This window comes from Rhodococcus opacus B4, from assembly GCF_000010805.1.
Classification (GTDB): Bacteria; Actinomycetota; Actinomycetes; order Mycobacteriales; family Mycobacteriaceae; genus Rhodococcus_F; species Rhodococcus_F opacus_C.
The window spans coordinates 6,531,271-6,761,956 of the sequence record NC_012522.1 but is presented as its reverse complement, the minus strand read 5'-3'; the positions used below and the strand labels follow the sequence as shown (position 1 = coordinate 6,761,956).

Annotated in this window: 190 protein-coding genes and 1 pseudogene (2 of these 191 running past the window's edge); 60 read left to right on the top strand and 131 right to left on the bottom strand. The window is 68.9% G+C overall.

Features of this window, described 5'->3' with window-relative positions; translation table 11 throughout:
* The 7 genes from ROP_RS30575 to ROP_RS30545 form a co-directional block, all read right to left on the bottom strand.
* Positions 1–24,257, bottom strand: partial view of a non-ribosomal peptide synthase/polyketide synthase gene (locus ROP_RS30575; RefSeq protein WP_015889890.1) — the 5' portion only. The gene continues 9,487 nt to the left of window position 1, outside the view; the window shows 24,257 of its 33,744 coding nt (coding positions 1–24,257); the start codon lies at positions 24,255–24,257; its stop codon lies off the left edge, out of view.
* A gap of 1,302 nt (positions 24,258–25,559) precedes the next feature.
* Positions 25,560–27,500: an acetoacetate--CoA ligase gene (locus ROP_RS30570; RefSeq protein WP_015889889.1), complete on the bottom strand. Its 1,941-nt coding sequence runs from the start codon at positions 27,498–27,500 to the stop codon at positions 25,560–25,562.
* 59 nt (positions 27,501–27,559) lie between these two features.
* Positions 27,560–28,393: an HpcH/HpaI aldolase/citrate lyase family protein gene (locus ROP_RS30565; protein ID WP_015889888.1), complete on the bottom strand. Its 834-nt coding sequence runs from the start codon at positions 28,391–28,393 to the stop codon at positions 27,560–27,562.
* Positions 28,390–28,875 carry a MaoC family dehydratase gene (locus ROP_RS30560; RefSeq protein ID WP_015889887.1) on the bottom strand — a complete coding sequence of 162 codons (486 nt, stop codon included), beginning with the start codon at positions 28,873–28,875 and terminating at the stop codon, positions 28,390–28,392. Before ROP_RS30560 ends, ROP_RS30565 begins: the two co-directional genes overlap by 4 nt.
* The gene (locus tag ROP_RS30555) at positions 28,872–30,032 is read right to left on the bottom strand and encodes an acyl-CoA dehydrogenase family protein (RefSeq protein WP_005253824.1); all 1,161 of its coding nucleotides are present in this window, start codon (positions 30,030–30,032) and stop codon (positions 28,872–28,874) included. Before ROP_RS30555 ends, ROP_RS30560 begins: the two co-directional genes overlap by 4 nt.
* The gene (locus ROP_RS30550; protein WP_015889886.1) at positions 30,029–32,038 is read right to left on the bottom strand and encodes an acetyl/propionyl/methylcrotonyl-CoA carboxylase subunit alpha; all 2,010 of its coding nucleotides are present in this window, start codon (positions 32,036–32,038) and stop codon (positions 30,029–30,031) included. The genes ROP_RS30555 and ROP_RS30550 overlap by 4 nt, the downstream gene beginning before the upstream one ends.
* A 14-nt stretch (positions 32,039–32,052) precedes the next feature.
* The gene (locus ROP_RS30545; RefSeq protein WP_015889885.1) at positions 32,053–33,642 is read right to left on the bottom strand and encodes a carboxyl transferase domain-containing protein; all 1,590 of its coding nucleotides are present in this window, start codon (positions 33,640–33,642) and stop codon (positions 32,053–32,055) included.
* A 116-nt stretch (positions 33,643–33,758) separates the two neighbouring features.
* On the opposite strand from ROP_RS30545, the gene ROP_RS30540 reads away from it, so the two are divergent.
* Entirely contained in the window at positions 33,759–34,400 is a 642-nt protein-coding gene (locus tag ROP_RS30540; protein WP_015889884.1) for an SACE_7040 family transcriptional regulator, read from the top strand.
* Positions 34,401–34,449: 49 nt separating this feature from the next.
* Here ROP_RS30540 and ROP_RS30535 read toward each other — a convergent pair whose 3' ends face one another.
* The 3 genes from ROP_RS30535 to ROP_RS30525 all read right to left on the bottom strand — a co-directional run bounded on the left by ROP_RS30535 (position 34,450) and on the right by ROP_RS30525 (position 36,692).
* Entirely contained in the window at positions 34,450–34,719 is a 270-nt protein-coding gene (locus ROP_RS30535; RefSeq protein WP_043825625.1) for a GlsB/YeaQ/YmgE family stress response membrane protein, read from the bottom strand.
* Between the two features lie 147 nt (positions 34,720–34,866).
* Positions 34,867–35,493 carry a response regulator gene (locus ROP_RS30530; RefSeq protein ID WP_015889882.1) on the bottom strand — a complete coding sequence of 209 codons (627 nt, stop codon included), beginning with the start codon at positions 35,491–35,493 and terminating at the stop codon, positions 34,867–34,869.
* Positions 35,490–36,692, bottom strand: a complete 1,203-nt coding sequence (locus ROP_RS30525; RefSeq protein WP_015889881.1) for a sensor histidine kinase — start codon at positions 36,690–36,692, stop codon at positions 35,490–35,492. The genes ROP_RS30530 and ROP_RS30525 overlap by 4 nt, the downstream gene beginning before the upstream one ends.
* Positions 36,693–36,855: 163 nt before the next feature.
* Here ROP_RS30525 and ROP_RS30520 point away from each other — a divergent pair, with 163 nt between their 5' ends.
* A complete protein-coding gene (locus tag ROP_RS30520; RefSeq protein ID WP_015889880.1) occupies positions 36,856–37,440 on the top strand; it encodes a GlcG/HbpS family heme-binding protein in 585 nt (194 codons plus the stop codon).
* A 19-nt stretch (positions 37,441–37,459) separates the two neighbouring features.
* On the opposite strand, the gene ROP_RS30515 is transcribed toward ROP_RS30520, so the two are convergent.
* From ROP_RS30515 to mftA, 19 genes are all read right to left on the bottom strand, one after another.
* Positions 37,460–39,097 (bottom strand): AMP-binding protein, encoded by a 1,638-nt coding sequence (locus ROP_RS30515; RefSeq protein WP_015889879.1) that lies wholly within the window; start codon positions 39,095–39,097, stop codon positions 37,460–37,462.
* A gap of 161 nt (positions 39,098–39,258) precedes the next feature.
* Complete coding sequence (locus ROP_RS30510; protein WP_015889878.1) at positions 39,259–40,599, bottom strand: MFS transporter; 1,341 nt, start codon at positions 40,597–40,599, stop codon at positions 39,259–39,261.
* Positions 40,600–40,719: 120 nt separating this feature from the next.
* Positions 40,720–41,265: a hypothetical protein gene (locus tag ROP_RS30505; protein ID WP_015889877.1), complete on the bottom strand. Its 546-nt coding sequence runs from the start codon at positions 41,263–41,265 to the stop codon at positions 40,720–40,722.
* 78 nt (positions 41,266–41,343) lie between these two features.
* A complete protein-coding gene (eutC, locus tag ROP_RS30500; protein WP_015889876.1) occupies positions 41,344–42,111 on the bottom strand; it encodes an ethanolamine ammonia-lyase subunit EutC in 768 nt (255 codons plus the stop codon).
* Positions 42,108–43,520 carry an ethanolamine ammonia-lyase subunit EutB gene (locus ROP_RS30495; RefSeq protein WP_015889875.1) on the bottom strand — a complete coding sequence of 471 codons (1,413 nt, stop codon included), beginning with the start codon at positions 43,518–43,520 and terminating at the stop codon, positions 42,108–42,110. The genes eutC and ROP_RS30495 overlap by 4 nt, the downstream gene beginning before the upstream one ends.
* On the bottom strand, positions 43,517–44,971 hold the full coding sequence (gene eat / locus ROP_RS30490; protein WP_015889874.1) for an ethanolamine permease: 1,455 nt from the start codon (positions 44,969–44,971) through the stop codon (positions 43,517–43,519). Before eat ends, ROP_RS30495 begins: the two co-directional genes overlap by 4 nt.
* 152 nt (positions 44,972–45,123) lie before the next feature.
* On the bottom strand, positions 45,124–45,666 hold the full coding sequence (locus ROP_RS30485; protein WP_015889873.1) for a DUF779 domain-containing protein: 543 nt from the start codon (positions 45,664–45,666) through the stop codon (positions 45,124–45,126).
* Entirely contained in the window at positions 45,666–47,189 is a 1,524-nt protein-coding gene (adh, locus tag ROP_RS30480) for an aldehyde dehydrogenase (protein WP_015889872.1), read from the bottom strand. The genes ROP_RS30485 and adh overlap by 1 nt, the downstream gene beginning before the upstream one ends.
* A 78-nt stretch (positions 47,190–47,267) precedes the next feature.
* Entirely contained in the window at positions 47,268–48,584 is a 1,317-nt protein-coding gene (locus tag ROP_RS30475) for a helix-turn-helix domain-containing protein (RefSeq protein WP_015889871.1), read from the bottom strand.
* Between the two features lie 66 nt (positions 48,585–48,650).
* Complete coding sequence (gene mftG / locus ROP_RS30470; RefSeq protein WP_015889870.1) at positions 48,651–50,141, bottom strand: mycofactocin dehydrogenase MftG; 1,491 nt, start codon at positions 50,139–50,141, stop codon at positions 48,651–48,653.
* Entirely contained in the window at positions 50,141–51,541 is a 1,401-nt protein-coding gene (mftF, locus tag ROP_RS30465) for a mycofactocin biosynthesis glycosyltransferase MftF (RefSeq protein ID WP_015889869.1), read from the bottom strand. Before mftF ends, mftG begins: the two co-directional genes overlap by 1 nt.
* A gap of 106 nt (positions 51,542–51,647) precedes the next feature.
* A complete protein-coding gene (gene mftE / locus ROP_RS30460; protein ID WP_015889868.1) occupies positions 51,648–52,370 on the bottom strand; it encodes a mycofactocin biosynthesis peptidyl-dipeptidase MftE in 723 nt (240 codons plus the stop codon).
* A gap of 37 nt (positions 52,371–52,407) precedes the next feature.
* Positions 52,408–54,369: a mycofactocin system FadH/OYE family oxidoreductase 2 gene (locus tag ROP_RS30455; protein ID WP_015889867.1), complete on the bottom strand. Its 1,962-nt coding sequence runs from the start codon at positions 54,367–54,369 to the stop codon at positions 52,408–52,410.
* Entirely contained in the window at positions 54,366–55,178 is an 813-nt protein-coding gene (locus tag ROP_RS30450; protein WP_015889866.1) for a mycofactocin-coupled SDR family oxidoreductase, read from the bottom strand. The genes ROP_RS30455 and ROP_RS30450 overlap by 4 nt, the downstream gene beginning before the upstream one ends.
* An 8-nt stretch (positions 55,179–55,186) precedes the next feature.
* Positions 55,187–57,151, bottom strand: coding sequence for a mycofactocin system FadH/OYE family oxidoreductase 1 (locus ROP_RS30445; protein ID WP_015889865.1), 1,965 nt, complete (start codon positions 57,149–57,151; stop codon positions 55,187–55,189).
* Between the two features lie 17 nt (positions 57,152–57,168).
* A complete protein-coding gene (mftD, locus tag ROP_RS30440) occupies positions 57,169–58,350 on the bottom strand; it encodes a pre-mycofactocin synthase MftD (RefSeq protein ID WP_015889864.1) in 1,182 nt (393 codons plus the stop codon).
* A 30-nt stretch (positions 58,351–58,380) separates the two neighbouring features.
* Positions 58,381–59,598 (bottom strand): mycofactocin radical SAM maturase, encoded by a 1,218-nt coding sequence (gene mftC, locus ROP_RS30435; protein WP_015889863.1) that lies wholly within the window; start codon positions 59,596–59,598, stop codon positions 58,381–58,383.
* Between the two features lie 36 nt (positions 59,599–59,634).
* On the bottom strand, positions 59,635–59,937 hold the full coding sequence (gene mftB / locus ROP_RS30430; RefSeq protein WP_080512538.1) for a mycofactocin biosynthesis chaperone MftB: 303 nt from the start codon (positions 59,935–59,937) through the stop codon (positions 59,635–59,637).
* A gap of 2 nt (positions 59,938–59,939) precedes the next feature.
* Positions 59,940–60,035: a mycofactocin precursor MftA gene (gene mftA, locus ROP_RS40760; RefSeq protein ID WP_005573048.1), complete on the bottom strand. Its 96-nt coding sequence runs from the start codon at positions 60,033–60,035 to the stop codon at positions 59,940–59,942.
* Positions 60,036–60,168: 133 nt separating this feature from the next.
* Here mftA and mftR point away from each other — a divergent pair, with 133 nt between their 5' ends.
* Positions 60,169–60,786, top strand: coding sequence for a mycofactocin system transcriptional regulator (mftR, locus tag ROP_RS30425; protein ID WP_015889861.1), 618 nt, complete (start codon positions 60,169–60,171; stop codon positions 60,784–60,786).
* A 39-nt stretch (positions 60,787–60,825) separates the two neighbouring features.
* Complete coding sequence (gene mftM, locus ROP_RS30420) at positions 60,826–61,650, top strand: mycofactocin oligosaccharide methyltransferase MftM (RefSeq protein WP_015889860.1); 825 nt, start codon at positions 60,826–60,828, stop codon at positions 61,648–61,650.
* Positions 61,651–61,655: 5 nt separating this feature from the next.
* Here mftM and ROP_RS30415 read toward each other — a convergent pair whose 3' ends face one another.
* Both ROP_RS30415 and ROP_RS44360 read right to left on the bottom strand, forming a co-directional pair.
* Entirely contained in the window at positions 61,656–62,978 is a 1,323-nt protein-coding gene (locus tag ROP_RS30415; RefSeq protein ID WP_015889859.1) for an HNH endonuclease signature motif containing protein, read from the bottom strand.
* A 483-nt stretch (positions 62,979–63,461) separates the two neighbouring features.
* Complete coding sequence (locus ROP_RS44360; RefSeq protein ID WP_015889858.1) at positions 63,462–63,716, bottom strand: NAD(P)-dependent oxidoreductase; 255 nt, start codon at positions 63,714–63,716, stop codon at positions 63,462–63,464.
* On the opposite strand from ROP_RS44360, the pseudogene ROP_RS30405 reads away from it, so the two are divergent.
* Positions 63,638–64,015, top strand: a pseudogene (locus tag ROP_RS30405) (LysR substrate-binding domain-containing protein); the annotation flags it as partial. The gene ROP_RS44360 and the pseudogene ROP_RS30405 overlap by 79 nt on opposite strands.
* A gap of 33 nt (positions 64,016–64,048) precedes the next feature.
* Here ROP_RS30405 and ROP_RS30400 read toward each other — a convergent pair.
* From ROP_RS30400 to mdo, 8 genes are all read right to left on the bottom strand, one after another.
* Complete coding sequence (locus ROP_RS30400; protein WP_015889856.1) at positions 64,049–65,713, bottom strand: ABC transporter permease; 1,665 nt, start codon at positions 65,711–65,713, stop codon at positions 64,049–64,051.
* On the bottom strand, positions 65,710–66,645 hold the full coding sequence (locus tag ROP_RS30395) for an ABC transporter ATP-binding protein (protein WP_015889855.1): 936 nt from the start codon (positions 66,643–66,645) through the stop codon (positions 65,710–65,712). Before ROP_RS30395 ends, ROP_RS30400 begins: the two co-directional genes overlap by 4 nt.
* 70 nt (positions 66,646–66,715) lie before the next feature.
* A complete protein-coding gene (locus ROP_RS30390; protein WP_015889854.1) occupies positions 66,716–67,402 on the bottom strand; it encodes a MadR family response regulator transcription factor in 687 nt (228 codons plus the stop codon).
* Positions 67,399–68,739 (bottom strand): MadS family sensor histidine kinase, encoded by a 1,341-nt coding sequence (locus tag ROP_RS30385; protein WP_015889853.1) that lies wholly within the window; start codon positions 68,737–68,739, stop codon positions 67,399–67,401. Before ROP_RS30385 ends, ROP_RS30390 begins: the two co-directional genes overlap by 4 nt.
* Before the next feature lie 4 nt (positions 68,740–68,743).
* Positions 68,744–69,931, bottom strand: coding sequence for an iron-containing alcohol dehydrogenase (locus ROP_RS30380; RefSeq protein ID WP_050785241.1), 1,188 nt, complete (start codon positions 69,929–69,931; stop codon positions 68,744–68,746).
* A 131-nt stretch (positions 69,932–70,062) separates the two neighbouring features.
* Positions 70,063–71,595 (bottom strand): MadC family VWA domain-containing protein, encoded by a 1,533-nt coding sequence (gene madC / locus ROP_RS30375; RefSeq protein ID WP_015889851.1) that lies wholly within the window; start codon positions 71,593–71,595, stop codon positions 70,063–70,065.
* 2 nt (positions 71,596–71,597) lie between these two features.
* On the bottom strand, positions 71,598–72,701 hold the full coding sequence (locus ROP_RS30370) for a MadB family AAA-type ATPase (protein WP_015889850.1): 1,104 nt from the start codon (positions 72,699–72,701) through the stop codon (positions 71,598–71,600).
* A gap of 104 nt (positions 72,702–72,805) precedes the next feature.
* Positions 72,806–74,077 carry an NDMA-dependent methanol dehydrogenase gene (gene mdo, locus ROP_RS30365; protein WP_015889849.1) on the bottom strand — a complete coding sequence of 424 codons (1,272 nt, stop codon included), beginning with the start codon at positions 74,075–74,077 and terminating at the stop codon, positions 72,806–72,808.
* 321 nt (positions 74,078–74,398) lie between these two features.
* On the opposite strand from mdo, the gene ROP_RS30360 reads away from it, so the two are divergent.
* Complete coding sequence (locus ROP_RS30360; protein WP_015889848.1) at positions 74,399–75,454, top strand: ferredoxin--NADP reductase; 1,056 nt, start codon at positions 74,399–74,401, stop codon at positions 75,452–75,454.
* Positions 75,455–75,461: 7 nt separating this feature from the next.
* Here the strand turns inward: ROP_RS30360 and ROP_RS30355 are convergent, their stop codons facing one another.
* A complete protein-coding gene (locus ROP_RS30355) occupies positions 75,462–76,058 on the bottom strand; it encodes a CHAP domain-containing protein (RefSeq protein ID WP_015889847.1) in 597 nt (198 codons plus the stop codon).
* Between the two features lie 25 nt (positions 76,059–76,083).
* Positions 76,084–76,857, bottom strand: a complete 774-nt coding sequence (locus tag ROP_RS30350; RefSeq protein ID WP_050785149.1) for a DNA alkylation repair protein — start codon at positions 76,855–76,857, stop codon at positions 76,084–76,086.
* 116 nt (positions 76,858–76,973) lie between these two features.
* Here ROP_RS30350 and ROP_RS30345 point away from each other — a divergent pair, with 116 nt between their 5' ends.
* Positions 76,974–77,339 (top strand): SPW repeat domain-containing protein, encoded by a 366-nt coding sequence (locus tag ROP_RS30345; protein ID WP_025432213.1) that lies wholly within the window; start codon positions 76,974–76,976, stop codon positions 77,337–77,339.
* 87 nt (positions 77,340–77,426) lie between these two features.
* Entirely contained in the window at positions 77,427–78,080 is a 654-nt protein-coding gene (locus tag ROP_RS30340) for a TetR/AcrR family transcriptional regulator (RefSeq protein ID WP_015889844.1), read from the top strand.
* Here the strand turns inward: ROP_RS30340 and ROP_RS30335 are convergent.
* From ROP_RS30335 to ROP_RS30320, 4 genes are all read right to left on the bottom strand, one after another.
* Positions 78,068–78,841 carry a glutamate racemase gene (locus ROP_RS30335; protein ID WP_015889843.1) on the bottom strand — a complete coding sequence of 258 codons (774 nt, stop codon included), beginning with the start codon at positions 78,839–78,841 and terminating at the stop codon, positions 78,068–78,070. The genes ROP_RS30340 and ROP_RS30335 overlap by 13 nt on opposite strands.
* A gap of 32 nt (positions 78,842–78,873) precedes the next feature.
* Positions 78,874–80,055, bottom strand: coding sequence for an NAD(P)/FAD-dependent oxidoreductase (locus tag ROP_RS30330; protein WP_015889842.1), 1,182 nt, complete (start codon positions 80,053–80,055; stop codon positions 78,874–78,876).
* A gap of 71 nt (positions 80,056–80,126) precedes the next feature.
* On the bottom strand, positions 80,127–82,658 hold the full coding sequence (locus ROP_RS30325) for an ABC transporter permease (protein WP_043825612.1): 2,532 nt from the start codon (positions 82,656–82,658) through the stop codon (positions 80,127–80,129).
* Positions 82,659–82,662: 4 nt separating this feature from the next.
* Positions 82,663–83,436 carry an ABC transporter ATP-binding protein gene (locus ROP_RS30320; RefSeq protein WP_015889840.1) on the bottom strand — a complete coding sequence of 258 codons (774 nt, stop codon included), beginning with the start codon at positions 83,434–83,436 and terminating at the stop codon, positions 82,663–82,665.
* A 143-nt stretch (positions 83,437–83,579) separates the two neighbouring features.
* On the opposite strand from ROP_RS30320, the gene ROP_RS30315 reads away from it, so the two are divergent.
* The 5 genes from ROP_RS30315 (at position 83,580) to ROP_RS30295 (ending at position 89,188) form a co-directional block, all read left to right on the top strand.
* Positions 83,580–84,497 carry a hypothetical protein gene (locus ROP_RS30315; RefSeq protein WP_015889839.1) on the top strand — a complete coding sequence of 306 codons (918 nt, stop codon included), beginning with the start codon at positions 83,580–83,582 and terminating at the stop codon, positions 84,495–84,497.
* A gap of 72 nt (positions 84,498–84,569) precedes the next feature.
* Entirely contained in the window at positions 84,570–86,132 is a 1,563-nt protein-coding gene (locus ROP_RS30310; RefSeq protein ID WP_015889838.1) for a long-chain-fatty-acid--CoA ligase, read from the top strand.
* Positions 86,129–86,557 carry a YchJ family protein gene (locus ROP_RS30305; protein WP_043825609.1) on the top strand — a complete coding sequence of 143 codons (429 nt, stop codon included), beginning with the start codon at positions 86,129–86,131 and terminating at the stop codon, positions 86,555–86,557. Before ROP_RS30310 ends, ROP_RS30305 begins: the two co-directional genes overlap by 4 nt.
* A 24-nt stretch (positions 86,558–86,581) precedes the next feature.
* A complete protein-coding gene (locus ROP_RS30300) occupies positions 86,582–87,187 on the top strand; it encodes an AMIN-like domain-containing (lipo)protein (RefSeq protein WP_015889836.1) in 606 nt (201 codons plus the stop codon).
* 102 nt (positions 87,188–87,289) lie between these two features.
* Positions 87,290–89,188, top strand: coding sequence for an ABC transporter ATP-binding protein (locus tag ROP_RS30295; RefSeq protein WP_015889835.1), 1,899 nt, complete (start codon positions 87,290–87,292; stop codon positions 89,186–89,188).
* On the opposite strand, the gene ROP_RS30290 is transcribed toward ROP_RS30295, so the two are convergent.
* The gene (locus ROP_RS30290) at positions 89,169–90,572 is read right to left on the bottom strand and encodes a maltokinase N-terminal cap-like domain-containing protein (RefSeq protein WP_015889834.1); all 1,404 of its coding nucleotides are present in this window, start codon (positions 90,570–90,572) and stop codon (positions 89,169–89,171) included. The genes ROP_RS30295 and ROP_RS30290 overlap by 20 nt on opposite strands.
* Positions 90,569–92,425 (bottom strand): maltose alpha-D-glucosyltransferase, encoded by a 1,857-nt coding sequence (gene treS / locus ROP_RS30285; RefSeq protein WP_015889833.1) that lies wholly within the window; start codon positions 92,423–92,425, stop codon positions 90,569–90,571. Before treS ends, ROP_RS30290 begins: the two co-directional genes overlap by 4 nt.
* A 182-nt stretch (positions 92,426–92,607) precedes the next feature.
* Here treS and ROP_RS30280 point away from each other — a divergent pair, with 182 nt between their 5' ends.
* Positions 92,608–93,159, top strand: coding sequence for a DinB family protein (locus ROP_RS30280; protein WP_015889832.1), 552 nt, complete (start codon positions 92,608–92,610; stop codon positions 93,157–93,159).
* A gap of 87 nt (positions 93,160–93,246) precedes the next feature.
* Entirely contained in the window at positions 93,247–93,876 is a 630-nt protein-coding gene (locus ROP_RS30275; RefSeq protein WP_043825606.1) for a hypothetical protein, read from the top strand.
* A gap of 33 nt (positions 93,877–93,909) precedes the next feature.
* Here ROP_RS30275 and ROP_RS30270 read toward each other — a convergent pair whose 3' ends face one another.
* Positions 93,910–95,673, bottom strand: coding sequence for a DEAD/DEAH box helicase (locus ROP_RS30270; RefSeq protein WP_015889830.1), 1,764 nt, complete (start codon positions 95,671–95,673; stop codon positions 93,910–93,912).
* Positions 95,674–95,781: 108 nt separating this feature from the next.
* Here ROP_RS30270 and ROP_RS30265 point away from each other — a divergent pair, with 108 nt between their 5' ends.
* The 4 genes from ROP_RS30265 (at position 95,782) to ROP_RS30250 (ending at position 100,029) form a co-directional block, all read left to right on the top strand.
* Positions 95,782–96,579: a carbon-nitrogen hydrolase family protein gene (locus ROP_RS30265; RefSeq protein ID WP_043826890.1), complete on the top strand. Its 798-nt coding sequence runs from the start codon at positions 95,782–95,784 to the stop codon at positions 96,577–96,579.
* A 59-nt stretch (positions 96,580–96,638) separates the two neighbouring features.
* The gene (locus ROP_RS30260) at positions 96,639–97,268 is read left to right on the top strand and encodes a phosphoribosyltransferase (RefSeq protein ID WP_015889828.1); all 630 of its coding nucleotides are present in this window, start codon (positions 96,639–96,641) and stop codon (positions 97,266–97,268) included.
* A 99-nt stretch (positions 97,269–97,367) separates the two neighbouring features.
* The gene (locus ROP_RS30255; protein ID WP_015889827.1) at positions 97,368–98,072 is read left to right on the top strand and encodes a hypothetical protein; all 705 of its coding nucleotides are present in this window, start codon (positions 97,368–97,370) and stop codon (positions 98,070–98,072) included.
* Between the two features lie 139 nt (positions 98,073–98,211).
* Complete coding sequence (locus tag ROP_RS30250) at positions 98,212–100,029, top strand: AMP-dependent synthetase/ligase (protein WP_015889826.1); 1,818 nt, start codon at positions 98,212–98,214, stop codon at positions 100,027–100,029.
* Between the two features lie 51 nt (positions 100,030–100,080).
* Here the strand turns inward: ROP_RS30250 and ROP_RS30245 are convergent, their stop codons facing one another.
* Positions 100,081–100,704 carry an alpha/beta hydrolase gene (locus tag ROP_RS30245; protein WP_043825604.1) on the bottom strand — a complete coding sequence of 208 codons (624 nt, stop codon included), beginning with the start codon at positions 100,702–100,704 and terminating at the stop codon, positions 100,081–100,083.
* Between the two features lie 78 nt (positions 100,705–100,782).
* Between ROP_RS30245 and ROP_RS30240 the strand changes: the two genes are divergently transcribed.
* Positions 100,783–104,250, top strand: a complete 3,468-nt coding sequence (locus ROP_RS30240; protein WP_015889824.1) for a TM0106 family RecB-like putative nuclease — start codon at positions 100,783–100,785, stop codon at positions 104,248–104,250.
* On the opposite strand, the gene ROP_RS30235 is transcribed toward ROP_RS30240, so the two are convergent.
* Together ROP_RS30235 and ROP_RS30230 are read right to left on the bottom strand one after the other, a co-directional pair.
* Positions 104,235–105,413 carry an amino acid deaminase/aldolase gene (locus tag ROP_RS30235; protein ID WP_015889823.1) on the bottom strand — a complete coding sequence of 393 codons (1,179 nt, stop codon included), beginning with the start codon at positions 105,411–105,413 and terminating at the stop codon, positions 104,235–104,237. The two genes, ROP_RS30240 and ROP_RS30235, sit on opposite strands and share 16 nt — an antisense overlap.
* An 82-nt stretch (positions 105,414–105,495) precedes the next feature.
* Entirely contained in the window at positions 105,496–106,140 is a 645-nt protein-coding gene (locus tag ROP_RS30230; protein ID WP_015889822.1) for a TetR/AcrR family transcriptional regulator, read from the bottom strand.
* 101 nt (positions 106,141–106,241) lie between these two features.
* Between ROP_RS30230 and ROP_RS30225 the strand changes: the two genes are divergently transcribed.
* Positions 106,242–107,558 carry a D-arabinono-1,4-lactone oxidase gene (locus ROP_RS30225; protein ID WP_015889821.1) on the top strand — a complete coding sequence of 439 codons (1,317 nt, stop codon included), beginning with the start codon at positions 106,242–106,244 and terminating at the stop codon, positions 107,556–107,558.
* Positions 107,559–107,568: 10 nt separating this feature from the next.
* Complete coding sequence (locus ROP_RS30220; RefSeq protein WP_015889820.1) at positions 107,569–108,933, top strand: amidase family protein; 1,365 nt, start codon at positions 107,569–107,571, stop codon at positions 108,931–108,933.
* 12 nt (positions 108,934–108,945) lie between these two features.
* On the opposite strand, the gene ROP_RS30215 is transcribed toward ROP_RS30220, so the two are convergent.
* The 3 genes from ROP_RS30215 to ROP_RS30205 form a co-directional block, all read right to left on the bottom strand.
* A complete protein-coding gene (locus ROP_RS30215; RefSeq protein WP_015889819.1) occupies positions 108,946–109,911 on the bottom strand; it encodes an adenosine deaminase in 966 nt (321 codons plus the stop codon).
* 26 nt (positions 109,912–109,937) lie between these two features.
* On the bottom strand, positions 109,938–111,134 hold the full coding sequence (locus ROP_RS30210) for a class I adenylate-forming enzyme family protein (RefSeq protein ID WP_043825600.1): 1,197 nt from the start codon (positions 111,132–111,134) through the stop codon (positions 109,938–109,940).
* An 81-nt stretch (positions 111,135–111,215) separates the two neighbouring features.
* A complete protein-coding gene (locus ROP_RS30205; RefSeq protein WP_015889817.1) occupies positions 111,216–112,019 on the bottom strand; it encodes an enoyl-CoA hydratase/isomerase family protein in 804 nt (267 codons plus the stop codon).
* Between the two features lie 40 nt (positions 112,020–112,059).
* On the opposite strand from ROP_RS30205, the gene ROP_RS30200 reads away from it, so the two are divergent.
* Positions 112,060–113,424, top strand: coding sequence for an FAD-binding oxidoreductase (locus ROP_RS30200; protein WP_015889816.1), 1,365 nt, complete (start codon positions 112,060–112,062; stop codon positions 113,422–113,424).
* Here the strand turns inward: ROP_RS30200 and ROP_RS30195 are convergent.
* Together ROP_RS30195 and ROP_RS30190 are read right to left on the bottom strand one after the other, a co-directional pair.
* Positions 113,378–114,877, bottom strand: a complete 1,500-nt coding sequence (locus tag ROP_RS30195) for an MFS transporter (RefSeq protein ID WP_043825596.1) — start codon at positions 114,875–114,877, stop codon at positions 113,378–113,380. The genes ROP_RS30200 and ROP_RS30195 overlap by 47 nt on opposite strands.
* A 2-nt stretch (positions 114,878–114,879) precedes the next feature.
* Positions 114,880–115,503, bottom strand: a complete 624-nt coding sequence (locus ROP_RS30190) for a PadR family transcriptional regulator (protein WP_015889814.1) — start codon at positions 115,501–115,503, stop codon at positions 114,880–114,882.
* A 95-nt stretch (positions 115,504–115,598) separates the two neighbouring features.
* On the opposite strand from ROP_RS30190, the gene ROP_RS30185 reads away from it, so the two are divergent.
* Positions 115,599–116,312, top strand: coding sequence for a GNAT family N-acetyltransferase (locus tag ROP_RS30185; RefSeq protein ID WP_015889813.1), 714 nt, complete (start codon positions 115,599–115,601; stop codon positions 116,310–116,312).
* 32 nt (positions 116,313–116,344) lie between these two features.
* A complete protein-coding gene (locus ROP_RS30180; RefSeq protein ID WP_015889812.1) occupies positions 116,345–117,382 on the top strand; it encodes a glutathione S-transferase family protein in 1,038 nt (345 codons plus the stop codon).
* Between the two features lie 9 nt (positions 117,383–117,391).
* Here ROP_RS30180 and ROP_RS30175 read toward each other — a convergent pair whose 3' ends face one another.
* A complete protein-coding gene (locus tag ROP_RS30175; RefSeq protein WP_015889811.1) occupies positions 117,392–117,787 on the bottom strand; it encodes a VOC family protein in 396 nt (131 codons plus the stop codon).
* 4 nt (positions 117,788–117,791) lie between these two features.
* On the bottom strand, positions 117,792–118,646 hold the full coding sequence (locus tag ROP_RS30170) for a helix-turn-helix domain-containing protein (RefSeq protein WP_015889810.1): 855 nt from the start codon (positions 118,644–118,646) through the stop codon (positions 117,792–117,794).
* Between the two features lie 99 nt (positions 118,647–118,745).
* On the opposite strand from ROP_RS30170, the gene ROP_RS30165 reads away from it, so the two are divergent.
* On the top strand, positions 118,746–119,432 hold the full coding sequence (locus tag ROP_RS30165) for a hypothetical protein (RefSeq protein ID WP_015889809.1): 687 nt from the start codon (positions 118,746–118,748) through the stop codon (positions 119,430–119,432).
* Position 119,433: 1 nt separating this feature from the next.
* Here ROP_RS30165 and ROP_RS30160 read toward each other — a convergent pair whose 3' ends face one another.
* On the bottom strand, positions 119,434–120,819 hold the full coding sequence (locus ROP_RS30160) for a glutamate decarboxylase (protein WP_015889808.1): 1,386 nt from the start codon (positions 120,817–120,819) through the stop codon (positions 119,434–119,436).
* Positions 120,820–120,945: 126 nt separating this feature from the next.
* On the opposite strand from ROP_RS30160, the gene ROP_RS30155 reads away from it, so the two are divergent.
* The 4 genes from ROP_RS30155 to ROP_RS30140 all read left to right on the top strand — a co-directional run bounded on the left by ROP_RS30155 (position 120,946) and on the right by ROP_RS30140 (position 130,624).
* Positions 120,946–122,025 (top strand): ABC transporter ATP-binding protein, encoded by a 1,080-nt coding sequence (locus ROP_RS30155; protein ID WP_043826889.1) that lies wholly within the window; start codon positions 120,946–120,948, stop codon positions 122,023–122,025.
* On the top strand, positions 122,022–122,801 hold the full coding sequence (locus tag ROP_RS30150) for an ABC transporter permease (protein WP_015889806.1): 780 nt from the start codon (positions 122,022–122,024) through the stop codon (positions 122,799–122,801). Before ROP_RS30155 ends, ROP_RS30150 begins: the two co-directional genes overlap by 4 nt.
* Positions 122,802–122,851: 50 nt before the next feature.
* The gene (locus ROP_RS30145) at positions 122,852–126,733 is read left to right on the top strand and encodes an ABC transporter ATP-binding protein (protein ID WP_015889805.1); all 3,882 of its coding nucleotides are present in this window, start codon (positions 122,852–122,854) and stop codon (positions 126,731–126,733) included.
* Between the two features lie 111 nt (positions 126,734–126,844).
* Positions 126,845–130,624 carry a multifunctional oxoglutarate decarboxylase/oxoglutarate dehydrogenase thiamine pyrophosphate-binding subunit/dihydrolipoyllysine-residue succinyltransferase subunit gene (locus ROP_RS30140; protein ID WP_015889804.1) on the top strand — a complete coding sequence of 1,260 codons (3,780 nt, stop codon included), beginning with the start codon at positions 126,845–126,847 and terminating at the stop codon, positions 130,622–130,624.
* Between the two features lie 183 nt (positions 130,625–130,807).
* Here the strand turns inward: ROP_RS30140 and ROP_RS30135 are convergent, their stop codons facing one another.
* Positions 130,808–131,392: a hypothetical protein gene (locus tag ROP_RS30135; protein WP_015889803.1), complete on the bottom strand. Its 585-nt coding sequence runs from the start codon at positions 131,390–131,392 to the stop codon at positions 130,808–130,810.
* 50 nt (positions 131,393–131,442) lie between these two features.
* Complete coding sequence (locus ROP_RS30130) at positions 131,443–132,081, bottom strand: TetR/AcrR family transcriptional regulator (RefSeq protein WP_015889802.1); 639 nt, start codon at positions 132,079–132,081, stop codon at positions 131,443–131,445.
* A gap of 70 nt (positions 132,082–132,151) precedes the next feature.
* On the opposite strand from ROP_RS30130, the gene ROP_RS30125 reads away from it, so the two are divergent.
* Genes ROP_RS30125 through ROP_RS30115 form a run of 3 tightly spaced genes read left to right on the top strand, consistent with a single transcriptional unit; the run spans position 132,152 to position 135,508 of the window.
* Positions 132,152–133,753 carry a flavin-containing monooxygenase gene (locus ROP_RS30125; protein WP_043826886.1) on the top strand — a complete coding sequence of 534 codons (1,602 nt, stop codon included), beginning with the start codon at positions 132,152–132,154 and terminating at the stop codon, positions 133,751–133,753.
* On the top strand, positions 133,750–134,580 hold the full coding sequence (locus ROP_RS30120; protein ID WP_015889800.1) for an SDR family NAD(P)-dependent oxidoreductase: 831 nt from the start codon (positions 133,750–133,752) through the stop codon (positions 134,578–134,580). The genes ROP_RS30125 and ROP_RS30120 overlap by 4 nt, the downstream gene beginning before the upstream one ends.
* Before the next feature lie 7 nt (positions 134,581–134,587).
* Positions 134,588–135,508, top strand: coding sequence for an alpha/beta hydrolase (locus ROP_RS30115; RefSeq protein ID WP_015889799.1), 921 nt, complete (start codon positions 134,588–134,590; stop codon positions 135,506–135,508).
* Here ROP_RS30115 and ROP_RS30110 read toward each other — a convergent pair.
* Positions 135,467–136,414, bottom strand: coding sequence for an ABC transporter substrate-binding protein (locus ROP_RS30110; RefSeq protein WP_015889798.1), 948 nt, complete (start codon positions 136,412–136,414; stop codon positions 135,467–135,469). The genes ROP_RS30115 and ROP_RS30110 overlap by 42 nt on opposite strands.
* A gap of 143 nt (positions 136,415–136,557) precedes the next feature.
* On the opposite strand from ROP_RS30110, the gene ROP_RS30105 reads away from it, so the two are divergent.
* Genes ROP_RS30105 through ROP_RS30090 form a run of 4 tightly spaced genes read left to right on the top strand, consistent with a single transcriptional unit; the run spans position 136,558 to position 140,101 of the window.
* Positions 136,558–137,532 (top strand): ABC transporter substrate-binding protein, encoded by a 975-nt coding sequence (locus ROP_RS30105; protein WP_043825584.1) that lies wholly within the window; start codon positions 136,558–136,560, stop codon positions 137,530–137,532.
* Positions 137,533–137,542: 10 nt separating this feature from the next.
* Complete coding sequence (locus tag ROP_RS30100) at positions 137,543–138,700, top strand: ABC transporter ATP-binding protein (protein ID WP_015889796.1); 1,158 nt, start codon at positions 137,543–137,545, stop codon at positions 138,698–138,700.
* 4 nt (positions 138,701–138,704) lie between these two features.
* A complete protein-coding gene (locus tag ROP_RS30095) occupies positions 138,705–139,403 on the top strand; it encodes an ABC transporter permease (protein ID WP_015889795.1) in 699 nt (232 codons plus the stop codon).
* Positions 139,400–140,101 (top strand): ABC transporter permease, encoded by a 702-nt coding sequence (locus ROP_RS30090; RefSeq protein ID WP_015889794.1) that lies wholly within the window; start codon positions 139,400–139,402, stop codon positions 140,099–140,101. Before ROP_RS30095 ends, ROP_RS30090 begins: the two co-directional genes overlap by 4 nt.
* A gap of 94 nt (positions 140,102–140,195) precedes the next feature.
* Here ROP_RS30090 and ROP_RS30085 read toward each other — a convergent pair whose 3' ends face one another.
* From ROP_RS30085 to ROP_RS30075, 3 genes are all read right to left on the bottom strand, one after another.
* Positions 140,196–141,389 carry an NAD(P)-dependent malic enzyme gene (locus ROP_RS30085; protein ID WP_015889793.1) on the bottom strand — a complete coding sequence of 398 codons (1,194 nt, stop codon included), beginning with the start codon at positions 141,387–141,389 and terminating at the stop codon, positions 140,196–140,198.
* Positions 141,390–141,767: 378 nt separating this feature from the next.
* Positions 141,768–142,127: a hypothetical protein gene (locus tag ROP_RS30080; RefSeq protein ID WP_015889792.1), complete on the bottom strand. Its 360-nt coding sequence runs from the start codon at positions 142,125–142,127 to the stop codon at positions 141,768–141,770.
* On the bottom strand, positions 142,124–142,978 hold the full coding sequence (locus tag ROP_RS30075) for a PHP domain-containing protein (protein ID WP_015889791.1): 855 nt from the start codon (positions 142,976–142,978) through the stop codon (positions 142,124–142,126). Before ROP_RS30075 ends, ROP_RS30080 begins: the two co-directional genes overlap by 4 nt.
* A 147-nt stretch (positions 142,979–143,125) precedes the next feature.
* On the opposite strand from ROP_RS30075, the gene corA reads away from it, so the two are divergent.
* Positions 143,126–144,217 carry a magnesium/cobalt transporter CorA gene (gene corA / locus ROP_RS30070; protein ID WP_015889790.1) on the top strand — a complete coding sequence of 364 codons (1,092 nt, stop codon included), beginning with the start codon at positions 143,126–143,128 and terminating at the stop codon, positions 144,215–144,217.
* Here corA and ROP_RS30065 read toward each other — a convergent pair.
* Positions 144,214–144,801, bottom strand: coding sequence for a suppressor of fused domain protein (locus ROP_RS30065; RefSeq protein ID WP_015889789.1), 588 nt, complete (start codon positions 144,799–144,801; stop codon positions 144,214–144,216). The two genes, corA and ROP_RS30065, sit on opposite strands and share 4 nt — an antisense overlap.
* Before the next feature lie 65 nt (positions 144,802–144,866).
* On the opposite strand from ROP_RS30065, the gene ROP_RS30060 reads away from it, so the two are divergent.
* A complete protein-coding gene (locus tag ROP_RS30060; protein ID WP_015889788.1) occupies positions 144,867–145,562 on the top strand; it encodes a metallophosphoesterase family protein in 696 nt (231 codons plus the stop codon).
* Positions 145,552–146,418, top strand: a complete 867-nt coding sequence (locus ROP_RS30055; RefSeq protein ID WP_015889787.1) for a hypothetical protein — start codon at positions 145,552–145,554, stop codon at positions 146,416–146,418. Before ROP_RS30060 ends, ROP_RS30055 begins: the two co-directional genes overlap by 11 nt.
* On the opposite strand, the gene ROP_RS30050 is transcribed toward ROP_RS30055, so the two are convergent.
* On the bottom strand, positions 146,408–147,514 hold the full coding sequence (locus ROP_RS30050) for a winged helix DNA-binding domain-containing protein (RefSeq protein WP_080512535.1): 1,107 nt from the start codon (positions 147,512–147,514) through the stop codon (positions 146,408–146,410). The genes ROP_RS30055 and ROP_RS30050 overlap by 11 nt on opposite strands.
* A gap of 74 nt (positions 147,515–147,588) precedes the next feature.
* Here ROP_RS30050 and ROP_RS30045 point away from each other — a divergent pair, with 74 nt between their 5' ends.
* Positions 147,589–149,130 carry an MFS transporter gene (locus ROP_RS30045; RefSeq protein ID WP_043825579.1) on the top strand — a complete coding sequence of 514 codons (1,542 nt, stop codon included), beginning with the start codon at positions 147,589–147,591 and terminating at the stop codon, positions 149,128–149,130.
* Here the strand turns inward: ROP_RS30045 and ROP_RS30040 are convergent.
* From ROP_RS30040 to ROP_RS30015, 6 genes are all read right to left on the bottom strand, one after another.
* Positions 149,100–150,269, bottom strand: coding sequence for an ABC transporter ATP-binding protein (locus ROP_RS30040; protein WP_015889784.1), 1,170 nt, complete (start codon positions 150,267–150,269; stop codon positions 149,100–149,102). The genes ROP_RS30045 and ROP_RS30040 overlap by 31 nt on opposite strands.
* Positions 150,270–150,273: 4 nt before the next feature.
* Entirely contained in the window at positions 150,274–151,110 is an 837-nt protein-coding gene (locus ROP_RS30035; RefSeq protein WP_005239292.1) for a carbohydrate ABC transporter permease, read from the bottom strand.
* 1 nt (position 151,111) lies between these two features.
* Positions 151,112–152,059 carry a carbohydrate ABC transporter permease gene (locus tag ROP_RS30030; RefSeq protein ID WP_015889783.1) on the bottom strand — a complete coding sequence of 316 codons (948 nt, stop codon included), beginning with the start codon at positions 152,057–152,059 and terminating at the stop codon, positions 151,112–151,114.
* On the bottom strand, positions 152,056–153,420 hold the full coding sequence (locus ROP_RS30025; RefSeq protein ID WP_015889782.1) for an ABC transporter substrate-binding protein: 1,365 nt from the start codon (positions 153,418–153,420) through the stop codon (positions 152,056–152,058). Before ROP_RS30025 ends, ROP_RS30030 begins: the two co-directional genes overlap by 4 nt.
* A gap of 249 nt (positions 153,421–153,669) precedes the next feature.
* Positions 153,670–154,161 (bottom strand): general stress protein, encoded by a 492-nt coding sequence (locus ROP_RS30020; RefSeq protein ID WP_015889781.1) that lies wholly within the window; start codon positions 154,159–154,161, stop codon positions 153,670–153,672.
* Between the two features lie 67 nt (positions 154,162–154,228).
* A complete protein-coding gene (locus tag ROP_RS30015) occupies positions 154,229–155,191 on the bottom strand; it encodes an HpcH/HpaI aldolase/citrate lyase family protein (protein ID WP_015889780.1) in 963 nt (320 codons plus the stop codon).
* A gap of 72 nt (positions 155,192–155,263) precedes the next feature.
* Here ROP_RS30015 and ROP_RS30010 point away from each other — a divergent pair, with 72 nt between their 5' ends.
* The 5 genes from ROP_RS30010 (at position 155,264) to ROP_RS29990 (ending at position 160,683) form a co-directional block, all read left to right on the top strand.
* Positions 155,264–156,535, top strand: coding sequence for a magnesium transporter MgtE N-terminal domain-containing protein (locus tag ROP_RS30010; RefSeq protein ID WP_015889779.1), 1,272 nt, complete (start codon positions 155,264–155,266; stop codon positions 156,533–156,535).
* A complete protein-coding gene (locus ROP_RS30005) occupies positions 156,532–157,053 on the top strand; it encodes a DUF1003 domain-containing protein (protein WP_015889778.1) in 522 nt (173 codons plus the stop codon). The genes ROP_RS30010 and ROP_RS30005 overlap by 4 nt, the downstream gene beginning before the upstream one ends.
* A 114-nt stretch (positions 157,054–157,167) precedes the next feature.
* A complete protein-coding gene (locus tag ROP_RS30000) occupies positions 157,168–158,352 on the top strand; it encodes a lytic transglycosylase domain-containing protein (protein WP_043826884.1) in 1,185 nt (394 codons plus the stop codon).
* 292 nt (positions 158,353–158,644) lie between these two features.
* Entirely contained in the window at positions 158,645–159,523 is an 879-nt protein-coding gene (locus tag ROP_RS29995) for a lytic transglycosylase domain-containing protein (RefSeq protein ID WP_015889776.1), read from the top strand.
* 23 nt (positions 159,524–159,546) lie between these two features.
* Positions 159,547–160,683, top strand: a complete 1,137-nt coding sequence (locus ROP_RS29990; RefSeq protein WP_015889775.1) for an Mrp/NBP35 family ATP-binding protein — start codon at positions 159,547–159,549, stop codon at positions 160,681–160,683.
* Between the two features lie 69 nt (positions 160,684–160,752).
* Here ROP_RS29990 and tatB read toward each other — a convergent pair whose 3' ends face one another.
* The 4 genes from tatB to sigE form a co-directional block, all read right to left on the bottom strand.
* Positions 160,753–161,184, bottom strand: coding sequence for a Sec-independent protein translocase protein TatB (tatB, locus tag ROP_RS29985; protein ID WP_015889774.1), 432 nt, complete (start codon positions 161,182–161,184; stop codon positions 160,753–160,755).
* A gap of 69 nt (positions 161,185–161,253) precedes the next feature.
* The gene (locus ROP_RS29980; RefSeq protein ID WP_015889773.1) at positions 161,254–162,774 is read right to left on the bottom strand and encodes a S1C family serine protease; all 1,521 of its coding nucleotides are present in this window, start codon (positions 162,772–162,774) and stop codon (positions 161,254–161,256) included.
* 94 nt (positions 162,775–162,868) lie between these two features.
* Positions 162,869–163,231, bottom strand: coding sequence for a DNA-directed RNA polymerase sigma-70 factor (locus ROP_RS29975; protein WP_015889772.1), 363 nt, complete (start codon positions 163,229–163,231; stop codon positions 162,869–162,871).
* Between the two features lie 16 nt (positions 163,232–163,247).
* Entirely contained in the window at positions 163,248–163,880 is a 633-nt protein-coding gene (sigE, locus tag ROP_RS29970; RefSeq protein ID WP_015889771.1) for an RNA polymerase sigma factor SigE, read from the bottom strand.
* Positions 163,881–164,164: 284 nt separating this feature from the next.
* Here sigE and ROP_RS29965 point away from each other — a divergent pair, with 284 nt between their 5' ends.
* The gene (locus tag ROP_RS29965) at positions 164,165–164,803 is read left to right on the top strand and encodes an O-methyltransferase (protein WP_015889770.1); all 639 of its coding nucleotides are present in this window, start codon (positions 164,165–164,167) and stop codon (positions 164,801–164,803) included.
* 1 nt (position 164,804) lies between these two features.
* On the opposite strand, the gene glgC is transcribed toward ROP_RS29965, so the two are convergent.
* Positions 164,805–166,019, bottom strand: a complete 1,215-nt coding sequence (gene glgC / locus ROP_RS29960) for a glucose-1-phosphate adenylyltransferase (protein ID WP_015889769.1) — start codon at positions 166,017–166,019, stop codon at positions 164,805–164,807.
* A gap of 121 nt (positions 166,020–166,140) precedes the next feature.
* Here glgC and glgA point away from each other — a divergent pair, with 121 nt between their 5' ends.
* Positions 166,141–167,310, top strand: coding sequence for a glycogen synthase (glgA, locus tag ROP_RS29955; RefSeq protein ID WP_015889768.1), 1,170 nt, complete (start codon positions 166,141–166,143; stop codon positions 167,308–167,310).
* Between the two features lie 10 nt (positions 167,311–167,320).
* Here the strand turns inward: glgA and ROP_RS29950 are convergent, their stop codons facing one another.
* The 11 genes from ROP_RS29950 to ROP_RS29900 form a co-directional block, all read right to left on the bottom strand.
* On the bottom strand, positions 167,321–168,157 hold the full coding sequence (locus ROP_RS29950; RefSeq protein WP_015889767.1) for a putative RNA methyltransferase: 837 nt from the start codon (positions 168,155–168,157) through the stop codon (positions 167,321–167,323).
* Positions 168,158–168,247: 90 nt separating this feature from the next.
* Positions 168,248–168,415, bottom strand: a complete 168-nt coding sequence (locus ROP_RS29945; RefSeq protein ID WP_003936084.1) for a DUF3117 domain-containing protein — start codon at positions 168,413–168,415, stop codon at positions 168,248–168,250.
* Positions 168,416–168,565: 150 nt separating this feature from the next.
* Positions 168,566–169,138: a DNA-3-methyladenine glycosylase I gene (locus ROP_RS29940; protein WP_015889765.1), complete on the bottom strand. Its 573-nt coding sequence runs from the start codon at positions 169,136–169,138 to the stop codon at positions 168,566–168,568.
* Positions 169,135–169,446, bottom strand: a complete 312-nt coding sequence (locus ROP_RS29935; protein ID WP_015889764.1) for a DivIVA domain-containing protein — start codon at positions 169,444–169,446, stop codon at positions 169,135–169,137. The genes ROP_RS29940 and ROP_RS29935 overlap by 4 nt, the downstream gene beginning before the upstream one ends.
* Positions 169,447–169,498: 52 nt before the next feature.
* The gene (locus ROP_RS29930; RefSeq protein WP_015889763.1) at positions 169,499–170,458 is read right to left on the bottom strand and encodes a glucosyl-3-phosphoglycerate synthase; all 960 of its coding nucleotides are present in this window, start codon (positions 170,456–170,458) and stop codon (positions 169,499–169,501) included.
* The gene (folP, locus tag ROP_RS29925; protein WP_015889762.1) at positions 170,455–171,354 is read right to left on the bottom strand and encodes a dihydropteroate synthase; all 900 of its coding nucleotides are present in this window, start codon (positions 171,352–171,354) and stop codon (positions 170,455–170,457) included. The genes ROP_RS29930 and folP overlap by 4 nt, the downstream gene beginning before the upstream one ends.
* A gap of 70 nt (positions 171,355–171,424) precedes the next feature.
* Positions 171,425–173,200: a long-chain-acyl-CoA synthetase gene (locus ROP_RS29920; RefSeq protein WP_015889761.1), complete on the bottom strand. Its 1,776-nt coding sequence runs from the start codon at positions 173,198–173,200 to the stop codon at positions 171,425–171,427.
* Between the two features lie 73 nt (positions 173,201–173,273).
* Positions 173,274–173,837, bottom strand: a complete 564-nt coding sequence (locus ROP_RS29915) for a TIGR00730 family Rossman fold protein (RefSeq protein ID WP_043825567.1) — start codon at positions 173,835–173,837, stop codon at positions 173,274–173,276.
* Entirely contained in the window at positions 173,831–174,628 is a 798-nt protein-coding gene (locus tag ROP_RS29910; protein WP_015889759.1) for a TIGR00730 family Rossman fold protein, read from the bottom strand. Before ROP_RS29910 ends, ROP_RS29915 begins: the two co-directional genes overlap by 7 nt.
* 42 nt (positions 174,629–174,670) lie before the next feature.
* Positions 174,671–175,744, bottom strand: coding sequence for a succinyl-diaminopimelate desuccinylase (gene dapE, locus ROP_RS29905; RefSeq protein WP_015889758.1), 1,074 nt, complete (start codon positions 175,742–175,744; stop codon positions 174,671–174,673).
* A gap of 36 nt (positions 175,745–175,780) precedes the next feature.
* Positions 175,781–176,737: an SMP-30/gluconolactonase/LRE family protein gene (locus ROP_RS29900; RefSeq protein WP_015889757.1), complete on the bottom strand. Its 957-nt coding sequence runs from the start codon at positions 176,735–176,737 to the stop codon at positions 175,781–175,783.
* Between the two features lie 142 nt (positions 176,738–176,879).
* On the opposite strand from ROP_RS29900, the gene dapD reads away from it, so the two are divergent.
* Together dapD and ROP_RS29890 are read left to right on the top strand one after the other, a co-directional pair.
* The gene (gene dapD, locus ROP_RS29895) at positions 176,880–177,833 is read left to right on the top strand and encodes a 2,3,4,5-tetrahydropyridine-2,6-dicarboxylate N-succinyltransferase (protein ID WP_015889756.1); all 954 of its coding nucleotides are present in this window, start codon (positions 176,880–176,882) and stop codon (positions 177,831–177,833) included.
* Positions 177,834–177,837: 4 nt separating this feature from the next.
* Positions 177,838–179,229, top strand: a complete 1,392-nt coding sequence (locus ROP_RS29890) for an amino acid permease (protein ID WP_015889755.1) — start codon at positions 177,838–177,840, stop codon at positions 179,227–179,229.
* A gap of 15 nt (positions 179,230–179,244) precedes the next feature.
* Here the strand turns inward: ROP_RS29890 and ROP_RS29885 are convergent, their stop codons facing one another.
* The 8 genes from ROP_RS29885 to pruA all read right to left on the bottom strand — a co-directional run bounded on the left by ROP_RS29885 (position 179,245) and on the right by pruA (position 188,715).
* Positions 179,245–179,655 (bottom strand): DUF1622 domain-containing protein, encoded by a 411-nt coding sequence (locus ROP_RS29885; RefSeq protein ID WP_015889754.1) that lies wholly within the window; start codon positions 179,653–179,655, stop codon positions 179,245–179,247.
* Positions 179,656–179,722: 67 nt separating this feature from the next.
* Positions 179,723–181,369 carry a substrate-binding and VWA domain-containing protein gene (locus ROP_RS29880; RefSeq protein ID WP_015889753.1) on the bottom strand — a complete coding sequence of 549 codons (1,647 nt, stop codon included), beginning with the start codon at positions 181,367–181,369 and terminating at the stop codon, positions 179,723–179,725.
* Positions 181,370–181,512: 143 nt separating this feature from the next.
* Positions 181,513–182,751 (bottom strand): PucR family transcriptional regulator, encoded by a 1,239-nt coding sequence (locus ROP_RS29875; protein ID WP_015889752.1) that lies wholly within the window; start codon positions 182,749–182,751, stop codon positions 181,513–181,515.
* A gap of 138 nt (positions 182,752–182,889) precedes the next feature.
* Positions 182,890–183,930 (bottom strand): NADP-dependent oxidoreductase, encoded by a 1,041-nt coding sequence (locus ROP_RS29870; RefSeq protein WP_015889751.1) that lies wholly within the window; start codon positions 183,928–183,930, stop codon positions 182,890–182,892.
* A 52-nt stretch (positions 183,931–183,982) separates the two neighbouring features.
* Positions 183,983–185,383 carry an acyl-CoA synthetase gene (locus tag ROP_RS29865; RefSeq protein WP_015889750.1) on the bottom strand — a complete coding sequence of 467 codons (1,401 nt, stop codon included), beginning with the start codon at positions 185,381–185,383 and terminating at the stop codon, positions 183,983–183,985.
* A 12-nt stretch (positions 185,384–185,395) separates the two neighbouring features.
* Positions 185,396–186,055 carry a rhomboid family intramembrane serine protease gene (locus tag ROP_RS29860; RefSeq protein WP_015889749.1) on the bottom strand — a complete coding sequence of 220 codons (660 nt, stop codon included), beginning with the start codon at positions 186,053–186,055 and terminating at the stop codon, positions 185,396–185,398.
* A gap of 45 nt (positions 186,056–186,100) precedes the next feature.
* Positions 186,101–187,078: a proline dehydrogenase family protein gene (locus tag ROP_RS29855; protein ID WP_015889748.1), complete on the bottom strand. Its 978-nt coding sequence runs from the start codon at positions 187,076–187,078 to the stop codon at positions 186,101–186,103.
* The gene (gene pruA / locus ROP_RS29850; RefSeq protein WP_015889747.1) at positions 187,075–188,715 is read right to left on the bottom strand and encodes an L-glutamate gamma-semialdehyde dehydrogenase; all 1,641 of its coding nucleotides are present in this window, start codon (positions 188,713–188,715) and stop codon (positions 187,075–187,077) included. The genes ROP_RS29855 and pruA overlap by 4 nt, the downstream gene beginning before the upstream one ends.
* Positions 188,716–188,874: 159 nt before the next feature.
* Here pruA and ROP_RS29845 point away from each other — a divergent pair, with 159 nt between their 5' ends.
* Positions 188,875–189,468 (top strand): hypothetical protein, encoded by a 594-nt coding sequence (locus ROP_RS29845; RefSeq protein ID WP_015889746.1) that lies wholly within the window; start codon positions 188,875–188,877, stop codon positions 189,466–189,468.
* A gap of 5 nt (positions 189,469–189,473) precedes the next feature.
* Here the strand turns inward: ROP_RS29845 and ROP_RS29840 are convergent, their stop codons facing one another.
* From ROP_RS29840 to ROP_RS29810, 7 genes are all read right to left on the bottom strand, one after another.
* Entirely contained in the window at positions 189,474–189,887 is a 414-nt protein-coding gene (locus ROP_RS29840; protein WP_015889745.1) for a PPOX class F420-dependent oxidoreductase, read from the bottom strand.
* 53 nt (positions 189,888–189,940) lie between these two features.
* On the bottom strand, positions 189,941–190,819 hold the full coding sequence (locus ROP_RS29835; RefSeq protein WP_015889744.1) for a hypothetical protein: 879 nt from the start codon (positions 190,817–190,819) through the stop codon (positions 189,941–189,943).
* A gap of 45 nt (positions 190,820–190,864) precedes the next feature.
* Complete coding sequence (gene dapC / locus ROP_RS29830; RefSeq protein ID WP_015889743.1) at positions 190,865–191,965, bottom strand: succinyldiaminopimelate transaminase; 1,101 nt, start codon at positions 191,963–191,965, stop codon at positions 190,865–190,867.
* Positions 191,966–191,967: 2 nt separating this feature from the next.
* A complete protein-coding gene (gene fdxA / locus ROP_RS29825; protein ID WP_005263360.1) occupies positions 191,968–192,291 on the bottom strand; it encodes a ferredoxin in 324 nt (107 codons plus the stop codon).
* A gap of 108 nt (positions 192,292–192,399) precedes the next feature.
* Entirely contained in the window at positions 192,400–193,170 is a 771-nt protein-coding gene (locus tag ROP_RS29820; RefSeq protein WP_015889742.1) for a hypothetical protein, read from the bottom strand.
* Positions 193,167–195,794: a bifunctional FO biosynthesis protein CofGH gene (locus ROP_RS29815; protein ID WP_043825562.1), complete on the bottom strand. Its 2,628-nt coding sequence runs from the start codon at positions 195,792–195,794 to the stop codon at positions 193,167–193,169. The genes ROP_RS29820 and ROP_RS29815 overlap by 4 nt, the downstream gene beginning before the upstream one ends.
* Before the next feature lie 45 nt (positions 195,795–195,839).
* Positions 195,840–196,025 (bottom strand): hypothetical protein, encoded by a 186-nt coding sequence (locus ROP_RS29810; RefSeq protein WP_015889740.1) that lies wholly within the window; start codon positions 196,023–196,025, stop codon positions 195,840–195,842.
* A gap of 82 nt (positions 196,026–196,107) precedes the next feature.
* Between ROP_RS29810 and ROP_RS29805 the strand changes: the two genes are divergently transcribed.
* The 3 genes from ROP_RS29805 to ROP_RS29795 are packed head-to-tail and all read left to right on the top strand — an operon-like array spanning position 196,108 to position 198,844.
* Positions 196,108–196,608, top strand: a complete 501-nt coding sequence (locus tag ROP_RS29805; protein WP_015889739.1) for a PH domain-containing protein — start codon at positions 196,108–196,110, stop codon at positions 196,606–196,608.
* A complete protein-coding gene (locus tag ROP_RS29800; RefSeq protein ID WP_015889738.1) occupies positions 196,605–198,146 on the top strand; it encodes a PH domain-containing protein in 1,542 nt (513 codons plus the stop codon). The genes ROP_RS29805 and ROP_RS29800 overlap by 4 nt, the downstream gene beginning before the upstream one ends.
* Positions 198,131–198,844, top strand: coding sequence for a uracil-DNA glycosylase (locus ROP_RS29795; protein WP_015889737.1), 714 nt, complete (start codon positions 198,131–198,133; stop codon positions 198,842–198,844). The genes ROP_RS29800 and ROP_RS29795 overlap by 16 nt, the downstream gene beginning before the upstream one ends.
* A gap of 79 nt (positions 198,845–198,923) precedes the next feature.
* Here ROP_RS29795 and ROP_RS29790 read toward each other — a convergent pair whose 3' ends face one another.
* Complete coding sequence (locus ROP_RS29790) at positions 198,924–199,757, bottom strand: uroporphyrinogen-III synthase (protein ID WP_015889736.1); 834 nt, start codon at positions 199,755–199,757, stop codon at positions 198,924–198,926.
* Between the two features lie 39 nt (positions 199,758–199,796).
* Between ROP_RS29790 and ROP_RS29785 the strand changes: the two genes are divergently transcribed.
* The gene (locus tag ROP_RS29785; RefSeq protein WP_015889735.1) at positions 199,797–200,174 is read left to right on the top strand and encodes a VOC family protein; all 378 of its coding nucleotides are present in this window, start codon (positions 199,797–199,799) and stop codon (positions 200,172–200,174) included.
* Here ROP_RS29785 and ROP_RS29780 read toward each other — a convergent pair.
* The 6 genes from ROP_RS29780 to typA all read right to left on the bottom strand — a co-directional run bounded on the left by ROP_RS29780 (position 200,171) and on the right by typA (position 207,145).
* On the bottom strand, positions 200,171–201,688 hold the full coding sequence (locus ROP_RS29780; protein ID WP_015889734.1) for a catalase: 1,518 nt from the start codon (positions 201,686–201,688) through the stop codon (positions 200,171–200,173). The two genes, ROP_RS29785 and ROP_RS29780, sit on opposite strands and share 4 nt — an antisense overlap.
* A 30-nt stretch (positions 201,689–201,718) precedes the next feature.
* Positions 201,719–202,147 carry a hypothetical protein gene (locus ROP_RS29775; protein WP_015889733.1) on the bottom strand — a complete coding sequence of 143 codons (429 nt, stop codon included), beginning with the start codon at positions 202,145–202,147 and terminating at the stop codon, positions 201,719–201,721.
* A 14-nt stretch (positions 202,148–202,161) separates the two neighbouring features.
* The gene (locus ROP_RS43625) at positions 202,162–202,320 is read right to left on the bottom strand and encodes a hypothetical protein (protein ID WP_005239161.1); all 159 of its coding nucleotides are present in this window, start codon (positions 202,318–202,320) and stop codon (positions 202,162–202,164) included.
* A gap of 99 nt (positions 202,321–202,419) precedes the next feature.
* Entirely contained in the window at positions 202,420–203,298 is an 879-nt protein-coding gene (gene mshB / locus ROP_RS29770; RefSeq protein WP_015889732.1) for an N-acetyl-1-D-myo-inositol-2-amino-2-deoxy-alpha-D-glucopyranoside deacetylase, read from the bottom strand.
* Positions 203,295–205,115 (bottom strand): ABC transporter family substrate-binding protein, encoded by a 1,821-nt coding sequence (locus ROP_RS29765; protein WP_269454461.1) that lies wholly within the window; start codon positions 205,113–205,115, stop codon positions 203,295–203,297. Before ROP_RS29765 ends, mshB begins: the two co-directional genes overlap by 4 nt.
* Positions 205,116–205,237: 122 nt before the next feature.
* On the bottom strand, positions 205,238–207,145 hold the full coding sequence (typA, locus tag ROP_RS29760) for a translational GTPase TypA (protein ID WP_015889730.1): 1,908 nt from the start codon (positions 207,143–207,145) through the stop codon (positions 205,238–205,240).
* Between the two features lie 343 nt (positions 207,146–207,488).
* Here typA and ROP_RS43425 point away from each other — a divergent pair, with 343 nt between their 5' ends.
* Complete coding sequence (locus tag ROP_RS43425) at positions 207,489–207,656, top strand: hypothetical protein (RefSeq protein ID WP_162130660.1); 168 nt, start codon at positions 207,489–207,491, stop codon at positions 207,654–207,656.
* On the opposite strand, the gene ROP_RS29755 is transcribed toward ROP_RS43425, so the two are convergent.
* Positions 207,634–208,038, bottom strand: a complete 405-nt coding sequence (locus ROP_RS29755) for a (deoxy)nucleoside triphosphate pyrophosphohydrolase (protein ID WP_043825553.1) — start codon at positions 208,036–208,038, stop codon at positions 207,634–207,636. The two genes, ROP_RS43425 and ROP_RS29755, sit on opposite strands and share 23 nt — an antisense overlap.
* Positions 208,039–208,096: 58 nt before the next feature.
* Here ROP_RS29755 and ROP_RS29750 point away from each other — a divergent pair, with 58 nt between their 5' ends.
* Complete coding sequence (locus ROP_RS29750; RefSeq protein ID WP_015889728.1) at positions 208,097–208,381, top strand: 4a-hydroxytetrahydrobiopterin dehydratase; 285 nt, start codon at positions 208,097–208,099, stop codon at positions 208,379–208,381.
* Here ROP_RS29750 and ROP_RS29745 read toward each other — a convergent pair.
* Entirely contained in the window at positions 208,329–209,663 is a 1,335-nt protein-coding gene (locus ROP_RS29745; RefSeq protein WP_015889727.1) for a mannosyltransferase, read from the bottom strand. The genes ROP_RS29750 and ROP_RS29745 overlap by 53 nt on opposite strands.
* A 315-nt stretch (positions 209,664–209,978) precedes the next feature.
* On the opposite strand from ROP_RS29745, the gene ROP_RS29740 reads away from it, so the two are divergent.
* Positions 209,979–210,761, top strand: coding sequence for an Rv1157c family protein (locus ROP_RS29740; RefSeq protein ID WP_015889726.1), 783 nt, complete (start codon positions 209,979–209,981; stop codon positions 210,759–210,761).
* Between the two features lie 110 nt (positions 210,762–210,871).
* A complete protein-coding gene (locus tag ROP_RS29735; protein WP_015889725.1) occupies positions 210,872–211,222 on the top strand; it encodes a hypothetical protein in 351 nt (116 codons plus the stop codon).
* A 10-nt stretch (positions 211,223–211,232) separates the two neighbouring features.
* Here ROP_RS29735 and ROP_RS29730 read toward each other — a convergent pair whose 3' ends face one another.
* The gene (locus ROP_RS29730) at positions 211,233–211,703 is read right to left on the bottom strand and encodes a MarR family winged helix-turn-helix transcriptional regulator (RefSeq protein ID WP_015889724.1); all 471 of its coding nucleotides are present in this window, start codon (positions 211,701–211,703) and stop codon (positions 211,233–211,235) included.
* A gap of 355 nt (positions 211,704–212,058) precedes the next feature.
* Here ROP_RS29730 and ROP_RS29725 point away from each other — a divergent pair, with 355 nt between their 5' ends.
* Positions 212,059–212,562, top strand: a complete 504-nt coding sequence (locus ROP_RS29725) for a nuclear transport factor 2 family protein (RefSeq protein ID WP_015889723.1) — start codon at positions 212,059–212,061, stop codon at positions 212,560–212,562.
* Between the two features lie 4 nt (positions 212,563–212,566).
* On the opposite strand, the gene ROP_RS29720 is transcribed toward ROP_RS29725, so the two are convergent.
* The 17 genes from ROP_RS29720 to ROP_RS29640 form a co-directional block, all read right to left on the bottom strand.
* Positions 212,567–213,301 carry a DUF1906 domain-containing protein gene (locus ROP_RS29720; RefSeq protein ID WP_043825545.1) on the bottom strand — a complete coding sequence of 245 codons (735 nt, stop codon included), beginning with the start codon at positions 213,299–213,301 and terminating at the stop codon, positions 212,567–212,569.
* A gap of 155 nt (positions 213,302–213,456) precedes the next feature.
* Positions 213,457–215,079: an NADH-quinone oxidoreductase subunit NuoN gene (gene nuoN, locus ROP_RS29715; RefSeq protein ID WP_015889721.1), complete on the bottom strand. Its 1,623-nt coding sequence runs from the start codon at positions 215,077–215,079 to the stop codon at positions 213,457–213,459.
* The gene (locus ROP_RS29710) at positions 215,079–216,647 is read right to left on the bottom strand and encodes an NADH-quinone oxidoreductase subunit M (protein ID WP_015889720.1); all 1,569 of its coding nucleotides are present in this window, start codon (positions 216,645–216,647) and stop codon (positions 215,079–215,081) included. The genes nuoN and ROP_RS29710 overlap by 1 nt, the downstream gene beginning before the upstream one ends.
* On the bottom strand, positions 216,644–218,536 hold the full coding sequence (gene nuoL / locus ROP_RS29705) for an NADH-quinone oxidoreductase subunit L (protein ID WP_015889719.1): 1,893 nt from the start codon (positions 218,534–218,536) through the stop codon (positions 216,644–216,646). The genes ROP_RS29710 and nuoL overlap by 4 nt, the downstream gene beginning before the upstream one ends.
* A gap of 69 nt (positions 218,537–218,605) precedes the next feature.
* The gene (gene nuoK, locus ROP_RS29700; protein ID WP_005239116.1) at positions 218,606–218,905 is read right to left on the bottom strand and encodes an NADH-quinone oxidoreductase subunit NuoK; all 300 of its coding nucleotides are present in this window, start codon (positions 218,903–218,905) and stop codon (positions 218,606–218,608) included.
* Positions 218,902–219,711: an NADH-quinone oxidoreductase subunit J gene (locus ROP_RS29695; RefSeq protein ID WP_043826882.1), complete on the bottom strand. Its 810-nt coding sequence runs from the start codon at positions 219,709–219,711 to the stop codon at positions 218,902–218,904. Before ROP_RS29695 ends, nuoK begins: the two co-directional genes overlap by 4 nt.
* A gap of 5 nt (positions 219,712–219,716) precedes the next feature.
* The gene (gene nuoI / locus ROP_RS29690) at positions 219,717–220,283 is read right to left on the bottom strand and encodes an NADH-quinone oxidoreductase subunit NuoI (RefSeq protein WP_015889717.1); all 567 of its coding nucleotides are present in this window, start codon (positions 220,281–220,283) and stop codon (positions 219,717–219,719) included.
* On the bottom strand, positions 220,276–221,628 hold the full coding sequence (nuoH, locus tag ROP_RS29685; protein WP_015889716.1) for an NADH-quinone oxidoreductase subunit NuoH: 1,353 nt from the start codon (positions 221,626–221,628) through the stop codon (positions 220,276–220,278). Before nuoH ends, nuoI begins: the two co-directional genes overlap by 8 nt.
* Positions 221,625–224,054 carry an NADH-quinone oxidoreductase subunit G gene (locus ROP_RS29680; protein ID WP_015889715.1) on the bottom strand — a complete coding sequence of 810 codons (2,430 nt, stop codon included), beginning with the start codon at positions 224,052–224,054 and terminating at the stop codon, positions 221,625–221,627. The genes nuoH and ROP_RS29680 overlap by 4 nt, the downstream gene beginning before the upstream one ends.
* Positions 224,051–225,349 (bottom strand): NADH-quinone oxidoreductase subunit NuoF, encoded by a 1,299-nt coding sequence (gene nuoF, locus ROP_RS29675; RefSeq protein ID WP_015889714.1) that lies wholly within the window; start codon positions 225,347–225,349, stop codon positions 224,051–224,053. The genes ROP_RS29680 and nuoF overlap by 4 nt, the downstream gene beginning before the upstream one ends.
* A gap of 1 nt (position 225,350) precedes the next feature.
* A complete protein-coding gene (gene nuoE / locus ROP_RS29670) occupies positions 225,351–226,274 on the bottom strand; it encodes an NADH-quinone oxidoreductase subunit NuoE (RefSeq protein ID WP_015889713.1) in 924 nt (307 codons plus the stop codon).
* Positions 226,271–227,587, bottom strand: coding sequence for an NADH dehydrogenase (quinone) subunit D (gene nuoD, locus ROP_RS29665; protein ID WP_015889712.1), 1,317 nt, complete (start codon positions 227,585–227,587; stop codon positions 226,271–226,273). Before nuoD ends, nuoE begins: the two co-directional genes overlap by 4 nt.
* Positions 227,587–228,306 (bottom strand): NADH-quinone oxidoreductase subunit C, encoded by a 720-nt coding sequence (locus ROP_RS29660; protein ID WP_015889711.1) that lies wholly within the window; start codon positions 228,304–228,306, stop codon positions 227,587–227,589. Before ROP_RS29660 ends, nuoD begins: the two co-directional genes overlap by 1 nt.
* A gap of 171 nt (positions 228,307–228,477) precedes the next feature.
* On the bottom strand, positions 228,478–229,032 hold the full coding sequence (locus ROP_RS29655; RefSeq protein ID WP_015889710.1) for a NuoB/complex I 20 kDa subunit family protein: 555 nt from the start codon (positions 229,030–229,032) through the stop codon (positions 228,478–228,480).
* Between the two features lie 49 nt (positions 229,033–229,081).
* Entirely contained in the window at positions 229,082–229,441 is a 360-nt protein-coding gene (locus ROP_RS29650; protein WP_015889709.1) for an NADH-quinone oxidoreductase subunit A, read from the bottom strand.
* 217 nt (positions 229,442–229,658) lie between these two features.
* Positions 229,659–230,081, bottom strand: a complete 423-nt coding sequence (locus ROP_RS29645; protein ID WP_015889708.1) for an Rv3143 family two-component system response regulator — start codon at positions 230,079–230,081, stop codon at positions 229,659–229,661.
* Positions 230,082–230,189: 108 nt separating this feature from the next.
* Positions 230,190–230,686, bottom strand: the 3' end of a protein-coding gene (locus ROP_RS29640; RefSeq protein WP_015889707.1) for a serine hydrolase domain-containing protein. The gene runs 712 nt beyond the window's last position; the window shows 497 of its 1,209 coding nt (coding positions 713–1,209); its start codon lies beyond the right edge, outside the window; the stop codon is at positions 230,190–230,192.

Below are 230,686 nucleotides of genomic sequence, written 5' to 3'. Positions count from 1 at the left end.
AGGACGTCCGCGAAGACACCCGCCACGATCTCCTCCACCGGGGTCCGAGGAGCACGGTAATGGTCCGCGGCGCCGCCGAACTCGGGCTCGGGAAGCGCCTTGCGATCGAGCTTGCCGTTGATGTTCAACGGCAACTCGTCGAGCGCGATCAGCGCGGACGGCACCATGTAGCCGGGTACCGACTTACCCGCGAACGCGAGGACGTCGGCATCGTCGACGGAATCGCCCGGTTCCGGCACGACATAACCGACGAGCCGGTCGCCGGTGTGCCGGTCGTGGTGCACCACGACGACGGCCTGCGCCACCGCCGGGTGCGCCACGAGGGCACGCTCGATCTCGCCGAGTTCGATGCGGAAACCGCGGACCTTGACCTGGAAGTCGCTGCGGCCGACGTAGTCGAGGTCGCCGTCGCGGTTCCACCGCACCAGGTCGCCGGTGCGGTACATCCGGGCCCCGGCCACACCGAACGGGCTGGCGACGAAACGTTCCGCGGTGAGGTCGTGGCGCCCGAAGTACCCACGCGCCAACTGCTCGCCCGCGAGATAGAGCTCACCTGTGACGCCGGCGGGAACGGGGTGCAGACGCGAATCGAGAACGTAGGTCTGCGTGTTCCATTCGGGCCTGCCGATCGGGACCGAACCGTCGCGTTCGTCGCGGCACCGGTAGTGGGTGACGCTGACGGCGGCCTCGGTGGGGCCGTACAGGTTGAAGATCTCGGCGTCGCAGATGTCGCGGAATCGGAGCACCGTGTCGGCGGGCAGGGCCTCACCGATGCACAGCACCCGCCGCAACGACACCAGCTGGGCCGGCTCCGCCACCGCGACGAACGCGGACAGCAGCGAGGGCACGAAGTGCACCGTCGAGACCTGCTGCTCCGCAACGAGTCCGGCGAGGTACGACGGGTCGCGGTGGCCGTCCGGGGTGGCGACGACGAGCCGCGCACCCGCGGTCAGCGCCCACCAGAACTCCCACACCGACAGGTCGAACGTGGCCGCCGTCTTGAGCAGCACCGAGTCGTCGGCGGTGAGCGGGTATTCCGCCTGCTTCCAGCGCAACTGGTTCGCGATCGCACCGTGCGCGATCGCCACGCCCTTCGGCCGTCCGGTCGAGCCGGACGTGTAGATCACATACGCGGCGTTCTGCGGCCGCAGCGGTGCGATCCGCTCCGAGTCGGCCAGCGGAGCCGGGTCGATTCCGCCGAGATCCAGTTCGTCGAGGAAGAGGTAGTCGACGTCACCGGGCAGTCCCCCGGCCACGTCGCGGGTCGTGAGGACGCAGACGGGTTGCGCGCTCTCCAGCACGTACGCGGTGCGCTCGGCCGGATGGTCCGGGTCGATCGGCAGGTACGCGCCGCCTGCCGCGGTGATCGCGTACATGCCGACGAGCAGTTCCACCGAACGCGGAATGGCCAGGCCGACCACGGTTTCGGGGCCGACACCGCGGCCTACGAGATGCCGGGCCAACTGGTTCACCCGCGCCGAGAACTCGGCGTACGTGAGCGATTCGCCGTCGGACACGAGCGCGGTGACGTCCGGGTTCTCCGCGGCGGCAGCCGCGAACATGTCCGCCAGCGTCGTCTCCGGCAGTGGCTGCGCGGTGTCGTTCCATCCGGACACCACGAGTGCGCGCTCGTCGCTGCCGGCAAGCGGCAGGTCGCCGACCGCGGTCCGCGGCGAATCGACCGCGGCGGCCAGCACACGGCGGAACATGTCCGCGAAACGCTGGACGGTGGCGGCGTCGAACAGGTCGGTGGCGAACGTGAACACACCCGACATCTGCTCACCCTCGGGGCTGTCCCCCAGGATCAGATGCAGGTCGAACTGCGCCGTGTCGCCCTCGACGTCGAGCGGGGTGACGGTGAGGTCGGGCAGTTCCAGCTCGGCCTTCGTCGTGTTCTGGAACGAGTAGCCCACCTGGAAGATCGGGTGATGGGCCATCGAGCGTGCCGGGTTCAGGACCTCGACGAGGCGCTCGAACGGGACGTCGGCGTGCGAGAACGCCTCGAGGTCGGCCTCGCGGGCACGATCGAGGATCTCGTCGAACGTCTGCCGCCCGTCGACCTGCACGCGCAGTGCGAGCGTGTTGACGAACATGCCGACCACGTCGTCGAGTTCGCGTTCGCCGCGGCCCGCGATCGGGGTGCCCACCGCGATGTCCTCGGTGCCGGACAGCCGGCTGAGCAGCACCGCGAACGCGGCGTGCACGGCCATGAACACGCTGGCGTTGTGCCTGCGGGCCAATGCGGCCAGACCGCGGTGCACCTCGGCGTCGACGGTGAAATCGATCCGCGACCCACGCAGTGACTGCACGGGCGGGCGCGGCCGGTCCACCGGCAGCTCCAGGAGGTCGGGCACACCTGCGAGGGTCTTCGTCCAGAAGCCCAGCTGGGCGGCGATCAGGCTGTCCGGGTCGTCCTCGCTACCGAGAAGTTCCCGCTGCCAGATCGCGTAGTCCGCGTACTGCACCGGAAGCGGAGCGAAGCCGGGTTCACGGCCCGCCGCCCGGGACGCGTACGCCACCATGACGTCGCGCACGAAGGGCGCGGTGGATTCGCCGTCGGTCGACACGTGGTGCACGACGAGAGCCAGCACGTAGTCCTGCGGGCCGACCTCGAACAGTCGCACCCGCATCGGCGGGATGTCGGCGGTCACGTCGAATCCGGTGGCCACCATCTCCGTCAACTGCTTGCGCAGTTCGGCCTCGGTGACCGGAACGGGTGCGACGTCGATCGGCACCTGTGCGGTGGGGAGGACGACCTGGTGCGGGCCGTCGGCCGAATCCGGGTAGATCGTGCGCAGCGACTCGTGCCGCCCCAGCACGTCGAACACCGCGGACTGCAACGCGTCGACATCCAGCGCGCCGGTCAACCGGACCGCCAGCGGAATGTTGTAGGCGGGCGAGTCCGGGTCGAACCGGTTGATGAACCACATCCGGGACTGCGCCAGCGACAACGGGACGAAGGCAGACCTCTCCCGCGGAGCGAGGGCGGGCCGCGGCCGGACGTTCTCGTCCGGGGTGGCGATGCGGGCGGCAAGGCCCGCGACCGTCGGAGCCTCGAACAGTTCCCGCACACCGATGCGAAGGCCGAAGACCTGCCCGGCCCGCGACACGACCCGGGTGGCGCTCAGCGAGTTTCCGCCGAGGTCGAAGAAGCTGTCGTCGACGCTGACCTGCTCGAGTCCGAGCACGTCCGCGAAGATTCCTGCGACCGTCTCTTCGGCGGGTGTCGCCGGGGCACGGAACTCCGCGCCCGCGGACACGAACTCGGGCTCGGGCAGGCGCGCCCGGTCCAGCTTGCCGATGCCGGTCAGCGGGATCTCGTCGAGGACGATCACGACGGACGGCACCATGTACGGCGGGAGCGTCTCGCCGACAACCGACTTCAGCGATTCCGGTTCGACCGTCGCGCCGTCGGCGGGCAGGACGTACGACACGAGGGTCGTCAGTCCGGCGGGATTCTCGCGACCCACGGTCACCGCGAACTCGATGTCGGGCTGCGCGGTCAGGGCGGCGTCGATCTCACCGAGTTCGACGCGGAACCCGCGGACCTTCACCTGGAAGTCGGACCGGCCGACGTATTCCACCCGGTGTCCGTCCGCCCAGCGCACGACGTCGCCGGTGCGGTACATGCGGGCGCCGGGCTCGCCGAACGGGTTGGCCACGAACCGTTCCGCCGTGACGGACGGACGGTTGTGGTAGCCGCGGGTCACCGAGGGACCGCAGATGTACAGCTCCCCGGGCACTCCCTCAGGCACCGGCCGCAACCGCGAATCGAGGATGAGGGATTCGACGCCCCGCAGCGGCGAACCGATCGTGACGCGTTCACCGGCCACCATCGGTTCGGTGATGGTGACGATCACCGTGGTCTCGGTGGGACCGTACGCGTTGCGCATCTCACGGCCGGGAGCCCACCGGGCCACGAGTTCCGGCGTGCAGGTGTCGCCGCCGACCACGACGGACGTGACGGAGTCGAGGCCGTCGGGGTCGACGGTCATCAGCGCGGTCGGCGTCATGACCACGTTGTTGACCTGCTCGCGGCGGATCAGGTCGGCGAGTTCGTCGCCGCCGTAGACGTCCGCGGGCGAGATCACCAGGGTGGCGCCCGCGCTGAATGCGGCGAGCATCTCCCCGACCGACGTGTCGAAACTCGGGGATGCCACGTGCAGGAACCGGGAATCCGGCGACACGACGTAGTGCTCGCGCACCTCGCGGGTGAGGTTGGCCAGACCGCGGTGCGTGACCACCACGCCCTTCGGCTTGCCCGTCGAACCCGAGGTGTAGATGAGGTACGCGGGGTGATCGACCGTGAGCGCGCGGCGCAGATCGGCCACCGCCACCGCGACCGCACTGCGAGCAGCGATCTGCTCGGCGGCTTCCGGCTCGTCGAGGACGATCCACTCCGCCGTGCCGGGAAGATCGGCGTGATGGCGGGCGACCGTCAGTCCGAGGACCGCTCCCGAATCGGACAGCATCTCGCCGATCCGCTCGAACGGAAGCTTCGGGTCGACGGGCAGGTACGCGCCGCCGGCCTTGGCGATCGACCAGATCCCGAGGATGGATTCGACGGACCGCGTGATCGCCAGCGCGACATAGTTCTCCGGCCCCACGCCCCGATCGATCAGGACGCGCGCCAGCCGGTTCGACTGCTCGTCGAGTTCGCGGTACGTCAGCTTCCGGCCCTGGAAAGACACCGCGACCGAGTCCGGGGAGATCTCGACGCCCGAACGCAGCAGTTCCGGCAGCGTGCTCGGCTCCACCGACTTCGGTCCACGGACCGGGGCGATCGCGGCCTTCTCCGCGGCGTCGAGGATCTCGATGTCGCCGAGGACCACGTCGCGGTCGGACGACACGGCACCGAGGATCCGGACGAACCGGTCCGCGAAGCCGACGACGGTCTGCTCGTCGAAGATGTCGGTCGAGTAGTTGAACGTCGCGGCGATCCCCGCGGCGGCCCCGTCGGCGTAGCGCTCCCCGACACTGAGCTGGAGGTCGAACTTGGCGACCTCGAGCGGGGCGTCGAGCGCGGAGATCTCGAGACCCGGGAACTCCATCCGGACCGACTCGTTGTTGTCGAACGACAACGCCACCTGGAACAGCGGCTGGTGCGCCGTCGACCGCGGGACGTCGAGGACCTCGACGAGGCGCTCGAACGGAACGTCGCTGTGGCTGAACGCATTCAGATCGGTGGCGCGCACCTGTGCCAGCAGGTCGGCGAAGGTGTCGTCGGGACGCACCGACGCGCGGAGCACGAGGGTGTTAACGAACATGCCGACGAGCCTGTCGAGTTCCTGCTCGCCACGGCCGGCGACCGGTGTGCCGACCGCGACGTCCGTCTGCGACGACAGCCGCTCGAGCAGGACCGCGAGCGCGGCGTGCACGACCATGAAGAGGGTCGTGTTCGTTTCCTGGGCGATCGCGAGCAGCGCGCGGTGGGTCTGCGCGTCGATCGAGAACCTTGCGGACGCGCCGCGCAGCGACTGCACGGGCGGCCGGGGCCGGTCGGTCGGCAGTTCGAGCACCTCGGGGAGCCCGCCGAGCGCCTGCTGCCAATAACCGAGTTGGCGGGCGACCAGCGATTCGGGGTCGGACTCGTCACCGAGCGACTCACGCTGCCACAGAGCGTAATCGGCGTACTGGACGGGCAGCGGCTCCCAGCCGGGGGCACTGCCGGCGGCACGCGCCGCGTATGCGGTCATGACGTCCGTGAACAGCGGCGCCAGCGACGCACCGTCGGCCGAGATGTGGTGCACGACCATCATCAGGATGTGGTCGGTGGGGTTCACCTCGAAGCAGGCGACCCGCACCGGGACCGTCTCGGTGACGTCGAATCCGGTGGCACCGAGTTCACGCATGCGCGCGAACAGGTCCTGCTCGTCCGCGACCGGGGTCGGGGTCAGGTCGGACACCACGTCTGCGGCGGGCAGCACGACCTGGTGCGCGTCCTCGCCGTCGACCGGGAAGACCGTCCGCAGCGACTCGTGCCGCTCGACGACGTCGGCCCACGCCGAGTTCAGCGCGGCCGGGTCGATCGAGCCGGTCAACCGCACCGCCAGCGGCAGGTTGTACGCCGGTGAGGACGGATCGAACTGGTTGACGAACCACATCCGCTGCTGGGCCAGCGACAGCGGGATGCGGGCGGGCCGCGGGCGGGCGGCGAGCGCGGGCCGCTGTTCGGCGGTCCCCGAGGTCGTCTCCAGCAGCGCCGCGAGTTCCGCGACGGTCGGATTTTCGAAGCACTCCCGCACCGACAGGTGCGCTCCGACGGCCGCCCGGAGACGGGCGGTGAGCCGCGTCGCGCTGATCGAGTTTCCGCCGAGGTCGAAGAACGAGTCGGCGGACCCGACCCGATCGGCACCGAGAACGTCGGCGAACACGCTCGCCACGACGGTCTCCATCGGAGTCCGGGGGGCCACGTATTCCACCGCGACGGTGGCGAACTCGGGCTCCGGCAGGGCCTTCCGGTCCAGCTTCCCGCTGGCACCGAGAGGGAAACTGTCCAGGACGACGATGCGGGCGGGCACCATGTACGCGGGCAGCACCTGCGCCGCCGCGTCCTGCACCGACTTCGTGTCGACCCGGGCGCCGGACCGCGGCACCACGTAGGCCACGAGATTCTCGCCGGTCGACTCGCTTCGGTGGATCGTCACCGCTGCCTGCGCCAGGGATTCGTGCGTCAGCAGCGCGGCCTCGACCTCGCCGAGTTCGATCCGCAGACCACGCAGCTTGACCTGGAAGTCGCTGCGTCCGATGTATTCGAGGTTCCCGTCGGCGCGCCGGCGAACGACGTCACCCGTGCGGTACATCCGCTGCCCATGCCCGCCGAACGGGTTGGCGACGAACCGATCGGAGGTCAGATCGCTGCGTCCGACGTATCCACGGGCCAACTGCGTCCCCGCGAGGTACAGCTCGCCGGGAACCCCGACCGGCACCGGGCGAAGGCGTGAATCCAGCACGTGGAGATCGGTGTTCCGCACCGCACGTCCGATGGGCACGGTACCGCGAACGCCCGGGTCGACCTGCCCGGCGGTCGCGTGCACGGTGAATTCGGTCGGTCCGTACAGGTTGTGCAGTTCGGCGTCCGACAGTCCGCGGAACGCCTCGGCGGTCGCGGGCGGGAACGCCTCGCCCGCGACAAGCACCACGCGCAGGCTGAGAAGGTCGTCTCGTCCGGCCTCGCCGACGAACACCGACAGCATCGACGGCACGAACGACGTCGCCGTGACGCCCTCGCGCGCGATCAGCGCCGCGAGATACTCGGGATCACCGTGACCGTCGGGTGACGCGATCACCAGGCGGGCACCCGCGACGAGCGTGCCGAACAACTCCCAGACCGACACGTCGAACGTCGCCGGAGTCTTCTGCAGCACGACGTCGTGTGCGCCGAGTTCGTACTGGTCGACGATCCACGAGATCTGGTTCAGGACCGCCGCGTGGCTCACCGCGACACCCTTCGGCCGTCCCGTCGAACCGGACGTGTAGATGACGTAGGCGGGGTTCGACGCCCGAAGCGTCCCCCGGCGCTCCTCGTCACCCGGCGGCACCGCCGCCTCATCGCCCAGCGGCGCAGCCGCCTCGTCGCCGGAAAGCCGGTCGATCTCCACCACGGTGTGTCCGGCGGGAAGGTCGAGTGCATCCCGCGCAACCGTGAGGATGCAGAGCGGCGAGGCGCTGTCGAGGACGTAGGAAGTGCGCTCGGCCGGGTGGTCGGGGTCGAGCGGAACGTACGCCCCGCCCGCCTTCAGGATCGCGTACATCGCGACCATCGAGTCGATCGACCGCCGAATCGCGAGAGCGACCCGGACCTCCGGTCCGACACCCATCCCGATCAGCGTGCGCGCGAGGGTGTTGACACGCTTGTCGAATTCGGCGTAGGTCAGCGACTCGTCGCCGGACACCAGGGCCACGGCGTCCGGCGTCCGCGCCACCTGCTCGTCGAACAGGTCGACGACGGTCCGCTCGCCGGCTTCGGTCACGGCGGTCGCCGACGTCGCGTCGGCGATCACCCCGGCGAGGACACCCGCGAACGTGTCGGCGAAGCCCTCGCCCGACGAGCCGTCGAGCAGTCCGGGCAGCAGGGTGGACAGGGCCACCGTGACCGCGGCCTCCGGGCCCACGCCCACACCGGCGAGTGTGCGCGCGAGTTCCGCCGACTTGTCCCGCAACTGCGCGTACGTGACATCGGTGCCGTTGTGCGACAGCGCGATTCCGTCCGGGTTGATCGACGCCGCACCGTCGAGGAGTTCGGGCAGCGATTTGGTGGCTGCCAGCTCCTCCGAGATCGAGTGCGCCAACAGGGACTGTCCGCCCTCGTCCGGTACGGCGAGGCCGGCCTTCTCGTCCTCGGTCAGGATGTCGATGTCGCCGACGACGGCGTCCGCGTCGGCCGTGATTGCCTCCAGCACACGGACGAATCGGTCGGCGAAACCGCGAACCGTCGCCTCGTCGAAGAGATCGGTGGCGTAGGAGAACCAGCCCCGCATGCCGTTCGCGACGGAATCGTCGTCGAACCGTTCCTCGACGGCGACGCCGAGATCGGTCTTGCTCGTGGTGAGTCCGCTCTCGAGGACCTCGACGGTCAGCCCGGCGAGCTCGAGCTTCGGCCGCTCGAGGTTCTGGAAACTCAGCATGACCTGCGCGAGCGGCGCGTACGCGGCGGTGCGCGAGGGCCGGAGCACCTCGACGATCTGCTCGAACGGCACATCGGCGTTGCCGAATGCGTTGAGATCGACCTCGCGGGCCTGCGTGAGGAGCGTGCTGAAGCGGGCGTTCTGGTCGACCTCGGTGCGCAGCACCAGAGTGTTGACGAACATCCCGACGAGGTCATCGAGCGCGCGGTCGCCGCGGCCGGCGACCGGGGTGCTGACGGAGATGTCGCCGGTGTTGCTCAGTCGTCCCAGCAGCACGGCGAGCGCGGCGTGCACCACCATGAACAGCGACGCCTGGTGGGTCTGCGCGAGTTCGTTCAGGGACCGGTGCACGTCCTGCCCGATCTCGAACTCGATCAGACCGCCCTGCGGGTTCCGGACCGCCGGGCGCGGCCGGTCGGCCGGGAGGTCGAGGACCTCCGGTGCATCGCCGAGGGCGTGCGTCCAGTACGCGATCTGCTTGCCCGCGAGCGACTCCGGGTCGTCCTCGGAGCCGAGGAGATTCCGCTGCCACAGAGCGAAGTCCGGGTACTGCACGGGCAGCGGTGAGAAGCCGGGCTCCTCGCCCTGCGCGCGTGCGCCGTACGCGCCGAACAGGTCCCGCGCGAGCGGGGCCATCGACGAACCATCCGCCGAGATGTGGTGGACGACGACCACGAGGACGTGGTCGTGTTCCCCGAGCGCGAACAGGGCGGCACGCACCGGGACGTCGGCGGTGACGTCGAATCCTGCCGACGCCAGCGTGACGACCCGCTCCCGCAGTTCCTGCTCGTCGGCCACGCGGACGACGTCGAGCGCGGATTTCGTGTCGGACGCGGACAGGACGACCTGGTAGGGGCCGTCGACGGAGTCCGGGTACACCGTGCGGAGCGATTCGTGGCGGGTCACGACGTCGGCGATCGCCGTCGTCAGCGCGTCGACATCCAGTGCGCCGGTGAGCCGGAGCGCCAACGGGATGTTGTACTCGGCCGATTCGGGGTCGAATCGGTTGGCGTACCACATCCGCTGCTGAGCCAGCGACAGCGGCAGACGGTCCGGACGCGGTCCGGCGGTGACCGGCGGACGGGCGCCGCCGTCGACGCCGAGCGCTTCCAGCCTGCGGGCCAGCTGCGCCACCGTGGGCGCCTCGAAGATCTCGCGGACCGGAGCGTCGATCCCGACGGCCTCGTTGATCCGCGCCATCACGCGGGTTGCGGCGAGCGAGTTGCCTCCGAGCGTGAAGAAGGAGTCGTCGGCGCCGACCTGGTCGACACCCAGCACCTCCGCGAACACTGCGGCGACCCGCTGTTCGAGAGCGGTTCCCGCGGCCCGGAACTCACGGTCCTCCGCCAGGAACTCGGGCTCGGGCAGCGCCCGGCGGTCGAGCTTGCCCACCGGGGTGAGCGGGATCGCGTCGAGCGTCACGATCGTCGACGGCACCATGTACGTGGGGACGAACTCGCCCACGAAGTCCAGCACGCCGGCGACGTTCACCTCGGCGCCCGGCGCCGGGAGCACGTACGACACGAGGACCGAGTCCCCGGACGGACCGGGCAGCACGGACGTCGTCGCGAAGTCGACGGCGGGATGCTTCGCCAGCACCGCGTCGATCTCGCCGAGTTCGATGCGGAACCCGCGGACCTTCACCTGCTGGTCCGAGCGGCCCACGTAGTCGACGGTCAGCGCGCCGTCCGCGTCCTTCTTCCAGCGCACGACGTCGCCGGTGCGGTACATCCGGTCGCCCGGCGCACCGTAGGGGTTCGCCACGAAGCGTCCCGCGGTCAGGGGCGTGCGCCGGTGGTAGCCGCGGGCCAGTCCGAGGCCCGACAGATAGAGGTCACCTGCGATACCGACCGGGACCGGTCGGAGGCGATCGTCGAGGACCAGCGCGCTGGTGCCGCGGATCGGCCCACCGATCGTGACCGGGCCGTCGGCGGCCATCGGGTCGCTGATGTTGGTCATGATCGTGGTCTCGGTGGGACCGTAGCCGTTGAACAGCGAGCGTCCGGGCGCCCAGCGGGCCGCAAGTTCCGCGGGGACGGCCTCGCCGCCGGCGACGACGAACTGGAAGTCGTCCAGCCCGGACGGGTCCACGGAGGCCAGCGCCGACGGCGTGACGAAGCCGTGCGTGACGCGCTGCTCGCGCAGGAACTTCGCGAACTCGGGTCCGCCGTACACGTCGGTGGGAGCGATCACCATGGTGGCGCCGGCGCCGACCGCGAGCAGCAGTTCGAGAACGGACGCGTCGAAACTCGGCGACGCGAAGTGCAGCGTGCGCGAGTCGGTCGTCACCCGGTAGCGCTCACGCTGTTCGGCGGCGAAGTTGGCCAGACCCCGGTGCGTGACGACGACGCCCTTGGGCTGCCCGGTGGTGCCGGACGTGTAGATCACGTAGGCGCTGTTGGCCGGTTCGACCGCCGTCCGGCGCTCCGCCTCCGTGACGGGAGCCGTGGAGTAGCGGGCCGAGGCGTCCACGAATTCTTCGCTGTCGAGGACCAGCCAGTCGACGTCCCGCGGCAGCCTGCCTACCTCGGAGCTCACGGAAAGTCCCAGCGCCACACCGGAATCGGTGACCATGTGGGCGATGCGCTCGTCCGGGTACCCGGGGTCGATCGGCACGTACGCGCCGCCGCTCTTGGCGACGGCCCAGATGCCGACGATGGACGGAATCGAGCGGGTGATACCGAGCCCGACGAACGTCTCCGCGCCGACCCCGCGTTCGATCAGGATGCGCGCCAACCGGTTCGAGCGCTCGTCCAGTTCTCGGTAGGTGATGCTGTCGCCGCCCGCGACGATCGCGTCCCCGTCCGGGTCCGCGGCGACCGCTGCCGCCAGCAGTTCGACGAGGGTGGTGGGCGCGACGCCCTCGATACCGCGGACCGGTGTCAGTTCCGCGGTCTCCTGGGCGTCGAGAATGGGGATGTCGCCCACCGCGACGTCGGTTCCGCCATCCGCGACGGCGGCCAGGATCCGCACGAAGCGGTCCGCGAAGCCCTGCACGGTCTCGGCGTCGAAGATCTCGGTGGCGTACCCGAGTACACCCGTGATCCCGGTGGGCGCACCCTCGTCCGACCACAGTTCGCGCAGGTCGACGGTGAGGTCGAACTTGCTGAACTCGACGTCCACGGCACCGGGTGTCGCCTCGAGTCCGGCGAACTCGAGCGCCGGGATGCCGTTGACCTGATGGGTCAGCACGACCTGGAACAGCGGCGAGTACGCCGTGGACCGGGTCGGCTTCAGGGCGTCCACCAACTGCTCGAACGGAACGTCCTGGTTGCTGAACGCGGCGAGGTCCTGCGTGCGGACCTGCTCGAGCAGGTCGGCGAAGGAGGTGCCGGGCTCGACCTCGGTCCGCAGCACCAGCGTGTTCACGAACATGCCGACGAGGTTCTCGAGCGCCTCGTCGCCGCGACCGGCGACCGCGGCGCCGATGGCGATGTCGGTGCTCGAACTGAGCCGCGCCAGCAGCACGGACAGCGAGGCGTGCAGCACCATGAACAGTGACACGTTGTGCGCCCGCGCGACCTCGCCGAGACGCCGGTGCACGTCCGCATCGACGGAGAAGCCGACGGAGGCGCCTGCCATCGACCGCACCGTCGGGCGGGGACGGTCGGTGGGGAGAGCCAGGACGTCGGGCACACCCGCGAGGGTCTTCGACCAGAAGTCGATCTGCGCGGCGGCCAGGGAATCGGGATCTCCCTCGGAACCGAGCACGTCCCGCTGCCACAGCGCGTAGTCGGCGTACTGGACCGGCAGCACCGGCCAGGCGGGCTCGGTGCCCTCCCGGTGGGCCGCGTACGCCGTCATGACGTCGCGGGCCAGCGGCAGCGTGGAGGCGCCGTCGGACGCGATGTGGTGCATGACGAGCACGAGGACGTGGTCGGTGGCGCCGAGCCGGAACAGGCGGGTCCGCACCGGGATCGTGTCGGTGACGTCGAAGCCGGTGGCCCCGAACTCGAACATCCGGTCCCGCAGGTCCTCCTCGCGGACGTCGACCGGGTCGAGAGCGAGGTCGATGCCGGCGGCGGGCAGGATCACCTGGTGCGCACCGGACTCGGAGTCCGGGAACACGGTCCGGAGCACCTCGTGCCGGGCGACGACGTCCGAGAGCGCCGCGGCCAGGGCCGCGACGTCCAGTTCGCCGCGCAACCGCACGGTGAGCGGAACATTGTACGCGGGCGAGGACGGATCGAAACGGTTGAGGAACCACATCCGCTGCTGCGCGAGCGACAACGGCAGCGCACGGGGGCGCCTGCCCGCGACGAGCGCGGGGCGGCGAGAGCCGTTGTGGGCCCGGTCCTCCACGAGCTTCGCGAGGGTCGCGACCGTGGGCGCCTCGAACAGGTCACGGATCCCGACCTCGGTGCCGGTCGCGGACGTGACGCGGGCAGCCACCCGAGTGGCGCTGAGCGAGTTGCCGCCCAGGTCGAAGAACGACTCGTCGACGCTCACCCGCGGCACCGAGATCACGTCACCGAAGATGCCGGCGACGACCTCCTCGAGCGGCGTGCGCGGTGCGACGAATTCGACGGTGCCGGTGGTGAAGACCGGCTCCGGGAGAGCCTTGCGGTCGACCTTGAGGTTCGCGTTGAGCGGCATCTCGTCGAGCACCATCACCGTGTCCGGGATCATGTGCGAAGGCAGCACGTCGAGCAGTGCCTCCACGGTCGCGTCGGCATCCAGTTCGGCGCCCGCGGTCGCGGTGACGTACGCGACGAGCCGGGGACCCTGCTCGCTGTCGTGCACGACCACCACCGACTTCTGCACCGCACTGTTCGCGGTGAGGGCCGATTCGATCTCGCCGAGTTCGATCCGGAGACCGCGGATCTTGACCTGGAAGTCGCTGCGGCCCACGAACACGAGCCCACCGTGGTCGAGTTCGCGGACGCGGTCGCCGGTCCGGTACATGCGGGCGCCGGGCCCCTCGAACGGGTTCGCCACGAAACGGGACGCGGTGGTGCCGAACATGTTGCCGTATCCGCGAGCCAGGACCTGGCCGCCGATGTACAGGTCACCGGTCACTCCCGGCGGCACCGGGCGCATCCGGCCGTCGAGCACGTGGTACCGGACACCGCGGAACGCGGTGCCGAACGGGACCGGCCATTTCTCGGCGTCCGCGGTCGAGAGGTCCAGTTCGTACGAGGAACACGTGACCGAGGCCTCGGTCGGACCGTAATTGTTGAGCACGCGCGAGTCCGTGCCGATCAGCGCCGTGCAGGCCGCAGGCCGCAGCATCTCGCCGCCGAGGAGAATCACCTTCAGATTGGGCAGGACGCCCTCGGTGTCCAGTTCGGTCAGAACCTCGAACGCACTCGGTGCCAGATTGGTGATCTGGACGTCGCCGGTGCCGATCATGCGGAGAATCGGTCCCGGATCGAAGCCGTCGTCGGCGAGGTGGAGCACACCGCCGTACGCGAGCCCCACCCAGATGTTCTTCTGTGTCTGGTCGAACAGCGGGGAGTTCGCGATCAGCAGTCCGGTGCCGTCCTTCACCCGGAGGTCGCCCTGGTACGACTGATAGTTGTTGGACAGACCCAGCATCGGCACCATCGTCGGCTTGGGCCGTCCGGTGGAGCCCGACGTCGAGATGACGTGCCCCAGGCGTTTGCCTGCGTGCTCGTCCGACCACGGGTCGTGCGGGAAATCGGTGCCGTCCAGCGTTTCGAGGTGGCGCACCGTTTCGGGATCGTCGAGCACGATCGGGTCGTCGAGCGCCGCGTTCCCGGTGGGTGCGCCGGTGAGCCCACTCCAGGACCGGGTGGCCACCACGGCCCGCGTTCCGCTGTCTTCGACGAGTCCCGTGATCCGCTCGATCGCCCACTTCTGGTCGAACGGCGAGTACGCCGCGCCGACCTTCCAGGCGGCGATCATCCCGATCACCCATTCCAGGGAACGGGGCGTGAGGAGCGCGACGACGTCGTCGGGGCGAACCCCGCGCGACACCAGTTCGCGGGCGAGTTGGTTGGCGCGACGGTTCACTTCGCCGCGGCTGGTCGAGACACCCCCGGCGACGACGGCGGGAGCCTGCGGGTCGCGCTCGACCCACTCCTGCCAGCGGCTGACGAAGAGTTCGAGCGGCCAGCCCGGCGTCTCCGCGGTCTCCGCCGCGGGTTCGGCGACGATCTCCGGTGCGGGCGCCACGATCTCGATGTCGCCGACCAGTGCGTGTGCGTCCGCGATGACCTGGTCGAGGATCGTGCCGAAGCCGTCCTTCCCGTCCTGCGACGGCGGGGCCATCATGATGGTGGGAACCAGACCGGACAGCACCACGGACACGATCGCGTCGGGGCCCATGCCCCGCTCGGACAGTGGCGCCGACATCATACGCAGGCGCTCGTCGAACTCGCGGTACGTCACCTGCATGCCGTCGTGAGCGACAGCCACGGCGTCGGGCGCGACCTCGACCGCGGCAGCCAGTAGCTGCGGCAGCTCGCGAACTGTCATCGTGCGGGCAGGTCGCGCTTGGCTCAACTTTGCTCTCTCGTGTTCGGTGAGAATGTCGATGTCGCCCACAGCGACACCGGGATCGGTGACGACGGCCTCGAGGATCCTGACGAACCGTTCCGCGATGCGCTCGGCGGTGCCGCGCTCGAACAGGTCGGTGGCGAACGTGAACCGCCCGCCCAGACCCGCAGGCCGACCCGACTCGTCGGCCTTCTCGGTGATCGTCAACGTGAGGTCGTACTTGGCGCCCTGCGCCATGTCGTCGATCACGCGCACGGTCAGCCCGGGCAATTCGAGCGCGTCCATCCGGTTGTTCTGGAACGACAGCATCACCTGGAACAGCGGTGAATAGGCCGCCGAGCGGCGGATCCGCAGGGCCTCCACGATCTTCTCGAACGGCACGTCGGAATTGCCGAACGCCGCCAGGTCACCTTCGCGGACCCGATCGACGAGACCGGCGAACGAGTCTCCCGGCCGCACCTGGGTACGCAGGACGAGGGTGTTGACGAACATGCCCACCAGGTCGTCGAGTGCCTGGTCGCCGCGGGCGGCGAGCGGGGTGCCGACGGTGATGTCGTCGCTGCTGCTCAGCCGCGACAGCAGTGTCGTCAGCGCCGCGTGCGTCACCATGAAGAGGGACGCTCCACGATCCTTGCCGACCGCCTCGAGGCCGTGCCGCAACTCCGGGGTGATCGCGAAGTCGATCGAATCGCCTCGCATCGACTGCCGGGCCGGGCGGATGTGGTCGAGCGGCAGGTCGATCAGCTCGGGCGCCCCGGCGAGGGTGTCCGCCCAGTGCGCGATCTGCTTGCCCGCGAGCGACTGCGTGTCGGCGGGGTCGCCGAGGACGTCGCGCTGCCACAGCGCGAAGTCGGGGTACTGCACCGGCAGCGGCTGCCACAACGGGGCCGCGCCCGCGGTGCGCGCGCTGTAGGCGACCATGACGTCCCGCGCGAGCGGCGCCATCGACGCGCCGTCGGCGCAGATGTGGTGGACCACGAGGACGAGCAGGAATTCGGTGTCGCTCGTGGCGAACAGCCGGATCCGCAGCGGGGGCGCGACCGTGACGTCGAATCCCTCGGCGGCGAATTCGGTGAGGGCCGTGTGGAGTTCGGCCTCGGGCACCCGCACGGGCGTGAGGTCGAACGGCACCTGGGCGACGTCGACGACCTGCTGGTACGGCCCGTCGGCGGAGTCGGGGAACACCGTCCGCAGCGATTCGTGACGCGCGAGCACGTCGGAGACGGCCGACGACATCGCGTCGATGTCGAGTGCACCGGACAGGCGAACGGCGAGCGGAATGTTGTACGCCGAGGACGCCGTGTCGAACCGGTTCATCAGCCACATGCTCTGCTGGGCCATCGACAGCGGCACGCGCTCGGGGCGCGGCCGCGCGACGAGAGCCGGGCGGTCCGAGCCGGTACCGGCCTGCTCCGCGACCTTGACGGCGAGTCGTTCCACGGTCGGCGCCTCGAACAACTCGCGCACACCCAGACGAGTGCCGGCGGCGGCGTTGAGCCGCGCAACCGCCTTCGTCGCAACGAGCGAGTTGCCGCCGAGGTCGAAGAACGACTCCGCGACACTGATCTTCGCGAGCCCGAGCACGTCGGCGAGGACACCGGCGACCAGTTCCTCGGTGGGGGTGCGCGGCTCGACCATCTCGCCCTGCAGGGCGTCGAAGTCGGGCTCGGGCAGAGCCTTCCGATCGAGTTTGCCTGCGGTGGTGAGGGGAATCTCGTCGAGGACGACGATCGCGCTCGGCACCATGTGCGCCGGCAGCGTGTCGCCGACGAAGTGCGTCACCTCGGCGACGTCGACCGCGGCGCCCGCGGTCGGCAGCACGTACGACACGAGTGCGGTCGATCCCGACGGCAGCGACGTGCCGAGGGTGACTGCGAACTCGAGATCCGGGTGCGCCGCCAGCGCCGCGTCGATCTCGCCGAGCTCGATGCGGAAGCCGCGGACCTTGACCTGGAAGTCGCTGCGGCCCACGTATTCCACCCCGTAGCCGGCACGGTGCCCGGGGTCGAGAACGAACCGGACGACGTCGCCCGTGCGGTACATCCGGCTGCCGTTCTCGCCGAACGGGTTCGCGACGAATCGTTCGGAGGTGAGACCGAGGCGGTCGTGGTAGCCGCGGGCGAGACCGGGGCCCGCGATGTACAACTCCCCCGCCACGCCGACGGGCACCGGGCGCAGCAGCGCGTCGAGAACGTAGACCGTGACGGCGCAGACGGGACCGCCGATCTCGATCCGGTTCCCGGGCACCAGCATGTTGCTGACGTTGCTCATGACGGTGGCCTCGGTGGGACCGTAGCCGTTGTACATCCGGCGGCCCGGCGCCCAGCGTTCCACCAGTTCCGGCGGGCAGGCCTCGCCTCCGACGACGACGACCTCGAGCCGGTCGAGCCCGGCAGGCTCCACCGACGCGAGCGCGGCGGGCGTGACGAAGGCGTGGGTGACCTCGTTGTCCGCGAGGAAGTTTCGCAGCTCCTCGCCGCCGAACAGGTCGGCGGGGGCCACGACCATCGTCGCGCCGCAACCGAACGCGAGCAGCAGTTCGAGGACGGACGCGTCGAAACTCGGGGACGCGAAGTGCAGGGTCCGCGCCGACGGGCTCACCCCGTAGTGGGTGCGCTGTTCGGCGGAGAAGTTGGCCAGACCCGTGTGGGTGACGACGACACCCTTGGGCAGACCGGTGGTGCCGGACGTGTAGATCATGTACGCCGCGTGCTCGAGCTGCACCGCCGTGGTCCGCTCGGAATCCGTCACCGGCTCCGGCGACTTCGGGGCGCACAGCGACTCGCACTCGGACGAGTCCAGTGCGAGCCAGTCGACACCCGACGGAAGGTCGTTGCGCTGAGCGGACACGGTCAGGCCGAGGACGGCGCCGGAGTCGGCGACCATGTGCGCGATGCGCTCGGACGGGTAGCGGGGGTCGACCGGCACGAAGGCGCCACCGGCCTTGGCCACGGCCCACGTTCCGACCACCGAGTGCAGCGAGCGCGTCATCCCGAGCGCCACGGACGTTTCCGGTCCGACGCCGCGGTCGATGAGCACGCGCGCGAGCCGGCTCGAGCGCGCGTCCAGTTCCGCGTAGGTCATCGATTCGCCGTCCGCGACGAGCGCGATGCGCTCGCCGTGCTCCGCCGCGGTCGCGGCGAGGATCTCCGGCAGCGACAGCGGGTCGGCGGCCTCGGTGCCGTGCGCCGCCAGCAGCGAAGCACGCTCGTCGGGAGCGAGGATGTCGATGTCCGCGACACGTGTGTCGACGTCCCCGGACAACGCGCCGAGCACCCGGACGACCCGCGCCATGATCTTCTCGACCTCGGCGGCCTCGAACAGCTCAGGTAGGAACTTGGCGGTCAGGTGCAGCCGCGGGTCGGTCATCGCGACGATCGCCAGCGGGTAGTGCGTGGCGTCGTTGGACGTCACGTCGAGAACGCGGAGACCCTCGATATCGCTGTTCTTCGTGAGGGCTTCACGGTCGAGCGGGTAGGACTCGTAGACCATCAGGGTGTCGAACAGCGCCCCGAGGCCGAGCCCCTGCTGGATGTCGGTGAGCCCGACGTGATGGTGGTCGAGCAACTCGGTCTGCTCGTGCTGGATTCGGTCGAGCAGGGTGCGCACGGCGTCGCCTGCCTGCACCCGGACCCGCACCGGCAGCGTGTTGATGAAGAGCCCGAGCATCGACTCGATGCCGGGCACCTGCGGCGGACGGCCCGAGACGGTGGTGCCGAACACCACGTCGTCCCGTCCGGTCAGCCGGCCCAGCACGATTCCCCACGCGGCCTGGACGAGCGTGTTCATGGTGACGCCGAGTTCGCGCGCGCGGGCGGTCATGTCGGCGAGGAGGTCGTCCGGCAGATCGATGACGAGCTCACCAGGGGTGAGCGCCGGGGCCGTCTCCGTGTGCGCCGGCGCGAGGAGGGTGGGCTCCTCGAGACCGCCGAGGGCCTTCGCCCACGCGGCCACCGACACCTGCGGGTCCTGCGCGGACAGCCACTCGAGGTAGCTGCGGTACGGACGCGGCTGCGGCAGTGCCAGCGCGTCGCCGTCCACCGCGTAGAGCGTCAGCAGATCCTGGATGAGGATCGGCAGCGACCAGCCGTCCAGCAGGATGTGGTGGTTGGTGACCGCGAACCGATAGCGGTCCGCACCCGTCTCGACCAGCAGGAATCGCACCAGCGGCGGAGCCGTCATGTCGAACCGGTCCGTCCGGTTCGCGAGCATAAGCGCGTCGAGTTCGGCGTCCCGGTCGGGTTCGGACGCGGCCGAGAGGTCGACGTGCGTCCACGGCACGTCCACCCGGTCGACGACCACCTGCATACCGGTGCCGTCGTCGCCCGCGACGAACGCGGTGCGCAGGTTGGGGTGCCTGGCGACGAGCGATTCCGCGGCGCGGCGGAGTCGGCCGGTGTCGACGGATCCGCCCAGGTCCATGACGAGCTGGGTGGTGTACACATCGGTGGCGGTGCCTGCCAGCGACGCGTGGAACAGCAGGCCCACCTGCAGCGGGGCCAGCGACCAGACGTCGGCGAGTGCGGGGTAGTCGCTCTCGAGGGTGTCGATCCGGCTCTGGCTCAGGGGAACGAGGTCGAGGTCCGACGGCGTCCGGCCGCCGGCTCCCGGCCGCTTCGTGTACTCGACGAGCCCTTCGAGCGCGCGCGTCCACAGGCCGGCGAGTTCGCCCACCTCGGACTCCGCGAGGACGCCCTGCGGGAAGTCGACGGTTGCCGAAAGCCGTTGTTCGCCTTCGACGTCCACGATCATCGCGTTGATGTCGAGAGCGAAGTGCACCGGCATCTCGCTGTTGCGGGTGCCGGTCAGCTCCATCGTGTCGGTGTCAGGGACCCAGCCCGCCGCCCGGAATGCGGCGGGAATCTCGCCGACCGACACGCGGCCCAGATAGTTGAAGCTGATCTGCGGGCTCGGCAGCGCCGCGAGAACCGCGCGGGTCTCGGCGTTGAGGAACCGCAGCATTCCGTACCCGATGCCGTGCTCGGGCACCCGGGCAAGTTGTTCCTTGATCGACTTGACGGCCTGACCTGCGGCCGAACCGCCGGTGAGGGCGTCGCGGACATCGACGCCGGGCGCCGACAACCGGACGGGAAACATGCTGGTGAACCAGCCGACCGTGCGGGACAGGTCGGCGCCGGGTAGCACCGTCTCCTCGCGGCCGTGGCCTTCGAGGTGCACGAGCGTGGAGGATTCACCGAACCCGCGTTCCGCGCGCCACGCCGCGACGGCGAGCGCGAGGGCGGTGAGAAGTCCGTCGTTCACGCCACCGTGGAAGGCCCGCGGCACGTCGGTCAGCAGGCCGTCGGTGACGTCCGCCGGGACCTCCAGTCGGACCCGGCCGGTGGTCGAGACCGTGTCGCGGCCGTCGAGGGCCCGTGAACCGATCAGCGGGTCCGCACCGTCCAGCGTGGTGCGCCAGTAACCGAGTTCGCCGACGCGCCGGGCACTGCGCGCGTTGTCGGCGAGGCCGTGCGCCCAGCGGCGGACCGAGGTTCCGACGGCCGGGAGCAACGGGTCGGCGCCGGCGGCGATCTGCCCCCAGGCGGATGCGAAGTCGGGCACCAGCACTCGCCAGGACACACCGTCCACCGCGAGGTGGTGGATCACGACGAGCAGGCGTCCCGTCTGCGGGGCGCTCTCCGCCTCCACGGTGTCGCCGTCCGCGGCGTCCCGAGGTGCGGGTTCGGCGGAGTCCTCGGCGGGCGCGAACCAGACGAACCGCACCACGCTGCCGGTCGCCGGGTCCAGCCTGTCGACCGTGCGCTCGAGGGCGTGCGCCGCCAGCGCCTCGAACGTCCCGGTGCCGGGACCGTCGGTGAACTCGACGCGATCGACGAGCCGGTCGACGTCGACCGAGCCGATCGGAGCGACCTCCAGCGACCACCCGGCCGGAGAGTCGTTGCGCCGCAGCGACGATCGCAGGGCGTCGTGGCGGTCGACGACGGCCGTCAGCGTGCGCACGAGACGCTCACGCTCCACCTTCGGCGGTAGGGCGAGGAGAATGGACTGGGAGAACCGGTGGAAGTCGCCACCCAGTTCCGTCATCCAGTGCACGACCGGCGTCAGCGGCATCGTGCCGATACCGGCGCCCGGCAGCTCCTCGAGGACGTGCACCGTCGACTCGGAGGCGGACTTCGCGACCTCGGCGAGCGAGGCAACAGTCTTGCGCTCGAAGACGTCCCGGGCCGTGAACAGGACGCCGGCCTCCTTCGCGCGGGACACCAGCTGGATCGAGACGATACTGTCGCCGCCGAGCGCGAAGAACGAGTCACCGATGCTGACGCGCGGCAGGCCGAGAACCTCGGCGAACAGGCCGGCGATCGACTCCTCCATGGTGCTGCGGGGAGCCACGTACTCACTGGACTCCGCCGCGAACGTGGGTTCGGGCAGAGCCTTCCGGTCGAGCTTGCCGCTCGCGCCGACGGGCATCTCGGCGAGCACCATGACGGCGTCGGGAACCATGTACGAGGGCACCGCACGGCCGACGTGGACCGTCAGATCGTCGACGTCCACGACCGAACCGGACTCCGGAACGACGTAGCCGACGAGCCGCTGGCCGAGGGAACTGTCGTGCACGACCACAACCGACTGCGCCACATGGGGATACGAGGACATCGCGGACTCGATCTCGCCCAGCTCGATCCGCAGACCGCGCACCTTCACCTGGAAGTCGGTGCGGCCGAGGTACTCGATGCTGCCGTCGACACCCCACTTGACGAGGTCGCCGGTGCGGTACAGGCGGGTTCCCGCCGCTCCGAAAGGATTGGCCACGAAACGTTCCGCCGTGAGTTCCGGCCTGCCCTCGTAGCCTCGCGCCACCTGGGCGCCCGCGAGATAGAGCTCTCCCGCGGATCCGATGGGTGCGGGCCGGAGGTGGCCGTCGAGCACGTACGCCTCGGTGTTCCACACCGGCGTGCCGATGGGGATCGTGTGGACGGACTCCCGATCCACCTCGCCAGCGGTGGCGTGCACGGTGAATTCGGTGGGGCCGTACAGGTTATGCAACTCGGCGCCGGACTTCGCCCGGAACGCTGCTGCGACCGCAGGCGGAAATGCCTCTCCCGCAACGAGAACGACGCGCAAACTGACGAGTTGTTCGCGGTCGGCCTCGGAGACGAACACCGACAGCATCGACGGGACGAACGACGTCGCCGTGACGTTCTGGCGCGCGATCACGTCGGCGAGATAGGCGGGGTCGCGATGTCCCTCCGGCGCGGCGATCACCAGGCGCGACCCGGAGCCGAGCGCGGCGAACAGTTCCCACACCGACACGTCGAACGTCGTCGGGGTCTTCTGCAGCACGACGTCGTTCGCATCGAGGCCGTACCGCGACGCGATCCACGTGACCTGGTTAAGGACGGCAGCGTGGCTCACCGCCACACCCTTCGGGCGTCCGGTCGACCCGGACGTGTAGATGACGTACGCCGGGTTCGCGGCCCGGAGGGCGGCCTTCCGCTCCTCGTCGCGGATCGGGCCGGCGTCGACGCCGGTCGCATCCAGGGCGTCGATCTCGACGACGTCGTGCGCGGCGGGGAACGTGAGACCGTCCCGCGACACGGCGAGGATGCACAGCGGGCGGGCGCTCTCCAGCACGTACGCGGTGCGTTCGGCGGGATGGTCGGGGTCGAGGGGCACGTATGCGGCGCCCGCCTTGACGACGGCGTACATCGCGACCATGGAGTCGAGCGAGCGGCGGATCGCGAGCGCGACCTTCGTCTCCGGACCCACGCCCCGGCCGATCAGCGTCCGGGCGAGGCGGTTCACCCGCGCGTCGAACTCGGCGTAGGTGAGCTCCACGCCCTCGAAGACGAGTGCGGTCGCGTCGGGCGTGCGCGCGACCTGGGCGTCGAACAGGTCGACGACGGTGCCCGCGGGCGGGGCCACGACGTCGCCGTTCCATCCCGTCACGACCTGCTCGTATTCCTCGCCGCTCATCGTGGCCAGGTCTGACACCGAGGCGTCGTCGCCGGCGCCGAGGAAGCGCTCGAAGAAGTCGAAGAACCGACTGTGGTGACGGTCCAGCTCGTCCGCGGAGTACAGGTTGGGGTTGGCCTCGAAGTCGATGTGGATCTTGCTGCCGGCCACACCCTGGTAGATGTTCAGCGAGAGGTCCTCGACCGGCCCGGTGGTGAGGACGTTCTGGTGCCCGGTGACCGTTCCCAGCTTGATCTCGCTGTGGAACATCATGATGTTGATCGAGGGCCCGAAGAAGCCGCGCTGACCCTGGGGCGCGCCGGCGTCGCGGCGGATGTCCTCGTGCCGGTAGCGCTGGCGGCGCAGGGCGCCGGTGAGTTCGATCTGCACGCTCTTGACCAGCTCGGGGACGGTCATCTCCGGGGTGATCTGGAGTCGGAGCGGAACGATGTTCGACACCATTCCGCCGGAGCGGCGCAGCGTGGCGGTGGTGCGGGCCGACACCGGGAGGCTGAGGACGACATCCGTCCGGTCGGTCATGTGGGCCAGGTACGCGGCGAACGCGGCCACCACGACGGGCGCGGAACTGGCGTTGCTGCCACCGAGCGCCTCGTCGAGAAGGGTGGCGGTGGACTCGGGCAGTGCTTCGGAGGACAGGCGTGCGAACTTGCCGACCATCGCCGCACGACCGGCCAGGCTCGGTGCCTCGGGCAGGTGCGCGGTGCGTTCCGCCCAGTACTCGCGATCCTTCGCGAACCGGTCGGAGTTGCGGTACCGCTGCTCGTCCTCGACGATCCGGACCAGGTCCTCGGCGCGGCAGGCCGGCGGCTCGGCGCCCTCGACCAGTGCGGTGTAGATCTCGGCGATGCGCGCGATCAGCGCCATCGCGCCGAAGCCGTCGAGCGCGATGTGGTGGATCCGGCAGAACCAGAAGTAGTGGTTCTCGCCGACGTGGAGCAGGTAGACCACGACGAGGCGGTCCTCGAGCAGGTCGACAGGGGCGCTGTAGTTGGCCCGCATCCACTTCTCGGCGGCGTCGACGGAATCGTCCTCGCCGCGCAGGTCGACGTAGGTGATGGCGTCGTCGAGGGACTTGTCGACGTACTGGTGGGGCATTCCCTCGATCTCGACGAGCCGGAGGAAGCCGGAGCCGAACTCACGGCCGGTACGGACGGTGGCCTCGGTCAGGAGGTCGAGGTCGATGTCGCCGCGAAGCTCGATGTACTGGGCGATAGTGAGGGGAACGTCGCCCATCGCGTGTTGCGCGAACCAGATGCCACGCTGCGCAGCCGACAGCGGAAACGCTCCTTCCGGAGCACCGCTACTACCCGCTGCATGTCCCGACCCCAAGGGTTACTCCGTTCTCGAACGCGTGGCGACTGCCGCCTGTGTCTTTGGTGATTCGTAGCTCTCGGTCCCACGGACTGCGCCGCGGGCCGGTCTTCCGATGAACGCCATCACATGGACGGGCCTTGCCGGTTCGACGCTCGGCGCGGAACAGGGACGTGCCGAGCGCGGGACGACCTGCGCTGATCGAAGAGTTCCACCACACTCGGAGTCGATGTCCGACGATCGTCCGTAACCCGATTGCCTGCGACGCTGAACACTCCAAGGCCCTTACATCCCGAACTACTTGCGGTGAGCGGGTTCATACGTGGCTCCGTTCTCTCATCGATCCAACAAGCGGCCACCCAATCGGTGCTCGTCATCCTCCGAGTCGAGAGCCGAGTCTACGGCGCTGGTGAGGGAACGAAACATCGTCGCGATCATCGCTTCGGCCTCCTCTCGCTCGGTGGTGACAATTTCGGTTCGTACGGTTCCGCGGCAACGCCGGGAATTACATCGGTGTCAGATCCAGTACCGTTACCGGCGCTGGTGTGACGTACCCAACCCTCGATACTTCCAGAACCAGGCCCGAATTCGATCTTCGACGCGCTCATATTCAACAGGCAGAACCACATTCCGGGCGTTGCGTCCAACCGCTAGGCGGATACCGTACCGAGAGTCGGAATTTCGCTAGGTGTACAACTGTCGTATCCAGTTTCATGTTCCGCCTCCCGACTGTCTCCGTGCACGGTGCGGCCGATCCGGTGATCGACCGCGGCGTTGAACACCCACTGCCCCCCGCGACCGCAGTTTTTGCCAACCACCGTGTCTACCAAAGCCCCGCGCAGGTCTCAAAACGGCAAACACCCGAGGTTGCGCGCCGGGAATAACCGACCAGGCCCGTCACCCCTTCGCAACGAGCGGAATACTGGACGCCCGACCACCGCGGTGCGCGCCCCGGAAGGGCGGCAGATCGCCCGCTGACCAGCCACGGGAGGTACAGGCACCGCGGCGGCGAGCACCGGGCGAATCGACGACATTCCGGCCACATCCCAGCATGTGGAACGCTGTTCCGGGACCCGGCGACCTGGGTGTCCGATTGGTCGGAATTGCCGCGGCGCGACCGGGCGGAGCGGGACGGGAGATATGTCACATCGTCGCGCTTACAATGAAGGTAAGACTAACCTAAGCGTTGGCGCCCAAGGGTGCTCAGATCTTCGGGGTCGCCGCTCAGCGTCCGTGCCGCGCGAACCAGTCGAGCAGGGCGGGGTCGTCGACGGCGCTGCGGTCCACCGTGCGCCCCGCGTCCGCACCCTGGAAAATGCGCTTGAGAGGCACCTCGAGTTTCTTGCCGGTCCGGGTGTGCGGAATCCCCGGCGCCTCGATGATGTCGTCGGGCACGTGCCGCGGAGAGGCCTGCTCCCGGATCGCGCCGCGGATCCGCTGCTTCAGCGCGCCGTCGAGTACCGCACCCTCCGAGAGGACCACGAACAGCGGCATCCAGTATCCGCCGTCCGCCTGATCGACCCCGACGACGAGCGCCTCGGCGATCTCCGGGAGTTTCTCCACCACCTGGTAGATGTCGGCGCTGCCCATGCGAATTCCATTGCGGTTCAACGTCGAATCGGACCTTCCGTGCATGAGGACGGTCCCGCGACCGGTGATCGTGATCCAGTCACCGTGCCGCCACACTCCGGGGAACACCTCGAAATAGGCTTCGCGGTAACGCTTTCCGTCCGGATCGTTCCAGAACGACACCGGCATGGACGGCATCGGCGCCGTGACGACGAGTTCGCCCACCTCGTCTCGCACCGGCCGTCCCGACTCGTCGTACGCCTCGACCGCGACCCCGAGGCAGGGGGCGGACAGCTCCCCCGGCCAGACCGGAACGGTGCGCGCTCCCCCGATGAACGCCGACACCACGTCGGTCCCACCGGTGATCGACACGACGGGAACTCGGCGACCGACGTTCGCGGACAGCCACAGCGACGACGACGCCGGCAGCGTCGATCCGGTGACTCCCACCGCGCGCAGCGCGCTCAGATCGTGGTCGCGGACGGGGATCACTCCCGCCTTGTCGCACGCGAGTACGTAGCCGGGGCTGGTTCCCACCACTGTGACACCCAGACGTGACGCCAAGGCCCACAACGCATCCGGAGTCGGATGCGACGGGCTTCCGTCGTAGCAGACGATCGTGGCTCCCACCAGCAGGCCCGCCGTCTGGAAGTTCCACATCATCCAACTGGGGCTGGTGTACCAGAAAAATATGTCTTCGCGGCCGATGTCGAGCTGGAGCGCCAGCGACTTCACGTGTTCGAGGAGAACACCCCCGTGACCGTGCACGATGCCCTTCGGCAGGCCGGTGGTGCCCGAGGAGAACACCACCCACAACGGGTGGTCGAACGGGACGGGAACGGGCTCGAGTGCGCCGCCCGCGGCGGTGGCCTCCGCCCAGGTGACGCCGCCGTCGACGGCGGCGTCCGGGTCGAGGTGGGGCACCACCACCGTGAGGGCCGGCGACAGCCCGGCGCGCAGCTCGGCCACCGACCCCAGTCGGTCGTGTTCCTTGCCCCCGAACCGATACCCGTCCGCGGTGACCAGCGCCGCCGGTTCCAGTTGACCCAGCCGATCGAGCGCGGCCGGCGCGGAATAGTCCTGCCCGCACGCGGCCCACACGGCGCCGAGCGACGCCGTCGCGAGGAACGCGACGACCGCCTCGGGGATGTTCGGAAGGTAGCCGACCACGCGATCGCCGACCCCGACCCCGTGCTCGCGGAGCGTCGCGGCGAGTCCCGCCACCGCGGAACGTAACTCGTCCCATCCGAGGGAGGCGTCGGTGGAACCCTCACCCGCGGACAGGATCGCCGGACTGCCGGGGCGGGCATTCCGGAAGACGTGGTCGACGTAGTTGAGCGTCGCCCCCGGGAACCACACGGCGCCCGGCATCGCGGCGTCGGCGAGGGCGGGCCCGGGATCGGTGGCGGACCGGACGTCGAAGTAGTCCCACACGTCCTGCCAGAACTCCCCCGGCGCCGCCACCGACCAGCGCCACAGCGACCGGTAGTCGTCGACCGTGACGCTGTGGCGCCGGGCGACGAACGCGGCGAACTCGGTGATCACCGCGTCGCGCACGTCGGTTTCGGTGGGAACCCATTGCGGATCGGCAGCCATGGGCACCATCTTCCCCGAGAACGCGACCCGTCCGCGCTCTTTCGGCGCCTACCTCGACCTCAGACCGGCTTGTCCCCTGCCGAACCGGCCTGTGAGCGGCGCAGGATCGCCTCGGCGTGACGCAGGACCGGCGCGTCCACCATCTTTCCCTCGAACGCGAAGACCCCGCGCTGGTCGGCTACGGCGGCAAGCACCCGCGTCGCCCAGTCGACGTCCTCGTCGGACGGCGCGTACGCCTCGCGGATCACCGCCACCTGGCTCGGGTGGATGGCGACCTTGACGTCGAATCCGACGGCGACGGCGTCGAGCGCCTCGGTGCGCAACCCACCCAGGTCCTTGATGTCGAGGTAGACGGAGTCCAGCGCGAGCCGGTGATACCCCTTGGCCGCCAGCAGCGTCGACGATCGCACCTGGGTGGCGACGTCGCGGTAACTGCCGTCCTCGCGGCGGCTGGAGTTGCCGCCCATCGCGGCGACGAGGTCTTCGGCTCCCCACATCACAGCGATGGTGCTGGCCGCCAACGCGATCTCGGTGACCGCGAGCGCACCGAGCGGCGACTCGACCAGGGCGATCACCTCGCGCGGAGCCAGCGACAGCACCTGGTCGGCCGACTCGCACTTGGCCAGCATGAGCCGGGTGTAGCGGGTGCCGTCGAGCGCGAGCAGGTCGCGTTCGTGGTCTTCGGTGCCGACCGGGTTGACCCGCACGACGGTGCGATCGGGATCCAGCGGGGTGTCGATGAGGGCGACCCGGGCCGCCTCCTTGTCGCCGGGCGCCACCCCGTCCTCGAGGTCGAGGATCACGACGTCGGCGGCCGCGGCCGCTTTCGCATACCGTTCGGGCCGGTCGGCCGGGCAGAACAACCAGGCGGGACCGGGCAGTTCCCAGCTCACGACGGCTTCTTCTGGACGAGGGTCTTGCGGACCGCGATCGCCACCACATCGCCGTTCTGGTTGCGGCCGGTGTGCTCGAGCGTGACGATGCCCTCGCCGGGACGGCTCTTCGATTCGCGCTTGTCCGCGATCTTCGTCTCCGCGTACAGCGTGTCCCCGTGGAACAACGGCTTCGGGAAACTGATCTCCGAGAACCCCAGGTTCGCGACGATGGTCCCCTGCGTCAGCTGCGCCACCGACAGCCCGACCAGCGTCGACAGGGTGAACATCGAGTTGACGAGACGCTGACCGAACTGGGTGCCCTCGCTGTACGCGGCATCGAGATGCAGAGCCTGGGTGTTCATCGTCTGCGTCGTGAACAGGACGTTGTCGGCCTCGGTGACGGTTCGGCCGGGACGGTGCTCGTACACCGCGCCGAGCTCGAACTCCTCGAACCACAGGCCGCGCTGGACGATCCGTGTCGCGTGGTCGGATTCGGTCACAGTCCCGCCTCCCGTGCGATGAGCATCAGCTGCACCTCGGTGGTGCCTTCGCCGATCTCCAGGATCTTGCTGTCGCGGTAGTGCCGCGCCACGGTGTACTCGTTCATGAATCCGTAGCCGCCGTGAATCTGGGTGGCATCCCGGGCGTTGTCCATCGCGGCCTCGGAGGCGACGAGCTTGGCGATGGCGGCCTGCTTCTTGAACGGCTTGCCCGACAGCATCCGGGCTGCGGCGTCGTAGTACGCCGTGCGCGCGGTGTGGGCTCGTGCCTCCATGCGGGCGATCTTGAACGCGATGGCCTGGTTGTGCCCGATGGGCCGCCCGAACGCCTCTCGTTCCTTGGCGTACTTGACCGACTCGTCGACGCACCCCTGGGCGGCGCCGACGCTGAGCGCGGCGATGGCGATGCGGCCCTCGTCGAGGATCCGCAGGAAGTTCGCGTACCCGCGACCGCGCTCACCGAGCAGGTTCTCCTCGGGAACGCGCACGTCCGAGAATGTCAGCGGGTGGGTGTCGGAGGCGTTCCAGCCGACCTTGTTGTACGCCGGTTCGGCGGTGAAGCCCGGCGTCGACGTCGGCACGAGGATGGTGGAGATCTCCTTCTTGCCGTCCTTCGTCCCGGTCACCGCGGTGACGGTGACGAGCTTGGTGATATCGGTTCCGGAGTTGGTGATGAACTGCTTGTTGCCGTTGATGATCCATTCGCCGCTGTCGAACTTCGCGGTGGTCTTCGTTCCGCCGGCGTCGCTACCCGCACCCGGTTCGGTGAGCCCGAACGCGGCCAGGCTCTTGCCGCTCGTCAGCTGCGGCAGCCATTCCTGCTTCTGCTCCTCGTTGCCGAACCGGTAGATCGGCATCGCACCCAGCGACACTCCGGCTTCCAGGGTGATCGCGACGCTCTGGTCGACCTTGCCGAGTTCTTCGAGTGCCAGGCACAGGGCGAAGTAGTCGCCGCCCATTCCGCCGTACTCCTCGGGGAACGGCAGGCCGAACAGGCCCATGTCGGCCATCCCGGACACCACCTCGTACGGGAAGGTGTGGTTGGCGTCGTGTTCCGCCGCGACCGGTGCCACCACGTTCTTGGCGAAGTCGGCGACGGTCTTCGCCAATTGCTGGTACTCGTCCGGAAGCTGTCCGGTGGCAAGGAATTCGGTCATGACGCGTCTTCTTTCGTGTCGGTGGGGTCGGTGTGCGGGGTGACGCGGGCGAGCAGTTGGTCGACCATCACCTGGTCACCGGGTGCGACGAGGATGTCGACGACGCCGTCGACGGGCGCGGTGAGCGCATGCTCCATCTTCATCGCCTCGACGACGACGAGCGTCTGGCCTGCGGTGACGTGCGCGCCCGCCTCGGCACCGACCGCGATGACGGATCCGGGCATGGGGCTGGTGATCTCGGCCTCCCCGGCGTGGACGTCGCCGGTGCGGACACTGAGTTCACGGACCTCACGCAGCATCGTCGTGCCGTCGGTCCCGGCGAGCCAGATGTGCCCGTCGGTCTGGGCCACCCGGTACGTCTCGCGCCTGCCGTCGATCACCACCGACAGCGTGGTTCCGTCGAGCGCCGCGGTCAACGACAGGGTGTCGCCGTCCTCGACCTGCGCGGTGGCGTCGGTCGGGCTGCCGGTGATCCGGACGTGGTCGGTGCGGGTGGCGGACGACAACCGGATGCTGGTGGGCGCGGGCGTCCCGACCCGCCAGCCGCTCGGGACGTCCCACGGATCGGCCACGGCGAGGTCGGGCCAGCGCTGCAGCCACCGGTACGCGGCGGCGGCGATCAGGGCGGCATCGGTGGCCTCCGCGGCGACGAAATCCTCGAGCCGCCGGTCGAGCAGACCGGTGTCGAGGGTGCCCGCCACCACGTCGGGGTCGGCGAGCAGGAAGCGCGCGAACTCGATGTTGGTGACCACTCCCAGCACCCCGGTCCCGGCCAGCGCCCGGTCCAGTTTCCGCAGCGCGCCGGCGCGGTCGTCGGCGTGGGCGATGACCTTCGCCAGCATCGGGTCGTAATCGCTGCCCACCACCGTGCCGGGCTGCAGCCCGGAGTCGACGCGGACACCCGGACCTTCCGGTTCGACGACGTCGGCCACGAGGCCGCCGGTGGGCAGGAAGCCGCGACTCGGGTCCTCGGCGTAGACGCGGGCCTCGATGGCGTGACCGGTGAGGGTGATGTCGTCCTGGGTGAAACCGAGCCGCTCACCGGCGGCCACTCGCACCTGCCACTCGACGAGGTCCAGGCCCGTGACGAGTTCGGTGACCGGGTGCTCGACCTGCAGCCGGGTGTTCATCTCCATGAAGAAGAACTCGTCGGGCGTGTCCGCGGAGACGATGAACTCGACCGTTCCCGCTCCGGAGTAGTCGACGGAGCGCGCGGTGTTGCAGGCGGCCTCGCCGATCCGGGCCCGGGTCGCCTCGTCCAGCAGCGGCGACGGCGCCTCCTCGATGACCTTCTGGTGCCGGCGCTGCAGACTGCATTCACGCTCACCGAGATGGACCACGTTGCCGTGCCCGTCCGCGAGGATCTGCACCTCGATGTGCCGGGGCCGCAACACGAATCGCTCCAGGAACAGGGTGTCGTCGCCGAACGCCGACGCCGCCTCCCGTCGTGCGCTGCGCAGCGCCTCGGCCAGGGCGCCCGGCTCCTCCACCAGCCGCATGCCCTTGCCGCCGCCACCCGCCGACGGCTTGACGAGCACCGGGTAGCCGATGTCTCCTGCGGCCGCGATCAGTTCGTCGTCGGACAGGCCCGGCCGGGCGATGCCGGGGACGACGGGCACGTCGAACTTCGCCACCGCGTTCTTGGCGGTGATCTTGTCGCCCATCACCTCGATGGCGTGAGCGGACGGGCCGAGGAACGCGATCCCGGCGTCCGCGCAGGCCCCGGCGAACTTCGAGTTCTCCGACAGGAACCCGTAACCGGGATGGATCCCCTGCGCGCCGGTGGCCTGCGCCGCCGCGATCACCTTCTCGATGACGAGGTAACTCTCCCGGGCCGCGGCCGGACCGAGCAGCACCGCGGTGTCCGCCTCACGGACGTGCCGCGCGTCCCGGTCCGCTTCACTGAAGACGGCGACGGACCGGATGCCCATGGCCCGCAGGGTGCGGATCACGCGCACCGCGATCTCGCCGCGGTTGGCCACCAGGACGGTATCTATCCGAGTCATTTCAGTCATTCCACTCACATCCGGAAAACGCCGTAGGAGACCGGCTCGACCGGTGCGTTCGCACACACCGAGAGCGCCAGTCCGAGAACAGTTCTGGTGTCGGCGGGGTCGATGATGCCGTCGTCCCACAGCCTGGCGGTCGAGTAGTACGGGTTGCCCTGCGCCTCGTACTGCTCGCGGATCGGCGCCTTGAACGCCTCCTCGTCCTCGGCCGACCACGGGTTGCCCGCGCTGTCGAGTTGCTCGCTGCGCACCGTCGAGAGCACCGACGCCGCCTGCTCCCCGCCCATCACGGAGATCCGGGCGTTCGGCCACATCCACAGGAACCGCGGCGAGTACGCCCGCCCGCACATCGAGTAGTTGCCCGCACCGTAGGAGCCGCCGATCACCACGGTCAGCTTCGGCACCCGCGCACACGCCACCGCGGTCACCATCTTCGCGCCGTGCTTGGCGATGCCACCCGCCTCGTAGTCGCGACCGACCATGAAGCCCGCGATGTTCTGCAGGAACAGCAGCGGAGTCTTGCGTTTGTCGCACAGTTCGATGAAATGCGCACCCTTCATCGCGGACTCGGCGAACAGCACCCCGTTGTTGGCGACGATGCCGACCGGGTGGCCCTCGATGTGCGCGAAACCGGTGACCAGCGTCTTGCCGTACTCCGCCTTGAACTCCTGGAAGGTGCCGCCGTCGACGATGCGGCCGATGACCTCGTGGACGTCGTAGGGGGTGCGCGGGTCGGTGGGGACAACGTCGTAGAGGTCGGTCTGCTGCGCCGACGCGGGGACGGCGCTGATCACGTCCCACGGACGCTCGGCGCGCGGGCCGAGGGTCGCGACGATGTTCCGCACGATCCGCAGCGCGTCCTGATCGTCCTCCGCGAGGTGGTCGGTGACACCGGAAACCTTCGAGTGCAGATCGCCGCCGCCGAGTTCCTCCGCGGTCACGACCTCACCGGTGGCCGCCTTCACCAGCGGCGGGCCACCCAGGAAGATGGTGCCCTGGTTGCGGACGATGACGGCCTCGTCGCTCATGGCGGGCACGTACGCGCCGCCTGCGGTGCAGGAGCCGAGGACCGCCGCGATCTGCGGGATCCCGGCCGCGCTCATCGTCGCCTGGTTGTAGAAGATCCGCCCGAAGTGCTCGCGGTCGGGGAACACCTCGTCCTGCCGCGGCAGGAACGCGCCACCGGAGTCGACGAGGTAGATGCACGGCAGCTGGTTCTGCAGCGCGATCTCCTGCGCCCGCAGGTGCTTCTTCACCGTCATCGGATAGTAGGTGCCGCCCTTGACGGTCGCGTCGTTGGCGACGATCACGCATTCCCGGCCGGACACCCGGCCGATGCCGGCGATCACACCCGCCCCGGGGCATTCGTCGTCGTAGAGGCCGTTCGCCGCGAGCGGCGAGATCTCCAGGAACGGACTACCGGGATCGAGCAGCGTGTCCACCCGATCGCGCGGCAGCAGCTTGCCTCGGCTGACGTGCCGCTCGCGCGACTTCTCGCTGCCGCCGAGCGCGGCCACGGCCAGCCGCGACTTCAACTCGTCGACCAATTTCGTGTGCTCTGCCCGGTAGCCCTCCCGTGCAGTGGTTCCGCCCAGTGCCATCCTGCCGCCTTCTCGTCTTGACGCCCGTGCCGAGTGAGTTAATCCTCGATAACTGAAACTAAGATAACTGTGATTAACTGAGTTGTCCAGACCGCACCCCGGGAAAGAGCAAGACGATGACTGCAGACGTCGACGGCACCGAAGCCCCGACCCCGAACATCGACGGCGCCCCGATCACGCGCCGCGAGCAGATGAAGGCGGATCGCCGCCGCCAGCTGCTCGATGCCGCCGCCCGCCTCATCGCCGAACGGGGCTTCCTCGGGGTCCGCCTCGAGGATCTCGGTTCCGCGGCGGGAATCAGCGGCCCCGCCGTGTACCGGCACTTCCCCAACAAGGACGCCGTCCTCGTCGAACTGCTCGTCGGGATCAGTACGCGACTGTTCGAAGGCGGGTCGCTCGTCGCCGCGGAGGCAACGTCCCCGGACGCGGCACTGGAAGGTCTGATCGACTTCCATCTCGACTTCGCACTCGGGGAACCCGACCTCATTCGCATCCAGGACCGAGACCTGGAGAGCCTGCCTGTCGACGCGCGCCGGGAGGTCCGGCAAACGCAGCGGCGTTACGTGGAGATCTGGGTGAAGGTGCTTCTGCAGGTGGATTCGTCGCTGGACGAGACGGATGCCCGCACCAAGGCGCACGCCACGTTCGGGCTCATCAACTCGACCCCGCACAGTGCGGACCCCGCCACCCCGTCGCGTACCCGGAAAGTGCTGCGCGACATGACCTTCTCATGCCTGCGGCCCGTGAGTACTTCTTAACCACGGGCGGTTGAGAAGTACTCACGGGCCGCAAGGCACTGCCGGGTATCTACACCCTGTTCTTACTCGTCATCGCGGTGTATCCGAGCGTCAGCACGGCCGCTGCGGCGATGCTGATGACCCACCGGATCCAGTCGATCCCTCCGGTGTCTCCCTTGTCGAGGAGCCCCTCCCACACCCAGTACCCGATCAGCGCGCCGATGACGCCGAGGACGACGGTGATGACCCATCCCATCGCCTGCTTTCCCGGAATCACGAGACGCGCCAGAACGCCGATGACCGCACCGAAGATGATGGTGCCGATGATGTCCATAACCATGGCCCTTGTCCTCTCAACACGCAATTCATGGTGCGAGCGGAAGGTCACCGCTCATTTCGAACATAACCACCTGGACAGCTGTTCGACAGGGCTTCGGCAAATCGTTGCCAAAAGGTTTACGCAGTGTACTACCGCGAAAACCCCGGTTCAGCGGATGCCCTGCCGCCGCAGTGCGACGGACACGGCCGCGGCCCGGGTGTCGACACCGAGCTTCGAGTAGATGTGAGCGAGGTGCGTCTTGACCGTCGCCTCGCTGATGAACAGGGCCTTGCCGAGTTCCTTGTTCGTCATTCCCTTGGCCAGCAGGGTCAGCAATTCGGCCTCCCGCGGCGTGAGTGCCTCCTCGGGACGCTGCATCTGCTGCAGCAGTCGCGACGCGACGGGCGGCGACAGCACACTCTGGCCGGCCGCCGCGCCGCGGACGGCGGCGAAGATCTCCTGGGGCGTCGAGTCCTTGAGGAGGTATCCGATGGCACCGGCGTCGATGGCGCGGACGACGTCGGCGTCCGTGTCGTAGGTCGTGAACACCAGCACCGGCAGGGTGCGGTCGACCTGCCGGATCCGGCGGATGGCCTCCACCCCGTCGATGCCCGATCCCAGCGCGAGGTCCATCGTCACGAGCCGCGGCCGGGAGGTGGTCACGGCGTCGACCGCCTCCTCCCCCGTGCCCGCCTCGGCGATCACCTCGATGTCCGGCTGGGAGTCGAGCAGCGCCCGCAGTCCGGCGCGCACGACCGCGTGATCGTCGACCAGCAGCACGGTCACGGTTGTCATCCCGAGACCCCTCTCACGCACGGTATCTGGGCGGCCACCACGGTGCCCTCGCCCGGTGCGCTCTCGACGGTGAACTTGCCGCCGAGTTGCTCGACGCGACTGCGCATCGCACGCAGGCCGTATCCGCCGCGGTCCGTGGGAGGTGCGGTGGGCGCGGGGTCGAAACCGGCGCCGTCGTCGTAGATGTCGAGTGCGACGGCGTCCGGAAGATACGTCAGGGTGACACCCACGGTCTCGGCCCGGGCGTGCCGGGTGATGTTGGAGACCGCGCTCTGGGTGATCCGCAGCAGCGCATGCGCCACCTCCGCCGGTATCGCGATCGGAGTCCCCACGATCCGGAGTTCCGCCCGCGGGTGGTGGGAGCGCGCGGCGGCGAGCAGTGCCGCGTCGATCGGCTGGGATTCCAGGTTGGGCGCCGCGAGATGGTGCACGAGACTGCGTGTTTCCGCCAGGTTCTCACGCAAGGTCCCGGTCGCCACACGAACGTCCTCGCGGGCCCGTGCCTCCGCCCGAGGATCTGCCTGCGCCCAGATCTGCTCGGCCGCCTCGAGCCGGAGGAGGCTGCTCGTCAGTCCCTGCGTCACGGTGTCGTGGATCTCGCGGGCCAGCCGCTCGCGTTCGGCGAGGACCCCCGCCTCCCGCTCGGTCTCCGCGAGCCGGGACCGCGTCTCCGCGACCTGACGGAGCAGGCGCACCCGCTCCCGGCCGTCCCGCTCGATCTGGCTGTACGCCATGACGATCAGCGCCCCGGTACACAGTGGTCCCACCAGCACCGCCCATTCGGTACGCCCGGAGAACGTGAAGAACGCCACCGACGTGAGCACGGCGAGAACACCGACGACGGGATACGCGATGCGGCTCGGGTAGGCCCTCGTGCAGAGGAAGAACATGGGAAACGCGCACCACGCGAAACTCGGGGCGAGCCAGACGAGTACCGCCCACGTCGTCAGGACCGGCCACACCCACGGCTCCCACGCCCCGCCCCGTCGCGCCACCACCACGGTCGACGCGTACAGCGCGGCGAGCGCCGCGATCAACGCGACCACGACGACGAACTGCCCGCTGACACCGTGGTACGTGAGGTACCGCGCCGTCGACGTCGCGAGGAGGACGTAGAAGGAGACGTGGATGGCAGTACCGAGCGGGCCGCGCAGACCCTCGCCGTCCGGCCTGTCCACTCCGTCCGCGCGTCCAGTCACGTCTTCGGATCCTACGGACCCGCGGCAGGTCGCGGATCCACCGTTCGGATGATCTGCCGGTGCCGAACGGATGAGTCCGGGAGCGCCGTCGGCCCGATGCGGTGACCGGTGCCCGCGGGCCAGGCTGGACACGTCAGCTCGCCCTCCCCCGAAAGGCCTCCCGATGCGCACCTTCCACCGCCTGCCCCGCATTCTGGCGATCACCGTCCCGCTGGCCGCGATCGTCGCGACCGCCGCGTGCGGATCGTCCGCGACGGACGCGGCGACGGCGGCGTCGACGCCGGTCGCGACCGCCGCCGCACCCGCTCCGGTCGACGGCGCGGACGGCGTCGTGAGCCAGAACCGTCTCGGTGTCGGGGCCGCGCAGACCGCCGCGCAGGCAGCACTCGCGAAGTGCCAGGCCGACGGACTCGGCTTCGTCACCGTGTCGGTGGTCGACCGGAGCGGCAACGTGCAGGCCATGCTGCGGGGGGACAATGCGGCGCAGCACACCGTGGAGGCGGCCCGGCAGAAGGCGTACACCGCTGCCGCGTTCGGCGCGAACACCAGTGACCTGAGCGAACGGGCCAAGGGCGACGGCGCGACGGTCGCCGACCTTCCCGGCACGTTGTTCCTCGCCGGCGGTGTGAGCGTGAAATCGCCGAACGGGTCGATCGCGGGTATCGGCGTCGGCGGCGCCCCCGACGGCATGCGGGATCAGGCCTGCGCGGCCGCCGGCCTCGACGCGATCGCCGGAACGCTGGGCTGACGAGCCGCCCGGGGGACGGTCAGGCCTGCCCGATCAACGACAGGGACTGCTCCCGCATCTCGACCTTGCGCACCTTGCCCGTCACCGTCATCGGGAACTCGTCCACGACATGCACGTACTTGGGGATCTTGTAGTGGGCGAGTTTGCCGGTGCAGAATTCGCGCACCTTCGCCGCGTCCAGGGGTTCGGTGTCTTCCTTCATCCGCACCCACACCATCAGTTCCTCGCCGTACTTGGCGTCCGGCACCCCGATCACCTGAGCGTCGAGGATGTCGGGATGGGTGTAGAGGAACTCCTCGATCTCCCGGGGGTAGACGTTCTCGCCGCCGCGGATCACCATGTCCTTGATCCGTCCGGTGATCGCGACGTACCCGTCGCAGTCCATCACGCCGATGTCGCCGGTGTGCATCCACCGTCCGGCGTCGATCGCCTCCGCCGTCTTCTCCGGGTTGTTCCAGTACCCGAGCATCACCGAGTACCCGCGGGTGCACAGCTCCCCCGGCTCGCCCCGCGGCACGGTCAACCCTGTTGCCGGATCCACGATCTTGATTTCGAGGTGCGGGCCGACCCGGCCGACCGTCGACACCCGCTGATCGATGGTGTCGTTCGACCGCGTCTGCAGCGACACCGGCGACGTCTCGGTCATCCCGTAGCAGATCGAGACCTCGGCCATCCCCATCAGTTCGATGACGTGTTTCATCACCTCCACCGGGCAGGGCGATCCGGCCATGATCCCGGTCCGCAGACTGGACAGGTCGTAGGAGTCGAAGTCGTGGTCGGCGAGTTCGGCGATGAACATCGTCGGCACCCCGTACAGCGACGTGCACTTCTCCGCCTCGACGGCCTGCAGCGTCGCCTTCGGGTCGAACGACCGGCCCGGAATCACCATGGTGGCACCGTGACTCGTGCACGCGAGGTTGCCCATGACCATGCCGAAGCAGTGGTAGAAGGGCACCGGGATGCAGACACGGTCGTTCTCGGTGTAGTGGCACAGCTCGCCGACGAAGTATCCGTTGTTGAGGATGTTGTGGTGGCTGAGCGTCGCACCCTTCGGGAACCCGGTTGTCCCCGAGGTGTATTGGATGTTGATCGGGTCGTCGGGCGACAGCGCGGCCTGCGCCGCGGGCAGCCGGGCCGGGTCCGCCGCGTGCGCGGCCATGCCGTCCGACGCCAGCCTGCTCCACTCGGCACTCCCGAGCAGCACGACCATCTCGACGTCGCCGCACTCGGGCCGGACCTCCTCGATCATCGCCGCGTAGTCGGACGACTTGAACTGCGGAGCCGACACCAGCAGCCGGATCCCGGCCTGGTCGAGCACGTACTTCAATTCGTGCGCCCGGTAGGCGGGGTTGATGTTGACGAGGATCGCGCCGATCTTCGCGGTCGCGTACTGGATCAGCGTCCATTCCGGGCAGTTCGGCGCCCAGATCCCGACCCGGTCGCCCTTGACGATGCCCCGCTTCAGCAACCCCGCCGCCACCGCGTCGACGTCCCGCTTCAGCTCGGCGTACGTCCACCGCCGCCCCGACGGCCGGTCGACGAGGGCGTCACGGTCGGCGTGCGCCGCCACGGTCCGGTCGAAGTTGTCTCCGATGGTGTCGCCGAGCATCGGGGCGTCCCACACGCCGTGGGTGTAGCTGGGGAGCGGGGTTGTCATCACTCTTCCTCTCCAGGAGCCCGTTCGGGCGCCTACGGGACGGGCAGACCGGAAGGCCCTTCCGCGGTCGAACTTACTCTTGGTTGTTGTGATCCAGGGCATACTGCACGGCGAGGGGTGCCGGTAACTGTGCGAAGTCCGGACACCCCTCGCCTGCGCCGTCAGAGCGCGTCGTCTTTCGTTTCCACCAGGGCCTTCGTGCACACCAGGCTCACCACGCCGAGGACTGCGAGCAGCACGCCGATCGCGGCGCTGCCGTACGCGGACGCCAGGGGCGCGGCGATCAGCGGCGGCACCGCGCCGCCGAGCACACCGGCGAGGTTGTAGCCGAGGCCCGCGCCGGTGTACCGGTACCGCGTCTGGAACATCTCCGGAAGCAGGGCGCCGCAGGGACCGTAAGCGACGCCGAAGATGGCGAGCGTGACCATCACACCGATCGTGAACGCGACGGGAGAACCCGTGTCGAGCAGCGGGAACAGCGCGAGCGCCCACACGACGGCCAGCCCGCAGGAGATCATGATGACCCGTCGACGTCCGATCCGGTCGGAGTAGAGCGCGGAGACGACGATGGTGAATCCGAAGACCACCGCCGACGCGATCCCGACCGTCAGCACGAACGGGCGGCTGAACCCGAGGGTCTTTGTGCCGTAGCTGGTGAGAAACGCTGTGCCCATGTAGAAGAACGCGAACAGGGTGGCCAGCGCGCCGGCCGAGAGCAGGATCTCCTTGGTCTGGTACCGCCAGGCGTCCATCAGCGGGAGGGTCCGCGGGGCCGCGCCGGCCCGGTCGGCCTGCTGAGCGGCACGGAACACCGGCGTCTCCTCGATCGCCAGGCGCATGTAGAGACCGATTCCGACGAGGACGGCACTGAACAGGAAGGGAATCCGCCACCCGTAGTCGAGGAAGACCTCGTTGGTATCGCCGAGCAGGCTGCCGGTGACGAGGAACGTGGCGCTGGAGAGGATGAAGGCCACCGCCGGCCCGAGTTGCGGGAACATCGCGTAGAGGCCACGTTTGCCCGGGGGCGCGTACTCCGCCGTCAACAGCGTGGCACCCGCCCACTCGCCGCCGACGGCGAATCCCTGCCCGAAACGCAGTAGCACCAACAGGATCGGGGCGGCGACGCCGATGGTCGCGGCCCCGGGCAGCAGGCCGATGAGGAAGGTCGAGACGCCCATCAGGATGAGCGTCGAGATCAGGGTCTTCTTCCGTCCGATCCGGTCACCGTAGTGGCCGAACAGCATCGCGCCCACCGGCCGGGCGACGAAGGCCACGGCGAACGTCGCGAAGGAGGCGACGGTGCCCGCGGTGGAGCCGAGGGCGGGAAAGAACACCGTGGGGAACACCAGGGCTGCGGCGGTGCCGTAGATGAAGAAGTCGTAGAACTCGATGGTCGTTCCGATGCCACTGGCAATGGCGACCTTGCGGACACTGGTACCGCCCTGTCGCACCGGTGTGGGGGCGTGGGGGACGCCCGCACCCGAGTTGGAGACTGTGGTCACTCGATTCCTCCGTGGTCCGTGGGGAACGCCCTGGTGGGCGTATCCCGGATGAGAGGAAAAGTAGTGATCCGGCTCACTGCGTCACCACCCCCGAATAGGGGGGTGGTGACGCGGCTCACGTCACTCGGTGGCGCCGGACGCGCCGATCAGCTCCCTGCGCAGCTCGCTCCACACGGTGGCGTACGAGTCGATCACCGGCTCGGAGATCCACTTCGTCTCCCCCGCGGCCACCTTCGCGAGAGCGTCGGCGAACAGGTCCTGGTAGCGGGACAACCGGGGCACGAACGCCGACAGGTCGTCGAACACGACCGACGCCCGGCGGTCCAGGTCGGCCAGCTGATCGGCGTCGGCCGTGTCGATCAGTCCGACGAACTCCTCGTGGAACGGCACGAAGCTCTCGTACACCTCGGCGATGGAATCCTCGTCGATGGACACCCGCTCGGCGTCGAGTTGGTCCTCGAGCTCCGACAGTCCGGCGTCGGTGAGCGCGATCCGGCCGTCCGAGGCTTCCTGCGCCTTGCCCTGGGTCAGCAGCGCGTCGTAGGCGGCCTGCGCGGACGCGGCGCTCACACCGAGATGCTCGGCCAGAACCGCGGCGCTGACCTGCTCTTTCAACCGGACCGCCTGCAGCAGGGCCAACTCGTCCACATTGCCAGCGAAGGCCATAGATCTCTCCTCGTCACGCCCCGTCCAGGGCGGTTCTCCGCAGGCCCGGTCGGACCTGCCGCCCTTTAGATAACACGACTACAGTTCGAGGATCTCCGAGGGGGCTGCCAGCGCATCCGCGCGGGAAGTGTCCTTCAGCTCCACCCCGGACCGGCCCAGTTTCCGGGCGCCGGACACGAGGCCCGCCACGACGCGGGCGGCGAGTTCGTAACCGAGTCCCTCGGGCGGGTGGATGTTGGACACGCAGTTCCGGTCGGCGTCGGTGCGTCCGGGCCGCGGGAGGTGGGTGAGATAGACGCCGACGCTGTCGGCGACCGACAGTCCCGGCCGCTCCCCGATCAGCAGGACGAGCGTCTGCACACCCAGTGCCTGCGCGATGTGGTCGCCGAGCGCCACCCGGGCCTGGGTCGCGATCACCGGCGGCGCCAGCGAATACGTTCCGCCGAACTCGTCGACCAGCGCGGACAGCAGGGACACCCCGTGATCGGTGAGCGCGCGGGGCGACAACCCGTCTGCGAGGACGAATCCCACCTCGGCGGTCCCCGCGGACACACCCGACAGGTCTGCCGGTGTGCGACCCAGGTCGGGCCGGCGCAGGTACTCGCTCCGGTCCGATGCCTTGCTCGTGACGATCACCGGCCTGCCCAGGCCCACCTCCTCGACCTGATCTGCCAGCGCCTGCGCGTCGAGCGGCTGGTGGACGGCGTCACGGGCCGCGGCGTGCGCCGACCGGAACTCGAGAACACGCTGCGTGGGGAGGGCGTCGCCGGTGCGGCCGAGACCGATCCGCGCCTGCGTCGTGGCTCGCAGTTCCGCCCAGAAGTCTTGTGCGACAGGATCGGTCATGGCGCCACCGTCAGTGCTCGAAGCGGCGACGCCGAAGCGTCGACCGGCAGCACGCGGCCGGCTTGGTCGACCATGCCGAGACGGCGCATCCAGTCCTCGAATTCCGGCGCCGGCCTGAGTCCGAGCACTTGGCGCGCGTACAGCGCGTCGTGGAACGACAGACTCTGGTAGCCGAGCATGACGTCGTCGGCGCCGGGTACCGCGATGACGAAGGCCGCACCCGCCACCCCGAGCAGGGTGAGCAGCGTGTCCATGTCGTCCTGGTCCGCCTCCGCGTGATTGGTGTAGCAGACGTCGACGCCCATCGGCAGGCCGAGCAGTTTCCCGCAGAAGTGGTCCTCGAGCCCGGCCCGGATGATCTGCTTGCCGTCGTACAGGTACTCCGGCCCGATGAACCCGACGACCGTGTTGATCAGCAGCGGCTCGAGGTCGCGGGCCACCGCATAGGCCCGGGTCTCCAGGGTCTGCTGGTCGACGGGCCTACCACCCGTGCCGAGGTGCGCCCCGGCGCTCAGGGCCGACCCCTGCCCCGTTTCCAGATACATGACGTTGTCGCCGACGGTCCCGCGTTTCAGCGACCGGCCTGCCGCGTTCGCCTCACGGAGCAGCGAGATGTCGACGCCGAAGCTGGAATTCGCGCCCTGCGTTCCGGCGATGGACTGGAACACCAGGTCTACGGGGACGCCTTCCTCGATCAGCCCCATCGTGGTGGTCACGTGCGAGAGCACGCAGGACTGCGCGGGGATGTCGAAGCGCTGCCGGATGTCGTCGAGCAGGTGCAGCAGTTCCGCGGTGGCGTGCGGCGAATCGGTGGCCGGGTTGATGCCGATGACGGCGTCACCGCACCCGAGAAGCAGGCCGTCGAGCGTGGCGGCCGCGATTCCGCGGGGGTCGTCGGTGGGGTGGTTGGGCTGCAGCCGGGTGCCCAGGTGCCCGGGCACACCGAGCGTCGTCCGGAACCCCGCGGTGACGGTGACCGCCCGCGCGACCGCGATGAGGTCCTGGTTGCGCATGATCTTGCTGACCGCCGCGACCATCTCCGGGGTGAGACCCGGTGCGACGCGGCGGAACGTCCCGGCCGCGCCGTCCCGCGCGGCGACATCCAGCAGCCAGTCGCGCAGGCCGCCGACGGTGAGGTGCGAGATCTCGCCGAACGCGACCCGGTCGTGCGAGTCGATGATGAGCCGGGTGACCTCGTCGTCCTCGTAGGGCACGACGAGTTCGTTCAGGAACGTGCCGAGCGGGACGTCGGCCAGCGCCCACTGCGCGGCGGCGCGTTCGGCGTCGGACGACGCCGCGCACCCGGCGAGTTCGTCTCCGCTGCGCAGCGGCGTCGCCTTGGCCATGAGGTCGACGAGACCGTCGAACGTGTACCCGGTTCCGGCGACTCCGTGACTGTAGGTGGTCATTCGAGTTCTTCCTCTGCCTTCGCAAGAACAGCAAACTCCTCGTCGGGCGAATTGGCAACGAGGTGATGGCGGCTGTACAGGCCGAAGTACGCCATGAAGGCCGCGAACGCGATCAGCGTCCAGAGTGCGGCGACGGGATCGACGAGGAACGTGGCGATCACGGCGGCGGCCGCGATGACCAGCGCGAACGACGTGGTGACGATGCCGCCGGGGGTGCGGTACGGCCGCTTCATCTCCGGCTCGCGCCTGCGGAGGACGATGTGGCTGACCATCATCAGCACGTAGCTGACGGCCGCGCCGAACACGGCCATGTTCAGCAGCATCGCGCCCTCACCGGTGAGCGAGAGTACGAACCCGATGACACCCGGCACGATGAGTGCGAGCGTGGGCGCCTTCCGCGAGTTGGTGACCGACAGGCTCGTCGGCAGGTAACCGGCGCGGGACAGCGCGAACGTCTGCCGCGAGTATGCGTACATGATCGAGAAGAAGCTGGCGACGAGGCCGGCCAGGCCGATGTAGTTGACGACCTTCGCCGCGGTTCCGTCACCGAGCGCCTCGACCAGTGGGTTCCCGGACGTCGACAGGCTCTCGGCGCCCAGTGCTCCCGTGGCGAGGAACAGGACCGATGCCCCCGTGACGATGAGGATGAGCATGCTGATGATGATTCCGCGCGGCACGTTCTTCTCCGGCTCGCGTGCCTCCTCCGCGGCCAGCGGCACGCCTTCGACGGCGAGGAAGAACCAGATGGCGAACGGGACGGCCGCCCAGATGCCGAATGCGCCGAACGGCAGGAAACTCGACGCCCCCGCCGCATCCGTCGCGGCGATGTCGGTGAGGTTGCCCGCGTCGAACAGCCCGATCGCGGAAACCGCGAAGATGACGAGACCCACCAGTGCGATCGCGGTGATCACGAACATGGCTTTGAGCGCCTCGCCGGCGCCGGTCAGGTGGATTCCGATGAAGATCGCGTAGACCGCCAGGTACACCCACCACCCGTCGGTGATGCCGAACAGGTTCAGTGATTCGACATAGCTGCCGATGAACGTCGCGATGGCGGCGGGCGCGATCGCGTATTCGATGAGAATGGCTGTGCCGGTGGCGAATCCGCCCCACGGCCCGAGCGCCCGCCGGGCGAACGTGTAACCGCCGCCCGCGGCGGGCAGGGCAGAGGACATTTCGGCCATCCCGAGGACCATGGCCAGGTACATGCCCGCGATGACGACACCGGCGATCAGCAGTCCGCCGAATCCGCCCTCGGCCAGCCCGTTGTTCCATCCGGCGTAGTCGCCGGAGATCACGTAGCTGACGCCGAGGCCTGCGAGCAGCACCCAGCCCGCCGAGCCCTTTCGGAGCGTGCGTTTTTCCAGATAGCTGTTGTCTTCCGAGTGGAAGTCGGCAGCATCGTGGTGTTTACCGGTTCCGGAATTCTTGGATGGTTCTACGAGTGACATTCCGTCCCCTACGTCGATCCGAATGGTGCCCCACCGAGCCGCGCGAAATGCGGGCGGACGGCCGAGGCCAATGGTGAATGAGCTGTGTGCACGTCGTGTCAGGAGAACGTGACCACGACGTAAAAACCGCGGTCGCAGTGAAACTTCGGGCGCTAGGGGCCCGGGCGGCGAGCGGGTACGGGACATGCGTCGACGGCTTCTGCGACCACTTGCGGTTCGGGTGAGGGTGCGGGCCTCCAGCCCTGCTCCCACCGCTCGCCCACGATGACGTCCTCCGCGGCGAGGCTGGTGTTCTCCTCCGGGGTGAAGGCGCGCGCCCGGCTGAGGAAGCGCATGCCTTCCGGGCTTTCGAGGCTGAAACCCGATCCGCGACCGGGCACCACGTCGAGCACCAGCTGGGTGTGCTTCCACGCCTCGAACTGGGATCCGGAGATCCACACGGGCACGGCGTCGGCGCCCTCCGGCCGGGTGGACGGGGTCTCCCCGACACCGAGACGCAGGTCGAGGACACCGAGCAGCACGTCGCGGTCGCCGACGATGAATTCGCCGTCGGGGTAACACATCGGCGCGGACCCGTCGCAGCATCCGCCGGACTGATGCATCATCAGCGCCCCGTGGGTACCGCCGAGGCGGCGGAGAAGCTCCACCGCCCCGGCGGTTGCCTTCAGGCGCTGAGGCGCCCGGGCTGCGTCCATCAGAAGAAGCCCTGAGCCTTCTGGGCGTAGCTGACCAGCAGGTTCTTCGTCTGCTGGTAGTGCTCGAGCATCATCAGGTGGTTCTCGCGGCCGATGCCGGACTGCTTGTAGCCACCGAACGCGGCGTGCGCGGGGTACTGGTGGTAGGTGTTGGTCCACACCCGGCCGGCCTGGATGTCGCGGCCCGCCCGGTAGGCGACGCCGCCGTCGCGGGACCACACGCCGGCGCCGAGGCCGTACAGCGTGTCGTTGGCGATCTCGATGGCCTGGTCGTAGTCCTTGAACGACGTGACGGACACGACGGGACCGAAGATCTCCTCCTGGAAGATCCGCATCTTGTTCTGACCGGTGAAGATGGTCGGCTGCACGTAGTAGCCGCCGGACAGGTCGCCGCCCAGTTCGGCGCGCTCGCCACCGGTGATCACCTTGGCGCCTTCGCCCTTGCCGATCTCGATGTACGACAGGATCTTCTCGAGCTGATCGTTGGACGCCTGCGCGCCGATCATCGTGTCGGTGTCGAGCGGGTCGCCCTGGCGGACGGCCTTGGTGCGGATCGCGGCCATCGCGAGGAACTCGTCGAAGATGTCCTCCTGGATCAGCGAACGCGACGGGCAGGTGCACACCTCCCCCTGGTTGAGGGCGAACATCGTGAAGCCTTCGAGCGCCTTGTCCTGGTAGTCGTCGTTGGACGACAGCACGTCGGAGAAGAAGATGTTGGGGCTCTTGCCACCGAGTTCGAGGGTGACGGGGATCAGGTTCTGCGACGCGTACTGCATGATGAGCCGGCCCGTGGTGGTCTCACCGGTGAACGCGATCTTCCGAATCCGCGGGCTCGAGGCCAGCGGCTTGCCCGCCTCGACACCGAAACCGTTGACGATGTTCACCACACCGGCGGGCAGCAGGTCGCCGATGACGGAGATCAGGTGCAGGATCGACGCCGGGGTCTGCTCGGCGGGCTTGAGGACGACCGCGTTGCCTGCGGCGAGTGCGGGGGCGAGCTTCCACACGGCCATCAGAATCGGGAAGTTCCAGGGGATGATCTGGCCGACGACGCCGAGCGGCTCGTGGAAGTGGTAGGCGACGGTGTCGGAGTCGATCTCCGACAGGGCGCCTTCCTGCGCGCGGATCGCGCCGGCGAAGTAGCGGAAGTGGTCGATCGCCAACGGGATGTCGGCGTTCAGGGTCTCGCGGATCGGCTTGCCGTTGTCCCAGGACTCGGCGAGCGCGATGGACTCGAGGTTCTCCTCGATACGGTCCGCGATCTTGTTCAGGATGATGGCGCGCTCGGCGACCGACGTCTTGCCCCAGGCCGGAGCCGCGGCATGTGCGGCGTCGAGGGCGAGTTCGATGTCCTCGGACGTCGACCGCGCGACCTCGCAGAACGGCTGCCCGGTGACGGGGGTCGGATTCTCGAAGTACTGGCCCTTGACGGGCGCAACCCACTGGCCGCCGATCCAGTTGTCGTAACGCGATTGGAAGGACATGACGGCGTCGGGCGAACCCGGGCGGGCATACACGGTCATCGATAACTCCCTGTTGTCGTGAAACTCGATGGAACTTTCTCGGTGTGACTCACAACACTAGGGACCGTACCGTTGCAACTACGTTGCGTACTGCTGATCGAACAGATCGATCCTCGACTTGACCTGGGAATACAACGGGGAACGCGGATCGAGACCCGCGAGGTACGCCTCCCACGCGGCAACGTCCTCGCGGCCGTGGACGGACGTGGTCCACTTCGCGAGCAACCGCTGATCGCCCTCCCGCAGCAGCGCCGCCTGGACGCGGGCCCGCAGTTCGCCGCGCAGGTCCTCGACCCCGGGCGCCTCCGACCCGGGAAGGACCGGACCCGAGTAGACGTCGAGGGCGGCGGCGAGCTCACCCCGGTCCAGGGCGCTGCGCACCTGCCGGACGTCGGACGTCAATTCGGCGAGCAACCGATACGGCCGCGAGCCGAGGTTCGCCGGACCGAAAACCTTGCGCAGGCGCGACATCTCGGCACGAATGGTGACGGCGTCGAGTTCGTTCTCGTCGAGCAGCACCGCGAGCCGGTCGGAACTCAGCCCCTCGGGGTGTTCCGCCAGGAGCAGCAGGATTTCCGCGTGCCGCTGCGAGAGCGGGATCCGTTCGGCCCCACGAACCAGAACCGGTCGTCCCGAACCCAGCACCTCCAGCCGCAGCACTGTCTCGACCAGCGGCTGCGGTGAGCGCAGCAGGTGCAGCCGCAGTTCCGCCTCGGCGGCCGCGACGGTGGCCCGGATCAGCGACAGCACCTCGGGCACCGCCACCCGCGGGCCGCCGGTGATGTCGATGGCGCCGACGATCAGCCCCGTCGCCGGGTCGTGGACGGGTGCCGCCGAGCAACTCCAGTCGTGCACCGACCTGCTGAAGTGCTCGGCTCCGAAGATCTGCACGCAGTGGTCGAGCGCCAGTGCGGTGCCCGGAGCATTGGTGCCGACGGTGTCCTCACTCCAGTCGGCGCCCTCGACGAAGTTCATCTCCAGCGCCCGGTCCTTGGCGGACGAATCGCCCTCGACCCACAGCAACTGGCCCTTCTCGTCCGTGATGGCCACGAGCAGACCGGTGTCGGCGGCGTCCTCGACGAGGAGTTTGCGCACCACCGGCCGGATGATCGACATCGGGTGCGACGCCCGGTATGTGGCGAGATCCGCGGCCGCCAGATCGACCGCGCGGGCGGACCCGTCCGGGCTCACGCCCTTGCTGGTGCTGCGCATCCACGAATCGAGGATGACCGAGCGCACCGAATTTCCGTCGCCCGCCTGGTCTCGGCCTGCGGGGGCATGACGCTCGACGAACAACTGATGCGCCGACGACACCCTGCGCGCCAGCATCGCGACGTCGTCTCCCGGGCGCACGGCGACCCACGGATTGCCCCCTGTGGGCGGTTGACTTTGCATCGAACTCCTCCACGGCGTCTCTGCCTACTGTAACCCGGGTCACACGGGGCCGGGTTCCGCCCTCCGTCACTCCCTCAGGAAGGTACTGACCCGTTCGGCGACCATGACCGCGGTGGCATGCGGCCCGCGGCTCGGGACCACCGGGAACACCGACGTGTCCGCGATGGTCAGACCTACCGTTCCGCGGACGTTGCACCGCTCGTCCACCACCGCGCCCGCGTCCGTGCGTCCGCCCATCCGGCAACTGCCGCACAGGTGCAGCGACGTCCCCAGGTGCGCGAGCACCGAGCGGTCGGACACCTCCTCCGACAGCGGCAGCACAAACGGGCCGAGTTCCGGCGAGCGCAGCAGGTCCAGTGCGATGGCCTGCCCCTCGCGCAGCGCCCGGCGGTCGGCGGCCGATTGCGCGTAGCGGTACTCGATCCGGGGACGGTCCCGGCGGTGGCCCGACGTGAGCCGGATGTCGCCCCGGCTCTCCGTCACCATGAGCCCGATCCCGAGGACCGGGTCGGGCTGCCCGGATCCGGGGACGAGCACGTCGAACGGAGCGGTGTACGGACGGATCTCGAGGTCATCGATGTTCAGTACCGTTTCGACGACCGGACTCGTGTCGCTGCGGCGGAGTATGTCACTGCGCCGGAATGTGTCTCGGATACGGTACGGCAGAGCGACTTCGGGGTGGTCGCTGAAGTCCGTCCCGACGCCGGGAACGTCGAGGACGACGTCGATACCGTTGTCCCGCAGATGCTCCGCCGGACCGATTCCCGAAAGCATCAGCAGCACCGGGGTTTCGACGGGGCCGGCAGCCAGTACGACCCGGTCCGCGCGGATCGTGCGCCGGGTGCCGCCCGACTCGACCTCCACCCCCACCGCCTCGTTACCGGAGAACAGAATTCGCACGACGTCGGAGTCCGGCTCGACGGTCAGGTTGGGCCGCTCCGACGCCGGCAGCAGATACGCGACGGCGGTGCTGACCCGGCGTCCGCCGTCGATGTTGAGCGGAACCGGGCCGATCCCGCCGCCGCCTGCTCCGTTCTTGTCGGGTTCCTCGGGATGTCCCGCGCCGAGCGCGGCGGCACGGAACGCCGCACTGATCTCGCTCAGCTGCTCCGCGGGCTGCCTGCGGACGGGCATCGGACCGGTGGTGCCGTGCCGGAAGTCGCCGAAGTCGGCGTCGCGCTCGAGCGCCCGGAAGGTGGGCAGCACGTTCTCGTACGACCACGACGCCGGCCAGTGCCGGAAGTCCGTCTCCGTCCCGCGGACGAAGTAGGCGCCGTTGACGGCGCCCGACCCGCCGAGGACGCGGCCGCGCACCATGGCGGAAGGCACGCTCGGCGCCAACTGCACGCCGTACGTCCGGGCGAATGCGCTGCCCGGACCGACGGGCAGCGTCCGGTAGTCGAGGACGGGACAGTCGAGCGCCGACCGGTAACCCGGTCCGGACTCGAGGAGGAGCACCGATCGTCCGGGATCCTCGCTGAGCCGCGAGGCCACCACGCATCCACTCGAACCGCCGCCGACGACCACGACGTCGGCGGCGCGAATCGGATCGGCCACTACGACTTCAACCGCGGCTTCAATGCGTCGAGGTCGCGGGCGGCGACGGCGCCCTTCCAGAGTCCGGCACCGTACGCGACGTCGTCGATCCGCTTGAACACCGTGTGCCGCACCGGTCCCAGCCCTCCGGGCTCCCGGTGGGTGACCCAGTCTGCGACCCCCTCGGCGACGGCGATCGCGAGCGCTATCCGGCGAATCCGTTTCGAGACCAGCACCGCCAGCAGCGTGACGGGCCAGTAGTGGCGGCACATCGCGGACGCCAGCTGCCAGGCGCCACCGGCGAAGCCCTGGGCGGCGAGGATTGCGGCGATACGGGTCGGCTGGTCGAGTCCGGTGAACATGCGGCGCAGGCGCACCAGCATCATCGCGAGCGTGGCGACGGCGCCGAGCAGACCCAGCCGGGTGCAGGTGGCCGCGGCGATGCACGCGAAGAACGTCCACGGCGACATCGACAGCGGTGGGACCATGCCCGAATGCCTCGCCGCCAGCGGCGCCGCACCGGTCCCGTAGAACAGCTTGCGGTCGAACCACTTTCCGAACGTCACGCGGTGGTCGTGCGCGACGTGGGCCACGGGCTCGTACCGCAGTCGCCAGCCGGACTCCTGGAGCCGCCAGCACAGGTCGACGTCCTCCGCCACGTGCATGGACTCGTCGAAGCCGCCGAACTCGTCGAGCACCTCACGGCGGGCGATCATCGCGGCGCTCGGGACGTACGACACCGGCCCGCCGGACTGGACCGCGGACTCCTTCCGCCCGAGGTCGAGGGAGGAGCGGGCGTGCTCGTACCGCGCGAGGGTGCTGGCCTCGGGTTCGAGCGCAACGATCCGCGGGGCGACCAGGGCGACCGCTGGGTCGCTGAAGTGGCCGAGCATGACCTCGATCCATCCGGTGCGCGGCAGGACGTCGGAGTCGAGGAACGCCACGAACGGAGTTGCGGCGTAACGCAGACCGGTGTTGCGGGCCGCGGCGGGCCCCTTGGCCGTGTCGTGGCGCAGCACGGTGACGCGGCCACCGCACCCGTTCTGCAGCGCGGGGGCCGCGACCGGAACGTCGGAGCCGTCGTCGACGACGACCACCTCGAGTCCGCGGAGCGCGGCCAGCACCCGGTGCAACCCGGACGCGTTGTTCTTCACCGGTATGACGACGGTGACGTCCCGCGGGGACGGCGTGCTCATGGGGCGCGGGTTGGCGACCCCCGAGTCGAGGAGGCGGCGTGCGACGACGGCGGACTGCGGATCGACGACCTCGAGGTAGCCGTCCCCGATCATGGCCGCCGCTGTGGGCGCCAGCTTCAGCATCCGAGTCGGCGAACCGCCGATGAGCACTCGACCTCCGGAATATGCGCGTACCTTGGGGTCGATTCGGATCCCGAATCCATCGGGAAGTCGAGCTTGGCGCATCAGTCGATCGTAGGCGGATCGGACAGCGCCGGCAGGGCATGCCGGAAATTAGCCGCAAGGATGTGCCGAAAATCCGCCCTCGGCAACTCGAGGGCGCCCGTCCGGGTCATTGGAGCCTCCCATCGGCGCCCGGTTCCCACCGGAGCCTTCCATCGGGGCCCGGTTCCCACCGGGCCAGTGCATTGGTGACCGTGTGGACGAGCACGCCGAAGATCTGCGCCCCCTCCGCGGCCGTTGCGACCGTCGGGTCACCGAGCACCCCATTGGCCGACACGGCGACCATACCGCCTTCGCGCAGTCTTGGCATCAACCTCGCGACAGGTTCGGTATTACCGGGCTCCGCCCTGGACAACCGCACCCGACCCGGTGAAAGGTGTAGCAACAAGGACGTTTCCGTACGCCCGGCGTGGGCGTCGGCGCCGGGGACCGCGCACGGCACCCAGGCCACGTCGCGGGCCTCGTATCGAAGCAAGGCGACAGCCTTGACCAATGCGGGCCCGTTGCCGCCGTGCCCGTTGACGAACAGCACGCGGTCCGCCCACCGGCACGCAGACCTGCCGTACTCGACCAGGACGGTCTCGAGCGCCTCCGCCCCCAGCGAGACGGTTCCGGGAAACCCCTCGTGCTCGCCGCTGGCGCCGTAGGCGATCGGGGGCGCGACGAGCACGTGCGGCAGCGCGCGGGACACGGCATCGGCGATGGTGGTGTCGGTGTCGAGCGGCAGATGCGGTCCGTGCTGCTCGAGCGAGCCGACCGGCACGACGACAGTCGGCACGTGGGACACGAGGTCGGGCCACACCGCGTCGTCGAGGTGTCCGGAATGGGGCATCCCTCGATGCTAGGCGACCGCGGCGAGTCGACCTGCACTAGAGGGACAGAGCAACCCGCTCCCCCTCGATGACGGCGGAATGCGCGCGGCGCGGAGCCACGGCATCGCCGATGCGATGGACCTCGATACCGCTGTCGGCCAGCTGTTTCCAGAGCCCGTCCTCCGGTTGCTGGTGCGCGGACGACACCACCCAGTCGACGACGAGTCGACGGGACACGCCGGTCGGGTGGTGCAGGAGCGTGACCGCGATCCGGCCCCCGCCGGCGTCGTCGCACCCGGTCGGCACGACGTCCGTCATCTGGATGATGCCCTTGCCGTGCGCCCGCCGATTCCAGCCCTCGAGGTCCAGGGTGATCCCGAGGTCCTGGCCGACGATCATCCCCGGCGTGCAGATCGTGACGGCACACCCGGCGTCGGCGACGAACTCCGCGACGGACGTGCCCTGATGAAATCCCAGTTCGTCGACCACCAGTACCGTGCCGGACGGATGCGCACGACGCTCCAGCACGTCCCGCACATCCACCAACCGGTCCGAGGCACCTGCCCACCGCGGACGGCGCGGACGCGCCCCGGTGGCGAGCACCACCACGTCGGGACACCCCTGTTCGAGTGTCTCCGCGGTCGCCTCGGCGCCGGTCCGCACGTCCACCCCGTGCCGGACGCATTCCGCTTCCAGGTCGACGACGAGGTCGAGGAACTCGCGGCGCCCCGGGACGACGGCCGCCGTCCGGACCTGACCGCCGAGGACGGGGCCGCGTTCGAACAGCGTCACCTGGTGTCCCCGCTGCGCGGCGGTCGCGGCGGCCTTCAGCCCGGCAGGTCCGCCGCCGACCACCACCACCCGCCTGCCGCGGACGGTGGGTTCGGGCAGCAGGACCGATTCCTTACCCGCGCGCGGGTTGACGACGCAGCCGAGCCACCGGCCCAGCCCCATCCGTCCGATGCATTCCTGATTGCACGCCAGGCACGATCGGATGTCGTCCGCTTCGCCGGCCAGCGCCTTCGCCGCGAAGTCCGGGTCCGCGATCTGGCCGCGCACCACCCCGATCAGGTCGCAGTGCCCCTCGTCGAGAGCCCGGTCGGCCTGATGCGGATCCGAGAACCGGCCGACACCGACCACCGGAAGTCCGACCCGCTGCCGGATGGCATCGGGGACGAACAGCGCGTACCCGCGCGGGACGGCCATGGACGCCTCGATCATGTGCAGCGTCTCGGTGGCCATGCCGATGGACGTGTTGAGGTAGTCGACCCGCCCGTCCGACTCGAGTAGGGCGGCCACCTCCACCGCCTCGTCGAGGTGTACCCCACCGTCGAACAGGTCCTCCCCCGCAAGACGCACCCCGAGTGCGCGGTCCGGGCCGATCGCCGTCCGCACCGCCTCGACGACCTCGAGGAGGAACCGGGCGCGGCCCGCCAGCGACCCGCCGTAGCGGTCCGTGCGCTGATTCGTCGCGGGGGCGAGGAAACTGCGCACGAGCGACGAGTGCGAGCACTGCAGTTCGATGCCGTCGAATCCGCCTCGGACGCAGTGCTCGGCCACCAGTGCGTACCCGTCGACGAGGGCCCGGATCTCGCGTTGATCGACCGCCTTGGGGACTTCGCGGAACAGTGGGTCGGGGACGGCGCTCGGCGCCCACAGTGGTCGCCGCGAATACATGCTCGATCCCTGGCCGCCGTTGTGGTTGACCTGAGCGAGGATCGGGACTCCGTGCGCGTGGACCGCGTCGGTGATCCGTCGGTATCCGGGGACGACGTCCGGCCGGTAGCCGGCGATCACCTTCTCGTACGGCCAGTCACCGGGATGGGTGGCGTGCTCTTCGGAGATGACCAGGCCCGCACCGCCCTTCGCGCGCGCCGCGTAGTAGGCGGCGTGCTGGGCGGTGGGGAGACCGTCGACGGCGTACCCCGTGAGGTGCGCCGAGAAGACCACCCGATTGCGCAGAGTCAGCGGTCCCAGGCGCAGCGGGGTGAACAGGTGGCGGTACGCGGAGATGCTCACACCTTGGTGTTGCCCATGTCGACGGCGACCTGACTTCCCGTGACCCGTTTCGACCCGTCACCGGCCAGCCACAGCACGGCGTCGGTGATGTCGTCGGTGTCGGCCAGCGGGTGTTCGGTGAGGATGGTGCCGAAGCTCGACAGGTAGTGCGGGTGCTTCTCGAGAATCACGAGGCTGCCCGGATCGGTGCCCATCGGGGTCTTCACCCCGTACGGGTGGATGGAGTTGACGCGGATGTCGTACTCGCCCAGTTCCTTGGCCGCGGTCTGGGTGAGTCCCACCAGCCCGAACTTGGAGGCGGCGTAATTGGCCTGCCCCGGAAGCGGCTTGATCCCGGCGACGGAGCTGATCACGATGATCGACCCCCCGCGGCCGCCCTCGATCAGTGCCGGGACCGCAGCCTTCAGCGTCTTCCACGCGCCGGTGAGGTTCACGTCGATCAGTGTCTCCCACTGATCGTCGGGCATCTCCCAGAACCTGCTCCAGTTGCAGATCCCGGCGTTCGCGATCACGATGTCGAGGCGGCCGAACTGTTCGACTCCGCGGTCCACGACAGCTTTCAGCTTCGAGCTGTCACGCACGTCCGCCTGTTCGGCGAGGATCTTGCCGCCCTCGGATTCCACGAGCCGCACCGTCTCGGCGAGATCGTCCGCCGTCGCCGGCTCGTAGGTGTTGTACTCCGACACCGGACCGCAGATGTCGACGGCGATGATCGCCGCACCCTCGCGCGCCAACCGCACCGCGTGCGTCCGGCCCTGCCCACGGGCCGCCCCGGTGATGAACGCGACCTTGTCGTCGAACTGTCCCATGAAGTGTCCTATCTCTCGGTGACGAGGGTGAACGGATGGTGATCGAACTCGGACCGCCGGTGTGCGGTCACGGCCAGCGCCTCGGCACGGCCCTCCCGGACCGCCTCGAGCAGTGTGCGGGGGGCCACGCAGTCGCCGGCCCGCACCGCGTCCGGGCGGGTCGAGCCGAGCGTGTCCTCGGGGAGACGATGCGAACAGTCGATCAGCACGGCGCACGGCACCACCGACTCCTCGGCGGTGTACCGGTTGCGTAACCGCAGTCCGTCGCCGTCGACCGACACGATGCGGCTGTCGAGGTGACGTGTCACCTCCGCCCGTTGCAGGCGCGTGTTGGCGTCGGCGAGGTCGCCGGTCATGCCGAGTCGCGAGCCGGCCACGGAATCCTGGGTCACGATGCTCACGTCGCGCCCCCGCGCCGCGAGCCATTCGGCGACCGCCACGCCGAGCGGTCCGCCGACCGGGTCGAAGACGACGTGGGGACCCTCCGCGTCGTCACCGTCCCGCAGATCCGCGGCGCCGAGACACCGGACAGTCCCCTCGACGGGGAACGGCAGCGGCCGGGGCGTGCTGCCGGTCGCGAGGATCACCGTCACGCCGTCACGTTCCGCGGCGTCGAGCTCGGCATCGGAAACCGCGGCGCCGAGCCGGAATTCGACTCCGAGACCGTGGCATTCGTTCTCCAGCCAGTCGGTCAGCGCCTTCAGGTGCGGCGCCCCGACCGCAGCCCGCACCATCCCGCCGAGCCGAGCGGACGCCTCCGCCAGGGTGACCCGGTGACCTCGCAGCGCGAGCACGCGCGCCGCCTCGAGACCGGCCGGCCCGCCACCGACCACCAGTGCCGGGCCGGCGACCACAGCGGCGTCGACTGCCTCGTCGGGATCGACGGTCTCGTGCCCGGCCGTCGGATTTCCGACGCACGTGACGACCGGGTTACGGGGGTCGAGTACCTGGCACGTCTGGTTGCACAGGACGCACGGCCGCGGCGCCGCACCGCGCAGCGTCTTGACGACGAGATCGGGGTCGGCGATCTGGGCACGCGTCATTTCGACGACGTCGGCGACACCGTCGTCGAGCGCCCGCCGGGCATCGGCCGGATCGACGACGCTGCCCTGGAGAACGACCGGGACCGCGCCGGCGACCGCCATGCGGATGTCGCGGCAGAGTTCGGTGCCGAACGCGGGCGGCCGGTGGAAGTCGGGGCGGTAGGCGTTCGGCGACAGCGGCCCGCCGCGGACCACGACGAGCAGATCGAGCGTCTCGGCCAGATCTTGCGCATACCCCGCCGCGATCGACGGTGTGATTCCCGCCCAGGGCGTCTCCTCGTCGCAGCTCAGGCGCAGCGACAAAATCCGGCCGGGTCCCAGCTCTTCCCGGACGGCGGCGACGACCTCACGGATGAGCCGGAGCGGGTCGGCACCGTACTTGTCCTCGCGCACGTTGGTGAGGTCCGAAAGAAACTGTCTCAGCAGCGCTCTCGGACCGGCGTCGAGTTCGACACCGTCCACGTCCGCCGCCACCGCCGCGGCGGCCCCCGCCCGGAACCCTTCGACGAGGCCGTCGATCTCGGCCTGCTCCATCCGCATCGGCATCTCGCGGGAGATCACGTCCGCGATCCCCGACGGTCCCCACAGCACCGACTGCGAGTAGGCGCTCGACCCCTGCAGTCCGGTGTGCCCCAACCCGGCCAGCACCAGCGTGCCGTGCGGGCGGCAGGCGGCGACCACGTCCCTCCACCCGGCGACGCAGTCGGACGCCAGCGGGGCCCGCTCGTACGGCCAGTCCGAGGCATGAACCGACGCCACCTCGGTGACGACGATCCCCGCGCCACCCCGCGCCCGGCGTTCGTAGTACGCGACATGACGCGGGGACAGTGCTCTACCCGCACTGAGGTTGGTGGGGTGCGGACCCAGAAGCACCCTGGACGGAGCGCGGCGTCCGGCCAGGGTGATCGGGTCTGTCAGTTGCGCAGACATCTACGCCGTTCGTGGGTTCAGGATTCGGCGCCGAGTACGCGGGTGAATCCGGGCGGGATCACGACGTCGGAGGGGGTGAGGTCGTGGATGTTCGAGTGGCCCAGACCGAGCAGTGCCGAATCGATACCGCCGCGCAGGACGTCGAGGACGTTCTCGACGCCGGCCTGACCGTTCGCCGAGAGGCCCCACAGGTACGCGCGGCCGATCATCACCGCCCGCGCACCGAGCGCGACAGCCTTCACGACGTCGCTACCGCGGCGGATACCACCGTCGAGGAGCACCTCGACCTGATCGCCCACGGCCTCCGCGATGGCGGGCAGCGCGCGGATCGGCGCCGGGGTGCCGTCGAGGTTGTTGCCACCGTGATTCGACACGGAGATCGCGGTGACGCCGGCGTCGACGGCGCGCTTGGCGTCGTCGACCCGCATGACGCCCTTGAGCATGAACGGCCCGCCCCACTGTTCACGCAGCCACGCGATGTCGTCCCACGTCGGCAGCGGCGTCTGCATCCACTCGCCGTAGGCGCCGAAGAACGTCGGCGGCTGCTGACCGGGCTGCGCCAGGTTCGGGGTGGTCAGATCCGGGATCTTGCGGGTCTTCGCGAACTCGTACAACCACTTCGGCCGGGTGATTCCCTCCGGCGCGAACTGGAACATCGCCTTCAGGTCCATCTTCTCGGGGATCGCCGGGCTGCCCCAGTCACGTCCGTAGGAGAACGACCAGTCGGTGGTGATGATCAGTCCGGTCGCCCCGGCGGCGCGGGCGCGTTCCATCCGCTGGATCAGCACCTCCCGGCTGCCGACCCAGTACATCTGGAAGAACGTCTGCGGATTGGCCGCCGTGACCTCCTCGATCGACTTGCTCGCGAACGAGCTCAGACCGATCGCCGTTCCCCGCGCCGCCGCCGCACGCGCGACAGCGACCTCGCCGTCGGGGTGCACAGCCTGCACACCGGTCGGGGAGATCACGACGGGCAGCGAAATCGACTGTCCCATCACGGTCGTGGACAGCTCGCGCTTGTCGGACAGTCCCACGACGTGCGGGGCGAATCCCAGCTCGCCGAACGCCGCGATGTTGTCGTCGACCGTCACGCCCCGCTCGGAACCGGCGATCAGCGCCGCGTACACCGACTTCGGCAGGCGCTTCTTCGCGCGTCGCTGAGCCTCGGCCACCGTCTCGAAGAACGGATTCTTACCCATGGAAATACCTCTCGTACCCGGCAGACGTCGTTACGTCTGGTCCATGCCCGCAAGCGGGTTCTCGTCACAAATCTTTGCCGGCGGACGCACCATCAGCGTCAACGGAACCGGCGCCCGCGGAGTCCGGCGCTGGCCGGTGCGGGAGTGGTCGACACTGGATTTGGGGATCTCCCCCGCGGCAGCCAACGCCAGTTCGCCGTTGCCGATCACACATTCGGGGTCCGGGCCGTCCATCGGCAGGCCGGTGAAGAACTTCGCGGCCATGCACCCGCCGCGGCAGGAGTCGTAATGGTTGCACTTGCTGCACGCACCGCCGGTCTGCGGGGACCGCAGCTCCTGAAACAGCTCCGACGTCTGCCACACCTGCTGGAAACCGCCGTCCGCCACGATGTTTCCGGCAAGGAATTGGTCGTGGATCGCGAACGGGCACGCGTAGACGTCGCCGATCGGGTCGATCAGGCACACCACGCGTCCAGCGCCGCACAGGTTCAGGCCGGGCAACGCGTCGCCGTAGGCGGACAGGTGGAAGAAGGAGTCGCCGGTGAGCACGCCCTCGCCGTTGGCGACCAGCCAGTTGTACAGCTCGCGCTGCTGCGCCTGCGTCGGATGCAGTTCGTCCCACACGTCCGCGCCGCGCCCGGACGGTCGCAGCCGGGTGATGCGCAGGGTGGCACCGTACTTGTCGGCCAGCGCCTTGAAGTCGTCGAGCTGGGACACGTTGTGCCGGGTGACCACCACGGAGATCTTGGCGTCCTTGAAACCCGCCTCGGACAGATTCTCGAGGGCCCGCACGGCCATCGCGAACGACCCCGGACCACGGACGGCGTCGTTGACCTCGGCCGTCGCACCGTCGAGGGAGATCTGCACGTCGACGTAGTCGCTGGCCGCGAGCCGGGCGGCGACCTTCTTGTCGATCTTCACCCCGTTCGTGGAGAACTTCACCCCGACCTGGTGGGCGGTCGCGTAGTCGACCAGCTCCCAGAAGTCCGAACGAACCGTGGGCTCCCCGCCACCGATGTTCACGTAGAACACCTGCATGCGCTGCAGTTCGTCGATGATCGACTTGCACTGCTCGGTGCTCAGCTCCCGTGGGTCACGCCGGCCCGACGAGGACAGACAGTGCACACACGACAGGTTGCACGCGTAGGTCAACTCCCAGGTCAGGCAGATCGGGGCGTCGAGACCGAGTTCGAACTGGTCGACGAGGCGGCCTACCGGGGCGGCAGGCCTTTCGAGCATGGAGGTCATGGGCTGTGTCCTCTGGTACGGGGCGAAGTGAGCTGGTCAGGCGGGGACGATCATGTGCGACTCGGCCAACGTGCCGAGCGCTCGCGCGTACTGCGCGGCAGTGTCGTCCCCGATACCCTGCGCCCGCAGTGCGGACCGGGCGTCGGCGTGCGAGGGAAGCGATTCGACCACCGCGACGATCGTGCGGTTCTTCAGGAACGACAGCTTGCGCGTCCCGAAGTGGTAGAGCAGCGCCCCGAAAGGTTCGGGACGCAGCGCCACCTGCGGATGAAGCTTCCAGCCCACATCGAGATCGATACCGGCCTTGCCGGTCACTGAAGCAGATGCTGGAGCGGACATGATCAGTACACGCCGCACATGCCGTCGATCGAGACCTCTTCCACCAGGGATTCCTCGACCAAGTCGTTTTCCAGCACGTTGTTGTCGCGATCCGACATGATTTCCTCCTACTGTTCGGTGATACGGCGCGAGCCGGAGGGATGTTCCCCGTCATAGACGACCATTCCTGTGACTCGCCTCACCACTGTAATGGCATCGAGTGCAGAATGACAGCTCGGGAGGGCACGAAAGTTGAGAAGTCGGCGAAAACCATCCAGTCGGATAGGGCGACGCCCGTCCACGACGCAGGATCGGATCAGTACCGTCGGGATCGAGTTGTTCACGGAACAGGGGTTCGACGCCACCAGCGTCGACGAAGTCGCCGAAGCGTCCGGCATCGCCCGCCGCACCCTGTTCCGCTACTTCCCGTCCAAGAACGCGATCCCGTGGGGCGACTTCGACGCCCACCTCGCCGAAATGCGCGCCCAACTCGCCGCGCAACCCGGCGACATCCCGATCGTCGACGGACTCACCGCAGCACTCCTGCAGTTCAACGCGTTTCCCGAGAGCGAGGAAGCCAACCACCGCAAACGCATGGGGCTGATCCTGCGAGTGCCCGCCCTGCAGGCGTATTCGGTGGTGATGTACGAAGGGTGGCGCAATGTCATCGCCGAGTACGTCGCCGGCCGGTTGGGAGTCTCACCGACCGACCACGTTCCGCGGACCGTCGGCTATCTCCTACTCGGCGTTGCAATGTCGGCGTACGAGCAGTGGCTCGACGACGATTCGCTCGAACTCAACGAACTACTCGCCAGCGGAATGCAATCGCTCTACGATGGTCTGAGTTCCCTCGGCGAGCCGGACACCTGATCCCCCTCCCGCCATCACCTCTCGGCAAGGTTGCTTCGAATGACTTCCACCCTCGACACACAAGCCTTCGACTCTCTCGCTCCGTGCGAACCCGGGCTGTGGTCACACGGTCACGTCACGGTAGAGCGGATCGCGGACGGGCCGCTCACCCTCACCCGCGACGGCGACCGGTTACGGGTCACGCACGCCCTGACACCCGAGGATCTGAGCGAGAGACTCGTCGCCTCGGTCACCGCGTCCATCGAGGACGCCGACTTCGGTCAGGGCGAGTTCGAATCGACCATGGTCGGACTGGTGCGCTCCACTGTCGACGGTGCGCTCGAGGCGTGGACGGTCTACTACCGCAACTCCCTCGGCGAACTGCTCGACGGCACCGCCGACTTCGCGCCGATCCACGAGAAGGCGGAACAACTGGTCCGCGGTTCCGTCCTCGACCTCGGGTCGTGCTTCGGCTTCCTCCCGTTGAGACTCGCCCGCGCAGGGCGCACCGTCACGGCAACCGACATCCTCCCCGGCACCATGACCCTCCTCGACGCGGTGGCGCCGGAACTCGGACTCGACCTGCGCACGCTCGTGTGCGACGCCGCGCACGTCCCGGTCCCCGACGACAGCGCAGACACCGTCACCGCCATCCACCTCCTCGAACACGTCGACGAAAACATCGGGGCCACAGTGATATCCGAGGCCCTCCGCATCGCCCGCGAACGCGTTGTCGTCGCCGTCCCCTACGAGGACGAGGCAACGGCCTGCCACGGACACATCCGCACCTTCGACACCCCGGCACTCACCAGACTCGGCGAATCGACGGGACGCCCCTTCGAGGTGTTCGAGCACCACGGCGGTTGGCTCGTCATCGACTGCTGAACCCCTCATGACGCGCGGAGGTGTGCGATGAGGATCGCCTCGATTTCCGACCTCCGCGCCGCGGACGGCAGCCGGGGCGCCGTCGACCGGTAATGATGCCCGGTCGGAGCCCGCAGATCGAGGAGATGCCGGCGACCGGGCCGACACACCGGACGAGCGGCCCACCCGTCACCCTCCTTCGCGTAATTGCACGCCGCGCACAAACCCGCCCCATTGTGTGCCCTGGTGACACCCTTGTTGCGGCGCGAGCGGATGTGATCGTGATGCCGGATCGGCGCATCACACCACGGCGTCCGGCATGTGCGGTCCCGCAGATCGATCAACTTCCTCAGGCTCCTCGGGAACGTGCGGGCCTGCGATTCCATCGCCGTCAACGCCCCCGACACCGGGCAGGCATAGACGTTTCGCAACGTCACCTCCGTGTCACCATCGAGGGCGTCCGCCACCAACCGCCGCGCAATCGACGCCGGCACCGGACCGAACCCCTGCAGGTCCGCCGCCTCGCCCTCACCCGCCAGCAACGTCTCGTCGGAAATCACCAGATCCACCGCCACCGGCACACCACTCGCCACCGACACCCCGGTGCCACGCTCGAACAACAAGTCCGCCATGAGCTGGTTCCGGGTCCGGCCGCCACCGTCCCCGGTCGCGATCAGGCTGTCCGCGTCCCGCCCCAACGTGGCCTGCACGCAGACCGCCTGCTCCATCGGCATCAGCACACTCAGGTACGCCATCGCATCCGGTGCCGGCCGCGTCGTCACCCGCCGCTCCGACACCGCCTTACGATGCCGCGCCACCACCGCCGCGGCATCGAGTTCCACCGCCAGGGCCTTCGCCTTCGCGACCACACCGCGGTCACCCACGCCGTCGAGAATGTCGGGGTCCGAACACAACCGCCGATCCACGATTCCCCGGTCATGCGCCGACAGACAGGCCGTCTCCCGCACGAGCAGCGTGGCCCGCCATTCGTTCAACCGACCCGACCGCAACAACGCCAACGTGTGCGGCATCTCGTGCACCACCGCCCGCGCGAACCCCAGATGCCGGCCACCACGATTCGGAGACTCCCTGCGCGCCAACCCGATCTGCGACGCGATCCCCCGCCCCCACTCCGCCTGGGGCAACCCACGAGCCCTCCGGTCGGCGCGGATACTCGTCGAGACGTCGTCGGTGATCACCGCCTGCGCCGCACACCCGACCGACTTCAACGCCTCGATGGCATCGAGCAGGTCGATCCCCAGCGCCGCGTCTCCGTCAGCGGAAACCACCCGCAGCCGCGCCGTGAACGCCCGCAACTCCTCCAGATCCGGTGCCACCACGTCCCCCACAACCAACCTCCCCCAAGGCTATTCGAATCTTTGTTCGATTCTAGCAGTGAAGCCTTCACCAGGCAATAGGCTGAGGGTCGTGGGACACACAGGCGTCCATTCGATAATCCTGTGGGCGGGCACGCGTCCGTGGATGACGAAGAGGGCCGTGGGTGATGAGTTGTTCAAACGGTGTCGGCGTTGTCGGCAGCGGTGCATTCGATGACGAAAGGCCCTTCAGGGTGTCGACGTCGTCGAAGGTTTCGGCTCGGGTTGCGTTGACCAGCAACCAGGTTCAGGCGATCTCCGCTTCGGCCCTGCGGGCGGCCGTGATGAGTTCGTCGGTCATCGTCCTACCGTCTCCTGATCGACCGGGTGCGCCGGTTCGCGCCCGGCGAGAACGTCGATCACGGCCTGCGCGGCGGCCAAGCCCGCACGGGTGCGGGCTTCGGTGGTCTGCCCGGCCAGGTGCGAGGTGATCAGTACGTTGCCGAACTCGCGCAGTCAGCTGTCGGTGGGGTGTGCGGTGTGCACGGTCACCGACATGCCGAAGGCGCGGGTGAGGTGTGCGACGGCGCGTCCGCTGGGTCCGTAGCCGATGATGCCGAGGGTGGAGCCGCGCAGTTCGCGGCCGGCGTGGCGGGGCCAGCGGCCGTCGCGGACACGCCTACCTCGAACGCCGCGGCATCCCGGCCGAACCGAAAGATCTCGAACACCACAACTGCATCGTGATCCGCGAGAACGAAGGCGACTACGCACTGTGGCGGTTCGGCGCCGAGCACGACGAGACCGCGATCCGGGTATCCGGGAACCTGCTGTGCAACGACGGCGACGCGGCGACCCAGTGGTGCGTAGACGGCCACGGCGTGATCATGCGCTCGATCTGGCACGTCGCCCCACTACTTCGGGACGGCACCCTCGTACAGGTGCTACCCGACATCCCCACCCCCGCCGCGGACGTCCACGCGCTGTACTCGGCCACTGCCCCCGTCCCTCGCCGCATCCGCGAACTCGTCGACCACCTCGCGACCGGTCTCCACGCGAGAATTGAGGCATGAGTGCAGCACAGTGTGTGGTCTCCCACGGCACCGCTACGAATTCGTGAGGTCCCGACGCCGGAACAGCACTACTCCGGCAGCACCCACGACGGCGGCAATCGCCGCGAGCCAGACCAGCGGAGCGGCCGTGACTTCCGCGGCGGGCAGGGCGGGGACGTGGGTGAACGGTGACAGATCGCGGACCGCCTGCGGCAGCCCGAGCAGCGATCCGAGGAATCCGAAGATCAGGCAGAGCGCGAGCACGCCCCAGGACAGCCCGGCCGACCAGGCCGGGACGGCGCCGAACGCCAGCACCACCACTGCGGCGACGACCAGGATCGCGGGCACGAAGACGAGTGCGGCCCCGGTGAGATTCACGACCTTCCCCGGCACATCCTCGGTCACCAGACCGTACGCGAGGCCGGTCGCCGCCCCGGTCAGCGCCTGCAGGACGACGATGCCCACCGTGACCAGGCCGACGTGCGCCAGCATCCACCGCGGACGCGAGACCGCCGTCGCGAGAACCGGTTCGAGTCGCCCCGCCGACTCCTCGCCGCGCATCCGCAGCAGCGCCTGCACTGCGTAGCCGGCGACCGCGATCGCCATCATGCCGAAGATGGCGGCGAAGTAAGCGTCGACCATGTCGGTCGTGCCGCCACCGAGCTGTTCCATCATGTCGGCGACCTGCTGACCCTCGCCGAGGAAGTCGTCGATCTGGTCTGCGATCGCGCCGTACACCACGGCGAGGACCGCGATCCCGAACGCCCACCAGAACAGGATCGTCCGTTGCATCCGCCACGCCGACCCGACCGCCGTCGGCAGCGAGCGGGACGCGCGGGCGGGGCCCGGGCGGGTCGGCACGAGCCCCGAGCCGACGTCCCGGTGCTCGGTGAGGGCGAAGCCGACCGAGCCGACCACGAGTGCGAACACGACCGGCAGCGTCAGCACCCACCAGGCGTTGTCGTCGTAGGGGCGGACCTGCTCGGCCCAGCCGATCGGCGACACCCAGGTCGGCCAGCCACTGATCACCCGCGTGCCGTTCTCCGTCACCGTCCCCGTCATGTCCCCCACCGCACGCAGCAGGAAGGCCACCCCGAGCGCGGCACCGGCCAGCCCGTTGGCGGTGCGGGCACTGTCCGTCACCTGCGCCGTCACCGCGGCGATCGCCGCGAACGCGATACCGGCGCCCGCGACCGCCGCGCCGAGCGCCACCGACCCGTCCAGTGGCAGCCCCGCCGCCATCAGCACGACCACGTTGAGCAGCGCCAGGACCAGGTTGGCTCCGACCGCGACCACCAGCGCGGCGGTGAGCAGCGCCTTCCGGCCGACGACGGCGGCCTCGACGAGTTCGGCGCGGCCGGTCTCCTCGTTCTGGCGGGTGTGCCGCACCACCAGTAGGGTGGTCATCAGGCAGGCCGCCAGCGACATCGGCATGACGATCTGACAGGCGAGCACCGCGCCGGCGCTGTACCCCGACACCAGACCGTTGGTGGCCAGCGCGACCGGCGACGCCGCGGTGGCCATCGCGAAGCTGCGCAGGTCGGGCTCCGTAGGATACAGGCCGAGCACACTCGACGCCGAGAATGCCTGCAGCGCAGCGAGAGCGAGCAACCACACCGGCAGCTGAACACGGTCGCGGCGCAAAGCCAGCCGCACGAGTCGTGGGGTGCCCGCGTACCGGCCGCGCCCGGTGGTCGCCGGCGCCGTCGCCGTGCTCATCGTGCCCGCGTCCCGGACTCGGCCCGACGGTGGTTCTCGCCCTCGCGGGCCAGTTCGTCGCCGTAGTGGCGCAGGAACAGCTCTTCCAACGTCGGAGGCGTCGAGGTGAGCGAGGCGATCCCGTACGACAGCAGGTGTCGCAGCACGCCCTCGATCGCACTGGTGTCCACCTCGCATCGGGTGTGCAGCCCGTCGACCCGCACGTCGTACACGCCCTCGACGTTCTCCAGTCCGGTCACCGGCTGCTGTGTCTCGGCGGTGATCGACGTGCGCGTGAGGTGCCGCAGTTCCGCGAGCGTGCCGGTCTCCACGGTGCGGCCTTCGCGGATGATGCTCACCCGATCGCACAGCGCCTCGACCTCCGCGAGGATGTGACTCGACAGCAGGACCGTCTTCCCCGCGTCGGACATCTCCTCGACGCAGTCCTGGAAGACGGACTCCATCAATGGATCCAGGCCCGACGTGGGTTCGTCGAGCACGTACAGTTCGACGTCCGACGCGAACGCGGCCACCAGCGCCACCTTCTGCCGGTTGCCCTTCGAGTACGTGCGCGCCTTCTTCGTCGGATCGAGTTCGAACCGCTCGAGCAGTTCCGCGCGGCGGGACTCGTCCAGCCCGCCGCGCAAACCGGCGAGGAGGTCGATCGCCTCGCCGCCGCTGAGATTGGGCCACAGGTTCACATCACCGGGAACGTAGGCGAGCCGCCGGTGCAACGACACCGAGTCGCGCCACGGGTCGCCGCCGAGGAGGGTGGCGGTGCCCGAGTCCGCGCGCAGCAGGCCGAGGAGTACCCGGATGGTCGTCGACTTGCCGGACCCGTTGGGTCCGAGGAATCCGTGCACCTCCCCGGTCCCCACCTCGAGGTCGAGGCCGTCGAGTGCGCGGGTCGGGCCGAACGTCTTGACGAGATTCTCCACCGAGATCGCAGCCATGGTGGGGACGCTACGCCGGTTCGCGGGTGGTCACGACGGGTTTCCGCGCTCGCGGCCGCGCGGTGCCGGATCAGATCAGGCCGAGCTTGCCCGCCTCGTAGACGGCCTCGGCGCGCCGGCCGACGTCGAGTTTGCGCATGATGTTGCTGACGTGGAATTTCACCGTGGTGGCCGAGATGAACAGCCGCTCCCCGATTTTCGCGTTCGACAACCCCTTGGCGAGGAGTTGCAGCACCTCGAGTTCGCGCTCGGTGAGTCCCTCGCGTGGCGTCGTCTGACCGTTGAGCGAGCGGATCACCGCGGAGGCGCTGCGGGAGTCGAAGGCGCTCTCGCCGCGGGACACGGCGCGGATGGCGCGCACCAGTTCGGTGGTGTCGACGTCCTTGACCACGTATCCGCGGGCGCCGGCGTGAATGGCGCGGACGACGAGTTGTTCGTCGAGGAACGTGGTGAGCACGAGCAACCCCATCTTGCCGTCCGCGGCGGACAGCTGCGCGCACAGTGCCAGCCCCTCGTAGTCCGAGGCCGCCGACAGTTTCAGGTCCATCAGCACGACGTCCGGGGCGACGTCACCGACGACGGCCAGCGCCTCCGAACTGGACGATGCCTCGCCGACCACCTCGAGATCCGGTTCCCGCTCGAGGACGGAGCGCAGACCCTGCCGGAGAATCGCGTGGTCGTCGACGAGCACGAGCTTCACCACCGACGTGGGGCGGGCGGACCCGGTCTGGTCACGCACCGAGGTTCGTATCGTCATCGGTCCACCTCACTGTCGGAATGTAACGGAATGCGGGCAGCCACCCGGACTCCGCCGATCCGGGCTCGCGCCACGTCGAGTGTGCCGCCCAGCTCCGCTGCCCGGGCCTGCATGTTCGCCAACCCGCGGTGGTGCCCGTCGAGGTCGTTGTTCGCCGCCATCCGCAGCATCAGTCGCATCCGCTTGGGGTCTCCGTTGCCGTCGTCGGCCACGGACAGCAGCACCGCGTCGGCCGAGTACGTGAGCCGCAGGACGGCGCGCGTCGCGTTGGCGTGGACGGCCGCGTTGAACAGCGCCTCACCGGCGATTCTCAGCAGCGCGTGCTCCCGTTCGCTCGACAGCTCGGCGGGTGTGCCGCCGACGCGGACGGTGACCGCGAGTTCGTCCGGCATGTGCACCACCCCGAGTTGTTCGAGCATCTCGGGCAGCGACGTCCGGTCGGAACCGCCGGAGTGGTTGAGCGCGTAGATGGCCGAACGCAACTGCTCCACCGCGCGGCGTGTCAATTCCTTTGCGAGATCGAGCCTCTCGCTGCGTTCGTCGTCCGGGACACCGCTGCGGCACACCTCGATCTGCATGCCCGCGGACAGCACCGCCTGGGTGACGCTGTCGTGCAGTTCGCGGGCGATCCGGTGCCGTTCCTCGTCCAGCACCTGGTGCCGGTGGGCCGCTCCGAGTTGACGCTGGGTGGATTCGAGTTCGGCGTTGCGCACCGCGAGGTCGGAGGCGGTTCGGCGGGCCTCCGAGTACGCGTGCTCGGCGCGTTCGAGCAGCAGTTGGCCGCGTTGATACAGGGCCGAATTCTGCAGTGCCACAGCGGTCTGACTCGCCAGGATGCTGAGGACCGCGCCGTCGGTGGTGTCGAGTGTTCGGTGCTCGGCCGTCCAGGCCGCGAACGCTCCCACCACGCCGCCCTCGAGGACGATCGGCACGAAGGCGTGGTGCGCGTCGATGACGGGAGCACCGCCGGTGCGCCCGGACCGGATGTCGGCCAGGCACGTCACCACCTCGTCCGGCAGCGGTGGGCCCTCGACGTTGTCGACGAGGAACGGCGTCGCGTCCGGGCCGAGCACCAGCCGGCGCGGGCCTGCGTCGGGCAGCATGCCGTCGGCGAGGGCGAACGCGACCCACTGCGCGTCCAGGTGCGCCCGCGCAGCCTCGGCGACGGCGCAGATGAGCGTCTCGGGACCTTCGACGGTGCGGACGAGGGCCCGCGAGATGAGTTCGAGTGCGTGGACGACACGTTCGAGGCGTTCCGCGGCGCCACGGTACTGGGGGTAGAACGTCGGTTTGCCGGACCGCAGTCCGGTGAGTGTCGACAGGTCCGGGGCGTTCATCTGCTCACAGCGCCGTCCGGAACAGTGCCACCATCTGTTCCTGCGTCGCCGTGCGCGGGTTGGTGGACATGCAGGCGTCGCGAAGCGCGAACTCGGCCAGACGCGACAAGTCGGTCTCGCGAACCCCCAACTGTCCCAGCCCTTTCGGAACACCGACCTCCCGGGCGAGGCGTTCCACCCGGTCGGCCACCGCGAGGGCGGCGTCCTCGGGTGTCCCGCGGCGCTCCTCGAGACCGAGGGCGGCGGCGATGGCGACGAACGGGGTGGCGTCGTCGGTGGCGTTGAACCGGATCACGTGCGGGAGAAGGATGCCGTTGATGACGCCGTGCGGCAGGTCGAGCAGTCCCCCGACCTGATGGCTCATCGCGTGCGCGGCACCGAGGATGGCGTTGGTGAACGCGAGGCCGGCTTCGAGGCTCGCCTGCGCCATGACGGCCCGCGACTCCATCTCCATCGGCTCCTCGATGGTGCGGACCAGGGTGTCGGTGACCAGCCCGACCGCGCGGAGCGCATGGTGGTCGGTGAGCGGGTTGTGGGCCAGCGACACGAACGCCTCGATGCCGTGCGTGAGGGCGTCGAGGCCGGTGGCGGCGTTGAGCCACTCCGGCATGGTCGTGAGCAGCCGCGGGTCGATCACCGTCACGTCCGGGACGAGCGCGCGGCCGATGATCGTGATCTTGGTGCCCCGCCGTGTGTCGGTGACGATGCAGAACTGCGACACGTCGGCGCCGGTACCCGACGTCGACGGCACCATCACCAGCGGCGGGATCGGGCTGGTCGCCTGGTCCACGCCCTCGTAGTCGAGGATGTTGCCCCCGTTCGCGGCGAGCACCGCGATGCCCTTCGTCGCGTCGATGACCGAGCCGCCGCCCAGGGCGACGAGGACGTCGCATTCTCCCTCGCGGTACGCGTCGTGTCCGGCCGCGATCTCATGATCCTTGGGGTTGGGCGTCAGCGCACTCCACACCACCGGAGTGAGGCCCTGTTCGCGGAGCTGGTCCTCGAGTTCCGACGCCCAGCCCGCTTCGATCAGACCCGGATCGGTGACCAGCATCGGCCGCGCGCCGCCGAGACGGAGGACGGCGTGCGCGGCCTCGACCATCGACCCGATGCCGAACACGATCTCGGGCGCGTGGAACTTGACCAGTCTGCCCGGGGTGGTCGTGCGGGTCGACGGATAGGAGACGGACAACTCGACACTCCTCCCGACATCTGCGTGCATGTGATCCAGATTACAAGACCGTGACCTCGACCCTACGGTCCGGAACGCGTCCTCACACCCACCGAAGGACAGGCACGGCACCTACCCGATCGGGTAGGTACTCACCGCAGCGCGTGCCCCAGCTCGGCGGCGCGGGACATCAGCTGAGCGGCATCGCGGGCGACGACGACGCGGTCGCAGATCTCCGCGTACTCCGGCATCGCGCACGACGCCTGGTTCCAGTACCGCTCGGGTTCCGGCGTGATCCAGGCCAGCCGGTGCACTTTGCGTCGCAGGTCGGCGAACTCGTCAACGCCCGGCGGAAGGCCGTTGCACCGCCCGTCGCCGACGACGACCACCGAGGTGCGGGAGTTCACGTCGCTGCCGAACCCGGTCAGGACGTCGGAGAAGACCCGGCCGTAGTCGCTGCTCGCCTCCAGATCGATTCGGGGGTCGGCGAGCACCGAGGCCAGCGCGTCGTCGTCGGTCCCGGCGAGGAGGGTGTCCGTGACGTCGACGGGCCGGTCGACGAACGCCAGCACCTGACACCGGCTCGCCCGGCGGTGCATGGCCTGCGCCAGCCGGAGCGTGAATGCGGTCACGGGGCGCACCGACAGCGACACGTCCGCGAGAATCAGCACCCGCACCCGGTCCGGGCGCGGCGTCTTCACCATCAGGTGGAACGGCACGCCCTCGGTCCGCAGGCTCGCGCGCACGGTGCGACGCATGTCGAGGCGGCCCCGGGCCAGTTCGCGCGGACGGGGACGCGACGGCCCCCGCATCCGCCGGAGCACCTCGTAGCACGCCTGGTTCACCTCTGCGCGAGACGTGGACGCCACCGCTGCGCTCGTGGTCGCCGCCGGTCCGGCCGCCAGGTCCCGGGCGTCCGCCAGCGCGCCGACGAACGCCTCCACCGCCTCCGCCAGCCGGTTCAGCTGGGCGGCGGTGAGAGGCTCGGCCCCGCCGGTATCGGCGTAGACCTTGCTCGGGTCGTAGGCGTCGAGCCACGCGAGAATCGACTCCGGATCGTCCCAGGACAGGGATCCGACGACGGCGCCGCTCGTCGACGACGCCAGATCACCGACGGCGGTACTCGCCGCCCGCTCCACCTCGACCGTGTACGTGACACCGCGACGCCCGGACTCGGCTTCCGAGTCGACGGACAGGTCGGCGTCGCTCGACGTCATGCTCACGTCGTCGTCGTCCTTGTGCGGGTTGAACCCCTTCTGCGCCTCGGGGGTGTCGAAGTGGTCGCCGACCTCCGCGGCGCGCTCGTTGTACTCCGCGTACCGGGCGGTCTCCGCGTTGTCCGCCACCTCCAGCGCGGACGGCAGGCCCTCCGCGAACTCGGCCCGGGACGGCGGCCGCGAGTCGGGGGCGGCGTCGGCGGCCGCCCGGAAGAACACGTCGAAGGCACGGTCGAAACCCTGCTGTTCGTACGTGTACTTCGCGCACACCGCGCGCAGCGACGCTCGCAGGGTAGCCGAGTCCCGGCCTCCGACCAGCCCGAAGACCCGGCGAACCTCGATGACCTCGGCCGGGGACGCGGCGACACCATAGCGGCGCAACACCTTTCCGAACGACGCCGCGAGCACGTCGAGGAGTTGCGCGGGAAGGGACGGGGACGGGGACGGATCGGGGGCCGGGTGGAGCATCGTCAGCGCCTGCCCTGACGGCCCGCGCCGATGCCGCCGCGGTCGCGGCCACCGTGCCCGCGGAACACGGCGGTGGTCGTGTTGGCCGGCCGCGATGCGACCGTCACGCGCTCCGCGGGCCCGGCCGGAGCGGAGTGCTCGTCCGACGGGAGCGGTTGTTCGCCGGACAGCCGGGTGCGGGCCAGTTCGACGTCGCTGGTGTACTTGAGCAGGGCGGTGAGCAGGATGTCCCGGACCGCGGACTGCGAACTCACGGCCACCCCCGTCGACTTCAGGACCACGGCCGCGCGGGCCGCGTCGATGACTTCCGCGATGGACGGGCTCTTGCGCAGGGGCAGCTCCCGCAGCGTACGCGCCAGGTCCACCACGTCCGCCGCGACGGCATCCTCGACCTCGGGGGCCCTGGCCGTCACGATGTCCCGCTCACGCTGCGACGTCGGATAGCCGAGGTGGTAGTGCAGGCAGCGGCGCTTGAGCGCGGGTGACAGTTCACGAGTGTCGTTGGACGTCAGGATCACCCACGGCGCCGAACGGGCAGCGAACGTCCCCACTTCGGGAATCGTGATCTGCCCCTCCGCGAGAACCTCGAGGAGCAACGCCTCCATCGACTCCTCGGTGCGGTCCACCTCGTCGACGAGCAGCACCACCGGTTCCGGCGACAGGATCGCCTCGAGCAAGGGGCGCACCGAGAGGAAGTGCTCCGAGTACAGCCCGAAATCCTGGGCTGCCAGGAATTTCGACGCGTCGGCGATGTCGTCGAACGCGGACAGCTTCTCACCGATGCGATCGCGCAGCATCTGCACGTGCAGAAGCTGTTTCGCGTAGTCCCACTCGTACAGCGCCCGGTTGTCGTCGAGACCTTCGTAGCACTGCAGCCGGACGAGCTTACGCCCCGACGCGTCGGCCAGCGACTTCGCCAGCTCCGTCTTGCCGACGCCGGCAGGCCCCTCCAGCAGGAGCGGGCGTTCGAGCGCGGTCGCCAGGTGGACGACCACCGCGAACTCGTCGTCGGCGATGTAATCGACCTCGCGCAACGCCTCCTTCAGTTCCGCGCCGTCGGCGAAGCGGACGTCCTCCGGTTCCGGGGCTGTGTGCGGTGCAGTCATGATCGGGGCATCCGTCCTTCGTCAGCAGGGTGGTGGTGGGAACGCATCCGGGGCGGGGCCGGGCTGGGTGAGGCGCCCGCCCCGGACGCGAGTTTTCAGGTCGGTCAGTACGCGCTGTTGATCGCGTGATCGACCACGGGGAGCATCGACTCGACCGTCACCTCACGCGGATTGCCCGGCGTGCACCAGTCGCCCTGGATGTGCTCGGAGATCGCGCGCACGGTCTTCTCGTCGCCGCGGATGGTGTCGCCGCGACCCTCGTACTTCTTCGTGTTCATCTGGTTCTTCTCGTACGAGTCGGTGCGCACCTGACCGAAGTTGTCGGGAATGCCGACGTCCTTCGCCAGGCGGATGGCGGCCTCGACCGCCGCGTCCGCGGCCTGCACCGTGGTGAGGTTGCGGGTGTCGACCCCCAGCGCGCCGGCCAGCTGGGCGTAGCGCTCGTACCGCGACGGCAGGTTGTACTCCCAGACGCGGGGCAGGGCGATGGCGTTGTTCAGTCCGTGATGGCTGTCGAAGAACGCGCTGACCGCGTGCGAGATGGAGTGCACGATGCCGAGGCCGCCGGAGTTGAAGGCCTGCCCGGCGATGTACTGCGCGTTCATCATTCCCTCGCGGGCCTTCAGGTTGCGCGGCTCGAACACGGCCTCCCGCAGGTTCTTCGCGACGAGTTCCACCGAGTACAGGGCGTTTCCGAGAGACGGCGCGAAGTCGAGGCGCGACACGTACGGCTCACTGCCGTGCGCGAGGACGTCGAATCCGCAGTACGCGGTGAAGTGCTGGGGGCAGGTGTAGTAGAGCAGCGGGTCGTCGATCGCGAGGGTCACGATGGTCGCCTCGTCGAATCCCACCCACTTGTGCGGGTTGTTCATGTCCGACGTGTCGGTGATGACGTACGCCCACGACGTCTCCGAACCCGTACCGGCCGTGGTGGATACGGCGATGTGGGGCGGATTCTCCTTGTTGGTGGACTTCGCGAATCCCTCGAACTCGTTGATGTTGCGGCCGTCGTGCGCGACCACGACGCGGGCGCCCTTCGCGGCGTCGTGACTCGAACCGCCGCCGACGGAGATGATCGAGTCGCACTTCTCCTTCTGGTAGAGCGCGGCCGCCTCCATGACGTTGTAGTCCTTGGGGTTCGACTCGACCTTGTCGTAGAGCACGACCTCGACGCCCTGGTACTCGATCTTACCGACCAGTTCCTCGATGATGCCCGAGCCGCGCAGGCCGGTGGTCATGAGCAGGGTCCGCTTGAATCCGAGATTCTTCGCCTCGACGCCGATGATGTCGTGGGCGCCCACTCCCATCAGTGCCCGCGGGAACGGGTGGAATTCCTTGATGGGGAAGTCCCAGATCTGGTTGAGCTCGATGGCCATGGCCGTCTCCTCGATTAGTCGATGTCGGATCTGAAGCGTTGGGAAAGGGGACGCAATGGATGTGATCGGCGTCTCACCTGGAATCCACTGTGATCTAGTTCGAGCCCCGGTTACAGACCTGCGGACCCGAACCGTCCGACCGCGGCGGACAAACTGCCCGATCGGGCAGGTGCGGCCGGGACGTGCCGGAGAGGTGGGTACTCGATAGGCTGTCCACTCCGCGCGGAGTGGACAGCTAGGCAAAAACTAGAACCTGTTCTATTCTTGGGGCAGGCAAGCGAGCGTTCCGGCGCTGCGAAGTACGGAAGGACTGCACACACGATGACGACTGTCGAGGTGCCGCACAGCTCACGATCAGTGGTGCTCACCGTGTCGGGCGTGGTCGAGGAAACCCCCGATTCCCGGTCATTGGTCTTCGACGTCCCGGCAGACCTCGCCGGCAAGTTCGCCTACAAGCCGGGCCAGTTCCTCACCCTGCGCATCCCCAGCGACCGCACGGGATCGGTCGCCCGGTGCTACTCGCTGGCCAGCTCGCCGTTCACCGACGACGCCCCCAAGGTGACGGTCAAGCGGACGGCCGACGGGTACGGGTCCAACTGGCTCTGCGACAACGTCGCCGTCGGCGACACCCTCGAGGTCCTCCCCCCGTCGGGAGTGTTCACCCCGAAATCACTCGACCACGACTTCCTGCTGTTCGCGGCGGGCAGCGGCATCACCCCGGTGATCTCGATCCTCAAGTCCGCCCTCACCGAAGGGTCCGGCAAGGTCGTCCTCTTCTACGCCAACCGCGACGAGAACTCGGTCATCTTCGCGGAGGAACTGCGCACTCTCGCAGCCCGGTATCCGTCGCGGCTCGTGTCCATTCACTGGCTCGAGACGGTCCAGGGGCTGCCCGGCGTCGACCAGCTCGCCTCCGCCGTCGCCCCCTACCTCGGGCACGAGGCATTCATGTGCGGACCGGCGCCTTTCATGGACACGATCCACAAGGCCCTCGCCGACGCCGGCATGCCGCGCACCCAGGTGCACGCCGAGGTGTTCAACTCGCTGGCCGGCGACCCGTTCCGCGACGCCGACGTCGTGGAGGTCACCGAGGACGAGGCCGCCGACGCCGCCACCGTGGAGGTGGAGCTCGACGGCGAGATCCACAATCTGAGCTGGCCCCGCAAGCAGACTCTCGTCGACATCATGCTCGCCGAGGGAATCGACGTGCCCTACTCCTGCCAGGAGGGCGAGTGCGGCTCCTGCGCGTGCACCGTCCTCGAAGGCAAGGTCGAGATGGAGAACAGTGAAATCCTCGACCCCGAGGACATCGAGAGCGGCTACATCCTGGGCTGCCAGGCCCGGCCGGTCACCGACCACCTCAAGATCGAATTCTGAAGTCCCCTCACCCGAGCCGGCCGAAACCGACGACGGCGGAGTCGCTCGCCCAGTCGACCGTGTGCACGCGGATCCGGCCGAACTCGTTGCCGCCGACCGTCGTCGCCGTATCCCCGTCGACGGCGACGACGAAGTTGGTGTGCTGGCCGACCCAGCTGCTGTTGTCGTAGAGCACCACGTCCCCGACGGCCGGGCGGTACCCGTCGCCGACCTCCTGGAACCGCGACTGCGACTCGTAGTACTCCTGCAACGTGTAGACGCCGGGAATCCGCCAGTGCCCGGAATTCGGATTCGACAACGGCATGCCCGCTTCCCGCATGATCCAGCTGACGAAGTCCGCGCACCAGGGCTCTTCGACCCCTTCGGAGTAGAACGTCCCGGGCCGCTGCGTGCCGTGCTCGGCCTCGAGCAATGCGACGATCCGCGCCTGCGGAGGCGACAGCGTGGTCGTGTCGACGGTCGGGAATTCGGCGGTGTCCCACGGCAGGTAGCGGTCCGGAGCCAGCCACAGCACCCCGCCCGCCACGACGACCATCATCGCGACGACCGCGGCGAGGATCGGCCCGGCACGTCGGCGGCGGCGCGGAGGCGCGGGAGCGGTCATGCCACCGAATGTAGCGGGATTCCGGTCAGCGCATCGCGCGGTAGCCCGCACGCTCCTCGGCGGTGAGGTGCTCACACGCGTACGTCAGGGCCGTGCGGCCCATCGCCGCGGCGTTCCGGTCGAGGAAACCGGTCAACAGGGCGCGGTCGACCCGCTTGCCGACCTCACGCAGCATCCATCCCGTCGCCTTCTGGGTGAGGTCGCGGCGATCACCGAGGACGGCCTCCGCGACCTCGAGCGTCGTGGACGCGTCGCCCCGCCGGATGAAGCCGAACGTCGTGAGCAGCGCGACGCGGCGCCGCCAGAGGTCGTCGTCCGCTGCCAGCTCGTACACCAGGTCCCGCGGCCGGTCGAACAGCCACCCGCCCAGGATCCGCTCGGCGGACGCGTCCACCAGATCCCAGTTGTTGACCCGCCCCCGCATCACCAGATCGAGGTAGAAGGTCGCGATCTTCTCGCCCAGTGCGTCGTCGCCCGCTTTCGCCGCCCCGTCGAATTGCGCCACGAGCACCAGCAGGCCCGCCAGGCGATGCTCGTGCACCGGGCTGTCGAGCAGCACCGTCACCTCCGGCAGGTCCAGATCGGCGTGCGCCCGGACCACGCCGCGCGTCCGGGGAACCCGCACGCCGATGAAGACGTCGCCCTCCCCGTACTCCCCCGGACCGGTCTTGAAGAACCGTGCCAGATTCACGGCGTCGGTCTCGTCCGACACCTCGCCGAGGGCGCGCTTCACGTCGTCTGCGGTCGAAGTCACGAGGGCACTGTCCCACACGTCACCGACAGCGCGAGCAAAGATCACGAAACATGCTCCGACCTGCGGTTCACGTTATACGACTGCAACGGGCCAAGTATTGATCGGGCGGTCAATCAGGCGTGTACTCGAGGTGGACACAATCCATTTCGAGGAGGCCGGACATGAGATCGTGGAGTCGTATGCAAGATGTGGTGGCGATCGTGATCGGAGCTTTCGCGGCACTCTCGCCGTTGTGGCTCGACACCAATAACGCCGCGATGTGGTCACTCATCGTCCTCGGTGTACTCGTGGCCCTCTCCGGTCTCGTCCATATGAGCCGCCCGGAGATGACTGTGGCCGAGTACGCGATGGCCGTCTTCGGAGTGCTGTTGTTCCTCTCCCCGTGGGTGATGAACTTCGACGCATTCACGGGCGCGTCGTGGACCGCATGGGTCGTCGGTGTCCTGGCAGTCGTCGTGGCTGTCACAGGGTTGCCGATGATGAGTTCCCGGATGCACGGACACGGAGGGCTGGCAACACATCACTGATCTGTGAACCACAGCACCGAGAAACATCGATTCGGGCGGGGCGCAGGCTTACGGCCTGCGCCCCGCCGTTCACGTCGGGAAAGGCCCATGCCAGCACCCCATCTCGGTAAGTCCGGTGGCCCCCAACCGCGGAAAAGCCGGCGGCGGCGCAGCGCGAAGATCGACGGCGACGCCCGGGAGCTGATCCTCGACGCCGCCGAATCACTGATCGCCGTACACGGATTCGATGCCACGTCCACCGCATCGATCGCCGCTGCCGCGCACGTCCCGAAAGGACTGGTGTTCTACTACTTCCCCTCCAAGACCGACATCCTCCTTGCCCTGCTGTCCGAGCGGCTGCCGACCGAACCCTTCGGCGACGTGGGCCCCCTGGTGACCCCGGGCGACCCCGCCGCCAGCCTCGTCAACCTCGACACCGCACTGAATCTGCGCGATCACCACTCGTCGGTGATGCGGGTGATCATCTGGCGCGAGGCCGAGACCCACCCGGACGTCCGCGCCCACCTGAGGCGGTTCCGCGACTACCTCAGCGACATCACCGAGCGACTGCTGCAGGCCAGTTCGCCGTACCCCGTGCAACCCGGAACGCTCCGGGCCTGCGCGACGGCGTGGGTGGCCGCGATGTTCTCCGTCGCGGGCAACGACCGCCTGCACGACCTCGACGACCTGCCGCGACGACACGGCGAGGAACTCGGCAGCGTCGCACGGGTGGTCGCGGCCGGGATGGTTCAGCTCGGCTGAGATCGTCCCGCGGCCAGCAGCTGACCGGCGGGGAACGCCTCCGCGCTCGCGGGTAGCCGTCCGGGCCTGCCGCTGAGGAAGACCTCGACGGTGCCCTCCCCCGTGCTCGGCCGGTTCAGCGCGTCGATACGGCGCAGGGTCTGCGCCGCCACCGCCTCGGCGCTGTCGAACAACCGCACCCCGGCGGGGAGGCGCGCCGCGATCTCGTCGGCCATCAGCGGATAGTGGGTGCAGCCCAGCACCACTGCGCCGACGTCGCCAGGCGTCCGCTCCGCGGCGGATGCGATGGCAGCGGCCGCGGCCTCCCGCTCACCCCGGTCGATGGCCTCCGCGAGCCCGTGGCACGCGACCCCCACCACCGAACTGCCGTTCCCGAACTTCTCGATCAGATCGGCCTGATACCGGCTCGCCGTCGTCGCCGCGGTCGCCCAGACGGCGACGGACGCGAACGCCGCGGCGGCCGGCTTGATCGCCGGCACCGTCCCGACGACCGGAACCTGCGGTCCGACGAACTCCCGGACGTGGTCGAGCGCGGTGACGCTCGCCGTGTTGCACGGCAGCACGATCACCTCGGCGCCGCGGTCGACGCTGCGCTGCGCGGTCGCGAGAACACGGTCGATCACCCACTGCTCCGGCTTGGGACCCCACGGGGCCCCGTCCGGATCCAGTGCGAGGATCAGATCCAGTTCGGGTCGCAACTTGCGCAGCCACGCCGCCGTCGGCAGCATGCCGAGACCCGAGTCGATGAGCGCAACAATCACCCGGAGAATCTATCGCGCCCCCGCCCCGGCTCCTACGCCGACGCGGCCTCGAGGACCTCGCCGATCGGAGTTCCCGCCGCGATCTTGGCCCGCATCTTCATGACACCGCCCGCCATCCCGCCGCCGACGACACCGGCCAGGATGCCGTCCCGCTCGTAGTAGGCGAGGAACTTGCGGCCGTCGTCCTTGATCACGTGCACCTCGTCGGTGGGCGCCACCGTGCCCAGCGCCTGGATCTTGACGTCGTACTGATCGCTCCAGAAATACGGCACCTGAGCTGCGGCGTTCTCGTCGCCGGTGCCGGTCAGCGCGCCGGCGAGGATCTTCGCCTGCTCCCCGGCGTTGCTCCAGTGCTCGACGCGCTTGCGACCGCCCACCTGCAGCTGCCATGCGGCCACGTCGCCGACCGCCCACACGTGCGGGACCGCCGTGCGCCCGACGCCGTCGCACACCACACCGTTGTCGAATTCGACACCCGACCCGTCGAGCCACGCGGTGACCGGGACCGAGCCGACCCCGATCGCCACGACGTCGACGTCCACCTCGGTTCCGTCACCGAGAACGGCCCCGGTGACCCGGTCGGTCCCCACCAGTGAGGTGAGCCCGACACCGGCGCGCAGGTCGACTCCCTCCTCGGTGTGCAGGCGGGCGACGAGCCCCCCGATCTTCTCGCCGAGCACGGACGCGAGCGGCGTCGGCTGCGGCTCGACCAGCACCACGTCGAGCCCGCCGGCCCGCATGCTCGCCGCCAGCTCGCAGCCGATGAATCCCGCCCCGACGATCAGCGCACGCCTGCCCTCGGCGAGGTCCGCGCGCAGCGCCAGACTGTCGTCGATGGATCGGAGAACGTGGACGCCCGCGAGGTCCGGAAGTCCCGGGATCCGCCGCGGCACGAGACCGGTGGCGATCACGAGTTCGTCGTAGCCGAGTTCGCTGCCGTCGGCGAGTCTCAGGATGCGGGATTCGGAGTCCACCGAGGCGGCCTCGACCCCCAGCCGGAGTTCGATGTTCTTCTCGTCGAAGAACTCACGCGGCTTGAGCGTGGTGTCGCTCTTCTCCCCGCGCATCACTTCCTTCGACAGCGGCGGGCGGTCGTAGGGAAGGTGCGGTTCACCTCCGAGAAGAATCAGGTCACCCTCGTATCCGGCCCTCCGGAGTTCCTCCGCGGTGCGCAGGCCCGACAGACCCGCCCCGACGATCACAATTTTCTGCACGCCAACACATTAGGCGGCTTCGCCGCCCGTGAGTACTTCTCAACCGCGGGCGGTTGAGAAGTACTCACGGGTCAGAGGTCGGCGATGGCCTCGAGCGGGCGGGTGCGGGCGGCGCGGCTCGCCGGCCACAGCGCCGCGAACACACCGACCACACCGGATCCGAGGAGCATGGCGATCACCTGCCCCCACGGCACCGTCACCTGGCCGAGCCCCTGGTCCTTCAGCGTGCTCACGAAACCCCAGCCGAACGCGATGCCGAGCACCACGCCGACGGCCGCACCGAACACCGCGATCAGCATCGACTCCAGGTAGATCGTGCGGCGCATCTGGGACCGCTGCATTCCGACCGCGCGGAGCATGCCGATCTCCCGCCTGCGTTCGACCACCGACAGCGCGAGCGTGTTGATGATGCCGAGGATCGCGATCACGACGGCGAGTGCGAGCAGTCCGTACAGGATGGCCAGGAGCGTGTCGATCTGCTGGCCCTGCGTTCCCTTGAACTGCTCCCGGTCCTGCACCTGCACCACGACGAACTGTTTCGTCGCGGATTCGAGGTCGGCGCGCAGTTGCGTCAGGTCCGCGCCCGGTTTCGCGTCGATCAGGACCGCCAGGTCGGGGATGGTCGCGGCGGGCATGACCTGCCGGTACACGTCGTCCGAGACGAGCCAGTCGCCGACCAGCTGGTTGTCTTCGAAGACACCGGTGACCTCGGCGTCGACGACCTTCCCGTCGGCGCTCGTCATCGGGACCGTCGTCCCCAGCGTCCAGCCCTTCTGCGCGGCCGTGGTCTGGGACACGACGAGGTGGTTGCCGGTCAGGTCGGCGCCGCCCTCGACGAGCGTGTAGTCCAGGACGCCCTCCAGGGGGCCGTCCAGCGACGCGCCCTGCTCCCTCTCGTCGTCGACCGTCACGGACACCGGGTGCAGGGCCACGGCGCTCTGGACGCCGTCGAGGTTCCGCACGGCCCTCGCCGCGCCACTGGGCACACCGATCTGGTTGGGACCGGTGAGCACGTAGTCGGCGGACACCCCCGAGTCGACGAGCTGGTTGACGCTGGCCTTCGCGGACGCGCCGAACACCCCGATGACGGACACGAGCATCAGACCGAGTGTCAGCGCGAACGCGGTGGCGGCGGTGCGGCGGGGATTGCGCACGGCGTTGGTCCGGGCCAGGCGCCCGACGGGCCCGAACGGCTTGGCCAGCACCGCTCCGAGCGCACCGACGATCGGCCGGGACAACGCGGGCGCGGCGAACAGCACGGCCAGGATCAGACCGAGCGCGCCGGCGCCGACAACGGCGGCCGCACCGCCACCCGTACCCCGCGAGCCGATCACGAGTCCCACGACCCCGAGGACACCGAGGACGGCGCCGGCGATGGTGCGCACGTGCAGTGAGTCACCGGTGGACGCGAATTCCTCCCGCATCGCCGCGACCGGCGGCACCTTGGACGCGCGGCGGGCGGGTGCGTACGCGCTGACCGTCGTCACGAGGACGCCGACCACGAGGGCGATGAGGATCGTGCGCGGACCCACCTGCAGGGGCCCCTCGGGCAGTCCGACGTCGAAAGTGTTCAGCAGGGCCCGCAGTCCGTAGGCCAGGCCGACGCCGGCGGCGATCCCGATCGCGCTGCCGATGACACCGACCACGAGGGCTTCGAAGACGACGGAACGTCCCACCTGCTTGCGGCTCGCGCCGATCGCGCGGAGCAGCGCGAGTTCGCGCAGGCGCTGCGCGACGATCATCGAGAACGTGTTGTAGATGATGAACGTGCCGACGAGCAGCGCGATCGCCCCGAACGCGAGCAGGAAGTAGTTGATGAAGCTCAGCGCCTCCGTCACCTGCGCCTTGGTCTCCTCGCGCACCTCGTCGCCGGTCTGGACCTTCGCGTCGGGAAGCGCCGTGGCGATCTCGTCGCGCAGTGCGCCCTGCGACTCACCCGTCCCGGCGACGTCGATGTACTCGACGTGCTTGCCGTCGGTGAACAGTTCCCGGGCCTGCGAGTCGACGAACGTGGCGCCGATGAAGCCGCCGGTCTCGTTTCCGGTGTCGTAGATGCCGGAGACGGTGACGTCGATCATGCCGCGGGCGGGCACGAGGACCTTGGTCGTGTCGCCGACCGCGAGTTGCGCGCGTTCGGCGGCACTGGCGTTGACGGCGATCTGACCGGCCTGCGCGGGCGGGGTGCCCTGCACGTACTCGTCGGGCTCGCCGAGCGCCCGGCCCGGCGGCAGGTACGACTCCCCGATGCTCGGCGCACCACCGGTCTGGACGGCGGCGCCGTCGGAGCCGATGAGGACGATCTGCCCGCTGACGGCCGGTGCCACCGCGCGCACGCCGTCGAGCGCGGTGATGGTGTCGAGGTCTTCGAGGGGCACTCCGCTGGAGTTGCGCTCCTCGCTCGACACCCGGACGTCGACGCCTTGCGCGGTGTTCTCGAAGATCGAGTCGAACGTCTTCTGGAGGGTGTCGGTGAAGACGAAGGAACCGGCGACGAACGCGGTGCCGAGCACCACGGACAGCACTGTCAGTGCCAGCCGGACCTTGTGGGCCGCCAGGTTGCGCAGCGACACCTTGCGCATCGGCGCGCTGGATGTGGACGCCATGCGGTCAGACCGCCGCGTCGGACGCGAGGGCGTGGGCGGGATCGTCGAGTCGCTTCATCGTGTCGAGGACCGAATCGGCCGTCGGCTCGCGCAGTTCGTCGACGATCTTGCCGTCCGCGAGGAAGACCACCCGGTCGGCGTAGGCCGCCGCCCGGGGATCGTGCGTGACGATGACGACGGTCTGGTGGAACTCGTCCACCGCGGCCCGCAGGATCGACAGCACCTCCCCCGAGGACTTCGAGTCGAGGTTGCCGGTGGGCTCGTCGCCGAAGATGATCTCCGGCTGCCCGGCCAGGGCGCGGGCACACGCGACCCGCTGTTGCTGACCCCCGGACAGCTCGCCGGGCCGGTGCTCGAGACGGTCCTGCAGTCCGAGCTTGGTGAGCACGTTCTCGAGCCAGGCGGCGTCCGGCTTACGGCCCGCAATGTCCAGCGGCAGGGTGATGTTCTCCAGCGCCGTCAGCGTGGGCACCAGGTTGAACGCCTGGAACACGAAGCCGATTCGATCGCGCCGCAGTTGCGTCATCTGCTTGTCCGTCAGCGTCGTCAGTTCGGTGTCGCCGATGAGGACCGAACCCGAACTGGCCGAGTCGAGGCCGGCCAGGCAGTGCATCAGCGTCGACTTGCCGGAACCGGACGGTCCCATGATCGCGGTGAACTCACCACGGGCGAACTCCGCGGATACCGCGCTGAGCGCGTGGACCTGAGTGTCGCCGGTGCCGTACGTCTTGGACAGCTCGACAGCACGGGCAGCGACAGCGGGGGCATGCGTGCTCATGATCGCCTTTCGTCATTCTCTTGTAGCGGTCCGGCCCCGTGGTGACGGGCCGGGACGGTGCACGCGCGGCGCACTCCTCCATCTTGTCGACACCCACGGCGGCCCGCCATCGGGGACCACCCTGATCTTCGGTCGGCCGGGGCGTGATCCCGGACACGGCGACCCGGCCGGAAACGCCCACAACGGAAGTCCCGACCTGGGAGAATTCCGGTATCGCCGGTGCGAAGGAGAGCCTCATGGCCATCGAACCCCCCAAACCCCGGGCAGGATCGCGGTTCCTCGACGCGTTCCTCCAGTCACCGTTCGCCGGCCTGGCGCCGTGGATCGTGATGTCGCTGCTGTCCGGTCCCGGGCGGTTCGAGGAATCGGTCGCCACCGCCCTCGGGTTGTCGATCCTGTTCCTGTTCCTCAGCCACCGTCGCGGCGGAAGCCTCAAACCCATGGAAGTGTTCGACATCGTCTACTTCGGCTGCCTCGCCGCGATCGGCCTGTTCGCCTCCGACAGCCTGATCACCTGGCTGGAGAAGTGGTCGGGCGAGATGTCGAGCCTGGCGCTCGTCGCGTTCGCGTTCGGCTCGCTGTTGCTGCGCAATCCGTTCACCCTGCCGTACGCGAAAGAGACCACACCCGAGGAATATTGGACCTCGCCGCTGTTCCTGAAGGTCAACCAGATCATCACCCTGGTGTGGGCGCTGTCCTTCACGGTGTCGGCGGCGTCCGGACTGTACGGCGACCTCGTTCTCGATCAGCCGGACAATTTCTGGACGGGCTGGATCATTCCGATCGGGGCCTTGCTGTTCGCGCTGTCCTTCACCGAGTGGTACCCGGACGTGGCGAGCGCGCAGGCGCCGCGCGAACCCGGCGAACCGGAAGAGGTGGCGCCGCCGCTCGTCAAACTGTTCGACTTCCTGCCGCCGTACGTGATCGGCGTGGGGATCGCGATGCTCGTCACCGACAACGATCCCGACTGGCTGGGCATCACGCTGATCGTGGTCGGCGCCCTCGGCAGCGCCGCGTTGCGACGTGCGGGAGCGCAGAGCCGGAGCAGTTCGACCGCGTGAGGCAAAACGTCACTGATCGGAGCACCGGCTACTAGCCTGATGTGACTGACGTCACAGACGAGAGGTGGGCGCATGTCGGACGCCGAGAACGAGATCATCTTCGACCGACTCGCGCACTGGGCGCAGGTCCGACCGGACGACGTCGCCGTGCAGTTCCAGGGCGCCGAGTACACCTGGTCCGGGTGGCGCGACCGGATCCTGCACATCGCGGGAGCGCTGGCGGAAGGCGGAATCGGGGCCGGCGACACGGTCGCGTTCGTCGACAAGAACCACCTGTCCTGCCTCGAGGTCACCTACGCCGCCTCGCTCCTCGGTGCGGCCGCCGCGGTGCCGAATTGGCGGCTCGCCGGCGAGGAACTCGACTACGTGATCAACGACTGCCGCGCCCGGATCCTGTTCGTGGGCAACGAGTTTCTCCAGCAGGTCATGGCGTTGCGGGACCGGCTGACCGGCATCGAGCAGATCATCACCGTCGGTGGGGAGCACGACGAGTTCGAGCCGTGGCTCGCCGAGGCGTCCGCCCTGTCGTCGAGGCCCGAGGTGGCCGCGGACGCCACCGCGCTGATCCTGTACAGCTCGGGAACCACCGGCAGGCCCAAGGGTGTTCAGCTGACGCACCGCAACCTGATCGCGCACAGCGTCGCGGTGCTCGACATCCTGCCCGCACGGCACGACGACTGTCTGCTCGTCGCCATGCCGCTGTTCCACGTCGGCGGGAGCTGCTACGCGATCATGGGTGTGCACGCCGGCGCCCGCTGCCATTTCACCAGGGAGGCCGACGCCCCTTCGCTGTTCGGCGCGCTCGCGGCAGGCGCGAACATCGCGTTCCTCGTGCCGCCGGTGATCGCCGGGGTGCTCGCCGCGGGCGAGCAGGCCGTGGCCGCGTTCGGCGCGCTGCACCGGATCACGTACGGCGCGGCCCCGATGCCCCTGCCGCTGCTGCGCAGCGCGCTCGCCGCGTGGCCGGACGCGGAATTCGTCCAGGTGTACGGAATGACCGAGTGTGCGGGTGTGGTCACCGCACTCCTGCCGGAGGTGCATCGCGACGAGTCGCAGGAGGCGAGGATGGCGTCGGCGGGCCGGCCGATTCCCGGTGTGGAGATGCGCATCGTGGACCCGGCCACCGCCGAGGACGTCGCCACCGGGGAGACCGGGGAGTTGTGGTGGCGGTCGGACCAGCGCACGCCCGGCTATCTCGGCAAGCCCGAGGCGACGGCGGAGGCGATCACCGCGGACGGGTGGTTGCGCAGCGGCGACATGGGCCGCGCGGACGCCGACGGTTTCGTGTTCATCGAGGACCGGTTGAAGGACATGATCATCACCGGCGGCGAGAACGTGTACTCCCCCGAGATCGAACGGGTCCTCGTCGAACACCCGGCGGTGGCGGAGGTCGCGGTGATCGGCGTGCCCGACGAGCACTGGGGTGAGACCGTCAAGGCCGTCGTCGTACCGGTGACCGGAATCAGCATCGAACCGGACGAGCTGATCCACTACACCCGTCAGCGCCTGGCGAAGTTCAAGTGCCCGACGACGGTCGACGTCGTCGACCTGCTGCCGCGCAACCCCACCGGCAAGATCCTCAAGCGGGAACTGCGCGCGCCGTACTGGAAGGACCGCACCCACAAGCTCGTGTGACCGCCGTCCATACTGGGACGGTGACCGTTCGATGCCCCTGCCTGCTCGGTGAACCGTACGACGAATGCTGCGGGAGGTACCACCGCGGCGAGGCGAAAGCGCCTACGGCCGAGCGTCTGATGCGTTCCCGGTTCAGCGCGTTCGCGGTCCTGGACACCGACTATCTCGTCGCGACGTGGCATCCGAGTACGCGGCCCACGGATCTGGACCTCGATCCCGGGCAGCGCTGGACCCGCCTCGACATCCTGGGCACGACCGGCGGCGGTCTGCTCGACACCACTGGCACCGTCGAGTTCCGGGCCCACTACGTGCTGGACGGCCACCGCGAATCGCTGCACGAGAACAGCCGATTCGTCCGTGAGGACGGCAACTGGCTGTACCTGGACGCGATCGCGACGCCACGCCCGGGGCTCCCCCGACTCTGATCGGCTCCGGCTTACGATCGGAACATGATCAACCACCGGATCGGTCCCTTCGCCGTGTTCGCCGCCTGCTCGCTGGCCGCCGTGACGCTCACCGGATGCTCGGAGTCGAACTCCGCCAGCAGCGCGGCGGCGACGTCGCCGGCTGCCGCGGCCACCACGAGCAGCGCCCTCGAATCCGAGTCGGCGCCGATCCCGGCCGACGCGTCACCGAAATCGTCGGCGGCGTCCGACTCCGCCAAGCTCACCGTCACCGACGTCCGCGTCGGCGGGCACGAGGGATTCGACCGTGTGGTGTACGAACTCGGCGGCAAGGGCACGCCGGGCTGGCGGGTCGCGTACGTGGACGAGGCGGTGCAGGACGGCAGCGGCAAGACGATCCCGGTGTCGGGCAACGGCATCCTGCAGGTACAGATCGACGGCTCGGCGTACCCGTTCGACAGCGACGTGGAGGGCTACTCGGGCCCCAACCCGGTGCCCGGGGTTCCCGGCGGCACGGTCACCGAGGTCAACGGGGCGCTGGTATTCGAAGGCGTCACCCAGTCGTTCATCGGCGTGACCGCGCCCGGCCGTCCGTTCACGGTGTCCGCTCTGTCGAATCCGACCCGGGTGGTCGTCGACGTCGCGAGGTGACACTTCCCGCGCCCGCGACTTGACCTCGAGTTAACTCGAGGTTCTACGGTCGTGTCATACCCCGGCTCTACCGTGGGGGGACAGCGACAGGAGGCCGCCGGCATGAGCATGGAAGTCACGGCGTGGAACGCGATGTACAACGCGATGCACGCCCAGGAAGATCGACGCCCCTTCTCCCGGACGACGTTGCGGCGGATCGCCCGTTTCGCCCGGCCGCACCGCCGCAACCTCGCGTGGTACCTGCTGCTCAGCGTCGTCACTGCGGCGCTGGCCGTGGCCACCCCGGTGCTGGCGGGCCGCGTCGTGAACGCCATCGTCGGCGGCGACGCCGTGTCCGTGATCGTGCGTCTCGCGGCGCTCATCGCGGTCATCGCCGTCCTCGAATCCGCGCTCGCGCTGTGGACGCGGTGGTTGTCGGCGAGCATCGGCGAGGACCTGATCCTCGACCTGCGCACCGCCGTGTTCGACCACGTGCAGCGCATGCCGGTCGCGTTCTTCACCCGCACCCGCACCGGCGCGCTTGTCAGCCGCCTCAACAACGACGTGATCGGTGCGCAGCGCGCGTTCAGCGACACCCTGTCGGGTGTGGTGTCCAACCTGGTCACGCTCGGCATCACGCTGATCGTGATGATCGGGATCTCCTGGCAGATCACGCTGTGCGCACTGCTGCTGCTGCCCATCTTCGTCCTGCCCGCCCGCACGATGGGCGCACGGCTCGCACAACTCAATCGTGAGGCGGCCAACCACAACTCGGTGATGAGCACGCAGATGACCGAGCGGTTCTCGGCGCCGGGCGCCACCCTCGTCAAACTGTTCGGCCGCCCCTCCGAGGAGTCCGCCGAATTCGCGGTCCGTGCGCGGCGAGTGCGGAACATCGGCGTCCGGACGGCCATGCTGCAGTCGGTGTTCGTCACCGCGCTCACCCTCGTCTCGGCGCTCGCGCTGGCCCTCGTCTACGGGCTGGGCGGGTTCTACGCACTGCGCGGACAGCTCGACGCGGGAGCCGTCGTCGCGATGGCGATGCTGCTCACCCGCCTGTATTCGCCCCTCACCGCACTGGCCAGCGCACGCATGGACGTGATGAGCGCGCTGGTGAGCTTCGAGCGCGTGTTCGAGGTCCTCGACCTGAAGCCGCTGATCGCGGAGAAGCCCGACGCCGTCGCGGTGCCCGAGGGCCCGGTGTCGGTGGAGTTCGACTCCGTGGAGTTCGCGTACCCCTCGGCCGACAAGGTGTCGCTGGCGTCACTCGAAGAGGTCGCGACCCTCGACACACGCGGCGGCGTAGAGGTGCTGCACCGACTGTCGTTCCGCGCCGAACCCGGGCAGATGGTCGCCCTGGTGGGGTCGTCCGGGGCCGGCAAGTCCACCATCGCCCAACTGGTTCCCCGGCTCTACGACGCGGACGCGGGCTCGGTGAAACTCGGTGGGGTCGACGTGCGGGACCTGACCGCGGACTCGGTGCGGGCCACCGTCGGCATGGTGACCCAGGACGGGCATCTCTTTCACGACACCGTGCGGGCCAACCTTCTGCTCGCCCGTCCGGGTGCCACGCCGGCGGAACTCGCGGAGGTCCTGGAGCGGGCCCGGCTCACCGACCTCGTCGCCGCCCTTCCCGACGGCCTCGACACGGTGGTCGGCGAACGCGGCTACCGGCTGTCGGGCGGCGAACGCCAGCGGCTGACCATCGCCCGCCTTCTGCTCGCGCATCCGCGGGTCGTCATCCTCGACGAAGCGACGGCGCACCTGGACTCCACGTCCGAGGCCGCCGTGCAGGAGGCACTGGGCGAGGCCCTCGCCGGACGGACGGCCGTGGTCATCGCCCACCGGTTGTCGACCGTCCGCGCGGCCGATCTGATCCTCGTTGTGGAGGCCGGCCGCATCGTCGAACGCGGAACACACTCCGAACTGCTCGCCGCGGGCGGCCGGTACGAAGAGCTGTACCGCACTCAGTTCGACACGGGCACGGTCTCGTCCCCGGCTCTCACCGAGGTGCTGCGGTGAGTCGGCGAATGGCGGAGAGGGGCAAGCCTATCCACTTCGGGCGGTTCCTCGCCTCGTACACCGTCTCGTACACCGCCTTGTCGAGTTCGTAGGCCCGGAGCAACGCCGCCGCCTCCCGCGGATCGGTGCCCGACACCGAGGCATAGCCCTCGCAGAAGGCGTCGGCGTTGCGCTGGGCCCACTCCCTCGCCCGGAAGTCCCGCTGCGACGCCGCGCCCGTCGCCCCCATCGGCACCGAATCGGCCAGCAGGTGGTGGGCGGCGTAGTCGAAGGACCGCAGCATCCCCGCGACGTCCCGCAACGGACTGTCCCTTTCCCGGCGCTCGTCGAGCGTCTTGGCGGGCTCGCCCTCGAAGTCGATGAGCAGCCACCGCTCCGGTGTGCGCAGCACCTGACCGAGGTGTAGGTCCCCGTGTATCCGCTGGACGGCGGTGGCGCCCAGCGCTTCCGCCTCGGCGAACTTGCCCCGCACCGCTGCGGCCACCTCCCCCAGTTCGGGGACTATCGCGGTGGCGGCGTCCAGCCTGCGGGTCATCGCCTCCACCGTCGTCGACGCCACCTGCCGCTCCTCCGCACCCAGCGCACGCGCCAGCGTCGAATGCACCTCGGCGACGGCGGCACCCATGCGATGGGACTCACCGGCGAAGTCCGTCCCCAACTCCGCGGCGTGGAGATCCGCTTCGATGAGGAGGTCGCGGACGCTGCCGAGCGCCATGCTCCACCCGTCCGCCGAGTTGGCCTCGAAGTCCTGCACCATCGCGAGGGTGGTGAGAATCCCGGCCACGTCGGTCTCCATCCACGCCCGCAACGCGGCCACGTATTCACTGCCCGCGCCGGCGAGCGCCAGATGGAGTTCCACATCGGGATTCACCCCGGGGGTGACCAGACGGAAGATCTTCATCAGCAGCTTCTCCCCCAGCACCACCGACGTGTTCGACTGCTCCGCGCCGAGCGTACGCCCGCGCAGGCCCGGTTCGATCACCGTGCCCGGCACGGTCTTCAACTGCACCGGCCCGGAACCCTGCGCCTCGGCGAGCAGGTCCGCGTACAGGCTGATGACCTCCGCGTCGTGCAGGCCGTCGTACGCGATCATCGCGTTGCCGTCGCCGTCCGGCAGCGCCCAGGGTTCGAGGTCCTCGGGCAGATGACTGCGGAACCCCAGCGGCACCTGGTACACCTGCGCCGGGCCCGACTCGAAGTCCACCGACACCAGCAGGTGCTCGGCGGAGAAACCGGAGACCGAGGTCAGCTCGTGGCGCAGCAGGATCCGCACGGCCGAGATGGTGTTGCCCTTGGCGGCGAACCACCGCCGGTCCGGCAACCAGCGGACGAGTTGCCGCTCGAGGGTCTCGTCGGGAATGCGTCCGATGGTGGGTTCGTTCACTGTTGCACCGCCTGTTCCGCTTCACTGCTGACCGGATGTCCGCTCACCGCGCCGTCGGATTGGGGATCCGGTTGCAACGCGAACCAGAAGAAGCCGTGGCCGGGCAGCGTGATCATGTACCCGTCGTCCCCGATCGTGGGAAAGGGGACGGAACCGGTGAGCTCCACGGGAATTCGGCCGGCGAACTGGGAGAGGTCCAGGATCACCGCCTGCGGGAACCGGGACAGGTTGTTGACGCACAGGATGACGTCGCTGTACGGGCGGTCCGGGCTCGGCGGAGTTTCCCGCACATACGACAGGACAGCCGGGTTCGCGCTGCCGAGTTCGGTGAACGAGGCCGTTCCGAACGCCGGATGCTGTTTGCGGACCTGGATCAGCCGGCGGGTCCAGTGCAGCAGCGAGTTGGTCGAGTTCATCTGCGACTCGACGTTCACCGACTGGTAGCCGTATGTGGGATCCATGATGACCGGCAGGTACATTCGCGCCGGGTCGGCGCGGGAGAATCCGGCGTTGCGGTCGGGTGTCCACTGCATCGGCGTCCGCACCGAGTCCCGGTCGCCGAGCCAGATGTTGTCGCCCATGCCGATCTCGTCACCGTAGTAGAGGACGGGCGAACCCGGCAGGCTCAGCAGCAGTGCGGTGAACAGCTCGAGCTGGTTGCGGTCGTTCTCGAGCAGCGGCGCGAGGCGTCGCCGGATGCCGATGTTCGCCTTCATCCGCGGGTCCTGCGCGTACTCGGAGTACATGTAGTCACGCTCCTCGTCCGACACCATTTCGAGCGTCAGCTCGTCGTGGTTCCGGAGGAAGATTCCCCATTGGCACGAACTCGGAATCGGCGGGGTCTGCGCGAGGATCTCGGAGATCGGAAAACGGTTCTGCCGCCGCACCGCCATGAAGATCCGCGGCATCAGCGGGAAGTGGAACGCCATGTGGCACTCGTCGCCGACGTCCGGCTCCCCGAAGTACTCCACGACGTCCGACGGCCACTGGTTGGCTTCTGCGAGCAGTGCCCGACCCGGGTATTCGGCGTCCATGACGGCCCTGCACCTCTTGAGGAACGCGTGCGTCTCGGGCAGGTTCTCGCAGTTGGTGCCGTCCCGCTCGAACAGGTAGGGCACCGCGTCCAGCCGGAATCCGTCGATTCCGAGGTCGAGCCAGAACCGCAGCACGTCGATCATGGCGTCCTGGACGCCGGGATTGTCGTAGTTCAGGTCCGGCTGATGGGAGAAGAAGCGGTGCCAGTAGTACTGCCCCCGCACCGGATCCCACGTCCAGTTGGACGTCTCCGTGTCGACGAAGATGACGCGCGCGTCCGGATACCCTTCGTCGCGGTCGGACCAGACGTAGAAGTCGCCGTACGGGCCGTCGGGGTCGTTGCGCGACTCCTGGAACCAGGCGTGGGTGTCGGACGTGTGGTTCATGACCAGGTCGGTGATGACCCTGATCCCGCGGCGGTGCGCCTGATCGAAGAGCTGGACGAAGTCCTCGACCGTCCCGAATTCCGGGAGCACGGCCCGGAAGTCGCGGATGTCGTATCCGCCGTCCCGGAGCGGTGAGTCGTAGAACGGTGGCAGCCACAGACAGTCGACGCCGAGCCAGGACAGGTAGTCGAGTTTCGACGTCAGCCCCCGCAGGTCGCCCGTTCCGTCCCCCGAGGAATCGAAGAACGCGCGCACCAGAACCTCGTAGAACACCGCGGTCTTGAACCACTCGTTATCGACCTGCAGTTCTCGGGCGTGGAAGTAGTCCTCGGACCGGGCCTCGATGAGGTGGCCTTCCAGGTCGTGCTCCGGCGGGACGGCGCCCGCACGGGACGGGTCGGCGTGGGCGGACGAGGAATCTTCCAGGGGCATGAGCACCTCGGTTTGCGACTCGATCACAGGAACGGGGACGTTCCCCGGACACCTGCCTCGATCGTAGGGCGGGTCCGCCCGCACCGCTGGGAACGCGCCCAGCCGGACACGCCGCCCCCGAAAATGTCGACAACTCGGGATCGAGGACAGTAGCTGTCCGCTATTCGCGCAACACTGAACGTGTGAACGAGACACCCAGCACCCCGGCCCCCATTTCCGACGAGCGCGGACTCCTGCTCCTCATGCTGGACAACCAGCGCACCGCGTTCCGCAACGCGGTGTCCGGCCTGACCGAGGAGCAGGTCCGCAGTGTGCCCAGCGCCAGCGAGATGAGCCTGGCGTCCGTGCTCAAACACGTGATCGACGGCGAAGAGGCGATGACCTCTCGCATCACCGGTATCCCGCGCGGTGGCGGCGTGGATCCGGTGGCCGCGTGGATGGCCGCATGGAACGTCGCCGAGGACGAGACCGTCGACGTCCTCCTCGCCCGCTTCGACGCCGCCCAGCGCGCCACCGAGGCCGCGGTCGCCGCCGAAACCGACCTGGACCGTGACGTCGACCTGCCCGCCGACGTCGCGCAGTGGATGACGTCGGGAGTGGTGTTCACGGTCCGCTACCTGCTGCTGCACCAGGTCGAGGAACTCGCCCGGCACGCCGGTCACGCCGACGTCATCCGGCAGTCCCTCGACGGCGCGCGGGCCGATACGCTGGCCGGCGGCGGTAGCTGGTCCTGACTGATTCCCTGCTCTCGGGTAAATTCTCCGCTCGGGCGGCGCTGCAGAGCTGCCCGGACGAGACAACGAGGAGTTCAGGTGGACGGTATGAGCGTGATGCGACGCACGATCGCGGCGGCAACGGTCGGTATCGCGACCTTCGGCCTCGCCGGCACGGCAGCGGCAGAGCCGGCCACCCCCGACGTCCCCGGACTCGCCGAACTCCGCACCCAGGCCGTCAAGCCCGAGGAGAAGGCCGCGGTCGAGGCGCTGGCCACGTCGACCGTGCTGCGTGACGTCGCGGGCGAATACACCCCGTTCCTGTACACGGCACCGACCGTGGGCTGCGGCACCGTCGCACCCGTCACGCTGACGGTGGCGTCGGGCACCACCGGGCCGACCGCCGAGGTGAAGGCGAACGAGATCAGCTTCCAGGCGCTCTCCGCCTACCCCGGTGTCGTGAAGTCGTCGGGACTGAACGTCGCGTGGATCAACACCGGCACCGGCGCCAGCGGCATCCTGCCCCTCGACGGGCTCACGGAAGGCGGCTACCCCGCATTGAACAAGATCGTGACGACGGGCGCGGGCACCGTCGTGGCGTCGATCTTCGGGACCGTCGGCTACACCAACGCCACCTGCTACGTGCTGCCGACCGTCGGTTCGTTCTTCGTTCCCGAGGAGGGCCCGCTTCCTGCCGAGGCGGCACAGCCCGCCCCGGCTCCCGCTCCCCCGGCGTAACCGCCGGAGACCCCGGTCAGGGCCGCGCGAGGACTACTCGCGCGGCCTTTTCCTGTTGTCCCGGTCGCGCTGAAACTTTCCGCCGGCCCGATCGTCGCGGCCGCCACGACCCGGACGACCCGACGGCGGCCCCGAATCGGGCTGCAGCTGGATCAGCACCCCGGAGATCCGGGTACGGCGCAGCGCCTCGAGGGTTTCGCTGGACAGGTCGGCGGGCAACTCCACCAGGCTGTGGTCCGGGCGGATGCTGATGTGCCCGAAGTCGCTGCGCCGCAGCCCACCCTCGTTCGCGATGGCACCGACGATCGCGCCCGGCACCACCCGGTGCCGCTTGCCGACGGCGATGCGGTACGTCGCGAGCTCCTGGCCTTCCGGTCCACGCGAGCGGGTCGGGGGGCCGTCGTCGAAACGGCGCGCCGGGCGTTCGCGGGGCTCACGTTCACGGCGGGGTGCGGGCGGCGGTTCGGGCGCCATGAGGAACGCCTCCCCGTCACGCGACTGCACCGCGAGCGCGGCGGCGATGTCGGCGAGCGGAACGTCGTGCTCCTGCTCGTAGTCCTCGATCATCTTGCGGAACAACGCCAGGTTGTCGGATGTCAGGCTCTCGGTGATCGAGTCGCCGAACTTGGACACACGCTGTGCGTTGACGTCGTCGACACTCGGCAGCTGCATCTCGGCGAGCGGCTGACGGGTCGCCTTCTCGATGGCCTTGAGCAGGTGCCGTTCGCGCGGCGCCACGAACAGCAGCGCCTCGCCCGCGCGACCGGCGCGCCCGGTGCGGCCGATCCGGTGGACGTAGGACTCCGTGTCGTGCGGGATGTCGTAGTTGACGACGTGGGAGATGCGGTCGACGTCGAGGCCACGTGCGGCCACGTCGGTGGCCACGAGGATGTCGAGGGCGCCGCTCTTGAGCTGGCCGATGGTCCGCTCACGCTGGGCCTGCACGATGTCGCCGTTGATGGCCGCCGCCGAGAAGCCGCGCGAACGCAGTCGTTCCGCGAGGTCTTCGGTGGCCTGCTTGGTGCGCACGAAGATGATCATGGCCCCGAAGTCCTCGACCTCGAGGACACGCGTGAGGGCGTCGAGTTTGCGCTGGTGCGCCACCTGGACGTACCGCTGCGAGATGTTGGACGCAGTCGACGTCTTCGACTTCACCGTGATCTCGACCGGGTCGTGCAGATACTGCTTCGAGATCTTGCGGATGGCACCCGGCATGGTGGCCGAGAACAGGGCGACCTGCTTGTATTCGGGAGTGTCGGAGAGGATGCGCTCGACGTCCTCCTGGAATCCCATCTTCAGCATCTCGTCGGCCTCGTCCAGAACGAGGTAGGCGAGCTTGGACAGGTCGAGGGTGCCCTTCTCGAGGTGGTCGATCACGCGACCGGGCGTGCCCACGACGACGTGCGCGCCGCGCCGGAGCCCCGACAGCTGGACGCCGTAGCTCTGCCCGCCGTAGATCGGCAGGACGTGCAGGCCCGGGATGTGGGCGGAGTACTTGCCGAACGCCTCCGCGACCTGCAGGGCCAGTTCGCGGGTCGGTGCGAGGACCAACGCCTGCGGCGACTTCTGCGTGAGGTCGATCTTCGAGAGGATCGGCACCGCGAACGCAGCGGTCTTGCCGGTGCCGGTCTGTGCCAGGCCGACGACGTCGTTGCCTGCGAGGAGCGGCGGAATGGTGGCGGCCTGGATCGGCGAGGGCGACTCGTAGCCCACATCGGACAGTGCCTTCAAGACCCGATCGTCGATGTCGAGGTCGGCAAAAGTGGGGGGTTCGGGGTCACGCTCGATATCACTCATTGACCAGCAGTTTAGTGCACGAGTCCACACTGCAACGCCACGCCGCGGAAATACGCGGCGACCGGGACGGGAGACACCCCCGCGCGATCGTCGCCTAGCGTGGACGGCATGGTCGATGTCGCTGTCATTCAGTTCGCTCCGGGTCAGGACAAGCAGGAGAACCTGCGCACGGTCCGCACGCTCGCCGCCGAGGCCGCGGGCCGCGGCGCGAAGGTGGTGGTGGCGCCGGAGTACTCGATGTTCACGGCACCCAGAACCGACGAGCGCATCGTCGAGTCGGCCGAGGCCCTGGACGGCGAGTTCGTCGCCGGGCTGGCCGCGACCGCGAAGGAACTCGACGTCCATCTGGTGGCGGGCGTCAACGAGGCGCTGCCCGGCGACGACCGCATCTCCAACACCCTCGTGGCGCTCGGGTCCGGCGGCGACGTCGTCGCCACCTACCGCAAACTCCACCTGTACGACGCGTTCGGCTACAAGGAGTCCGACGTCATCCGCGCCGGGGAGATCGGCACCCCGGAGACCTTCGCCGTCGACGGCCTCACGTTCGGCATGCAGACGTGCTACGACCTCCGGTTCCCCGAGGTCACCCGGCGGATCGTCGACGCGGGCGCCGACGTGCTGCTGCTGCCGGCTCAGTGGGTGCCCGGACCGCTCAAGGAGGAGCACTGGTCGACGCTGATCCGGGCGCGCGCGATCGAGAACACCGTGTACGTGGCGGCCGCCGATCAGAGCGCGCGCACCGGGGCCGGGAACAGCATGATCGTCGACCCGATGGGTGTGACCCTCGTGTCGCTCGGTGAGCGGGTGGGCACCGCGGTCGCGTCGGTCGATCCGGAGCGGATCACCGAGGTCCGGGAGAAGAATCCCGCGCTCGCCCTGCGCCGATTCACCGTCAGCGAGATCTGAGCGACCTGATCGGGAGTAGCGTCGGAGACGAACAGTTCTCCCCGATCACGGAGCGTTCGATGTTGTACACCAGTCGCGCCGACGCCGGTCGCCGACTGGCCGCCGCACTGGACCACCTGCGCGGAACCGACCTGGTGGTACTCGGCCTGCCGCGCGGCGGCGTCCCCGTCGCATACGAGATCGCCGCGGCCCTGTCGGCTCCCCTCGACGTCGTGCTCGTCCGCAAGCTGGGCGTCCCGTGGCAGCCGGAACTCGCGATGGGCGCCATCGGCGAGGGTGAGTCCCGGGTGATCAACGACGACGTTCTCCGCATCGCCCGGGTCAGCAAGACGTCGCTCGCCATGGTGGAGGCGAAGGAACGCCACGAACTCGAGCGGCGGGCACGGGTGCTGCGCGGCGGCAGGCCCCGGGCGTCGCTGAGAGGCCGGATCGCCGTTCTCGTCGACGACGGCATGGCCACGGGAGCGACCGCGGCGGTGGCCTGCCAGTCGGTCAAGAAGCTGGGTGCGGCCCGGGTGGTCGTCGCGGTCCCGGTGGCCGCGCCCGAGGCCGTCGGCCGGCTGCGCGTGACCGCCGACGAGGTCGTCTGCCCCTACACCCCAGCCGATCTCGGCGGCGTCGGCAACGCGTACGCCGATTTCCATCAACTCTCGGACAGCGAGGTCACAGACCTGCTGACGCCCCGCTGACGGTCGTTCTCGAGGAATCTTCAGCTCCAGTGCAACGTTCCCGGAGGCCCTGTCGATACACCGGACAGAGCACAGAACAGACTGCCTTTGGAGGATCTCGTGACCGTCTCTGCCGATACCGTCGAAACCGTCGTCACCGCATGCCGCGACCGATTGGGCGACCCGTCCGGCTGGGTCACCTCCGATGCCTATCGGCACAGCCTCGCGCTCTGCATCATCGAGTCGGTGCAGTCGAGCGCCGGGCACAGCGAGGTCGCCGTCGTCGACCGCTACCTGGCGTACCGGCGGGCACACCCCGATCAGCCCCTCACCGACGGCGCCCGCGACCTCCTGCGCACGTTCGAGGAGGCGGGCAGCTCGGATCAGTGGGCGGGCAAGGTCGGCTCGTACAAGCGGCGGTACACCGCCACCGGCGTGCCGATCGAGGCGCGTCACATCCAGCTGGCGGCGGAGCGGCTACACCAGCTCCGCATCAACAGCATCGACGACCTCCTCGAGGCTGCGCGGGACGAAGCCGCCCTGGAGCAGATCCACGACGCGTGGATCGAGGTGTGCGGGGAGAGCAGCGACGTCACGTGGGCGCACTTCCTGATGCTCGCCGGCATCCCCGGGGTACGGCCGAATCGGGTGGCGGACGTCTTCATCAGCGGCGCGCTCGGCATCTCGGAAGCCACCGACGACGGCCTGGCCGAGGAGATTCTCGAGGCGACCGCGACGGAACTCGGTGTCGATCCCGACCAGTTGAACTACGCGATCCGGCGCTGGCTGTCCGCGAACTCACGCCGCCTGGAAGAGGCCGCCTGAGTTATCAGTTTACGTCGAGTTACACTAATCTCCGCTGGTCAGAACAGAAATACACATAACGGACATCAACCCTGGTGCGAAACTAGGACAAATGTGATCGAATGCACATCCGTCATGTCGTTTCAGTGGAGGGGTCATAGTGCGTGAATTCTCGGTACCGCAGTCGTTCTCAATTCCGGAGGACGCCTCCATGGCGGACACGGTCTTCCGTCACGCCGAGGAGGACCCGAAGTTCGTTCCGTTCAAGCGCCCGGGCAGCGGCGGGTGGGTAGACGTCACCGCCGCCGAGTTCGCGGAGCAGGTCTCCGCCGTCGCGAAGGGCCTCATCGCGTCGGGCATCGAACTCGGTGACCGCGTCGCGATCCTCTCCGCGACCCGGTACGAGTGGGTCGTCGTCGACTACGCGATCTGGACGGCAGGCGGGTGCACCGTCGCCATCTACGAGACGTCCGCACCCGATCAGGCCAAGTGGATCCTCGAGGACTCCGGCACGTCGCTGCTGGTCGTCGAGAACGCGAACCATGCCGACGCGCTGAAGGTCGTCACCGACGCCGCGCCGGACCTGAAGGAGGTCCTGCAGATCGAAGGCGGGGCAAGCGAAGCGACGGGGACATCGTCGAGCGCGATAGATGAGCTGTCGAAGCGCGGGGAGAGCATCACCGACGAGCAACTGCACGAGCGTCGCCACCAGGTGCGCGCGTCGTCCCCCGCGACCCTCATCTACACGTCGGGCACCACGGGCCGCCCCAAGGGCGTGCAGTTGACGCACTCCAACTTCTACGCCGAGTCGGCGGCCGTGAAGCTGGCGCTCAGCGACGCGATGTACGCGGGCAGGCGCACCCTGATGTTCCTTCCCCTCGCGCACGTCTTCGCGCGTGCCATCTCGTTCGGGGCGTTCGACGCCAAGGTCACGGTCGCGCACACCGCCGACCTCACCACGCTGCTCGACCAGTTCGCGGCGTTCAAGCCGCACTTCATCCTGTCGGTGCCGCGCGTGTTCGAGAAGGTGTACAACTCCGCCAAGCAGAAGGCGTACGACGGCGGCAAGGGCAGCATCTTCGAGAAGGCGTCCGCCACCGCGATCGCGTACAGCGAGGCGCAGGACAACGGCGGCGCCGGGCTGGGACTCAAACTCAAGCACGCCCTGTTCGACAAGCTCGTCTACTCGAAGCTGCGCACCGCGCTCGGCGGCGAGTGCGACCGCGCCGTCTCCGGTGGCGCCGCGCTCGGTGCACGCCTCGGCCACTTCTTCCGCGGCATCGGCGTCCCGGTGTACGAGGGTTACGGTCTCACCGAGACCAGCGCCGCCGTCTCGGTGAACACCACCCGCGCACAGAAGGTCGGCACCGTCGGCAAGCCGATCGACGGCCACGCCGCGAAGATCGGCGAGGACGGCGAACTGCTGCTGAAGGGTCCCGTCGTGTTCGGCGGGTACTGGCACAACGATCAGGCCACCGCGGATTCGATCCGGGACGGCTGGTTCCACACCGGCGACCTCGGCTCGATCGACGAAGAGGGCTACATCTCGATCACCGGCCGCAAGAAGGAAATCATCGTCACCGCGGGCGGCAAGAACGTGGCGCCCGCGGTCCTCGAGGACGCCCTCCGCGCGCACCCGCTGATCAGCCAGTGCCTCGTGGTCGGTGACGGCAAGCCGTTCATCGGCGCTCTCATCACCCTCGACTCCGAGACCCTGCCCGGCTGGAAGGAACGTCACGGGCTGGCCGCCGACACCCCCGTGTCCGAACTGGTGAAGAACCCCGACCTGGTCGCCGAGATCGACGAGGCGGTGGCCGAGGGCAACAAGAAGGTGTCCAACCCGGAGCGGATCAAGAAGTACCGCATCCTCGAGGTCGACTTCACGCAGGAGACCGGTGAGCTCACGCCCACGCTGAAGCTCAAGCGGAACGTCATCCACAAGGAGCACGGCGCGGCCATCGAGGCCATCTACGCGTAAGCGGCTCCGCCGCCCGTGAGTGGCTGAGGAGTCCCTGCACTCCTCAGCCACTCACGGGCGCGCAGCGTCCAGCACGAAATCGCGGACGACCGCCGTGACGGCGGCGTGGACCTTCTCGTGCAGCAGGTCGTGTCCGGCGTCGTCGAACTCCCGCAATTCGAGCCCCGCGATGCCCGCCGCCCAGTCCCGGACGGGGTCGATCGGTGCGATGCGGTCGTCCACGCCGTGCACCGCGAGCAGCGGCATCTCCAGCGAACCCAGCGCGTCCGCCGTCTGCTGGACGGCGGCCGTCTTCGGGGTCCCGCACAGAATCGCGCCCCGGAATCCGGAGTCGCCGCGCAGGAGAAGTTCCATCGAGACGGCGGCGCCGAGGGAATGCCCCATCAGCACGAGCGGGACGTCCGGTGCGTGCTGGTCCGCGAGCCGGGTGAGGAGCGCGGCGTCCTCCGCCAGCTCCGCGACGGACCCGGGGCGGTCGCCCTCGGACAGGCCGTGACCCGCCTGGTCGATGCCCCACACGCCGATTCCCGCCGGCGTCAGTCCGCGCGCGAACCGGTGGTAATGCCCGGTGTGCTGCCCCATCCCGTGCAGAAACACCAGCTGGACGACGGGTCCTCCCACCGCGCTCCAGTGCCGGTAGTGGACGCGTCCGGAGTGGCCGTCGAAGAAGGGCATGGCTGCCATTCTGGACGTGTCGCCCCCCGATGGCACAATCGGCCGGGTGAACTCACCGGCAGAACTGGGGACGTAGCTGTGTTCCTCCTCGACGACACCATCGTCTACAGCGCCAGCGACCTCTCCGCGGCCGCCACCTGCGAGTTCGCGTTGCTGCGCCGGCTGGATGCCACGCTCGGGCTCGGCGGCGCCGGCACCTCCGCCCCGTCCGTCGACGACGATCCGATGCTGCGACGGACCTCGAGTCTGGGCGACGCTCACGAACATCGCCGGCTCGAGCAGTTCCGCGCCGAGTACGGCGACGGCGTGGTCACCATGGACCGGCCCGAGTACACCACCGTGGGCCTGTTCGACGCGAACCTGGCCACCGTGGAGGCGATCAGCGGCGGTGCCGACGTCGTGTACCAGGGCACGTTCTTCGACGGCCGCTTCCTGGGCTTCTGCGACTTCCTCGTCCGCGACGGGGACACCTTTGCCGTCTACGACACCAAACTGTCGCGGCACGCGAAGGTGCCGGCTCTCCTCCAGCTCGCCGCTTACGCGGAAGCACTCGCCGGCAACGGAATTCCGACGTCCCCGGACGTCCACCTGCTACTCGGCGACGACAGCGACTCGGCGCACCCGCTCGGCGACATCGTGCCGGTGTACTCCGCGCGGCGCTCCTCGCTCGAACGAATTCTCGACGAGCACCGCGACGAGCAGTCGGTCGCGGAGTGGGGCGACCCCCGGTACACGGCATGCGGCCGCTGCGACACGTGCACCCCGGAGGTCGAGCAGCACCGCGACCTCCTGCTGGTGGCCGGCATGCGCTCGACGCAGCGGAGCAGGCTGATCGCGGCCGGCATCGGCACGCTCGACGCGCTCGCCGCGCACACGGGCGGCGTCGAGGGGCTGCCCGAGCGCACCCTGGAATCGTTGCGCGCCCAGGCTGCCCTGCAGTTGCGGCAGGAGTCCTCGGGCACCCCCGAGTTCCAGCTGTACGCCCCGCAGGCCCTGGGTGGGCTGCCGGAACCGGACGACGGCGACATCTTCTTCGACTTCGAGGGAGACCCGCTGTGGGCCGAGAACGGTTCCACCGACTGGGGTCTCGAATACCTCTTCGGCGTGGTCGAGGGTCCCGCCGAGGCCGCCGTGTTCCGGCCGTTCTGGGCGCACGACCGCGCGGAGGAGCGGCAGGCACTCGTCGACTTCCTCGACTACGTGACGGCACGGCGTCAGCAGTACCCGAACATGCACATCTACCACTACGCCGCGTACGAGAAGTCGGCGCTGCTGCGGCTGGCGGGACGGCACGGCGTCGGTGAGGAGACCGTCGACACCCTGCTGCGCGACAACGTCCTCGTCGACCTCTATCCGGTGGTGCGCGGGTGCCTGCGAATCGGCGAACGGTCCTACAGCATCAAGAAACTCGAACCGTTGTACATGCCGGAGCAACCGCGCGACGGCGACGTCACCAACGCCGCCGCGTCGGTGGTCGCGTACGCGGACTACTGCGATCACCGCGACAACGGCCGCGACGAGGAGGCCCGCGCACTGTTGCAGGGCATAGCCGACTACAACGAGTACGACTGCGATTCCACGTTGCGGCTGCGCGACTGGCTGATCGGGCAGGCGCAATCGCACGGCGTGGCCCTCCGGCCGCCGGGCGACGGGCCGACCCCGGTGACCGAGGAATGCACGCCCGCGGAGGCGGCGTTGCGCGAGTTCGCCGGGCACGGACCGAGCGAGCACCGGGGCCACGACCAGCAGGCCGCCGCACTCATGGCGGCGGCGGTCGGCTATCACCGGCGGGAGCGGAAACCGTTCTGGTGGGCGCACTTCGATCGGCTGGTCGTGCCGCACGACGAACTGTCGGACATCCGGGACGTCCTGGTGGTGTCGTCCGCGGTCGTCGAGGAGAACTGGCACAAGAGCACCCCTCGGCAGCGCAAGCTGCGTCGGCGTCTCGAGCTCACCGGCCGGTTCGGGACCGGGAGCACGGTGGGGCCCAAGACCACGATGTACGCGCTGTACGACACTCCCGCGCCGGAGGCGGTCGCGGGCGACAACGCGCAGCAGCGGGGCACGTGCACGGTCAACGTGCTCGAAGTCGGCAAGGACGGCCGCCGCCGCGACGTGGTGATCGTCGAGGAACTTCTGAACGGCGAAGAGTACGGTCAACTTCCGACGGCGATCACCCCCGGGCCACCGATCACGACCGACCGCATCGAATCGGCGATCGCGGTGGCCGCGGACGGCATGTGCTCACCGCTGCCGGAGCTCCCGCTGTGCGCGTCCGTGGACATTCTCAGGCGGTCCGATCCACGCACCCGGAGCGGCAATCCCCTCCCTCCCGTCGACGGCACGGACTACGCGGGCGCGATCACCGCGGCCCTGCTCGATCTCGAGGACTCGTACGTCGCGGTGCAGGGTCCGCCCGGCACCGGCAAGACGTACACCGGGGCGCGGGTGATCAAGGCACTGGTCGAGCAGCACCACTGGCGGATCGGCGTGGTCGCGCAATCACATTCGGTGATCGAAAACATGCTCGGCGGCGTCGTCAAGGCCGGTCTCCCCGCCGAACTCGTCGCGAAGAAGGACGGGCGGCATCGCGCCGCGACGTGGACCGACATCAGTTCCAACGATTACCCCGGCTTCATCGACCAGGCCGAGGGAACGGGCTGCGTGATCGGTGGGACCGCCTGGGACTTCGCCAACACCGACCGCGTTCCCCCCGGCAGCCTCGACCTGCTGGTCATCGACGAGGCCGGGCAGTTCGCTCTCGCCAACACCATCGCGGTGGGCGGTGCGGCCCGCAATCTCCTCCTGCTCGGCGACCCCCAGCAGCTCCCCCAGGTCAGCCAGGGCACCCACCCGGAACCGGTGGACGCGTCGGCGCTCGGGTGGCTCGCCGAGGGCCACGGGGCCCTGCCCGCGAGCCGGGGTTATTTCCTCGAGCGCACGTGGCGGATGCACCCGGACCTGTGCGCACCGGTGTCGACGCTGTCGTACGACGGCAAGCTGCGTTCGCAGGAATCGGCCAGTGCCGCACGACGACTCGACGGCATCGACGCCGGGGTCCACACCGTCGTCGTCGACCACCAGGGCAACGCCACCCAATCCCCCGAGGAATCGCGGGAAGTGGTCAACCGGATCACGAAGCTGCTCGGATCCGGCTGGACCGACCCCAGCGAGTTCGAGGGCACCCGCCCACTCGACGAGTCCGACATCCTGGTGGTGGCGCCGTACAACGCGCAGGTCGGGTTGATCGAACGCGATCTGGCGGCCGTCGGCCTCGACAAGGTGGAGGTGGGCACGGTCGACAAGTTCCAGGGGCGGGAGGCGGCCGTCGCCATCGTGTCGATGACCGCGTCCGCGATCGAGGACGTGCCGCGCGGCATGTCGTTCCTGCTGTCGCGGAACCGGATGAACGTGGCGGTCTCCCGCGGCAAGTGGGCGGCCATCATCGTCCGGTCGGAATCACTGACCCAGTACATGCCGAGCACCCCGGAAGGACTGATCGAGCTGGGCGCCTTCATGCGGCTGACCGATCAGCCGAAGCACTGACCTTCGCCGCGGTAGGTAGGCACGGCGGTGCGGGATCCGTCCGACTCGACGAGGTGCACCTCGGCGAACCTCTCACACATCTCGCCGGCCTTCGCGTGCCGGAACCACACGCGGTCGCCGATGCCGAGATCGGCTGCCGCTCTACCGGTCACGGGAGTCTGCACCTCGCCGGCGCCCTCGTTGCGCAGCAACTTCAGGCCCGTCGGCCACATCGGTGCGGGCACGCGGCTGCGCCCGGCGGGTCCGGAGGCGATGTAGCCGCCGCCGAACAGCGTCGCGATGCCGGGCGCCGGCCGCCGGACCGCCGGGAGCGCGAAGTACAGCGACGGGTGCGGGCGGAACGAGCGGTACCGGTCGAAGAGCGTCGGGACGTACAGGCCGGAACCGGCCGTCACCTCCGTCACGACCGGGTCGGCAGAGCTCACCTCGAGTGAGCCGGTGCCCCCGCTGTTGACGATCTCGAGCGCCCCGACCTCCGACTGCACTGCGTTCACCACGGCGCTGCGACGGGTCGCGAGTTCCTTGGCGGACGCCCGCTTCATCCAGCCGATCGGCGGGCCGGAGTCGGGCAGTCCCGCGATCTGCGCTTCGTAGAACATGACTCCGACGACGGCGAATCCCCGCGCGGCGGCTCGTTTCGCGAGCGCGGCGACGGCGGACGGATCGCGGAGCGGGGAACGGCGGACCCCGATGTGGACGGGCCCGAGCCGGAGCGACGCGTCGACGTCGATGCACAGCCGAGCCCGGAGGGACGTCGTGCCGGCGGCGGACGACACGAAGTCGAGGTGGTCTTCGCTGTCGACCATCAGGGTGATCCGCTTCAGCAGTCCGGGTTCGGAGGCCAGTTCTGCGAGGGCCCCGCGGTCGGCGGTCGGGTAGCCCATGAGAATGTCCTGCGCGCCGTGCCGGGCCAGCCAGATCGCCTCGCGGAGCGAGTACGCCATGATCCCGCGGAAGCCCCCGGCTGCGGTGAGATCCTCACCCAGCGCGACCTGGAGTACCGCACGGCAGCGGACGGATTTGCTGGCGACCCGGACCGGGGTTCCGCCGGCGCGCCGGACCAGGTCGGCGGCGTTGGCGCGCAGCGTGGTCAGGTCGAGTGCTGCCAGCGGCGGATCGACCTCGGCGGTCGAGGCTATGAGACGGTCGAGCGTGGGCGTCACAGTTCGTCCAATCGTCGTGCATCGATCTGCGACGCCAGTCAACCATCGAGTTGGACGATTGTCCAGATAGGGCGTAACCGGATCAGGCCTGCTCGACCGCCTTCGCCGTGATCACCTGCACCATCTCGTCCAGCGCCGCGATCATCGCCTCGCTGTCCCGGTCGACAAGCCACCGCAGCACGAGCCCGTCCAGCATGGCCAGCCCGAACCGCGCGATCGCCTCGACCGGAGTGCCCCAGCCGACACCGGCGATCCGCGCGCACTCGGAGAGGAACTCGATCGCCTCCTCGTCCATCGTCCGGTATTGCTGACCCGCGATGTCGCCGGCCCGCTCGCTCCCGGACGCCCGGTGCCGCAATGCCTGCGCGGTGATCTCGTACGTCAGCAACTGGCGGTCCGGGGTGGCCTCGATGATCGGCCACATTCCGCTGATCCCGATATGGAGCAGCTCTCGCAGACCGTCGATGCCGCGCAGGTCCGGCGCGTGGCGCACCTGACCGAACGCCAGCCGCATCGACGCGCTGAGCTGGAGAACCAGACTCTCGCCCATCGCGGCGAGGAGCTCTTCCTTGCTCTCGAAGCAGTAGTGCACCACGCCCAGAGACACACCCGCCTCCTCCGCCACGGCACGCACCGTGACCGACGCGACGCCGCGCTGCTCCGCGATGGACAGCGCCGACTCGACGAGTTGGGCACGACGTTCATCCGCAGGAAGCCTGTTCAGCATCCTCTGATCGTAGAACCTGCGACAGCCTCCCCCGCGACCAACACGGACGCCCGACCAACCCGGTATTTGCCTGGACGAGCGTCCAGGTTCATGATGGGCGAATGGCACAGGACACATGGCGCAACTGGGCGGGCACCGAGACGGCGAACCCGCTGCGGTTGGCTACCCCACGTTCGGTGGAGGACCTCTGCGCACTCGTCAGCGGTGCCGCGCGGCAGGGACAGCGGGTCAAAGCCGTGGGGTCGGGCCACTCCTTCACCGGGGTCGCCGTCACCGACGGCATCCTGGTCAGCCTCGACGCGCTCACCGGCATCGAATCCGTCACCCTCGACGAACCGGCGGGCGCCCTCGTCACCGTCCTCGCCGGCACGCGACTGCACGACCTGAGCGAGCAACTCTGGCACCGCGGACTGGCCCTGATCAACCTGGGCGACATCGACGTACAGTCCGTCGCGGGCGCGCTGTCCACCGGAACACACGGCACCGGAGCACGTTTCGGAGGTCTCGCCACCCAGGTCCGCGCCCTGCAGGTGGTGCTGGCGGACGGCTCGGTGGCCGACTGCTCCCCCACCGAGAACCCCGAACTGTTCGAGGCGGCACGCCTGGGCCTCGGCGCGGTCGGCATCATCTCGAAGGTCACGATCCAGTGCGTGCCGAACTACGTGATGCACGCCGTCGAGAAGCCGGAATCACTCGACGCCACCCTCGACCGTCTCGACCACGACCGCGCCACGGTCGACCACTTCGAGTTCTACTGGTTCCCCCACACCCGCCGCGTGCTGACGAAGCGCAACACCCGGTTACCCGGCGACACCCCGACCTCTCCCCTCCATCCGGTCCGCTCCTACGTCGACGACGAACTGCTGTCCAACGTCCTGTTCGAGGGCATCAACAGAGTGGCGAGCCTTGCGCCGTCCACGATTCCGAAGATCAACCGGCTCTCGTCGCGCATGCTGAGCGCGCGCGAGTTCACCGACCGCAGCTACCGCGTCTTCGCGTCGGAGCGCCGGGTCAAGTTCCGCGAGATGGAGTACGCGGTGCCCACCGAGGCACTTCCGGACACGCTCGCGGCGATCGACTCGTGGGTGGAGAAATCCGATTTCACGGTCGCGTTCCCCGTCGAGGTCCGGTTCGCCGCGGGTGACGACGTGTGGCTGTCGACGGCGAACGGGCGGGACACGGCGTACATCGCGGTGCACCAGTATCACCGCCGCGACCACGAACCGTACTTCTCCGCGGTCGAGGCCATCGCCCGGGAGGTGGGCGGGCGGCCGCACTGGGGCAAGTTGCACGGCCGCACCGCCGAGGACCTGCGGCCGGCGTATCCGAACTTCGACGAGTTCCTCGCCGTCCGCGACAAGTACGATCCCGAGCGAATGTTCGGCAACGCGTACCTCCGGACCGTCCTCGGTGGCTAACGTGGGATAGGTGGCCCCCAGTCGATCTTTCGACCGTCGCAACTTCCTTCGCGTCGCGGGCGCCTCCGGGGCGGCGGCGTTCGGTGCCGCAGTGCTCGGCGCCTGCGGGGAACGCCTGCACGATCCGGAGGTCCCGCCGCTTCCCGACGGCCTGTCCGTTCCGGATGGCGCAGCGGTGTCCGAGTTCACGCCCGTCGACAAGGCGACGTGGCGGGTGCAGGGAGATCCGCTGGTCGCCCCGACCGGCGACGGTCCCCTCACCGGCCTGCGACTGGCGGTGACCGACCTGTATGCCGTTGCGGGACAGCAGATCGGCGCGGGCAGCGGGCGAAGGCTCGCCGAGGCGCCCGTCGAGACCGGTACCGCCGCGGTAGTGGCACGCTTGCTCGGTCAGGGCGCCCGCGTCGTCGGCCTGGCGCAGACCGACGACCTCGGTTACGGGCATTCCGGGGTCAATCAGCAGTTCGGGACGCCGCCCAACCCCCGCGCCGAGGACCGCCTGCCCGGCGGCGCGACGTCGGGTGCCGCGAGTGCCGTCGCGCAGGGCGGCGCCGACATCGGGCTGGGGGTCGACACCACCGGGTCCGTCCGCATCCCGGCGTCATATCAGGGCCTGTACGGCTTCGCGCCGTCCCGGGGCGCCGTCGCCACCGACGGACTCTTCCCGCTGTCCCCCACGTTCGACACCCCCGCGTGGGTGTGCAGCGACCTCGACACCCTCGTCGCGGTGTCCGGCGCCCTCCTTCCCCTCACCGCGGAGACCCCGTTCCGCGGCGCCCTCACCTCGGACGGCATCAACGCCGTCGCCGAGGCCGGGGCGCTCGGCGCGGTGCGGCGCGCCCTCACCGCATGGGAGAAGAGTTCCCTGCCGCGGCTGACGTGGACCGACACCGACATCGGCCGGCTGCCCGACTGGTACGACGCCGTCGTCGACGTGCAGGGCTACGAGGCGTGGCGACTGCACGGCGACTGGGTGAGCCAGGCGATGTCGTCGCTCGGCACCGAACCCGGCCGCAATTTCGCCGACGCGAGCCGCATCTGGGAAACGACGTACGGGCGGAAACTGACCATGCTCGCCGAGGCGTCGCAGACGATCACCGCGTATGTGGGTGACAGCCTGCTCCTGTTGCCCGCGACGTCGTCCGTCGCCCCCGAGCGGAAGGGCGACACCAGCGGCGGGCGGTTCCGGAACACGATGCGCACCACCGGAATGCTCACGTGCCTCGCTAGCATCTCCGGGCTGCCCAACGCGACCGTGCCGTTGCGCACCGACGACGGGAGTCCCGTGGGCCTGTGCCTGGTGGGGCCGTACGGCCGCGACCGCGACGTCCTGGCCGTCGTCGCGAGCCTCGGCGACACGGGCCTGACCGACTGACGACCGGCGCCGTCAGCCGCGGAGCAGTTGCGCCTTGCGGGCGTCGCTCGCGAACGACGCCGTGATCGAGTTGCGGGCCAGGGTGTCCCGCTCGGCGTCGGTGAGGCCGAGCTGGTCCCGCAGTTGCGCGAAGTTGTCGTCGACGTACCCGCCGAAGTAGGCGGGGTCGTCGGAATTGACGGTGACGAGCAGACCGGCCTCCAGCATGGTTCGCAGTGGGTGCTCGGACAGCGAGTCGACGACGCGCAGCCGCACGTTCGACAGCGGGCACACGGTCAGCGGCACCTCCTCGTCGACCAGGCGCGCCACGAGCGCCGGGTCCTCGAGCGCCCGCACCCCGTGGTCGATGCGCTCGGCGCCGAGGAGATCGAGTGCCTGCCAGATGTACTCCGGCGGCCCCTCCTCGCCCGCGTGGGCGACCACGTGCAGCCCCTCCGACCGGGCGCGGGCGAAGACGTCCTCGAACAGCGACGGCGGATTGCCCACCTCGGCCGAGTCCAGTCCGAGCCCGACGATCGGCGTCTGCAACCGGATGATCTCCGAGAACACTTCCTCCGCCTCGTGCACGGGACGGTCGCGCAGGATCGCGGCGATGGCGGCACTGCTGAGACCGAACTCCCGCTCGCTGGTGCTCACCGCGTCCATGATCCCATCGAGCACGTCGTGCAGCGGGACACCACGATTGACGTGGGCCTGCGGGTTGAAGAAGAACTCCACGTGCGCGACACCGCCCGCCGACGCCCGCGCGAAGTAGGCCCGGGTGAGGTCCGCGAAGTCCTGGGCCGTCCGCAGCACCTGCATGTTGGCGAAGTACAGGTCGAGGAACGACTGCAGATCGGTGAACTGGTAACGCGAGCGGAGATCGTCGAGGTCCGCGTACGGCAGCTGTACGGAATTCCGTTCGGCCAGCGCGAAGATCAGCTCGGGTTCGAGGGACCCCTCGATGTGCATGTGCAGCTCGGCGACGGGAGAGCTCACGGGTCGATACCTGCCTTTCGCACCACCTAGGCAGCGGTGTCGCGGTCGACGATACGGACGAAGCCGTCGCCGTCGATATTCGCGGTGTCGCCGGTGTGAAACCAGCCACCGGTGAACGTCTTCGCGGTGACCTCGGGCCGGTTCCAGTATCCGCGGCTGACTCCCGGACCGCGACACAGCAATTCGCCGACCCCCCGGCCTGCGTCGGGCCCGAGGAGCGCCACCTCCATCCCGCCGAACGCGACGCCGACACTGCCCGCGTGCGTCAGGGCGCACTCGTCGGGCAACGCCAGCCCGGCCCCGCACGTCTCGGTCATTCCCCACCCGAGGAAGTGCCTGGCCTCGGGGAACGTTCGCCGGAGTAGTTGCGACTGATCGAGGGACAGGCCCGAGCCGCTGTAGTCGATCCAGCGCACCGCACGCCGGCCGAAGCTCGTCACCCGCGAGCTCTCGACGGCCCGGAGGAGAACGGCGGGCGCCGCGGTGAGCACGTCGGCTCCGGTGCCGCGCCACGACGCCGCGTCGGTGCTCGCGGTCAACAGGACCGTTCCGCCCACCACCAGCGTCGAGAGCACATCGACGAGCGATCCGACGGTGTGCAGTTCGGGTTCGACGAGGAGATTCCGCAGTCCCTCGGAGCTGAACCCGCGCGCGTGGAGCACGGATTCGATGGTCGACAGGACGTTCTCGTTGCTCAGCTCCACCCCCTTCGGGGACTCCGACGGGCCGGGCGTGTACGACAGCAGCACCAGCTCGTCGGGGCTCGCGCCGTCGTCGATGAACGAAATACCTTCCGGCAGTTCGCCGTCGAGGGTCAGCACCGACTGGCTGTCGGCGAGTACCTGACCGGTCCGCGCGTCGTCGAGGGCCGGGCTCACCCCGACCGGCACGCCGCCGGCGAGCAGCACCCCGAGGAACGCCTCCACCCAGCGGACCCCCATGGGCTGCCGGACCGCGACCCGGTCGCCGATCTCGACGCCTTTCGACTTCAGCCCGCCCGCCACCCGGGCCGCGGACGTCCACAGTTGCGAGAACGTGAGCGACCGGCCACCGTCCTCTTCGACGGCGACCCGGCCCGCGTAACGGTGCACGGAGATGTCGAGCAGTTCGGTGAGCGACGGGTCGAGGCCGCCGTACCGGAGCAGGCCGTCACGGCCGCGGACCACGCGATCGTCGCGGAAGAACGGCCCACTACTCGGGTACTCGACGAGGGACGACGACATCTGCACCTCCGCTGCGCGACCGGGACGTTTGCCACGACTATATGACGCCCGTCACAGTTGCGGGGACCGGATCGCCGACGCCTACCGGCCCCGGTACGTCGCCTTGCCCGGGCCGACGTCGAGGAAGCTGCGGACCGCACCCCGGAGGTCGTCGGTCTCGAACAGCGCACCCGACACGTCGGGGGTGATCGAGTCGGCGTGCGCGACTCCACCCGACCGCCACGCGGAGATGATCTGCTTCGTGGCGTCGTGTGCGCGGGTCGGCCCGTCCGCCAGGCGTGCGGCGAGCGCGCGGGCCTGCGCGTCGACGTCTTCGTGGACGGCGTTGACCACACCCCAGGCGTGCAGCGTCGCGGCGTCGTACAGATCGCCGGTCATCACCAGTTCCCGGGCGCGGCCGGATCCCGCCCGCTCGGCCAGCCGCTGCGGACCGCCCATCGACGGGGTCAGGCCCACGACCGTCTCGACCAGTCCGAACTTCGCCTTCGGCGCGGCGAGGATGATGTCGCAGGCGAGCGCGATCTCGAAGGCGGCGGTCAGCGTCAGCCCGTGCGCCGCGTACACGACGGGGCACGGCAGCGCCTCCAGGGGATGGCAGATCTCGGCGAACAACTCCTGCCACAGGTCCGCGCCCTGCTCCGCGGTGAGCCCGTCGAACACGTGGACGTCCACTCCCGCCGACACCACCTTGCCCTCGGCGCGCAGCAGCACCGCGCGCGGCGGATCCTCGGCGAGCGCCGCGACGTCGGCCTGCACGGCGTCGAACATCGCCTGGTCGAAGAGATTCAGCGGGCCGTGCGCGAATGTCAGGATCGCGATCTCGGCACCGGCGTCGGTCCGGACACGCTCGAGTCGGGTGGGATGCGCGGCGGCAGGCTCAGTCATGCGGCCAGACTGCCATACGCGCTGCGCCTACGATCGGGGTGTGGACTCGCTGCGTGCGGCGCTGGCCGGAGTCGTCGGGGAACGGTTCGTGACGGTGGACGCGGACGTGCTCGCTACTCGCGCGACCGACCACACGGGCCGCTACAGCGGGCGGGCGAGCGCACTGGTCCGGCCCGCGGATGCCGCGGAAGTGTCGGCCGTGCTGGGCATCTGCCGCCGAGCCGGGGTGAAGGTCACGGTGCAGGGTGGCCGCACCGGACTCGAGGCGGGCACGGTTCCCGAGCACGACGACGTGCTTCTGTCGACGGAACGGCTGACGTCGGGCGGCGCCGTCGACGGCGAGAATCTGCGCGTCACCGTCGGCGCCGGGGTCACCCTCGCCGCGGTGCGCCGCGCAGCATCCGACGCCGGACTGCTGTTCGGCGTCGACCTCGCGTCCCGCGATTCCGCGACGATCGGCGGCATGGTGTCGACCAACGCCGGCGGGCTGCACACCGTGCGGTACGGCCACATGTCCGCTCAGGTACTCGGGCTCGAAGTGGTGCTCCCCGACGGCGCGATCGTTCGGCGCACCATGCGGGTGGGCGCCGAGAATTGCGGATACGACCTGCCCGCGCTGTGGGTGGGCAGCGAGGGCACGCTCGGCGTGGTCACCACCGTCGACCTCACACTCCACCCGGTTCCGGAGTTCCGCGTGACCGCCCTCGCCGGCTTCGCACAACTGTCCGGGTTGATCGACGCCGTACGCGTCGTCCGGCGGCTCGCGGGCGTCGACGCGGTGGAGATGCTCGACGGCCGCGGGCTCGAACTGGCCTCGTCGCGGCTGGGTTTCGCGATTCCGACCGGACTGCCGTGGTATCTCCTGGTGGACCTGGCCGGCCACCGCGACCTCACCGGCGAACTCGCCGGCGCGCTGGAGCGGTGCGATCCCGGCGACGAACCCGCCGTCGGGATCGACCCCGCAGGCCGCGCCCGGGTGTGGGCGGCGCGGGAGGCGTTCGCCGAGGTGGTCGGGCTGTTCGGCCCGCCACTGAAATTCGACGCCGCCCTCCCGCTGGACGCTCTCGCCGCGTTCGTCGCCGACGGCGTCGCGCTGGTTGCGAGCCGGGCACCCGACGCGGTCCCGATATTCTTCGGGCACGTCGCCGACGGCAATGTCCACCTCAACGTGCTGCGCTGCCCCGACGAGTCCGTGCTGTACCGGCCGGTTACCGAACTGATCCGCGATCACGGCGGCAACATCGCCTCCGAGCACGGCGTCGGCGCGCACAAGCGCAACTACCTGGACCTCGCGCTCAGCCGCGAGGACATCACGGCGATGTGGTCGATCAAGCGGGCGTTCGACCCCGACGACTACCTCAACCCCGCAGTGATGTTTCCCGACTGGCTGCGTCGCCCTCGCTGACTCCGGGATCCTTCTGACGCAACGGTCGCGCGAAACACACCGAGGCGACGAACCCGACCAGCAGCACGGCCGCGGGCAGCCAGATCGACTGCGCCATCGCCGTGGCGAACGGTTCCTTCACGAATTCGGGCATCTCACCGACGCCGGCCTCCTGGCTGCCGGCGTTCAGGCCCTGCGCGGACAGGCGGGCGGTGATGAGCGCGCCGATCGCGGCGCTGCCGAGCACCGCACCGACCTGACGAGTCGTGTTGTACACGCCGGCTCCGGCGCCCGCCTGGTGGGGCGGAAGGTTGTGGGTGGCCGTGGCGGCGAGCGGCGACCAGATACACGCGTTGGCGAGTCCGATCAGGGCGATCGGCAACAGCAGCTCCCAGATCGCCACGTCGGGTGACATGACCATGGACAGCCAGCCGAGTGCGATCGAGAACAGCAGGAATCCGGCGCCCGCGATGTACCGCGGGTGGGTGCGGTCGACGAGTTTGCCGATGAACGGCGCGAACACGCCGGTGAGTACGGCCATGGGCACCAGCAGCAGAGCCGACTTCGTGGGCGACAGGCCGCGCACCGCCTGGGTGTAGAACATCAGCGGCAGGACCATCGCGGTGATCGCGAATCCCATGGCGGTGATCGCCACGTTGGCGAGCGAGAAGTTGCGGTCCGTGAACAGGGCCAGCGGCAGGAGTGGCTCGTTCCTGTTCCAGGACTGGTACCAGACGAAGACACCGAGAAGCACGAGGCCGGCGCCGATCGACGCGAGCACGGTCGCCGACCAGTCGTAGGAACTGCCCTCCTGGATGCCGAACACGAGGAAGAACATGCCGAGCGCGCTGAGGACCACCCCGGGGATGTCGAACTTGTGCGTGTGGGTCTCGAGCGCGGGAACCAACCGCCAGGCCAGCACGAACGCGATCACCCCGACGGGCACGTTGACGATGAAGATCCACTGCCAGCCGAGGTTGTCGACAAGGACACCGCCCGCGAGCGGTCCGACCAGGGTGGCGACGCCGGCGACGGCACCCCACAACCCCATCGCCGTGCCGCGGCGGTCCGGCGGGAAGGTCCGGGTGATGACGGCCATCGTCTGCGGCGTCATCAGTGCGGCGCCGAGTCCCTGGAACACGCGCGCGACGATGAGCATGGTGATGGTGCCGGACAGACCACACCACAGCGACGCCCCGGTGAACAGGACGAGCCCGATCAGGTAGATGTTCTTGGGGCCGAAGCGGTCACCGAGGCGACCGGTGACCAGCAGCGGCACCGCGTACGCCAGCAGGTAGGCGCTGGTGACCCAGACGACCTTGTTGATGTCGGTGTGCAGGTCGTTCATGATCGCCGGGTTGGCCACCGCCACGATGGTGCTGTCGACGAGGATCATGAAGAAGCCGATGACGAGGGCCCACAACGCGGGCCAGGGATTTCGGTGCTCGGGTGGTGCGGTGCGCTCGGTGTCCATCATCAATCCTTTGCTGAACCGGACGGGATCCGGCGTGAGTGTGTCAGTCGTTCGACGAGTTCCGGCGAGAGCCACGGCAGGGCGCCGGAGTCGATGTCGGCCACCAGGGTGCTGAGCCATTCGTGCTCCGCGCGGGCGACGGTGACGAGGAATTCGTTGCCGAGGAGGAAGATCCTGGGGATCTCGGTGGAGCAGGCGAGTGCGGTGGCGGTGTCGAGTTCGTCGATCTCGCGGGTGAGGTGATCGAGCCGTTCCCGGAGCAATGCCACCACCGTGGGTGCGTCGACGTTGTGCGCCTCCGCCAGTGCGAGCGGGAACTGCGGGTACTCGAGCACCGGAGTGGCGAGCATGTCGCTCACCCGGTGGACCAGCGCTTCCCGGCCCGCGTCGGTGACCTCGTACATGGTGCGCTCGGGCCGGTTTCCCGCCCGGTCGGTGCCGGTGGTGCGCACCAGTCCTTCACCTTCGAGCCTGCTCACGGTGTGGTACAGCGACCCCGGCCGGATCTTCACCACACGTCCACGGCGGGCGGCGGCGAGTTGATACATCTCGTACGGGTGCATCGTGCGCTCACACAGCAGGCCGAGGATGGTGACGCCGAGGGGCGTGAGTGCCACGGTCACCACCTTTCACCACTCCGGGGACTCACTATTCCGAATCGAATACTCCACGTGGAATATACCGTCCGGGCCGGCCGGGAACAAACGGCTACCGTGGGCCCGTGGACTCCCATCACCTCGACATCATCCGACTCGCCTGGTCCCGCGAACTGGGACTGCCCGACGACGCACTCGCCACCCGGCCGGACGCCGACGACCGCGCGGTCCGGGTCGACGACGACACCGACACGATCCGATTCCTGCGCCTCGGCGAGACGTCCGCGCTCGTCGGGCCGCGGTGGGCGATCGAGCGCGCCGACGGGCACACGGCGGAGGAACTCACGGAATCCGCGACGCTGCTCGCGCTCACTCAGGACCGGTCCGGACGGTGCGCCGGACCGGTGGTGCTCGCGTACGGCACCGACTACCAGGATCCGGTGACCGGCCGGCCACCCCTCGTCTCCCGCGAACGCGACCACGTCCGGCAGGTCGAGGCGGCCAGTCCCCCGGACGACGTCGCCGAGGCGAGGGTGGGAGACCGCGAGCAGCGGTTCACGATTCTGGGCGACGCGCAGCAACCGGTCGGGTGCGCCGGTTACACCGAGTTCCAGGGGTTCCTCGCCGATGTCGGGGTGCTCACGGTGCCGGAGTCCCGGCGCCGGGGACTGGGCGCCGCGGTCGCCGGGATCGCCACCGACGACGCGCTCGACGCCGGCCTGATCGCCCAATGCCGTTCACCCCGAGACAATCCGGCTTCGCGTGCGCTCGCCGCCCGCGCCGGGTACGGGGAACTGGGAATGTATGCCGAGGTCACGATCTCGCGCAGTACGCTCTGAGACGACACCGAAGGACGGGGAACGAGTCGACCATGACGGACCGAACGGCAGAACCGCACGGCACGGAAGGCGCCTACGTGGAATCCGGTGCCGAGTTCACGCGCGACACCCACTACATCCCCACCCGCATCACGGCCGACGGCCGCGACGGCTATCCCGTCGAACCCGGCCGCTACCGCCTCGTGGCCGCCCGGGCCTGCCCCTGGGCCAATCGCGCGATCATCGTCCGGCGACTGCTCGGGCTCGAAGACGTGGTGTCGATGGGGCTGTGCGGCCCCACCCACGACGAGCGCAGCTGGACCTTCGATCTCGATCCGGGCGGGCTCGACCCCGTGCTGAAGATCCCGCGCCTGCAGGATGCGTATTTCGCGCGCTTCCCCGACTACTCGCGGGGCATCACCGTGCCCGCGATCGTCGACGTCCCCACCGGGCAGGTGGTCACCAACGACTACCCCCGGATCACGCTGGACCTGTCCTCGGAATGGACGCGGTACCACCGCGACGGCGCGCCCGACCTCTATCCCGGGCCGCTGCGCGACGAGATCGACGAGGTCGCCGAACTCGTGTTCCGCGATGTGAACAACGGTGTGTACCAGTGCGGGTTCGCCGGATCCCAGGAGGCGTACGAGTCCGCGTACGACCGGCTGTTCGCGCGTCTCGACTGGCTCGAGGAGCGGCTGACCGACCGCAGGTACCTCGTCGGGGACACGATCACCGAGGCCGACGTGCGGCTGTTCACCACCCTGGCACGGTTCGACGCGGTGTATCACGGACACTTCAAGTGCAATCGGAACAAGCTCGACGAGATGCCCGTCCTGTGGAGCTACGCGCGCGACCTCTTCCAGACCCCCGGTTTCGGCGACACCATCGACTTCACCCAGATCAAGCAGCACTACTACCTCGTGCACACCGACATCAATCCCACGCAGATCGTGCCGAAGGGTCCCGACCTGTCCGGCTGGCTTACACCGCACGGTCGTGACGGGTTGGGCGGCAGCCCGTTCGGGGACGGCACCCCGCCGCCTCCGCCGAAGCCCGGCGAAGAGGTCCCGGCCGGGCACGGCGCGTGACGGGCGGGCCTAGGCGCCGGTGTAGGTGCCGAAACTCCAGAACACACCTTCGGGGTCGCGGCAGGTGAATCCGCGCGAGCCGTAGTCCTCGTCCCGCAGTCCGCGCACGATCGTGGCACCGGCGGCGACGGCACGCTCGTGGAGCGCGTCGGGGTCGTCGACGACGAGGTACACCGAACCTGTCCCGGGCGGAAGGTCGCTGATCACCGAGTCCTCACTGGGCGAGCCGAGCATGATGCCGCCACCCTTCGGCCAGCGGAGTTCGGCGTGATCGACCCGGTCTCCCTCGCCGTACACGGCCTTCTCGTCGAACCCGAAGGCCTCCACGAGGAAGCGGATCGCGCCCCGCGCGTCGCGGTAGACGAGCGTGGGCCACACACATGTGGTTTGCGTCGAAGTAGTCATGAGATCACGGTGCTCCCTCACCGGGGCCGGGGTCTTGGACGAATGAGAAGGGGTCGATCTCCCGCCACCGTGACGGCGGAACTCCCGCGAGGTCGCGCCAGTCCCGCGCCATGTGGGCCTGGTCGTAGTACCCGCACGCCGCGGACACGTCCGCGAGTGTCGACCCGGCAGCCCCCTTCAGCATGCGGTGCGAACGATCGAAGCGGGACAGTCGCACCACGTCCTTGGGTGTCACGCCGTACTCCGCGACGAACCTGTTCACCAGATGCCTTCTGCTCCAGCCGACCTCGTGCGCGACGTCACCGACCCGAACGCCACCGCCGGCGACGAGCAGGTGCCAGGCGCGGGTGAGATGCGGGTCGATGTCCGCAGGCGCGGCGCGGCGGGTGAGCACCTCGTCGAGTATCGCGAAGCGCCCGTCCCAGCCCGGTTCGAGGGACAGCCGTTCCGTCAGCTCCCCCGCATCGGGACCGAGCAGTTCCTCGAGGCCGACGACCCAGGCACCCAGGGCGGCGGTGGGCACACCCAGCAGCGCCCGGGCGCCGAGCGGGCTGAGGGACAGCTGGACGCCGTGCTGGTTGCCGTCGTGCCGGATCGTCACCGGTGCCGTCGCGATCCCGCTGGCGAGAGTGTCGTACCGCCCGGGCGCCTGGCCGGGAGCCGCCTGGGCGGCGATGTCGAGGGGCTCGTCGACGGTCACGATCACCGTCAGGCAGGGCGAGGGCAGACCGAGATGGATGCCGGGCTCGAACCCGGCCAGCCGGTAGCCGTCGTACCCCGTGACCAGCGCGCGCAACGGCGCCGCCGGGCGCCGGAAGGCCCCGGACGACACCGCGGTGTCGCTGTCGACGACGCTCACGACACCAGCCTAGGCAACGGTGCCGACACCGGCCACGGCCTTCGCTCACCTACAGTCGGTGCCAGCACACTCGAAGCACTAGGCGAGACGGGAGCCCCGATGGCTGGCAATGGTGGACCGGTGGAGAAGGTACTGGTCTCGGTTCTCGACAACGGAAGCCGACTCCAGGCGCCCGCGGTGGCCAAGTACGTCGAATGGGTCCGGCGCTCGCACCCCGGTGAGTCGCCCGCGCAGATCGTCGAACGCATGGAGAAGATGTTCCTGCTCGCCGTGACGGGCAGCGGCAGCGCGGTCGGCGCCACCGCCGCCATTCCCGGGGTCGGCACCGTCGCCTCCATCGCGGCGGTGGGCGCCGAATCGGCCTTCTTCCTCGAAGCGGCGGCGCTGCTCACCCTCGCGGTCGCGTCGGTGCACGGTATCTCCGCCGCCGACCACCAGCAGCGGCGCGCACTGGTCCTCTCGGTGGCACTCGGCGAATCGGGCATGGAAATCGTCCAGAAGGCGACGGGCGTGACGGCGAAGAACTGGGCCAGCGCCATCACCAGCCGCATTCCCGGCCCCACGATGAAGGGCATGAACAGCACCCTGGTGCGCAAGTTCATCACCAAGTACGCCGCCCGCCGGAGCGCGCTGATCCTCGGCAAACTGGTGCCCGCCGGCATCGGCGCCGCCATCGGCGGCGCCGGCAACCGGGCCATCGGCAAGGGCGTCGTCAAGAACGCGCGGGAGGCGTTCGGTCCCGCCCCGGCCCGCTGGCCGAACGAGCTCCGCGCGATCGAGGCGTGACCTAGTGGGCGAAGTGCTGTTCCGTCGAATGCCCGCCGCCCTTCTCGCGGAGTTCGGCGCACACTTCCTCGATCGCCTCGGCGACGAGGGTTCCCAGGTCGGCGCTGAAGCCCTCGCGCACGACGATGCGCAGAACCGCCACGTCCTCCGCGTCGGCGGGCATCGTGTACGCGGGCACCTGCCACCCCCGCGCCCGCATCTCGTGTGACACGTCGAAGACCGTGAATCCGGGATCGCCGACCAGTTCGAACGCCAGCACCGGAATGTCGGTCCCGTCGGTGATCAGGGTGAAGTATTCAAGCTCGGCGATCCGTTTGCCCACGCGGACCGCCGTGTCGCGCAGCGTCTCCATGATCGACCGGTAACCGGCCCGGCCGAGCCGCAGGAAGTTGTAGTACTGCCCCACCACCTGATTGCCGGGCCGCGAGAAGTTGAGGGTGAACGTCGGCATGTCGCCGCCCAGGTAGTTGACCCGGAACACCAGCCCCTCGGGCAGGCACTCGCGCTCACGCCACACCACGAACCCGATCCCCGGATACGTCAGCCCGTACTTGTGACCACTCACGTTGATCGACGCGACGCGCGGAACCCGGAAGTCCCACAACAACTCCGGCTGCAGGAAGGGGACGACGAAGCCACCGCTCGCCGCGTCCACGTGGATCGGGACGTCCGGGCCGCCCGACGCGGCGAGCGCGTCGAGCGCTGCCGCGATCTCGGCCACCGGCTCGAGTTCCCCCGTATATGTGGTGCCCACGATCACGACCGCGCCGATGGTGTTCTCGTCGACCGCGTCCCGCACCTGCTCCGGCGTGATGACGTAGCGGCCCTTCTCCATCGGCAGGTACTTGGGCTCGACGTCGAAGTACCGGCAGAACTTCTCCCACACCACCTGGACGTTGCTGCCGAGCACCAGATTCGGGCGGGCCGTGTCCTTCCCCGCGGCCTCCCGCTTCGCCCGCCACCGCCACTTGAGCGCCAGACCACCGAGCATGACCGCCTCGCTGGAACCGATCGTCGAGACGCCGGTCGCGCTGGCCGGGTCGGTGGTCGACAGGTCGGGGGCGTGGAACAGATCGGCCACCATCGACACGCAGCGGGCCTCGATGGCCGCCGTCGCCGGGTACTCGTCCTTGTCGATCATGTTCTTGTCGAACGTCTCGGCCATCAATCTGTCGGCCTCGGGATCCATCCACGTGGTGACGAACGTGGCCAGGTTCAACCGGGAACTGCCGTCGAGCATCAACTCGTCGTGGATGAACCGGTATGCGGCCTCGGGATCGGTTTCGTCGTCCGGCATCCGCAACGCGGGAAACGGGTCGATCGAGAGACGCCCGGTGTACGCCGGAGAGATGACGTCGCGATGGTGATGATGGTGGTGCTTGCTCATGTGCGTCCCCAATCGATTGGTGTCAGCATGCGCCGTCGCGACGCCTGTACGTCAGTTGGTGAATCTCGGCACGGCAGCCCAGTAGGGTCGAAACAGTTCCATTCGATTGTGGCAGGGGAGGACGGGTTGACCACAGCAATCCCGGGAAGTTTCGCGGCGCCGATCGAGGTGCGGGGGCTGTCGAAGCGCTTCAAGAACGTCGACGCGGTCACGGACCTCGGCTTCACCGTGCCGCAGGGGTCGATCACCGGATTCCTCGGGCCCAACGGGTCGGGCAAGACCACGACACTGCGGATGATCCTCGGTCTCGTGAAGCCGACGTCCGGCACCTCCACGGTCGCCGGTGTCCCGATCCGATCGCTCGCCGACCCCGCCCGCACGGTCGGCGCCGTCCTCGACTCGCAGAGCCTGCACCCCAACCGGACGGCACTCGACCACCTGAAGGTGTACGCGTCCGCGATCCGCGTCCCGGACGCACGCGCACGCCAGGTGCTCGCACTCGTCGGGCTCGAGGACGTCGCCGGGCGCAAGGCGGGCGGTTTCTCCCTCGGCATGCGTCAGCGGCTGTCGCTGGCGACGGCGCTGCTCGGTGATCCGCGGATCCTGATCCTCGACGAACCGGCCAACGGACTCGACCCCGAGGGCATCGCCTGGCTGCGCGAGTTCCTGAAGGGCTTCGCCGCATCCGGCCGCACGGTACTGATCTCGAGCCACATCCTCCGCGAGGTGGAGCAGACCGTCGACAATCTGGTGATCGTCAGCCGCGGCTCCCTCGTCTATCAGGGGCGCATGGAGGAGTTGCGCAAGTCGCAGCAGAGCCGTCTGCTGGTCGCGTCGTCGAGCCCGGCCGCGCTGGCGACCGCTCTGGCCGCGAAAGGCATCGTCGACGCCCGCTCGCTGGCCGACGGGCGCCTCGCCGTCGTCGGTGCGTCCCTCGAACTCGTCGAGTCCGTCGCCGCGGGAGCCGGGGTGACGATCTTCGGGGCAGTCCGCGATCACATCGACCTCGAGCAGCTGTTCCTGTCGATGACCGCGGGCCAGTACGTGGCCGGGGCCAGCCCCGCCGCGCCGTGGGGTTACGGCCCGCCGCAGACGTACGCACTGCCGCCCGGGTACCCGCAGCAACCTGGTTACGGCCCATCGCCCGGGTACGGTCCGCCACCCGCACACCCCCAGCACGGTCCGATCTCCGGAGGCCCGCGATGACCACCCTGCTCACCGCGGAATTCCGCAAGGTCACCACACTGCGCTTCTGGTGGATGCTCGGGCTGGCACCGCTGGTCGTCGGAATGTTCTCGAGCGCCATCACCCTTCCGGTGATGCGCGCGTTCACCGACGCGTTCGAGGCCGATCCGAACGAGGCCAACCTCGCCGCCACTCTGTTCGGGCTGGCCGTCGCCGTCGCCCTCGTCGTCCTGTTCGCCGCACTCTTCGGGGCGGTCAACGTGGGCACGGAGTTCCGGTACAAGACTCTCACCACCACGTTCCTCACCGCCCGCGGCCGGGACGGGGTGATCGGCGCCAAGCTCGCCGTCACCGCGGCGTTCGGTTTCTTCTACTGCCTCGTGGTCGAGGTCGTCAGCGTCGCCCTGCTGCTGACGTTCGGCGGCGACACCTTCGAACTGCGCGGATCCCTGTTCGCCATGCTCGGCGCCGCCCTGATCTGCGCGACGCTGTGGGCGCTCATCGGCGGCGCCGTGTCGATGCTCACCGGGTCGTCCGTCGGCAGCTGCATCGCCCTCGTCGTCTGGTACACCCTCGGCGAAATGATCCTCCGCTCGATCCTCAGCGGGATCGGCATCGGCTCCGCCGGAAGCGTCCTCCCCGTGTCGGCGACGCTCGGGACAGTCGCCAACGCGGCCGCGGGCAACGAGCTCGACTGGCTGACGCTGTGGCCTGCCGCGCCCCTCGCCCTGCTCGGGTGGACCGCGGTCCTCGTCGCAGGCGGTTGGGCGCTCACCCGGCAGCGCGACATCACCTGACGCCGCGCCGGATACCGGCCCTGTCGGTACCCGGCGCTAACGTGGACCCAGTGGCAGGTGAGAGTGCGTCCGGTTCGGTGATCGAACGGGAACAGACGCTGGAGCGGGATCAGGCACGGCCGGGCTGGATTCGACGGCTGAGCGGTGAGTGCTGGGCACACCCCCGCGTCGCACTCGGCGCCCTGACCGTGACGGTGATCGCCGCCGGTATCGACATTTCTTTCCCCCTCCTGACCAAGTACGCGGTCGATGCCGCGGGCTCGGGTGACGCCACCCGGGTGATCGGCACCGCCGCACTGCTCATCGCACTGCTCGCGTGCGTCCGGTTCGGCTGCCAGTACGGCCGCCGGATGCTCGCGGGCAAGCTGTCCCTGGACGTCCAGCACGACCTGCGGCTGGGCCTGCTGGGGGCGCTGCAACGGCTCGACGGGCGGGGGCAGGATCAGATCCGCACCGGCCAGGTGGTGTCCCGGTCGATCACCGACCTTCAACTGGTGCAGGGGTTGCTCGCGATGGTCCCGCTGTCGGCGGGGGCGCTGCTCCAATTCGTCCTCGCCCTCACGATCATGGCCTGGCTCTCGCCACTGCTGACCGTCGTCGCGCTGGTGATCGTTCCCGCCGTGTGTCTCGTCGTGTACACGATGCGGCCGAAGCTGTTCGCGGCCACCTGGTCGGCGCAGCAACGGGCGGCCGACCTCGCGCAGCACGTCGAGGAAACCGTCACCGGCGTGCGCGTGGTGAAGGGCTTCGGCCAGGAACGCCGGGCCGTCGACCAGCTCGAGGACCACAGCCGCGCGCTGTACGCGGAACGCCTGCGAGCCGCCCGGATCAACGCGCGCTTCGCCCCGACCATGGCGTCGCTGCCCCAGCTCGGCCTCGTCGGCGTCATCGCGATCGGCGGCTACCTCGCCCTGCACGGTTCCATCACGATCGGCACGTTCCTCGCGTTCGCCACGTACGTCGCCACGATGACCGGCGTCACCCGCACCCTGTCGTCGGTCGTGATCATGGCCCAGCTGTCCAGGGCGGCCGTCGAGCGCGTGTACGAGGTGATCGACGCCGAACCGGAGGTCGCGGACCCGCCGCATCCCACCGCGCTGCCCGGCGGACCGCTGGGGGTGGATCTGCGCGAGGTGACGTTCGGGTTCGAATCGGAGCGCCACGTCCATCGCGGTCTCGACCTGCGCATCGCACCCGGCGAGACGGTGGCGGTCGTCGGCATGGCCGGCTCCGGCAAGACCGCGCTGTCGCTGCTGCTCCCCCGCTTCTACGCGCCGTCCTCGGGTTCGGTGTCTCTCACGTCCGGCGGCGAATCGTTCGACGTGTCCACCCTGAGTGCCGAGCAGTTGCGTGAGGCGGTCGGCCTCGTGTTCGACGAACCGTTCCTCTTCTCCGACACCATCGCGGCCAACATCGCACTCGGCAGGCCGGACGCCAGCGCCGAGGAGATCCGCGCCGCCGCCGCCATGGCCGCCGCCGACGAGTTCGTCTCCGCGTTGCCGGAGGGCTACGACACCGTGGTCGGCGAACGCGGTCTCACGCTGTCGGGCGGCCAGCGGCAGCGGATCGCTCTGGCACGCGCACTCCTCACCGACCCGCGAGTGCTGATCCTCGACGACGCCACGTCCGCCGTCGACGCCACCACCGAGGCGGCGATCTTCGAGGCGCTGCGGGCCAATCGCGGACGGACGGCGCTGATACTGGCGCATCGCCGCTCCACGCTGTCGCTCGCGGACCGTGTCGCCGTCCTCGACGGCGGACGGATCGTCGATTCCGGCACGGTCTCCGAACTCGACGCACGATGCCCGCTCTTCCGCGCGCTGTTCACCTCCCCCGACAGCGCGGGCCCCATCGACGTCAGCGTTCCCGCGCCGAGCGACCCCGTGCCGTACCGTCGCGTGCCGACCGAGTCCGAGTTGTGGCCGGAGGATGCCGAGGAATGGGACGGACCCGTCGCGTCCGCCTCGTCCGGCCGCACCACCCCGGCCCCCGGAGCCGGCCCCGGCGGCCGCGCAGGCGGCGGACCGATGGCGGGTGCGCTGGGCAGCGTGGCCGCCACCCCCGAACTCCGGGACGCCGTGAATGCGCTGCCGCCCGCCGCCGAGAGCCCGGGCATCGAGACCCGGAACCTGCGCCTCCCCGAACCCGACTTCCGGCTGTCGCGGATCCTGCGGCCGGTCCGCGGCCTCCTCGTGGCCGTCGTCGTCTGCCTCGCGCTCGACGCGCTGGCGGGCATCGCGTTCCCGTCCATCGTCCGGTTCGCGATCGACCACGGTGTCGTCCCGCAGGACGCCGCGACGCTCCGGACCGCCGCGGGGGTGGGTGTCGCGCTCGTCGTCGCCGGCTGGCTCGTCGTCGCCGTGATGACGGTGCTCACCGCGCGAGCGGGAGAACGGGTGCTGTTCGGGTTGCGGGTGCGCAGCTACGCCCACCTGCAGCGGCTCGGGCTCGACTACTACGAGCGCGAACTGTCCGGCCGCATCATGACGCGGATGACCACCGACGTCGACGCGCTGTCCTCGTTCATCCAGACGGGGATGTCCACCGCCGTGGTGAGCGTGCTGACCGTGCTCGGCATCTCCGTCGCCCTCGTCGCCACCGACGTCACGCTCGCGCTGGTGGCGCTCGCCGTCATCCCGCCGCTGCTCGTCGCGACGCTGATCTTCCGCCGGATCTCCTCGGTGGCGTACACCGTCTCACGGGAGCGGATCTCCCTCGTCAACGCCGACTTCCAGGAGAACGTCGCCGGACTGCGCGCCGCCCAGGCCTACCGCCGCGAAGAGTTCGCCGCCCGCCGGTTCGCGGAGCGGGCCGACAGCTACCGGCGGAGCCGGATGCGGTCGCAGCGGGCGATCTCGCTGTACTTCCCGTTCATCGCGTTCCTCTCGGACCTCGCCCTGGCCGCCGTGGTGTTCGTCGGCGCACACCAGGTCGCGGGCGGTCACACGACGACCGGCACGCTCGTCGCCTTCGTGCTGTACCTCGGGCTGCTGTTCGGGCCCATCCAGCAGCTGTCGCAGGTGTTCGACGGATACCAGCAGGCGAGTGTGGGCCTGCTCCGGATCGGGGATCTGCTCCGCACCCCCAGTTCCATCGAGCGGGCGACCTCGCGTGAGGATCTCCAGCCGATCGACGGGCATCTGCGCGGAGAGCTGTGCCTGCGCGACGTCGGGTTCCGCTATCAGGGCGCGGACAGCGACGCCCTCACCGATATCGATCTGCACATCCCCGCCGGCACCACCGTCGCACTGGTCGGCCGGACCGGTGCGGGCAAGTCGACGATCGTGAAGCTGCTCGCCCGCTTCTACGACCCGACGTCGGGGACGGTGCTCGTGGACGACGTGGACCTCCGCCGGTACCCCCTCGGCGAGTACCGCGGACGGCTGGGCGTCGTCCCCCAGGAAGCCCACCTGTTCACCGGGACCGTCGCCACCAACATCGCCTACGGCCGCCCGGATGCGAGCCGGGAAGAGATCGAGAACGCGGCCCGCGCGGTCGGAGCGCTGGGCACGATCGCCGAATTGCGGGGTGGGATGCATCACCCCATCGGTGAGCGCGGGCAGGGCCTGTCGGCGGGCCAGCGCCAGCTGATCGCGCTCGCCCGGGCCGAGCTCGTCGACCCCGATCTGCTGCTGCTCGACGAAGCGACCGCAACGCTCGATCCGGCCACCGAGCAGGTAGTTCTCGAGGCGAGCAGCCGTGTGACACGCACCCGCACGTCGGTGGTGGTGGCCCACCGGCTGGCCACCGCTGCCCGGGCAGATGTGATCCTCGTCATCGACAAGGGGCGGGTGGTGGAAACAGGTTCGCACGCCACCCTGCGCTATGCCGGTGGCCACTATTCGGGACTGTGGGATGCGGCGGAGACCGGGGCGGGGAATAATCGCGGGGCGAGAACCGTCATCGATGGTGACCCCATCGGTTGGCCGTGAGACAGCTCACACGTGCGGGCCTGGCGATCTACACGTCACACGCGAGGGCTAGTCTCATGTATATAGGCGCTCTGATCGGGTACCGAAATAGAAACGAGGCGAACACCTGCCGTGAGCAGCAGTTCTACATCCCAGTTCGGACAGAACCAGTGGCTGGTTGACGAAATGTACCAGCGTTTCCAGGACGATCCGTCGTCCGTGGACGCGAGTTGGCACGAATTCCTGACGGATTATTCTCCCGACGCAGCCGCCGCCAAGGCAGGCGCAGCCAACGGACACGGCACGAACGGCACCACCACCGCCGCACCGGCTGCCGCTCCCTCCGCCACGGCTTCGACTCCCCCGGTCTCCGAGTCCGCGACCGCACCCAAGCCTCAGACCAAGCCGGCCAACGGTGCCGCCGCCAAGACTGCACCCAACGGTGCAGCTCCGAAGGCTGCCGCCCCGAAGACCGAGGCCCCCACGAAGGCCGCACCCGCGAAGGCCGCCCCGGCGAAGGACGCGAAGGCGTCCGCCCCCGCGCCCGCCGCCGACGAGTCGAAGGTTCTCCGCGGCGCAGCTGCTGCCGTCGCGAAGAACATGTCGGCCTCGCTGGCCATTCCGACCGCCACCAGTGTTCGCGCCATCCCTGCGAAGCTGATGTTCGACAACCGGATCGTCATCAACAACCACCTCGCCCGTACCCGCGGCGGCAAGATCTCGTTCACGCACCTGCTGGGTTACGCGATCGTGCAGGCGGTCAAGGCGTTCCCGAACATGAACCGGCACTTCGCCGAGATCGACGGCAAGCCCAACGCGGTCACCCCCGCACACACCAACCTCGGCCTGGCCATCGACCTGCCGGGCAAGGACGGCAACCGATCCCTCGTCGTCGCCGCGATCAAGAACACCGACACCCATAACTTCACGCAGTTCTACAGCGCCTACGAGGACATCGTCCGGCGCGCGCGTGACGGCAAGCTCACCGCCGAGGACTTCTCGGGTGTCACGATCTCGCTCACCAACCCCGGTGGCATCGGCACCGTGCACTCCGTGCCGCGCCTGATGAACGGCCAGGGCGCCATCATCGGTGCCGGCGCCATGGAGTACCCGGCGGAGTTCCAGGGTTCGAGCGACGAGAAGATCGCCGAGATGGGCGTCGGCAAACTCATGACGCTGACCTCGACGTACGACCACCGCATCATCCAGGGCGCGGAATCCGGCGACTTCCTGCGGACCATCCACAAACTGCTGATCAGCGACGAGTTCTACGACGAGATCTTCCACTCGCTGCACATCCCGTACGAGCCGGTCCGCTGGCGTCAGGACGTCTCCGAAGGCGCGGTCGACAAGAACACCCGCGTCCTCGAACTGATCGCGGCGTACCGCAACCGCGGCCACCTGATGGCCGACACGGACCCGTTGCAGTTCGTCAAGGACAAGTTCAAGAGCCACCCCGACCTGGACGTCACGACGCACGACCTGACGCTGTGGGACCTCGACCGCGAGTTCAAGGTCGGCGGGTTCCACGCCCAGGAGAAGATGAAGCTGCGCGACGTGCTCAGCGTGCTGCGCGACGCGTACTGCCGCCACGTCGGTGTCGAATACACGCACATCCTGGAGCCGGAGCAGCAGCAGTGGCTGCAGGACCGGGTCGAGGCGCACCACGTCAAGCCCACGGTCGCTCAGCAGAAGTACATCCTGAGCAAGCTCAACGCCGCCGAGGCGTTCGAGACGTTCCTGCAGACCAAGTACGTCGGCCAGAAGCGCTTCTCACTCGAGGGCGCCGAGTCCGTCATCCCGATGATGGACGCCGTCATCGACCAGGCCGCCGAGCACCAGCTCGACGAGGTCGTCATCGGCATGCCGCACCGCGGACGCCTCAACGTTCTCGCGAACATCGTCGGCAAGCCGTACTCGAAGATCTTCACGGAGTTCGAGGGCAACATGAACCCGGCGGCCGCTCACGGCTCCGGCGACGTGAAGTACCACCTCGGTGCCGAGGGCACGTACATCCAGATGTTCGGTGACAACGACATCACCGTGTCGCTGACGGCGAACCCGTCGCACCTCGAGGCTGTCGACCCGGTCCTCGAGGGCCTGGTCCGCGCGAAGCAGGACATCCTCGACAAGGGTGAGGACGGCTTCACCGTCCTCCCGCTGATGCTGCACGGCGACGCCGCGTTCGCCGGTCAGGGTGTCGTGGCCGAGACGCTGAACCTGGCGCTGCTGCGCGGATACCGCACCGGCGGCACCGTGCACATCGTGGTCAACAACCAGGTCGGTTTCACCACCGCCCCGGAGCACTCCCGTTCGTCGGAGTACTGCACCGATGTCGCGAAGATGATCGGCGCGCCGATCTTCCACGTGAACGGCGACGACCCCGAGGCCTGTGTCTGGGTCGCCCAGCTCGCCGTCGACTTCCGGGAGAAGTTCCAGAAGGACGTCGTCATCGACATGATCTGCTACCGCCGTCGCGGTCACAACGAGGGCGACGACCCGTCGATGACGCAGCCGGCGATGTACGACGTGATCGACACCAAGCGCAGCGTCCGCAAGAGCTACACCGAATCCCTGATCGGCCGCGGCGACATCTCGCTGAAGGAAGCCGAAGACGCCCTGCGCGACTACCAGGGCCAGCTGGAACGGGTGTTCAACGAGGTTCGTGAACTCGAGAAGTACACGCCGGAGCCCAGTGAGTCGGTGGAGCTCGACCAGGTGCTGCCCACGAAGCTGAAGACGTCGGTCGACGAGTCGGTGCTGGAGCGGATCGGCGACGCGTTCGTCAACCTGCCCGAGGGCTTCACCGTGCACCCGCGCGTCAAGCCGGTCATCGAGAAGCGCCGCGAAATGTCGCGCGAGGGCAAGATCGACTGGGCCTTCGCCGAGCTGCTCGCGTTCGGATCGCTGGTCGACCAGGGCAAGATGGTTCGTCTGTCCGGCCAGGATTCCAAGCGCGGCACGTTCACGCAGCGTCACTCGGTCCTCATCGACCGCAAGACGGGCGCGGAGTACACCCCGCTGCAGAACCTCGGCAGCGAGAACCCCGGCAAGTTCCTGGTCTACGACTCCGCGCTCAGCGAGTTCGCCGCCGTCGGCTTCGAGTACGGCTACTCCGTGGGCAACCCGGACGCGCTCGTGCTGTGGGAGGCGCAGTTCGGTGACTTCGTCAACGGTGCGCAGTCGATCATCGACGAGTTCATCTCGTCCGGTGAGGCCAAGTGGGGTCAGCTGTCCGACGTCGTGCTGCTGCTGCCGCACGGTCACGAGGGTCAGGGTCCCGACCACACGTCCGGGCGTATCGAGCGCTTCCTGCAGTTGTGCGCCGAGGGTTCGATGACCGTGGCCGTGCCGTCCACCCCGGCAAGCTACTTCCACCTGCTGCGTCGTCATTCGCTCGACGGAATCCGCCGCCCGCTGGTCGTCTTCACGCCGAAGTCGATGCTGCGCAACAAGGCCGCGGTCTCCGACGTCGAGGACTTCACCACCGGCAAGTTCCGCTCGGTGTTCGAGGAGCCGACGTACGAGACGGGCGACGCCGAACGCGACAAGGTCCGTCGTATCCTCCTCGTCAGCGGCAAGCTGTACTGGGAACTGCTGGCGAAGAAGCAGAAGGACAACCGCGAGGACATCGCGATCGTCCGCATCGAGCAGCTGTACCCGGTTCCGAGCCGTCGTCTCCGCGAGACGCTGGACCGCTACCCGAACGCCACCGAGTTCCGGTGGGTTCAGGAGGAGCCGGCGAACCAGGGTGCGTGGCCGTTCTTCGGTCTCGCTCTGCCCGAGTTGCTGCCCGACAAGCTGTCCGGAATCAAGCGCATCTCGCGTCGTTCGATGTCGGCACCGTCCTCGGGTTCGAGCAAGGTGCACGCTGTGGAACAGCAAGAGATCATCGACGAGGCCTTCGGCTGACGAGCGTGTAACGGCTGAGCGTCCGATCTGCCACTGAGCCGGGTCGAGTTCACTCCACGGAGTGGATTCGGCCCGGTTTCGTGGTATCTACTGCCCGTCCCCGGCCCGGGTCACATCCCCGCCCGACGACGCGCACCCCTTCTTTGCCCACGCACCTCTTTTCGCGCCCGAGAACGGGTGCGTTTACCCAGAACGGGTGCGTCCACTCGGATCCCTACTGCCCGTCCCGGCCCGCGATCTGATTGCCCGGACTGCGAGGGCGGTGGCCGCGAGGAGTCCGCCGAGGGCGGTGAGGGTCGGGGCGTCCGGGTGGATCAGCGGTTGGCCCCGGAATGCCTGCCAGGTGAGCACGCCGAGCAGCCCGGTGCAGGCGAGCGCCAGAACGACCGTCAGGGAGGCGCGGGTTTCCTCGCTGCGCAGCCACGGGATCCGCGACGCGAGAACGCTCAGGACGAGGGCGCCGATCAGCATCACCTGCAGCCCGTGCAGTCCGAAGAAGTGCGGGATGCGGACGTCGCCACCAGACGTGCTCCGGTTGGTGACCGGCAGACCGGGATTCTCGTCGGTGACGCCGACGCTGTGCCGCGCGGCAAGTTCGACGACGCGGCCGCTCGCGTCCGTCGTGGTCTGTCTGCCCTCGAATCCCATCAGGTACCCGAGCGCCATGCCGGCGACGGCCAGAAACAGTCCCGCGTGGATTGCGCGGGTGAGGGGACGATCCCCGACGCGCTGGAACAGCAGGATCAGTGCGATCACGAGATTCGCCAAAACCGGTGTCCCCCGCGGGCACTACGCGTGCGCTCAGGGCGTTAGGGGTGTCAGGTCCTGGTGGCCGACGCCAGCGCGGCCGCGATCTCGGGTGCCGCGGCGATGGCCAGCGCGGGAAGAGCCTGGACGTTGAGTTCGATCAGTTCGTCACGGGTCAGGTGCGGGTCGCGCAGCCAGGTGATCGTGACTTCCTCGACGTAGGCGATCCAGCCACGGACGGCGAGGTCGACCGCGCGGGTGGGCTCGATGCCGATCGCGGGCAGTTGTTCGAGGGTCCGTTCGGACATCACGGCGCGGGTCTGCTCGAAGACGGCCCGCATGTCGGGGTCTCCACTCGCCGTCCCCCGTAGGAGCGAGACATACGTGCCCCGGTTCTCGGTGACGTAGTCGACGTACGACGCGAGCACCGAACGCAGGATCTGCATCGGATCGCGCGATTCCCCGACGTACGGGTCGGGTGCGGTGCGGGCGAGCATCTCGCTGCTGGTGTGCCGCACGATCTCGAGGTGGAAGTCGTGCTTCGACGCGAAGTAGTGGAACAGCAGGCCGCGGGAAACACCGGCCTGATCTGCGATGTCCTCGACCGAGATCTGCTCGAGGGGGCGCTCGGCCAGCATCTTGGCGCCGAGGTCGATCAGTTGCGCGCGCCGTTGTTCGGGGCTGAGGCGGGTCCGCTTCACAACGTCCATGGGACAAGACTACTGAATGAAGGTCAATAGGCTATTGACTGCCCCTCAATAGCGCCCTATGGTTGCCTACATGAGTCTCCCCGTCACAGATACTTCCGCCCCCACCGCAGGTGTCCGCCACGTCGACACACTGATCATCGGCAGCGGGTTCGCCGGCCTCGGCGCGGCGATCAAGCTGACCCAGGCAGGCAAGACCGACTTTCTCGTGCTCGAACGCGGCAACGAGGTCGGTGGTACCTGGCGAGACAACACGTACCCGGGCGCGGCGTGCGATGTTCCCTCACATCTGTACTCCTACTCGTTCGCGCTGAACCCGGAGTGGACCCGGTCGTTCTCGACGCAGCCCGAGATCCAGAAGTACATCCAGTCGGTGGCGGACAAGTACAAGGTGCGCGACAAGCACCTCTTCGGCTGTGACGTACAGTCCGCCCACTGGAACGAGTCGACCACTCGCTGGGAGGTCAGCACCACCAAGGGGGACTTCGTCGCGAAGGTGGTCGTCTCCGCGGTCGGCGCACTGTGCGAGCCCTCGCTCCCCGACATCACGGGCATCGAAGGCTTCGAGGGCGAGATCTTCCACTCCGCCCGCTGGAACCACGACGCCGACCTGACGGGCAAGCGCGTCGCCGTCATCGGCACCGGCGCCTCGGCCATCCAGATCGTGCCCGCCATCGGCAAGAAGGTGTCGCACCTCGACGTGTACCAGCGCACGGCTCCGTGGATCCTCCCCCGGGCGGACCGCGAGTACACGACGCTCGAGCACGCCGCGTTCAAGTACCTCCCCGGCTTCCAGAAGCTGTGTCGTTCCGGCATCTACTGGATGCGCGAGAGCCAGGTCGTCGGACTCGCGAAGGCCCCCGTCTTCATGAAGCCGCTGCAGTTCGCGGCCGAACGCCACCTGCGCCGTCAGATCAAGGACAAGAATCTGCGCAAGAAGGTGACGCCGAACTTCCAGATCGGCTGCAAGCGCATGCTCATCTCGAACAACTACTACCCCACCCTCGCGCAGGACAACGTCGACCTGGTGACCGACGGCATCGCCGAGGTCACGGCGAACTCGGTGGTCTCGAAAGACGGCACCGTCCGCGAGGTCGACGCCATCGTCGTCGCCACCGGTTTCCACGTCACCGACTCCCCCACGTTCGAGGGCATCTTCGGCAAGGACGGCCGCTCGCTGGCGGCGGTCTTCGACGAGGGCGGCCAGCAGGGCTACAAGGGCGCCGCGATCGCGAACTTCCCCAACATGTTCTTCCTGGTCGGCCCGAACACCGGCCTGGGCCACACCTCGATGGTCTTCATGATCGAGTCGCAGCTCAACTATCTCGTCGACGCTCTGCAGACGATCGACAAGTACGGCATCGGCAAGATCGAGGTCCGTCAGGACGCCCAGGACCGGTACAACGCCGATCTCCAGGAGAAGCTGTCGCACAGCGTCTGGAACAACGGCGGGTGCGCGAGCTGGTACCTCGACAAGCACGGGAACAACACCACCCTGTGGCCGGGCTTCACGTTCCAGTTCCGGAACGAGACCAGGCGCTTCGATCTCACCGCGTACGACAGCGTGGCCACCGCCGATCTGCCTGCGCCCGTGCACGTGAACGGCAAGACCCCCGGATCCGCCGCCATCCCGGCGCAGATCGACCTCGACGACGACAAGGTGACAGCACAGTGAGCGAGTTCGCAGGCAAGGTAGTCGTGATCACCGGGGCCGGCTCCGGCATCGGCAGGGCGCTCGCCCTCGACCTGGCGCGCCGCGGTGCGAAGCTGGCGATCTCGGACATGGACACGGTCGGACTCGCCGAGACCGCACGCCAGGCGGAGGCGCTGGGCGCCGAGGTCAAGTCCGACCACCTGGACGTCACCCAGCGCGAGGCGGTGCTCGCGTACGCCGACGAGGTGCGGGCCCACTTCGGCAAGATCAATCAGGTCTACAACAATGCCGGCATCGCCTACCACGGCGAGTTCGAGAAGTCCGAGTTCAAGGACATCGAGAAGATCATGGATGTGGACTTCTGGGGAGTCGTCAACGGCACCAAGGCGTTCCTGCCGCATCTCATCGCGTCGGGCGACGGCCACGTCGTGAACGTCTCGAGCCTGTTCGGCCTGCTGTCCATGCCCGGGCAGAGCGCGTACAACTCGGCGAAGTTCGCGGTGCGCGGTTTCACCGAGTCGCTGCGCCAGGAGATGCTGATCGCCAAGCATCCCGTGAAGGTGACGTGCGTGCACCCAGGCGGCATCAAGACGGCCATCGCCCGCAACGCCACCGCGGGACCGGGCGAGGACCTCGACACGTTCGCGAAGTTCTTCGACCAGAAGCTGGCACGCACCACCCCGGAGGCGGCGGCCGAGACCATCGTGACCGGTGTCCGCAAGGGCAAGGCGCGCGTCCTGATCGGCGCCGACGCCAAGTTCCTCGACGCCTGGGTGCGGCTCGTCGGGCCGAGCTACCAGCGGGTGGTCGCCCTCGTCGCCGGACGCGTCCTCCCCAAGTCGAACTGAGGTCCCGATGAGCTTCCACCTGCCGCTGCCGGTCGTCGCGACGGCGCTCCGGCCGTTCTACCGGCTCAGCCTCAACGCACGGCTTCCGTACTCGGTACAGCGGACCCTCCTCGACGTGGGCGCTCCATTGCAGCAGGTGTCCGCCGGTGCCGTCGTCCGCCCGACTTTCCTGGCCGGACGCCGCGCGGAGCGGATCACGGTGGGAGCCACCGAACGCCGGACCGCGGTCCTCTACCTGCACGGTGGGGCGTACACGATCGGTTCGCTCGCCACCCACCGCTCGCTGGCCGCTCACATCGCCCGGGAATCGGGCAGCGTCGTCTACACCCTCGACTACCGGCTGGCCCCGGAACATCCGTTCCCGGCCGGGCTCGAGGACGCGGTCGCCGCGTACATGGAACTGAACACCGAACACGGTTACGAGACAGAGCAACTCGCCATCGCGGGCGATTCGGCGGGTGGCGGCCTGACCGTCGCCACCGCACGACGCCTGATCGACCGGCACGGCGTGACTCCCGCGGCGTTGGCGCTGATCTCCCCGTGGGTCGACCCCGGCAGGCGCGACACGACCCGGGACCGGGATCTCGTCGTCAACACCGCGTGGTCGTTCGACGCCGCCGAGAAGTACCTGGGTAACGGAGACGCACGGGATCCGGGTTACGCACCGTTGCAGGGGAATCTGGCGGGACTGCCGCCGACGTTGATCCACGTCGGGGTGGACGAGGTGCTCTACCCGCAGATCCTGGAATTCGTCGACAAGCTGAACGAGTCGAAGGTGGACGTCACGCTCACCGAGTACGCCCGGCTGTGGCACGTCGCCCACCTGCAGGCGTCCCTGGTCCGCGAGGCCGCCGACGCGGTCGCGGAACTCGGGGCCTTCCTGGGTTCACAGATGGGCGTCCAGCCACACCCGCGCCACGTCGGCTGAATCGGCGCCACCGCGGACCTGGCCGATCATGTCGGCCAGGTCCGCGGTCGTCAGTTCACCCGCCACGACGTTCAGGGCCTTCAGCTGGGCCTCACTCAGTGTCCCGATCCGGAACAGCGGCACCACGTTCTGGGCGGGGAACACGTGTTCGTCGTCGGACAGCAGCATCAGATCCGCGTCGGCGACGTCGGGCGACGCCGTGGTCACCCCGGCCACCACGGCTCCGTCCGCCGGTGCGGGGACGGCGAGTTCACCGACCGCGGCGGCGTCGTCGGCCACCCGCCTCGTCTGTGCGAACGTGCAGCCGGGAAGGCCGGCGAGAGTGTCGGCGTCGAAGGACGGGGCGAGGACGGCGGTGCTCCTTCCGCACGAGGGAACGAGGTCGTCCAGCGTGGTGAGACCGAGCCGTTCGGAGGCCTGCGGGGTCACCGCGAGCGCCGACCTGTCCTCGGCGGCGGCGAAGTCGGAGATCGAAAGCCCCTGCGGCAGAGCTTTGCTCAACGCCTCGAACACGTCGTCCTGTTCGGTTTCCGTCGACTCGGGGTCGTAATAGCGCAGCAGCCGGCCCGTGAACTCCGGCACCAGCGTGACGGTTCCGGCATCGAGTTGCCCGAGATAGGCGGTCCGGTCGCCGAGGCCTTCGTCGGTGGTGACCGGCGCGCCCGTCGAACGCAGGGCGCCCGCATAGATTTCGGCGAGGACGCGGCTCTCCGCGCCGTCGCCGGCACCCACCACGATCTCGCCGGGCCCCTGCCCCGCGGAACCGTCGAGGGTGGTGTCGCCACGTGCGCATCCCGACGCCAGTCCCGCGGCGAGAAGCAACGCGGCCACGGCGGTGAGTGCGCGGAACCCCGCCGCCGGGCGATGCCCGCGGCGGGCCGATTCGTCTGTGCGTGTATGTGCCACGTCGCGCCTTTCGTTTGCCTCGAGCTGGTCGAAAACCGTGCTCTGTCCGCCCCTATCGTTACACTGGCCAACCGATGGCGCGGACACGCGTCCACCGGTTTCCGTCGGCAGGTCCGGCGCCGGTGACAACGGGAAGGACGCTCATGCGCACCTCGAGAATTCTGTCGGGCTTCACCCGCCGCTCCGTGGGCAGTATCGCTCTCGCGACGGTCGCCGTCGTCTCGCTCGCGGCGTGCGGCGGCGGCGGATCCGACCCCCTGTCCGGCGGCGGCGAGGGCTCCGGTGACGACCCGAATGCGATCATCGTGGGATCGGCGAACTTCCCCGAATCGGAGACGGTCGCGAACATCTACACCGAGGTGCTCCGCGCCAACGGGTTCGACGTGACGACGAAGTTCAACATCGGCTCCCGAGAGGCCTACATTCCCGCACTGAAGGACGGGTCGATCGACGTCATCCCCGATTACACGGGCAACCTCCTGCAGTATCTCGACCCGGATTCGACCGCCACCAGCGCCGCCGACGTGGACGCGGCGCTGCCTGCCGCGCTGGGCTCGGAATTGACGATCACCACCCCGGCCCCCGCGGAGGACAAGGACGCCGTCGTCGTCACGAAGGAGACCGCGGAGCGCTGGAACCTCACCTCCATCGCGGATCTGGCGGCACACTCGAACGAGGTGAAGTTCGGCGCACCGGCCGAATTCCAGGAACGTCCCGGTGGCCTGCCCGGGCTGAAGGCCAAGTACGGCCTCGACATCACGCCCGACAACTTCGTCCCGATCGCCGACGGCGGCGGTCCGGCCACGGTGGACGCTCTCGCGTCGGGACAGATCACGGCCGCCGACATCTTCACCACGTCGCCCGCGATTGCACAGAACGGTTTCGTGGTGCTCGCCGACCCACAGAACAACTTCGCGGCGCAGAACGTCGTCCCGGTGTTGCGCACCACCAAGTCCTCCGACAAGCTGACCCGCGCCCTCGACGCTCTGTCCGCGAAGCTGACCACCGAAGAGCTTGTCGCGCTCAACAATTCCGTCTCAGGGGATGCGAAGACCGAGCCGGCGGCGGCCGCGAAGCAGTGGGTGACGGACCAGGGGCTCGACAAGCCGGTCTCGTGAGGAGCCTGCCGTGATCACATTCTCGGGAATCACCAAGCAGTACCCGGACGGCACGACGGCGGTGGACGGCCTCGACCTGCAGATCGAAGCCGAATCGTTCACGGTCTTCGTGGGGCCGTCCGGCTGCGGTAAGACCACGTCGATGAGGATGATCAACCGGATGATCACCCCGACCGAGGGAACGATCACGGTCGACGGCCGCGACATCGCCAGGACCGACGCGGTGAAGCTCCGCCTCGGCATCGGCTACGTCATCCAGAGCGCGGGACTGTTGCCGCACCGCACGGTGGTCGACAACGTCGCGACCGTGCCGGTGCTGCGCGGCGACTCACGGCGCAACGCCCGCAAGGCCGCGCTGGCGGTGCTCGAACGTGTCGGGCTCGACCCGGCGCTGGCCGCCCGCTATCCCGGTCAGCTCTCCGGCGGGCAGCAACAGCGCGTGGGAGTCGCCCGCGCGCTGGCCGCCGATCCGCCGATCCTGCTGATGGACGAACCGTTCAGTGCCGTCGATCCCGTTGTCCGCGAGGATCTGCAGGCCGAGATGCAACGGCTGCAGGCCGAGATGCGCAAGACGATCGTCTTCGTCACCCACGACATCGACGAGGCCGTCAAACTCGGTGACCGGGTGGCGGTGTTCGGGCCGGGCGGCCGGTTGCAGCAGTACGACGCACCCGACACGGTGCTGTCCGCTCCGGCCACCGATTTCGTGGCCTCGTTCGTGGGTCGCGACCGCGGGTACCGGGGGCTGTCGTTCCGGACCGCAGACGAGGTTCCGCTGCACCCGATCCGGACCGCGACCGTGCAGGAGTTGCCCGGGCTGCGCCTCGAACAGGGCGAATGGGTGCTGGTGGTCACCGATTCGGGCCGGCCCCGCGGATGGATCGACGTCACCGGCGTCGAGGGGGCTCGGGCCGGTCGGCCCGTCTCCGAATGCACCGCGGCGGGCGGATCACTCTTCACCCCCGGCGCCGACCTGCGGCAGGCACTGGACGCGGCGATCTCCTCTCCGTCAGGCATCGGGGTGGCCGTCGACGCGGACGGCGCGGTCTCGGGCGGCATCCTCGGCTCCGAAGTGATCGCCAAGCTGGCCGAGCAGCGGGCGGCCGAAGATCGCGCGAGGGGTGAGCACTACTTCACTGCCCAGCCGGCGACACCGGACGGTTCGTGATCGCGTGCGCTGGCTCATCGACAACTTCTCGGTCGTCGTCGACCTGACGAAGACCCATCTCTATCTCGCGCTGGTTCCGCTGCTGATCGGGTTGCTCATCGCGGTCCCGGTGGGGACGGCGATCCGGGGTGCCTCCTGGCTGCGCAAGCTCACACTGATCGTGGCGGGCATCGCGTTCACGATCCCGTCGCTGGCACTGTTCGTGACGATCCCCTCCGTCGTCGGATTGCAGATCCTGGACCCGCTCAATGTGGTGATCGCGCTGACGATCTACTCCACCGCCCTGCTCGTCCGCGCGGTTCCCGAGGCTCTCGACTCCGTTCCCGCGGACGTCGTCGACTCCGCCACGGCGATGGGGTTCACGCGCCTTCGCCGGGCCCTGACCGTCGAATTGCCGCTCGCACTGCCCGTTCTCGTCGCGAACGTCCGAGTGGTGGCGGTGACCAACATCTCGCTGGTGTCGGTGGGGTCGCTGATCGGGATCGGGGGCCTCGGCACCCTGTTCACCCAGGGCTACCAGCGCGACTACCCCGACCAGATCCTGGCGGGGATCATCTCGATCGTCGTACTGGCCCTCGCGTTCGACCTTCTCCTGTTCCTCGTCGGACGGGCACTGACACCGTGGACCCGGCAACAGAAGGTCCGGCGCGCACCGCTGGTCGCAGGACAGTCGACGGCCCCGTCGCCGGAGGAGGATTCGTGAACATTTTCGGCGGCGCCTGGGAGTACATCGCCGACCCGGGTAACTGGTCGGGCAGCACCGGGATCGGCGCGCGCATCCTCGAACACCTCTGGTACAGCTTTCTGGCGGTCGCACTGTCTGCGGTGGTGGCGGTGCCGATCGGTCTGATCATCGGACATCTGCGCAAGGGTGACGTGGTCGTGGTCGGTCTCGTCAACGCGCTGCGATCGCTGCCGACGCTGGGCTTGCTGACATTCCTGGTGCTCCTGCTCGGGCTGGGTCTGATCCCCCCGATCCTGGCGCTGGTGATTCTCGGGATCCCGCCGGTCCTCGCGGGCACCTACGCGGGTGTCGCAAACGTCGACCGGACGGTCGTGGACGCCGCCCGCGCGATGGGGATGACCGAATGGCAGGTCCTCACGCGGGTCGAGACCCCGAATGCGCTGCCGCTCATGCTCGGCGGGCTGCGTAACGCCACCCTGCAGATCATCGCGACCGCAACGGTCGCCGCGTACGTCAACCTCGGTGGCCTGGGCCGCTACATCTTCGACGGACTGGCCCTGCGCCAATACGACCGGGTGCTCGTCGGCGCGCTGCTGGTGACGATTCTGGCTCTCGTCGTGGACGGGTTGCTCGCGCTGGCGGTGTGGGCGTCGGTTCCGGGGACGGGCCGGCTGCGGCGGAAGCCGAGCGTCGAGCAGATCACCGGCCGAGCCTGAGGGCGAACACTTTTCGAACACTCCGTGAACGGCGAACACCCCGTCCGCGGAACCTTGGTGCGGGCTCCGGTCCGGGGTGTTCGACGGATTCTCGCTAGCCGGTGACGCCTTCTGCACGAGCAGCGGCGGCGACTGCCTCCGCGACAGCGGGGGCGACGCGAGGATCGAGCGGGCTGGGAACGATCTTGTCTACAGCCAGCTCGTCACCGACGACCGAGAGGATTGCCTCGGCGGCGGCAAGTTTCATGCCTTCGGTGATCCGGCGGGCACCGGCGTCCAGGGCGCCCTTGAACACACCGGGGAAGGCGAGCACATTGTTGATCTGGTTCGGGAAATCGCTGCGTCCGGTGGCGACGATCGCCGCGTGCTTGCGGGCGACGTCCGGGTGGATCTCCGGGTCCGGGTTCGACAACGCGAACACCACCGAGTTCTCTGCCATCGTCGCGATGAGCTCCTCCGGGACGGTGCCGGCGGACACCCCGAGGAACACGTCCGCACCGTCCAATGCTTCGACGATGCCGCCGCGGCGGCCGGCGGGGTTGGTGCGGGCGGCCAGGTCGACCTTGACCGCGTTCAGGTCCTGGCGGTCGGCGGAGACGATGCCCTTCGAGTCCAGGACGGTCACGTCCGCGATGCCGGCGGCGAGCAGGATGTTCGCGCAGGCCACGCCGGCGGCGCCGGCACCGGAGATGACCACCCGCAGGGTGGACAGGTCGCGGTCCTGGACCTTGACCGCACCCTTCAATGCGGCGAGGACGACGATGGCGGTGCCGTGCTGGTCGTCGTGCATGACCGGGCAGTCCAACGCTTCGATGACGCGCTGTTCGATCTCGAAGCAGCGGGGGGCGGAGATGTCCTCCAAATTGACGGCGCCGAAGCTCGGGCGCAGCCGGATCAGGGTCTCGACGATCTCGTCGGGGTCCTTGGTGTCGAGGACCAGGGGGATCGAGTTCAGGCCCGCGAAGTTCTTGAACAGCGCGGACTTGCCCTCCATCACCGGAAGGGAGGCGCGGGGGCCGATGTCGCCGAGGCCGAGGACCGCGGAGCCGTCGGAGACGACGACCACGAGGCGGCTGGTCCAGGTGTAGCGGTCGGCGAGGGTCTCGTCGGCGTGGATCGCGCGGGAGACCTGCGCGACACCGGGCGTGTAAGCGATGGACAGGGCGCGCTGCGAATCGAGGGCGGCGGTGGTCTCTACCGAGAGCTTCCCCCCGATGTGGCCGGCGAAGATTTCCTCGTCGGTCAGCTCGACCTTCTGCGGTGTGGTGGGTTCGGACACGATGGACACGATGACACTCCTGATAAGTCCAGGCTCACTCGGGGCCGGGTTACTGAGAAGTAACCGTGCGGATCGGCGCTGATCCTCACAGCTACTCCACGAACGACAACTGGGGTGAAGCTTCCGGGGTGCGCGATCACGATGGCCGCAGAACGTCCGAAGCGTCATGGCACTGGGCGGGTGAGCCCCTGGCAACGCTGCCATAAAACCCCCGCCGAAGGGCGGTGGCGCCGACGTCGGAGTGATGCTAAGTCTGGCACGAAGTTCGATGCACAATCAAATTGCGACGACAGTCAGATGTCTCACGTTTTCGGGCCTCTACCTGTGAGAACAAGTTACTCGCGGGTCACTGTGAGAGCCGGTTTCACGTATCGGGCCGAGCGGTCCTCAACCCCACCACTGGGTGGCCAGCAGAAGCGCCGCCGCCGCGAGGACGGCCACGGACGCGAGCACTGCGGCGAGTCCCTCGCGTCGGTCCGCGATCCGCTGCGCCACGATCACGAACACGGACGCAACCACGTGGGCGGTGATCGAGATCGCCCCGGGGCCCGGGAAGCCCCGGCCGCCGCCGACGTAGGCGGAGCCGATCACGACGAGGCAGAGGATCACCACGCCGGCGGCGACGGCTCCGCTGAGGGCGCGCAGCGCGCGGACCGGGAGCGGGCTGCGTCGCGGTCCGGTGGGCGCCACCGTCCTCGGGACGACGGGAGCGTACGGGTCGTACCGCTCGGACTCGTGCGTGTTCATACCGAAACCACCTGCACCCCGGATGCTTTCGATACGAGTGTGTCGAACTCGTCGGCGTCCGTCGTGAACTCGCCGAGCCGGATGGCCTTGTTCGTCCCGTGATAGTCGGAGGAGCCGGTGACGACCAGGCCGAGCTCGTCGGCGAGGGCCTGCAGCACCCTCGCGTCTTCCGGCGAGTGGTCGGGGTGATGCACCTCGACCCCGTGCAGACCGGATCCCGCCAGGTCACGGACGTGATCGAGCGACAGCAGCCGTCCCCTCGTGCGGGCCCGGCCGTGAGCGAGGACGCTCACCCCGCCGGCCTCCGCCACCAGCTGCACGGCCTCGTCGAGCGGGGTGTCCGATTTGTCGACGAAGTACCGGCCGCGCGGGGCCAGGAGGTCCACGAAGGCTTCACCGACGCTGCCGACCACCCCTGCACGCATGAGCGCCCTCGCCAGATGCGGGCGCCCGGCCGCCGGTCCCGCCTCGGCGAGCACCTCGTCGGCGTCGATGGGGAGGCCGTCCTCCATCATCAGCTCCGCCATGGCGCGGATACGGACGATCCGCTCGTTCCGGAGGCGCTCCCGTTCCCGTGCGAACGCCGCGTGCGCGGGATCGAACAGGTAGGCGAGGAGGTGCACGGCGACCGGGCGTCCGTCCTCGCCTCGCCCTTCACAGGACATCTCCATGCCCCGCACCAATGCGAGCCCCTTCGGCAGCGCCGCAACCGCCTCCGCCCACCCCGCGGTCGTGTCGTGATCGGTGATCGCCACGATGTCGAGTCCCGCCGCCCCCGCGGCGCGCACCAGGTCGGCAGGGCTGTCGGTTCCGTCGGACGCCGTCGAATGGGTGTGGAGATCGATGAGCACCAGACCAGTCTGTCAGGTGTCGCCGCACGGGGTCCGAGCGTGCGGCCCGGAGGCCTGGCGTGTCGTGCGACGCCGCCCGGTCCGGACCCGGCGCTGACGTACGATTCACCGGCAGCGTTTCCGACTCGACGGTGAAGGGAGGGCCCCGTGCCGTCTGTGCCCTCGCTCCCCCGGCGCGGCAGCGACAAGGATCAGCGCGACGGCGAGAAGGACCCGGGTTCCAGGATCCGCATCCCGACCGCGCGGGCCATCGTGGACTGCGGCGTGTACGTCGACGGCACGAGGCTCCCCGGCAAGTACACGCACCAGGCGGCGATGGCCGAGGTCCGCAAGCGGGGTCAGGGGTTCGTGTGGGTCGGGCTGCTCGCCCCCGACGAGGGGCAGATGGAGAGCGTGTCCGAGACGTTCGGGCTGCACGAACTGATGGTCGAGGACGCCGTCCACGCCCACCAGCGGCCGAAGCTCGAGCGCTACGACGACGTGCTGTTCCTGGTGCTGCGGACGGTCAACTACGTGCCGCACGAGTCGGTGGCCACGGCCAGCGAGATCGTGGAGACCGGCGAGATCATGGTCTTCGTGGGCGCCGACTTCGTCATCACCGTGCGACACGGTGACCATTCCCCGCTGTCGAACGTCCGGCACGGGCTGGAGGCGAACCGGGAGCGACTCGCCCTCGGCCCGTACGCGGTGCTGCACGCGGTCGCGGACCACGTGGTGGACACCTATCTCGAGGTCACCCAGGCCATCGAGGAAGACGTCGACAGCATGGAGGAGGCGGTGTTCAGTCCGCGCAGCAGCGTCGCGGTCGAACACATCTATCTGCTCAAGCGTGAGATCGTCGAACTCCGCAAGTCGGTGAACCCGCTGTCCAATCCGTTGCTCCGGCTGACGCGGTCGCCGGGCAATCCGGTGCCGAAGGAGATCCGCCGCTACTTCCGCGACGTCCTCGACCACCACACCACCGTCGCCGAGCGGATCGCCGAATACGACGAGGTGCTCAGCTCACTCGTCGACGCCGCGCTCGCGAAGGTCGCCGTGCAGCAGAACACCGACATGCGCAAGATCTCGGCGTGGGTGGCCATCGCGGCCGTGCCGACGATGATCGCGGGCATCTACGGCATGAACTTCGACAACATGCCCGAACTCCACTGGCAGTACGGCTATCACGGCGTGGTCTTCGTGATCGCGTCGGTGGCGGTGGGCCTGTTCGTCACGTTCCGCCGGAACAACTGGCTCTAGAGAGTGGCGGCGCCGCGGTGCGGATCGCGGACGTCGATGCCCGCCTCCGCCCAGGCCTCGCGGAGCGCGCCGGCGCCGCGCAACCTGACCCACGCCGCCTCGGTGCCGGTGAGCGGCACGACCGCGAGGAACCGCACGGCCTCCGCGGGTTCGGGCAGCGGGAGGTCGGGGATGGTCGATTCACCGAGCAGCACGGCGGTGAACGGTGCGTCCTTCCACAGCGGCTCGCCCAGGTCGAGCAGCGCGTCCTCCACGAGAACCACACCTTCCACCGACGGCGCCGCCGCCAGCACCGCCAGGGTGCGCGCGACTCCCGACGCCACCCCGGCGCCGCCGCGCAGGGTGAGGATCAGTTCGGCACGGGGCCCGCGGAGGGGGTCGGCCACCAGTTCGCCGGGGTCGCCCATCGGGTGCCGGGAGCACCCCAGGGTCACGTAGCGGACCAGATCCTCGTCGTCGGGCACGAACCGCAGCACGTCCAGCGGCTCGACCCCCAGGAACGTCACCGAGGCCGCAGTCGGTTCCGGTCCCCCGATCTGCCCCAGCAGGTGCGCGCGAACGGAGGCCACAACGCTGTCAGTCACCCCGCCATCAAACCACCGAAGCCGCTCACCCGTCCTCCGGCCTCTCGAGCCGGTAGCGTCGGAGCATGGTCTCGGTACTCGCAGTGTCCGACGAGACGATCGAGTCGCTGTGGAGTTCGCAGGTGCGCGCCATGGACGTCGACCTGATCCTCGGTGCGGGCGACCTCCCGTTCGATTATCTGGAATACCTGATCGACGCCCTCGACGCGCCGTGCGTCTTCGTGCCGGGCAACCACGACGCCGACCTGTCCGGCTATTCCGCGGGACGGGTCGGGTGGATGCGGGCGGGACTGCCCTCGGCGTGGCCGGGTCCGTGCGGTGCGGTCAACGCAGACGGCCGGATCGTGCGGATCGCGGGCCTGCGCATCGCCGGCCTCGGCGGATCCATCCGCTACAACGACGGCCCCAATCAGTGGACCGAACGGCAGCAGCGGCGGCGGGCGCGCAACCTCGCGCTGACGAGCGCGTGGCACGCGCGCCGCTCCGGGGTGTCCGGCGTCGACGTGCTGCTCACGCACAGCCCGCCGCGGGGAGTCGGCGACCAGGAGGATCCGCCGCACCGAGGTTTCGAATGCTTCGAGAATCTGGCGGGCAGGTTGCAGGCCCGCGTCATGATCCACGGGCATGTGCACCCGTACGGCCGGGCGGCCGAGGATCGCACGCTCGGCGCGACGACGGTCATCAACACGGTGGGTTTCACCCTGATGGAGTTGTCGCCGGGCGCCGAACCGAGCATCGTCAGGCGCCGGCATGGCACGTGACACCGGGTTTCCCGCCGCCGACGCGGAGAACGACTTCACCCGTCAGCGTCGCCGCGCCGAGTTGTCGCGCCTGGTCAGCTGGCTGCGCCGGGAACCGGACGACGTCAACGAGATCCTGCCGTTCGACGAGGTGGTCGCGGCCGTCGGCCGGGTCGGGGAACGGTCGCTCGGACTGCAGGTGATCCCCGTCAATTCCATCGTCGGCAGCGTCGACCGCACGCGCGATTTCGACCGGTTCTTCCGGCCCACGTCCACCCGGGTGCGCGAGCGCTGGCAGCGGCTGGCCGCCGCGCAGCGCCGGGGCGAGTCGGTGCCACCGATCCAGGTGTACCGGATCGGGTCGATGCACTTCGTCAGCGACGGCCACCACCGCGTCTCCATCGCGTACGCGATGCACTGGAGCACGATCGACGCCTACGTCACCGAGATCCAGACCAAGATCTCCCCGGACGGGATCGCACAGCGCGGCGACCTGGTGATCAAGGACCACCGCCGCCTGTTCCTCACGCGGGTGCCGCTGAGCGGGCCGCAGCGGGCGGCCGTGGTCGTCACCGATCCGTGGGAGTACGCCGAGATCAGCCAGAGCGTCGAGGCCTGGGGATTCCGGCTCATGCAGGAGGTGGGCGAATTCCTCAGTCGTGAGACCGTCGCCCGGCGCTGGTTCGGTGAGGAGTACCTGCCGGTGGTCCGGATGCTGCGGGCGGCCGGGATGCTGCCCGATCACACCGACGCCGAGGCCTATCTGTGGGTGGCGCGGGAGCGGTACCGCCTTGTGCGCCAACACGTCTGGAACGACGAGATCATCGCCGAGCTCAGTCACCTCGCACCGCGAAGGCACAAACCGGCTAGCTCATGAACCGCACGGTGTGTTCGGGCAACTCGGGGTGCGCGAACCTCAGCAGTCGCCTGCCCTCAGCCTCGATCGCCGTGCGCTGCGTCTTCGCGATGGTCGCCAGCGGCTCCACGTCGAGTACCGCACGGGACTTCTCGACCACCGTCGTGGTGAACGCCGCGACCCTGCCGTTCACGAGCACGGCCGGTTTGACTATGCCGTTCTGCGTGAAGATATTCTTCCGCACGTCGTCGTCGAGGAGGCGCCCGCGGTCCGCGTGCGAGAGCAGCACGTTGTCGAACGGCGCGAGGATGCGGACGGGGGCCGGGGTGCCCGGGTCCGGCCGGGGTGCGTCGGGAAGGTCGAACAGTTCCGGCCCCGACTCCCCCGCGAACACCCGGAGGCCGGGCCGCAGCCGGTCCAGGACCTCACCGAGCCGGGTCAGCCCCGACCAGGCCTGGGCGTCGCGGGCGCTCGCGGGGCCGAACGCGGCGAGGTAGCGGAGCAGCATCGAGTCGATGGACGGCGCCTCGGACAGTGGACGGCCCACCCACGACTCCAGGGTCGCCAGCGCCGGCTGCCCCGACCTGCCCCACAGCCCACGCGGCGGCACCTGGACCATCGGGACCAGTCCCCGCACCCCGTGGGCGAGCGCGGCACCGTCGCGCCCGGGGAACCGCTGCTCGAGGAGCGGCCGCATCTGCGACTGGGTGCGGGGTTGGTCGCGCACCAGTTCGCGTCCCGCGGCCGCGAGGGCGCCCAAGTCGATTCCGTCGAGACTCGACCGGTACTGCGTGTTGGTGTGGAGGTCCCGGTCGAGCAGCGGTTGCGCCAGCGGACGGAACGAGAGGGCGTCCGAGGCGGACAACGCGAAGACCGTCCCGCGCATCGCGACGATCCGCACCACCGCGCGGTTCTCGATGAGCTCCGACAGCGATTCGGCGCGGAACCGTGTCAGCCGCGCCCACAGCGCGAAGTACGGCGGTGCCGGCGCCTGGGCCTGCAGTCCGCAGAGGCGCTCGATCATGTCGAACGCGGACAGGTCCGAACGGCTCAGCAGCGATTGCCTGGCCAGCGTCGCCCGGCCCAGCGCTCGATTCGACATGCGTTCAGACCCCACCCTGCAACCCTTCGTTAGTTAGCCCCAGTACCGTGTTGGTTTACGCCCGTTCACCGACCCCGCAGGAGGACCCCATGGCCGCCGGATCGACAACCGCCGCCAGGGCTCTTCTGCCCGTCATGTGCTTCGTCGTGATGAATGTCGCCGTTCTGCAGACACTGGTGGTGCCGATCGTCGGGACCATCGGCGCGCAACTCGACGTCGGCCCCACCGCTGTCGGCTGGCTCCTCACCGCGAACCTCCTCGCGGCGGCGACCGCGACACCGGTCCTCGGCCGCCTCGCCGACCTCCGTGGCAAACGGCCGGTCCTGCTCGGGGTGCTCGTGGTCGTGCTGCTGGGGTCGCTGATCGGTGCGGTGTCGACGTCCGTGGGGGTGCTGATCTTCGCCCGTGTGCTCCAGGGTGTGTCGTTCGCACTGTTCCCCATCGGCATCGCGGTGCTGCGGGACGAACTTCCGGCCGAGAAGCTGACCGGCGCGATGGGAATCTTCTCCGGCACCCTCGGGTTCGGCGGCTGTTTCGGCATCGTCCTCACCGGAGTGCTGGTCTCCGACGGCGCCGACTTCCACCGTGTCTTCTGGCTCTCCTCGGCCATCACCGCGGCCGGACTCGTCCTCGCCTGGATCGCCATCCCCCGCCGCCCACGCGCCGGAACGGGTTCCATCGACTGGGTCGGCGCTGTCGCTCTCGCCGCCGGCCTGGTCCTCGTTCTGCTCCCGCTCGCCGAGGGCGGCACCTGGGGCTGGACGTCTCCAATCACGATCGGCAGCGGAGTCGCCGGGATCCTGGTCCTGATCGGCTGGTTCCTCTACGAACGCAGGGTCACCGACCCACTCGTCGCGCCACGGCTGCTGACCGACCCACCCGTCCTGGTCACCCATCTGTCCGCCCTGGTGGTCGGAATGTCGATGTTCGTGATGTTCCTGGGCAGCTCGTATTTCGTCCAGACGCCGCGCGCGGTCGCCGGGTACGGCTTCGGGGCCACCGTCCTCGAGGCCAGCACCGTGTACCTGCTGCCGGGCGCGATCAGCGGCGTCCTCGCGTCGATCCTGAGCGGAAGAATCATCCATCGCTTCGGTTCCCGCGCCGTCCTGATCGCCGCGAGCGTCGTCGGGGTCGGCGGTTTCTTCGTGTTCATCCTCGCCCACGACCACACGTGGGAAGTCATCGCGGCGATCGTGCTGATCAACACGTACATCAGCCTCGCCTACGCGTCGCTGCCGTCGCTGCTCGTGGCCGAGGTCCGGCAGGACGAGACCGGCGTGGCGAACAGCATCAACTCCATCGCCCGGTCCGTGGGCAGTTCGTTCGCCAGTGCACTGCTCGCGACTCTGCTCGCCGGCATCACCATCGACGGAACGGACGTCCCGACCGAATCGGCGTACGTGATCGCGTTCGCCGTCGGCGCGGGCGCGGCCGCCCTCGCCGGGCTGCTGCCGTTCTTCGGGATCACCCGCACCACCCGCACCCCGTCCGACGACGAGGAGGACGAGGTCCACGCGACCGCCCTCGCCGCCGAGTGGGGCACGGTCGGCGGTCTCGGCGGAGCGAACACCCGGCGTTCGGGTGAGCGCACCACCGGCGGTCAGCGGGTGAGGTTCGCCCCCGAGTTCTGATCGAACAGGGCGATCTTCGCCCGGTCGAACCACAGCTCGACCGGACTGCCGTGCGTCGCGGACGATTCGGCCGACAGCCGGGCCACCAGCTGTCCGCCGCCGGCGACCGCGGTACCCGAGTCGGCGGCGAGTTCCTCGAGTTCCCGGGAGTTCACCTGCGGCCCCTCGGCCGTGAAATAGGCGTACTTGTCCGAGCCCATCGATTCGAGCACCTCGATGTTGGCCGTGAACGTGGCACCGGCCTCCCGCTGCGCCGCGTCGACGAGCGCCACGTCCTCGAAATGCTCGGGACGGATACCGACCACCACGTCCTTCGCCGTATTCGACGACCCGATCCGGTCGCGTGTCTCGGCGGGCAGCCTGAATTCGCCCAGCGGCGTCGACACCCCGTCTGCGGTCAGCTGTCCCGGGAAGAAGTTCATCGACGGTGACCCGATGAATCCCGCGACGAACAGGTTGTTCGGGTGGTCGTACAACTCCTGCGGCGCCCCGATCTGCTGGACCACTCCACCACGCAGCACCACCACCCGGTCGCCGAGCGTCATCGCCTCGGTCTGATCGTGCGTGACGTAGACCGTGGTGGTGCCGAGTCGCTGTTGCAGCCGGGCGATCTCGGTGCGCATCTGGACGCGGAGCTTGGCGTCGAGATTCGACAGCGGCTCGTCCATCAGGAACGCCTTGGGGCTGCGGACGATCGCCCGGCCCATCGCGACCCGCTGCCGCTGACCGCCGGACAGGTTGGCGGGTTTGCGGTCGAGGTGCTGGGTGAGGTCGAGGATCTTGGCCGCGTCGTCCACCTTGGCCGCGATGTCCGACTTCGACATCTTCGCCAGGGTGAGCGGGAACGCGATGTTCTGCCGCACCGTCATGTGCGGGTACAGCGCGTACGACTGGAACACCATCGCGATGTCGCGGTCCTTCGGCGCCTTCTCGTTGACCCGCTCCCCCGCGATCCGCAGCTCACCGGACGAGATGTCCTCCAGCCCGGCGATCATGTTGAGAGTGGTCGACTTTCCGCAACCGGACGGTCCGACGAGGATGATGAATTCGCCGTCGGCGATCGTGATGTCGACGTCGCTCACCGCCTTGGCGCCGTCCGGATACAACTTCGTCACCTTGTCGAGCACGATTTCGGCCACAAGATCATCCCTTCACTGCGCCGGAGGTCAGGCCGGCCACGATGCGTCGTTGGAAGAACAGCACGAAGATGATGATCGGGATCGTGATCACCATCGCGGCCGCGGCGATCGAGCCCGTCGGCTCCTCGAACTGGGAGGCGCCGGTGAAGTTCGCGATCGCGGCCGGCGCGGTGATGGAACGTTCCGTCGAGGTCAGCGAGATCGCGAACAGCAGATCGTTCCAGCAGAAGATGAAGACCAGGATCGCGGCGGTGACGATGCCCGGCGCCGCCAGCGGCGCCACCACCTTCCGGAACGCCTGCGCCGGGGTGGCGCCGTCCATCTTGGCCGCCTTCTCCAGCTCCCACGGGATCTCCTTGAAGAAGGCCGACAGCGTGTAGATGGCCAGCGGGAGCGCGAACGTGATGTACGGCAGGATCAGGCCCGCCCAGGTGTCGAACAATCCGAGCCTGCGCTCGATGTCGAACAGCGGGCTCACCAGGGAGATCTGGGGGAACATCGCGATCAACAGCGCCACCCCGACCAGCAGTTTCTTGCCCGGGAAGTCGAGGCGGGCAATGGCGTAGGCGGCCATGGTGCCGATGACGACGGCGATCACGGTGGAGATGAGACCGATGCCGATGGAGTTGATCAGCGCGCTGGTGAACGCGTTGGTCTGGAAGATGCCGCGGTAGTTGTCGAGGGTCCACTTCTGCGGAATGAACTTGCCGTCCTTGATCGTTCCCGCGGGTTTGAACGACAGGCTGGCGATCCAGAGCACCGGAACCAGCGCGTACAGCAGGACCAGCAGGTTGACCACGGACCAGCTGATCTTGCGGCGAGGGGTGTCGACGACGGCCATGTTATCGGTTTCCTTCCGTGTCGGACCCGGGAGCCGACGCGCCGAAGAGCTTGATGAACACGAATGCGAGGAGCGCGACGCACAGGAAGATGAGGACGCTGATCGCCGAGCCGATACCGAGGTTGAACGCCTTGAACAGGTTGTCGTAACCGAGGATCGACAGTGACCCGGTGTCGTTGGCACCCTTGGTGAGAACGTAGATGTTGTCGAAGATCCGGAACGCGTCGAGCGTGCGGAACAGCAGTGCCACGAGGATCGCGGGTTTCATCAGCGGCAGGATGATCCGCACCAGCCGCGTCCACGCCCCGGCGCCGTCGACCTGCGCGGCCTTGAGGAGGTCGTCGGGAACGAGGGCCAGCCCGGCGAGCAGCAGCAGCGCCATGAACGGCGTCGTCTTCCACACCTCGGCGAGCACGATGATCGCGAGCGACGGGATCTGCTGCGTCAGCGGGGCGCTGCCGTCGGGGAGCAGGTTCGCGAGATACCCGGTTCCCGGCGTCCACGCGTAGTACCAGCTGTACGCGGCGGCGACGGTGACGATGCCGTACGGAATCAGCACCACCGTCCGGACAAGACCCTTCCCCACCAGTGTCCGGTGCATCACGAGTGCCAGGATCAAGCCCAGGACGAACTCGATCACCACCGACACGACGGTGATGCTCACCGTCACCCAGAACGCCTGCCACCAGTACCCGTCCGTCAGCACCGACACGTAGTTGGCGAGGCCGACGAACTTGCGTTCGTCGGGAAAACGGAGGTCGTAGCGCTGCAGACTCAACCACACCGCGTACACGACGGGATAGGCCGTCACCGCGATCATCAGGATCGCGGCGGGGGCCACCAACCACAGCCCCAGCCGGCGTTCGGCCCGCTTCCCCTCCGAGAGCCGGCCCTTGGACGCGACTTCCGGCTCCTCGGCCCGGTCTGCCTGCACGGTTTCGGTCGTCACGGGATCAGCCCTTCCGAGTTGACCGCCTTGCGGACCTGTTCGGCGAGTTCGTCGACGGTCCGCGGCGGGTCGATGTCTCCGACCGGATTCAACGTGGCGGTGATCAGGGTCGAAATGCTCTGGTACGCCGGTGACACCGGGCGAACGGACGCGGTGTCGAGACTCTCCCGCACCTCACGCCACGCGGGGTACGCCTCCTGGAAGGCCGGATCGTCGTACAGGCTCGCCAACGTCGGCGGGACACCGCCGTTGACGGCGTTGTTGCGCTGGTTCTCCTCGTTCCGCAGGCACTGCACCGCCTCGAACGCCAGATCCGGATGCCGACTGGTCTTCGCGACCGCGATGTTGAAGCCGCCGATCGTCACCTCGGCCGGCCGGCCAGGGATCACCGACGGGTACGGGGCCGGGAGGAAGTTCTGCTGCCCGTCGACGGTGAGCACCGTGTTGCCCGTGTCCACCGACGTCGGGTTGCCCTTGTCGTCGATGAACGGGAGGTCGCCCTTCTCTGCGTTCTCGATCATGCCCGGCAGCACGAACGGCCAATTGACTTCGAACGCAGCCTTTCCGCTCTCCATCCCCAGCCGGGACGACGCCTCGTCGCCCTGGGAAACGGACGGGTCCGCGCCCTTCGCGGTGGCGACGCGCTTCATGACCTCGAGCGCCTGCAGGGCGGCGTCGCCGTCCGCGACCGTCACGGTGGTCCCGTCGTCGGCGACGACGGAACCGCCCGCGCTCGCGAGCAGGGTGTTGAACCACACCATCAGGCCCTCGTACTGCTTGCCCTGCACCCCGATCCAGCTGGGCCGGCCCTCCGCGGCGAGCCCCTCCGCGATGTCGATCATCTGATCCCACGTCTGCGGCGGCTGTCCGCCCGGCATGAGGTCCTTGCGGTACCAGAGCAACTGGGTGTTGGTGTTCAACGGTGCGGCGTACAGCTGGTCCTGCCACTTGGCCGATTCGAGGGGGCCTTCGAGCGTGCCCTCGGTGACCTCGGCCGCGATGCTGGGCGGGAGCGGCAGCGCCCAGCCCGCCTCGGCGAACTCGGCGGTCCACACCACGTCGAGCGTCATGATGTCGAGTGACGTGTCGTTGCCGGTGAGCCGGCGGGCCAGCTGGAGGCGCTGATCGTCCGCGCCCTTCGGTAGCGTGCGCTGCTCGATGGTGTACCGGCCGCCGGCCGCGGCCGTGCAGTTGGCCGCGGCCTCCGCGTACTGTTCGGCACCGTCGGCGGCGGTGTAGAAGCTGAGGACGATGCCGTTTTCGGACGACCCGCACGCGGCCAGCAGGGGAACGGTGAGGACGGCGGCCGCACCGATCAGTCCCCACTTCAGCGAGCGTCCGGGCTTGGTGCGACGCAGCACAGCCGCCTCCTCGAGCGGCCCTCACGGATCCAGTCGCGGTACGGCTGGGCACGCGGGCCCGCACATTGGTTCCTGCCGGAACACGCGCTCCACCGACAGGTCACGGTTTCGGCGAGGGCCGGGGCCCACGCATTGCGCCGTAAACCTATCCGACATCACCGTCGAACTGGGTGAAATCGCGGCGAACGTCTCGAATAGGACGCAATCCGTGACCCGACCGCAACCCGCCGCTCGAGGTGTTCGCGCCGATCAGAGCGCCAGCTTGGCCAGCATGTCCCGCGCCGTCTCCGCCGACTTCGGCTCGCACAGCACGTCGTACCGCCCGGCGACCAGCTGCATGGTCGACGCGAAGTCCCGGGTGCCCCGCGTCGCCGCGTACGGGATCGTCGTGGAGATCAGCCCGAAGATGATGCCGCCGACGATGCCGACGACGAGCGGCGCCAGGAAGCCGCCCGTGACGATGCCCAGGAGCAGACCGAAGAACACGCCGAGCCACGCGCCCGAAACAATGCCCCCGCCAATCACTTTCGCCCAGGTGAGGCGACCGAGGACCCGCTCCACCTGCATGAGGTTGACCCCCACGATGGTGACGTCCTCCACCGAGAATTCCTGATCGGAGAGATAGTCGACGGCGCGCTGCGCCTCCGCGTAGGTGGGATACGAACCGATGGGCCAGCCCGTGGGGGGTTCCGGCAGAGCCCCACGCCGCGCCCCATTGGACTGTCCGAGTGGATTCGTCATCGTCAGCTGGTCTCCTCGTGTGGTTACCGCAGGATCTGTCCTGTGAGAACCATTCTGCCTGCCGCGACTATTTCGCGTCGGGTCGCACGAACTCGGTGGTCCGTTTCATACCCGCGGCGCGCCCCTTGGCGGAGATCACGAGCGCCATCTTGCGGCTCGCCTCGTCGATCATCTCGTCGCCGAGCATCACGGCACCACGACCGCCGCCCGCCGCGGAGGTGTGGAACTCGTAGGCGTCCAGGATCAGTTCGGCCCGGTCGTAATCGTCCTGGCGGGGGCTGAACACGTCGTTCGCCGCCTCGATCTGGGTGGGATGCAGCACCCACTTGCCGTCGAAGCCGAGCGCAGCCGTGCGCTGCGCCGACCGCCGGAACGCCTCCACGTCGCGGATCTGGAGGTAGGGACCGTCGATGGCCTGCACCCCGTGCGCGCGGGCCGCCATCAGGATGGTCATGAGGATGTGGTGGTAGGCGTCGCCGCGGTCGTAGCCGTCCGGCTGCTCCCCGACGACGAGCGTGCGCATGTTGATGCTCGCCATGAAGTCGGCGGGACCGAACACCAGGGTCTGCACGCGCGGGCTGGCCGTCGCGATCGCGTTGATGTTGGTGAGCCCGATCGCGTTCTCGATCTGCGGTTCGATGCCGATCCGGCCGACCTCGAGCCCGTTCGCCTTCTCCACCTGGGTCAGCAGCAGGTCCAGGGCCTGAACATGGCTGGGGTCCGGCACTTTCGGCAGCAGGATCGCGTCGAGGTGGGCACCCGCCCGCCCCACGACCTCGACGACGTCGGCGTACGTCCACTCGGTGGTCCAGTCGTTGACGCGGACCACCTTGATCTGCTCGCCCCACCCGTCCTCGGCGAGCGCGTCGCCGATGGTGCCGCGCGCTTCCTGCTTGGCGAGCGGCGCCACCGCGTCCTCGAGATCGAGGAAGATCTCGTCGGCGGGCAGCCCCTTCGCCTTGTCGATCATCTTGCGGCTGCTGCCCGGAACGGCGAGAACAGATCGCCGTGGCCTGTAGACGGAACTCATGACGGACGATCCTCCACTTTTCGCAGGTGTTCGATTCCCTGTATTTCTGTACAACGATCTAGCCTGGCAATCATGGCAGCTGCGAACAAGGTTTTTGCAGCCAGGCTGGCCGGCCTGGTGGTGCTCGGCCCCGACGGGGAGTCGATCGGCCGCGTACGGGACGTCGTGATCACCGCCCGGGTCGGCAGGCAGCAGCCGCGCGTGCTCGGACTGGTCATCGAATTGTTCACGCGCAAACGCATCTTCGTCCCGATGCTCCGCGTCACCGCCATCGAACCCAGCTCCGTGACCCTCACGACGGGCAACGTCAGTCTCCGCCGATTCCAGCAACGGCCCGGCGAAGTGCTGGCCCTGGCCCAGGTCGCGGATTCCCACGTGCGCGTGGACGACCCGGAACTCGAGGAACTGCGGGACGCCGACATCATCGTCGTCGACCTGGGCATCGAGCAGACCCGCACCCGGGACTGGGTGGTGTCGAAGGTCGCGGTGCGCGGGCACCGCGGCAGGCTCGGCCGGCGCGCCGCCATGCACGTCGTCGGGTGGCAGCACGTCCAGGGCCTCACGCAGACCGACCTGGCGATGCCCGGCCAGGGCGTCTCGGCCCTCCTCACGCAGTTCGAGGGGATGCGCGCCGCGGACGTCGCGAACGCGATGCGCCTCCTGCCGGAGAAACGCCGTCACGAACTGGCCCTCGCACTCGACGACGAGCGCCTCGCCGACGTCGTCCAGGAACTGCCCGCCGACGACCAGACGGATCTGCTCATGCACCTCGAGGTGGAGCGGGCCGCCGACGTCCTCGAGGCCATGGACCCCGACGACGCCGCCGACCTCCTCGGTGAGCTTCCCGAGACCGAGGCCGAATCGCTGCTGCAGCTGATGGACCCGCAGGACTCCGAGCCCGTCCGCCGCCTCCTCGAGCACTCGCCCGACACCGCGGGCGGCCTGATGACCCCCGAGCCGGTGGTCCTCACCGCGTCGACGACGGTCGCCGAGGCCCTGGCCCGGGCCCGGATCTCGGACGTCACTCCCGCCCTCGCGAGCATGGTGTTCGTCGTCCGCCCGCCGACCGCGACACCGACCGGCCGCTACCTGGGATGCGTGCACCTGCAGAAACTGCTGCGCGAACCGCCCGCGAGCCTGGTCGGCGGACTGCTCGACACCGACATGCCGCGGCTGGCGCCCGAGGACTCCCTGACGGCGGTGACGCGGTACTTCGCGACCTACAACCTGGTGTGCGGGCCCGTGGTCGACGACGAGGAACACCTGATCGGCGCGGTCACCGTCGACGACGTCCTGGACCATCTCCTCCCCGAGGACTGGCGTGAAGAGGAGATCGACGTATGAGCGAGAAGTCCCCCAGCGCGGCCGCCCGGAGCCTGTCGGACCGGCAGCGACTCGACACCCCGCGCGGCACCCGCCGCTTCCGGGTGTCGTACGACGTGGAGGCCGTCGGCCGGGCCAGCGAGAACTTCGCCCGGTTCCTCGGAACGGGCCGTTACCTGATGATCCAGACGGTGATCGTGATCGTCTGGATCGTCATCAACGTGTTCGCCGTCCGCCTGCAGTGGGATCCGTACCCGTTCATCCTTCTCAACCTGGCGTTCTCCACCCAGGCCGCGTACGCCGCGCCGCTGATCCTGCTGGCGCAGAACCGCCAGGAGAACCGCGACCGCGTCTCCCTCGAGGAGGACCGCTCCCGCGCCGAGCAGACGAAGGCGGACACCGAGTTCCTCGCCCGGGAACTGGCTGCGCTGCGCATCGCAATCGGCGAGGTGGCCACCCGCGACTACCTGCGGCGCGAACTCGACGAGATCAGGACACTGCTGGCCGACGAGGAAGACACGCGCACCCGCCGGAAATGAGCCGGCGAATCCCCCCAAACTCCGGCAGGGCCAATCACGGATATGTAACGTCAGTCACATCTTCTCGGATGTATGCGGTGTGCACAGGCGAAGAGCACCGCAGGGGGTGATCGGGTGCGGATACGTGGACTGTTGACGGTGACTGCCCTGACCGTGGGTGCAGTTGCCACCCTCGGGTCCTCGACCGGCGGTTCCGCGATCAGCGGCGCAACCGTGAGCACCACCGCCTACTCGTCCACCGGTGCATCGACGGTCCTCGCGGCGTCCGCGATCACCCCGGGGGCCGCTCCCCCGGCCGCATACCTCCCGCCCGCGGGAATCGTGGCGCCCACACCGCGGGTCGCCCGATCGCAGCGGGCCGCGCCGCCCCCGCCCGCCCCGGTGCCCGCCGTGACAAATCCCACATCTCCCGTCTCCTCGGCGTCCCCGTCCGGCACCGGGCTCATCGCCGCACCGGTGATATTGAGCGCTCTGGGCATCCCGGAGATCGTGCTCAACGCGTACCGGTCCGCGGAACTCGAGATGATGGCGGAGTCCCCCAAATGCGGTCTGCCGTGGCATCTGCTGGCAGGTATCGGCCGCATCGAATCGGGACACGCCGGCGGCGGCCGGACCGACTCGGTGGGCACCACGATCACCCCGATCCTGGGTCCGGTTCTCGACGGCAGGCTCGCGGGCAACGAGATCATCCGCGACACCGACCGCGGCGCCACGGACGGCGACCCCGGGCACGACCGCGCCGTCGGACCGATGCAGTTCATTCCGTCCACGTGGGCCAAGTACGCATCGGACGGCAACGCCGACGGCGTGGCCGATCCCAACAACGTGTTCGACGCGACGCTGGCGGCCGCCCGGTACCTCTGCTCGGGCGGTCTCGACCTCCGCGATCCGCTGCAGGAAACCCGCGCGGTGCTGCGCTACAACAACTCGGCTGCCTACGCCGCCAACGTCATCACCTGGTCGAACGCGTACCGGAACGGGGGAACTCCGACGCCGAGCCAGCTGTCGGAGTCGGCCTCGCCGTCGCCCGGACGAATCGCCGACGCCGCCGCGGCCGAATCGGACCTCCCGCGGGATCTCGCGCCCACCCCGCAGCCGTCGACGGACGGTGCCACCGCTCCCACGACGCCCGCTCCGGCCGCGCCGATTCCCGGACTCCCGCCGCTGCCGCAATTGCCCTGTCTGCTCTTCTGCCCGCCCGCCGACCCGTCGGCTCCGGCCGCCGCCGTGCCCGACCCGGGCGCCCCCGCTCCGATCGCGCCCCCGGCCACCGCTCCGGCTGTCGCCGTTCCCCGGTAGGCATCCCCGCGTCTGCCGCGCGCTCTGCCATTTCGCAGGGCGCGCGGTGACGTGTGCGGGTCGCTTGCCACCGTCGGGCGACCGGTCCCGCGCTACGACATCCCGGCCACACGGGGTCCTGGCGTGACCTTGCCGTGTTGGTTACCCTCGCTCACGTGCGCTCCGAGTAACGGAACCCCTCGACGCAAGCTTGTTTGATCACGGTTGGATAACGGAAACATATCGAATCAGGTAGCCTCGATCCGGTCAGTTGAACGGAACACCCCGAGACCGGGGTCGCAGGAGGCATCGAGTGGGTCGGCACAACAAGAAGACGGACTCCCATATCCGCCGCAATTCGGTCATCGCGCTTACCGGACTCGTCCCCATCGGACTGATCACCGCAGCCAACACGGCCGGCGCCGCACCCAAGGTCCCGTTCCTGTCCACGAGTTCCTCGTCGGAGGTCGCCGACGTCGCCCAGGAGGCGACCGACACCGCACCCGAGGCCGCAGAAGCCGTCACCCCCGTCGCGGAGACCGCCGCCGAATCCGTGCCCGCGGTCGAGGCGGCACCCGCTCCGCCGGCACTCGCACCCGTCCAGGCCACGCCGCCCCTCCCGGCGAGCATCGCGCAGGGCGCACTCGGCATCCCCGCCGTCAACGTCGCGGCCTACCAGAACGCCGAACGCATACTCGCCGTCGAGCAGCCGGGCTGCGGCATGTACTGGACGCTGATCGCCGGGATCGGCCGCGTCGAGTCCACCCACGCCTACGACGGCAAGACCGACGACAAGGGCAACATGCTCAAGCCCGTGCTCGGCCCGGTCCTCGACGGCAGCCTCGGCGGCAACGCCGTCATCCGCGACACCGACGGCGGCAAGCTGGACGGCGACTCCAACTACGACCGCGCCGTCGGCCCCACCCAGTTCCTGCCCGAAACCTGGAACCGCTACGCCGGCGACGGCAACGGCGACGGCGTCGCCGACCCGCAGAACGTCTTCGACTCCGCACTGACCACCGGAAAGTACCTGTGCGACGGCGGATTGAACGTCAAGGACCCGATCCAGGCGGCCAAGGCCGTGCACCGGTACAACAACTCCGCCGCCTACGTGGCCAACGTGCTCGCATGGTCCGCCGGCTACTCCAGCGGAATCATCCCGGCGGCCGCGGACCTGCCGCGCATCCACTGAGCGCGCATCCTTACCATTGAGTCATGCCAGTCCTGAGCGAGTCCGCTGTACGTAGCGCCCTGGCGCGCGTCCAGGATCCCGAGATCCGGAAACCGATCACCGAACTCGGGATGGTCAAGAGCATCGACATCGCGGCCGACGACAGCGTCGACATCGCGATCTACCTGACCACCGCGGGCTGCCCGATGCGGACCGAGATCAGCGACCGCGTCACCAAGGCCGTGGCGGACGTCCCCGGCGTCGGCGCGATCCGCGTCGAACTCGACGTGATGAGCGACGAGCAGCGCACCGAACTCCGCAAGTCGCTGCGCGGAGACTCCGCCGAGCCCGTCATCCCGTTCGCGCAGCCCGGTTCGCTCACCCGCGTCTACGCGGTCGCGTCCGGCAAGGGCGGCGTCGGCAAGTCCAGTGTCACGGTCAACCTGGCCGCCGCACTGGCCGCCCGCGGACTGTCGGTGGGTGTGCTCGACGCCGACATCTACGGACATTCCGTTCCCCGCATGCTCGGCACCGATGCCAAGCCCACGCAGGTCGAACGCATGATCATGCCGCCCGTCGCGCACGACGTGAAGATGATCTCCATCGCCCAGTTCACCCAGGGCAACACCCCGGTCGTGTGGCGTGGACCGATGCTGCACCGCGCGCTGCAGCAATTCCTCGCCGACGTCTTCTGGGGCGATCTCGACGTTCTGCTGCTCGATCTGCCGCCCGGAACCGGCGACGTCGCCATCTCCGTCGCGCAACTGATCCCCGGCGCGGAGATCCTCGTCGTCACCACCCCGCAGCAGGCCGCGGCCGAGGTGGCCGAGCGTGCCGGTGCCATCGCACTGCAGACCCGTCAGCGCATCGTCGGCGTCGTCGAGAACATGTCCTGGATGGACATGCCCGACGGCAGCCGGATGGACATCTTCGGCTCCGGCGGCGGCCAGGCCGTCGCGGACCGGCTCACCAAGGCCGTGGGCGCGAAGGTGCCTCTGCTGGGACAGATCCCGCTCGAGCAGGCGGTCCGGGAGGGCGGCGACGGCGGCCTTCCCATCGTCCTCGGCCAGCCGGACTCCCCGGCCGCGACGGCGCTCCGCGACATCGCGGACAAGCTGGCCGTGCGCAAGCGCGGGCTCGCCGGAATGTCGCTGGGGATCGACACCACCCGGCACCTGTAGTAGGCGCTTCGCGCTCGTGCGCCTTTCCGGTTGCTGGAACAACCAGAAAGGCGCACGAGCCCGGAGGGCCTATGTCGCGTCGAGGTCGATCGGAGGGCGCTCGCCGGCCGCGAGCGGCTTGTTCTGCGGGGCGGTGGGCGTCGACGGATCGGCGCTGACAGCCTTCGTTCCCGGGTTCGACTTGTCGAACGACACCGAACCCGGCTTGTCGAAGTTGCCGGTGAGAATCGAATCGTCACCGTCGAGAAGGTGTTTGGTGATGACGGCACGCGGGGTCATTCCGCGGAGCTGATTGAGGTCCGCCAGAGGTTTGCGGAGATCCTCGAACTCCGGGCCGAGTTCGTCCTTGAGTTGCTGGCTGGCACCGCTCGCATACTCACGGACCTGTCTCAGTGACTTCGTGACCCAGCTGACCGCACCCGGAAGCCGCTCGGGTCCCAAGATGACCAGAGCCGCGACGAGGAGGACCATGAACTCGCCCCAACCAATGTTGCCGAACACGTGGTCAGCCTACTGTGCGGTGCGGGTGCATGCCCAGGTGGCGGAGCGATCTCACAGCACACTCTCGAGTCAATCGGAGGCCGGGGTCACGTCGACATCGACGAGCCGGCCCTCGCGGATCAGCTGAACCCGGACGGGCTCACCGATCTTCTGCAGGTTGACGGCGACGACCAACTCGTCGGCGCTGGTGACCGTGCGGTCGCCGACCTTGACGATGACGTCGTTCTCGACGATGCCCGCCCGCGCGGCCGGGCTGTCCGAGCGGACGTTGGCCACCTGGGCGCCGCTGGTGTTGTCGTTGACGACGGTCCGGGCGTTGACCCCGATGTCCGGGTGGTGCATCTGCCCGTCCCGGATGAGGGTCTGCGCGACCGTCGTGACGTCGTCGATGGGAATCGCGAAGCCGAGGCCCACCGAGCCGCCGGATTCGCTGAGCATGGCGGTGTTGATGCCGATCACCCGGCCCGTGTCGTCGACGAGCGCGCCGCCCGAGTTGCCGTGATTGATGGCGGCGTCCGTCTGGACGGCATCGATGACGGCGTTCGTGTCGGAACCCTCGCCGGACAGTCGCATCGGGCGGTGCAGCGCGCTGACGATGCCGCGGGTGACGGTCTTGCTGAGTCCGAGGGGCGAGCCGACGGCGACGACGTCCTCACCGACCTGCACGTCCCCGGACCTGCCGAGTTCCGCGACCGTCAGGTTGTCGGCGGAGACCTTGAGCACCGCCAGGTCGGTCTTGATGTCGCGACCGACGATCTGGGCGTCGGCCTTCGTTCCGTCGGAGAAGATCACCTGGATCTTGCCGCCGTCGGGGGCCGTGGCGGCGGCGGAGATGACGTGATTGTTGGTGACGATGTAACCGGCGCCGTCGATGACGACACCCGAACCGGTACTGCCCTGGTCGCCGACCGCCACCTGGATGGACACGACGGAGGGCAGGACGGCGTCCGCGACCTGCGCGACGGGCGACTGGCCGAGGTCCTCGTCGCCGCCCTGGACGAGGGTGACGCTGTCACTGGTCAGCGAGCTGCGATCGGCGGTGATCACCGCGGCGAGCAGGCCACCGACCAGACCGATCGCGAGCGCGATTCCGCCCAGCGCGACGAGCGCCTTCGGCGCGACCTTGCCGCCGAACAGGACCTCTCGGGCGCTGAGGGCGGGAGCCGGCGGCCGCGAGTGTTCCGTCGCGTGCAACGCCGGGGAGCCGAGTTCGACGCCCGCTGCCGGGTCGCGCCACGGGTCCGCGGGCGCGGCCTCGGCCGCCGGGGCGTCGGTTTTGCGGTGGGGATCGCGCTGGATGGTGTCGACCTCACCGTCCGGGCGGCCGAACGCCTCCGCCAGCACGGGATCGGGTGCACCGACCTTCACGGAGGGTTCGCTCTCGCGCCTGGCATCCGACGGAGCGAACGAACCGGTGACGCCACCCGGTCGGCCGAACGCGCGGCTGGACGCCGCATCGATCTGCGGCCGGTACACGGGCCTCGGATCGAGCCGTGGGGCGTCCGCCGGACGCAGCGTGCCCGACTCGTCCGGCACGGGACCGTCGGGTGCCGTCGCCTCGGAACCCGGAGTCTTGTAATCCGCCGTCACGCTGTCGTGTCCCCCTCGTGTGCGTCAGTCACGCGCCCCAGTATCACCGATGCCCCGCCGGGCGCGGACACCGCCGTCGTCGGCCCGGCTGCGCTCAACGGCGCCAGCGCCGGGACCAGATCCGGCTGGTGATCGAGTACTCGCTCGTGACCGGCGAATCCGGGGTGTGGGAGTCGAACGGGGACTTGTCGGCGGGATCGCCCTGGTTGCAGCTGGGGATCTGGCTCAGCAGACCCAGGAGGCCCGAGGGCATGGCGACGTCGCCACTGCGACGCAGGGCGCGCCGCGCCTGCTGCTGGGAGTCCACCTCGAACGCGCACTCGGCGCAGATCGACAGGTGGTGGGCGGCGCGCAGATAAGCGGACATGCGGAGCTCACCGTCGACGAAGGCGGCGATCGCCTCACTCGCCAGATGTTCGGTGGAGCCAAACTGGCGAGGTACACGCCCCTGCGTCATTCGTCCCTCCTGGTAACTACCCGACGCCGATCTGATCGGAGTCAACCTTTCCGTTCACAGCCAGATGCTCACGCAGAGCCTGCCTGCCGCGGTGGATGCGGCTGCGCACGGTTCCGAGCTTCACACCCAGTGTGGCACCGATCTCCTCGTAGGACAGTCCTTCGATGTCACACAGCACGACCGCGGCGCGGAACTCCGGGGCCAGCGAGTCGAGCGCTGCCTGCAGATCTGCGTCCAGGCGGGCGTCGTGGTAGATCTCCTCGGGGTTCGGCCCGTCGGCCGGGACCCGATCGTAGTCCTCGGGCAGCGCTTCCATGCGGATGCGGTTGCGGCGTCGGACCATGTCGAGGAAGAGGTTGGTGGTGATGCGGTGCAACCAGCCCTCGAACGTGCCGGGCTGGTAGTCGGACAGGGATCGGAACACCCGGATGAACGTGTCCTGGGTGAGGTCCTCGGCGTCCTGCGCGTCGCCCGACAGCCGGTAGGCCAGCCGGTAGACTCGGTCGCCGTGCTCGCGGACGAGTTCGTCCCACGACGGCATGGCCGACTTCTCGCCTGTGGCGTCGAACACAGCGGTGCCCGTCAGCTTGGCGTCCGACAGCTGCTCGTCGGTGGTTCTCTCGTCTGGAGCCATCGTGTGGTTGCTCATCGAGTTAAGTGGATCCTCCTACTCAGGACCGCAGATCACTGAACGTGTTATAGGCGTCAACTCCCGGGTGCCGGGATTTGTTCCCGGACTCTCGGACTTTTCCTCCGTCGTCGTGATCTCCCCGCCGGGCGGTCTTCGGATCTGGCGTTGGACTCACTCTTTCCCACCCCGATATGTGTGTGGTGTGAGCAAGCTGAGGTATTCCTGAGAATCGCGCCGGGCCGGGTCACGGCATTGTTGTCGAGCGCGCCTCGCAGCGGCGATGACGAGACCCCGATAGCCTCATGTGCGTGCAGACAAACGCCGAACGGATACTCACCCACGCAGAAGGGGCTGTCCGTGAAGACGAGGCCCTCGGTGCGGCCAGGGAGCGGGCGGACGACCTCGGTGCCGAACCGGTACCTCCCGCGGTCGGTGCTGCGCTCGCCCTGTTTGCCCGCATGCTGGACGCCAAGACAGTCGTCGAGGTCGGCACCGGCGCGGGTGTGAGCAGCCTGTGGCTGCTCCGGGGCATGCGCGAGGACGGCGTCCTCACCACCATCGACAGCGAACCCGAGCACCAGCGGGCCGCCAAGCTGTCGTTCCGGACCAACGACATCGCACCCGCCCGGACCAGGCTGATCAACGGCCGGGCCCTCGACGTCCTGCCGCGACTCGCCGACGGCGCGTACGACCTGGTGTTCGTCGACAGCGCACCGGTCGACCACCCGCACTACGTCCGCGAGGGGGTCCGGCTGCTGCGCCCGGGCGGCGCGATCGTGCTGCACAACGCGCTGCACGGCGGCCGGGTCGTCGACCCGAGCCAGCGGGACGCCGCGACCGTCGCCGTCCGCGAGGCCGCGAAGGCGCTCGCCGAGGACGACAAACTGATCCGCGTGTTCCTGCCGATCGGCGACGGCCTGCTCTGCGCGTCCAAGCTCTGAGCTAGATCCACACGCCCTTGCCGATGGCGACGACTCCGCCGTTGCTCACGGCGAAGCGCTGCTTGTCGCGCTCGAGGTCGACGCCGATTATCTCCCCGTCGCCGACGACCACGTTCTTGTCGAGGATCGCGCGGCGCACGACGGCGCCCTTGCCGATGCGCACACCCGGCATGAGGACGCTGCCCTCCACGGTCGCGCCGCTGTCGACCATCACATTGGAGCTGAGCACGGAGTTGCGCACCGTGGCCGCCGACAGGATGCAGCCGGCCCCGACCACGGACTCCTGCGCGAGGCCGCCCTGCACGAACTTGGCGGGCGCCAGGTTCTCCGTCTCGCCGCGGATCGGCCAGCGCCGGTTGTAGAGGTTGAAGATGGGGTGGACCGACACGAGATCCATGTGGGCGTCGTAGAACGCGTCGAGCGTTCCCACGTCCCGCCAGTAGCCCCGGTCCCGGTCGGTGGCCCCGGGGACGACGTTGTCCTTGAAGTCGTACACGGAGGCCTCGCCCGCCTCGACGAGCGCGGGGATGATGTCGCCGCCCATGTCGTGGTCGGAATCGGAGTTCTCGGAGTCGGCCCGGATGGCGTCGACGAGCACCTTGGTGGTGAACACGTAGTTACCCATCGACGCGAACGTCATGTTGGGGTCGTCCGGGGTCCCCGGCGGATGCGCCGGCTTCTCGAGGAACTGCACGATGCGGCCCGACTCGTCGCTGTCGATGCAGCCGAACGCGAACGCCTCGCTGCGCGGCACCCGGATCCCTGCCACCGTCACCCCGGCGCCCGATTCGATGTGGTGCTGCACCATCTGCTCCGGGTCCATCCGGTACACGTGGTCGGCACCGAACACGACGATGTACTCGGGGTCCTCGTCGTAGACGAGGTTCAGCGACTGCAGGATCGCATCGGCACTGCCGGTGTACCAGCGCGGGCCCAGACGTTGCTGCGCGGGAACGGGAGTGATGTATTCACCCGCGAACCCGGACAGTCGCCACGTCTGAGAAATGTGGCGGTCCAACGAATGCGACTTGTACTGCGTCAGAACACACAGGCGGAGGTATCCCGCATTGACCAAATTGCTGAGCACGAAATCGATCAACCGGTAGGCGCCTCCGAAAGGCACAGCGGGCTTCGCCCGATCCGCGGTGAGCGGATAGAGACGTTTGCCCTCGCCGCCGGCGAGCACGATTCCAAGCACATGTGGCTGGCTCCTCACCCTGTCAACCTATCGGGCGGCCACTCCCCCCGCCAGCGAAGCGCCGACTCACAATTTCTCCGATACCCGAATGTGTCCGAGAGCGGTGGCCCGAAGCCGCCCGGACGGCTACGTTAGGCCGGTGCGGGTGGCGATGATGACCAAGGAATACCCACCGGAGATCTATGGCGGTGCGGGTGTACACGTCACCGAACTGGTTGCTCAGTTGAAGCAGCTGTGCGAGGTGGACGTGCACTGTATGGGCGCTCCGCGCGTCGGGGCGGTCGTCCACACCCCCGATCCCGCGCTGGCGGGGGCCAATCCGGCGCTCGCGACGCTGTCCGCCGAACTGCGCATGGCGGACGCCGCGACGGGCGCCGACGTCGTGCACTCCCACACCTGGTACACCGGCCTCGCCGGCCACCTGGCGTCCGCGCTGTACGACGTGCCGCACATCCTCACCGCCCACTCCCTCGAGCCGCGCAGGCCCTGGAAGGCGGAGCAGCTGGGCGGCGGCTACCGCATCTCGTCGTGGTCCGAGCGCAACGCGGTGGAGCACGCAGACGCAGTGATCGCCGTGAGCGCCGGCATGCGACTCGACGTCCTCGACGCGTACCCGTTCGTCGACCCGCACCGGGTCCACGTGGTGCGCAACGGGATCGACACGTCCGTCTGGCACGCGGGTCCGGCAGGTCATGGGCAGTCCGCGCTGACGAAGATCGGAGTCGACCCGGACCAGCCGATGGTGGCGTTCGTCGGCCGCATCACGCGGCAGAAGGGCGTCGGTCATCTGATCGCCGCAGCACACCACTTCGCGCCCGAGATCCAGTTGGTGCTGTGCGCCGGCGCCCCCGACACCCCGGAGATCGCCGCCGAGACCGAGCAGGCCGTCGCCGCCCTCGCGGCGCACCGCGGCAACGTGTTCTGGGTGCGCGAGATGCTCCCCACCGAACAGGTGCGGGAAATCCTGTCGGCCGCAACCGTCTTCGTGTGCCCGTCCGTGTACGAGCCGCTGGGGATCGTGAACCTCGAGGCCATGGCCTGCGAGACCGCGGTCGTGGCATCCGATGTCGGAGGCATCCCGGAGGTGGTGGACGACGGGGTCACCGGCCGTCTGGTGCACTACAACTCGTACGAGCCGGAGGCGTTCGAGCAGGCGCTGGCCGAGTCGGTCAACGCGATCGCCTCCGACGTCGGCACCGCCGAGGCCATGGGCAAGGCGGGGCGGGCGCGGGCGATCGCCGAGTTCTCCTGGGCGGCCATCGCGCAACAGACCCTCGACGTCTACCAGGACGCGCTGTCGCGCCGCTGACGGAGACGCTTCAGAGCCGTGTGTAGGTGGACACGGTCACCGACGCCGTCACGGGATATTCCTGCGGCAGCGCGGCGATCGAGGATGCGAGCCGGTCGGGTGTCAGGTGCCGCGCCGACGGCCCCATCCCGACCAGGCGCGTCACGTCGAGGTGCGACAACGACATCGGATACTCCACGGCCACGTGGTCGGTGCGCTCGAACCGCCCGGACATCGCGGCCCCGAGCCGCTCGACCTTGCGGTCGTCCACCCGGACCATGCCGAGCAGGTCCACCAGTTCCCCCAGATGCCGGTCCGTGGGCGTGAGGACCACCAGGGAGCCGTGCTCGGCCAGCACCCGGTGCGCCTCGTCGGCGTTGCGGGGCGCGAACACGCACAGGACATGACTGAGGACGTGGTCACGCACCGGAAGGTGTTGCCACACGTCGGCAACCACCGCCCCGGCACGCGGGTGGGCCCTGGCGATGCGACGGGCCGCGTACTTGGACACGTCCAGCCCGATTCCCCGGCCGGCCGGGGCGGCGTCGAGGACACGCGCCAGGTAGTGGCCTGTGCCCGCGCCGATCTCGAGGATCCGGGGATCGTCCCCGGCGCCCGCCACCACCGCGTCGGCGACGGCATCCATCAGCGGGTCGAAGCTGCCGCCGGCGAGGAAGTCCGCACGTGCGGCGATCATTTCGGGGCTGTCGCCGTCGAACTTGCCACCGGCCCCGGTCATCAGGGTGACGTAGCCCTGACGCGCCACGTCGAAGGTGTGTCCTGCGTCGCACAGGATCGTGCCTTCGTCGAGTTCCACCCCCGACCGGCACTGCGGGCAGGCCAGCAGGTCGGTCACATCGGCCAGCACGAACGTTCGCCTCCCTGTTCCGGACACGGAGCAGGCCCCGCACCGACAACGGCGACGGGGCCTGCCCTGTGAGGTTCTCTCCGCACTCGACTAGCTGGTGACGCCCTTGAGCTCTTCACCGAGTGCGGCAGCTTCCTCCGGGGTGAGCTCGACAACCAGACGTCCACCACCCTCGAGCGGAACCCGCATGACGATTCCTCGTCCCTCTTTGGTTGCTTCGAGGGGACCGTCCCCGGTCCGGGGCTTCATGGCCGCCATCCTCTGCTCCCTCCAGATCTGCGCTGCCTGCTTGCGCCTCGACAAAATTTGGCACCCCGCCAACACTCGGCGAGGCTTGTGACATCCATTCTTCCCTATGGACACGAGTACCGGGAACCTGAGTCACAAATAGGCAGGTTCACCGGCAGTTCAGGCAGTGGCCGGGACCCAGCACCCGACGACGTGGTCGTCCACCATCCCGGTGGCCTGCATGAGTGCATAAGCGGTGGTAGGGCCCACAAATTTGAAACCCCGGCGCTTCAATTCCTTCGCCATCGCGGTGGACTCGGGCGTGACCGCAGGGACGTCGTTCACGGTGGCCGGACGGCTCGGGCGCGGCGGCGGGGCGAACGACCACAGCAGCGTGTCCAGGTCGGTGTCCGACAACTCCAGCAGGGCCCGCGCGTTGCTCACCGACGCCTCGATCTTGGCCCGGTTCCGGACGATCGATGCGTCCCCCAGCAGACGCTCCACGTCCCGTTCCGTGTACCGCGCGACCGCCTCCGGATCGAAGCCGGCGAACGCGGCCCGGAAGGCCTCGCGCTTGCGGAGAATCGTGATCCACGACAGTCCGGACTGGAACGCTTCGAGGCACAGCCGTTCGTAGAGTTCGTCGCGGCCGTGCAGCGGGCGACCCCACTCGAGATCGTGGTAGTCGCGGTACAGGCTGGACCCGTCCGAGTCGACCGCCCACGCGCACCGCACCCTGTCGTCGGCGCTCACCGGGCGTCCCCCGGATCTTCGGACGCGGCTTCGACCGCCGCCAACTGCTCACGCAGCGAATCGATTTCGCGTCCGAGCCGGGCCAGCGCCCAGTCGACCTCGCTCGCCTTGTAGCCCCGCAGCGTCTGCTGGAATCGCAACGCCTCCACGTCGGCGCCCGTCACACCGTCGGCGGGCAGGGTCGTGAGTGTGGTGCCGGGCGGGAGCGGCGCGAGTTCCTCGGAACGGCCGAACACCGCACTGGCGGCGAGGAACAGCATCGCGCCGACGAACGCCATGACGAGCAGATAGAGCAGGGCTGTCACCATGCTCCGATCCTGTCACGGACGTCCGACAGCCTCCCGCGTCAGGTACGCCCGGTCAGGGGCACACCGTGTTCATCGGCGGACGATCGGCCAACGCGACGTCCGTCGTCGTCGGCACGAAGGAGTCGCCGTCGACCAGGAACTGGGTCAGACCCGCCCCCGAGTCGGGCACCCCGCAGCGCCGCATCATCGTGCCGATGATCTGCCTGCTCATCACACCGAGTTCGGACAGCGGACGGTTCCGGTGCTTGCGGACCCCCAGATTGACCTGGCCGATCGCACCGAGACCGAGACGGTCGTACGTGTCGAGCAGCAGCCCGATCTCGACGCCGTAGCCGGGCGCGAACGGAACCGCCGACAACAGCTCCCGGGTGCCGGCGTATTCGCCGCCCAGCGGCTGCAGCACGCACGTCAGTTCCGGCCGGAGCGACGCCAGCATCGGGCGCGCCACGAGTTCCGTCACCCGGCCGCCGCCGTTGGCGTCCTCCGTGCCGCTGAGCCGGAGCGGACGCCGGTAGTAGCCCTTCACGAGATGGATGCCGTCGGCCGTCAGCAGCGGTCCGAGCAGTTTCGGGACGAACGCCGGATCGGGGTTGATGAGGTCCGAGTCGACGAAGGCGATGAGATCGCCGGTGCTCGCGGCGACGGAACGCCACAGCACCTCGCCCTTACCCGCGACGGGCGGGAAAGCGGGCACCGCCTCCTCCCGGCTGATCACCGTGGCGCCGGCCGCGCGTGCGCGTTCCGCCGTCAGATCCGTCGAGCCCGAATCGAGCACGATCAACTCGTCCACCAGGCCACCGAGCAACGGGTGGATCGTGTCCACGACCGCGGCGACGGTCTCCTCCTCGTTGAGCGCCGGCAGGACCACCGACACGGTGCGCCCCGCCTTGGCCCGTTCGAGTTCGGCGATGCTCCACGACGGCTGGTCCCAGCTGTTCGCCTCGGCCCAGGACCGCGGGGCGCGCTCCTCCGCCAACATCGTGCGGGCCGCCCGGGCCCCCACCGCACTCATGCCAGCCCCCGCACGGTGCGGGACGGGGCGCGCCGGCCCTGGATCGCGGCCACCATGTCCACCACTCGACGCGTGGGGGCAACTTCGTGGACACGGAAGACTCGGGCGCCTCCTGCGGCGGCCATAGCTGTCGCTGCCAATGTTCCCTCCAACCGCTCGACGAGATCTACCCCTAGAGTCTCCCCGACGAAGTCCTTGTTGCTCAGCGCCATGAGCACTGGCCATCCCGTATTTACAAGATCTTCCACTCGCCGCAACAACTCGAGCCCGTGATAGGTGTTTTTCCCGAAATCGTGGGTCGGATCGATGAGGATCGAGTCGGCGGGCACCCCCAGCCGGGCCGCGTTCTCGGCGGCCGCCACCACTTCCTCGAGGACGTCCGCGACGACGTCGGAGTAGCGGACACGGAACGGCCGGGTCCGGGGGACCGCTCCCCCGGTGTGCGAACAGACGATGCCGGCACCCGTCTCCGCGGCCACCTCGACGAGCGCCGGGTCGGCGCCGGCCCACGTGTCGTTGATCAGGTCGGCGCCCTCGGCGACGGCCAGCCGGGCCACGTCGGCGCGCCAGGTGTCGACGCTGACGAGCAACTCGGGATAGCGCCCGCGGATCGCGGCGACGAACGGCACCACCCGCCGGATCTCCTCCGCCGAGTCGACGACGTCGCCCGGACCGGCCTTCACGCCGCCGATGTCGACGAGGTCGGCACCCTCGTCCACGGCCCGCTCGACCGCCGCCATGGCCGCGGAGTCGGTGAACGTGGCACCGCGGTCGTAGAACGAATCGGGTGTCCGGTTCACGATGGCCATCACCAGCGCGCGGTCGACCGCCACAGGCCGTCCGCACAGCGTGGAGGACGGACGGTCGGGCGCGGGCGGTACGTCTCTGTCGGCCATGGCACCAATATTGACATGGGCGCCTTCGGCGCCCGTGAGTACTTGTTGACGTCGGGCGGTTGACAAGTACTCACGGGCGCGGCAGCGCACCCTTCGCCACTTCCTCGACATACCCGTCGTACGCACGCTGGTATCCATCGCTGCGGCCGGACAGCACGTGCAGCGTGTCGGTGTCCTCGACCTCGTAGCCCTCCTTGCGGAGTTCCACCTTGCGGCTCTTGAACGTCGACGTCTGCTCCAGCGAGTCGACGACGCGGACGAACAGCGGCACCGCGTACGACGGCAGCCGCGAGAACAGCAACTCCGCCACCCCCGAACCGTCGAAGTCCTCGTTCTCGTGCAGGGTCACCGCGGCCATCCCGGCGCGACCGTCGGTTCCGGGGATCTCGACGCCGTACACGACGGCGTGCTCGACCGCCGGATGCGCGAGGAGCGCGCCCTCGACCTCGGTGGTCGCGACGTTCTCCCCCTTCCAGCGGAACGTGTCGCCGAGCCGGTCGACGAACGCGACGTGCGACCAGCCCTGCCGTCGCACCAGGTCTCCGGTGTCGAACCAGCAGTCGCCGTCGCCGAAGGCGTCGCGGACGAGTTTCTTGTTCGTGGCCTCCTCGTCGGTGTAGCCGTCGAAGGGTGCCCGGTCCGTCACCTTCGACAGCAGCAGGCCCACCTCGCCGGTGGCGACCTTGCGCAGTCTGCCGTCGGAGTGCCGCCGCGGCGAGCCGTTGTCCTCGTCGTATTCGACCACGGCGTGCGGGAGGGGGCAGATGCCTGCCGTCCGGTCGACGTTGAGCGCGTTGACGAACGCGATGTTGCACTCGCTGGCGCCGTAGAACTCGGCAACCCGGGAGATGCCGAACCGGGTGGTGAACTCGGACCAGATCTCCGGACGGAGCCCGTTGCCGACCATCAGCCGGACGGCGTTGTCGCGGTCGCCCGGCTTCTCGGGCTGGTTCAGCAGGTACCGGCACAGTTCACCGATGTACGTGAACGCGGTGGCCCGGTTCAGTGCGACGTCGTCCCAGAACTTGGACGCCGAGAACTGCTTGCCCAGCGCGAGTGTCGCGCCCGACCCCAGCACCGAGGACAGCGACACCGTCAGCGCGTTGTTGTGATAGAGCGGCAGGCAGCAGTAGAGAACGTCGCTGCCGCGCAGCCGGACCCCCATGTTGCCGAGCCCGGACATGCTCTTGAGCCAGCGGAAGTGACTCATCAGGCTGGCCTTCGGCAGTCCCGTGGTGCCGGAGGTGAAGATGTAGAAGGCCTTCTCCCGCGCCTGGATCTGCTCGCACACCTCGGGGTTGCCGTCGGCGGCCTTCCCGGCGAGCCGGTCGAGGTCGTCGAAATACACCACCGAGGCCACGGCGGGCGGTTCGTCGAGCGAGTCCACGGCCTCGCCGCACGCTTCGGACACCACGAGCACGCGACTGTCGAGCAGCGAGATGCTGTGCGCGAGCACGTCTCCGCGCTGATTGTGGTTCAGCATCCCGGCGGTGGCCCCGAGCTTGACGGCGGCGAGCGCGATGAGCAGCGTCTCGGGGGCGTTCTTGCCCAGGATCCCGACGACGTCCCCGCGCGACACACCGAGGTCGGCGAGCACGTGGGCGTAGCGGTTCACGCGGATGTTCGCGTTCCGGTAGCTCAGCGAATCGCCTTCGAACCGCAGGAACGTGCGGCGCGGGTGCGCCGCGGCGGCGCGCTGGAAGACCAGGCCGATCGACTCCTTCGCGTCGGGGGTCCGGATGAGGCCGAGCACTCCCTTCGCCATGGTCGGCAGTTCCGGGATCATGGCAGGCAACCGCCTGGCCACATCGACCACACCGATCGTCGAACGTGCTTCAGAACGCATGACATCCCCTCAGGCCTGCAGTATGAATCAGGTCACCTTACTGCACGGTAAGAACGTGCGCCACGACGGCGTCTCAGCGGACACAGGCGTCCAGCGCCTCCCCGACCCCGGTCCGGACGAGCAGCCTGTCGAGTGCCCGCTGGGCCACGAAGCCGCCGCCCCGCAGACCGTCGATCCAGTCCAGCAGGCCCGTGTAGTGGCCGTGCGGATCGAGCAGGACGACCGGCTTCTCGTGCATGCCGAGGTAGCCCGCGGTCCAGGTTTCGAACAGTTCCTCGAGCGTCCCGATGCCGCCGGGCAGCGTGACGAACGCGTCGGCCCGGTCCTCCATGACCTGCTTGCGCTGACGCATGGTGTCGGTGACGACGAGTTCGTCCGCGTCGACGTCGGCGACTTCCCTGTGCACCAGGGCTTTCGGAATGACCCCGACGGTGATCGCCCCGGCCGCGCGGGCCGCCTCGGCCACCGCGCCCATCATCGAGACGTTGCCGCCCCCGGACACCAGTTGCCAACCGCGCTTACCGATTTCGGTGCCCACCTGGGCCGCGAGTTCCAGGAAGTGATCGTCCACCGGCCCGGAAGCACAGTACACGCACACCGAGAACGGCTGCGACGGAACAGTTTTCGACGTCACCACTGGTCCTCCGTTCCGAGCAGGGCAGCCTCGTCGACACCCTGCTGCGATTTGACGACGATCTGCACCGCTTCCTCCACACTGTCCGTGACGTGCAGGAGATTGACGTCGCCTTCCGAGATCTTGCCGCTGCGTTCGAGCGTTCCGCGGATCCAGTCCACGAGCCCGGACCAGTACTCGGTGCCGAACAGGATGATCGGGAACCTCGTGACCTTGCGCGTCTGCACCAGAGTCAGCGCCTCGAACAGTTCGTCGAGCGTCCCGAACCCGCCGGGCAGGCAGATGAACGCCTGCGAGTACTTCACGAACATCGTCTTGCGCGCGAAGAAGTAGCGGAAGTTGATGCCCAGATCGACCCACTCGTTGAGACCCTGCTCGAACGGCAACTCGATGCCGAGCCCGATGGAGTATCCACCCGATTCGCTGGCACCGCGGTTGGCCGCCTCCATGACACCGGGGCCACCACCGGTGATGACGGCGTATCCGGCCTCGGCCAGGCGTGCACCCAGCGCCCGGCCCGCCTCGTACTCGGGGTGACCGGGCTCGGTGCGGGCGGACCCGAACACGGTGACCGCACGCGGCACCTCGGCCAGGGCACCGAACCCTTCGACGAACTCGCTCTGGATCCGCAGGACCCGCCACGGGTCGGTGTGCACCCAGTCGGTACGCCCCCGCTCGTCGAGCAACTGCTCGTCGGTGGTGGTCTCGTCCTTGCGGGCGCGCCTCAACTGCACCGGACCCCGGTGCTTCACGGACGAGGACTTCCGCCCGTAATTGTTCTTCTCGGGTGCCATGCGCCCCAGGCTAACGGGTGGCCCGTTCGGGGCACCGGGCAGTCACGGGGTGCTCAGATACGCGCGGAGCACGGCCGCCACGTCGGTGATCTGCTGGACGGGAACGTGCTCGTCCCGCTTGTGCGCGAGGTTCGGATCGCCTGGACCGTAGTTGACGGCCGGGATGCCGAGGGCGGAGAACCGGGACACGTCCGTCCACCCGTACTTGGCGCGGAACTCGCCGCCCGCCGCCTCGATGAGGGCCGCGGCCGCCGGATCCGTCAGCCCGGGCAGGGCACCCGGCGACAGGTCGGTGACCTCGAAACCCAGCTCGAGTCCCTCGAATACCTCGCGCACGTGGTCGATGGCCTGCTCGGCGCTGCGGTCGGGCGCGAAGCGGAAGTTCACGTCCATCTCCGCGGCGTCCGGGACCACGTTGCCCGCGACGCCGCCGGCGATCCGCACGGCGGACAGCCCCTCCCGGTACACGCAGCCGTCGATGTCCACCGACCGCGCGGTGTAGTCCGACAGTCGCTGCAGTACCGGGGCGAACCGGTGGATCGCGTTGTCGCCGAGCCACGACCTCGCGGAGTGCGCGCGGGTGCCGCGGGTGGTCAGCGTCACCCGCAGCGTGCCCTGGCAGCCCGCCTCGATGAGCCCTCCCGTCGGCTCGCCCAGGATCGCGACGTCCGCGCGCAGCCACTCGGGGATCTCACGTTCGATCCGTCCGAGCCCGTTGTGGACGGCCGCGATCTCCTCGCAGTCGTAGAACACCAGCGTCAGGTCGTGAGCGAGGTTCTCCACGGTGGCTGCGAGATGCAGGAACACCGCGTCGCCCGATTTCATGTCGACCGTTCCACACCCGTGCAGCAGGTCGCCCTCACGCCGGGAGGGCACGTTGTCCGCGATCGGCACGGTGTCGAGGTGCCCGGCGAGCATCACCCGGCTCTCCAGTCCCCGATCGGTGCGGGCGAGGACCGCGTTGCCGTTGCGGATGACCTCGAAACCGGTGGTCTGTTCCCGCAGAGCCGACTCGACGGCGGCGGCGATCGCCGACTCGTCGTGGGAGACGCTCGGGATGTCCACCAGGGCGGCGGTGAGGTCGATGGGATCGGCGTGGAGGTCGAGTGTGCTCACGCGTCCACCCTAGGCCGACCCGTCTGTACGGCGTCGCTACCCGTCGAAGCCACCCGGGATCTCGTAGATCGCACCGTCGAATCCGATGCGGAACAACCGTCCCGCGGAGAAGCCGCCGGACCCCTGGCCATAGACGACCATGCTCGATGTCGGCAGTCCGGACGCCAGCACGCAGTACTGCCCCGGCGCGTCGACGCGCCAGATCTCGCCGCGCACGTTGGCCGGCACCACGGGGCGTCCCCGCGAATCCAGGGTCAGGCCGTCGGGTGCCGCGAACGTGTCGAGACCGGACAGGTCGAGGATGCTCTCGGGGGCACCCGGGTTCGCGATCGGGATCCGGCTCACGCCCGGGTTCACGAACGTCCGCGACACGTAGAAGTACCGGTCGTCGACACCGAGCACCGCACCGTTGGCACTGGGCAGCGTCGCCCAGTCCGGTTCGACCCGGCCGTCGGGGAACACCCGCCCGATCCGGGTTCCGAAGTCGTTCGTGGCGTATGCGGTCCCGGCGGCGTCGACGTCGAGGCCGTTCGCCGCGCTCAGGCCCGACACGAAGGGGGTGAGCGTGCCGGTGGCGGTGTCCAGTTTCGCGATCGCGCCCGGGCGCAGGACGTCGCCGAGGAGGACACGGGCGTCCGCGCCGTACCCCACCAGCAGTGATCCGTCGGACGCCCACGCGAGGGCGCCCGCGCCGCCACCGCCCGGCACCGTGGCGACGGGGACGGCGGGCGCTCCCGGCGCGTCGAGACGGAACACCCGCCCACTGAGGAGGTCCGTCGCGTAGAGCCGGCCACCGCCGTCCACGGCGACGCCCTCCAGCGCGGCGCCCGGCACGCGCCCCACGAGGACCGGCGGCTGACCGGCGCCCGGGCACACCGGTGCGGCGGACGCGGCCTGCGGGGCCGCCACCGACACCACCCCGGCGAGCAGCGCGCCCGCGGCCACCGCCCGCAGGCGGCGGCCCGTGACTCGACCCCACTCCGAAATACGCATTGCCACGACCCTTCCCGGTGTCCCGCACCTGCCCCGTGCATGGTCCCCCACGAGCCGCGAGCCCGCTCGGTTTCGAATCGATCACGCCCAGATAACGACCGCTCGAGAAGCCCCGAGTAATGAGGCAGTAACCTCTACAGCCGTGAGCACACAGGGAGCATCAGCAGTAGGCATCGCCAACGTGACCGTCGGCGGCACGGTCCTCGACACCTGGTTCCCGGCGCCTGAGCTGGGAACGTTCGACAAAGCGGGCACCGTGCGGATCGAGGGTGGCGACATCCCCTCCGATCTGGCCCTTCTCGCCGGACCCGACGAGGCACGTGAGGTCGACCAGGTCGTGGTGCGCACCACCATCGCCGACCTGTCCGCGCCGCCGGCCGACGCGCACGACGCCTACCTGCGCCTTCACCTCCTCTCTCATCGCCTGGTAGCCCCGCACGGCGTCAACCTCGACGGACTGTTCGGGTTGCTGTCCAACGTGGTGTGGACCAACTTCGGCCCCTGCGCGGTCGAGGGCTTCGAGAAGGTGCGGTCCCGCCTGCGTATCCGCGGCGTCGTCACCGTGTTCGGTGTCGACAAGTTCCCGCGGATGGTCGACTACGTCGTCCCGTCGGGCGTCCGCATCGCCGACGCCGACCGTGTCCGTCTCGGCGCGCACCTGGCCAGCGGCACCACCGTGATGCACGAGGGCTTCGTCAACTTCAACGCGGGCACGCTCGGCAACTCGATGGTCGAAGGCCGTATCTCCGCGGGCGTCGTCGTCGACGACGGATCCGACGTGGGCGGCGGCGCCTCGATCATGGGCACCCTGTCCGGTGGCGGCAAGGAGACCATCTCCGTCGGCAAGCGCTGCCTGCTCGGCGCCAATGCCGGTCTGGGCATCTCGCTCGGCGACGACTGCGTCCTCGAAGCCGGCCTGTACGTGACCGCGGGCACCAAGGTGACCGGCCCGGACGGCACCGTCGTGAAGGCCAAGGAACTCAACGGCCAGTCCAACCTGCTCTTCCGTCGCAACTCGGTGTCCGGGGCCGTCGAGGTCGTGCCGTGGAAGGGCACCGGCGTGGAATTGAACGCCGCTCTGCACGCCAACGACTGACGCTGTGACCGGTTCGCGAACGCCCGGCACCACGGCCGATTCGGCCGGCACCCTCGGCCGGGGCCTGAAGGTCCGTCACCTCACGATGATGGGCCTCGGTTCCGCGATCGGTGCCGGACTGTTCCTCGGTACCGGTGTCGGCATCGCGACCGCCGGTCCGGCCGTGCTCGTCTCGTACCTGCTCGCCGGCATCATCGTCGTCTTCGTGATGCGGATGCTCGGCGAGATGGGAGCGGCGATTCCCGCCAGCGGATCCTTCTCGCACTACGCGCGGATCGGCATCGGCGACTGGGCCGGATTCGTGATGGGCTGGCTCTACTGGTTCATGCTGATCATGGTGCTCGGCGCCGAGATCACAGGCGCGGCAGGCATCGTCAGCGGCTGGCTGCCCGGGGTGCCGCAGTGGGTGGTCGCCCTCGTGTTCGTGATCTTCTTCGCGGCCGTCAACCTCGCGAAGGTCAGCAACTTCGGCGAGTTCGAGTTCTGGTTCGCGGCCATCAAGGTCACCGTCATCATCGGGTTCCTGGTGATCGGGGTGCTGCTGGTGTTCGGCCTGCTCCCGGACACCGAACCGGTGGGCACCACCAACCTCTTCGGGCACGGCGGTTTCATGCCGGAGGGCTTCGCCGGTGTGGCCGCGGGACTGCTGGTGGTGGCGTTCGCGTTCGGCGGTATCGAGATCGTGACCATCGCCGCCGCCGAGTCCGAGGACCCGGAGCGGTCGATCGCCGTGGCGGTGCGCAGCGTCGTCTGGCGGATCAGCGTCTTCTACCTCGGGTCGATCTCGATCATGGTCCTCGTCCTTCCCTGGGACTCGTCGGATCTGAAGAGCGGGCCGTTCGTGGCCGTTCTGAACCAGGCGCACATCCCGTACGTGGCCGGGTTCATGGAACTCGTGGTCGTGGTGGCGTTGTTGTCGGCGTTCAACGCCAACATCTACGGCACGTCGCGGATGGCGTACTCGCTGTCCCGGCGCGGCGACGGTCCCGCGTTCATGGCCCGGATCTCGAATTCCGGGGTGCCGCTCAATGCGGTGCTGCTCTCGGTGTTCTTCGGTTTCGTCAGCGTGCTGCTCAACTGGTGGCTGCCGGACGACCTGCTGGGGCTGCTCCTGAACGCCGTCGGTTCGGCGCTGCTCGTCATCTGGATCTTCATCGTCGTCTCCCACCTGAGGCTGCGCCCACGGCTCGAACGCGAGGGCAAGCTGACGGTGCGGATGTGGTTGTTCCCCTGGCTCAGCTACCTCACGCTCGCGATGCTCGCCGGTTTCGTCGTGCTCATGCTCTTCGACACCGACGCCCGCACCCAGCTGATCTCGACGTGCGTGCTGTTCCTCGTCATCGCGGCACTCGGCGTGCTCAACACCCGGCTGCGGAAGCGTTCCCGGACCGTGTGACCCCCTGGCCGGCGCTCACCGGTCGGGCTCCGGACCCGGAGCGGAGGTGCGCGCCGCGTGGGCGAGGACCTGCGGGCCGGTCACCAGTGCCTTCCGCCACGGCGCGACACCGTCGATCTCGATCTCGATCGACAGGCTCAGCACGGTGCGGATCAGCACGATCACACCGAGGACCGCGGCATCGGTCAGCGACGGCGTCGAGGTGACGGTCTTGACGATGTCGGCCGCGACGAGCAGTTCCAGCCCGAGCAGGATCGCGCCCCCGAGCGACTCCCGGAGGGTCTTGAACGCCCGGGCACCGTCACCGGTCCGCTTCCAGGCCCTGACGGCGAGGACGAACGCGAAGACGAACCCGAGAACCATCGACGAGACACCGAGCACTTCGAACAATTCGGTCGCGAACTCGAAGAACCTGACAGTGTCCATGTGAGCGTTCCTGTTCCGGAGGATGTTCGCGGTGGCCGCCGACCCGTTCCACGCATCACGGTAGGCGCTAACTGCGGCCCCGGGCGGCCAACGCGTTGACGAACACGTTGGCGATGTCGGCGGGATCCTTCGCGACGTAGCTCGATCCTCCGGTCACCCGGGAGATCTCGGCGAGCGTGGCCGCGTCGGCGTCGTCGGTGATGCCGATGGTCACGATGATGACGGGCCGGGCCGGGTCCATCTCACGCTCGAGGATGCCGAGGAGCTGTTCCTTCGTGATGGAGTCCGGGTCCTCGTTGGCGCCGTCGGTCAGGATGATCACGCTGTTCACCGCGCGTGGGTCGTAACTGTCCTGCACGGTCCGGAACGCGGCGAGCGTCGTGTCGTAGAGGCCGGTGCCGCCGCCGATCAGCCCCTCGACCTTCCCCGCCTGCTGCGCCATCAGCTCACGCTGCGTGAGCCCGTCGACCACGGTGTCGTAGCGGCGGATCGGGACCAGCTCCTGGTAGTCCTGCGGTCCCCCGCCGAGCCCCTGCGAGAACGCCCACAGCCCCGCGGACACGCTGTCCGGGAACATCGCGTTGCCGGCGAGGGCGGCATCGACGGTGAGATCCATGCGCGACCGGTTGCCGGCCGGGGTCTCCATCGATCCCGACACGTCGATCGCGACGAGCGTGCGGATCGGCAGCGCCATCAACGCCCACCCGCCCAGGGCGTCCTGCAACGGCGACTCGTCGTCGAGCGCGAGCTTGGTGACCCGGCCGACGCCGCGGCCGTCGGCCGGTGGACTCCCGTCCGGTCCGCGGAACCCGTGTTCCGCGAGCACCGCGCGGGCCTCCTCGCCGCCGAGGATCGCGGCGACGGCACGCGCCACCTGGGTGGCCCTGTAGTGCCGGTCCGGGGCGGGCGACGTGACGACGAGCGGGAAGTTCATGAAGTTGCTGCCCGTCGGGGGCACCGTCGCGGCGAGCGTGTGCGCGCCGTCACCGTCGGAGAATTCGAGCACGGACTGTTCGGTGGCGACGGCGACTCCACCGTTGTCGACGACGCCCCGCAGCATCTCCTCGCCGACGGGTTCGTCCGCGGTGCGCGCACTTTCCTCCTGTGCGAGCGGGACCAGCGCCGCCCGCACCGTCCCCGCGGACACGGGGTCGGCCTGGCCCTCGGCGAGCGCCGCGTTGATCGGTGCCTGCGCGACCCCGGTCACGAGGGGGTTGCCCAGCTGGATGTCCTTGATCTGCAGGGCCGCGAGCCACGTCGGCGACGTGGGGGCGTCCTCCGCGCGGGAGGCCAGTACGACGGGCGAGGACGCGACCGATCCCGTCATGACCTCGACCGGTCCGGCCGCAGTGAGTGCCGCCTTGCCCACCCAGGCGCCGCTGTCGGGGATCCACAGATCCGGGGCGTCGGTGCCCTTGCCGAGCCGTCCCGCGATGTCGCCGGACGTCGCGGCGCCGACGGCGATCCTCGCGCAGCCCAGGTCGGTGCTCTTCGCTTCGCCGAGGATGCTGCCCAGGGCGGGCGCGATGCTCGGGTCGGCGGCGAGGGTGTAGTCGGCGACCTGCTCACAGTCGTCCGCCCAGGAGCGCACCGCCTGAACGACGACCACGACGGAGGCCACGAGCCCGATCACGGCGGCAGCGCACACCGCATAGAAGGCGGGTGAGCGCCCCTCCCGCTCCGGCCCCGCGCTCGAATGTCGCCCTCCGGCCATCGCCTGCCCCCTCTAACAGTTCGGTCACGAGACGACCACCGTCACCCCGAACCGAATATGATCCGGCCCACATCGTAGCGAACAGTGCGCTGCTGGACTTTGCGCTGGTGACGGGAATTTCCGAGCCGGCGCGAGCGCACCGGTCAGCGATCGGGTTGCTCGACCTCGAGCCGGCGTGCCACGAGCGCGGCCTGGATTCGCCGTAGCCCGGAGGGCCGGGTCGGATCGCAGCCCGTCAACTGCGCCACCCGCTTGAGCCGGTAGTCCACCGTGTTGGTGTGCAGGTGCATCTGCTTCGCGGTGCGCTGCCGATTCAGATCGTGTCCGATGTGCACCTCGAGCGTCTCGATCAGTTCGGGTGAGCCCTGCAGCGGCTCGAGGAGCCGGGCCAGGTGCGTTCGTCCCGGCCCCGGCCGGGTGAGCTGGTATTCGAGCGCCAGATCGTCCATCTCGTAGAGGCCCGGCTCCAGGGCCAGCTGATGGGCGAGGTCGAGGAGTTCGTGGACCTGGTCCGCCGCCGCGGGGATACCGGCAGTCCGGACCCGCGTCGCCGTGGCGGTGAGGAGAACCCCGGCGGCCGCTCCGATCCGGTCGAGCAGGGAGACCATCCACGCCCGCTCGGGTGAGCCCGGAAGCAACAGTGTTCCGCCGTCCGGGCTCAGCGAACAGAGCGCCACCCCACCCGCGGCGTCCGCCAGCTCGATCTGCAACCGGCGCAGCTTCTGCCGGGCGACGACGGCTTTGCGCCGGTGGGTCACGGCCTCGGTGGGATGCGAGGGAATCGACAGCCCCAGCACCACGTACTCGTCGGCCAGCTCCACTCCCGCATGCCGGGCCGCGGTGGCCGCCTTTCTGCCGCTGAGCAGCGCAGTGACGAGATTGACTGCGGCGCCGTCGCGTTCGCTGTTGACCGCTTCGAGTTCCTCCACGTAGCTGGTCGTGGCGGCGACCGTCACTGATTCGAGGAGGGTGAACATCACCTTCTGGATGACCAGGAGTTCGGGCAGGTCTTCGTCGCGGGCGTTCGAGGCGACGAGGTCGCCGGCCTCGCGGATGCCTTCGTGGAGGATGCGGAGCACGAGTTTCAGCGGGAATCCCTCGCGGGCCCAGCGCGCGGAACTGTTGCGTACCTCCGCGAGGTCCTCGTCCGTCGGGCTGATGCCCTCGTCGAGCATCTGGATGCCGAGACCGAGGCAGACGATCGTGAAATCCATGACATCGCTCTGCAGTTGTTCGCCGGGCAGCGAACCGCACGGGGTGACGTTGTCGGCGAAATGCCGGACCAGTTTCTGCGCGACTGTCAGCGTGTCGCGCAGCGGAGCGGAGGCAGGCCTGCCGTCGACGAGGATCTGCGAACCCGCCCCGGGACTGTGATTCGTCATAGCTCTGACCACTCCCATGTGTGGATGACACCGAACTCCCGCATCATCGACATCACGCAAACATAACGAGGGTCCGCTTCTGTCACAGTTGTATCACGACAGCGCCCTGTCCAGGGCGAATACAGGAGATCCGTTGCGTCAGTTCTCCTCGGCGACCCGGACCACCAGCTTGCCGAAATTGCTGCCCCGGAGGAGCCCGATGAATGCCGCGGGCGCGTTCTCGAGCCCGTCGACGACGTCCTCGCGGTAGGCGAATCGGCCGTCCCGGATCCATCCGGACACGTCGCACTGGAAGTCCGCGTACAACTCGGGGACGAACTCGTTCTGGATGAATCCGCGGATCGTGAGGCTCTTGACGAGCACCCGGCTGAAGAACCCGGGCAGCCGATCCGGTCCCGCGGGAGCCTCCGTGTCGTTGTACTGCGCGATCAGGCCGCACACCGGAACTCGCGCATACAGGTTGAGCAGCGGCAGCACCGCAGCGGCCACGGCGCCGCCGACGTTCTCGAAGTAGACGTCGATCCCGCCGGGGCACGCGGCGCGCAGTTCCTCGGCGAAGTTCGGGGACCGGTGATCGACGGCGGCGTCGAATCCGAGTTCGTCCAGCAGGTAGGCGCACTTCTGCGGTCCGCCGGCGATCCCGACGGCCCGGGCACCCTTCAGTTTCGCGATCTGTCCCACGGCCGAGCCGACCGGACCGCTGGCCGCCGCGACGACCACCGTCTCGCCCGCCTTCGGTTGCCCGATCTTCAACAGGCCGGAGTACGCGGTGAAGCCGGGCATGCCGAGCACTCCGACCGCGGTCGACAACGGCGCGGCGGCGGGGTCGAGTCGGCGGAGCTGGTTGCCGTCGACCACGGCGTGCGACTGCCAGCCCGCGTACCCGAGAACGTAATCACCGGTGGCGAAGTCCGGGTGCCGGGAATCGACGACCTGCCCGACGGTGCCACCGACCATGACCTCGTCGATCTCGACCGGGTCTGCGTACGACTCGGCGGCACTCATCCGGCCGCGCATGTACGGGTCGAGCGACAGGTAGATGACGCGGATCAGCACCTGGCCGTCGGCGGGGCCGGGGAGATTCACCGCCTCGAGCCGGAAGTTGTCGGCGGTGGGCGCGCCGTCCGGCCGGAAGGCGAGGACGATCCGGGGGCTGTGGACGATGCTCTCGACACTCACTGTGCGCCTGCCAATCCGTGTTGGGCCGGTATCGCCCGCCACCTTACCGATTTCAGAACAGCTGCTTCTTCTGCACCTTGCCCATCGCGTTGCGGGGAAGCGACTCGACGACGCGAATCTCGCGGGGCCGCTTGTGCACCGACAGTTCGGTGGCCACGTGCTCGATCAGCGCGGTCTCCGACACGTCGTCCCCCACCACGAACGCCACGAGCCGCTGACCGAGATCCGGGTCGGGGATGCCGACGACCGCCGCCTCCCGCACGCTCGGGTGGCCGAGGAGCGACGTCTCCACCTCGCCCGCCCCGACGCGGAATCCGCCCGATTTGATGAGGTCCGTGGATTCGCGGCCGACGATACGGTGGAACCCGCCCGGATCGATGACGGCGACGTCGCCGGTCTTGAAGAAGCCGTCGTCCGTGAACGATTCGGCGGTCGCGTCGGGCCTGCCGAGGTAGCCGTCGAACAGCATCGGCCCCCGCACCTGCAGACCGCCGATGGATTCGCCGTCGTGGGGGACGTCGCCGCCACGCTCGTCGCGCAACCGGGTCTCGACGCCGCGGAGCGGCACACCGACCCACCCCGGGCGACGCTCGCCGTCGGCCCGGGTGCTGAGCGTGAGCATCGTCTCGCTCATGCCGTACCGCTCGACGAGTGCGAGCCCCGTCAGCTCCTGCACCTTCTCGAACACCGGGACGGGCAGCGGGGCGCTCCCCGACACCAGCAGTCGCGCACCCGACAGCGCCCGCGCCGACTCGGGGTCGTCTGCGATGCGACTCCACACCGTGGGGACACCGAAATACATCGTTCCCCGCGCCGCGGCGTAGGCCGCCGGGGTGGGTTTGACCGTGTGGACGAGCCGGCTGCCGATACGCAACGGTCCCAGTACGCCGAGGATCAGCCCGTGGATGTGGAACAGCGGAAGTCCTTGCACCAGAGTGTCGTTGCCGGTCCACTGCCAGGCGTCCGCGAGGGCGTCGAGGCCGGCGGCGATGGCCTTCCTGCTGATCAGGACCCCCTTCGGCGGTCCCGTGGTGCCGGACGTGTAGAGCACGAACGCGACGGCAGACTCGGGCGGTTCGGGGTAGCTGTGCCACGACCGGGCGTGGACGCGCACCGGAACGACGGGCAGACCCGCCGCGTCCGCCGGCGCCTCACCGAGCCACGCCTGCGCGCCGGAATCGCGCAGGATGTGCTCGAGTTCGGCGGGGCCGGAATCCGGCGGCACCGGCACCGCGGTCACACCGGCGATGAGGCAGCCCACGACGGCGAGCACGGTGGTCGCGGTGGGGGTGGCGAGGATCGCGACCCGATCCGCGCGTGCCACCCGTTCGGCCACGGAGGTCGCCGCACCGAGCACGTCACCGCGCGACAGGGTGGTGTCGCCGATCCGGATGGCGTCGGGAATGTCGTCGCCCCGGGCGACGGCCAGAGGATTCAGAGATCGCAGCAGCACATCGACAGCTTCTCACAGGGTCCGGACGCGGTCGGTCGGGTCTCCCGTCGGGGGACTCACGGTGGCGAGTGCCGCACCCAGCAGCGCCCCGGTCAGGACGGCCAGTCCGTGGGCGTCGTCGACCACCACCAGCAGCACACCGGCGAGCACGATGCCCCCGCTCGCGGCGAGGACCCGCCATTCCTTGGATTGCATCACCACCAGCCCCGCGAACGACGCGGCCAGCGCGAGCGTGGCACCCGAGTTGCCCGCGCCGGGCGACGGGAACAGGAACGCGGTGAACAGGCCGAAGATGATCTGGCTCGCCACGAACAGCAGCACGGCGCGGACTCCACCCCACACCCGCACCGCGAGCGGCGCTAGCCAGGCGAGGACGAGCAGGTTCACCACGGTTCCGGCCACTCCCCCGTCCTGCACCGCGACCGACGTGAAGATCCGCCACCACTGGTGGTCCCGGATCTGGTCGGGGTCACGCTCGAGGGCGTCGAGGACGGCGGGAACGGCGATCTGCAGCAGTGACGGCACGGCGATGAGCAGCCACAGCACCACCGCGGTGCGCGGCGGACGGGTGAGCCGGACCTCGCCGAGGCGGGTCGACGCGAGCATCGTGGCGAGCACGAGGACGACGGCGAAGAGGACCGCACTGGCCCATCCGCCGCCCGAAGTCGTCACCGCGAAACCTTACAACGGCGATCCCCCACGGGAACCGATCGGCGTTCAGTCCCGCGTGACCACCGACCGGAGGAAGAAGCGCAGGTTCGAGGGACGCTCGGCCAGTCGCCGCATGAAGTACGCGTACCACTGGCTTCCGTACGGCACGTATACCCGAACCTGCTTGTCCTCGTTGGCGAGCCGGCGTTGCTCGAGGTCCCGGATCCCGAACAGCATCTGGTGCTCGTAGGCGTCCGCCGCGCGGCCGGTGCGCCCGACCAGCGGTGCCACCGCGTCGATGACGGCGGGATCGTGCGAGGCCACCATCGGATACCCGTCGCCCTCCACGAGAATCGTCAGGCAGCGCAGATACGAGGCGTCCACGGCGGCGCGGTCCTTGAATGCCACCGACTCGGGTTCCCGGTACGCCCCCTTGCAGAGCCGGACCCGCGAGCCGGGGCCTGCGAGTGCGCGGCAGTCGTTCTCGGTGCGACGCAGATACGACTGCACGACGGCACCGAGCCACGGGAAGTCGGTGCGGAGTTCGCGGACGATCGCGAGCGTCGAATCGGTGGTCGTGTGGTCTTCGGCGTCCACGGTCACCCACACCCCGGCGGCCTCGGCGGCGGCGCAGATCGTGCGGGCGTTGGCGGTGGCGATCCGTGTGCCGTCGCCTGCGAGCGCCTGGCCGAGCGCCGACAACTTCATCGACACCTCGAGCCGCCGGACCCCCGATCCCTTGTCCGCTGCTTCCGGCAGGGCACCGAGATCCGCGACGAGCGCCAGATACTCGTCGACCGTCGCCTGCGCGCCCGCCGCGTCACGGGTGTCCTCACCGAGGAAGTCGATCGACACCGACCGGCCCGAATCGAGGATCTCCCGGACGGACGCGAGCGCCGACTCCCGGCTCTCGCCCGCGACGAAGCGGTCGACCAGTTTCCGGGTGACCGGGGCGCCGGTGACCGCCCGCTTGACGCGCGACGACCGGGCCGCCGCGAGGATCGCCGGGCGGAGCGGATTCGCCAGAACCGTCGGCGCCTTCATTCCGATCCCATGTGCGGATATCGGTAATCGGTGGCGGGGACGAACGTCTCCTTGATGGTGCGGGCCGACACCCAGCGCAGCAGGTTGAGTTTGGACCCGGCTTTGTCGTTGGTGCCGGACGCGCGGGCACCGCCGAACGGTTGCTGCCCGACGACGGCACCGGTCGGCTTGTCGTTGACGTAGAAGTTTCCGGCGGTGAACCGCAGCGCCGACGTCGCCTGCTCGACGGCCTGCCGGTCGTCCGCGATCACCGCACCGGTCAGCGCGTACGGGGCCGCCGAATCGACCTTGGCGAGCACGTCGGCGAACGCGTTCGGGCCCGAGTCGTCGTACACGTGCACCGTCAGGATCGGGCCGAAGTACTCGGTGGTCATCGCCTCGTCGGCCGGGTCGTCCGCGAGGAGCACGGTGGGACGGACGAAGTAGCCGACGCTGTCGTCGTACTTGCCGCCGACGGCGATCTCGAGACCCGCCGCACCGCGGGCGCGTTCGATGGCCGCGACGTTCTTGTCGTACGCGCGCCGGTCGATGAGCGCCCCGCCGAAGTTCTCCAGGTCCGTCACGTCCCCGTAGGTGAGGGCGTCGACCTCCGCCGTGAACGTGTCCCGCATCCTCCGCCACAGCGACTTCGGAACGTACGCACGGGAGGCGGCCGAACACTTCTGGCCCTGGTACTCGAAAGCGCCGCGGATCAGCGCCGTCCGCAGCACGTCCTCGTCGGCCGAGGCGTGCGCGACCACGAAGTCCTTGCCGCCGGTCTCCCCGACCAGCCTTGGGTAACCCGCGTATTTCCCGATGTTCGCACCCACCTCGCTCCACAGGTGCTGGAACGTGCGGGTCGAACCCGTGAAGTGGATTCCGGCGAGCCGGGGATCGCTCAGCAGCACCTCCGACACCGCCTGCCCACTGCCGGTGAGCAGATTGATCACCCCCGGGGGCATGCCCGCCGCTTCGAGCAGTTTGATCGTCCAGTACGCGGCGACTGTCTGCGTCGACGACGGCTTCCAGATCACCGTGTTGCCCATCAGCGCGGGCGCGGTCGGCAGATTGCCGGCGATCGCGCTGAAGTTGAACGGCGTGATCGCGTAGACGAAGCCCTCCAGCGGACGGTATTCGAGCCGATTCCACACGCCGGGCGACGAGATCGGCTGATCGGCGAGGATCTGGCGGGCGAAGTGAACGTTGAAGCGCCAGAAGTCGATCAGCTCGCACGGTGCGTCGATCTCCGCCTGCTGGACCGACTTCGACTGCCCGAGCATCGTCGCCGCGGCGAGCGTCTCGCGCCACGGCCCGGACAGCAGGTCGGCGGCCCGCAGGATCACGGCGGCCCGGTCGTCGAACGACAGCGCCCGCCAGTGTGGTGCCGCGGCGGTGGCCGCCTCGATCGCCGCCGATGCGTCGTCGTGGGTGGCGCTGCGCAGCGTGCCGAGCACGGCGGCGTGCCGGTGGGGTTGTACGACGTCGACGCGGTCGCCGTTGCCGTGCCGGTGTTTGCCACCGATCACGTGCGGGATGTCGACGGGATTGGTAGCGATGTCGGTGAGCGCGGATTGCACTCGGGAACGTTCGGGACTGCCCGGCGCGTACGTGTGGACCGGCTCGTTGGTGGGCACCGGAACCTGGGTGATGGCGTCCATGCTGCCTGCCTCCTGCCCTCAGATCGTGTGAGGAACTGTGACCGGGAACCGCGTCCGGGCGGGGACACCCGTCCGAACGGAACCCTCGAGCCCAGGTTAGCGCTGCACGGGGGTGGCCATCCGGTTTTGACGCGCCGACGGGCTGGCTAGCATCGGCGCATGGCCGAACGGAACCGTGTGTCACCCCGATCCGACATCGTCGCGATTCCGCTGCGTGGCCGGTTCATGGGTAATCGGGGCTACCTGCACCGCGGGCACTCCGTGGTACGGAATCATTCCGGCACACGGTGGATCATCTGCGTCACCGACTACCCGGCGCGCACGGTCCCGCAGTGGAGCGAGGGCCATTACACGGTCCTGTTCTTCCACGACGAGGCGGTGGCGCTGGCCGCCGGACACCGGCCGTGCGCCCTCTGCAGGCGCGAGCGGTACAACGACTTTCGTGCCGCGTGGCAGGCGGCGCACGGGGGCGGCCTGCCGAGTGCGGACGAGATGGACGCCCGGTTGCACGGGGAACGACTGGACGGGTCCCGTCAGCGAACACACCGGGCCGCGTGGTCGTCGTTGCCCCGCGGCGCCTTCGTGCTGGTCGACGACCAACCCGCGGTCGTGCTCGACGAGACCGTCGTCCTGTGGTCGGCCGACGGATACGGGACGCCGTCGAACCGGCCGGCAGGCGGCACCGCCACGGTCCTGACGCCGCCGTCCACCGTCGCCGCGCTCGCGGCCGGCTACTCGCCGGACATCGCGTAGTCCGCTCAGACGTCGCGCGCGTTCGAGACGAGTTGGTGGACGTCCTGATCGGTGGCGCCGAGCCCGAAGCTGATGATGCGTTCGGGGCGGATGCGGATGGTCGGGCCACCGAGGCCGTTCGCCCGGGCGGCGGCGTCGTCGAGGGCCTCGGCGCGCCCGCGGATTTCGACGCAGCGGACCCGCCACGGGTCGACGGACGGCACGTCGTCCACGACGAACGCCACCTTCCCGTTGTCGGCGACGTTGCGGAACTTGCGGCTCGACGCCATGTTGTAGCCTTGGATGTCGATCGTGGACGTGTCGGCGTTGTAGTGGAAACCGACTGGGCTGACCTGCAAGGTTCCGCCCGGTTGCACCGTGGCGAGCCGGCCGATGCGCTGTGAGGCCAGGTAGACGAGTTCCTGCTCGGTGAAGGACATGAGGTCAGGTTAGAACCTGAACTGCGCTCGAGGTCAAGGTTCGAGCACTCTTCTCAGCCGAGGTCGTCGAGTGTGCGCCGGGCCTTCTCGACCCGCCGCTCCGCCGCCTCCAGTTCCCGTTCCGCCCGGTGCACCGCCTCCGCCGAGGCCTTCTCCGCGTTCCGGGTGAACTGCCGCTCCTGTTCGGCGTGTTCGAGTTCGGCGCGCAGTTCCTCGATCCGGTGGTCGATCTCGGTCAGCGTGGATCGCGCCCGCCCGAGTTCGGTGTTCGCGTCGTCCAGCGCGCCGCGGATCTCGTCGGCCCCGGACGTGGCATCCGCGAGTTCCGCCTCGGCCGCAGCGCGTTCGGCGTCGAGATCGCGCCCCTTCGACTTCTTCGGCTTTCCGGTGAGGGCTGTGGAGGCGGGTTCGGACTTCGGCGGCTTCGTCGCCGACTTTCCCTGGACGACGGTGAGCCCGGCGGGCCCGAAACCGCTGTAGCTCGCCGCCGTCACCACCCGGCCACGCCGCACCTGCTCGGCGGTGTCGGCATCGGCGAGGGCGGCGTGCAGCGTCTGACCGACATCGCGGAGCGCGTCCTCGCCGACCGTGCGGCCCCGGTCGGCAGCGAGCTCACCGGCCTTACGTGCCAGCGCGCGGACCACCTGCTGACGCTGCGTGTTCAGCCGTCGGAGGTCCGGACCGGACAGGTGCCGCTGCGCATCGCGGAGGGCATCGCCGAGAGCGAGGAGCGCACCGACCTCGTCGGGCAGTTCACGAGCGAGCAGGTTGACGAGCCAGCCGACGACCGTGGGCTTCCGCAGTTTCCCGATCTCGGTGGCCAGAGCGCGGTCCTTGTCGTCCCGCGCCGCAGTCACCCGCGCCGTGCGCGCCTCGACGAACTCACCGGGGTCGAGACCGTACAGTTCGTCGGCGACGTCGTCGAGGGTCACAGCACAATCCTGACACCGAGTCGGCCCGCACCGGGCGGACTCGGGTCAGACCAGTCGTTCCGCTGCGGCCGCGATCCGCTCGTCGTCGGCGGTGAGCGCGATCCGCACGTGGGTGCCGCCGCCGGGACCGTAGAACTCCCCCGGCGCCACGAGGATGCCGCGCTCGGCGAACCACTCGACGGTGTCCCGGCAGGCTTCGCCGCGGGTGGCCCACAGGTACAGCCCGGCTTCGGAGTCGTCGACGGTGAATCCGGCGCCGCGCACCGCTGCGAGGAGGATCTCGCGGCGACGACGGTACCGCTCACGCTGCTCGTTCTCGTGGTCGTCGTCGCTGAGTGCGGCGGTCATCGCCGACTGGATCGGCAACGGCACCATCATGCCCGCGTGCTTGCGGACCTTGAGAAGCTCGGCGACCAACGCCGGGTCACCGGTGACGAAACCCGCGCGGTAGCTCGCGAGATTGGACGTCTTCGACAGCGAGTGCACCGCGAGGAGCCCGGTGAGATCGCCGTCGTTCACCCGCTCGTCGAGGATGGAGAAGGCTTCACCTTCCCACGTCAACCCCAGGTAGCACTCGTCGGACGCCACGATGGCGCCCCGGGTGCGCGCCCAGTCGATCACCTTGCGCAGATGGTCGAGGCCGAGCACCTTGCCGGTGGGATTGGACGGCGAGTTCACGAAGATCAGCGACGCGCTCTCCGGGCCGAGCCGGTTGAGACCGTCGGCGCGGATCACCCGCGCACCCGCGAGGAGCGCACCCACCTCGTACGTGGGGTACGCGAGTTCCGGAATGACCACGAGGTCGCCGGCGCCGAGCCCGAGAAGGCGTGGCAGCCAGGCGATGAGCTCCTTCGTGCCGATCGCGGGCAGCACCGCCGCCGGATCGATGCCGGTGATTCCGTAGCGGCGGCGCAGCGCCTCGACCGCGGCGTTGCGGAGTTCGGCGGTGCCGTGTGTCGTCGGATATCCCGGCACCGCGGCGACGGCGGTCAGCGCCTCCTGGATGATCGGGGCCACCGGATCGACCGGGGTTCCCACCGACAGGTTGACGATGCCACCCGGGTGGGCGAAGGCTTTCGCCTTCGCCGACTCGAGCGAGTCCCACGGAAAGTCGGGAAGTGCTGCGGCTACCGGGATACGAGGCACCTCTAGTCCTCGCCCATGGGGGGCAGCGCCTTGACGAACGGCGGGTCGTAGTCGACCTTGCCCAGCTTCGCCGCTCCGCCGGGGGAACCGAGGTCGTCGAAGAAGTCGACATTCGCGGCGATGTAGCCGTTCCACTGGTCCGGGACGTCGTCTTCGTAGAAGATGGCTTCGACGGGGCAGACGGGTTCGCAGGCGCCGCAGTCCACGCATTCGTCCGGATGGATGTAGAGCATCCGCCCGCCCTCGTAAATGCAGTCGACAGGGCATTCCTCGATACACGCCTTGTCCAGCACATCCACGCACGGTTCAGCAATCGTGTAGGGCACTGCCGCTCTCCCTGCCTTTCTGACACGAGTAAGCACGAGGTACGGGTCGCTTGCACCTCGCGGAAGAAATCATTATCGCCTGCCCGGCGGACCCCTTTGCGGTGAGGGTTACCTGACCCGGCGGATCTCCGCGGGCCGCGACGCCCGGGCCGCGATCCGTGCCTCGGCCTGTTTCACGGCTCTCACCAGCGCACCCCGTTCACCGAGATACCCGGCCACCACACCGACCACCGGGATGTTCCCCAGCAGCGCGTAGGTCCCGCCCGGTTGCGGGCGCTTGTCGAGTTCGTCACTCAGCCCGCGCACCGTGCCCGCGGTGCGCCACAGCGCGCCGATCAGTCCGAACGGGCGCCACACCGAGGCACCGTCCGCTGAACTCGATGTCGGCGTCGCGGCGGCGAGCACGGCGAACGCATCCGCCTCTCGCCGGCAGAGCACGGACGCCAGCAGGTCCACCTGCTCGGACCGGTCGGTGACGCCGTGCTCCCGGGCCACGGCGACGAGCACGACAGCCTGATTCGCGAACCCGAGTACGTCCTGGATCGGGAGCCGGTTGAGGAGCACACCGAACATGCCCGGGGACGCGACCGCGATCGTGTTCAGCGCGCCGATCCGCGTCACCCACCACCGTGCCCGCTCGTCGTCGCTCGCCTTCTCCCACGACGCCGTCCCCGGGAACCGCACGGTGTCGAGCACCCAGGCGATGCCGTCGAGCAGCGCCTCCGCGGCGCCCCGGTCCTCCGCTGTCGGGGTGAAGGTCCGGCCCTTGATGCCGAACGGATCCGTGCGGGCCAGATCGAGCACGGGGTTGATGCCCCGTGCGGCCCGATCCAGGATGCCGACGACCGTGGCGTCGCCCAGCCGATCCGTCTCGCTCATGCGGCCGGCGACCTTCCCTCGCGGCGGGCGTGGGTGGTGGTGCGTTCGCGGGCCGGGCGGCCGATGCCCTCGGCGATGGCCCGCAGCTCTTCGACGGTCTTCTCCGATCCGTGCTCGGACCCCGCCATCCTCGAGATGGTCTCCTCCATCAACGTGCCCCCGAGGTCGTTCGCCCCGCCCTGCAACATCACCTGCGTACCCGTCACCCCCAACTTGACCCAACTGGTCTGAATGTTCGGGATCCGCCCGTGCAACATGATCCGCGCCAACGCATGCACCGCCCGGTTGTCCCGATTCGTCGGACCCGGCCGCGACGCCCCCGCCAGATACAGCGGCGCACTCTGATGCACGAACGGCAACGGCACGAATTCCGTGAACCCCCCGGTCCGATCCTGAATCCCGGACAGCACCCGCAGATGCCCCACCCAATGCCTCGGATTGTCCACGTGCCCGTACATCATCGTCGAACTCGACCGCAACCCCACCTCGTGCGCCGTGGTCACCACCTCCACCCACGTCGCCGTCGGCAACTTGCCCTTCGTCAGCACCCACCGCACCTCGTCGTCGAGGATTTCCGCCGCGGTGCCGGGGATGGTGTCCAGACCGGCCTCCCGCAGCTCCGTCAACCAGTCCCGGATACTCTGCCCACCCCGCGACGCCCCGTTGACGATCTCCATCGGCGAGAACGCGTGCACATGCATCGACGGCACCCGCGCCTTGACCGCCCGCACCAGATCGGCGTACCCGGTCACGGGGAGTTCCGGGTCGATACCGCCCTGCATGCACACCTCCGTCGCCCCCGCGACGTGCGCCTCCCACGCCCGGTCGGCGACCTGGTCGGTGGACAGGGTGAACGCGTCCGCGTCGCCCTTGCGCTGCGCGAACGCGCAGAACCGGCAGCCGGTGTAGCAGATGTTGGTGAAGTTGATGTTCCGGTTCACCACATACGTCACCTCCTCGCCGACCGCATCGATGCGCAGTTGATCGGCCAACGCCACGACCGCCTCGAGCCCCGGGCCGTCCGCGGTCGCCAACGCCAGGTACTCGTCGTCCGACAGGCCGGCCGGGTCGCGTTCGGCGGCCCGCAGCGCGGCGAGGACGTCGGTGTCCACCCGCACCGGGCCGCTGAGTTCGAGGACCTGCTCGCGGACGGTGTCCCAGTCCCCGAACGCGCTGCCCAGGTCGCTGCGGGTGTCGGTGTTACGGCCGGTGGTGTCGATCTCGGTGTTCAGGTCCACCCGGCCCGCCGACTCCCACGACTCGTCCGGTTCCTGCCACGGCAACCCCACCGGCCTGGTCCCGGGTTTCGCCAACCCCGTCTGCGGGTCGGCGAGGGCCTGCACGTGCCCGGTGATCCGCGGATCAATCCACGGCGAGCCGGCCAGCACGAACTGCGGCTGCGCCGCCGTCCGTTCGGTGAGCTCGAACCCGGCCTCCGCGGTGATCTCCGCGAGGGTGTCCAGGTTCGGCCACGGCCGCTCCGGGTTCACATGATCCGGGGTCAGCGGCGAGACGCCACCCCAGTCGTCGACCCCCGCCCCCAACAGCGCGGCGCATTCGGTGGTCGACACCAGGTTCGGTGGCGACTGGATCCGCATCCCCGGGCCCAGCAGCAACCGGGACACCGCGATCGCCGCACGGAATTCCTCGAGCCCCGCGTCCGGGGCATCGCGCATCGCGGTGTCCGGTTTGGCCAGGAAGTTCTGGACGATCACTTCCTGGATGTGCCCGAACGCCTTGTGGGACTTGCGGATCGCCATGATCGACTCGGCCCGCTCCCGCACGGTCTCGCCGATCCCGACCAGGATGCCGGTGGTGAACGGCACACTCAACCGCCCGGCGTCGGTGAGCGTGCGCAACCGTACCGCCGGATCCTTGTCCGGGCTGCCGTAGTGGCACTCACCCTTGTCGGTGAACAACCGGGTGGACGTCGTCTCGAGCATCATGCCCATCGACGGGGCGACCGGCTTGAGGCGGGAGATCTCCTCCCAGCTCATCACACCCGGGTTCAGGTGCGGCAGCAGCCCGGTCTCCTCGAGCACCCGGATCGACATCGCCCGCAGGTAGTCCAGCGTCGAATCGTAGCCCCGCTCGTCCAGCCACTGCTTGGCCTCCGGCCACCGATCCTCGGGACGGTCACCCAACGTGAACAGGGCCTCCTTGCAGCCCAATTCGGCACCCTGCCGGGCGATCTCCAGCACCTCGTCCGGTTCCAGATACGCGCCGCGCCCCTCGGCCCGCAACTTGCCCGGCACCGTGACGAACGTGCAGTAATGGCACTTGTCCCGGCACAACCGGGTCAGCGGGATGAACACCTTCCGCGAATACGTCACCGCCCTAGGCCGGCCCGCCGCCAGCAACCCCGCATCACGAACCTTCGCCGCCGACGCACACAGATCCGCCAGATCCTCGCCACGGGCCTGCAACAACACCGTCGCCTCGTCCACGTTCAGCGTGGCGCCGTCCCGCGCCCGCCGCAACACCCGACGCATGGCGGACGCGGACGGTGCCACTTCCTGCGCCGATGCGCCGGACGGGGGTGCCGCCGGAACACCCGGCATGGGAAGCATCGTGGGCCGGCCGGATTCTTCACCTGAATGGGTCACCCAGCGATCATGCGCCATCGACGACGAGCCGTGCCACCCAGACTCCGCGAGCGGCGGCGATCGCTACCCGCGCGGGTAGTCCTCGTCGACCGGAACCGCCCGGCTCTGCTCGGCCGCGTCTGCCTCGTTCACCTCCAGCGACGACACTTCTTCGACCTCGTCGGAATTGTCGTCGTCGACGGCGATTTCCTGTTCGAGCCGGTCCGCCTCGGGAACCTCCGGAGAATCGGCCGCATCGAATGACGTCATGTCTGCGCTCCTTTCGCTTCGGGGGTCCTCCCACCATAGGTCCGTTCTCGACAGAATGGCGGGGCACGGCCAAAGTAGGGGCATGAGTGTGCCCACCACCGTCACCATGGCGGAGCCGCTGTGGCGGCCGAGCCCCAAAGCCAAGCAGCTGTGGGCAATCAACGCCGCCCTCGTCTGGTTTCCCGTCTTCGTCGTGCAGGTCGTCGCTCTCGTCTTCCACTGGTGGCCCGTGTGGGTCCACGTCACGGTCCTCGCGATCACCGTCGTTCTCGCGATCGTCCACGTCGCCGTCGTCCCGCTCTGGCGGTACCGGGTGCATCGGTGGGAGATCAGCGACACCGCGGTCTACACCCGCAGCGGCTGGTTCACCCAGGAACGGCGCATCGCGCCCATCTCCCGCATCCAGACCGTCGACACCGAACGCGGGCCCGTCGACCGCATGCTGGGGCTCGCGACCGTCACCGTCACGACGGCGTCGTCCGCGGGTGCCGTCAAGATCGCCGCGCTCGATCAGGACACCGCCGACCGCACCGTCGCGCGGCTCACCGAGATCGCGGGCACCAATGTCGGTGACGCCACATGAGTGCGGCACCGGAACCGGGCATCGCTCCGCCGATCGCGCACGGCGAGGCCGCGGTCGCCGCGGAGGAGGAGCAGCCCTGGTTGCGCCTGAACCGCCGGATGCTGCTGGTTCACCCCGTGAACGAGATCGTCAAACTCCTGCCGGTGTTGCTGATTTCGCTGGTGATCGGCACCCAGAGCGGCAACCACGTGTGGAGTCTCGTCGCGATTGTCGTGTTCGTGGTGTTCGGCGTCTCACGGTGGTTCACGACGAGTTACCGCATCGGCCCGGTCCACGTGCAGCTGCGGCAGGGCCTGTTCCGCAAACGCCTGCTGTCGGTCCCGCGCAACCGGATCCGTTCCGTCGACGTGGAGGCGGGGGTGCTGCATCGGCTGCTCGGGCTGTCGATCGTGCGCATCGGCACCGGCCAGCAGGTGGGGTCCAAACCGGACGCGGCGAAATTCGAACTCAACGCGCTCTCGACCGGGCTGGTTCCCGACCTGCGCGCCGCGCTCCTCGCCCGTCAGCCCTCCCCCGAGGTCGAGCACACCGCGGTCACGCAGGAACCTGCGGTGACCGAGATCGGCCACTGGACTCCGGGCTGGGTCCGCTACGCCCCGTTCTCGGTGACCGGGGTGGTGACCATCGCGGCGATCGTCGGACTCGCGTTCCAGTACGGAATCGGCGCGAAGATTGCCCGCTCGTCGACGGTCGCCGAGGGAATCGAATCCGCCGAGCGCGTCGGAATCGCCGTGGCCGTCGTCGTCGGGAGCATCGTCCTCCTGATCGCCGCCAGCGCGCTCGCCTGCGTTCGGTACCTGCTGACCTACGGCAACATGACGCTGACGGACAACGGCCGCACCCTGCACGTCAGCCACGGCCTGTTGAAGACCCGCCAGACCACGCTCGATCGCGCCCGGCTCCGCGGTACGACGCTGAAGGAACCGCTGCTCCTGCGGCTCGCCGGCGGTGCGCGACTGGACGCCGTCATGACCGGCGTCAGCGCCGAGAGGCGCGAATCCTCGCTGCTGCTCCCCCAGGCGCCACGCGCGGAGGCGGAGCGGGTGATGGCCACCGTCATCGGCGACCACCGCCAGGCCGCGGTCCCGCTCACGGCTCACGGCCCGGTCGCCGCACGCCGGCGCTACACCCGGGCGCTGATCCCCGCCGAGATCGCGCTCGCCGTCGCTCTGGTGTTCCTGATCGTCGACCGGCCCGTGTTCTGGGCCGTGTGGGCCGGGATCGTCGCCCTCGCCGTCGGCGGTGTGGCGCTGGCGTGGGATCGGTACCGGGGCCTCGGACATGCGGTGCTGCCCGGATGGTTGATCACCGGCAGCGGCTCCCTCGACCGTGCCCGCGACAGTCTGGAGGCCGACGGCATCATCGGGTGGACCGTCCGCCAGACGTTCTTCCAGCGGCGGGCCGGGGTGGCGACCGTCATCGCCGCGACCCCCGCCGGCACCGGAAAGTACCTGGTGATCGATCTGCCTGCCGACCAGGCGTGGTCGCTCATCGAGTCGGTGACTCCCGGCGGAGGTGACGTGTGGGCGCGGCGCTGACCGATATCGCCGGCCTGGACGCACAGTTGATCGAATGCCGGGCCTGCCCCCGCCTCGTCGAGTGGCGGGAGCAGGTTGCGCGCGAGAAACGCGCCTCGTTCCGCGACGAAACCTATTGGGGCCGGCCTGTTCCCGGATTCGGTCCGGCCGACGCGCCGCTGCTGATCGTCGGTCTCGCCCCCGCCGCGCACGGCGCGAACCGGACCGGGCGCATGTTCACCGGCGATCGCAGCGGCGACTTCCTCTACGCCGCCCTGCACGCCGTGGGTCTGGCGAGCCAGCCCACCGCCACCCACATCGGCGACGGCCTCGAACTGTTCGGCGTCCGGATCACGTCCCCGGTGCACTGTGCGCCGCCCGCGAACAAGCCCACCCCCGAGGAACGCGACAACTGCCGCCGCTGGCTCGACGCCGAACTGCGCATCCTGCAACCCGGCCTGCGGTCGGTGATCGTGCTCGGCGGGTTCGGCTGGCAATCGCTGCTGCCCGTCCTCGACGACGCCGGCTGGGCCGTCCCCCGGCCGCGACCCAAGTTCGGGCACGGTGCGCACGTCGAACTGGCCGGCCCCGAACGTCCCCTGCATCTGTTCGGGTGCTATCACGTCAGCCAGCAGAACACGTTCACCGGCCGGCTCACCCCCGCCATGCTCGAGTCGGTGCTCTCCGACGCCGCACGGGTGGCCGGGCTGAGCGGCTGACGCCCCAGCTCCCCGGACGAACGGGACGCCCGTTCGATCTGACGCAACGGACGTCCCGTTCGTACGGTCGGGAGGACCGTCACCGCCGCTTCGGGAGTTCCTCGATGATGTACTTGGCCAGGCTGCCGAGCCGGGGGCGGGCGGGTTGCATGGTGTCCACGCCGAGGACGGTGAGCGGCGAGGCCGTCACGGCACCGACGCAGACGGGTGCGACGGGACCGTGGAACGCGTGCAGGAGGGCGTCGACCCGGTCGGTGTCTTTCGCGGTGCTGAGCAGCGAGGACACGGCCGGTGCGCTGGTGAAGGTGACGGCGTCGACCTCGGCGCGGATGATCCGGTCGAGCAGCGTCGACAGTGGCTGCTGGTTCTCGGGTCTGATCCACCGGTACACCGACACGGCCGTCGTGTCCGCCCCGGCGCCGGCGAGGGAGACGCTCAGGTCGGTCATCGGCTCCCACTCGGTGATGGTGCCGTGCAACTGGACCGCGACGCGTAGTCCGCGCACGCCCTGGGCCACGAGATGTTCGTGCACTTCCTCGGACGATTCGGTGTCGGGCGACCACTCCTCGCGCAGGCCGGCGCCGCGGACGGCGCCCTTCGCCTTGGGCCCGCGGGTGATGATCCGCGCCGACTGCAGGGCGGTGAGCAGCGCGTCCTCCTCGTCCCAGGCCCGCGCCGCGTCCAGCCACCCCCGGAATCCGACGGCGGTGCTGACCACGAGGAGGTCCGGCGGCGACGCGATGAGATCGGCGGTGCGGGCGCGCAGATCGGAGTCGTCGACGAGCGGAAGCACGTGGATGGCCGGGGTGTGGACGATGGCGGCGCCGTGCCGCTCGAGGAGCGTGATGAACTCGGCTGCCCGGCGTTCGGCGGTGACGGCGATGGTCAGTCCGGAAAGTTCGTCGTTCGACATTCTCCCAGTGTGACGGACGGATCGCACTAAGCTGCCCACATGATCACAGCTGTGCACACTCTGGTCTACGCGGACGACGCCGACGCCGCCCGCGCCTTCTTCCGCGACGTTCTCGGCTGGCCCCACGTCGACGCCGGGGGCGGGTGGCTGATCTTCGGCACCGGACCGTCCGAGATGGGAGTGCATCCCACCTCGGACGATCGGGGCGGCGAACCGTGGTCGACGAGGCCGCACCACGAGATCTCGCTGATGTGCGAAGACATCGAGTCGACGGTCGCGGAACTCGAGGCCAAGGGCGCCGAGTTCACCCGCGGAATCCGCGACGACGGGTACGGCCTCACCACCGCCCTGAAGATCCCGGGAGCGGGCGAGATGATGCTGTACCAACCCCGGCACCCGGTGGCGTACGAGGATTAAGCCTTCGCCTGCGCGCTGCTGCGCGCCGGATTGGCCTGCTCCCCCGCCTTGGGATCCGTCTCGGACTGCTTCTTCGACACCCCGTCAGCGATCCGGTCGCCGAGCGTCTTGTCGACGTTGCGCCAGTACTCGAACGCCTTCGCCAGGATCGGTTCGCTGACGCCGTTCAGCAGATGCCCGACGATGTTGTCCACCAGACGGTCACGGCCGGCGTCGTCGAGTACGTCACGGACCATCGTCCCCGCCTGGCCCCAGTCGTCGTCCTCCTTGTGGGGCGCGTAGGGCGAGCGGACCATGTCGCCGGCGGCGTACCAGGTGGCAGTCTCCCCGACCTGCGACGGGTCGGCGTGCGGCCCGCCCTTCGAATTCGGCACGTACACCGGATCACCCGGGTTGTGGTGCCGCATGTTGCCGTCCTTCGAGTACGAGCGGACGGGGACGTGCGGCCGGTTGACCGGCAGTTCCTTGTAGTTGGCGCCGATCCGGTAGCGGTGGGCGTCCGGGTAGGAGAACAGCCGGCCGACGAGCATCTTGTCGGGGCTCGGGCCGATTCCGGGAACCAGATTGCTGGGCTCGAACGCGGCCTGCTCGATCTCGCAGTGGTAGTCCGTGGGATTGCGGTCGAGTGTCATTCTGCCCACGGGGATCAGCGGGTAGTCGCCGTGCGGCCACACCTTGGTGAGGTCGAACGGGTTGAACCGGTAGTCGTCCGCATCCTCGAACGGCATGATCTGCATGTTCAGGGTCCAGCTCGGGTACTCGCCGCCGTCGATGTGCTCCCACAGGTCCCGGGTGTGGTAATCGGTGTCCATGGCCGCCATCTGGTCGCCCTCGTGCTGCGTGAAGAACTCGATGCCCTGGTCGGTCTTGAAGTGGTACTTCACCCAGAACTTCTCGCCCGCGGCGTTCACCCACATGTACGTGTGGCTCGAGTATCCGTTCATGTGCCGCCACGTGCGCGGGATGCCGCGGTCGCCCATGAGCCAGGTGACCTGGTGCGCAGATTCCGGGGACAGCGTCCAGAAGTCCCACTGCATGTCGTGGTCGCGAAGGTTGTTGTCGGCGCGCCGCTTCTGCGAGCGGATGAAGTCCTGGAACTTCATGGGGTCGCGCATGAAGAAGACGGGGGTGTTGTTTCCGACCATGTCGTAGTTGCCCTGGTCGGTGTAGAACTTGATCGCGAACCCGCGGGGGTCGCGCCACGTGTCCGGGCTGCCGCGCTCGCCGGCGACGGACGAGAATCTGATCAGCAGATCCGTCTTCTTCCCGGGCTGGAAGAGATCGGCTTTCGTGTAGGCGGAGACGTCCTCGGTGACTTCGAACCGTCCGAACGCCCCGCCCCCCTTCGCGTGCGGTTGGCGTTCCGCAACGCGTTCGCGGTTGAACTGGGCCATCTTCTCGATCAGGTAGTGGTCCTGGAGGAGGATGGGCCCGTCCGTCCCGATGGTGAGCGAGTGTTCGTCACTCGTGACCGGGATGCCGGCGTCGTCGGTCGTGAAGTTCTGGTCTGTCATCGCGATGCTCCTTCAGCAGACTGCTGGTGGCTACCGCGTACCCTCGCGTTCCGGAGGCGAAACAGCCCCGAAGGCCGCCTTGGCGCTGACCTTCCACAGGTAGACCGCTGCGGGCAGCAGCGCGCCGAACAGGAGCAGGAGCGTCCAGACGGACGCGAGCATGAGCACGTCGCCGCCCGGACCACCGAACATGCAGAGCAGGAAACCGAATCCCCAGCCGGCGAGCGGCAGCACTCCCGACCGGACCCGGCCGGTCGTGGACCGGGCGGCGATCACCAGCGCCAGATTGGCGACCGCGGCAGCGAGGATGCTGATCGGAAACGGCGTGGCACCGAGGTAGCTGGGCAGGAAGAGCACCGACAGGACGGCACACAGAAAACCGTCGAACACCAGCAGCGCGAGGGTGACCCTCCCCAAAGCGTCGAGGTGCCCGGGTTTCGCTGCGGTGCCGACGGTCATGCGTCAATAGTGGATCAGGCGACGGGCGGGTAGCCCAGCAGGGTCAGCAAATGGCTCTGCATGTCGGCGAATCCGTACAGCACGCTGTAGTACAGGTCGTGCTGGGCCGGCCACGACGGCCGGAGCGTATCGACGAACGCGACGATGGCGTTCTGAACATCCCAGTTGTACATCTATCGCCTCTCCTGACGGGTGTCACACGGACTCGACCGCGGCCGCTGCGTGACGTGCGCCACAGTGTAATACGTAACGCCGGTCACAGGTACCTGCGGTCAGTGGCCCACGCCGGCGAAGAGGTCCCACTCCCTGCCGTCTGCGTCCCGATCCCCGAGGGCGCCGCGCACCAGCACGAAGTGCTCCTCCACCAGGATCGGCTGCGCGATGTCGTTGGAGAGCGCGTACTCGGTGCCGCTCGGCGCCACGGTCACCTGGGTGGCGTGCGCCGACAGCGCGTTCCGCTTCGCGTCGAGCACGCCCCGCACGTCGATCACCGTCGTCACGTCGCCGTCCGGCACGCTGGGGAGTTCGCCGGGCTCGGGCAGGCGCCAGCCGTCGGGAAGGTCGCCGATCCGGCAGAGGCCCGCCTCGAGCGCGCTCGCCTCGGTCACCGTCCAGTACAGCTTCGCGACGTCCCAGGGGACGCCCGCGTCGGGGAACCGTTCGGTTCCTGCCGCCTCGACCGCCGCCGTGACGATCCGGTGCGCCTGGATGTGGTCGGGGTGCCCGTATCCGCCGTCCGGGTCGTACGTGACCACGACGTGCGGCCGCACGTCGCGGATGACCGCCACGATCGCCGCGGTCACCGCGTCCGGGTCGGCGTTGACGAAGGCGCGCGGGTTCGCCGCCGACGCCGTACCCGCCATGCCGGAGTCACGGAAGCGTCCCGCCCCGAGGAGGAATCGTGGCCGACCCGCACCGAGAGACGACAGCGCGGACGTCAGCTCGCCGATCCGGAACCCGCCCAGCTGGTCGGCGGCGCCGGCGACCAGGTGCGCCCACTCGTCGCCGATCACCTCGCCTTCCTCGCCGAGCGTGCACGTCAGGACGTGGACGTCGGCACCGTCGGCGGCGTAACGCGCGATGGTGCCCCCGGTGGTGAGGGTCTCGTCGTCGGGATGGGCATGGACCAGCAGAAGTCGCCGCTCACTCATTCCTTGATCCTGCTCCAGTCTGCTGCGTCACTGAATATTCCGACCGGCACCGCGCCCGACAGCGATACCCCGTCGACGCCCGGCCCGGCCGCGACCAGTGTGCGGTCCTGCATGATCGGCAGCACGGCGGCCAGGTCCCAGAGCCTGCGATCGGCCTCGGCGAGGGCCTGCGGCACATCCCCGACCCCGCGCAGCGCGGCGTCGATGGACGGCTGCAGGGTGGGGTCGCAGACTCCCGACAGGTTCGATGGGGCCTCTGCCTCCGATACCGAATCACGTTCGGGGCCGGCGGTTTCGGTGTTCGGCTGGGTGGTCGCGACGACCGCGGGCGGACAGCTGTGCCGGGACGCCAGTGCCGTCGCCGGGTCCGACCCGGCGCGCGACCAGCCGACGACCGCTCCGATGTCGCCCTTGCTCAGCGACTCCCCGTACAACTCCTCGGCGGGCAGTGACGTCACGGTGGCATCGATGCCGGCGCCACGCAACTGGTCGGCCGCCGTGTTGGCGACGGCGCTCGCGGTGTCGTCGCCCTCGGGTGTGCCGATGACGAGCGTGAGCGGGACGCCCTCGCGGACGAGCCGGGTCGGCGCCGCCGTACCTGCGGGAACCACGGTGCCCGTGGGCGTTTCGGCGACGTAACCGTATTCGGCCAGCTGCGCCAGCACCTGTTCGCGACTCGGCCGCGCGGGTGCGGTCGCGGTGTACCCGGGATCGGAGGGGGCGTAGACCTGCGAGCGCGCCGGGACCGCCGAGGCCTCGCTGCCTGCGCCGACGACGGCGAGCAGGTCGGTGTCCAGCAGGTTCAGCAGACTCTTCCGCACCCGGACGTCGGCGAGTTCGGGCACCCGGCCGTTCAGCGTGAGGTCGAGTCCACGGGGCTGGAACGACGCGCCGGTCCGGACCGTCGGGATCGCCGCGAGCTGAGCGGAAGTCGCTGTGCCCCCGTGAATCTGGACGATCTGGGTGTCGTTGTTGCGCATCGAGTCGGCGAGCTGCGACGGGGTGCCGTCGCGCCGCATCAGGATCTGGTCGGGGGTCGCCGGCTTGTCCCAGAACCGGTCGTTGCGTTCGAGCAGGATCTCGTCGCGGCCGCGGTCGATCGACTTGATGTGGAAGTGCCCGCCCGACACCGGGATGTTCTCGGCCAGACCGGTGGCGAAGCCGCCCGGCGAATCCTTGATGAGGTGCGAGGGCAGGAGGTCGGTGAAGAGTTCACGCCACGCCGGGTACGCGGCCTTCATCACGACGGTGACCGTCTTGCCGCCGCCCGAGGACCGGACGTCCTGGATCAGGTCGTAGCCGGCGGGGTCGACCACGCCGGGGGCGCTGATCATCTGCTGCCACAGATAACGGAAGTCCTCGGCGGCGATGGGTGCGCCGTCGGACCATTGCGCCTCGTTCCGGAGCTGGTACGTCACGGTGAACGGTTCCTGCGACGTGACGTCCGCGGAGACGACGAGGGAGGCGTCGGGAATCCAGGTGCTGCCGCCCGGGTGTGCGGGGTCGGGCACCGGCCGGAACGGACTCGGCAGCACGAGGGCGCTGACCGCGGAGTTCGCCGGCGACTGGTCCGACAGCAGGTGCGGGTTGAATCCGCTGCCCACGTCGTCGATCGCGACGACGACGGGCTGCTTCTCGGTCGGCGACACCGTCGGCTTGGGGCTGTCGGTGCTCTCGACCGGCGGGGGCGGATCCGCGGTGCACGCCGTGAGTGCCGCCGTCGACAGTGCAAGCACGAGTGCGGTCACTGCCGCACCGTTCCTGCGCCTTCGGCCCCGCACTCCTCGAACTCTCTCGAGCCGACCCCCAGCACCCACCGCGCCGCCTTTCCTCAGAGATACCGGAAGGCTCCGGAAACCCACGAGCGAATGTACCTTCGGTCGCCGATCGACCGAAGGTACATCCGCCCGGTTGTGTATGACGTGGTCGGACGCGCCGACTACAGGGCCGCCTTGTCGCGGGCCTTGGAACGCGAACGCTCACGGGCACGGTCGGTGGCCGACAGGTGCACCTTGCGCACCCGCACGACCTCCGGGGTGACCTCGACGCACTCGTCGCCGGCGCAGAACTCCATCGCGCCCTCGAGCTCCAGCTTGATCGGCTTGGCGAGGGTCTCCATCACGTCGGCGGAGGACTGACGCATGTTGGTCAGCTTCTTCTCGCGGGTGACGTTGATGTCGAGGTCCTCCTGGCGCGGGTTGATGCCCACGACCATGCCCTCGTAGGTGTCCGCGCCCGGCTCGACGAAGAACGTTCCGCGGTCGGCGAGCTGGATCATCGCGAACGGGGTGACCGAGCCGGTGCGGTCCGAGACGAGCGAGCCGGTGTGGCGGGCGCGGATCTCGCCGGCCCACGGTGCGTAGCCGTGGAAGACGGCGTTGGCGATGCCGGTGCCGCGGGTCTCGGTGAGGAAGTCGGTGCGGAACCCGATCAGGCCGCGCGACGGGACGATGAACTCCATCCGGACCCAGCCCGCGCCGTGGTTGGCCATCTGCACCATCTTGCCCTTGCGGTTGGCGAGGAGCTGGGTGATGGCGCCGAGGTATTCCTCGGGGCAGTCGATGGTGAGCTCTTCGAAGGGCTCGTGCACCTTGCCGTCGACGTGGCGGGTGACCACCTGCGGCTTGCCGACGGTCAGCTCGAAGCCTTCGCGTCGCATCTGCTCGACGAGGATGGCGAGCGCGAGCTCACCACGGCCCTGAACCTCCCAGGCGTCGGGGCGCCCGATGTCGAGGACCTTGAGCGAGACGTTGCCGACCAGTTCCTGGTCGAGGCGCGACTTCACCATGCGGGCGGTCAGCTTGTGTCCGCTGACCCGGCCGACGAGCGGCGAGGTGTTGGTACCGATCGTCACCGAGATGGCGGGCTGGTCGACGGTGATCCGGGGCAGCGGCACCGGGTTCTCGAGGTCGGCGAGGGTGTCGCCGATCATGATGTCGGCGAAACCGGCGACGGCGACGATGTCACCGGCGACGGCCTTCTCGGCGGGCTGGCGCTCGACGCCGACGGTGGCGAGCAGTTCGGTGATCTTGGCCTTGGTGACGACGGGCTCGCCGTCGACCTCGCGGCACCAGGAGACGGTCTGACCCTTGGTCAGCTCACCGTTGTGGATGCGGACCAGCGCGAGGCGGCCGAGGAACGCGGACGCGTCGAGGTTGGTGACGTGAGCCTGCAGCGGCGCGTCGGCGTTGCCCTTGGGGGCAGGCACGTAGTTGAGGAGGACCTCGAACAGGGCGTCGAGGTTCTCGGCGTCCGGCGCGTGACCGTTCTCGGGCTGAACCTTGGACGCCTTGCCCTCACGGCCGGAGGCGTACAGAACGGGGAGGTCGAGGGCGAGCTCGGCGGCTTCGGCGGCCTCGTCGTCGAGGTCGGAGGCCAGGTCGAGCAGCAGGTCGTGACTCTCGGAGACGACCTCTTCGATGCGGGCGTCGGGACGGTCGGTCTTGTTGACAACCAGGATGACGGGCAGCGACGCGGCGAGCGCCTTGCGCAGCACGAAGCGGGTCTGGGGCAGCGGGCCCTCGGAGGCGTCGACGAGCAGGACGACACCGTCGACCATGGACAGGCCGCGCTCGACCTCGCCGCCGAAGTCGGCGTGACCGGGGGTGTCGATGACGTTGATGACCGTGACACTGCCGTCGCCGTGGTGCTTGTGGACGGCGGTGTTCTTCGCGAGGATGGTGATGCCCTTCTCGCGTTCGAGGTCGCCGGAGTCCATGACGCGATCGACCAGTTCGGCGCGCTCCTCGAATGCCCCCGACTGACGCAACATGGCGTCGACGAGAGTGGTCTTGCCGTGGTCGACGTGTGCGACGATGGCAACGTTACGGAAGCTGGTGATGGTCACGCGGTGGCTCTCCTGGCTGAGTTGATTCGGCCACGCGAAAGTTCCCTCGCACGGCTTTCTGGCGGCCGCCTTGTCATCTCGATTCAGAATCCTCGTCGAGGCGATGGTAGATCGCCCAGTACAGGCATCGCGGCCACGTGAATACTACCCGCCCGAACGGCTACTTCGCGCATCGCCGGCTTCGCGGGGCATGCCCGACCAGCGTAAAGTGATCTGCGCCACGTCGAATTCGGCCCGTCTCGCGTGTGCGGTGGGGCCGGAAGCTGAGGGGACGCTAGCCTGAGCGGAGCCGGCGGATACCGGCATTCACCGGAGTAGGAAGGCCGAGCCGAGTATGGGCAAGGTGAAGGCCAGCAAGGTCTCGGGTCTCAAGCCGAAGAAGAAGTGCTGCCGCAGCAAGACGCGGTGCATCAAGTGCCCGGTCGTGATCATGCGCATGAAGAAGCTCGAGAACGAGGGCGCGTCCAAGAAGGAACTGAAGAAGGGGCTCAAGAAGGCCCGCGCGGCCTGAGGTCAGGCCCACCGTTCAGGTGCAGGCGCAGGTCCGGCACCCAGCCGCGGTCGTTGCCGACGAGGTCGATCTCCCCCAGTTCCCGTTCGTCCACCCACCGCAGTTCCGCGTGGTCGAGCGCGGCCGGTGTGCCCGACACCAGTTCGACGCGGTACGCGCGCAGCACCCGGCCGTCGGGCAGCGGGACGTCGTCACCGATCCGGTCGCCGCCCGACACCTCGACGCCGAGTTCTTCCCGCAGTTCGCGGCGCAGTGCGTCCTCGGGGCTCTCCCCCGCCTCCGCCTTTCCGCCGGGCAGTTCCCACAGTCCGGCGAGTTCCGGCGGCCGCGTCCGCTGCGCCAGCAGTAGCCGGCCGTCGACGATGATCGCGGCCGCCACCACCTCACCGGCGTTCTCGACAGGTCTTGCACGTTCCTCGGGCACGGCACCATCATGAGGTATGGCCGAGTTGCTGTCAGACGGAGAGATCGACACCGCGCTCGCAGGACTGCCCGGGTGGCAGCGGGCGGGTGATTCCCTCGTCCGCACCGTGGAGTCGCCGAGTTTCCCCGAAGCGGTGGAGCTGGTCCGCAAGGTCGCGGAGGCGGCGGAGGCCGCGAACCACCATCCGGACATCGACATCAGGTGGCGCAAGGTCACCTACACACTGTCGACGCATTCCGCCGGCGGGCTCACGCAGCTGGATCTGGATCTTGCTGCGCAGATCGACTCACTGGCGGGCTGATGTCGCCGACGGCCTCGGCGGGACGGTTCGTGCGTCGCCCGGCGTAGGCCACCCACAGGTAGACACCGAACGCGCCGACGACGTCGACCGTGCCCAGCCACGCGAGCACCGCGGGCCGGGAGATCAACCAGATCGAGTCCTGGAAGAAGCTGAGCACCCAGGGCACGCCGATGAGGGTGGTGACGAGCCAGTACCCGGCGAGGATCCGGGTGCCCAGCATCGACCCGTACGGGCCGTGCAGCAACCAGATCAGCATCGGGATCACCCACACCCAGTGGTGCGACCACGAGATCGGTGAGACGAGCAACCCCAGCAACTCGACGAGGACGAGGGTGCCGAGCCGGTCGTCCCGGGCGATCGCCCGCCAGGCCAGGACGGCGAGGACGACGGTGACCGCGACCGCCAGCAGCCAGAGCACGCCCGTCTCGACGTCGTACCCGAGCAGCCGCGACAACGCGCCACGCAGCGACTGGTTCCACACCGAGCCGACCGGCCCGATGCGATCGGCGTCACCGAGCAAGTGGGTGAAGTACTCCCGTGCCTCCGAGCCGATCAGCAGGTAACTGACTCCGACGGTCGCCGCGAACGCGACCCCGGAGAAGACGGCGGCCTTCCAGCGGCGTTGCATCAGGAAGTAGAGGCCGGTGATCGCGGGGGTCAGTTTGATCCCGGCGGCGAACCCGACGAGCGCACCGGACAGCCACCACCGGGAGCTGCGGACCGCGGTCATCACGAGCAGTGCGAGGAAGACGTTGATCTGGCCGTAGTCCAGCGTGGTGCGCACCGGTTCCACCCACACCCCCACCGTGGTCCACAGCACCGCGACCGCGCGCCAGTGCGGGCTGCGCGCGGCGTCGCCGAGCACGAGCCCCAGACTCATTCGCGCCACCGCATACAGGGCGAGGATGGTGAGCAGTTGCCAGCCGACCCCGACCAGCGGGAACGGCAGGTAGTGCAGGGGAAAGAAGACGAGCGCCGCGAACGGCGGGTAGGTGAACGGCAACGGAAAGTCCGGTGTCACTTCCGAATAGGTGAAGTCGTAGAGACTGCCACCGTGGAGCGCCTCGGAACCGTCGACGTAGACGTGCAGGTCGACGAGGTTCATCCCGTTGGGACTCAACAGCGTCCACGCCATCCGCCCGAGCACCGACAGCACGAGAAGCACAGGCGCGCATCGCAACAGGGTGTGCAAAGGGGATGTTCCCCGGGCCGACGTGGGTGATCGCTCGGAAGTCGGGTCGTCGGAGGCTGCTCCGCCGTCGGACGCTGCATGGTCGGACACAGTGTGGCGCTCTCCCGTGAGGTGTAGATGTCTCAGCCGATCCCGAAACGGTCCCGCACAGCGTAGACGGCGCCGCCCGCGGCCCCCGAGGTGTCCGTAGCCGTGCGTAACAGTTGCATCACCAATCACACGAACCACACGTGCCACAAGCTATCGTCACCGGAGGATCACCGTCGGGGTCTGTATGCCATACACTCCCACCGGGGTGCCGCAGCTACCGGTGAACGAACTCGTGAGCTGTACAACCCGGGGGCGCTGTACATAGAGTGACCCCCCGAGCCGTCAGACGTGGATTGAGTTGTCGTCCACGCTGTTATGACTAAGGATGGGGAGACTGTGCTTCGAACCCGAGGTATGCGCAGAGCAGTAACTGCTCTCGCCGTTGCCGCAGCTGCCGCTATGGCAGTGCCGGCCCAGGCGAGCGCGCAGCCGACGCCGCCGCCCGTGCCCGAAGGCATCCCCGTGGAGATGCTCGCGTCGTTCGCACCCGCCATCATCGGCGCAGCCGCAGGTACCGAAGACATCGCCGCAGGACCCCAGGACGCGATCCTGGACCAGGCCCGCAACCTTCTCGAGTCCCCCGGCATCCCGCCGGAACTCAAGTCCACCCTCGAGCGCGTCATCACGTTCCTCGACGGCAGCGGCGGCGGCGGCCCCGAGATCCCGCAGGAGAACGCACCCGTCATCGCGCAGTTCCTCTACCCGACCATCGGCAAGGGCTGCATCGGCGAAGGCGCCGACTCGGTGGGCACCGCCCTCGCGGTCCCCGGCCCGGCCCAGCTGCCCCCGCCCGGCCCCAAGGCAGGTCAGGCCGGTTTCGTGTTCACCGCCCTCGGAACCAGTTCCGTTGCCGCCGAACAGCCCAATCCGCTGACCGTGACGTGGATCAACCTGGACAACCAGCGCCGCGCCACCCAGAACCTCACCAACGAGGCCAAGATCAACCCCGACGGACCGGCAACCCTGTCGGCGATCGCGGACACCGGCCCGGGTCGCGTCCTCGCGGTCGTGTCGGGTGGACTGACGACCCAGAAGGAGGGGGCGGCGCCGATCACGTGCAGCTTCCTCCCCACCGTCGGCATGTTCCAGGTCGCGTAACCCTTCACAGCTGACGAGCGAGGGGCCCTCCGGATCTTTCCGGTGGGCCCCTCGCTCGTGTCTGCACCGCTTCACTGTTTGCCGACGGCGCCGCCGTGGTAGACCGAGGAATGCACTCGACGCATCACACACCGGACCACTCACTGCGATCGCGACACGCCCGGCGCTCCATCCTGTCGGTCCGCTCGGAAGGATCCATCCTCTCGATCGGTTCCGCCTACTCCGTCCTGTCGATCGGGAGCGTCGGCTCGGTGCTCTCGATCGGATCCGTCGGGTCGGCCGGCTCGGCACTGAGCACCGCCTCGTTCGCCAGCCTCGGATCCGCGCTGTCGGGGCTGTCCCGGTGGTCTCTGCTGTCGTGGAAGGGCTGGCACGACGCGCCGCCGGAACACCCTCACCTCACGGTCATCGCCGACGAGCCGGACCTCGCCCGCGACGCGACCGCGCACGTCCAGTCCTGACGGCGCCCCGTCAGGTCGTCCGGCCGGCGCGCGGCCAGGAGTTGCCGTCGTACTTCTCGATCTCACCGTTGAATTTGGTCAGCAGGCGGCGCAGCTCGCCGCGGTCGTGGTCGCTCCACTCGGCGATGATGCGTTCGACGCCGTTCCTGCCCAGCGCCCGGTCCGCGTGGAGCTGTTCGAGCCCCCGCGCTGTGGCCTCGACCTTGCGGGCCATTCCGCCGTCCGGGTCGGGGACGCGCTCGACGAGTCCGCGCTTGCGCAGCGCACCGATCTGCCGGTTGATCGTCGAGATGTCGAGCCGGAATGCCTCGGCGAGCTGTTTGAGGCTGAGCGGATGTTCGAGTTCCAGGCGTCCGAGGAGCAGGTAGGCGGAACGGTCGAGTTGGAACCCCGCCCGCTGCGCGTGGGCGTGATAGCGCGACAGCAATGTCAATTCGTTCTCGACATCAGCCGCCACCTCGTCGCGATCGGACACCGACACCTCCCAGAGTTACCGTCATTCTGCCCGAGGCTCTGCACCCGTGACCGGGACATCATTGTGCACCATACATATCATGTGTAGCGTGCACATTCCGGCACCGCGGAAGCGAATCAGGACCCGTTGACGAACAGCGCGGTGTAGAGAACCGAGGCGACGGTGTACACGAAGTTGATCAGCAGATCCATGGCAGAACCTCCGGCTCCAGAGTGAAACGAGTGACACCAGGTAATCGGAGTTGACTCGGGTGGCGTTTCATCGATCCCATCCACCGGAAAACAGCCCACAGCAGAACTGAAACGTGTTCTCATTCTTCGAGGCACGCAGACGCGGTGCCGGACGAGGGAAGGGATGCACCATGCCGTGGAGTCGCGCCGAACTCGACGAGGCGTTCGCGCACTACCAGCGAACCGTCGGCCGCTGCGTCGAACTCGGAGACTGGGACGGATTCGCCGACCTCTTCACCGAGAACGCCACGTACGTCGAGCACGCGTTCGGACACTTCGCCGGACGCGAGGCCATCCGCACCTGGGTCACGCGCACCATGTCGGCCTTCCCCGGCAACCGGATGACCGAGTTCCCGGCGAACTGGTACGTGATCGACGAGGACCGAGGATGGGTGATCTGCGAGATCGACAACCCCATGGAGGATCCCGGCGACGGTTCACAGCATGCCGCAGCCAACATCACGATCCTCCACTACGCCGGCGACAACCTGTGGTCGCGCGAGGAGGACGCGTACAACCCGATGAACTTTCTCGCCACCGCCAAGAAGTGGTGCCGCGCAGCGGAATCCGCGGGAAACCTACCCGAAGACGCGCGGGAGTGGCTCTCGAAGATGGACGATCGACCGGCCGCCTGACCGGTCACCACTGCCCGTAATCGGGCTTCAGAATGTCGTTGAGATCGATGCCCACCCCGTCGACGTTGCTCGCGTCGATCTCGTACTGATGCAGGTGCGCCGACGGGTGGACGAACCCCTCGGGCGTGCCCCAATCATGCTGCCAGTACCACGAACCGAGCCCGGCGAGGACCGCCAGATCCAGCGTCTTGGAATTCGCGTAGATGCCGGTGTTGCCCTTGCCGACCACCGACTCCCAGCCCGCGAGGTACGGAGCGATCATGGTGAGGAAATCGGCGGGCGAGGGATTGTCGTCGATGGACGCGTAGATGGGCCGGTCCTCGGGACCGCCTGCGGCGAGGTGCAATTCGAGGCCGCGCTCCGCATGCCGCTTGCCGGCCTCGAGCCCGCCGCGCCAATCGGCGGTCGGCCCCTTGCCGAACTGATAGCACGAGACGACGGACAGTCCGGCATCGAGCAGCGCCTGCGCCTCGTCGGCGAGCATCGGCTTGCCTTCCATCCATTCGGCGCCGGGACGGCGATCCGACACGTAGCGGATCGCGCCGGCGTATCCGGCCTCGACGATGGCGTCCGCCGAGGGCACGCCACCCGCGTAGTCGATCAGGATGCCGAGGCTGTCCGCCTTCGCGACGGCGACCGAGGAAGTGGTGGACGTCAGCGCCGCGATCCCGGCGACGGCGGATCCCGCTGCCGCGTACCGGAACAGGTCTCTCCGAGAAATCTGCACTGTGGCCCCCATATCCGATCGGTCGCGCTCCGGCGTGTCTCCGACGTTCACTCTCGTTCAGTCGGTACGTTGTCCGGTTTGCATTCCACCACACTCCCACGGGTCCCGCCAGCCACTTGGACTACATCCGTCACATCGGACACTCGCGACCCGCAGGCACCGTCGGGTCAGCGGAAGAACACCGCAGCCTGGTCCGCCAGATCCAGTGCCCCCTGCGGCAGGATACCGAGCACCACCGTCACCACCACTCCCACCGCGATGGCCGCCGCGGTGAACATGCTGGGCACCACGATCGTCGGGGCGTCGCTCTGCGGCTCCGAGAAGAACATCAGGACGATCACCCGGACGTAGAAGAACGCCGCGATCGCACTGCTGACGACCCCGACCAGGACGAGCGGCACGGCACCGCCCTCGAGTGCGGCCTGGAAGACCGCGAACTTGCTGACGAACCCACTCGTCAAAGGGATTCCGGCGAACGCGAGCAGGAACAGGGCGAAAACTCCACCGACCAGAGGCGAGCGCCGCCCCAGCCCCGCCCAGCGGGACAGGTCCGTCGCCTCGCCCCGGCTGTCCCGCACGAGGGTGACGACGGCGAAGGCGCCGAGCGTGCTGAATCCGTAGGCCAGCAGATAGAACATGGTGGACGACAGACCCGCCCGGTTGGCCGCGACCAGACCGGTGAGGATGAATCCGGCGTGCGCGACCGAAGAGTACGCGAGCATCCGCTTGACGTCGTTCTGCGTGACCGCCATGACGGCACCGACCACCATGGTGAGGATGGCGACGCCCCACATCACGGGCCGCCAGTCCGCGCGGAGATCGGGCAGCGCCACGTAGAAGATGCGCAGCATCGCCCCGACCGCCGCGACCTTGGTGGCCGCCGCCATGAACGCGGTGATCGGCGTCGGCGCACCCTGATAGACGTCGGGGATCCAGGAGTGGAACGGGACCGCGCCGATCTTGAACAGCAGACCCACCGACAGGAGCGCGGTACCGATCAGCGCCAGCGTCCGGTCCTCGGTGCCCCGGGCGAGTGCGTCGGCGATCCCCGGCAACGCGACGGTTCCCGCGTATCCGTACAGCAACGCCACCCCGAACAGGAAGAACGCCGACGAGAACGCACCGAGCAAAAAGTATTTGAGCGCCGCCTCCTGCGACAGGAGGCGGCGGCGCCGCGCCAGTCCGCACAGCAGATACAGCGGCAGCGAGAGCACCTCGAGCGCCACGAACATGGTGAGGAGATCGTTGGATGCCGGGAACAGGAGCATCCCGCCGACCGCGAACAGGGTGAGGGGAAAGACTTCGGTGTGCCCCGGGGCGTTCCTGGTGGCCTCCCGCTCGGCGACACTGCCCGGGACCGCGAACGCCTGCGGGGTGAAGGCGTCGGTTCCGCCTTCCGGCTCCGCCCCGCGGACGGCCGTGACCTCCGCGGTCGCCGCCGCGACCCCGCTGTCGACGCTCCGCTCGGCGATGATCAGAATCGCCGGGATGGAGATCAGCAGGATCGTGCCCTGGAGGAACAGCGTCGGACCGTCGACAGCCACCGCTCCCCCGACCACCGAGTCGCGGGTTCCGGCGAGCAGGACGACGGCCACGAACGCCGCGGTGAGTCCGCCGAGCGCGAGCACGAGATGGCTCGAGTAGCGGCCGCGCCGGGGCAGGAACGCCTCGACGAGCACACCGGCGACTGCCACGCCGAACACGATCAGCATGGGTGACAGCTGACCGTATTCGATGTCCGGCGCAGGCACGGTCGCGGACTGTGCGAGTACGAATTCGGAGGTACTCATCAGGGTGTGCCTCCCTCTGGGTCCGGCCCGGCAACGGTGGGGGCAGGATCGTGCTGACCGACGGTGACGAGGACGTGGCCCACGGCGGGGGTGATGACGTCCAGCACGGGCTTGGGGTAGACGCCGAGGACGAGCAGCAGGGCGATCAGCGGCGCCACGACCGCGATCTCACGGCGCACGAGATCGCGGACCGTCTCGTTGCCCTCCTTCAGCGGTCCCGTCATCATCCTCTGGTAGAGCCACAGCACGTAGATCGCGGCGAGGACGAGCGCGAAAGTCGCGACCACGGCAGCGATCCGATAGCGTGAGAACGTCCCGACCAGGACGAGGAATTCACTGATGAACGGCGCCAGGCCCGGCAACGACAGTGTGGCCAGCCCCGCCACGAGGAATGTCCCCGCCATCACCGGGGCGACCTTCTGCACTCCGCCATAGTCGGCGATGAGGCGGGTGCCGCGCCGGGACACCAGGAACCCTGCGATCAGGAACAGCGCCGCGGTCGAGATGCCGTGGTTGACCATGTACAGCGTCGATCCGGCCTGCCCCTGGCTCGTCATCGCGAAGATGCCGAGAATGATGAACCCGAAGTGCGAGATCGACGTGTACGCGATCAGCCGCATCACGTCGGTCTGTCCGATGGCCAGCACCGCCCCGTAGATGATGCCGATCACCGCCAGCACCGTCACGAACGGCGCGAAGTACGCGGACGCGTCCGGGAACATCTGCAGGCAGAACCGCAGCATCCCGAACGTCCCGACCTTGTCGACGACGGCCATCATCAGCACCGCGCTGGCCGGGGTGGCTTCCACCGCGGCGCCCGGCAACCACGTGTGGAACGGCCACAGCGGCGCCTTGACCGCGAACGCGAACATGAACCCGAGGAACAATGCCTTCAGCACGCCGGGGTCGGCGTCCAGACCCTCGGCGACGATCACCCGGAAGTCGAAGGTGCCGCCACCGAACGCGTCCTGGCGCGCCGTCACCACATACAGCCCGATGACAGCGGCCAGCATGATCAGGCCGCCGAACAGGTTGTAGAGCAGGAACTTCACCGCGGCATACGACCTGCCTGCCCCACCGAATCCTCCGATCAGGAAGTACATGGGGATGAGCATGGCCTCGAAGAAGATGTAGAAGAGCAGGACGTCGAGGGCGGTGAACGACACGATCACCATCGCCTCGACCATCAGCGTCAGCGCCACGTACGTGTGTGCCATCCGCCGCCGGCCGTAGTCGGCGGCCGAGTCACCGTCGTTCCACCCCGCCAGCAGCAGCAGGGGCACCAGAACCGCGGTGAGGAGCACCAGGACGAGTGCGATGCCGTCCAGGCCCAGGATGTACCGGGTGCCGAACGCCGGGATCCAGGCGTGCGATTCGACGAATTGGTACTGCTCGCCGGTCGGGTCGAACCGGATCGCCAGCACGACCGCCAGGCACAGGACCACCACGGACACACCGACACCGACGGTTTTCGCGAGCGCGCGCCGGTCGACGGGCAGGGCGAGGACCACGCCGGCGCCGACGAGTGGCAGCACCCAGAGGGCGGTCAGCCACGGGAAGCCGCTCACCACAGCCTCACCAGCATCGTGGCGACCAGAAGCGCCGCACCCGCGAACATGAACAGGGCGTACGACCGGACGAACCCGGTCTGCAGACGCCGCACCCGCACCGACGTTCCGCCGACGAGCGCGGCGAAACCGTTGACGGCGCCGTCGACGCCCCTGTCGTCGACGGTCACGAGCGTTCGCGTCAACTCCTGCCCGGGACGCATCAGCGCCGCCTCGTTGAACGCGTCGCCGTACAGATCCCTCCGGGCCGCGACGGTGAGCGCGGTGACGTCCGCCGGCGCGACGTCGGGGATCGGCTGCCGGGCGTACTGCCGGTAGGCCACCGCGACCCCGGCGAGCACCACCACCAGCGTGAGTCCGGTGATCGCCCACACGGGCAGGGCCGGCTCCCCGTGGTGGGCGCCGACGACCGGTTCCAGCCAGTGCTGCAGCGAGGACCCGACGGCGAGCAGGGCGCCCGCGGCGACCGAGCCGACCGCCAGCAGAATCATCGGCACCGTCATCACCCCCGGCGACTCGTGGGGGTGGGCCTTCGGATCCCACCGCCGTTGTCCGAAGAAGGTCATCAGCATCACCCTGGTCATGTAGAAGGCGGTGAGTCCCGCGCCGAGCAGCGTGACCGTTCCGAGGACGACGCCCTGCACGCCCTCGGCGGCGAATGCCGCTTCGATGATCTTGTCCTTGGAGAAGAAGCCGGAGAACGGCGGAATCCCGATGATGGCCAGGTATCCCAGCCCGAACGTGACGAACGTGATGGGCATGACGGTGCGCAGACCGCCGTAGCGGCGCATGTTCACCTCGTCGTTCATGCCGTGCATCACCGAGCCGGCGCCGAGGAACAGGCCAGCCTTGAAGAAGCCGTGGGTGAGCAGCAGCATGATCGCGAACGCGTACCCGGCCGGTCCCAGTCCGGCGGCCAGCACCATGTACCCGATCTGGCTCATCGTCGACGCCGCCAGCGCCTTCTTGATGTCGTCCTTCGCGCAGCCGATGATCGCGCCGAACAGCAGGGTCACCGCGCCGACGATCACGACGGCGAGCTGGGCGTTCGGTGCCAGGTCGAAGATCGCGTTGGAGCGGACGATCAGATACACACCTGCCGTGACCATGGTCGCGGCGTGGATGAGCGCGGACACCGGTGTCGGGCCCTCCATCGCGTCGCCGAGCCAGGACTGCAGCGGGACCTGCGCCGATTTGCCGCAGGCGGCGAGCAGCAGCGCGAGCCCGATCGCGGTGAGCGCCCCCTCGCTGGCGGCGTCGGCGCCCGTGAACACGTCGGCGAATTCGATCGAGCCGAACGTCGAGAACATGATCATGATCGCCAGGATCAGGCCCATGTCGCCGACGCGGTTGACCACGAACGCCTTCTTCGCCGCGGCAGCCGCGGACGGCTTGTACTGCCAGAACCCGATGAGCAGGTACGACGCGAGACCGACTCCCTCCCACCCGACGTACAGCCCCAGGAAGTTGTCGGCCAGCACCAGCAGCAGCATCGCCGCGAGGAACAGGTTGAGGTAGGCGAAGAACCGCCGGCGCTCCGGGTCGTGCGCCATGTAGCCGACCGAGTAGATGTGGATCAGCGAGCCGACACCGGTGATCAGCAGCACGAAGCACACGGACAGCTGGTCGAGTTGCAGACCGAAGTCCACCTGGAGTTCGCCGACCGGCACCCAGCTGAACAGGATCTGGTGCACGACCCGATCGGCGGCGTCCCGGCCGAGCATGTCGACGAAGAAGACGAGACCGAGCGCGAACGAGGCCAGCGCGGTCACACAGCCGAGGAGATGACCCCACGCATCGCTGCGCCTGCCGGTCAGCAGGAGCACGGCGGCGCCGAGAAGCGGCAGAACCGGCAGCAGCCACACCGCCGACGAGAGCGTTCCGTTCATGCCGCACCGCCGATCGGGGTGTCGTCGGGCAAAGTCACCTTCTCGAGGATGTGCGTCATCGGGGACCCGTCAGTTCTTGAGGAGGTTGGCGTCGTCGACGGAAGCCGAACGGCGGGAACGGAAGATGGTCATGATGATCGCCAGACCGACGACGACCTCGGCGGCCGCGACGACCATCGTGAAGAACGCGAAGACCTGCCCGTCGAGGTTGCCGTGCATCCGGGCGAACGTCACGAACGCCAGATTCGACGCGTTGAGCATCAGCTCGATGCACATGAACACGATGATCGCGTTGCGGCGGATCAGCACCCCGGCGGCACCGATCGTGAACAGCAGCGCCGACAGGTAGAGGTAGTTCTCCGGGTTCATCGCCCACCCCCGTCTTCGGTCGCGGCGGGTTCGGGGGCCGCGACGTCCGCGTTGCCCAGCGCCCGGGCGGGCATGCTCGGCCGCCGGTCGAGCGACCGGCTGACGGACAGGTCCGAGAACGTGCCGTCGGGCAGCAACGCGGGGATGTCGACGGCGTTGTGCCGTGCGTAGACCCCGGGGCTGGGTAGCGGTGTGACCCGGGCACCCTCGCGGACCCGGTCCTGCGACAGCTCGCGCTGGTCCTTGCGCCGCTCGAAACGTTCCCGGTGGGCGAGCACCATCGCGCCGATGGTCGCGGTGATCAGCAGGGCACCGGTCAGTTCGAAGGCCCACACGTACCGGACGAAGACGAGTTCGGCGAGCCCCTGGACGTTGCCCCCCGCGTTGGCCTGGTCGAGACCGGTGAACGCGGAGACGGACGCACGCCCGAAGCCGCCGATCAGCAGAAGACCGAATCCCAGCCCCGCCGCGATCGCGGCCACCCGCTGACCGCGCAGGTTTTCGACGAGGGATTCGGAAGAATCGACGCCGATCAGCATGAGCACGAACAGGAACAGCATCATGACCGCGCCCGTGTAGACCACGATCTGCACGACGCCGAGAAAGGGTGCGCCCTGGGCGATGTAGAACACGGCCAGGATGATCATGGTCGTGGCGAGGAAGATCGCCGAGTAGACGGCTTTCGTTGCGCTGACCACTCCGAGCGCGCCGATCACCGCCACCGTCGCGAGGACCCAGAACTGCACGCCCTCGCCGGTCGAGGTCTGGGTGAAGGGTTCCGCGACCAGCTGGACGGTGGACGGCATCGTGTTCACGGCCTGTCCCCCGCCGTGTCGTCGGCCTCGGGTTCGTCCTGCGACGCGGGCGCCGCTCCCCCGGTCACCGTGCCGCGGTAGTAGTCCTCGGCCGTGGTGCCCGGGGCCATGGGGTGCGGCGAATCGACCATGCCGGACTCGAGCGGTGCCAGCAGCCGGTCCTTCTCGTAGATCAGGCCGGCCCGGTTGTCGTCGGCCATCTCGTATTCGTTGGTCATGGTCAGCGCCCGTGTCGGGCACGCCTCGATGCACAGACCGCATCCGATGCAGCGCAGGTAGTTGATCTGGTACACCCGGCCGTACCGCTCACCGGGCGAGTAGCGTTCCTCGTCGGTGTTGTCTGCGCCCTCGACGAAGATGGCGTCGGCGGGGCACGCCCAGGCGCACAGTTCGCACCCGATGCACTTCTCCAGGCCGTCCGCGTACCGGTTGAGCTGATGCCTGCCGTGATAGCGGGGCGCCGTCGGCGTCTTCTCCTCCGGGTAGAACTCGGTGTTCGCTTTCTTGAACATCGTGGAGAAGGTCACGCCGAATCCCGCTATGGGGCCGAGGAATTTAGTCATCGCTGTTCTCCTGAGTCGATCCGGTGGAGTGCGCGCTGGTGACGGAGACGGGCGTGCGCCGGAACGCGGGCAGCGTCTGACCCGGCATCGGCGGAACCGGATATCCACCGGCCATGGGGTCGAACGGTTCGAGTGTCTCCGGGGACGGTTCGGTGCGGTCGTGCGGCTCGGCCGGTTTCTCGGGTGCGCGAACGCGGCCCGGACGCAGGCGCTTCCACAGCAGCGCCACCACGACGAGGGCCACGACGATGCCCGCGACGACGAGGGTGATCGTCCGGCCGTCGTAGCCCTCGTTGCGGAAGGCACGGACGGTGGCGACGACCATGACCCACACGAGCGAGATCGGGATCAGGATCTTCCAGCCGAGACCCATGAACTGGTCGTACCGCAGCCTGGGCAGCGTGGCGCGCAACCAGACGAACACGAACAGGAAAGCCCAGACCTTCAGCGTGAACCACAGCACCGGCCACCAACCGGAGTTCGCGCCGTCCCACAGGCTGAGTGGGAACGGCGCGTGCCAGCCGCCGAGGAACAGGGTGGTGGCGAGCGCCGAGACGGTCACCATGTTCACGTACTCGGCGAGCATGAACATCGCGAAGCTCAGCGAGGAGTACTCGGTGTGGAACCCGCCGACCAGTTCGCCTTCGGCCTCGGGCAGGTCGAACGGCGCCCGGTTGGTCTCGCCCACCATGGAGGTGACGTAGATGAGGAACGACGGCAGCAGCAGGAAGACGTACCAGGTGTGTTCCTGGGACGCGACGATGCCCGACGTGGACATCGTTCCGGCGTCCAGGAAGACGGCCGCGAACGACAACGCCATCGCGATCTCGTACGAGATCACCTGCGCCGTCGAGCGCAGACCACCCAGCAACGGGTACGTGGACCCGGACGCCCAGCCGGCGAGCACGATGCCGTAGACGCCGATCGACGTGGCCGCGAGGACGTAGAGCACCGCCACCGGCAGGTCCGTCAGCTGCAACGGCGTGTAGTGCCCGAAGATCGACACCGCCGGCCCGAACGGGATCACCGCGAACGCCATGAACGCGGGCACCGCGGCGATGATCGGCGCGAGGATGTAGATCGGCTTGTCCACACCCTTCGGGACGATCCCCTCCTTCAGGGCGAGCTTGATGCCGTCGGCGAGACTCTGCAGCATGCCCCGCGGGCCGACCCGGTTCGGGCCGACGCGCATCTGCATCCAGGCCATCACCTTGCGTTCGGCCAGGATCGTCAGAAGCGGGGTGAGGACGAGGAACACGAAGACGGCCAGCGCCTTGCCGAGCACCAGCCACCACGGGTCGTGCCCGAACAGTGCCGGGTCGGGGTAGACGGCCGCGATCGTCACAGCGCACCTCCCGGCCCGACCCCGTTGGCGCCTGCGGCGCGGCGAACGTTGACGACGGTCCCCGCCCCGGCGGCCAGTTGCCGGTAGACCGCGGAGCCGGGCGAGTTGAGCGGCAGCCACACCACCCGATCCGGCATGTCGGTGATCGCCAACGGCAGCGTGACGGCCCCTCGGTCCGTCGTGACGGTGACCGGATCTCCGTCACCGGCACCCGTCTCGGCGGCCGACGCCGCGGACATCCGCACGACCGGGGTGCGCGCCGTCCCCGCCAAGTGCGGTTCGCCGTCCTGCAAGCGCCCCGAGTCGAGCAGCATCCGCCAGGTGGCGAGCACCGCCTCCCCCGCCCCGGGTTCCCGCCGCGGTGACTGCGGGACGTCGGGGGGATCCGGGAAGTCACCGTCCCAGGCGCCGAGCCGCTCGAGTTCCCGCCGTGCCGCCGTCGCGTCGGGGAGACCGAGGGGGACACCCATTTCGCCGGCGATCGCGTGCAGCACCCGCTGATCGGGCATCGCCCCGGTGCCGCGGAGGGCGGCGTCGAAATCCCGGGCGCGCCCCTCCCAGTCGAGGAAGGTGCCCGGCTTCTCCATGACCGGTGCGATGGGGAACACCACGTCCGCCGCTCGGTCGGTGATCGCACTGTGGCGCAGTTCCAGACTCACGACGAACCCGGCCGCCTCGATTGCTGCCGTCGCGGCCTGCGGGTCGGGAAGGTCGTCGACCTCCACCCCGCCGATCAGCAGCGCCCCCAGCGTCCCGGACTCGGCCGCGGCGAGGATCCCCGCGGTGTCGCGGCCTGCGGTGTCCGGCAGATCCGCGACGTTCCACACCGACGCGACCTGTCGTCGGGCCTCGGGATCACCCACCGGCCTGCCACCCGGGAGCAGTCCGGGCAGCGCGCCCGCCTCGAGTGCGCCGCGTTCACCGGCCCGCCTCGGCACCCAGGCCAGCCGGGCCCCGGTGGCGTCGGCCAGCCGGACCGCGGCGGACAACGCCCCCGACACCGCGGCGAGCCGCTCCCCCACCACGACGACCGCACCCGGTCGGCCGAGCAATTCCGTGACCCCCGCATCCAACTCGCCCGTGCGCAGTGCGTCGAGGACCTCCGGCTCCGCGTTCGGCGCGGCCCGTAGCAGTCTGCCGGACACCTTCTCCAGGCCGCGGGACGTGAACGGGGCGATCGAATACACCGGGACGGCCTTCGTGCGCGCCGCCTTGCGCAGCCGCAGGAACACGATCGGCGACTCCTCCTCCGGCTCGAACCCGGCGAGGAGGACGACCGGCGCGGCGTCGAGATCGTCGTACGTGACCGCGAGCCGCTGCCCCGCCACCCGGACTGCCAGGAAGTCGGCTTCCTCCCCGGAGTGTGCGCGACTGCGGAAGTCGATGTCGTTGGTGCCGAGCGCCGTTCGTGCGAACTTCGCGTAGGCGTAGGCGTCCTCCCATGTGGACCGGCCGCCGACGAGAACACCCGCCCTGCCCCGCGCCGCGGTCAGTCCCCGCGCCGCGACGGCAAGCGCCTCCGACCAGGACGCAGGCGCCAGCGTGCCGTCGTCGCCGCGGACCAGAGGGGTGGTGATCCGGTCGCGCTCGGTGGCGTAGGCGAACGACCACCGCCCCTTGTCGCAGTTCCATTCCTCGTTGACCTCGGGATCGTCGCCCGCAAGCCGCCGCAACACCGTGCCCCGCCGATGATCGGTGCGCTGGGCGCAGCCGCTCGCACAGTGCTCGCACACACTGGGACTGGAGATCAGATCGAACGGGCGGGCCCGGAACCGGTACGCGGTGCCCGTCAGCGCACCCACCGGGCAGATCTGGACGGTGTTGCCGGAGAAATACGACTCGAACGGTTCCTTCGCGTAGATCCCGACCTGCTGCAGCGCACCCCGCTCCATCAGTTCCACGAACGGGTCCCCCGCAACCTGCTGGGAGAACCGGGTACACCGCGCGCACAGCACACACCGCTCACGGTCCAGGAGGACCTCCGTGGACAGCGGAATCGGCTTGGGGAACGTGCGTTTGATCTCCCCGAAGCGCGACTCCGCGCGCCCGTTGGACATCGCCTGATTCTGCAGCGGGCACTCGCCGCCCTTGTCGCACACCGGACAATCCAGGGGATGGTTGATCAGCAACAATTCCATCACCCCCTTCTGCGCCTTGTCCGCCACCGGCGACGTCAGCTGCGTGTGCACCACCATGCCGTCGGTGACCGTCGTGGTGCACGACGCGAGCGGCTTCCGCTGCCCCTCCACATCCACGAGACACTGACGGCACGCGCCCACCGGGTCCAGCAGCGGATGATCACAGAACCGCGGGATCTGGATACCGATCATCTCCGCCGCACGAATCACCAACGTGCCCTTGGGAACACTCACCTCCACCCCGTCGATAGTGACGGTGATTGTTGTCTCAGGGCTCGCGGGCATCATGCGTGCACCCCCGCCATCAGGGTGGACTGGTGCGGGTCGAACGGGCAGCCGCCCTGCTCGAAGTGCGCGAGGTACTCGTCGCGGAAGTACTTGACGGAGGACATGATCGGGCTCGCCGCACCGTCACCGAGAGCGCAGAACGACTTGCCGAGGATGTTGTCCGCGATGTCGAGCAACTTCTGCAGATCCGCATCGGTCCCCTCCCCCCGCTCGAGCCGCTCCAGGATCTGCACCAGCCAATAGGTGCCCTCCCGGCAGGGCGTGCATTTACCGCACGACTCGTGCGCGTAGAACTCCGTCCAGCGGAGCACGGCGCGCACCACGCACGTGGTCTCGTCGAAGATCTGGAGGGCCTTGGTGCCCAGCATCGACCCGGCGGCGCCGACACCCTCGTAGTCGAGGGCGACGTCGAGATGCTCGTCGGTGAAGATCGGCGTCGACGAACCGCCCGGCGTCCAGAACTTCAACCGGTGCCCCGCGCGGACTCCGCCCGCGTAGCCGAGCAACTCCCGCAACGTGATTCCGAGCGGGGCCTCGTACTGTCCGGGTGTGGTCACGTGCCCGGACAGGGAGTAGAGGGTGAACCCGGGCGACTTCTCGCTGCCCATCGACCGGAACCACTCGATGCCGTTCACGATGATCGGTGGGACGCTCGCGATCGACTCGACGTTGTTGACGACGGTCGGCGACGCGTAGAGGCCGGCCACGGCGGGGAACGGCGGACGCAGCCTGGGCTGGCCGCGGCGCCCCTCCAGGGAGTCGAGCAGCGCCGTCTCCTCCCCGCAGATGTACGCCCCGGCACCCGCATGGACCACCAACTCGAGGTCGAACCCGGTGCCCAGGATGTCCTTGCCGAGGTAGCCCGCCGCGTACGCCTCCGCGACCGCGGCCTGCAGCCGGCGCAGCACCGGCACCACCTCGCCGCGCACGTAGATGAAGGCATGCCCGGCGCGGATCGCGTACGCCGCGATGATCACGCCCTCCACGAGCGCGTGCGGCGTGGCGAGCAGGAGCGGCATGTCCTTGCAGGTGCCCGGTTCGGACTCGTCCGCGTTGACCACGAGGTAGTGCGGCTTGTCGTCGCCCTGCGGGATGAACGACCACTTCATGCCGGTCGGGAACCCGGCACCGCCGCGGCCGCGCAATCCGGCCTCCTTGACCGTCGAGATCACCTCGTCCGGCTCCATACGCAGCGCCTTCTGCAGGCCCTCGTACCCGTCGTGGCGGCGGTACGTGTCGAGGGTCCAGGATTCGGGCTCGTCCCAGTAGCGGCTCAGGACCGGGGTCAGCGGCATGTCAGTCTCCCTTCCGTCCAGGATCGGTGGCGGCCGGGTTCGTTTCGGAGGTGGACCGGTCCGGAGGCACCGACGCCGACGGGGCAGGCGCCGGCTCGTCCTTCGTGGACTCCGCCGCCACCGCCTCGGTGTCCCGCGACTGCGGCTCCGGGACGAGGGACGTCTCCGCCGGATCCGGCGCCGTCATGCCCCGTTCCCGCGCAACGCGCAGGCCGGCCAGTGTGGCGTCGCCGGCGGTGCCGCCGCCCTCCAGCGCACCGGGACGCTCGTCGGGGAACCCGGCGAGAATGCGGGCGGTCTCCCGGAACGTGCACAAAGTCGCGCCCCGGCTGGGCGACACCCGATCCCCCGACCGCAGCGCATCGACGAGCGAGCGGGCCGACTCCGGGTTCTGATTGTCGAAGAACTCCCAGTTCACCATCACCACGGGGGCGTAATCGCACGCCGCGTTGCACTCGATGTGCTCCAGCGTCACCTTGCCGTCCGCGGTCGTGCCACCGTGCGGCAGATCGAGATGCGCCTCCAGCGCGGCGAGGATCGCGTCGCCGCCCATGACCGCGCACAACGTGTTGGTGCACACCCCGACGTAGTAGTCGCCGGTCGGATCGCGCCGGTACATCGAATAGAACGTCGCGACCGCGGCAACCTCGGCGCCCGTCAACCCGAGCCGGCCGGCGCAGAATTCGACCCCCGCCGGCGTGATGCACCCGTCCTCCGCCTGAACGAGATGCAGCAGCGGCAGCAGCGCGGAGCGTGAATTCGGGTAACGCGCGACGACGACATCGGCGTCGGCGTCGAGCCGCGCCCGGACCGCCGGCGGATGCTCCTCCCGCGCACCCGGCCGCACCAGCCGACCGCGCTCCTCCGGCCTCGGCCCGAACTCGATGAAAATGGGTGGTTGCGCCGGTGCGGCTCGCTCGGTCATCGATCCACTCCCCCCATGACGGGATCGATGCTCGCGACCGCAGCAATCACATCCGCCACCATGCCGCCCTCACACGTGGCCGCCACCGACTGCAGATTCGTGAACGACGGATCCCGGAAATGCACCCGGTACGGGCGCGTGCCGCCGTCGCTCACCATGTGCACCCCGAGCTCGCCCCGCGGCGACTCCACCGCCACATACACCTGACCCGGCGGCACCCGGAAACCCTCCGTCACCAACTTGAAGTGATGGATCAGCGACTCCATCGACGAATCCATGATCTCGCGGACATGACCCGGCGAATTACCGAGACCGTCCGGCCCCAACGTCAGATCCGCAGGCCACGCGATCTTCTTGTCCTCCGCCATGATCGGGCCCGGCCGCAACTTGTCGAGACACTGCTCGACGATCTTCAGCGACTCCTTCATCTCGTCGACCCGGATCAGGTAGCGGCCGTACGCGTCGCACCCGGTGTCGGTGCTGACCTCGAACTCGTAATTCTCGTACCCGCAATACGGCTGCGACTTCCGCAGGTCGTGCGGCAGGCCCGTCGCCCGCAGCATCGGACCGGTGATCCCCAGCGCCATGCACCCGGTCAGGTCGAGATACCCGATGCCCTCGGTGCGGCCCTTCCAGATGCGATTCTCGTTCAGCAGATTCTCCATGTCCCGCAACCGCTCCGGCAGCACCGTCAGCAACTCGCGAACCTTCGCCACCGCCCCCTCCGGCAGATCCTGAGACAACCCACCCGGCCGGATATACGCATGGTTCATGCGCAACCCGGTAATGAACTCGAACACATCCAGGACCAACTCACGTTCCCGGAAACCGAACAGCATCGCCGTCACCGCACCCAGCTCCATCCCACCCGTGGCCAACGCCACCAGATGCGAGGAAATGCGATTCAGTTCCATCAACATCACCCGGATCACACTCGCCCGGTCCGGCACCTGCTCCGTGATGTCGAGCAACTTCTCCACACCCAGGCAATACGCCGTCTCGTTGAAGAACGGCGACAGATAATCCATCCGCGTCACGAACGTCACGCCCTGCGTCCAGTTGCGGTACTCCAGATTCTTCTCGATCCCCGTATGCAGATAACCGATACCGCACCGGGCCTCCGTGACCGTTTCACCCTCGATCTCCAAGATGAGCCGCAACACCCCGTGCGTCGACGGATGCTGAGGACCCATGTTCACGACGATGCGCTCCTCACCGCTCGCCGAACCCGCATCGTCCGACGCTGCCTTCACCGCATCGACAACCTCGTCCCAGTCCTGACCGGCGACGGTGAAAACCGTGTCCTCGCTCATCAGTTGTACCCCCGCCGCTCGTCGGGCGGCGCGATCTCCGCGCCCTTGTACTCGACGGGAATACCGCCGAGCGGATAGTCCTTCCGCTGCGGATGACCCGGCCAGTCATCCGGCATCTCGATCCGCGTCAACGACGGATGACCGTCGAACACGATCCCGAAGAAGTCGTACGTCTCCCGCTCGTGCCAATCATTCGTCGGATACACGTCATACAACGACGGGATATGCGGATCCACGTCCGGCACCGCCACCTCCAGACGGATCCGCCGATTGTGCGTAATCGACAACAACGGATACACCGCATGCAACTCCCGCCCGGCCTCCTGCGGGAAATGCACACCGTTCACACCCAGACACATCTCGAACCGCAGATCCGGCTCATCCCGCAACGCACGCGCCACCACCGGCAGAAACTCCCGCCGCACACCGAACGTCACCTCACCGCGAAACACCACCACCGACTCCACCGCATCCTCGAAACCCACCCCCGACTCCGCCAGCGCTGCCCCCAGCCCATCCGCCACCTCGTCGAAATAACCCCCATACGGCCGCGGCGTATTCCCCGGCAACAACACCGGACGCACCAACCGCCCATACCCCGACGTGTCACCACTACCCCGCACCCCGAACAGACCCTTGCGGACTGCTACAACATGGCTCGCTTCGCTCGCGGGCGCCGGGGCTTGATCGTGCCCTCTTCCTGTGTTTGTCTGGCTCACTTCGCTCGCGGGCGTCTGGGCCTTGTCGTGCGCTCTTCCCTCGTCACTCACTCGCTACGCTCCCTCGTTCCTCAGTCCAGACCGCACGGCCCAGACGCCGGATACTCGGCTCGCTTCGCTCCCTCGAACCCACCGCCCCGCACCGGCACCTCGGCACGGCCCAGACGCCGGTCACCGGAGCAGGCCCTTCATCTGGATGGTGGGGGTGGCGGCCAGCGCGGCCTGCTCCGCCGCCCGCGCCACCTCGTCCCGGTGAACGCCGAGCGGCATCTGCTGGATCTTCTCGTGCAGCGTGAGGATCGCGTTCAGCAGCATCTCGGGCCTCGGCGGGCACCCCGGCAGGTAGATGTCGACAGGCACGATGTGGTCGACACCCTGCACGATCGCGTAATTGTTGAACATCCCACCCGACGAAGCGCAGACGCCCATCGCCAGCACCCACTTCGGCTCCACCATCTGGTCGTAGATCTGCCGCAGCACCGGCGCCATCTTCTGACTCACCCGGCCGGCGACGATCATCAGATCGGCCTGCCGAGGGGACGCGCGGAACGCCTCCATGCCGAAGCGGGCGATGTCGAAGCGGCCGCCCGCGGTGGCCATCATCTCGATCGCGCAGCACGCGAGCCCGAAACTGGCCGGCCACAGCGAGCCCTTGCGGACGTAGCCCGCAAGCCCCTCGACCGTGGTCAGCAGGAAGCCGCTCGGCAGCTTCTCTTCGATGCCCATATCCGACTCTTCTCTTCCGACTTACCTTTTGGATCGCTGGCGGGACCGATCAGTCCCAGCTGAGACCGCCACGCCGCCACTCGTACGCGTAGGCGACGGAGACGTTGAAGATGAACAGGGCCATGGCCCCGAGACCGAAGAAGCCGAGAGCGTCGAAATGAACCGCCCACGGATAGAGGAACACGATCTCGATGTCGAAGATGATGAACAGCATGGCCGTCAGGTAGTACTTCACCGGGATGCGGCCCGCACCCAGCGGCGAGGACGTGGGCTCGATCCCGCACTCGTAGGCGTCGAGCTTGGCACGGTTGTAACGCCTCGGACCGACGATCCGCGCCACGATCACGGAGAACACCGCGAACGCGACCGCAATCGCCCCGAGCACGAGGATCGGCACATAGACATTCATGCCGTCTCAGCTCCCCTCTTCCCGAGCCTGGCCGCCCGAATCCCGGACGGTCGTTTCCGAAGCTACGCTCTTGTGAGTTATGCCACAGCGTACAAGGGAAGTCGTCGGGCCCGGCCGATTTGACCGTGTGAGTTCCGGGCGATCTGGAAATGCGGAAAACCGCTGCGGGACAGGCGCTCGATGCGCCGTCCGACGGCCGGAACGGGGTCAGGAGACCCTAAGCAGAGAGTCGGGTGCGGAGCAGCGCTATGACCGCTTCCGACAACCGGATCGGGTCGAGCGGATGCGGCACCGCGGCCTCGGCGCGCGACCAGCTGGCGAGCCAGGCGTCGTCAGGACGACCGGTCAGGACCAGGATCGGCGGGCACGCGTCGATCTCGTCCTTCAACTGCTTCGCGATCCCCATCCCGCCCGCGGGCACGGCCTCGCCGTCCAGGATTGCCAGGTCGATACCGCCGGCATCCATCTCCCGGATCACCACGGGCGCCGTCGCCACCTCGACGTACTCCAGCTCCGGAAGGTCGGGGTGCGGACGCTTCCCCAACGCCAGAACAACCTTCTGGCGGGTGTTCGCGTCGTCGCTGTAGACGAGGACACGCAACCGATCAGGACGGCTGGTGTGGGCGGTCGCGTCGGTCACGGACACGATGCTACCGGTCCTCCGCCTTCCAGACCGGCGGCTCGCGTCGATCGAAAAGCGGCGCGTCGAAATCGAATTGGTTCGGCCCGGCGTCCGCAGGCTGCCCGGCTACAGCTTCTCGGCGATGGCGAGCGCGGTGGAACCGAGCTTCGGCAGCCGGAGGTCCGCGATGGGGGTCAGCATGTTGCCGAGCCGGTTGGTGACGAAGGCGATCGACAGACCGGTATCGGCGTCGGCGAACGCACCCGACCCACCCAAGCCGTAGTGCCCGAAGGTATTCGACGGCTGCCTGCGGCGCGCGACCATTCCCGCGTGGTAGCCGAGCCGCCAGTTCATCGGTATACCCAGAACGTAATCGCGGGCAGTGGTCTGCACCTGACTCAGCTGGGTCACGACGTCCGGCGGGAGGAACTCGGCACCGCCGACGGTTCCGCCGTTCGCCAGCGCCGCGTACATCCGCGCCAGGGCGCGGGCACTGAACACGCCGTTCCACCCCGGCATCACGCTGTCGTGGATCGCGGGGTTGCGGACGAGGGCGTCGAACCCCGCGGGCATGCCGGCGTCGGCCACGTTGCGCAAACCGGGCAGCCGCGACATCGCGAACG

What these genes read in the sequence shown, in the direction of transcription:
- ROP_RS30570 (WP_015889889.1), bottom strand. Translation starts at nt 27,500, where the DNA reads ATGGCTGCCGATCCGCAATGGGTTCCCACCGAAACCGACGTGCGCGAC.
- ROP_RS30555 (WP_005253824.1), bottom strand. Translation starts at nt 30,032, where the DNA reads ATGACCGAATTCCTTGCCACCGGACAGCTTCCGGACGAGTACCAGCAA.
- ROP_RS30550 (WP_015889886.1), bottom strand. Translation starts at nt 32,038, where the DNA reads ATGACTCGGATAGATACCGTCCTGGTGGCCAACCGCGGCGAGATCGCG.
- ROP_RS30545 (WP_015889885.1), bottom strand. Translation starts at nt 33,642, where the DNA reads ATGGCACTGGGCGGAACCACTGCACGGGAGGGCTACCGGGCAGAGCAC.
- ROP_RS30540 (WP_015889884.1), top strand. Translation starts at nt 33,759, where the DNA reads ATGACTGCAGACGTCGACGGCACCGAAGCCCCGACCCCGAACATCGAC.
- ROP_RS30535 (WP_043825625.1), bottom strand. Translation starts at nt 34,719, where the DNA reads ATGGTTATGGACATCATCGGCACCATCATCTTCGGTGCGGTCATCGGC.
- ROP_RS30530 (WP_015889882.1), bottom strand. Translation starts at nt 35,493, where the DNA reads ATGACAACCGTGACCGTGCTGCTGGTCGACGATCACGCGGTCGTGCGC.
- ROP_RS30520 (WP_015889880.1), top strand. Translation starts at nt 36,856, where the DNA reads ATGCGCACCTTCCACCGCCTGCCCCGCATTCTGGCGATCACCGTCCCG.
- ROP_RS30515 (WP_015889879.1), bottom strand. Translation starts at nt 39,097, where the DNA reads ATGACAACCCCGCTCCCCAGCTACACCCACGGCGTGTGGGACGCCCCG.
- ROP_RS30505 (WP_015889877.1), bottom strand. Translation starts at nt 41,265, where the DNA reads ATGGCCTTCGCTGGCAATGTGGACGAGTTGGCCCTGCTGCAGGCGGTC.
- eutC (WP_015889876.1), bottom strand. Translation starts at nt 42,111, where the DNA reads ATGACCGATCCTGTCGCACAAGACTTCTGGGCGGAACTGCGAGCCACG.
- ROP_RS30495 (WP_015889875.1), bottom strand. Translation starts at nt 43,520, where the DNA reads ATGACCACCTACAGTCACGGAGTCGCCGGAACCGGGTACACGTTCGAC.
- eat (WP_015889874.1), bottom strand. Translation starts at nt 44,971, where the DNA reads ATGTCACTCGTAGAACCATCCAAGAATTCCGGAACCGGTAAACACCAC.
- ROP_RS30485 (WP_015889873.1), bottom strand. Translation starts at nt 45,666, where the DNA reads ATGGACGCAGCCCGGGCGCCTCAGCGCCTGAAGGCAACCGCCGGGGCG.
- adh (WP_015889872.1), bottom strand. Translation starts at nt 47,189, where the DNA reads ATGACCGTGTATGCCCGCCCGGGTTCGCCCGACGCCGTCATGTCCTTC.
- ROP_RS30475 (WP_015889871.1), bottom strand. Translation starts at nt 48,584, where the DNA reads ATGCAAAGTCAACCGCCCACAGGGGGCAATCCGTGGGTCGCCGTGCGC.
- mftF (WP_015889869.1), bottom strand. Translation starts at nt 51,541, where the DNA reads ATGCGCCAAGCTCGACTTCCCGATGGATTCGGGATCCGAATCGACCCC.
- mftE (WP_015889868.1), bottom strand. Translation starts at nt 52,370, where the DNA reads ATGCCCCATTCCGGACACCTCGACGACGCGGTGTGGCCCGACCTCGTG.
- ROP_RS30450 (WP_015889866.1), bottom strand. Translation starts at nt 55,178, where the DNA reads ATGGGACAGTTCGACGACAAGGTCGCGTTCATCACCGGGGCGGCCCGT.
- ROP_RS30445 (WP_015889865.1), bottom strand. Translation starts at nt 57,151, where the DNA reads ATGTCTGCGCAACTGACAGACCCGATCACCCTGGCCGGACGCCGCGCT.
- mftD (WP_015889864.1), bottom strand. Translation starts at nt 58,350, where the DNA reads ATGGGTAAGAATCCGTTCTTCGAGACGGTGGCCGAGGCTCAGCGACGC.
- mftC (WP_015889863.1), bottom strand. Translation starts at nt 59,598, where the DNA reads ATGACCTCCATGCTCGAAAGGCCTGCCGCCCCGGTAGGCCGCCTCGTC.
- mftB (WP_080512538.1), bottom strand. Translation starts at nt 59,937, where the DNA reads ATGTCCGCTCCAGCATCTGCTTCAGTGACCGGCAAGGCCGGTATCGAT.
- mftA (WP_005573048.1), bottom strand. Translation starts at nt 60,035, where the DNA reads ATGTCGGATCGCGACAACAACGTGCTGGAAAACGACTTGGTCGAGGAA.
- mftM (WP_015889860.1), top strand. Translation starts at nt 60,826, where the DNA reads ATGACTTCCACCCTCGACACACAAGCCTTCGACTCTCTCGCTCCGTGC.
- ROP_RS30400 (WP_015889856.1), bottom strand. Translation starts at nt 65,713, where the DNA reads ATGAGCACGGCGACGGCGCCGGCGACCACCGGGCGCGGCCGGTACGCG.
- ROP_RS30395 (WP_015889855.1), bottom strand. Translation starts at nt 66,645, where the DNA reads ATGGCTGCGATCTCGGTGGAGAATCTCGTCAAGACGTTCGGCCCGACC.
- ROP_RS30390 (WP_015889854.1), bottom strand. Translation starts at nt 67,402, where the DNA reads ATGACGATACGAACCTCGGTGCGTGACCAGACCGGGTCCGCCCGCCCC.
- ROP_RS30385 (WP_015889853.1), bottom strand. Translation starts at nt 68,739, where the DNA reads ATGAACGCCCCGGACCTGTCGACACTCACCGGACTGCGGTCCGGCAAA.
- madC (WP_015889851.1), bottom strand. Translation starts at nt 71,595, where the DNA reads ATGCTCCACCCGGCCCCCGATCCGTCCCCGTCCCCGTCCCTTCCCGCG.
- ROP_RS30370 (WP_015889850.1), bottom strand. Translation starts at nt 72,701, where the DNA reads ATGACTGCACCGCACACAGCCCCGGAACCGGAGGACGTCCGCTTCGCC.
- mdo (WP_015889849.1), bottom strand. Translation starts at nt 74,077, where the DNA reads ATGGCCATCGAGCTCAACCAGATCTGGGACTTCCCCATCAAGGAATTC.
- ROP_RS30360 (WP_015889848.1), top strand. Translation starts at nt 74,399, where the DNA reads ATGACGACTGTCGAGGTGCCGCACAGCTCACGATCAGTGGTGCTCACC.
- ROP_RS30355 (WP_015889847.1), bottom strand. Translation starts at nt 76,058, where the DNA reads ATGACCGCTCCCGCGCCTCCGCGCCGCCGCCGACGTGCCGGGCCGATC.
- ROP_RS30345 (WP_025432213.1), top strand. Translation starts at nt 76,974, where the DNA reads ATGAGATCGTGGAGTCGTATGCAAGATGTGGTGGCGATCGTGATCGGA.
- ROP_RS30340 (WP_015889844.1), top strand. Translation starts at nt 77,427, where the DNA reads ATGCCAGCACCCCATCTCGGTAAGTCCGGTGGCCCCCAACCGCGGAAA.
- ROP_RS30325 (WP_043825612.1), bottom strand. Translation starts at nt 82,658, where the DNA reads ATGGCGTCCACATCCAGCGCGCCGATGCGCAAGGTGTCGCTGCGCAAC.
- ROP_RS30320 (WP_015889840.1), bottom strand. Translation starts at nt 83,436, where the DNA reads ATGAGCACGCATGCCCCCGCTGTCGCTGCCCGTGCTGTCGAGCTGTCC.
- ROP_RS30310 (WP_015889838.1), top strand. Translation starts at nt 84,570, where the DNA reads ATGTCGGACGCCGAGAACGAGATCATCTTCGACCGACTCGCGCACTGG.
- ROP_RS30300 (WP_015889836.1), top strand. Translation starts at nt 86,582, where the DNA reads ATGATCAACCACCGGATCGGTCCCTTCGCCGTGTTCGCCGCCTGCTCG.
- ROP_RS30295 (WP_015889835.1), top strand. Translation starts at nt 87,290, where the DNA reads ATGAGCATGGAAGTCACGGCGTGGAACGCGATGTACAACGCGATGCAC.
- treS (WP_015889833.1), bottom strand. Translation starts at nt 92,425, where the DNA reads ATGCCCCTGGAAGATTCCTCGTCCGCCCACGCCGACCCGTCCCGTGCG.
- ROP_RS30275 (WP_043825606.1), top strand. Translation starts at nt 93,247, where the DNA reads ATGAGCGTGATGCGACGCACGATCGCGGCGGCAACGGTCGGTATCGCG.
- ROP_RS30270 (WP_015889830.1), bottom strand. Translation starts at nt 95,673, where the DNA reads ATGAGTGATATCGAGCGTGACCCCGAACCCCCCACTTTTGCCGACCTC.
- ROP_RS30265 (WP_043826890.1), top strand. Translation starts at nt 95,782, where the DNA reads ATGGTCGATGTCGCTGTCATTCAGTTCGCTCCGGGTCAGGACAAGCAG.
- ROP_RS30260 (WP_015889828.1), top strand. Translation starts at nt 96,639, where the DNA reads ATGTTGTACACCAGTCGCGCCGACGCCGGTCGCCGACTGGCCGCCGCA.
- ROP_RS30245 (WP_043825604.1), bottom strand. Translation starts at nt 100,704, where the DNA reads ATGCCCTTCTTCGACGGCCACTCCGGACGCGTCCACTACCGGCACTGG.
- ROP_RS30230 (WP_015889822.1), bottom strand. Translation starts at nt 106,140, where the DNA reads ATGCTGAACAGGCTTCCTGCGGATGAACGTCGTGCCCAACTCGTCGAG.
- ROP_RS30225 (WP_015889821.1), top strand. Translation starts at nt 106,242, where the DNA reads ATGGCACAGGACACATGGCGCAACTGGGCGGGCACCGAGACGGCGAAC.
- ROP_RS30210 (WP_043825600.1), bottom strand. Translation starts at nt 111,134, where the DNA reads ATGTCGTCGTCCCTCGTCGAGTACCCGAGTAGTGGGCCGTTCTTCCGC.
- ROP_RS30205 (WP_015889817.1), bottom strand. Translation starts at nt 112,019, where the DNA reads ATGACTGAGCCTGCCGCCGCGCATCCCACCCGACTCGAGCGTGTCCGG.
- ROP_RS30195 (WP_043825596.1), bottom strand. Translation starts at nt 114,877, where the DNA reads ATGGACACCGAGCGCACCGCACCACCCGAGCACCGAAATCCCTGGCCC.
- ROP_RS30180 (WP_015889812.1), top strand. Translation starts at nt 116,345, where the DNA reads ATGACGGACCGAACGGCAGAACCGCACGGCACGGAAGGCGCCTACGTG.
- ROP_RS30175 (WP_015889811.1), bottom strand. Translation starts at nt 117,787, where the DNA reads ATGACTACTTCGACGCAAACCACATGTGTGTGGCCCACGCTCGTCTAC.
- ROP_RS30165 (WP_015889809.1), top strand. Translation starts at nt 118,746, where the DNA reads ATGGCTGGCAATGGTGGACCGGTGGAGAAGGTACTGGTCTCGGTTCTC.
- ROP_RS30160 (WP_015889808.1), bottom strand. Translation starts at nt 120,819, where the DNA reads ATGAGCAAGCACCACCATCATCACCATCGCGACGTCATCTCTCCGGCG.
- ROP_RS30150 (WP_015889806.1), top strand. Translation starts at nt 122,022, where the DNA reads ATGACCACCCTGCTCACCGCGGAATTCCGCAAGGTCACCACACTGCGC.
- ROP_RS30130 (WP_015889802.1), bottom strand. Translation starts at nt 132,081, where the DNA reads ATGGACGTTGTGAAGCGGACCCGCCTCAGCCCCGAACAACGGCGCGCG.
- ROP_RS30125 (WP_043826886.1), top strand. Translation starts at nt 132,152, where the DNA reads ATGAGTCTCCCCGTCACAGATACTTCCGCCCCCACCGCAGGTGTCCGC.
- ROP_RS30115 (WP_015889799.1), top strand. Translation starts at nt 134,588, where the DNA reads ATGAGCTTCCACCTGCCGCTGCCGGTCGTCGCGACGGCGCTCCGGCCG.
- ROP_RS30105 (WP_043825584.1), top strand. Translation starts at nt 136,558, where the DNA reads ATGCGCACCTCGAGAATTCTGTCGGGCTTCACCCGCCGCTCCGTGGGC.
- ROP_RS30080 (WP_015889792.1), bottom strand. Translation starts at nt 142,127, where the DNA reads ATGAACACGCACGAGTCCGAGCGGTACGACCCGTACGCTCCCGTCGTC.
- ROP_RS30060 (WP_015889788.1), top strand. Translation starts at nt 144,867, where the DNA reads ATGGTCTCGGTACTCGCAGTGTCCGACGAGACGATCGAGTCGCTGTGG.
- ROP_RS30055 (WP_015889787.1), top strand. Translation starts at nt 145,552, where the DNA reads ATGGCACGTGACACCGGGTTTCCCGCCGCCGACGCGGAGAACGACTTC.
- ROP_RS30045 (WP_043825579.1), top strand. Translation starts at nt 147,589, where the DNA reads ATGGCCGCCGGATCGACAACCGCCGCCAGGGCTCTTCTGCCCGTCATG.
- ROP_RS30035 (WP_005239292.1), bottom strand. Translation starts at nt 151,110, where the DNA reads ATGGCCGTCGTCGACACCCCTCGCCGCAAGATCAGCTGGTCCGTGGTC.
- ROP_RS30020 (WP_015889781.1), bottom strand. Translation starts at nt 154,161, where the DNA reads ATGACGAATCCACTCGGACAGTCCAATGGGGCGCGGCGTGGGGCTCTG.
- ROP_RS30015 (WP_015889780.1), bottom strand. Translation starts at nt 155,191, where the DNA reads ATGAGTTCCGTCTACAGGCCACGGCGATCTGTTCTCGCCGTTCCGGGC.
- ROP_RS30010 (WP_015889779.1), top strand. Translation starts at nt 155,264, where the DNA reads ATGGCAGCTGCGAACAAGGTTTTTGCAGCCAGGCTGGCCGGCCTGGTG.
- ROP_RS30005 (WP_015889778.1), top strand. Translation starts at nt 156,532, where the DNA reads ATGAGCGAGAAGTCCCCCAGCGCGGCCGCCCGGAGCCTGTCGGACCGG.
- ROP_RS29990 (WP_015889775.1), top strand. Translation starts at nt 159,547, where the DNA reads ATGCCAGTCCTGAGCGAGTCCGCTGTACGTAGCGCCCTGGCGCGCGTC.
- ROP_RS29975 (WP_015889772.1), bottom strand. Translation starts at nt 163,231, where the DNA reads ATGACGCAGGGGCGTGTACCTCGCCAGTTTGGCTCCACCGAACATCTG.
- sigE (WP_015889771.1), bottom strand. Translation starts at nt 163,880, where the DNA reads ATGAGCAACCACACGATGGCTCCAGACGAGAGAACCACCGACGAGCAG.
- ROP_RS29965 (WP_015889770.1), top strand. Translation starts at nt 164,165, where the DNA reads ATGTGCGTGCAGACAAACGCCGAACGGATACTCACCCACGCAGAAGGG.
- ROP_RS29945 (WP_003936084.1), bottom strand. Translation starts at nt 168,415, where the DNA reads ATGGCGGCCATGAAGCCCCGGACCGGGGACGGTCCCCTCGAAGCAACC.
- ROP_RS29935 (WP_015889764.1), bottom strand. Translation starts at nt 169,446, where the DNA reads ATGGTGACAGCCCTGCTCTATCTGCTCGTCATGGCGTTCGTCGGCGCG.
- ROP_RS29930 (WP_015889763.1), bottom strand. Translation starts at nt 170,458, where the DNA reads ATGAGTGCGGTGGGGGCCCGGGCGGCCCGCACGATGTTGGCGGAGGAG.
- folP (WP_015889762.1), bottom strand. Translation starts at nt 171,354, where the DNA reads ATGGCCGACAGAGACGTACCGCCCGCGCCCGACCGTCCGTCCTCCACG.
- ROP_RS29920 (WP_015889761.1), bottom strand. Translation starts at nt 173,200, where the DNA reads ATGCGTTCTGAAGCACGTTCGACGATCGGTGTGGTCGATGTGGCCAGG.
- ROP_RS29910 (WP_015889759.1), bottom strand. Translation starts at nt 174,628, where the DNA reads ATGGCACCCGAGAAGAACAATTACGGGCGGAAGTCCTCGTCCGTGAAG.
- ROP_RS29900 (WP_015889757.1), bottom strand. Translation starts at nt 176,737, where the DNA reads ATGCGTATTTCGGAGTGGGGTCGAGTCACGGGCCGCCGCCTGCGGGCG.
- ROP_RS29885 (WP_015889754.1), bottom strand. Translation starts at nt 179,655, where the DNA reads ATGGACACTGTCAGGTTCTTCGAGTTCGCGACCGAATTGTTCGAAGTG.
- ROP_RS29880 (WP_015889753.1), bottom strand. Translation starts at nt 181,369, where the DNA reads ATGGCCGGAGGGCGACATTCGAGCGCGGGGCCGGAGCGGGAGGGGCGC.
- ROP_RS29875 (WP_015889752.1), bottom strand. Translation starts at nt 182,751, where the DNA reads ATGACGAATCACAGTCCCGGGGCGGGTTCGCAGATCCTCGTCGACGGC.
- ROP_RS29855 (WP_015889748.1), bottom strand. Translation starts at nt 187,078, where the DNA reads ATGAAGGCGCCGACGGTTCTGGCGAATCCGCTCCGCCCGGCGATCCTC.
- pruA (WP_015889747.1), bottom strand. Translation starts at nt 188,715, where the DNA reads ATGGACGCCATCACCCAGGTTCCGGTGCCCACCAACGAGCCGGTCCAC.
- ROP_RS29845 (WP_015889746.1), top strand. Translation starts at nt 188,875, where the DNA reads ATGGCCGAACGGAACCGTGTGTCACCCCGATCCGACATCGTCGCGATT.
- ROP_RS29840 (WP_015889745.1), bottom strand. Translation starts at nt 189,887, where the DNA reads ATGTCCTTCACCGAGCAGGAACTCGTCTACCTGGCCTCACAGCGCATC.
- ROP_RS29820 (WP_015889742.1), bottom strand. Translation starts at nt 193,170, where the DNA reads ATGAGCGAGACGGATCGGCTGGGCGACGCCACGGTCGTCGGCATCCTG.
- ROP_RS29815 (WP_043825562.1), bottom strand. Translation starts at nt 195,794, where the DNA reads ATGGCGCATGATCGCTGGGTGACCCATTCAGGTGAAGAATCCGGCCGG.
- ROP_RS29810 (WP_015889740.1), bottom strand. Translation starts at nt 196,025, where the DNA reads ATGACGTCATTCGATGCGGCCGATTCTCCGGAGGTTCCCGAGGCGGAC.
- ROP_RS29805 (WP_015889739.1), top strand. Translation starts at nt 196,108, where the DNA reads ATGAGTGTGCCCACCACCGTCACCATGGCGGAGCCGCTGTGGCGGCCG.
- ROP_RS29800 (WP_015889738.1), top strand. Translation starts at nt 196,605, where the DNA reads ATGAGTGCGGCACCGGAACCGGGCATCGCTCCGCCGATCGCGCACGGC.
- ROP_RS29790 (WP_015889736.1), bottom strand. Translation starts at nt 199,757, where the DNA reads ATGTCGAACGACGAACTTTCCGGACTGACCATCGCCGTCACCGCCGAA.
- ROP_RS29785 (WP_015889735.1), top strand. Translation starts at nt 199,797, where the DNA reads ATGATCACAGCTGTGCACACTCTGGTCTACGCGGACGACGCCGACGCC.
- ROP_RS29780 (WP_015889734.1), bottom strand. Translation starts at nt 201,688, where the DNA reads ATGACAGACCAGAACTTCACGACCGACGACGCCGGCATCCCGGTCACG.
- ROP_RS29775 (WP_015889733.1), bottom strand. Translation starts at nt 202,147, where the DNA reads ATGACCGTCGGCACCGCAGCGAAACCCGGGCACCTCGACGCTTTGGGG.
- ROP_RS43625 (WP_005239161.1), bottom strand. Translation starts at nt 202,320, where the DNA reads ATGTACAACTGGGATGTTCAGAACGCCATCGTCGCGTTCGTCGATACG.
- mshB (WP_015889732.1), bottom strand. Translation starts at nt 203,298, where the DNA reads ATGAGTGAGCGGCGACTTCTGCTGGTCCATGCCCATCCCGACGACGAG.
- ROP_RS29750 (WP_015889728.1), top strand. Translation starts at nt 208,097, where the DNA reads ATGGCCGAGTTGCTGTCAGACGGAGAGATCGACACCGCGCTCGCAGGA.
- ROP_RS29740 (WP_015889726.1), top strand. Translation starts at nt 209,979, where the DNA reads ATGACTAAGGATGGGGAGACTGTGCTTCGAACCCGAGGTATGCGCAGA.
- ROP_RS29735 (WP_015889725.1), top strand. Translation starts at nt 210,872, where the DNA reads ATGCACTCGACGCATCACACACCGGACCACTCACTGCGATCGCGACAC.
- ROP_RS29725 (WP_015889723.1), top strand. Translation starts at nt 212,059, where the DNA reads ATGCCGTGGAGTCGCGCCGAACTCGACGAGGCGTTCGCGCACTACCAG.
- ROP_RS29720 (WP_043825545.1), bottom strand. Translation starts at nt 213,301, where the DNA reads ATGGGGGCCACAGTGCAGATTTCTCGGAGAGACCTGTTCCGGTACGCG.
- nuoN (WP_015889721.1), bottom strand. Translation starts at nt 215,079, where the DNA reads ATGAGTACCTCCGAATTCGTACTCGCACAGTCCGCGACCGTGCCTGCG.
- nuoL (WP_015889719.1), bottom strand. Translation starts at nt 218,536, where the DNA reads ATGAACGGAACGCTCTCGTCGGCGGTGTGGCTGCTGCCGGTTCTGCCG.
- nuoK (WP_005239116.1), bottom strand. Translation starts at nt 218,905, where the DNA reads ATGAACCCGGAGAACTACCTCTACCTGTCGGCGCTGCTGTTCACGATC.
- ROP_RS29695 (WP_043826882.1), bottom strand. Translation starts at nt 219,711, where the DNA reads ATGCCGTCCACCGTCCAGCTGGTCGCGGAACCCTTCACCCAGACCTCG.
- nuoI (WP_015889717.1), bottom strand. Translation starts at nt 220,283, where the DNA reads ATGACTAAATTCCTCGGCCCCATAGCGGGATTCGGCGTGACCTTCTCC.
- ROP_RS29680 (WP_015889715.1), bottom strand. Translation starts at nt 224,054, where the DNA reads ATGATGCCCGCGAGCCCTGAGACAACAATCACCGTCACTATCGACGGG.
- nuoF (WP_015889714.1), bottom strand. Translation starts at nt 225,349, where the DNA reads ATGCCGCTGACCCCGGTCCTGAGCCGCTACTGGGACGAGCCCGAATCC.
- nuoE (WP_015889713.1), bottom strand. Translation starts at nt 226,274, where the DNA reads ATGACCGAGCGAGCCGCACCGGCGCAACCACCCATTTTCATCGAGTTC.
- nuoD (WP_015889712.1), bottom strand. Translation starts at nt 227,587, where the DNA reads ATGAGCGAGGACACGGTTTTCACCGTCGCCGGTCAGGACTGGGACGAG.
- ROP_RS29655 (WP_015889710.1), bottom strand. Translation starts at nt 229,032, where the DNA reads ATGGGCATCGAAGAGAAGCTGCCGAGCGGCTTCCTGCTGACCACGGTC.
- ROP_RS29650 (WP_015889709.1), bottom strand. Translation starts at nt 229,441, where the DNA reads ATGAATGTCTATGTGCCGATCCTCGTGCTCGGGGCGATTGCGGTCGCG.